Source organism: Paenibacillus sp. Y951 (assembly GCF_056786395.1).
Window position 1 is genome coordinate 346,030 of the sequence record NZ_JBXCIY010000001.1, and the last position, 165,875, is coordinate 511,904.

General features: G+C 39.2%; 176 protein-coding genes, 6 pseudogenes and 1 riboswitch (1 of these 183 running past the window's edge). Of the genes and pseudogenes, 159 read left to right on the plus strand and 23 right to left on the minus strand.

Annotated elements, in window-relative coordinates; all coding sequences use genetic code 11:
• The 4 genes from AC1TPB_RS01820 to AC1TPB_RS01835 all read left to right on the plus strand — a co-directional run.
• Nucleotides 1-666, plus strand: the 3' portion of a protein-coding gene (locus tag AC1TPB_RS01820) for an energy-coupling factor transporter transmembrane component T (RefSeq protein WP_482074914.1). It extends 228 nt beyond the left edge of the window; only the last 666 of its 894 coding nucleotides appear in the window; its start codon lies beyond the left edge, outside the window; the stop codon is at nucleotides 664-666.
• Complete coding sequence (locus tag AC1TPB_RS01825) at nucleotides 639-2,309, plus strand: ABC transporter ATP-binding protein (protein WP_482074915.1); 1,671 nt, start codon at nucleotides 639-641, stop codon at nucleotides 2,307-2,309. Before AC1TPB_RS01820 ends, AC1TPB_RS01825 begins: the two co-directional genes overlap by 28 nt.
• Complete coding sequence (locus AC1TPB_RS01830; protein ID WP_482074916.1) at nucleotides 2,291-3,016, plus strand: ECF transporter S component; 726 nt, start codon at nucleotides 2,291-2,293, stop codon at nucleotides 3,014-3,016. Before AC1TPB_RS01825 ends, AC1TPB_RS01830 begins: the two co-directional genes overlap by 19 nt.
• A gap of 136 nt (nucleotides 3,017-3,152) precedes the next feature.
• A complete protein-coding gene (locus AC1TPB_RS01835; protein ID WP_482074917.1) occupies nucleotides 3,153-3,983 on the plus strand; it encodes a flagellin N-terminal helical domain-containing protein in 831 nt (276 codons plus the stop codon).
• Nucleotides 3,984-4,046: 63 nt separating this feature from the next.
• Here AC1TPB_RS01835 and AC1TPB_RS01840 read toward each other — a convergent pair whose 3' ends face one another.
• On the minus strand, nucleotides 4,047-4,307 hold the full coding sequence (locus tag AC1TPB_RS01840; RefSeq protein ID WP_482074918.1) for a hypothetical protein: 261 nt from the start codon (nucleotides 4,305-4,307) through the stop codon (nucleotides 4,047-4,049).
• A gap of 232 nt (nucleotides 4,308-4,539) precedes the next feature.
• Here AC1TPB_RS01840 and AC1TPB_RS01845 point away from each other — a divergent pair, with 232 nt between their 5' ends.
• The 6 genes from AC1TPB_RS01845 (at nucleotide 4,540) to AC1TPB_RS01870 (ending at nucleotide 9,538) form a co-directional block, all read left to right on the plus strand.
• A complete protein-coding gene (locus tag AC1TPB_RS01845) occupies nucleotides 4,540-4,785 on the plus strand; it encodes a hypothetical protein (protein WP_482074919.1) in 246 nt (81 codons plus the stop codon).
• A complete protein-coding gene (locus tag AC1TPB_RS01850; protein ID WP_482074920.1) occupies nucleotides 4,778-5,164 on the plus strand; it encodes a hypothetical protein in 387 nt (128 codons plus the stop codon). Before AC1TPB_RS01845 ends, AC1TPB_RS01850 begins: the two co-directional genes overlap by 8 nt.
• Nucleotides 5,165-5,569: 405 nt before the next feature.
• On the plus strand, nucleotides 5,570-6,550 hold the full coding sequence (locus AC1TPB_RS01855; RefSeq protein WP_482074921.1) for a ring-cleaving dioxygenase: 981 nt from the start codon (nucleotides 5,570-5,572) through the stop codon (nucleotides 6,548-6,550).
• Between the two features lie 9 nt (nucleotides 6,551-6,559).
• Nucleotides 6,560-7,159, plus strand: coding sequence for an NADPH-dependent FMN reductase (locus AC1TPB_RS01860; protein WP_482063452.1), 600 nt, complete (start codon nucleotides 6,560-6,562; stop codon nucleotides 7,157-7,159).
• A gap of 193 nt (nucleotides 7,160-7,352) precedes the next feature.
• On the plus strand, nucleotides 7,353-8,252 hold the full coding sequence (locus tag AC1TPB_RS01865; protein ID WP_482063453.1) for a LysR family transcriptional regulator: 900 nt from the start codon (nucleotides 7,353-7,355) through the stop codon (nucleotides 8,250-8,252).
• A 167-nt stretch (nucleotides 8,253-8,419) separates the two neighbouring features.
• Nucleotides 8,420-9,538, plus strand: coding sequence for a 5-methyltetrahydropteroyltriglutamate--homocysteine S-methyltransferase (locus tag AC1TPB_RS01870; protein ID WP_482074922.1), 1,119 nt, complete (start codon nucleotides 8,420-8,422; stop codon nucleotides 9,536-9,538).
• A 111-nt stretch (nucleotides 9,539-9,649) separates the two neighbouring features.
• Here the strand turns inward: AC1TPB_RS01870 and AC1TPB_RS01875 are convergent, their stop codons facing one another.
• The 4 genes from AC1TPB_RS01875 to AC1TPB_RS01890 form a co-directional block, all read right to left on the minus strand.
• Nucleotides 9,650-9,835, minus strand: a complete 186-nt coding sequence (locus AC1TPB_RS01875; protein ID WP_482063455.1) for a YjzC family protein — start codon at nucleotides 9,833-9,835, stop codon at nucleotides 9,650-9,652.
• 205 nt (nucleotides 9,836-10,040) lie between these two features.
• Nucleotides 10,041-10,433: a hypothetical protein gene (locus AC1TPB_RS01880; protein WP_482074923.1), complete on the minus strand. Its 393-nt coding sequence runs from the start codon at nucleotides 10,431-10,433 to the stop codon at nucleotides 10,041-10,043.
• A gap of 66 nt (nucleotides 10,434-10,499) precedes the next feature.
• Nucleotides 10,500-12,332, minus strand: coding sequence for an ABC transporter ATP-binding protein (locus AC1TPB_RS01885; protein WP_482074924.1), 1,833 nt, complete (start codon nucleotides 12,330-12,332; stop codon nucleotides 10,500-10,502).
• Nucleotides 12,325-14,055: an ABC transporter ATP-binding protein gene (locus tag AC1TPB_RS01890; protein ID WP_482074925.1), complete on the minus strand. Its 1,731-nt coding sequence runs from the start codon at nucleotides 14,053-14,055 to the stop codon at nucleotides 12,325-12,327. The genes AC1TPB_RS01885 and AC1TPB_RS01890 overlap by 8 nt, the downstream gene beginning before the upstream one ends.
• Nucleotides 14,056-14,315: 260 nt before the next feature.
• Between AC1TPB_RS01890 and AC1TPB_RS01895 the strand changes: the two genes are divergently transcribed.
• Nucleotides 14,316-14,600 (plus strand): DUF6509 family protein, encoded by a 285-nt coding sequence (locus AC1TPB_RS01895; protein ID WP_482063459.1) that lies wholly within the window; start codon nucleotides 14,316-14,318, stop codon nucleotides 14,598-14,600.
• Between the two features lie 318 nt (nucleotides 14,601-14,918).
• Here the strand turns inward: AC1TPB_RS01895 and AC1TPB_RS01900 are convergent, their stop codons facing one another.
• On the minus strand, nucleotides 14,919-15,080 hold the full coding sequence (locus AC1TPB_RS01900; protein WP_482063460.1) for a hypothetical protein: 162 nt from the start codon (nucleotides 15,078-15,080) through the stop codon (nucleotides 14,919-14,921).
• 87 nt (nucleotides 15,081-15,167) lie between these two features.
• Nucleotides 15,168-15,470, minus strand: a complete 303-nt coding sequence (locus AC1TPB_RS01905) for a DUF2627 domain-containing protein (protein WP_482074926.1) — start codon at nucleotides 15,468-15,470, stop codon at nucleotides 15,168-15,170.
• Between the two features lie 287 nt (nucleotides 15,471-15,757).
• On the opposite strand from AC1TPB_RS01905, the gene lpdA reads away from it, so the two are divergent.
• Nucleotides 15,758-17,182 carry a dihydrolipoyl dehydrogenase gene (gene lpdA / locus AC1TPB_RS01910; protein WP_482074927.1) on the plus strand — a complete coding sequence of 475 codons (1,425 nt, stop codon included), beginning with the start codon at nucleotides 15,758-15,760 and terminating at the stop codon, nucleotides 17,180-17,182.
• Here lpdA and AC1TPB_RS01915 read toward each other — a convergent pair.
• Nucleotides 17,148-17,375 carry a hypothetical protein gene (locus AC1TPB_RS01915; protein ID WP_482074928.1) on the minus strand — a complete coding sequence of 76 codons (228 nt, stop codon included), beginning with the start codon at nucleotides 17,373-17,375 and terminating at the stop codon, nucleotides 17,148-17,150. The genes lpdA and AC1TPB_RS01915 overlap by 35 nt on opposite strands.
• 279 nt (nucleotides 17,376-17,654) lie before the next feature.
• On the opposite strand from AC1TPB_RS01915, the gene AC1TPB_RS01920 reads away from it, so the two are divergent.
• The 9 genes from AC1TPB_RS01920 to AC1TPB_RS01960 all read left to right on the plus strand — a co-directional run bounded on the left by AC1TPB_RS01920 (nucleotide 17,655) and on the right by AC1TPB_RS01960 (nucleotide 24,148).
• The gene (locus AC1TPB_RS01920) at nucleotides 17,655-18,686 is read left to right on the plus strand and encodes a thiamine pyrophosphate-dependent dehydrogenase E1 component subunit alpha (protein WP_482074929.1); all 1,032 of its coding nucleotides are present in this window, start codon (nucleotides 17,655-17,657) and stop codon (nucleotides 18,684-18,686) included.
• A complete protein-coding gene (locus AC1TPB_RS01925; RefSeq protein ID WP_482063465.1) occupies nucleotides 18,686-19,669 on the plus strand; it encodes an alpha-ketoacid dehydrogenase subunit beta in 984 nt (327 codons plus the stop codon). Before AC1TPB_RS01920 ends, AC1TPB_RS01925 begins: the two co-directional genes overlap by 1 nt.
• Nucleotides 19,670-19,749: 80 nt before the next feature.
• Nucleotides 19,750-21,054: a dihydrolipoamide acetyltransferase family protein gene (locus tag AC1TPB_RS01930; protein ID WP_482074930.1), complete on the plus strand. Its 1,305-nt coding sequence runs from the start codon at nucleotides 19,750-19,752 to the stop codon at nucleotides 21,052-21,054.
• Between the two features lie 42 nt (nucleotides 21,055-21,096).
• The gene (locus AC1TPB_RS01935) at nucleotides 21,097-21,255 is read left to right on the plus strand and encodes a hypothetical protein (protein ID WP_482074931.1); all 159 of its coding nucleotides are present in this window, start codon (nucleotides 21,097-21,099) and stop codon (nucleotides 21,253-21,255) included.
• 62 nt (nucleotides 21,256-21,317) lie between these two features.
• Complete coding sequence (locus AC1TPB_RS01940; RefSeq protein WP_482074932.1) at nucleotides 21,318-21,539, plus strand: hypothetical protein; 222 nt, start codon at nucleotides 21,318-21,320, stop codon at nucleotides 21,537-21,539.
• Nucleotides 21,505-21,726 carry a hypothetical protein gene (locus AC1TPB_RS01945; protein WP_482074933.1) on the plus strand — a complete coding sequence of 74 codons (222 nt, stop codon included), beginning with the start codon at nucleotides 21,505-21,507 and terminating at the stop codon, nucleotides 21,724-21,726. The genes AC1TPB_RS01940 and AC1TPB_RS01945 overlap by 35 nt, the downstream gene beginning before the upstream one ends.
• A gap of 124 nt (nucleotides 21,727-21,850) precedes the next feature.
• Nucleotides 21,851-22,534: a lipoyl(octanoyl) transferase LipB gene (gene lipB, locus AC1TPB_RS01950; RefSeq protein ID WP_482074934.1), complete on the plus strand. Its 684-nt coding sequence runs from the start codon at nucleotides 21,851-21,853 to the stop codon at nucleotides 22,532-22,534.
• A 162-nt stretch (nucleotides 22,535-22,696) separates the two neighbouring features.
• A complete protein-coding gene (locus tag AC1TPB_RS01955) occupies nucleotides 22,697-22,864 on the plus strand; it encodes a hypothetical protein (RefSeq protein ID WP_482074935.1) in 168 nt (55 codons plus the stop codon).
• Nucleotides 22,865-23,011: 147 nt separating this feature from the next.
• Nucleotides 23,012-24,148: a M20/M25/M40 family metallo-hydrolase gene (locus AC1TPB_RS01960; protein ID WP_482074936.1), complete on the plus strand. Its 1,137-nt coding sequence runs from the start codon at nucleotides 23,012-23,014 to the stop codon at nucleotides 24,146-24,148.
• Between the two features lie 3 nt (nucleotides 24,149-24,151).
• Here AC1TPB_RS01960 and AC1TPB_RS01965 read toward each other — a convergent pair whose 3' ends face one another.
• Nucleotides 24,152-24,319, minus strand: a complete 168-nt coding sequence (locus AC1TPB_RS01965; protein ID WP_482074937.1) for a hypothetical protein — start codon at nucleotides 24,317-24,319, stop codon at nucleotides 24,152-24,154.
• A 114-nt stretch (nucleotides 24,320-24,433) separates the two neighbouring features.
• Between AC1TPB_RS01965 and AC1TPB_RS01970 the strand changes: the two genes are divergently transcribed.
• From AC1TPB_RS01970 to AC1TPB_RS02155, 38 genes are all read left to right on the plus strand, one after another.
• Complete coding sequence (locus tag AC1TPB_RS01970; protein WP_482063470.1) at nucleotides 24,434-25,000, plus strand: NUDIX hydrolase; 567 nt, start codon at nucleotides 24,434-24,436, stop codon at nucleotides 24,998-25,000.
• 81 nt (nucleotides 25,001-25,081) lie between these two features.
• Nucleotides 25,082-25,690: a stage II sporulation protein M gene (spoIIM, locus tag AC1TPB_RS01975; protein ID WP_482074938.1), complete on the plus strand. Its 609-nt coding sequence runs from the start codon at nucleotides 25,082-25,084 to the stop codon at nucleotides 25,688-25,690.
• Between the two features lie 164 nt (nucleotides 25,691-25,854).
• A complete protein-coding gene (gene fur / locus AC1TPB_RS01980; RefSeq protein ID WP_482074939.1) occupies nucleotides 25,855-26,310 on the plus strand; it encodes a ferric iron uptake transcriptional regulator in 456 nt (151 codons plus the stop codon).
• A gap of 223 nt (nucleotides 26,311-26,533) precedes the next feature.
• Nucleotides 26,534-26,764, plus strand: coding sequence for a DUF4227 family protein (locus AC1TPB_RS01985; RefSeq protein WP_482074940.1), 231 nt, complete (start codon nucleotides 26,534-26,536; stop codon nucleotides 26,762-26,764).
• A gap of 105 nt (nucleotides 26,765-26,869) precedes the next feature.
• Entirely contained in the window at nucleotides 26,870-27,760 is an 891-nt protein-coding gene (gene xerD / locus AC1TPB_RS01990) for a site-specific tyrosine recombinase XerD (RefSeq protein ID WP_482074941.1), read from the plus strand.
• A gap of 375 nt (nucleotides 27,761-28,135) precedes the next feature.
• A complete protein-coding gene (locus AC1TPB_RS01995) occupies nucleotides 28,136-29,317 on the plus strand; it encodes a phosphopentomutase (protein ID WP_482074942.1) in 1,182 nt (393 codons plus the stop codon).
• A 96-nt stretch (nucleotides 29,318-29,413) separates the two neighbouring features.
• Nucleotides 29,414-30,241 (plus strand): purine-nucleoside phosphorylase, encoded by an 828-nt coding sequence (locus AC1TPB_RS02000; protein ID WP_482074943.1) that lies wholly within the window; start codon nucleotides 29,414-29,416, stop codon nucleotides 30,239-30,241.
• A gap of 85 nt (nucleotides 30,242-30,326) precedes the next feature.
• On the plus strand, nucleotides 30,327-30,551 hold the full coding sequence (locus AC1TPB_RS02005) for a Spo0E family sporulation regulatory protein-aspartic acid phosphatase (protein ID WP_482074944.1): 225 nt from the start codon (nucleotides 30,327-30,329) through the stop codon (nucleotides 30,549-30,551).
• A 52-nt stretch (nucleotides 30,552-30,603) separates the two neighbouring features.
• Complete coding sequence (locus AC1TPB_RS02010; RefSeq protein ID WP_482074945.1) at nucleotides 30,604-31,932, plus strand: pyrimidine-nucleoside phosphorylase; 1,329 nt, start codon at nucleotides 30,604-30,606, stop codon at nucleotides 31,930-31,932.
• 251 nt (nucleotides 31,933-32,183) lie between these two features.
• Nucleotides 32,184-33,386 (plus strand): D-alanyl-D-alanine carboxypeptidase family protein, encoded by a 1,203-nt coding sequence (locus AC1TPB_RS02015; protein WP_482074946.1) that lies wholly within the window; start codon nucleotides 32,184-32,186, stop codon nucleotides 33,384-33,386.
• A 22-nt stretch (nucleotides 33,387-33,408) separates the two neighbouring features.
• Complete coding sequence (locus tag AC1TPB_RS02020) at nucleotides 33,409-33,552, plus strand: hypothetical protein (RefSeq protein WP_482074947.1); 144 nt, start codon at nucleotides 33,409-33,411, stop codon at nucleotides 33,550-33,552.
• 162 nt (nucleotides 33,553-33,714) lie between these two features.
• Nucleotides 33,715-34,068, plus strand: a complete 354-nt coding sequence (gene spoIIAA / locus AC1TPB_RS02025; RefSeq protein ID WP_482063480.1) for an anti-sigma F factor antagonist — start codon at nucleotides 33,715-33,717, stop codon at nucleotides 34,066-34,068.
• Nucleotides 34,065-34,511: an anti-sigma F factor gene (gene spoIIAB, locus AC1TPB_RS02030; RefSeq protein WP_482063481.1), complete on the plus strand. Its 447-nt coding sequence runs from the start codon at nucleotides 34,065-34,067 to the stop codon at nucleotides 34,509-34,511. The genes spoIIAA and spoIIAB overlap by 4 nt, the downstream gene beginning before the upstream one ends.
• 19 nt (nucleotides 34,512-34,530) lie before the next feature.
• Complete coding sequence (sigF, locus tag AC1TPB_RS02035; RefSeq protein WP_482063482.1) at nucleotides 34,531-35,286, plus strand: RNA polymerase sporulation sigma factor SigF; 756 nt, start codon at nucleotides 34,531-34,533, stop codon at nucleotides 35,284-35,286.
• A gap of 38 nt (nucleotides 35,287-35,324) precedes the next feature.
• Nucleotides 35,325-35,546, plus strand: coding sequence for a hypothetical protein (locus tag AC1TPB_RS02040; protein WP_482074948.1), 222 nt, complete (start codon nucleotides 35,325-35,327; stop codon nucleotides 35,544-35,546).
• Entirely contained in the window at nucleotides 35,512-36,348 is an 837-nt protein-coding gene (locus AC1TPB_RS02045) for a hypothetical protein (RefSeq protein ID WP_482074949.1), read from the plus strand. Before AC1TPB_RS02040 ends, AC1TPB_RS02045 begins: the two co-directional genes overlap by 35 nt.
• 281 nt (nucleotides 36,349-36,629) lie before the next feature.
• On the plus strand, nucleotides 36,630-37,283 hold the full coding sequence (locus AC1TPB_RS02050; protein WP_482063484.1) for a stage V sporulation protein AA: 654 nt from the start codon (nucleotides 36,630-36,632) through the stop codon (nucleotides 37,281-37,283).
• Nucleotides 37,276-37,704 (plus strand): stage V sporulation protein AB, encoded by a 429-nt coding sequence (locus AC1TPB_RS02055; RefSeq protein WP_482074950.1) that lies wholly within the window; start codon nucleotides 37,276-37,278, stop codon nucleotides 37,702-37,704. Before AC1TPB_RS02050 ends, AC1TPB_RS02055 begins: the two co-directional genes overlap by 8 nt.
• 27 nt (nucleotides 37,705-37,731) lie before the next feature.
• A complete protein-coding gene (locus AC1TPB_RS02060) occupies nucleotides 37,732-39,411 on the plus strand; it encodes a spore germination protein (protein WP_482074951.1) in 1,680 nt (559 codons plus the stop codon).
• 118 nt (nucleotides 39,412-39,529) lie between these two features.
• Entirely contained in the window at nucleotides 39,530-40,861 is a 1,332-nt protein-coding gene (gene lysA, locus AC1TPB_RS02065) for a diaminopimelate decarboxylase (RefSeq protein ID WP_482074952.1), read from the plus strand.
• Nucleotides 40,862-40,913: 52 nt separating this feature from the next.
• A complete protein-coding gene (locus AC1TPB_RS02070) occupies nucleotides 40,914-41,345 on the plus strand; it encodes a peptidylprolyl isomerase (protein ID WP_482074953.1) in 432 nt (143 codons plus the stop codon).
• Nucleotides 41,346-41,376: 31 nt separating this feature from the next.
• Nucleotides 41,377-41,550: riboswitch (FMN riboswitch) on the plus strand.
• A gap of 289 nt (nucleotides 41,551-41,839) precedes the next feature.
• The gene (gene ribE, locus AC1TPB_RS02075) at nucleotides 41,840-42,502 is read left to right on the plus strand and encodes a riboflavin synthase (RefSeq protein ID WP_482074954.1); all 663 of its coding nucleotides are present in this window, start codon (nucleotides 41,840-41,842) and stop codon (nucleotides 42,500-42,502) included.
• A 69-nt stretch (nucleotides 42,503-42,571) separates the two neighbouring features.
• Nucleotides 42,572-43,783, plus strand: a complete 1,212-nt coding sequence (locus AC1TPB_RS02080; protein WP_482074955.1) for a bifunctional 3,4-dihydroxy-2-butanone-4-phosphate synthase/GTP cyclohydrolase II — start codon at nucleotides 42,572-42,574, stop codon at nucleotides 43,781-43,783.
• A gap of 64 nt (nucleotides 43,784-43,847) precedes the next feature.
• Nucleotides 43,848-44,327: a 6,7-dimethyl-8-ribityllumazine synthase gene (gene ribH / locus AC1TPB_RS02085; RefSeq protein ID WP_482074956.1), complete on the plus strand. Its 480-nt coding sequence runs from the start codon at nucleotides 43,848-43,850 to the stop codon at nucleotides 44,325-44,327.
• 352 nt (nucleotides 44,328-44,679) lie between these two features.
• Nucleotides 44,680-44,940, plus strand: coding sequence for a hypothetical protein (locus tag AC1TPB_RS02090; RefSeq protein WP_482074957.1), 261 nt, complete (start codon nucleotides 44,680-44,682; stop codon nucleotides 44,938-44,940).
• Nucleotides 44,880-45,659: a segregation and condensation protein A gene (locus AC1TPB_RS02095; protein WP_482074958.1), complete on the plus strand. Its 780-nt coding sequence runs from the start codon at nucleotides 44,880-44,882 to the stop codon at nucleotides 45,657-45,659. The genes AC1TPB_RS02090 and AC1TPB_RS02095 overlap by 61 nt, the downstream gene beginning before the upstream one ends.
• Nucleotides 45,628-46,233 carry an SMC-Scp complex subunit ScpB gene (scpB, locus tag AC1TPB_RS02100; protein WP_482074959.1) on the plus strand — a complete coding sequence of 202 codons (606 nt, stop codon included), beginning with the start codon at nucleotides 45,628-45,630 and terminating at the stop codon, nucleotides 46,231-46,233. The genes AC1TPB_RS02095 and scpB overlap by 32 nt, the downstream gene beginning before the upstream one ends.
• A 52-nt stretch (nucleotides 46,234-46,285) precedes the next feature.
• The gene (locus AC1TPB_RS02105; protein ID WP_482074960.1) at nucleotides 46,286-46,984 is read left to right on the plus strand and encodes a DUF2953 domain-containing protein; all 699 of its coding nucleotides are present in this window, start codon (nucleotides 46,286-46,288) and stop codon (nucleotides 46,982-46,984) included.
• Nucleotides 46,985-47,218: 234 nt separating this feature from the next.
• Nucleotides 47,219-47,689, plus strand: a complete 471-nt coding sequence (gene ytfJ, locus AC1TPB_RS02110) for a GerW family sporulation protein (protein WP_482074961.1) — start codon at nucleotides 47,219-47,221, stop codon at nucleotides 47,687-47,689.
• A 245-nt stretch (nucleotides 47,690-47,934) separates the two neighbouring features.
• The gene (locus tag AC1TPB_RS02115) at nucleotides 47,935-49,101 is read left to right on the plus strand and encodes a D-alanyl-D-alanine carboxypeptidase family protein (RefSeq protein ID WP_482074962.1); all 1,167 of its coding nucleotides are present in this window, start codon (nucleotides 47,935-47,937) and stop codon (nucleotides 49,099-49,101) included.
• A 46-nt stretch (nucleotides 49,102-49,147) separates the two neighbouring features.
• Entirely contained in the window at nucleotides 49,148-49,819 is a 672-nt protein-coding gene (locus AC1TPB_RS02120) for a nucleoside recognition domain-containing protein (protein ID WP_482074963.1), read from the plus strand.
• Entirely contained in the window at nucleotides 49,812-50,348 is a 537-nt protein-coding gene (locus AC1TPB_RS02125) for a spore maturation protein (RefSeq protein ID WP_482063497.1), read from the plus strand. Before AC1TPB_RS02120 ends, AC1TPB_RS02125 begins: the two co-directional genes overlap by 8 nt.
• Nucleotides 50,349-50,402: 54 nt before the next feature.
• Nucleotides 50,403-51,143: a pseudouridine synthase gene (locus AC1TPB_RS02130; protein ID WP_482074964.1), complete on the plus strand. Its 741-nt coding sequence runs from the start codon at nucleotides 50,403-50,405 to the stop codon at nucleotides 51,141-51,143.
• An 87-nt stretch (nucleotides 51,144-51,230) separates the two neighbouring features.
• Nucleotides 51,231-51,758: a redoxin domain-containing protein gene (locus AC1TPB_RS02135; RefSeq protein WP_482074965.1), complete on the plus strand. Its 528-nt coding sequence runs from the start codon at nucleotides 51,231-51,233 to the stop codon at nucleotides 51,756-51,758.
• A gap of 263 nt (nucleotides 51,759-52,021) precedes the next feature.
• Nucleotides 52,022-53,689: a cytochrome c biogenesis protein ResB gene (resB, locus tag AC1TPB_RS02140; protein ID WP_482074966.1), complete on the plus strand. Its 1,668-nt coding sequence runs from the start codon at nucleotides 52,022-52,024 to the stop codon at nucleotides 53,687-53,689.
• On the plus strand, nucleotides 53,686-54,948 hold the full coding sequence (ccsA, locus tag AC1TPB_RS02145; protein ID WP_482074967.1) for a cytochrome c biogenesis protein CcsA: 1,263 nt from the start codon (nucleotides 53,686-53,688) through the stop codon (nucleotides 54,946-54,948). Before resB ends, ccsA begins: the two co-directional genes overlap by 4 nt.
• A gap of 39 nt (nucleotides 54,949-54,987) precedes the next feature.
• A complete protein-coding gene (locus AC1TPB_RS02150; RefSeq protein ID WP_258203281.1) occupies nucleotides 54,988-55,704 on the plus strand; it encodes a response regulator transcription factor in 717 nt (238 codons plus the stop codon).
• Nucleotides 55,705-57,168, plus strand: coding sequence for a HAMP domain-containing sensor histidine kinase (locus AC1TPB_RS02155; RefSeq protein WP_482074968.1), 1,464 nt, complete (start codon nucleotides 55,705-55,707; stop codon nucleotides 57,166-57,168).
• 340 nt (nucleotides 57,169-57,508) lie between these two features.
• Here AC1TPB_RS02155 and serA read toward each other — a convergent pair whose 3' ends face one another.
• Nucleotides 57,509-59,098 (minus strand): phosphoglycerate dehydrogenase, encoded by a 1,590-nt coding sequence (gene serA, locus AC1TPB_RS02160; protein ID WP_482074969.1) that lies wholly within the window; start codon nucleotides 59,096-59,098, stop codon nucleotides 57,509-57,511.
• A 217-nt stretch (nucleotides 59,099-59,315) separates the two neighbouring features.
• The gene (locus AC1TPB_RS02165) at nucleotides 59,316-60,230 is read right to left on the minus strand and encodes a hypothetical protein (RefSeq protein WP_482074970.1); all 915 of its coding nucleotides are present in this window, start codon (nucleotides 60,228-60,230) and stop codon (nucleotides 59,316-59,318) included.
• A 53-nt stretch (nucleotides 60,231-60,283) separates the two neighbouring features.
• Between AC1TPB_RS02165 and AC1TPB_RS02170 the strand changes: the two genes are divergently transcribed.
• The 8 genes from AC1TPB_RS02170 to AC1TPB_RS02205 all read left to right on the plus strand — a co-directional run bounded on the left by AC1TPB_RS02170 (nucleotide 60,284) and on the right by AC1TPB_RS02205 (nucleotide 65,615).
• Complete coding sequence (locus AC1TPB_RS02170) at nucleotides 60,284-60,886, plus strand: CPBP family intramembrane glutamic endopeptidase (protein WP_482074971.1); 603 nt, start codon at nucleotides 60,284-60,286, stop codon at nucleotides 60,884-60,886.
• Nucleotides 60,883-61,119, plus strand: a complete 237-nt coding sequence (locus AC1TPB_RS02175; RefSeq protein WP_482074972.1) for a hypothetical protein — start codon at nucleotides 60,883-60,885, stop codon at nucleotides 61,117-61,119. Before AC1TPB_RS02170 ends, AC1TPB_RS02175 begins: the two co-directional genes overlap by 4 nt.
• A 78-nt stretch (nucleotides 61,120-61,197) precedes the next feature.
• A complete protein-coding gene (locus AC1TPB_RS02180) occupies nucleotides 61,198-61,551 on the plus strand; it encodes a hypothetical protein (protein WP_482074973.1) in 354 nt (117 codons plus the stop codon).
• A 222-nt stretch (nucleotides 61,552-61,773) separates the two neighbouring features.
• Entirely contained in the window at nucleotides 61,774-62,388 is a 615-nt protein-coding gene (locus AC1TPB_RS02185) for a genetic competence negative regulator (protein WP_482074974.1), read from the plus strand.
• A gap of 144 nt (nucleotides 62,389-62,532) precedes the next feature.
• Nucleotides 62,533-63,228, plus strand: coding sequence for a glutamic-type intramembrane protease PrsW (gene prsW, locus AC1TPB_RS02190; protein WP_482063509.1), 696 nt, complete (start codon nucleotides 62,533-62,535; stop codon nucleotides 63,226-63,228).
• 91 nt (nucleotides 63,229-63,319) lie between these two features.
• On the plus strand, nucleotides 63,320-63,472 hold the full coding sequence (locus AC1TPB_RS02195; RefSeq protein WP_482063510.1) for a hypothetical protein: 153 nt from the start codon (nucleotides 63,320-63,322) through the stop codon (nucleotides 63,470-63,472).
• 73 nt (nucleotides 63,473-63,545) lie between these two features.
• Nucleotides 63,546-64,892 carry a germination protein YpeB gene (gene ypeB / locus AC1TPB_RS02200; RefSeq protein ID WP_482074975.1) on the plus strand — a complete coding sequence of 449 codons (1,347 nt, stop codon included), beginning with the start codon at nucleotides 63,546-63,548 and terminating at the stop codon, nucleotides 64,890-64,892.
• Between the two features lie 63 nt (nucleotides 64,893-64,955).
• On the plus strand, nucleotides 64,956-65,615 hold the full coding sequence (locus tag AC1TPB_RS02205; RefSeq protein ID WP_482074976.1) for a flagellar brake protein: 660 nt from the start codon (nucleotides 64,956-64,958) through the stop codon (nucleotides 65,613-65,615).
• Nucleotides 65,616-65,879: 264 nt separating this feature from the next.
• Here the strand turns inward: AC1TPB_RS02205 and AC1TPB_RS02210 are convergent, their stop codons facing one another.
• Complete coding sequence (locus tag AC1TPB_RS02210; protein WP_482074977.1) at nucleotides 65,880-66,014, minus strand: hypothetical protein; 135 nt, start codon at nucleotides 66,012-66,014, stop codon at nucleotides 65,880-65,882.
• A 308-nt stretch (nucleotides 66,015-66,322) separates the two neighbouring features.
• Here AC1TPB_RS02210 and cmk point away from each other — a divergent pair, with 308 nt between their 5' ends.
• The 12 genes from cmk (at nucleotide 66,323) to AC1TPB_RS02270 (ending at nucleotide 75,169) form a co-directional block, all read left to right on the plus strand.
• Nucleotides 66,323-67,018 carry a (d)CMP kinase gene (gene cmk / locus AC1TPB_RS02215; protein WP_482074978.1) on the plus strand — a complete coding sequence of 232 codons (696 nt, stop codon included), beginning with the start codon at nucleotides 66,323-66,325 and terminating at the stop codon, nucleotides 67,016-67,018.
• Complete coding sequence (locus tag AC1TPB_RS02220; protein ID WP_482074979.1) at nucleotides 67,019-67,600, plus strand: lysophospholipid acyltransferase family protein; 582 nt, start codon at nucleotides 67,019-67,021, stop codon at nucleotides 67,598-67,600. It begins immediately after the preceding gene.
• 146 nt (nucleotides 67,601-67,746) lie between these two features.
• Nucleotides 67,747-68,961, plus strand: coding sequence for a 30S ribosomal protein S1 (rpsA, locus tag AC1TPB_RS02225; protein ID WP_482074980.1), 1,215 nt, complete (start codon nucleotides 67,747-67,749; stop codon nucleotides 68,959-68,961).
• Nucleotides 68,962-69,096: 135 nt separating this feature from the next.
• On the plus strand, nucleotides 69,097-69,735 hold the full coding sequence (locus AC1TPB_RS02230; protein WP_482074981.1) for a hypothetical protein: 639 nt from the start codon (nucleotides 69,097-69,099) through the stop codon (nucleotides 69,733-69,735).
• Nucleotides 69,736-70,068: 333 nt separating this feature from the next.
• Nucleotides 70,069-71,391, plus strand: coding sequence for a ribosome biogenesis GTPase Der (gene der, locus AC1TPB_RS02235; protein ID WP_482063518.1), 1,323 nt, complete (start codon nucleotides 70,069-70,071; stop codon nucleotides 71,389-71,391).
• Nucleotides 71,392-71,402: 11 nt separating this feature from the next.
• A complete protein-coding gene (gene plsY, locus AC1TPB_RS02240; RefSeq protein ID WP_482074982.1) occupies nucleotides 71,403-71,999 on the plus strand; it encodes a glycerol-3-phosphate 1-O-acyltransferase PlsY in 597 nt (198 codons plus the stop codon).
• A gap of 4 nt (nucleotides 72,000-72,003) precedes the next feature.
• The gene (locus tag AC1TPB_RS02245) at nucleotides 72,004-73,032 is read left to right on the plus strand and encodes an NAD(P)H-dependent glycerol-3-phosphate dehydrogenase (RefSeq protein ID WP_482074983.1); all 1,029 of its coding nucleotides are present in this window, start codon (nucleotides 72,004-72,006) and stop codon (nucleotides 73,030-73,032) included.
• A 69-nt stretch (nucleotides 73,033-73,101) separates the two neighbouring features.
• Entirely contained in the window at nucleotides 73,102-73,374 is a 273-nt protein-coding gene (locus AC1TPB_RS02250) for a stage VI sporulation protein F (protein ID WP_482063521.1), read from the plus strand.
• Between the two features lie 162 nt (nucleotides 73,375-73,536).
• Nucleotides 73,537-73,716 (plus strand): DUF2768 family protein, encoded by a 180-nt coding sequence (locus tag AC1TPB_RS02255; RefSeq protein ID WP_482074984.1) that lies wholly within the window; start codon nucleotides 73,537-73,539, stop codon nucleotides 73,714-73,716.
• Nucleotides 73,717-73,755: 39 nt separating this feature from the next.
• Entirely contained in the window at nucleotides 73,756-74,055 is a 300-nt protein-coding gene (locus AC1TPB_RS02260; RefSeq protein ID WP_482063523.1) for a 2Fe-2S iron-sulfur cluster-binding protein, read from the plus strand.
• Nucleotides 74,056-74,071: 16 nt separating this feature from the next.
• On the plus strand, nucleotides 74,072-74,416 hold the full coding sequence (locus tag AC1TPB_RS02265; RefSeq protein ID WP_482074985.1) for a 2Fe-2S iron-sulfur cluster-binding protein: 345 nt from the start codon (nucleotides 74,072-74,074) through the stop codon (nucleotides 74,414-74,416).
• Between the two features lie 6 nt (nucleotides 74,417-74,422).
• The gene (locus AC1TPB_RS02270; protein WP_482074986.1) at nucleotides 74,423-75,169 is read left to right on the plus strand and encodes a hypothetical protein; all 747 of its coding nucleotides are present in this window, start codon (nucleotides 74,423-74,425) and stop codon (nucleotides 75,167-75,169) included.
• Nucleotides 75,170-75,215: 46 nt separating this feature from the next.
• Here the strand turns inward: AC1TPB_RS02270 and AC1TPB_RS02275 are convergent, their stop codons facing one another.
• The gene (locus AC1TPB_RS02275; RefSeq protein WP_482074987.1) at nucleotides 75,216-75,395 is read right to left on the minus strand and encodes a hypothetical protein; all 180 of its coding nucleotides are present in this window, start codon (nucleotides 75,393-75,395) and stop codon (nucleotides 75,216-75,218) included.
• A 344-nt stretch (nucleotides 75,396-75,739) separates the two neighbouring features.
• On the opposite strand from AC1TPB_RS02275, the gene spoIVA reads away from it, so the two are divergent.
• The 5 genes from spoIVA (at nucleotide 75,740) to AC1TPB_RS02300 (ending at nucleotide 81,027) form a co-directional block, all read left to right on the plus strand.
• Nucleotides 75,740-77,218, plus strand: coding sequence for a stage IV sporulation protein A (gene spoIVA / locus AC1TPB_RS02280; RefSeq protein WP_482063526.1), 1,479 nt, complete (start codon nucleotides 75,740-75,742; stop codon nucleotides 77,216-77,218).
• Between the two features lie 955 nt (nucleotides 77,219-78,173).
• Nucleotides 78,174-78,434, plus strand: a complete 261-nt coding sequence (locus AC1TPB_RS02285) for a hypothetical protein (RefSeq protein ID WP_482074988.1) — start codon at nucleotides 78,174-78,176, stop codon at nucleotides 78,432-78,434.
• Between the two features lie 178 nt (nucleotides 78,435-78,612).
• The gene (locus AC1TPB_RS02290) at nucleotides 78,613-78,807 is read left to right on the plus strand and encodes a hypothetical protein (RefSeq protein ID WP_482074989.1); all 195 of its coding nucleotides are present in this window, start codon (nucleotides 78,613-78,615) and stop codon (nucleotides 78,805-78,807) included.
• A gap of 186 nt (nucleotides 78,808-78,993) precedes the next feature.
• Nucleotides 78,994-79,614: a hypothetical protein gene (locus AC1TPB_RS02295; protein WP_482074990.1), complete on the plus strand. Its 621-nt coding sequence runs from the start codon at nucleotides 78,994-78,996 to the stop codon at nucleotides 79,612-79,614.
• A gap of 969 nt (nucleotides 79,615-80,583) precedes the next feature.
• Nucleotides 80,584-81,027, plus strand: a complete 444-nt coding sequence (locus AC1TPB_RS02300; RefSeq protein ID WP_482074991.1) for a hypothetical protein — start codon at nucleotides 80,584-80,586, stop codon at nucleotides 81,025-81,027.
• Between the two features lie 11 nt (nucleotides 81,028-81,038).
• On the opposite strand, the pseudogene AC1TPB_RS02305 reads toward AC1TPB_RS02300, so the two are convergent.
• Both AC1TPB_RS02305 and pdxR read right to left on the minus strand, forming a co-directional pair.
• A pseudogene (locus tag AC1TPB_RS02305) lies at nucleotides 81,039-82,402 on the minus strand (IS4 family transposase).
• A 309-nt stretch (nucleotides 82,403-82,711) separates the two neighbouring features.
• Nucleotides 82,712-84,089: pseudogene (gene pdxR, locus AC1TPB_RS02310) on the minus strand (MocR-like pyridoxine biosynthesis transcription factor PdxR).
• Nucleotides 84,090-84,201: 112 nt separating this feature from the next.
• Here pdxR and AC1TPB_RS02315 point away from each other — a divergent pair.
• Nucleotides 84,202-84,816 (plus strand): annotated as a pseudogene (locus AC1TPB_RS02315) (FMN-binding negative transcriptional regulator).
• 127 nt (nucleotides 84,817-84,943) lie between these two features.
• Here AC1TPB_RS02315 and AC1TPB_RS02320 read toward each other — a convergent pair.
• Nucleotides 84,944-85,206, minus strand: a pseudogene (locus AC1TPB_RS02320) (IS4 family transposase); the annotation flags it as partial.
• A 39-nt stretch (nucleotides 85,207-85,245) separates the two neighbouring features.
• On the opposite strand from AC1TPB_RS02320, the gene AC1TPB_RS02325 reads away from it, so the two are divergent.
• Nucleotides 85,246-86,466, plus strand: a complete 1,221-nt coding sequence (locus AC1TPB_RS02325) for an MFS transporter (protein ID WP_482074992.1) — start codon at nucleotides 85,246-85,248, stop codon at nucleotides 86,464-86,466.
• Nucleotides 86,467-87,002: 536 nt separating this feature from the next.
• On the opposite strand, the pseudogene AC1TPB_RS02330 reads toward AC1TPB_RS02325, so the two are convergent.
• Nucleotides 87,003-88,278 (minus strand): annotated as a pseudogene (locus tag AC1TPB_RS02330) (IS110 family RNA-guided transposase).
• 733 nt (nucleotides 88,279-89,011) lie between these two features.
• Between AC1TPB_RS02330 and AC1TPB_RS02335 the strand changes: the two are divergent.
• The 11 genes from AC1TPB_RS02335 to AC1TPB_RS02385 all read left to right on the plus strand — a co-directional run bounded on the left by AC1TPB_RS02335 (nucleotide 89,012) and on the right by AC1TPB_RS02385 (nucleotide 97,509).
• Complete coding sequence (locus AC1TPB_RS02335; protein ID WP_482074993.1) at nucleotides 89,012-89,296, plus strand: hypothetical protein; 285 nt, start codon at nucleotides 89,012-89,014, stop codon at nucleotides 89,294-89,296.
• Between the two features lie 410 nt (nucleotides 89,297-89,706).
• Nucleotides 89,707-90,318 (plus strand): hypothetical protein, encoded by a 612-nt coding sequence (locus AC1TPB_RS02340; RefSeq protein ID WP_482074994.1) that lies wholly within the window; start codon nucleotides 89,707-89,709, stop codon nucleotides 90,316-90,318.
• A gap of 178 nt (nucleotides 90,319-90,496) precedes the next feature.
• Nucleotides 90,497-91,381, plus strand: coding sequence for a hypothetical protein (locus AC1TPB_RS02345; RefSeq protein WP_482074995.1), 885 nt, complete (start codon nucleotides 90,497-90,499; stop codon nucleotides 91,379-91,381).
• Nucleotides 91,382-92,126: 745 nt separating this feature from the next.
• Complete coding sequence (locus AC1TPB_RS02350) at nucleotides 92,127-92,405, plus strand: HU family DNA-binding protein (protein WP_482063533.1); 279 nt, start codon at nucleotides 92,127-92,129, stop codon at nucleotides 92,403-92,405.
• A 163-nt stretch (nucleotides 92,406-92,568) separates the two neighbouring features.
• Entirely contained in the window at nucleotides 92,569-92,790 is a 222-nt protein-coding gene (gene mtrB, locus AC1TPB_RS02355) for a trp RNA-binding attenuation protein MtrB (protein WP_482063650.1), read from the plus strand.
• A 192-nt stretch (nucleotides 92,791-92,982) separates the two neighbouring features.
• Nucleotides 92,983-93,513 carry a hypothetical protein gene (locus AC1TPB_RS02360; protein WP_482074996.1) on the plus strand — a complete coding sequence of 177 codons (531 nt, stop codon included), beginning with the start codon at nucleotides 92,983-92,985 and terminating at the stop codon, nucleotides 93,511-93,513.
• 118 nt (nucleotides 93,514-93,631) lie between these two features.
• Nucleotides 93,632-94,489: a heptaprenyl diphosphate synthase component 1 gene (locus AC1TPB_RS02365; RefSeq protein ID WP_482074997.1), complete on the plus strand. Its 858-nt coding sequence runs from the start codon at nucleotides 93,632-93,634 to the stop codon at nucleotides 94,487-94,489.
• On the plus strand, nucleotides 94,486-95,202 hold the full coding sequence (locus tag AC1TPB_RS02370) for a demethylmenaquinone methyltransferase (RefSeq protein WP_482074998.1): 717 nt from the start codon (nucleotides 94,486-94,488) through the stop codon (nucleotides 95,200-95,202). Before AC1TPB_RS02365 ends, AC1TPB_RS02370 begins: the two co-directional genes overlap by 4 nt.
• Nucleotides 95,203-95,256: 54 nt before the next feature.
• Entirely contained in the window at nucleotides 95,257-96,231 is a 975-nt protein-coding gene (locus AC1TPB_RS02375; RefSeq protein WP_482074999.1) for a polyprenyl synthetase family protein, read from the plus strand.
• Between the two features lie 32 nt (nucleotides 96,232-96,263).
• Nucleotides 96,264-96,707 carry a nucleoside-diphosphate kinase gene (ndk, locus tag AC1TPB_RS02380; protein ID WP_482075000.1) on the plus strand — a complete coding sequence of 148 codons (444 nt, stop codon included), beginning with the start codon at nucleotides 96,264-96,266 and terminating at the stop codon, nucleotides 96,705-96,707.
• 22 nt (nucleotides 96,708-96,729) lie between these two features.
• Nucleotides 96,730-97,509 (plus strand): CheR family methyltransferase, encoded by a 780-nt coding sequence (locus tag AC1TPB_RS02385; RefSeq protein ID WP_482075001.1) that lies wholly within the window; start codon nucleotides 96,730-96,732, stop codon nucleotides 97,507-97,509.
• A gap of 120 nt (nucleotides 97,510-97,629) precedes the next feature.
• Here the strand turns inward: AC1TPB_RS02385 and AC1TPB_RS02390 are convergent, their stop codons facing one another.
• Nucleotides 97,630-98,145, minus strand: coding sequence for a hypothetical protein (locus AC1TPB_RS02390; protein WP_482075002.1), 516 nt, complete (start codon nucleotides 98,143-98,145; stop codon nucleotides 97,630-97,632).
• Between the two features lie 374 nt (nucleotides 98,146-98,519).
• Here AC1TPB_RS02390 and AC1TPB_RS02395 point away from each other — a divergent pair, with 374 nt between their 5' ends.
• The 28 genes from AC1TPB_RS02395 to AC1TPB_RS02530 all read left to right on the plus strand — a co-directional run bounded on the left by AC1TPB_RS02395 (nucleotide 98,520) and on the right by AC1TPB_RS02530 (nucleotide 125,987).
• On the plus strand, nucleotides 98,520-98,645 hold the full coding sequence (locus tag AC1TPB_RS02395; protein ID WP_482075003.1) for a hypothetical protein: 126 nt from the start codon (nucleotides 98,520-98,522) through the stop codon (nucleotides 98,643-98,645).
• 115 nt (nucleotides 98,646-98,760) lie between these two features.
• Nucleotides 98,761-99,930 (plus strand): chorismate synthase, encoded by a 1,170-nt coding sequence (gene aroC / locus AC1TPB_RS02400; protein WP_482075004.1) that lies wholly within the window; start codon nucleotides 98,761-98,763, stop codon nucleotides 99,928-99,930.
• 1 nt (nucleotide 99,931) lies between these two features.
• On the plus strand, nucleotides 99,932-101,029 hold the full coding sequence (gene aroB, locus AC1TPB_RS02405; RefSeq protein WP_482075005.1) for a 3-dehydroquinate synthase: 1,098 nt from the start codon (nucleotides 99,932-99,934) through the stop codon (nucleotides 101,027-101,029).
• A complete protein-coding gene (gene aroH, locus AC1TPB_RS02410) occupies nucleotides 101,029-101,397 on the plus strand; it encodes a chorismate mutase (protein WP_482075080.1) in 369 nt (122 codons plus the stop codon). Before aroB ends, aroH begins: the two co-directional genes overlap by 1 nt.
• A gap of 315 nt (nucleotides 101,398-101,712) precedes the next feature.
• Entirely contained in the window at nucleotides 101,713-103,260 is a 1,548-nt protein-coding gene (trpE, locus tag AC1TPB_RS02415) for an anthranilate synthase component I (RefSeq protein WP_482075006.1), read from the plus strand.
• Nucleotides 103,261-103,276: 16 nt separating this feature from the next.
• Entirely contained in the window at nucleotides 103,277-104,320 is a 1,044-nt protein-coding gene (trpD, locus tag AC1TPB_RS02420) for an anthranilate phosphoribosyltransferase (RefSeq protein WP_482075007.1), read from the plus strand.
• Nucleotides 104,310-105,110 carry an indole-3-glycerol phosphate synthase TrpC gene (gene trpC / locus AC1TPB_RS02425; protein WP_482075008.1) on the plus strand — a complete coding sequence of 267 codons (801 nt, stop codon included), beginning with the start codon at nucleotides 104,310-104,312 and terminating at the stop codon, nucleotides 105,108-105,110. The genes trpD and trpC overlap by 11 nt, the downstream gene beginning before the upstream one ends.
• The gene (locus AC1TPB_RS02430) at nucleotides 105,107-105,826 is read left to right on the plus strand and encodes a phosphoribosylanthranilate isomerase (protein ID WP_482075009.1); all 720 of its coding nucleotides are present in this window, start codon (nucleotides 105,107-105,109) and stop codon (nucleotides 105,824-105,826) included. The genes trpC and AC1TPB_RS02430 overlap by 4 nt, the downstream gene beginning before the upstream one ends.
• Complete coding sequence (gene trpB, locus AC1TPB_RS02435) at nucleotides 105,823-107,019, plus strand: tryptophan synthase subunit beta (protein WP_482075010.1); 1,197 nt, start codon at nucleotides 105,823-105,825, stop codon at nucleotides 107,017-107,019. The genes AC1TPB_RS02430 and trpB overlap by 4 nt, the downstream gene beginning before the upstream one ends.
• A gap of 12 nt (nucleotides 107,020-107,031) precedes the next feature.
• Nucleotides 107,032-107,838, plus strand: a complete 807-nt coding sequence (gene trpA / locus AC1TPB_RS02440; protein ID WP_482075011.1) for a tryptophan synthase subunit alpha — start codon at nucleotides 107,032-107,034, stop codon at nucleotides 107,836-107,838.
• Nucleotides 107,839-108,059: 221 nt separating this feature from the next.
• A complete protein-coding gene (gene hisC, locus AC1TPB_RS02445; protein WP_482075012.1) occupies nucleotides 108,060-109,157 on the plus strand; it encodes a histidinol-phosphate transaminase in 1,098 nt (365 codons plus the stop codon).
• Between the two features lie 3 nt (nucleotides 109,158-109,160).
• On the plus strand, nucleotides 109,161-110,252 hold the full coding sequence (locus AC1TPB_RS02450) for a prephenate dehydrogenase (protein ID WP_482075013.1): 1,092 nt from the start codon (nucleotides 109,161-109,163) through the stop codon (nucleotides 110,250-110,252).
• A 427-nt stretch (nucleotides 110,253-110,679) separates the two neighbouring features.
• Nucleotides 110,680-111,276: an RNA polymerase sigma factor gene (locus tag AC1TPB_RS02455; RefSeq protein WP_482075014.1), complete on the plus strand. Its 597-nt coding sequence runs from the start codon at nucleotides 110,680-110,682 to the stop codon at nucleotides 111,274-111,276.
• Nucleotides 111,273-111,881 carry an anti-sigma factor family protein gene (locus AC1TPB_RS02460; RefSeq protein ID WP_482075015.1) on the plus strand — a complete coding sequence of 203 codons (609 nt, stop codon included), beginning with the start codon at nucleotides 111,273-111,275 and terminating at the stop codon, nucleotides 111,879-111,881. Before AC1TPB_RS02455 ends, AC1TPB_RS02460 begins: the two co-directional genes overlap by 4 nt.
• A 64-nt stretch (nucleotides 111,882-111,945) precedes the next feature.
• Complete coding sequence (locus AC1TPB_RS02465) at nucleotides 111,946-112,545, plus strand: histidine phosphatase family protein (protein ID WP_482075016.1); 600 nt, start codon at nucleotides 111,946-111,948, stop codon at nucleotides 112,543-112,545.
• A gap of 1,178 nt (nucleotides 112,546-113,723) precedes the next feature.
• Complete coding sequence (locus tag AC1TPB_RS02470) at nucleotides 113,724-115,580, plus strand: ABC transporter ATP-binding protein (protein WP_482075017.1); 1,857 nt, start codon at nucleotides 113,724-113,726, stop codon at nucleotides 115,578-115,580.
• A complete protein-coding gene (locus tag AC1TPB_RS02475) occupies nucleotides 115,570-117,390 on the plus strand; it encodes an ABC transporter ATP-binding protein (protein WP_482075018.1) in 1,821 nt (606 codons plus the stop codon). Before AC1TPB_RS02470 ends, AC1TPB_RS02475 begins: the two co-directional genes overlap by 11 nt.
• 507 nt (nucleotides 117,391-117,897) lie before the next feature.
• Complete coding sequence (locus tag AC1TPB_RS02480; protein ID WP_482075019.1) at nucleotides 117,898-119,040, plus strand: SEC-C metal-binding domain-containing protein; 1,143 nt, start codon at nucleotides 117,898-117,900, stop codon at nucleotides 119,038-119,040.
• Nucleotides 119,041-119,254: 214 nt separating this feature from the next.
• Entirely contained in the window at nucleotides 119,255-120,427 is a 1,173-nt protein-coding gene (locus AC1TPB_RS02485) for a hypothetical protein (protein WP_482075020.1), read from the plus strand.
• Between the two features lie 55 nt (nucleotides 120,428-120,482).
• Nucleotides 120,483-120,989, plus strand: a complete 507-nt coding sequence (locus tag AC1TPB_RS02490) for a gamma carbonic anhydrase family protein (RefSeq protein WP_482075021.1) — start codon at nucleotides 120,483-120,485, stop codon at nucleotides 120,987-120,989.
• Nucleotides 120,990-121,011: 22 nt separating this feature from the next.
• Complete coding sequence (locus AC1TPB_RS02495; protein ID WP_482063653.1) at nucleotides 121,012-121,191, plus strand: IDEAL domain-containing protein; 180 nt, start codon at nucleotides 121,012-121,014, stop codon at nucleotides 121,189-121,191.
• 147 nt (nucleotides 121,192-121,338) lie between these two features.
• Nucleotides 121,339-121,761, plus strand: a complete 423-nt coding sequence (locus tag AC1TPB_RS02500) for a DUF2487 family protein (RefSeq protein WP_482075022.1) — start codon at nucleotides 121,339-121,341, stop codon at nucleotides 121,759-121,761.
• A gap of 240 nt (nucleotides 121,762-122,001) precedes the next feature.
• Complete coding sequence (locus tag AC1TPB_RS02505) at nucleotides 122,002-122,532, plus strand: Rieske (2Fe-2S) protein (protein WP_482075023.1); 531 nt, start codon at nucleotides 122,002-122,004, stop codon at nucleotides 122,530-122,532.
• A gap of 16 nt (nucleotides 122,533-122,548) precedes the next feature.
• On the plus strand, nucleotides 122,549-123,220 hold the full coding sequence (qcrB, locus tag AC1TPB_RS02510) for a menaquinol-cytochrome c reductase cytochrome b subunit (RefSeq protein ID WP_482063559.1): 672 nt from the start codon (nucleotides 122,549-122,551) through the stop codon (nucleotides 123,218-123,220).
• Between the two features lie 18 nt (nucleotides 123,221-123,238).
• Complete coding sequence (locus AC1TPB_RS02515) at nucleotides 123,239-124,105, plus strand: c-type cytochrome (protein ID WP_482075024.1); 867 nt, start codon at nucleotides 123,239-123,241, stop codon at nucleotides 124,103-124,105.
• Nucleotides 124,106-124,165: 60 nt separating this feature from the next.
• Nucleotides 124,166-124,804: a DUF1405 domain-containing protein gene (locus AC1TPB_RS02520; protein ID WP_482075025.1), complete on the plus strand. Its 639-nt coding sequence runs from the start codon at nucleotides 124,166-124,168 to the stop codon at nucleotides 124,802-124,804.
• Between the two features lie 44 nt (nucleotides 124,805-124,848).
• Nucleotides 124,849-125,721 (plus strand): hypothetical protein, encoded by an 873-nt coding sequence (locus AC1TPB_RS02525; protein WP_482075026.1) that lies wholly within the window; start codon nucleotides 124,849-124,851, stop codon nucleotides 125,719-125,721.
• A gap of 92 nt (nucleotides 125,722-125,813) precedes the next feature.
• On the plus strand, nucleotides 125,814-125,987 hold the full coding sequence (locus AC1TPB_RS02530; protein ID WP_482075027.1) for a hypothetical protein: 174 nt from the start codon (nucleotides 125,814-125,816) through the stop codon (nucleotides 125,985-125,987).
• Nucleotides 125,988-125,998: 11 nt separating this feature from the next.
• Here AC1TPB_RS02530 and AC1TPB_RS02535 read toward each other — a convergent pair whose 3' ends face one another.
• Nucleotides 125,999-126,865 (minus strand): YitT family protein, encoded by an 867-nt coding sequence (locus AC1TPB_RS02535; RefSeq protein ID WP_482063563.1) that lies wholly within the window; start codon nucleotides 126,863-126,865, stop codon nucleotides 125,999-126,001.
• A 131-nt stretch (nucleotides 126,866-126,996) separates the two neighbouring features.
• Between AC1TPB_RS02535 and AC1TPB_RS02540 the strand changes: the two genes are divergently transcribed.
• The 8 genes from AC1TPB_RS02540 (at nucleotide 126,997) to AC1TPB_RS02575 (ending at nucleotide 133,248) form a co-directional block, all read left to right on the plus strand.
• A complete protein-coding gene (locus tag AC1TPB_RS02540) occupies nucleotides 126,997-127,347 on the plus strand; it encodes a nucleotide pyrophosphohydrolase (RefSeq protein ID WP_482063564.1) in 351 nt (116 codons plus the stop codon).
• The gene (gene dapB / locus AC1TPB_RS02545) at nucleotides 127,344-128,141 is read left to right on the plus strand and encodes a 4-hydroxy-tetrahydrodipicolinate reductase (protein WP_482075028.1); all 798 of its coding nucleotides are present in this window, start codon (nucleotides 127,344-127,346) and stop codon (nucleotides 128,139-128,141) included. The genes AC1TPB_RS02540 and dapB overlap by 4 nt, the downstream gene beginning before the upstream one ends.
• A gap of 36 nt (nucleotides 128,142-128,177) precedes the next feature.
• Entirely contained in the window at nucleotides 128,178-128,600 is a 423-nt protein-coding gene (locus tag AC1TPB_RS02550) for a methylglyoxal synthase (protein ID WP_482075029.1), read from the plus strand.
• The gene (bshB1, locus tag AC1TPB_RS02555; RefSeq protein WP_482075030.1) at nucleotides 128,600-129,307 is read left to right on the plus strand and encodes a bacillithiol biosynthesis deacetylase BshB1; all 708 of its coding nucleotides are present in this window, start codon (nucleotides 128,600-128,602) and stop codon (nucleotides 129,305-129,307) included. Before AC1TPB_RS02550 ends, bshB1 begins: the two co-directional genes overlap by 1 nt.
• Nucleotides 129,308-129,555: 248 nt before the next feature.
• A complete protein-coding gene (locus AC1TPB_RS02560; protein WP_482075031.1) occupies nucleotides 129,556-129,705 on the plus strand; it encodes a hypothetical protein in 150 nt (49 codons plus the stop codon).
• Between the two features lie 85 nt (nucleotides 129,706-129,790).
• Complete coding sequence (gene bshA, locus AC1TPB_RS02565) at nucleotides 129,791-130,963, plus strand: N-acetyl-alpha-D-glucosaminyl L-malate synthase BshA (RefSeq protein ID WP_482075032.1); 1,173 nt, start codon at nucleotides 129,791-129,793, stop codon at nucleotides 130,961-130,963.
• A gap of 14 nt (nucleotides 130,964-130,977) precedes the next feature.
• Nucleotides 130,978-132,246 carry a CCA tRNA nucleotidyltransferase gene (locus tag AC1TPB_RS02570; protein ID WP_482075033.1) on the plus strand — a complete coding sequence of 423 codons (1,269 nt, stop codon included), beginning with the start codon at nucleotides 130,978-130,980 and terminating at the stop codon, nucleotides 132,244-132,246.
• A 3-nt stretch (nucleotides 132,247-132,249) separates the two neighbouring features.
• The gene (locus AC1TPB_RS02575) at nucleotides 132,250-133,248 is read left to right on the plus strand and encodes a biotin--[acetyl-CoA-carboxylase] ligase (protein ID WP_482075034.1); all 999 of its coding nucleotides are present in this window, start codon (nucleotides 132,250-132,252) and stop codon (nucleotides 133,246-133,248) included.
• On the opposite strand, the gene AC1TPB_RS02580 is transcribed toward AC1TPB_RS02575, so the two are convergent.
• Complete coding sequence (locus AC1TPB_RS02580; RefSeq protein ID WP_482075035.1) at nucleotides 133,231-133,404, minus strand: hypothetical protein; 174 nt, start codon at nucleotides 133,402-133,404, stop codon at nucleotides 133,231-133,233. The genes AC1TPB_RS02575 and AC1TPB_RS02580 overlap by 18 nt on opposite strands.
• A gap of 398 nt (nucleotides 133,405-133,802) precedes the next feature.
• Here AC1TPB_RS02580 and panB point away from each other — a divergent pair, with 398 nt between their 5' ends.
• The 20 genes from panB to AC1TPB_RS02680 all read left to right on the plus strand — a co-directional run bounded on the left by panB (nucleotide 133,803) and on the right by AC1TPB_RS02680 (nucleotide 159,959).
• A complete protein-coding gene (gene panB, locus AC1TPB_RS02585; protein ID WP_482075036.1) occupies nucleotides 133,803-134,654 on the plus strand; it encodes a 3-methyl-2-oxobutanoate hydroxymethyltransferase in 852 nt (283 codons plus the stop codon).
• Between the two features lie 5 nt (nucleotides 134,655-134,659).
• A complete protein-coding gene (gene panC / locus AC1TPB_RS02590; RefSeq protein ID WP_482075037.1) occupies nucleotides 134,660-135,553 on the plus strand; it encodes a pantoate--beta-alanine ligase in 894 nt (297 codons plus the stop codon).
• Nucleotides 135,546-135,929 (plus strand): aspartate 1-decarboxylase, encoded by a 384-nt coding sequence (gene panD, locus AC1TPB_RS02595; protein WP_482075038.1) that lies wholly within the window; start codon nucleotides 135,546-135,548, stop codon nucleotides 135,927-135,929. The genes panC and panD overlap by 8 nt, the downstream gene beginning before the upstream one ends.
• A 107-nt stretch (nucleotides 135,930-136,036) precedes the next feature.
• Complete coding sequence (locus AC1TPB_RS02600) at nucleotides 136,037-136,786, plus strand: hypothetical protein (RefSeq protein ID WP_482075039.1); 750 nt, start codon at nucleotides 136,037-136,039, stop codon at nucleotides 136,784-136,786.
• 16 nt (nucleotides 136,787-136,802) lie between these two features.
• Entirely contained in the window at nucleotides 136,803-139,673 is a 2,871-nt protein-coding gene (gene dinG / locus AC1TPB_RS02605; RefSeq protein ID WP_482075040.1) for an ATP-dependent DNA helicase DinG, read from the plus strand.
• Between the two features lie 4 nt (nucleotides 139,674-139,677).
• Nucleotides 139,678-140,322: a redox-sensing transcriptional repressor Rex gene (locus AC1TPB_RS02610; protein ID WP_482075041.1), complete on the plus strand. Its 645-nt coding sequence runs from the start codon at nucleotides 139,678-139,680 to the stop codon at nucleotides 140,320-140,322.
• Nucleotides 140,315-141,610, plus strand: coding sequence for an amidohydrolase (locus AC1TPB_RS02615; protein ID WP_482075042.1), 1,296 nt, complete (start codon nucleotides 140,315-140,317; stop codon nucleotides 141,608-141,610). The genes AC1TPB_RS02610 and AC1TPB_RS02615 overlap by 8 nt, the downstream gene beginning before the upstream one ends.
• Nucleotide 141,611: 1 nt before the next feature.
• Entirely contained in the window at nucleotides 141,612-142,139 is a 528-nt protein-coding gene (locus AC1TPB_RS02620; RefSeq protein WP_482063578.1) for a hypothetical protein, read from the plus strand.
• Between the two features lie 290 nt (nucleotides 142,140-142,429).
• The gene (locus AC1TPB_RS02625; RefSeq protein ID WP_482075043.1) at nucleotides 142,430-142,972 is read left to right on the plus strand and encodes a hypothetical protein; all 543 of its coding nucleotides are present in this window, start codon (nucleotides 142,430-142,432) and stop codon (nucleotides 142,970-142,972) included.
• The gene (locus AC1TPB_RS02630) at nucleotides 142,965-144,458 is read left to right on the plus strand and encodes an AAA family ATPase (protein WP_482075044.1); all 1,494 of its coding nucleotides are present in this window, start codon (nucleotides 142,965-142,967) and stop codon (nucleotides 144,456-144,458) included. Before AC1TPB_RS02625 ends, AC1TPB_RS02630 begins: the two co-directional genes overlap by 8 nt.
• 107 nt (nucleotides 144,459-144,565) lie before the next feature.
• Nucleotides 144,566-145,438, plus strand: a complete 873-nt coding sequence (locus tag AC1TPB_RS02635) for a 3-hydroxyacyl-CoA dehydrogenase family protein (protein ID WP_482075045.1) — start codon at nucleotides 144,566-144,568, stop codon at nucleotides 145,436-145,438.
• Nucleotides 145,435-146,628 (plus strand): acetate/propionate family kinase, encoded by a 1,194-nt coding sequence (locus AC1TPB_RS02640; RefSeq protein ID WP_482075046.1) that lies wholly within the window; start codon nucleotides 145,435-145,437, stop codon nucleotides 146,626-146,628. Before AC1TPB_RS02635 ends, AC1TPB_RS02640 begins: the two co-directional genes overlap by 4 nt.
• A 327-nt stretch (nucleotides 146,629-146,955) precedes the next feature.
• Nucleotides 146,956-147,636 (plus strand): DnaD domain-containing protein, encoded by a 681-nt coding sequence (locus tag AC1TPB_RS02645; RefSeq protein WP_482075047.1) that lies wholly within the window; start codon nucleotides 146,956-146,958, stop codon nucleotides 147,634-147,636.
• 122 nt (nucleotides 147,637-147,758) lie between these two features.
• Nucleotides 147,759-149,327, plus strand: coding sequence for a response regulator transcription factor (locus tag AC1TPB_RS02650; protein ID WP_482075048.1), 1,569 nt, complete (start codon nucleotides 147,759-147,761; stop codon nucleotides 149,325-149,327).
• Complete coding sequence (locus AC1TPB_RS02655) at nucleotides 149,324-151,102, plus strand: cache domain-containing sensor histidine kinase (RefSeq protein ID WP_482075049.1); 1,779 nt, start codon at nucleotides 149,324-149,326, stop codon at nucleotides 151,100-151,102. The genes AC1TPB_RS02650 and AC1TPB_RS02655 overlap by 4 nt, the downstream gene beginning before the upstream one ends.
• Before the next feature lie 165 nt (nucleotides 151,103-151,267).
• Nucleotides 151,268-152,560, plus strand: coding sequence for an ABC transporter substrate-binding protein (locus AC1TPB_RS02660; RefSeq protein WP_482075050.1), 1,293 nt, complete (start codon nucleotides 151,268-151,270; stop codon nucleotides 152,558-152,560).
• A 117-nt stretch (nucleotides 152,561-152,677) separates the two neighbouring features.
• Nucleotides 152,678-153,571, plus strand: a complete 894-nt coding sequence (locus AC1TPB_RS02665) for a carbohydrate ABC transporter permease (RefSeq protein WP_482075051.1) — start codon at nucleotides 152,678-152,680, stop codon at nucleotides 153,569-153,571.
• On the plus strand, nucleotides 153,568-154,392 hold the full coding sequence (locus AC1TPB_RS02670) for a carbohydrate ABC transporter permease (protein WP_482075052.1): 825 nt from the start codon (nucleotides 153,568-153,570) through the stop codon (nucleotides 154,390-154,392). The genes AC1TPB_RS02665 and AC1TPB_RS02670 overlap by 4 nt, the downstream gene beginning before the upstream one ends.
• 77 nt (nucleotides 154,393-154,469) lie before the next feature.
• Complete coding sequence (gene lacZ, locus AC1TPB_RS02675) at nucleotides 154,470-157,499, plus strand: beta-galactosidase, LacZ type (RefSeq protein WP_482075053.1); 3,030 nt, start codon at nucleotides 154,470-154,472, stop codon at nucleotides 157,497-157,499.
• A 357-nt stretch (nucleotides 157,500-157,856) separates the two neighbouring features.
• Nucleotides 157,857-159,959 carry a pectate lyase family protein gene (locus AC1TPB_RS02680; RefSeq protein ID WP_482075054.1) on the plus strand — a complete coding sequence of 701 codons (2,103 nt, stop codon included), beginning with the start codon at nucleotides 157,857-157,859 and terminating at the stop codon, nucleotides 159,957-159,959.
• Nucleotides 159,960-160,066: 107 nt separating this feature from the next.
• Here the strand turns inward: AC1TPB_RS02680 and AC1TPB_RS02685 are convergent, their stop codons facing one another.
• Nucleotides 160,067-160,768, minus strand: a complete 702-nt coding sequence (locus tag AC1TPB_RS02685; RefSeq protein ID WP_482075055.1) for a glycosyltransferase family 2 protein — start codon at nucleotides 160,766-160,768, stop codon at nucleotides 160,067-160,069.
• 126 nt (nucleotides 160,769-160,894) lie between these two features.
• Between AC1TPB_RS02685 and AC1TPB_RS02690 the strand changes: the two genes are divergently transcribed.
• The 6 genes from AC1TPB_RS02690 to AC1TPB_RS02715 all read left to right on the plus strand — a co-directional run bounded on the left by AC1TPB_RS02690 (nucleotide 160,895) and on the right by AC1TPB_RS02715 (nucleotide 164,388).
• Nucleotides 160,895-161,791: an alpha/beta hydrolase family protein gene (locus AC1TPB_RS02690; RefSeq protein ID WP_482075056.1), complete on the plus strand. Its 897-nt coding sequence runs from the start codon at nucleotides 160,895-160,897 to the stop codon at nucleotides 161,789-161,791.
• Nucleotides 161,792-161,954: 163 nt separating this feature from the next.
• On the plus strand, nucleotides 161,955-162,206 hold the full coding sequence (locus AC1TPB_RS02695; RefSeq protein ID WP_482075057.1) for a hypothetical protein: 252 nt from the start codon (nucleotides 161,955-161,957) through the stop codon (nucleotides 162,204-162,206).
• Nucleotides 162,203-163,021 carry a methyl-accepting chemotaxis protein gene (locus AC1TPB_RS02700; protein ID WP_482075058.1) on the plus strand — a complete coding sequence of 273 codons (819 nt, stop codon included), beginning with the start codon at nucleotides 162,203-162,205 and terminating at the stop codon, nucleotides 163,019-163,021. Before AC1TPB_RS02695 ends, AC1TPB_RS02700 begins: the two co-directional genes overlap by 4 nt.
• Nucleotides 163,022-163,243: 222 nt before the next feature.
• Nucleotides 163,244-163,480, plus strand: a complete 237-nt coding sequence (locus AC1TPB_RS02705; protein ID WP_482075059.1) for a hypothetical protein — start codon at nucleotides 163,244-163,246, stop codon at nucleotides 163,478-163,480.
• A gap of 413 nt (nucleotides 163,481-163,893) precedes the next feature.
• The gene (locus AC1TPB_RS02710; protein WP_482075060.1) at nucleotides 163,894-164,202 is read left to right on the plus strand and encodes a hypothetical protein; all 309 of its coding nucleotides are present in this window, start codon (nucleotides 163,894-163,896) and stop codon (nucleotides 164,200-164,202) included.
• 30 nt (nucleotides 164,203-164,232) lie between these two features.
• On the plus strand, nucleotides 164,233-164,388 hold the full coding sequence (locus tag AC1TPB_RS02715; protein ID WP_482075061.1) for a hypothetical protein: 156 nt from the start codon (nucleotides 164,233-164,235) through the stop codon (nucleotides 164,386-164,388).
• 555 nt (nucleotides 164,389-164,943) lie between these two features.
• On the opposite strand, the gene istB is transcribed toward AC1TPB_RS02715, so the two are convergent.
• Nucleotides 164,944-165,699, minus strand: coding sequence for an IS21-like element helper ATPase IstB (gene istB, locus AC1TPB_RS02720; protein ID WP_482075062.1), 756 nt, complete (start codon nucleotides 165,697-165,699; stop codon nucleotides 164,944-164,946).
• A pseudogene (locus AC1TPB_RS02725) lies at nucleotides 165,696-165,875 on the minus strand (IS21 family transposase); the annotation flags it as partial. The gene istB and the pseudogene AC1TPB_RS02725, both read right to left, overlap by 4 nt.

The window sequence follows — 165,875 nt, forward strand, 5'->3', positions numbered from 1 at the left end:
CATGAGGGAATTACGATTTTATTTTATCTCAACAATGGAAATCCGATTACAATGGAATCGATTCTGTATGGAGTGGCAATGGCATGTATGTTTATTACAGTAATTATATGGTTTTCTTGCTATAACGCAGTTATGAGTTCTGATAAATTCATATATTTGTTTGGAAAACTGATACCCGCATGGTCACTTATATTGTCGATGGCATTGCGATTTGTACCACGCTATAGAGAGCAACTTATTATCATTTCAAATGCGCAAAAATGTATAGGTAGAGATATTACACAAGGGAATTTAATTCAGAGAGCACGTAATGGACTAACTATTCTTTCGATCATGACCACTTGGGCATTGGAAAATGCTATTGAAACGGCAGATTCTATGAAATCCAGAGGCTATGGATTGCCAGGCAGAACTAGCTTTTCAATTTACCGATTTGATGGCAGGGATAGAAAAGTATTTGGACTTCTTGTGCTATTCATTATCATTATTCTAATTGGAGCATCGTTAGGTGAGAATAGTATTCGTTATTTTCCTTCTATTAAATACGTAGATATTACTGCTATGAGCATAGTTACTTATGGCATTTATTTTATTTTGTGTATGGTACCAGTCATATTGAATATTGCGGAGGAATGGAAATGGAATTATATCGAATCGAACAATTAAGTTTTTCATTTCCAGAAAGTGCGCAAGAAACGCTTTCCAATATTAATTTAACGATCCAAAGTGGAGAGTTTATCGTGATGTGCGGACGGTCAGGTAGTGGGAAAAGCACATTTCTAAGACAATTGAAAACAGTACTTTCGCCGCATGGCAGTCGCAAAGGTGAAATTTATTATTGTGGAACAGCGCTAAGAGAAGTGGGATTTCGTACAGAAGCGTCTGAAATTGGGTTTGTACAACAAAACGTAGATAATGGAATCGTTACGGATAAGGTGTGGCATGAACTTGCTTTTGGACTTGAAAGTTTAGGTTTCGATCAAGCAACGATACGACTTCGTGTTGCGGAGATGGCTAGTTTTTTCGGTATTCAACATTGGTTTCATAAAGATGTATCAGAGCTTTCTGGCGGTCAAAAGCAGTTATTAAATTTAGCTTCTATTATGGCGATGCACCCTTCTATACTAATTCTGGATGAACCAACATCTCAACTTGATCCTATTGCAGCTACCGAATTTTTGACGACATTGAAAAAAATCAATCAGGAGCTAGGAACGACGATTCTAATGACTGAGCATCGTTTGGAGGAGGTTCTTCCATTGGCAGAGCGACTAATTGTCATGGATGAGGGGGAAATTCTACTAGATGATACGCCGCGCAAAGTAGGTCAAGAACTGGCTCAAATGACACATCCTTTATTCACTTCGATGCCTTCCCCAATGCAAATTCACGCTGCTGTTATGAATAACGGAGAAGCGCCTATTACAGTAAAGGAAGGACGACAATGGCTAGATATATTTCTTGTGGGCAAAGATTCCGCTGCTACAGTTCCGCAGGCTGTACATATTAAGCGAAAAGAAGATAAGGTTATCGAGTTTAAAGAGGTATGGTTTAAGTACGATAAGACTGGACCGGACGTTATCAAAGATTTATCTTTTTCAGTGAGCAAGGGAGAGTTTTACTGTATCGTAGGTGGCAATGGTGCAGGTAAAACGTCAACGTTATCACTCATCAGCCGTATTCATACGCCATATCGAGGGGATATATGGCTTAGTGGTCAGAGGTTGAAAAGCTGGAGCAGTACGGAGTTATTTACTAATCATTTAGGAATATTACCGCAAAATCCGCAGACCTTGTTTGTCAAAAAAACTGTAGAGCTAGATCTCTATGAAATGTTGAAAGGGACTTCACTTAGCCTTGAGCAAAAGCAACTGAAGATTCGGGAGATTGTTCAGTTTGCGGAGCTGGAGCCACTACTGAATAGACATCCGTATGATTTGAGTGGGGGAGAACAGCAACGTGCTGCCTTAGCTAAAGTACTTCTATTAGAACCAACGATTCTGTTACTGGATGAGCCTACGAAAGGACTTGATGGTTACTTTAAAGAGAAGCTGGCGCAATTTTTAATAGCTTTGAATAAGCGAGGCATTACAATTGTGATGGTTTCTCATGATATTGAGTTTTGTGCACGCTATGGCGAGACATGTACCATGTTTTTCGATGGAAATATGATTACTACGAATCAAACTAAACGATTTTTTGCTGGGAATAGTTTTTATACAACAGTGGCCAATCGAATGTGTCGTCATATTTGGCAAGAAGCAGTCACCATTGAGGATGTGATTACACGATGTCGCAGCATCAGTTAACTAAGCAGCGCTTAAGTAGAAGGACATGGCTATCTGCAATTCTCATCTTAATTGTAATACCTGTAACGATTGCGATCGGTATTTTTATATTAGACGATCGAAAATACTATTTTATTAGTTTACTTATTATTTTGTATTCGATGCTACCATTTCTAATGGTATTCGAGAAACGTAAGCCGGAGGCAAGAGAGCTTATCGTCATTGCGGTGCTCGTAGCTATTGCTGTTGCGGGAAGGGCGGTCTTCTTTATGGTACCTCAATTTAAGCCAGTGGTAGCAATCGTTATTATAGCTGCTGTGTGCCTTGGTGCTGAAGCGGGATTTCTCGTTGGTGTTACTGCGGGATTTGTCTCGAATATCTTCTTTGGGCAAGGTCCTTGGACACCGTGGCAAATGTTTTGCTTTGGTATTATTGGATTTATTGCAGGTCATCTATTTCAAAAGGGGTGGCTGAAAAGATCGAAGCTTTCACTCTGTATATTTGGCGGATTAGCAACATTTATTATTTACGGTGGTATTATTAATATAGGATCACTGCTTATGTTTACTTCACAATTCTCATGGCCAGCATTATTAGCTACCTATATTTCTGGATTTTGGTTTGATATGATCCATGCCATAGCTACAGTTATATTTTTAATGGTATTGTCCAAGCCGATGATCGAGAAGCTAGAACGAATTAAAGTGAAGTATGGTTTAGTGGAGTAGTTTTTCACTTGAATTTGTATTAAATATTTACTTGAATAGCTTATTATTATATGTTAGTTGACTTATTGTGTAATTAGGTTAATTTCATTATAATGGAAGAAGAGGAATACAAATATCTAGAGGGAGGGTTATATTCATGTATATTAGAACGAATATTATGGCAATGAATGTTCTCAACAATCTTTACGCTCATAATAATCAAATTTCTAAAGCTATGGAGAGACTTTCTACTGGATATCGTATTAATCGAGCAGCTGATGATGCAGCTGGCCTTGCTATTTCTGAAAACATGAGGTTTCAAATTAATGGTCTTAATCAAGCATCTAGAAATATACAAGATGGAATTTCTTTAATTCAAACTGCCGAAGGTGCGACGCAGGAAATTCATGCGATGCTGCAAAGAATGAATGTACTAGCGAATCAGTCTGCTAATGGTACTTATTCGGATTCGGATCGAGCAAAACTTCAATTGGAATTTTCGCAATTACAGGAAGAAATTAATGCTATAGCTGAAAAAAGTAATTTTAATGGAATTAAGCTACTTAACGGTGATTTGTCATTATCTGGCCAGGGGCTAAGGATACAGGCAGGTTCGGGTGCTGATGATCATATCATTTTTGATATGCCGAATATTAGAGATGCAATGATCAGAATAGCTGGACTCGATATTTCTACAGCCGCAGGTGCAAGCGGGGCGTTAGCTTCCTTGGAAGAAGCTGTTGATGATGTGTCAACTGGGCGTGCAAAGCTCGGTGCTTATCAAAATCGATTGGAGCATAGATATAATAGTGTAGTAAATATGTCTATAAATTTAAGTGCTGCTGAATCTAGAATTAGAGACGCTGACATGGCCCAGGAAATGATGAATCTTGTACGATCACAAATGTTAGCCCAGGTTAGTATTTCTATGCTAGCACAAGCTAATATGATGCCAAGAAATTTATTGAAATTATTAGAGAGTTTATAATAAGTAGGCTATAGCAGTTAACTCAGCTATAGCCTGTTTTGATATCATAATCCTCGAATGACATTAGCTCAATATTCCTTTAATTTTATTAACTTGAAACCATTCGCCGTCAATTCGAATGCTACCCCCGATAATATCGATATCCTCAATCACTCCAATCAGTCGTAAGTCTTCATATTCGTCAAATAATTGAAGTTCGATCATTGCATGTTGCGATTTTGAAACAATAATTTCTTGTAGTAACTGATCGTAGTTAGCGTTGTAAGTAGTAATGGTCGTGCGACGATGTTGATTAGCCGCTCCGAAAGTAATGTGCTCATTCATTCCGATCACCTCATACGTAATTATATACGAACATTTGTTCTGTATCAATTGTTTGAGGAAAAAATATAATTAATATGGAAACTACTGGAACAACAGGTTACACTATTCATATTAGTTATTGAAGAATCTGCAAATGCTCGCAATTTAAACATGTAGATAGGAGAGACCGATGTAAGTAGGATGTACCAAAAGCGATTGCTTACAATCATCACCGTATAAAGGAGCCAAACGTATGGGTATCAAGCCGAATTTCTCGAAATTTGAAAGTGAGTCTGCGGAAGAGAAAGAGCTAGCCTATGACAAATTTGTAGCTGCACAAAAAATACGCGAAACGATTAGTAAAATAATTAAACCAATCTGGCTTGGATTAGTAATATTGATGGGAGTAGCAATTCTAACAAGTATTATTATTTTAATCTCAGGCATTCCACAAACCATTGATAAAAAGCTCACTGCAGTTCAATTTTCGGATGAATGATGAAATGATCGTCGAAAATACGACAATCACGATTAAAGGAAAGTACTATAAAAGATGGTTCTCCGACTACAGATTTGAAGGTTCATTTATCGTTGATAATTACGAGTTTACAAAAATTTATAATTCAAACAATAAAATAGTTTTCCAAGAGAATGATCATGGTTTATTCAGTTATCTCTATTACTCTTCAAGTATAGGGGGAAAACCGAGAATAGAATTTTTGGGGACAATTAAAATGTCTGGTGATTTTGAAAATATAAGCATCAATATATTAGAACCAAGAGATAGTGATAGCAAATCGACGAAAGACTTATGGATAGCTGCACCAGCAAGCTCAAGGGAAGAAGCGTTAACGATATGGGATGAATTACAATACTAATGCTGTTGAACACTACAGATGGAATTACCAGTAACGATCTGATCGTTACTGGTAATTAGATTTAAGAGCGGTTTAACAGTGTTTTAATTAGGGTAGGCGGAAATTAGTCAGTATTAAATAAACATAAAAAAAGTTTGACAGCGCAAATTACTCATGGTATTATTATCTCAAGTTAAAGATATTTAATTTTGAGATATAGACAATTCACAGTATTATTGGATCGATGTATTTCTGATAGCATAGATGTGATGTACATCAAAGAACAAATGTATGTCGGTAAGTAGTTGGATGAAGCGATGACGTATATCTTTCACTTATATCTTTAATTAAAGATATATCATCATTTACATTCCTATTGAGCATCCTAATATCAATATATAAAAGGACAAAGAGAGGGAGATACTAATGGTAAATGAATTAAAAGGTATACATCATGTTACTGCAATTACGAGTAGCGCAGAGAAAAATTATGAATTTTTCACTTACGTACTTGGTATGAGACTTGTTAAAAAGACAGTTAACCAAGACGATATTAAAACGTATCATTTATTTTTTGCTGATGATAAAGGTTCTGCTGGAACGGATATGACATTCTTTGACTTCCCGAATATTGCTAAAGGCGTACATGGGACGAATGAAATTTCCAAAACGTCCTTCCGAGTACCAACAGATGCTGCATTGCAATATTGGGTGAAACGTTTTGACCGACTTAAGGTTGAACATAGTGGAATTCAAGAACAATTTGGCAAGAAGACATTATCTTTCGTCGATTTTGATGATCAGCAGTATCAGCTTATTTCAGATGAGCATAATAGTGGAGTTGCTTCGGGTACACCATGGCAAAAAGGTCCGATCCCACTAGAGCATGCAATTACTGGACTCGGTCCAATCTTTATCCGAATCGCTAACTTCGAATATTTTAAGGAAATGTTGGAAAAAGTAATGTTGTTCCGTGAAATAGCTCAAGAGGGCAGTTATTATCTATTTGAAGGCGGTCAAGGTGGTAATGGTGCGCAGATCATAGTTGAGCACAATGATAGCTTACCACCAGCTCGTCAAGGTTATGGTACGGTACATCATGCAGCTTTCCGAGTTGAAGATCGTGCGGTATTGGATGAGTGGACAGCACGTTTTGAGAGATTTGGGTTTAATACTTCGGGTTATGTTAATCGACATTTCTTCGAATCTTTATATACAAGAGTTGCACCACAAATTTTGTTTGAGCTTGCAACCGATGGGCCTGGCTTTATGGGAGATGAGGAATATGAGACAGTTGGTGAAAAATTATCACTACCACCATTCCTTGAACCTAAGCGTGAGCAAATTGAGAAGCAAGTTAGACCTATAAATACGGTAAGAAGTACAATTGAATTTACTAAGGAGTAAAGAAAAATCATGGGGTTTTTAAGTAATCTATTTGGCACAAACAAAAAAGAAGAAAATAATGGAGGTATTCAAATGTTGAAAATTGGTATCGTTCTAGGTAGTACTCGTGAAGGTCGTGTAAGTCCACAGGTTGGTGAATGGGTAAAAAGCATAGCAGACAAACGTAATGATGCCCAATACGAAATTATCGATATCGCTGATTTCAAATTACCGCTACTTGGTGAAGCAGGCGGCGACGCATCAGGAGCAGGCGAATGGTCCGCTCGCATTAAAGATTGCGATGGCTTCGTATTTATTGTACAAGAATACAATCACTCGATTACTGGCGCTTTGAAAAATGCATTAGATTATCTTCGTGAAGAGTGGAATAACAAAGCTGCTGGTATTGTATCGTATGGTTCTGTAGGTGGGGCGCGTGCAGCTGAGCATTTACGCGGTATTCTTGGTGAACTATTAGTTGCTGATGTTCGTGTACATCCAGCATTATCACTATTCACTGATTTCGAAAATGGCACAGTATTCAAACCAAAAGAAGTTCAAGCGGATTCGGTGAATCAAATGCTTGATCAAGTTATTTCTTGGTCTACTGCGCTAAAAACTATTCGCTAATTGAATAAAGTATAATTGGCTTAATAGTCATAAACCAGCATGTGCTCATTGCATATGCTGGTTTTTTGACTTTGCAATGAAATGAAATAATTTAACTACCTATAATGATGATACGTTTTCTATGATGCAAGTACTAGTCAATATGATCGTGTTTCGTTATGATGAAGTTATATCATGTTCGTAGGAGGCAATAATGACTCTTCAGCAATTGAAGTACGTGCTAGAAATTAATAAACGAGGCTCGATGAATGAAGCGGCTAGATTTCTCTTCATTTCACAACCAAGTCTCTCCAATGCGATCAAAGAGCTTGAAAATGAACTAAGTATTACGATTTTTGAGCGTACCAATAAAGGAATATCGTTAACACAAGAGGGTATTGAATTTTTGAGCTATGCTCGTCAAGTTGTTGAGCAAGCCGAGCTATTAGAAAATCGTTACTTGAATGCAGCTCCATCTCCGCAACATTTCTCTGTATCTACTCAGCATTACGCTTTTGCGGTCAATGCTTTTGTACAGCTAGTGCAAGAGCATGGACAATTGCAATATGAACTAGCACTACGCGAGACAAGAACGTATGATATTATCGATGATGTGAAGTCGATGCGCAGCGAGATTGGCATATTATTTCTTAATGATTTCAACAGAAAGGTTATTTCGAAATTACTTCGTGAAGGTAGATTACTTTTTCACCGCTTATTTATTGCGAAGCCGCATGTATTTATTAGCGTCAATAATCCTTTGGCTAAGCAAGCGTCGGTAACAATGGAAGATCTTGAGGAATATCCGTATCTAAGCTTTGAACAAGGAGAATATAATTCATTCTATTTTTCCGAGGAAATATTAAGCACCGTTTCTCGTCCCAAAAGTATTAAAGTAACTGACAGAGCGACTTTATTCAATTTGCTTATCGGTCTAAATGGGTACACGATTTCATCGGGTGTATTAAGTAAAGACCTCAACGGAAATGAGATTATACCTGTACCGCTTGATATTGATGATAATATTGAAATTGGTTGGATTGCACATAAAAATGTGAGTTTATCACATTTAGCGGAATTCTATATTGAAGCATTGCACCAGCATATCGAATAAATGCTTAACTTTTTAATTGATATAGCTTAAAACTATATCTAGACATAGGTTATTGGCTTTACATATACGGAGCTTGGCTATGTTAATCTTAATTCAACGACTAAGAGAACAGCGGCTTCTAGCATATAAGACTAGAAAATGATCCGCCTTCAGAGGAGAGATTATTTATGTGCACAACTCAGCAATCACCATTCAAAAATGATGTTGTAGGTAGCTTCCTACGACCAGGAATATTAAAGCAAGCTCGTCAGCAATTTCTTGACGGGGCAATTACAGATGAGCAACTGAAAGCTATAGAAGATCAAGAGATTATTAATTTAGTAGCGAAGCAAAAAGAAGTTGGCCTACAAGCAGTAACCGATGGGGAATTCAGACGTTCATGGTGGCATCTTGACTTTATGTGGGGATTAGACGGCGTTGAGAAAGCGGCTGTTCCTCAAGGTTATGTATTTCATGGCGTAGAATCTCGTCCAGAAACGGCGCGCGTATCTGGTAAAATCGGATTTAGCTCGCATCCATTCATTAATGATTTCAAATTTTTGCAAGAGGTTGCAGGTGATAATGCAGTTGCTCGACAAACGATCCCTGCTCCAGCGCAGTTATTGCTTGAGCTGCAACGCTTTGAAAATCAAGCAGCATTGCAACAGTTCTATCCTAATTTCGATGAGCTATTGCATGATATTGCTAACGCTTATCAAGGATTTATTAAAGCGCTCTATGAAGCGGGATGCCGTAGCTTGCAAATTGATGATTGCACTTGGGGAATGCTTTGTGATGAATCGTTCATTACTGCTAGAGAAGCAGAAGGTATATTTGTTGGAGATATTGGTAAAGTATATGCTGGACTGAACAAGAAAGCAGTAGCTAATTTGCCAGATGATCTAGTTATTACTTCTCATGTGTGCCGTGGTAATTATAAATCCACTTGGGCTGGTGCAGGTAGTTACGATCCAGTAGCCAATACATTATTCAGTATTACCGATTACGATGCATTTTATCTTGAATTTGATACAGACAGATCAGGTACATTTGAGCCGTTGAAGCATGTCCAAGGACAAAAAATCGTGCTTGGTCTTATATCTTCCAAAATTGGTGAGCTAGAAGAGAAAGAAGCGATTATTGCTCGTATTCATGAGGCTGCACAATACGTTCCTCTTGATCAGCTTTGCCTAAGTCCACAATGTGGCTTCGCATCTACTGAAGAAGGTAATATTATATCAGAAGAGCAACAATGGAATAAGCTGAAATTCATTAAAGAGATTTCTGAAGAAGTATGGGGTAAGTAAGTTTCATTCGAAAAAATCTCTAAAATAATGCTGCCTCTTCAGAAAATGAGAAGGCAGCTTTTTCATGCGAAAATAATTATTTCATCGATAGGCTACTATGCTACAAACGTTTTAATTTCTCTCCTTCTTTGACCACTTTCGATTGTGGTTTGAAGTGTTTGGAAATGTGTCTCCAGCAGACAATGATATCTGCTGTGGGTTTTTAACTCCCATAACGTGGTTCTTTTCTCCGATTTCGATATAATGAGCGGTATTTGGCGCCTTCTCACCTGCACTGAATACTGTTTTTTCTCCCATACATTTTCACCTCCACATAAGTATCGTTAGTATGAACAGTTGTAGGATGGAATATGTACTATGCGGAAGATCAAGTTTGGCCAAGGGAGTTGGAAGTGCATATTGCTTTAGAATATTTATTTTTAGCATGAACAAGGTAACTTTGTATGGATAAAATTATTTTATAAGGTGATGGCTGTGGCATGGGTATCATTCTTATCTAATTTCACTCTGTTGTTCCAACAAGAAAATTCCGAATTGAAATCGTTAAGTTTTCATCAGTAATATAGTTCTTTTTCTTAAACCAATTAGGAGAGAAGGCCATCTTGAGCTTCTCTCCTTCAAATAGTTCTACTGCATAACTAAACCCATCACGCTCTGCTTGATCAGAATCAAGTATGAATACCTCTTCCTTGATCGCTTCTAGCAAAGAAACAATATGTTCAACATCCTCATAGGTCTTTGATTCGCCAGTACTACCATCCAAAATCTCAATTCTATCTACATTCAAAATGTTCCCCGGATAGAGCTCACTTATCGTTTTCGGATTGTTATTTCCGCCGAAGCAACCCGTGCAAAGAATACAGATGAGTAACAAACCAATTATCATTTTTTGCATATATTCACACACCTCAAAAATCACGACATTTTCCTATTTGACGAATCGTAGAAGGGAATGTTGCACTTAACCATTACGCTTGAATTGACTATTATATAGATCGTGGTAGAAGCCATGCTCCGCAAGTAATTCATCATGACTACCACGTTCAATGATCGAACCATCTTTAATAACTAATATTTGATCGGCATCACGAATGGTACTAAGACGATGGGCAATGACAAAGCTCGTTCGACCCGCCATCAACTTCTTCATCGCAGCTTGGATATGCATCTCTGTTCTTGTATCGATACTACTTGTAGCCTCATCCAGTATGAGAATAGCAGGATTAGCAAGAACAGCTCTAGCAATGGTTAGTAGCTGTCGTTGACCTTGACTAATATTACTGCCTCCACTTGTTAGCATCGTATCATATCCAGCAGGTAATTCTTTGATGTATCGATGTGCGTTGGCAATCTTCGCTGCTTGTTCTACTTCCTCATCGGTAGCATCTAAGCGACCATAGCGAATATTTTCTCGAATACTTTCAGAGTATACATATGCATCTTGGAGCACGATGCCGAGTTGACTACGCAATTCATCTTTCTCATATTGACTTAATTCATGACCGTCAATCCATATATGCCCTTGTTGGATGTCGTAAAATCTAGTTAGTACGTTAATGATCGTTGTTTTTCCTGCTCCTGTCGGTCCAACCAGAGCGATCGTCTGTCCTGGCTTTGCATGAAGCGATATATTTTTCAAAATCGGAGTATCTGCTTTATATCCAAAGTGAACATTTTCGAATCTTACATCACCAACGATTGGTTTTCTCGATTGATGCATCGGCGCATCGCCGTATTCATCTTCCATATCTATCACTTCGAAGACACGCTCTGCACCAGCAACAGCGGATTGCACCATATTGAATTGATTGGCAAGATCATTAATTGGACGTTGAAATTGCTTAGAATAATTAACGAAGGCAACGATAATTCCTACTGATGTATACTCGCGGAATACCATCCAGCCACCAACAGCTGCGATAAGTGTGAAGCTAGTATGATTTAATACATTCATCGTAGGCCCAATTAAACCTGAGTATATTTGGGCAGAAATACTGCTTTTCGTTAATGTACTGTTTAGCTTGTTGAAATGTTCTTCTGCAACTTGTTCTCTAGCATACACTTGGACAACTTTTTGACCAGAAATCGTTTCTTCAATATAACTATTCAATTCACCAAGCTTTTTCTGTTGTGCAGAGAACTGTTTGCGAGTATAGCCGGCTACATACTTAGTGAATAACATAACGACTGGAATCGTGACCATACTGAGCAACGTTAACCATACATTAAGGTACAGCATAATTGCTAACGACCCAATTAATGAAATAACGCTAGATAGTAATTGTGTAGTCGTAGAATTCAACGTTACCGATACATTCTCAACATCATTCGTCGTGCGGCTCATAAGTTCACCGTGTGTGCGACTGTCGAAGAAAGAAATAGGCAATTTTTGCATCGCATTGAAAATAGATTGACGCATATCTCTTACCGTTAACAGTGATACTTTAACCATCATATGTTGTTGGATCCATGCCGTTAGCGAGACACTAATATAGACAATGAGTAAAAGTATCGCGCACTGAACAAGACCATTCCAATTACGAGGGATAATGTAATCGTCAATCGCAACGCCTAGCAGATAAGGTGCTGCAAGGGAAAGTAACGTCGTTACGATTGTCGCAATAACAACGATGATTAGACCGCTACGATTCATAGATAGATAATTCCATATTCGCTTCAACGTAGACCATGTATTTTTCGGTTTCACTTTCTTCATACCGATATGGCCTTGAGATCCGCCGCGCATACTAAAGTCTGGAGTTGAAGGGGGTGGTGTGCTCGTTGACTTACTCATAGCTAACCTCCTCCTGTCCAAGTTGCGATTGATAGATTTCACGATATTGAGGGGAGTGAATGAATAATTGTTCATGTTTCCCTTGAGCAATTATTTCTCCATGCTCCATTACAAAGATCTGGTCAGCATCAATGACAGAACTGATTTTCTGAGCGACGATAAATGTAGTTCGACCTTGCATAAGTTGACGTAGTGCAGCTTGAATATATCCTTCTGTACGAGTGTCAATTGCACTTGTACTGTCATCTAGTAGCAAGATGGCAGGCTTCATTAATAAAGCTCTCGCAATTGAGATCCGTTGCTTCTGTCCACCTGATAGATTGACGCCACGTTGTCCAATCAACGTATCGTAACCATCTTTCATCGTTACGATAAATTCATCAGCTTGAGCCGCCATTGCTGCATCGATTATCTCTTGCTCGGAAGCTTCTGGTCGTCCATAGCATATATTTTCACGAATAGTACCAGAGAACAGAATCGTTTCTTGCAATACCATTGCAGTTTGTGATCGAAGACTCGCGAATGAATAATTTTTTACGTCAATCCCATCAATTAGAATCTGACCTTCTGACACATCATATAGCCTTGGTATTAGTTGAAGTAAAGTCGATTTACCTGACCCCGTTGCGCCGATAATAGCAATCTTTTGACCTGCTTCTACTTTACAATTAATATGTCGTAACGTATCACTAATTTGATCTGATCTATAGCGGAAGGACACGTTATGATACTCGACTTGCCCGATAATTTTACGATCCTGTGTCGTATTTTCGATAAGATCTGATTCGGTATTCAACACTTCTAACACACGATCTGCACTAATCTTCGCACTACTTACACGAACGAGATGCATTGCTACGGATGATACAGCAAATAGCACCTGTGTCACATAATTAATGAAAGCTACTAAGCTACCAACTTCGAATGAGTCATTAATCACATCTTTACCGCCTAATAATAATACGGCGATTACACTGACGTTCAAGATCATCGATAATATCGGAGCATTAATAGATACAAGCCGTTGTGCTTTAACAGAATGAGTAGTGAAATCATCATTTGCTTTTCCGAAGCGATCTTTCTCGTATTGACGTCTAACGAAAGCTTTGGAAACGCGCATACCAGCTAAATTCTCTTGTAATACCGTATTAATTCGATCAAGTCTCATTTGTACCTTTGTGAACAGCGGTAACGTCCCGCGAATGATGAAGAACATAACGATGAACAGGATAGGGACGGAAATAGCGACAATGATTGCTAGTTTCGGACTAATGAAAATCGTCATAACAATACTGCCGACCATCAACAACGGCGAGCGGACAAGTACTCGTAATAGCATTTGAACAACATTTTGTAATTGAACAATATCATTTGTTAATCGTGTAATAAGTGAGCCTGCTTCTAATTGATCAATATTACGAAATGAAAATTTTTGAACATGATGAAATACATCCTGCCTCAAGTCTTGACCAAAGCGCATCGAAGCATAAGAAGCAAAGATGGTACAACCAACACCTCCGACTAATCCTATAATGGCTGCGGCAATCATATAAAGTCCGGTTTGCAAAATATGTGATTGTGAACCTGCCATAATGCCGTCATCAATGATCGTCGCCATAAATAATGGCTGAAGCAAGTCCATACTAACTTCCAGTATCATAAATAATGGAGCTAATATGGCTGTGGCCCAGTGAGGACGAATGTATTTGAATAATTGTTTCATATAACACCTCAGTATCTTTCATCAAATATGTATGCTGCTTTACAACGACAAACTTAATTGTACTGTAATTCTATAGTGTAGGTATAGTATGTTTTCATATTGTCGTTATTGAGCCCAATGAAGATTTGTTATAGCAAAATGAGACAGTACAATACGACGTATAACACGGATTCTCGAATAAAATGATGTAGTGATGGCATATGTTACACTCTAATGCTATAATCAGTATTACGCTAAGTTGAAACAAGAGGAGATAACCTATGTTTAAAATTAAAGAGTTTACTGTAGAAACGATTGCTGATCCGTTCAAAATTTTGGTGGGAGATCGCTACGAATTTATTATGGATCTTGAAGTAGAAGAAGATGATGAACTGTTCCATGATGAAGGAGTTATTCTTCGTGTCATATATGTTGTTGATGAAGGTACAGAGAAAATCGTAAAACACGAGTTCCAGACCGGAGACGCAGGCAAGTATATTGATTTTGAGATGGAAGATGATGAACTTGAGATGGTAGCTGCTTTTTGTAAAGTGAACTTCTCTTAAGATCAGATGAAAAAGGCTTAAAACTGTTGCACGTCAAACGTGCTGTAGTTTTAAGCCTTTTTGTTTCGAATCGTAAGCTTTAGGGGGAGTTCAAAACATTAAATGCTTAGAACAACACGTGTATAACGTTTAAAATCATCCAAATGGTTTTCGATGATTGCCTTCAAAATTTCCGCGCGTTGTTCATTGAGTGATAGATAAAGCGACAATGCTTTCCATCATTCTTATTAGCCAAAGAAGCCTCTTTTATTCTACATGTTCTCCAATAGAACTACATTACCTTTTTTTAAAAAATACAAAAAAAATAGACAATTCGATTTAATACTCGAATCGTCTATTTAAGTGAACATTTTGTCCATACTTCTCAACTAATTGCTCAAATTGTTGCTCGATGAAATGTGTTAATTCTCTTAGCTTGGAAGTCATCGGTCGTAATGTATCAACTTTAGCTCCATCTACAATTACATCAAATACGATCATTCATATCACCTGCCTCTTTACTAGCATAATATTAGTATAGAGTAGGTTTGTTACAGGAATATTAAAGCTATATCAATTTAATGTTAATTATTGTGCTGATTTTGTAGGCTTAGGTGGTTTTTCACGTTTTACTTTGAATCGCGTAGCGACATAATTGCGTTTGCGATCACGGAAAAATGTCCAACCTGCAATAAATCCTGTACCAGCAAGGAACATAATTAGTCCTAAAATGAATTTCCAAAATTGAAATGAAGGGTCGGCCCCATCTATGCCAAAGGAAACGAAATAATCATATAATGAATCCTTTACTTTCAAAAATCCAAAACAAGCAATTAATCCAGGAATAACAAGCATAAACATAGCTATAATACGTTGCGCAGTTAATTTCATAATTATCTCCTAAAACAGTTCGTATTGTTAAATGCAATCTGTACATTATATTACCACATAACGTCACCAACGGTATAGTGAATACGTTTACGATGATTTCTGAAGCGAAAAGATGTACAATAAGATATACTAAGCAATTACATATGGTTCAGTTTTAGAAAAAAGCAACTTAATATAGTTGCTTGTAAATACGTTATTGTGCTGACAAACGTCACTTGGGACTTTAATTGAAAAAGGATATTTTATAAGTATGTGCATTTATTGATAGAAATGATGGGGGTATATTAATGAGTATTCAAGTAGATGTTGCAATTCTCGGTGGTGGACCAGGTGGATATACTGCCGCTATTCGCGCGGCTCAAATGGGGAAATCCGTAGCTATCGTAGAAATGGATAAGGTAGGTGGGACGTGTCTGCATAGAGGCTGTATCCCAAGTAAAGCTTTACTTCGAAGCGCAGAAGTATATCGGACATTGTTGAATAGTTCGGACTTTGGTATAGATGTCAGTACAGATTTCTCAACGTTTCAATTCAATAATGTGCAACTTAAAAAAGAAGAGAAGGTAGAGCAATTATTTAAAGGACTGCAGGGTCTCATAAAACGTCATGGTATTCAAGTGATTAAAGGTAAAGGCCGTGTCGTGGGCCCTTCTATTTTCTCGCCACGCAGTGGAACTCTTGCTGTTGAATTATCAGATGGAGAAATGGAATCTGTTGTAAGTCAGAATCTTATTATTGCGACTGGATCTATTCCGCGTAATCTGCCTGGTCTTGAAGCAGATGGAGTTACCATACTGAATAGTGACCAAGCTTTAGTGATGGACAAGCTACCTGAAAGTATGCTGATTGTCGGTGGTGGCGTCATCGGTGTAGAGTGGGCATCATTATTGAATGACTTTGGCGTTCAAGTAACGATTGTAGAGCTTGGTTCTCGTCTATTGCCGGGTGAGGATACAGAAATCTCGATGGAGATGACGAGATTGCTGGATAAGCGTGGTATTCGAACAATTACGGGTGTACAGCTTGATGTATCTTCCTATACAGTGAGGGAGAATGATTTCTCAATTACAGCAAAAACAGCAGAAGGTAATGTCTTGCTAGAGGCTAATCAAATGCTTGTCTCTGTTGGTAGAATTGCCAATTGCCATGATATTGGCTTAGAAAATACGGATGTTAAGATCAAAAAAGATTTAATAGTTGTTAATGATTATGGTCAAACGAGTGAGCCGCATATTTATGCGATTGGTGATTGCATTGGCGGTGTTCAGCTTGCCCATGCTGCGTCACATGAAGGATTGACAGCAGTAAATCATATCGCTGGGCGCCAAGTTAATCTTGTGGCAGCTCATCTTATCCCGCGTTGCATCTATTCATCGCCAGAGGTTGCTTCGTATGGCTATACAGAAGCGGCGGCGGTCGCTGCTGGATATGAGATTAAGAAAGCTAAAGTTCCATTTGCTGCACTTGGTAAAGCTATTGTAGCGGGACATCCATCAGGATTTGTTAAAGTTATTGCTGATAAGAGTTCAGATGACATTCTCGGCGTTCATATTATTGGCGAACATGCAACGGAGCTTATTTCTGAAGCGGCGTTAGCAGGTTGGTTGAATGCAGCGCCGTGGGAAGTGGGGGCGGTTGTACATCCGCATCCAACCCTATCAGAAGCAATTGCAGAAGCTATGCTGGCGGTGGCTCAAATTGATCACCTGTGATCACGATGATTATGCTAACGTAGCGTAGTCGGCGGCGAATATGCCCTCCATCGAAAGCCAAGCATATGCTTCCGATGTATGTTTCTTGCAGAAACATTGAATGTGCTCGTGTACCAATAGCAACTACTAGTGCTACTCGTTTTCGCTGTAGTGCATCTTCTTGGTGCTGACAGGCGACAATTTGAGTTTCCATTATAAGTCTCGTGCTTTGTTCGCTTGTGCACACAAATGTACACGTTGCTGGGTAATGCTTGCGGTAAGACTTTATTATAAGCTTCGGGCCTATGGTCGCTTGTGTACTCAAGTGTACACATTGCTTAGTGTTGTTAGGAGTGTTTGGTGTCACTCATAGATGTCACTGAACTTTTGTTATAAATGTCACATGTTATTTTTGAAAAGATAAGAGTATAATAGATATATGACGTGGTATTAGTACCAGGTTACAATTTATAAAGAGAAGGAGGAAGATAATATGACAGTATTGTCTTCGACAGGTCAGCAAGCCAAGCATCAGCAATTAGGCATTAGCGAGGAAACCGTTATTGCTATGTATACAAATATGCTGACAGCAAGGATGTATGATGAGCGGAGTATGCTTATGCAGCGAGCTGGTAAACTTAATTTTCACGTATCTGGTATCGGCCAGGAGGTTGCGCAGATCGCAGCTGCATTTGCGCTTGATCGGAACAATGATTATTTTCTTCCTTATTATCGGGACTACGGTTTTGTTCTTTCCGTAGGTATGACGCTTAAAGATTTATTTCTTTCTGCATTTGCAAAAGCTGAGGATCCTAATAGTGGTGGTCGTCAAATGCCTGGTCATTTTGGAAGTAAGAAATTGCGGATTGTTACTGGATCTAGTCCTGTAACGACACAAGTTCCGCATGCTGTTGGTTTTGCGCTTGCCGCAAAAATGAATAAGAAAGATTTTGTAAGCTTCGTTACGTTCGGTGAAGGTTCTAGTAACCAAGGTGATTTTCATGAAGGCTGTAACTTTGCTGGCGTACACAAGCTGCCTGTAATTTTAATGTGTGAAAATAATCAATATGCGATCTCTGTACCTGTTCATAAGCAATTGGCGGGTAAAGTGTCCGATCGTGCGCTTGGCTATGGTATTCATGGTGAGCGAGTAGATGGCAATGATGCCTTTGAAGTATATCGAGTGGTGAAGGAAGCAAGAGAACGTGCCATCGCAGGTGAAGGAGCTACTTTGATCGAAGCGATGATGTATCGTATTTCTCCACATTCAACTTCTGATAATGATTTAGCATATCGTACCCAGGAAGAAGTCGATTATAATAAAACATTAGATGGACTTCCGAAATTTAAACAATATATGGTTGATCATGGCATCTGGAATGAAGAGCTAGAGGCTGAATTACGTGCTGAAATTAAGAAACAGCTTGATGAAGCGAGCGTTTATGCAGATAAAGCTCCTTTCCCTACTCCTGAATCTGTTATGGATCATGTGTACGCTAATGATAATAAGGGAGGAGTAGAGTAATGGCTAAACTAGATTATATCGAAGCGATTCGTCTAGCGATGAAGGAAGAAATGGAACGAGATGAGAATGTGTTCATTCTCGGTGAAGACGTTGGCCTTAAGGGCGGTGTGTTCACAACGACGAAAGGTTTACAAGAGCAATTTGGAGAACAACGTGTAATTGATACGCCTTTATCCGAATCAGCAATCGTGGGTGCTGCCATTGGTGCTGCAATGTATGGCATGAAGCCGATAGCAGAGATGCAATACTCTGACTTTATGTTCCCAGCTACGAATCAAATTATTAGTGAAGCTGCGAAAATTCGTTATCGCTCCAACAATGATTGGAGTTGCCCGATCGTTATTCGCGCTCCTATCGGCGGTGGCGTATTCGGTGGATTATATCACTCGCAATGTCCTGAATCTGTATTTTTCGGTACACCAGGGCTGAAAATTGTCGCTCCGTATACACCTTATGATGCGAAAGGTTTATTGAAAGCAGCTATTCGTGATGAAGATCCTGTATTATACTTCGAAAATAAGAAAAGTTACCGACTTGTTAGTGGTGAAGTGCCTGATGATGATTATATTGTACCGATCGGCAAAGCTAATTTGCTTCGTGAAGGTGATGATATTACCGTTATCAGCTATAGTCTCCCACTACGCTTTATTGAACAAGCGGCTGCTGAGCTAGCTGAAGAAGGCATTAGTACACATATTCTTGATCTACGAACGATTCAACCACTGGATAAAGAAGCTATACTTGAAGCGGTTCGTCGCACAGGTAAAGTATTGATTGTCCATGAAGATAACAAAACAGGTGGAGTTGGCGCAGAAGTGGCAGCCATTATTGCTGAGGAGCTATTATTTGAACTCGATGCTCCGATTATGCGATTATGTGGTCCAGATGTACCTGCTATGCCGATTAATCCACCGGGTGAGAAATTTTTCTTGCTGAATACAGATAAAGTTCGAGAAGCTATGAAGCAATTAGCTGAATTTTAGCTATTATTACTATAATAAATATAGATAAATGCTGAAAAATTCGTACATAGCTTATTTATGACGATTGGAGTTGGAATAAGATGAGTGCAATAACTGAAATTACTTTGCCTCAATTAGCGGAATCTCAAATAACTGCAACAATCGATCGCTGGTTGAAGCAACCGGGTGATATGATCGAAGTGTATGAACCAATCTGTGAGATTAATACAGATAAAGTGACGGCTGAGATTCCATCTACTGTGGCAGGAAAATTAGTGAAAATTTTAGTGGGTACGGGTGAAGATGTACCTGTAGGTACGGTTATCTGTCTTATTGAAACAGAGGAAGAAGCAAGCAATGCTACTATAGCACCGGTCGCGTCTGCTGAAGCTACTGGAACATTGAATACATCAGTAGCAGCTGTACAAGCTACAGCTGACGATTCAATGCGCAATCGCTTCTCGCCAGCTGTTCAACAGTTGGCTGCACAGCATGGTATCCAGTTAGCCGACGTACCAGGTACTGGCATGGGTGGACGGATTACTCGTAAAGATGTACTTGCTTATGTAGCTGCTGAAGCATCAATGGTGCGTACGCCTGTACCGCAACAAGAAGCAACTTCTTCACAGGTTCGTTCGACAGGTATGCATTTATCTGAATCGCCTCGTATGCCTAAAATTGAAATTGATGATCCTTATGCACATGGTCGCGGAGAAACTTATATTGATATTACTCCAATTCGCAATACAATTGCTCGTAATATGCGCCAAAGCGTTAGTGAAATTCCGCATGCTTGGACGATGATCGAAGTCGATGTTACGAATCTAGTATTACTCCGCAACAAATATAAGGATGAATTCAAAAAACGTGAAGGTGTTAATCTTACGTATCTTGCGTTCTTATTGAAAGCTGCTGTTAATGCGATTCGTGATTTCCCAATTATGAACTCTGTGTGGGCGGTAGACAAAATCATCGTAAAGCGTGATATTAATATTTCTCTTGCAGTAGGAACAGAAGATTCTGTAATGACACCAGTTATCAAAAATGCGGATCTGAAAAACGTGGCCGGTCTTGCGAAGGAAATTGAAGAGCTTGCGCGTAAAACGCGTGAAGGAAAACTTTCACTTGCTGACATGCAAGGTGGCTCATTTACAATTAATAACACAGGTTCATTCGGTTCGATATTGTCATATCCGATTATTAACTATCCACAAGCGGCAATTCTTACGTTTGAATCTATTGTGAAGAAGCCAGTTGTAATTAATGACATGATCGCAGTGCGTTCAATGGCTAATCTTTGTTTGTCACTTGATCATCGTATTCTTGACGGTGTCATCTGTGGTCGTTTCTTGCAGCGTGTCAAAGATAATTTGGAAAGCTTTAACCTTGAAAGCTCGATATACTAAGGTCCACTTTTTGAACCACCCATTCCAATAAAGGTTCAAAAAGTGGGCTTTCAGAACCGAGCAGATGAAGCGTTACTTGAGAAAGGCGGAAGCGCAAGTGTACATGATTACGTACACGCGAACCGTACTTTCCAAGTTCGCTTCATATTCGATGCGACTAGGCTACATGGGAATACATCGTTATCAAAGTCCGCTTTTTGAACTACCCATTCCAATAAAGGTTCAAAAAGTGGGCTTTCAGAACCGAGCAGGTGGAGCGCTACTTGAGAAAGACGGAAGCGCAAGTGTACATCATTACGTACACGCGAACCGTACTTTCCAAGTTCGCTTCATATTCGATGCGACTAGGCTACATGGGAATACATCGTTATCAAAGTCCGCTTTTTGAACTACCCATTCCAATAAAGGTTCAAAAAGTGGGCTTTCAGAACCGAGCAGGTGGAGCGCTACTTGAGAAAGACGGAAGCGCAAGTGTACATCATTAAGTACACGCGAACCGTACTTACCAAGTTCGCTTCATATTCGATGCGACTAGGCTACATGGGAATACATTGTTATCAAAGTCCGCTTTTTGAACTACCCATTCCAATAAAGGTTCAAAAAGTGGGCTTTCAGAACCGAGCAGGTGGAGCGCTACTTGAGAAAGACGGAAGCGCAAGTGTACATCATTAAGTACACGCGAACCGTACTTACCAAGTTCGCTTCAGATGCGATGTCGAGTATGCTGCGTTAGCATATCCATCGTTATCAAAGCCCGCTTTTTGAACTACCTTTTAATACAAAGGAGATAACCTTTATGTCTAAAGTGGATATAGCACGCAAAATGTTGGATGCTCGTTATATCGGTATGCTGGACTACAAAGAAGCTTGGGATCTGCAAAAAGCATATGTGAAGGAAATAGATAAGGGGGAGCGTCCTGAGACGCTGCTCCTTCTTCAGCATCCACCAACCTATACACTGGGTTCTGATCGTCACCCAGAGCATCTTCTGCTTGATAAGGATACATTGAGTCAAAAAGGAATATCGGTCTATGATATCGACCGCGGTGGGGATATTACATATCATGGTCCAGGTCAGCTTGTTGGTTATCCATTACTTTATCTAGATGCCATTGGACTGGATCTTCGTGGATATTTACGAAATATGGAGCAAGTAATCATTGATTGGTTAGCTCAATATGGTATAAAAGCTGGCAGAAAACCCGAATATACTGGGGTATGGATCGGTGATGAGAAGATAACCGCGATAGGTGTAAAGTTTAATAAAGCTAGGCAGCGTCGTGGCTTTATAACAAGTCATGGTTTTGCACTTAATATTAAGTCAGGAATCGCTGCCGAAGGCTTTAGTGGTATTGTGCCATGTGGAATCGGACAATTTGGCGTTACTTCCTTTAATGATATTACAGGAAGCTCGATGACCGTTGAGGAAGCAGCAGAGCAAATTGCTCCGCTGTTCAAGGAGCAATTTGGCTTTTCGTAATAGTTATCGATGCTGCAACGCGATGAAACAAAACCCAGCAACGTGTACGGCATGAGTACACAAGCGATCAAATGCCCGAAGCTTGCAATAAAGGTTTGAACTTCCGCTTCCAATAAAGGTTCAAAAAGCGGGCTTTCGAAAGCCAAGAAGATGGAGCGCTACTTGAGAAAGGAGGAAGCTCAAGTGTACATGATTACGTACACGCGAACCGTACTTTCCAAGTTCGCTTCATATTCGATGTCGGATACGCTCCGCCAGCATACCCATCGTTATCAAAGTCCGCTTTTTGAACTACTTCTAAAGGAAGAAAGAGCCTATGCCTGCGAATAGTGTTGTAACTAACAGGGCAGCTGCAACGATAATTGCAACAAGACGAATAATTTTTTGTTGACGCATAATTGAAAAAGCTCCTTTCGATGAATAGAATTACATTAATACATTCTATTGTATACGAAAGAGACGGATGGAGGAAACAAAATGGTACAAGAAAAACGTTTAGTAGCACAATTTATTGATTTGGTAACCGTTGATAGTGAATCTGGCCATGAAGGTGCAATTAGTAAAGTTCTGAAAGCGCGACTGACTGAATTAGGATTGACAGTTACAGAGGATGATGCGGCAAAGGTAACAGGACATGAGGCTAACAATTTATTTGCAATTCTTGAAGCAACGGAAGATGCGAAGGATCAGCCTGCGATCTTGTTTACTTGTCATATGGATACCGTTACTCCAGGGGTAGGCATTAAGCCACAAATTGATACAGATGGATATATTAGATCTGACGGTACGACAATTCTCGGAAGTGACGACAAAGCCGGAATTGCCGCTTTATTCGAAGCGATTGAGACGATTAAGGCTAGCGGAGCATCACATGCGAAAGTTCAAGTCGTGATCACAGTTGGTGAAGAATCCGGGTTGTTAGGTGCTCGGGCGATTGATCCAACGAATTTAGTAGCGAGTTATGGCTACGCGTTAGATTCTAATGGTGACATCGGTGATATTGCCGTTGCTGCACCTACTCAATCGCATATTGAAATTGAATTTTACGGAAAGTCAGCACATGCTGGTGTAAGCCCTGAAAAAGGAATTAGTGCGATTCAAGTGGCTGCGAAAGCAGTGAGTGAGATGTCACTAGGTAGAATTGATGAGGAAACGACTGCGAATATCGGTCGTTTTGAAGGTGGAGGACCAACGAATATAGTATGTGACTACGTAAAGCTGATTGCTGAAGCTAGAAGTATTAAGCAAGATAAGCTTGATTCTCAAGTGGAAAGTATGAAGCAAGCCGTCGAAAGAACGGCGCTGAAATATGGAGCTACTGCAAAATTTAATAGCAATATCGTCTATCCTGCTTATTGTCATGATGCCAATTCGCCTGTTGTGCAATTAGCGAGCGTGGCAATTAAAGCGATTGGTGCATCGCCACGGACTTTCCATTCAGGAGGAGGTAGCGATGCGAATGTGTTCAATGGTTTAGGTGTTCCAACGGTAAATCTTGCAGTGGGTTATGAACATATTCATACGACCAATGAGCAAATAAAAGTTGAGTGTCTTGTACAGACAGCAAAGTTAGTTGTTGAAATACTGAAGCAATCCGCTACATTCAAAATATAGTAATTACGAATCCACATTGCCAAGAGTTATGCGCATTTGCGGTCGATTAGCAGTGTATTGAGCTAAAGTATAATTGCCGTATTGACTCTTGGCAATACCATTCAAGACGAGTTTGATATGCTTTGCTTTTCCAAAAAGCATCAGGTTATTTTTATTAATATGTTGTTTCAAAATTATCCAGCTCCTTAATCATCATAATGGAGACTATGAAAATTAAAGAAACATTATGACAACTTGTCTAAGTCGATCTAGTTACATAATGAGCATGAATGGAGGTTATCGAACATGAAGGAAGATACGAATAAAACAATTTGGAATGAGCCTACTATTTCTACAGAGCATATATTTACAGGCAAAGTGATTAGTTTGCAAGTGGATACGATTGCTTTGCCAGATGGCAGAACTGCAACTCGTGAAATTATTAAACATCCAGGGGCAGCGGCAGTCGTTGCGATCCATGATGAGAAATTAATTGTTGTGGAACAATATCGGAAGCCACTGGGTAAAACTCAAATTGAAATTCCCGCGGGTAAGCTTGATCCAAAGGAAGAGCCGATTGTAGCGGCAGCTCGTGAGCTTGAAGAGGAAACGGGCTATATTGCTCATAACCTACAATTATTGCATCAATATTACACTTCACCTGGCTTTGCTGATGAAATACTTTATACTTATTTCACCAATGAAGTTACAATTGGACAACAAAATCTCGATGATGATGAAGATGTTATTGTGAAATTAATTACAATTGAAGAAGCAGATGCTTATATTGCTAGCGGAGATATTAGCGATGCGAAAACTTTGTTAGCGGTAACTGCTTGGAAGTTATTGCAGCGGACAGGCTCTCTTACTTAAGTTTGAAAATAGTGTGATTTTGCATAAACTCTATCAATCTAGCATATGTGTAGTAGACATAAGTTAGATTGAAAGGGTGATATGATGTTGAAAAGTAATTTATCGAAGTGGATTTATCTTGGTGTGGTCATGTTTGCCGGTGCCGTATTTGGAAGTGTATTTATTCAAGTATTGCCTAGTGAGCAACAACTAGGACTGGGTCATGAGATTACGATATATATGAATTGGATGAAGCAAAGTAGCGATGTAAATAGTTCATATTTGTTTTGGGAAGCATTTTTCAAGTACTTTATATGGGTCACTTTATTATTTATTTTAGGAATTACGGTTATCGGCGTTCCGCTTATTATTGTATTAAACTTTTTGAAGGGCTTTCTTTTAGGGTGTAGCATTCATATTGTTGTACAAATGTTTGGTACTCAAGGTATATTATTAAGTATTGCAACGGTTGTTCCACATAATCTTGTAGCTGTTCCCGCGATATTGATACTTAGTTCAACAGCGATCGGGTTCTCTACTTATATTGTGAAAAAGCGACTAATGACGCATACAGGTAATTTACGAGATGCTTTTGTTTCCTATAGTACAGTTGCAATGTCGATGCTGATCTTGCTTGCGATTGCAGCATTTGTTCAAGTATATGTATCTCCTCAAGTGATGGAATGGTATTTGGTGCAACTGCCGTTGTAGTTTCATAGAGCAATAAACGATGAAAAAGTTTGACTTCTATTGCTCTATACTAATATAATTAAAACAGATTTAGCAGGGTGAAATAGTAGCTTATGCTTACGAAGTAACTTTTCACAGCTAGGAAGAATACCAAGATCTAGGTGAAAAGTTTTAGGAGGAGAGAGATGGAAGCCCAGATTAATAAGATAAAACAGCAATTGCTAGATAAGGGCTATAAGTTGACTCCACAGCGTGAAGCCACCCTTCGTATTCTGCTGGAAAATGAGGAAGATCATCTTAGCGCAGAGGATGTATTCTTACTCGTAAAGGCAATTGCTCCTGAGATTGGACTTGCTACTGTCTATCGTACATTGGAGCTTTTGACTGAGTTGCATGTCGTAGAAAAGATCAACTTCGGAGATGGTGTTGCCCGTTACGACCTTAGAGGAGATACGAATATTCATCATCATCATCATCTAATTTGTATGCAATGTGGTACAATGAATGAGATTAAGGATGATTGGCTGTTACCGCTTGAAGAACGACTATTCTCTGAATTGGGTTTCGAGACAGTCGATCATAGATTAGATTTTCATGGCGTTTGCCGAAGTTGTCGAGACTTGAACGAAAATAAACAATAACTGGTCCTGCTCATCCATGTAAGTGGTTGCAGGCCTTTTTTCATACTAAAGGTACTATACATCATAAATTGGTGTTACCTAACATACTACTTTAACAGGCATGTACATATCATTAGTATAGGCCTGTTAAAGTAACAAAGTTTTTGGCTTAAGCTTTCGATGCTACTTTTTATTTAAGTGTAGCAAAGCAAGTAGTCAATTAAAAGTTGTGGGAGGTATGTTAATGATTATGGTGAAAGACATGGTACATAAACTAATATTCTTCTTATTATTTATTGTGTTACTTGTCATTGTTGCATCTGCTTATCATTGGGTGCAGCAGATCATTCAACCGAATACTCATTACCAAAAACCAATCGGTGACGCTGTGAAGGTTTTCGATAGTTCACCGCATTACATCGATAAAAGCTCAATGCCAGATCGTTTAGTTTGGTTTTTATGGTATGGTGAATGAATAATAGGAAATGATATATCTCGTAAAAGCTTAAGCTTTCGATGTGCTTTTCATTTGCGAGAATTATAATCGAGATATTAAATGAAAAGTTGAAGGAGTGGGAGGATGTACGAGCAATTACATCAATATTTGAAGGTTTTACAACAAGAACGTAAGCTTACGACAAACTCCTATCAGTCATATGAAAGAGACCTGTTGAAATTTACTGGTTATCTTGAGGGTGAAGGTGTTAAGGTGTGGACAAGCGTCCATAAGCATCATACTTTGAAGTATATGCTGGGATTAAAGGAAGCAGATCTAAAGTCTTCAACGATAGCTAGACATGTGGTGTCCATCCGTGCTCTTTTTCACTATCTCATTACTAATGATTACATATCACACGACCCATCCATATATATTGAAGCTCCGAAACTTGAAAAAAAAGCACCGCAAATTATCTCTCAAGAAGATACGAATCGTTTGCTGCAAGTTCCTGACGTTGCTACTGCAGTCGGTATTCGAGATAAAGCAATGTTGGAGCTACTATATGCTACAGGGATTCGAGTAACAGAATTAGTTTCGTTAAATGTAGAGCATATTCATCTATCGCTTGGTTTTATTCAAGTGATAAGTCCAAGTCAGAAGGAACGTTTTGTACCATTTGGACAATATGCCAAAGAGGCTGTAGAAGTTTACTTAGAACAAGGTAGAGCTCAGCTCGCAACTAAGAGCAGCTCAGAGGAAGTATTATTTCTAAACCATTTAGGTGGTCGCATGACGAGGCAGGGCTTCTGGAAAATTATGAAAAAATATGCCGGTGAAGCGGGAGTATCAGATGAGATTACACCGCATACACTTCGACACTCCGTTGCTGCTCATTTACTAGAGAATGGTGCTGATGTAAGAGTGGTACAAGAGCTGCTGGGACATGTTGATATTACTTCTACAATGAAATATACTGCGATTGCTAAGTCGAAAATGAAGGAAGTCTACAGCAACTCCCATCCGAGGGCATAAGGCGGAGAAGTATCCTCAATTCGAAGCGACAAAAAGTTAAGTTAATGCTTCCGAAGTGACTTTTTGTTAACGTAGTAGTCAATCTCGAAGTCACAAAAAGTTAAGTTAAAGCTTCCGATGCTACTTTTCATTTACAAGTAGTGGATACAGGATGACTATGAAAAGTTTGGTTTATGCTTCCGAAGTGACTTTTTGTTAACGTAGTAGTCAATCTCGAAGTCACAAAAAGTTAAGTTAAAGCTTCCGATGCTACTTTTCATTTACAAGTAGTGGATACAGGATGACTATGAAAAGTTTGGTTTATGCTTCCGAAGTGACTTTTTGTTAACGTAGTAGTCAATCTCGAAGTCACAAAAAGTTTTAGGAGGGTTCATATTGAAGTTTGATCGGATTGCTGTCATTGTCATGGATAGTGTTGGTATTGGTGAATTGCCAGATGCTGATCAATTTGGTGATGTAGGAAGTCACACGCTCGGGTCTATTGCCCGAGAATATGCATCACTCGATCTACCCCATCTTCGAGCGTTGGGGCTAGATCGTATTGCACCTATTCATAATTGGACGCCAGATGCCTCTAAGCAGGCTCAAGCGTATTATGGGAAGATGGCAGAGGCTTCAGTAGGCAAAGATACAATGACTGGTCATTGGGAGCTTATGGGATTGCAGATTGAAACACCATTTCAAACGTTTCCTAACGGTTTTCCAGCTGAATTAATTGAACAATTCGAGTCTCGTACCGGCAGAAAAGTGATGGGCAATAAACCTGCAAGTGGTACAGAAATATTAGACGAGCTCGGTGAAGAGCAAATGAAGAGCGGTGCATGGATTGTCTACACAAGCGCGGATAGCGTATTCCAATTAGCAGCTCATGAGGATACTATTCCTCTTGAAGAATTATACAAAGCATGTGAAATCGCTCGAGAACTAACGATGGAGGATCGATTCTCGGTAGGTCGCGTAATTGCTAGACCATATGTCGGTACTCCAGGTAACTTTAAGCGTACACCGAACAGACATGACTACGCTTTGAAGCCACCACAAAGAACAGTGCTTAACGAATTGCAGGATGCCGGACTTGAGACGATCTCAGTCGGGAAGATTTATGATATATTTGATAGTGAAGGAATTAATCAATCACATCCTTCGAAAAGTAATGAACATGGTATTCAGCAGACGATTGAGCTATTGAAAACATCATTCAAGGGGTTTGTTTTTACAAATCTCGTTGATTTTGATTCTCTATATGGCCATCGTCGTGATCCCATTGGATATGGCAAGGCATTAGAACAATTTGATGCAGCGTTACCTGAAATGATGGAGCAAATCGGTGAGCGCGATCTATTAATTATTACAGCTGATCATGGTAATGATCCTACTCACCCAGGAACTGATCATACACGTGAATATGTTCCAATCTTGCTGTATAGCCCATCGTTCAAAGAGCCGCAACAGCTTGATACAAGGTCAACATTTGCAGATTTGGGCGCTACAATCGCTGAAAATTTCGAGGTGGCTGCGACGCCGACAGGAAGTAGTTTCTTATCCTTATTAAAATAAGGTAGTTCAAAACATCACTTATGCTTCTGAAGTAACTTTTTGTCACTCAAGAAGATATTTCGTGGAAGCTACAAACAGTTTGTAGGGGGAATTGAAATGAGTATAATAACGGCAAGTCAGCAAATTAATGAGGCAGCACAATTTATTGCTCAGAAAATCAATGTTAAGCCAGAAATCGGGCTTATACTAGGATCAGGATTAGGTGTGTTAGGTGATCATATTGAAGGCGCAACGGTCATCGCCTATGAAGATATTCCTCATTTTCCTGTGTCAACGGTAGAAGGACATGCAGGTGAATTAATGATCGGTACAATTGCTGGTAAAACAGTTGTACTAATGCGTGGACGTTTCCATATGTATGAAGGATATGCTCCAGAAGTAACTGCGTTTCCAGTTAGAGTGATGAAAGCACTAGGTGTTAAATCGCTAATTGTAACGAATGCAGCAGGTGGTATTAATCTTGAATTCGCATCAGGCAATCTGATGTTAATTTCCGATCATCTGAACTTAACAGGTAAAAATCCATTGATTGGGTCTAACGATGCCGATCTAGGTGCGCGATTCCCAGATATGTCAGAAGCGTATAGTAAACGACTAAGAGCCATTGCGAAAACGGTTGCGACAGAAAAAGAGATTGGTCTTGTTGAAGGCGTATATGCCGGATTACTTGGTCCGTCTTATGAAACACCTGCTGAGATTAGAATGTTAAGAATTATTGGTGCTGATGCCGTTGGTATGTCAACAGTTGCTGAAGTGATTGCAGCAAGTCATAGTGGCATTGAAGTTGTCGGTATCTCATGCATTAGTAATATGGCAGCAGGAATTTTGGATCAACCATTGTCTCATGTGGAAGTGATGGAAACTACGGATCGAGTTAAATCGCAGTTTTTAGAGTTGGTTACGTCATTAATCGCCAAAATTTAGTTTATATGTCACAGAATTGTCACAATTCATCTGACCTAATGTGACAACATTCGAATATCACTTCGTCGTATAATGTCTCTAGACTTTGCGTAAATCAAGTTATTATGAAGAAGGATGGGTAGACAAAGTGATAGATAGTCAGCTTAATACGAAAATTGAATTTCTCCGCAAGCAAATGGAACTAACGGCAAGCCAACGTGGTAGCTTGCTACATCGTGATGTTATTGCTTTAAGTCAAACGCTGGATGAATACATCATGAAAGCACAATATAGTCATTCGAGTTATCCGTTGCTAACTTGTGCCTTGTAATTTATAGCAATGACCTAACTAGAATTCACTAGCATACGTAATGGAGGGACTCATGAGAGCAGTAGATTTTATTCAAAAGAAGCGTGATGGAAAAGAGTTATCTACTCAAGAAATTAATGAATGGATCCAGCAATATTGCGAAGGTAACATTCCAGACTACCAGATGTCTGCATGGACGATGGCTGTTTATTTTAATGGAATGACTGCGCGCGAAGTCGCAGATTTAACTTTAGCGATGGCTAACTCTGGTGATCAAGTTGATTTGTCAGCTATTAACGGTGTGAAGGTAGACAAGCATTCTACTGGCGGAGTCGGTGATAAGACAAGTTTGATTTTGGCTCCTCTTGTTGCTGCTTCAGGTGTTCCTGTTGCGAAAATGTCGGGTAGAGGTCTTGGTCATACGGGAGGTACGGTTGATAAGTTAGAGTCAATTACTGGTTTCCATACGGAGCGCACTCAGCAGCAATTTGTTGATCAAGTAAATACGATTGGTGTATCTATTATTGGTCAAAGTGGTGATTTGGCACCAGCAGACAAACAGTTGTATGCTTTGCGCGATGTCACTGCAACGGTAGAATCGATTCCACTTATTTCGAGTTCTATTATGAGTAAGAAAATTGCTGCGGGTGCAGATGCGATCGTGCTTGATGTGAAAACAGGCAACGGTGCATTTATGAAAACGTTAGAAGAGTCCATTCAATTGGCAAAGATGATGGTTAGCATTGGAACGGAAGTTGGTCGTGATACGGCAGCAGTAATAAGCGATATGGATCAGCCACTAGGCTTTGCCATTGGTAATGCACTCGAAGTTGAAGAAGCGATTGTTACACTTCAAGGAAATGGACCAGCCGATCTAACGGAGCTATGTATAACACTTGCAGCCCATATGGTGGTGCTTGGTCAACGAGCTAATAGTTATGACGAGGCAAGAGTTATTGTTGAGGATAGCTTGCGAAGTGGCAAGGCATTACAGAAATTGCAAGAGCTTATAGAAGCGCAAGGCGGGGATGGTTCAATTGTTCATGATGTGAGTAAACTTCCCCAAGCATCTATGCAATATGATGTGTTGAGCCAGCGGTCAGGTTATGTGAGTGCGATTGGAGCTGAGCAGCTCGGCATTGCGGCGATGAAGCTTGGTGCTGGACGAGGGACTAAGGATGAGTCGATTGATCATGCTGTCGGCATTGTGCTTCGTAAGAAGGTAGGAGACGCCCTGCAGCAAGGCGAGGTGCTGGCTACACTTTATGTGAATAAAGAAGTTAACGAGCAGAGTGAGCCGGTCATCATGGTTCATAGCGCTTATGGAATCAAAGAGCAGCAGCCACAATTACGTCCTCTATTGATGGCGATTGTAACGAAGGATGGCGTAACGACTTTGTAATGTATAATATGACGACACGAAGCCTCTATTGAAAGTTTAGCGTAACGCTAAACTTTCAATAGAGGCTTTTTTGTATAATGGAATAAATTTCAGTCTATTCGTCAACAATGACTAAGTAAGTGAGACTGCGAGTGAACACATCATTCATCACGTCTAGTAGATCAGCTAGTTTGGTTTATGCTTCCGAAGTAACTTTTCGTTACAAGGAAGCTTCTCAAGAAAATACGAAAAGTTTGTAGGAGGGACTTAAGTTGAAAAAAATAGTATTGATGTTTGTATTAACTTGTCTCATATCGACGAGTTATTCCGGGGCAACGATTGGTGCACTTACGCTATCAACTGAAGAGGTAGACACCATTGAAGCGAACTCTAACGTAGGGCCTTCGCTAGCACTTAACGCCGCCTCTGCGGTATTAATAGATGCTGATAGCGGCACCGTTATTTTCGAAAAAAATAGTAGTGCGAAGTTAGCTCCTGCCAGTATTACGAAAGTTATGACGATGTTGCTCGTTATGGAAGCAGTTGGAGAAGGTAAACTAAAGCTGACTGATATGGTTCGGACAAGTGCGAACGCTGCCTCGATGGGAGGATCACAAATTTTCCTTGAAGAAGGGGAAGAAATGTCAGTAGAGGAAATGCTGAAAGGTGTTGCGATGGCATCTGGCAATGATGCTTCTGTTGCATTAGCAGAAAAGCTGAGCGGAACAGAAGAAGAGTTCGTCAAGCTAATGAATGAACGTGCGAAGCAACTAGGAATGAATAATACGCATTTCATGAATTCTAATGGATTACCAGTCGAAAATCATTATTCTTCTGCTTATGATATCGCGATCGTATCACGCGAGCTAATGAAATATGATCTCATCAGACAGTTTACTGGAAAGTATCAAGACTATCTTCGTAAAGACTCGGAAAAACCGTTCTGGCTTGTCAATACGAACAAATTAGTGCGCTTCTATCCAGGTGCAGATGGCGTTAAAACAGGCTACACAAGTGAAGCGAAGTTTTGTTTGTCAGCTTCTGCATCGCGTGATGGAATGCGGGTTATCGCAGTCATTATGGGTGCACCAAATACGAAAATCAGAAATGCCGATGTCACTCAAATGATGGATTACGCATTTGCACAATATAGTAATCATGTCGTGATAGAGCAGGGAGCAACGATAGGTTCTCTCGAAATTGAAAAAGGCATGGAGAGCAGAGTTGATCTAATGGCAGAGCAACAATTCTCAATTCTTATTAAACGCGGTAGTGATACAACGAAAATTTACTATGAAGTGGATATGGACAAATCAATTAAAGCTCCAATTGTTGCAGGTCAGCCGATTGGGAAGTTGACGATCTATCAAGGCGAGCAGGCGATGAAAGAATTTGAACTAATCGCACCGCAAACGGTTGAAAAAGTAAATTGGTTCAGATTATTAAAACGTTCAACTCAAAGCTTATTTAAGTAAGTTTTTTGAATTACATATTTCAATGAAAGTTCAAAAAGCGGACTTTCAGAACCGAGAAGATGGAGCGCTACTTGAGAAAGACGGAAGCGCAAGTGTACATGATTACGTACACGCGAACCGTACTTTTCAAGTTCGCTTCATATTCGATGTCGAATATGCTACGTAGCAACGCATCGTTATCAAAGTTCGCTTGTCGGTAATTGACTGTTTTCTTCTACTTTTGTCGTGGTGCAGGAATTAACAACGCAAATGTGGAATGATTCTCTATTCGCCAAAAAGCAGCTAGTTTTATTTGACACAAATATAACGATAAGGAGCTGAGCGATGGATGTCATTGCGCACAGAAGTGGTACACAATCGAAATGTTGTTATTGTACGCCTAACGGGAGAACTAGACCATCACACTGCGGAGGATGTTCGACTAAGACTGGATGAAGTACTGTTGAAGGAAAATTCACATCATATGGTGATGAATTTGGAAACTTTAACTTTCATGGACAGTTCAGGTATTGGTGTGCTGCTCGGTCGTTACAAGCAGTTGAAGAATAAGGGCGGGAAGTTAATTCTTTGTCATATTGATTCTCCAGTATACAAGCTTTTAGAGCTATCTGGTTTATTCAAAATTATTGATGTATATGACGATGAGGTTCACGCACTTTCTAGCTTGGAGGTGGTTTCATGAACACGGGAAACAAAATGAGACTAGTATTTAATGCTAGGTCTGAGAATGAATCGCTTTCGCGTATTGCGATTGCGTCATTTGCCAGTCAACTTGATCCGACACTAGAAGAAATAAATGATTTGAAAACCGTTGTATCTGAAGCTGTAACCAATTGCATTATTCATGGTTATGATAATGATCCAACCAAAGAAGTAGAGATTAATGCAAGTATTGAAGATGATCGTATTGTCATTGAAATTAGTGATAATGGTAAAGGAATTGAAGATATGGAGCTTGCACGTCAGCCATTATTCACAACTTTACCTGATGGGGAACGGGCTGGAATGGGTTTTACGATTATGGAAAATTTTGTAGATCATTTTGAAGCTTCAAGCACTGTCGGCGGTGGAACTCGTATTATGATGGCAAAGCGCATTGAATCAAAAAAAGCGCTCTATTACTAGAGCATAGGGGTTGAACCTCATGAAAGTTGATTTTAAGCAAACGGGCCAACCGTATTTGGAAGATTCTGAGGTGAAGCGATTAATCGCCCTAAGCCAATCAGGTGATAGGGATGCGCGAGATCGTCTTGTTAACTCAAATATTAGGCTTGTCTGGTCAGTCGTGCAGCGCTTTATGAATCGAGGATATGAGCCAGAGGATCTTTTTCAAATCGGATGCATTGGATTGCTCAAGTCAGTAGATAAATTCGATTTATCTTATGATGTAAAGTTTTCTACATATGCAGTTCCCATGATTATTGGTGAGATTCAACGTTTCTTACGTGATGATGGAACACTCAAGGTTAGCCGATCCTTGAAAGAAACTGCCAATAAGGTCCGTAAAATGAAAGATGAACTTTCCAAAACGATGGGAAGATTACCGACTATTTCTGAAGTTGCAGAACGATTAGGGATTACACCTGAGGACGTTATCTTTGCTCAGGAGGCTAATAAGCCACCAACATCCATTCACGAAACAGTTTTTGAAAATGACGGTGATCCGATTACGTTAATGGATCAAATTGCGGATGATTCGCAAGATAAGTGGTTCGATAAATTAGCGTTAACAGAAGCGATTGGTGGGCTAAGCGAGCGTGAACGAATGATAGTATATTTACGTTATTATCGCGATAAAACACAATCGGAAGTTGCCAATCGATTAGGTATTTCGCAAGTGCAAGTGTCACGGCTTGAGAAAAAAATATTGCAGCTTATTAAAGATCAGATTGCTTTATAAGAAATGTCAGCTATATTGATCAATATAGAGGGTTCGGAATGATTTTATTCCGAGCCCTTTATCTATGTACGACACGTATGGCGCAAAACGCATTAGTTGATTCGAACCGATTATTGATGTGTAAGAGACTAATCCCGAAAATCGTCATTAGTGCTAAAGAAGGTTGCTTAATCGCGGTACTCTCTATTACTATAGAAAGAACGATTATTTTTGGAGGGTCTCCCGATGACGAAAGAAATGACAGCAAACTTATCCCTTAATGAAGCGACACTCCAATTTGTTAATCTGTATGCTGAAAACGTATTGGAAATTATTGAGATTGAACCACATACATTGCAGGAGCTTTTCCGGATGTCGCTTTTTTATAATAAACGATTCGACGAGAACAATTCGTTAGCGGTTGGTAAAGCAATCAGTTATGCTTTGAGTCGTTCTGATTATTGGCAAAGAATCAAGATTGGTCTCTATCGAAACATTCTGGTTGCAACGGATGAAATTTTTGTTGAATTGGAAGATGACATAGCACCAATCGAAGATATTATTATCCCTATTAGCCTACCTAGTACTGATTTTCGAAATAAGTTAATCGATTACCTTGCTGAGCGCTTATTCGATAAATTGAAGCTTAATCTCCATTCGGGGAATAACGATTACGAAAAGCAAAATATGAGTACGCAAGAAATCAGCTCTGATCTCTATTTTTTAATGGAGAGCTACTATAAGGAGCAAAAGCTTCCACATATGCCTTACAAGATGGGTGATTATGTTAGTGAAGAGGCGAAGCAGCTTATTGAGCTGAAAGGGAGAAAGAAGAATCTTGCCTTTGAACATATGGTGCCGACAAACCTTTATATTAATGAATTTATTAAGCTAACTGTTAATAACGAATTAACACAAGCATTCATTCATAGTAGTCTTCAGCGAAATTATTATACTTGTATCGTTACGCAGCAAGAAAGAGAGAAATTAATCCCATTCGTAATGGGTGAGGGCTGGGATGGTCAAGATCCGTTCTATCGATATGATGAAGCAGGTATTCGCTATTTTGAACAGGAGCGATGAGGAGCGATCGGAGATCGCTGTGAGAACCAATCGCTGTTCCGATCGCCGCTGGTGCACAGGGGAGATTAGTTCTCTCCGCTAAGGCGTAGGTGCAGGATGGAGAACAAGGTTAGTTTTTCAATATACTATTTTAATTAAGATCATCGCACACGCACTCTTCGTTTCAACGAATGAGTGGTGAAACGATTGATCTTTTTTTTGTTTTATAGAGTAGGAACAGCACAATTGCAAATACTATGTATCATCTAACTATTATTGCAGTCAAAAGAGGTGTAAATAGTATGGCTGGGGATAATAATACGCTTTATTTGCGCTTAAAACGGAGAATTAGTATTCGCCAGCAAGAGTGTGTAAAACTCTCTGATGCAGCGCATATTCTTGTTAATGACAAAGAAATAGAGGGTCAGCTTGCTGAGCTAATTCTTTATAAGCACAGTCTTAAGGATGGCAATCGAGTTGTTATTGATCTTCTACAAATTATTGAAAAGGTAAAACAACAATGGCCTACTATGGCAATTGATGTCTATGGTGATCCTCAAGTATTAGTGATGATTTCAAGTGATGAGAAAAAACCACGCTACATATTACTTGTCGTATGTTGGTTATTACTATTTTTCGGATCTGGATTAGCACTTATGAATTTTCACTCTGATGTCAACATGAAGGATACGCATATTCGCATCGTAGAGCTAATTACAGGAAAACGTGAAGATCATCCACTGTGGTTTCAAATTCCTTATTCGGTGGGAGTAGGAGCCGGAATGATTATATTTTTCAACCATATTTTCCGCAAAAAATTTAATGAAGAACCTAATCCACTCGAAGTTGAAATGTATATGTATCAAGAGAATGTTAATACATTTGTAATTGCTGAGGAAATTAGAAATCGACAAGATAAAACGAAAAATTCGGTAGGAGAGGAAGGATATGATTGAGTCTTTACAAATAGGTTTTATAATGTTTCTTGCACTCTCTGGTGGGGTTGTTGTCGGGACGAGCTTTGTAGCCTTACTCGTTATTTTCGATCTTATTCCGAGACTTGCGCAGTTAACGAATAGCTATCACTTGTCTATTTGGTTTGAAACGGCATTAATTAGCGGAGCGTTGTATTTTACATTAACAGATTTCTTGAATATCCAATTGCATTTACCGCTGCCGCCTTTAATTGGATTTATAGGGCTGCTTAATGGCATGTTTGTAGGCATGCTAGCAGCAGCGTTAACAGAAGTGATGAACGTCCTGCCGATTATTGCGAAGCGACTAAGTTTGTCACGGGCTATGGTTGCCTTAGTGATGGCGATGGTAATAGGGAAGACTGTAGGCTCATTTTTCGATTGGCTTGTTTTTCAGTGGTAAAAAACAACAGCAAAGGAGTGCAGAGTAATGACCTATGAAAATCAGGAGGAACATCATAAACAAGAAGGAAACGAACAGCCTTCACCTCATAACCAGTTTCAACAAGATCAATTACAGCAAAATCAAGATCATCATGATCAATCCTTTTCTCAGCATGATGAACAAGAAGAAAGTCAATCCGATGGGGAAGGCGAGCACTATCACTCTAGTGAAGTTAGGCGACAGAAACAGACAGCTCCTGTAGAGCCGATTCCTTCTAATATTGATGAAATTTTGATTCGACTTGAAGAAGAAATTGGGTATAAAAAAAGTTTTGATGTATCTGTTAGAGAGATGACAATCGGCAATACTCGTATTGCAATGCTCTGTGTTAGTGGACTAGTTAATTCCACAATCATGCTTGAAATATTGAAAAGACTGACGTTTCTTGAAGCGAAGGATTTGGGATACGATGCGTTACATAGCTTTTTCACATATTATGTGCCATCAGCGCAAGTACGCAAGGAAGAAGATTGGAACTTGTTAATTGCGAGTGTACTAGGCGGTGAATGTGCATTATTTATTGACAATCAGCCAATCGCCTTATCTATTGAGGTGCGTAATTTTCCTGCACGTGGTTTATCAGAGCCTTCATTAGAGAAAGTTGTCCGTGGTAGTAGAGATGGTTTCAATGAAACATTGATGGTTAATATCTCACTCGTAAGAAGACGGTTGAAAGATCCGATGCTTCGCTACGAATTATTAAGGGTTGGTACAAGAACGAAGACGGATGTTTGTATTGCCTATATTGACGATATCGTTGATAAAAGCTTATTAGCATCGATCAAGGAAAAAATCGAATCTGTTCGTATTGATGGACTGCCGTTAGCGGATAAACAACTAGAAGAAGTGACGATTAATCGAGCTTGGAATCCGTTTCCGCTTGTGCGTTATTCTGAACGACCAGATACGGTTGCCTCTCACCTGCTAGAAGGTGCTGTAGCGGTATTTGTTGATACTTCTCCAAGTGTAATGACGATGCCTACCACATATGCGGATTTGATGCAGCATGCCGAGGAGAACCGTCAAACTCCGTTCGTAGGAACCTATTTACGCTGGGTAAGGTTTATTGGCATAATGATGTCGTTAATATTATTACCACTATGGTTATTATTTGTGTTGCATCCAGAATATCTCCCTGACATACTTTCATTTGTTGGTCCCAAAGAGACTGGTGAAATTCCGATAGTTATTCAATTTATAATAGCTGAAATTGGGGTCGATCTACTGCGAATGGCTTCTGTGCATACACCGACTTCGCTCGCAACTGCGATGTCACTCGTTGCTGCTATTCTAATTGGAGACATCGCTGTACAAACAGGATTATTCGTCAATGAAGTCATCCTTTATATGGCGATTGCTGCAGTAGGCATGTTCGCGACGCCAAGCTATGAGTTAGGTCTCGCCAATCGCTTAATTCGCTTGCTATTAATTGTGACTGTTTCGTTATTTGGATTAGCGGGGCTAGTTATCCCTGTTACACTAATCATTGTGGCACTTTCTATGGAGCGTTCCGTGAACCGACCATATCTTTGGCCGTTTATTCCATTTGATCTAAAAGCGGTCATCAATATTTTAATTCGAAAGCCAATGTTGTATAATCGTACGAGGCCGAATATTATGAGACCACAGCAATATGATCGTATGCCGAATGAGGATACCAACTGAAAAATACAAACTTCATGTGTGAATATCCATTTCTTTAAGCTTACGATATGAGTTATACTGTGAGAAATAAAGAATATTGGTCTATCTTGCAGTGATAGAGGAAAGCAGAGGAGAATATATGTATTTACACGGTACAACTAAAGTGAATAATTATGGTCACTTGGAGATTGGTGGAGTTGATGTAGCCAATTTGGCGAGTGAATTTGGTACTCCGCTATATATAGTAGATGAGGCATTAGTGAGACAACGTGCGCGTGAGTATGTAGATGCATTCACTGCTACGGGATTGAAATTCCAAGTTGCTTATGCAAGTAAAGCATTTTCAGTAAAAGCGATGTGTATATTAGCAGAGCAAGAAAATTTGTCTCTCGACGTTGTTTCGGATGGGGAATTATATACAGCGCTTGAAGCGGGTTTCCCGGCTTCACGTATTCACTTCCACGGAAATAACAAAACAGAAGAAGAAATCAATATGGCTTTAGCAGCCGATATTGGTTGCTTTGTTGTAGATAACTTTATTGAATTACATGTTCTCAATGATCTTGCAGCACAACAAAATAAAGTAGTGAATGTGTTATTGCGAATTACACCAGGCGTTGAAGCGCATACTCATGACTATATTTCAACAGGTCAAGAGGATTCGAAGTTCGGCTTTGATCTTGGAAATGGTTCGGCAAGAGAAGCAGTTATTCAAGCGAATGATCTAGCTAACTTGAAACTATTGGGTGTTCATTCCCATATCGGATCGCAAATTTTCGAGGTTGAAGGCTTCCGGATGGCAGTTGAAAAGGTGACGAAATTTACGGTAGCTGTTCGTGATGAGTTAGACATTCTATTCACAGTAATTAATGTCGGTGGTGGCTTTGGTATTCGTTATGTTGAAGGTGATTCTCCACTGCCAATTAGTGAATATGTCAAAGCCATTGCCAATGCGATTATAACTAATTTCACAGAAGCTAACTATGCTTTACCTGAAATTTGGACGGAACCAGGTCGCAGTATGGTTGGCGATGCTGGAACAACATTGTATACAATCGGTACAAGCAAAAACATTCCTGGTGTACGTAAATATGTTGCAGTTGACGGCGGGATGACAGATAATCCACGTCCAGCTTTATATCAATCACAATATGAAGCGGTATTAGCTAATCGTGCGAATGAAGAAGCTACAGAACTTGTTTCTATCGCGGGTAAATGCTGCGAGAGCGGTGATATGTTGATCTGGGATGTTAATCTTCCAGAATCAACAAGTGGTGATCTGCTAGCTGTATTCTGTACAGGAGCATACAATTATGCAATGGCAAGCAACTACAATCGTATTCGTCGACCAGCAGTCGTATTTGTGAAAGATGGTCAAGCGGATCTCGTTGTAAAACGTGAATCTTTGGAAAATATTGTGTGCAATGACGTCGTTCCTGCACGTCTACAAAAATCTCCACTTGCGAAATAGGCTCAAAATTGGTAACGTAATGTTATCTCTATGAAGGAAGGTAGATGTCAAAATGGCAAAACAAGCAAAAATTAAATTAGCTGAAGGTGGAGAAGTTGTTATCGACTTATTCGACCAAGACGCTCCCAATACTGTTGCAAACTTCGAAAAACTTGCAACAGATGGATTTTATAATGGACTTTCATTCCACCGCGTTATCCCTGGTTTCATGGCTCAAGGTGGTTGCCCAGATGGTCGTGGTACTGGTGGTCCAGGCTACCAAATTGACTGTGAAATCAACCCTAACAAACATGAGCGCGGAACATTAGCGATGGCACATGCTGGTCGCAACACTGGCGGTAGCCAATTCTACATTTGTTATCAAGCTCAACCGCATTTGGATGGACAACATACTGTTTTTGGTAAAGTTGCTTCAGGTATGGAATTCATTGATGCAGTATCTAATGGTTCCAAAATGGAGACGGTTGAAGTTTACGAAGTATAATATTGCAGTAAATCCAATTGAATAGTAGTTAGCTAACCTTCGGGGGTAGGGTGCAATTCCCAACCGGCGGTGATCGCACTATGAGGTGAGTTTCGCTTCATAGTGTGTAAGTCCGCGACCCAATCTAATTATGGCAACATAATGGATTGGCTGATCTAGTGTGAATCTAGAACCGACAGTAAAGTCTGGATGGGAGAAGGGGAAGCTTCGGTATATCTTTGTGATGAATGATACTTTTTTGAGTATATCCATTATGTAAGGTATATTTGTATTCGCTTTTTTATGGGATGCATACAATGAAACCGTCTACGTAGCATTATGTCAATTTTGACGTATAGCTCTAGGCTTTTTCAGCGTCGAAAATTCTACATAATCTACCCCCGATGGCCTTTGCCGTTCGGGGGTTTTTATATTTTTAGCAATCATCCAGAACGAGTTTTCCTATTTATGAAGAAATAGTAGATCTGAAGGTTGAAAGGAGGGATGAAAGGATTATGTTTACTGGACTTATTGAAGAAATTGGAATCATTAAAGGGATTCATAAGCACGGGGAAGTTATGCAAATCAATATAGCGGCCAAAAAGATTATGGATGACGTTGCTATTGGCGACAGTATCGCGGTTAATGGTGTATGTCTAACCGTAACGAAGTTCCATGCTAGTGATTTTACTGCTGATGTTATGCCCGAAACTTTTCGGAAAAGCTCATTATCCCAACTTTCAATAGGACGTACCGTTAATCTAGAACGCGCAATGATGGCTGGTGGTAGATTTGGCGGTCATATTGTACAAGGGCATGTTGACGGGACAGGAGCTATCGCAGCACGATATATTGACGGAAACGCAGTGGTGTTAGAGATTGAAGTAGAAGATCGAGACTTACTTAAATATATTCTACCTAAAGGTTCAATAACGATTGACGGTGTTAGTTTGACCATAGTTAGTGTTCACCAACGTATTGTAAAAGTATCCGTCATTCCCCACACTTTAGCCGAGACAGCATTACAGCAGCGAGTTGCTGGCGATATTGTGAACCTCGAAGGTGATATTATTGGCAAATATGTAGAGCATTTATTACGTTTTCAAGATAAAGGGATAGAAAATCCGAAGAAATCTAATTTATCGAGTGCATTTCTGACCGAACATGGATTTTTGTAGTTATGAATAGTTATAGCTCATGCTTTCGATGTTACTTTTTGCTCACAAAAAGTTTTAGGAGGAATAACGATGAGTGGACATACTGATACGTTTAACAGCATTGAATCTGCATTAGAAGATTTGAAACAAGGTAAAGCAATCATTGTTGTAGATGATGAAGACCGTGAGAATGAAGGCGACTTAATCGCCCTAGCCCAGTATGTAACGCCAGAGGTTGTTAATTTCATGATTACTGAAGCAAGAGGGCTTGTCTGCGTACCGATTACAGAGGAAAGAGCAGTAACGCTTGATTTGCCTCCCATGGTAAAACAAAATACTGATTTTCATGGTACAGCATTTACAGTTTCGGTAGATCATGTATCAACAACAACTGGAATATCTGCACATGAACGAGCGATGACCATCCTTGCATTAATTGATGATAAAGCAATATCTACAGATTTTCGTCGCCCGGGACATATTTTCCCGCTTATTGCCAAACCAGGTGGCGTTCTGCAACGGGCTGGTCACACAGAAGCAGGGATTGATTTGGCGAAATTAAGTGGTGCGAAGCCAGCGGCGCTTATTTGCGAAATTATTAAAGAAGATGGCAGTATGGCTCGAATGGATGATCTCAAAGTATTTAAGGAGAAGCATCAGTTGAAATTAATAACGATTAAGTCGCTTATTGAATATCGCAGTCATACAGAAAAATTAATTACTCGTGAAGCTTCATGTAAGCTACCTACTGACTTTGGTGACTTTACAGCAGTTGCTTATACTAATGTAGTTGATGACAAGGAGCATATTGCTCTTGTGAAAGGGGAGATCGACTCTACCCAACCAGTATTGCTGCGTGTTCATTCCGAATGTCTGACCGGCGATGTATTCCATTCTCATCGTTGTGATTGTGGTCCCCAGCTTGAAGCGGCACTTCGTCGTGTGAATGAAGAAGGTACAGGGATCGTATTGTATATGCGTCAAGAAGGTCGCGGCATAGGTCTAATTAATAAGCTGAAGGCTTACGAATTGCAAGAGCAAGGACTGGACACTGTTGAGGCCAATATTAAACTTGGATTCGCTGCTGATTTGCGCGAGTATGGCATTGGTGCTCAAATCTTAAAAGATCTTGGTGTCAAACAGATCCGTTTGCTGACGAACAATCCACGTAAAATTAAAGCGCTAGAGGGCTATGGTCTAGAAGTAGTTGAGCGTGTCCCGATTCAGCTTGAGCATAATAAAGATAATGAAAAATATTTGCATACGAAGAAAGATAAACTGGGTCATATGTTGAAATTTTAACGAAATCTTATAAAAGTAATGCTTTTATAAGAAATAATCATTAGAATAGAGAGGGGAAATTAAGATGGCATTTGTATATGAAGGTAATTTAATTTCTGAAGGATTAAAATATGGAGTTGTTGTTGGACGTTTCAATGAATTTATTTCAAGTAAGCTATTAGCTGGAGCATTAGATGGATTCAAACGACATGGTGCGCAAGATAATGAAGTTGAAGTAGCATGGGTTCCTGGAGCATTTGAAATTCCACTTATTGCCCAAAAGATGGCCGAGAGTGGAAAGTATGATGCAGTCATTACATTAGGTGCAGTTATCCGCGGAGCAACACCTCATTTTGATTATGTATGCAATGAAGCTGCAAAAGGCGTTTCTGCTGTAGCTTTGAAAACAGGTGTACCAACCGTATTCGGTGTCTTAACTGTTGATTCGATCGAGCAAGCAATTGAGCGAGCTGGAACGAAGGCGGGTAATAAGGGGTATGAATCTGCCATAACAGCGATAGAAATGGCCAACCTTTTGAAGGAAATTCAAAATACTCATTTGTGATCACGACGTAACGCGCTGTAGCATAGTCGACGGCGAATATGCCCCCCATCGAAAGCCTGTGTGTGCTCTCGTACACATAACGTACGCTGTGCTACTCGTTTCCGCTGTGGGTCATCTTCTTGGTGCTGACAAGCGAATATTTTGAATCTTTATTTGAAGTTCGATCAAAGGACACCGTGGCTATACTTCGTTGAAGAGACATCTTGCATTGCTCCGAAGGTGGAAGTTTGCTTACGTACTCTCCGACTACGTTATGCTCTATGCTCCGCAGCGCTAATATATTTTAGTTTCGCTTCGATGAAAATCTTCTTAGCTTTGCTCAGAAGATTTGGAATTTATATTGAATTTTACAATGAAAGTTCAAAAAGCGGGCTTTCAGAACCGAGAAGATGAAGCGCTACTTGAGAAAGGCGGAAGCGCAAGTGTACATGGTTGGTACACGCGAACCGTACTTTTCAAGTTCGCTTCATATTCGATGTCGAGTATGCTACGTCAGCATACTCATCGTTATCAAAGTCTGTTTTTTGAACTACCTATTCAGGAGGTTATGATGTGTCCGTACAATACAAGCTCAATTCCTTCGAAGGTCCGCTCGATCTATTGCTGCATTTGATTGATCGCTCGGAAATTGATATTCAAGATATTTCCATTAGTGAGATTACGAATCAGTATATGGAATATTTGAATGCAATGAAAGAATTAGAGCTAGACATCACAAGTGAATTTTTGGTAATGGCTGCTACGCTATTAGCAATTAAGAGCCAGCAGTTATTACCGAAGCCTCCTGTATTCGAGAATGAATATGAAGAGTGGTATGATGATGGACCTGACTTGCGAGATGAATTGATTCAGAAATTGATTGAATACCGTAAATTCAAACAGATTGCACTGGATTTGAAGGATAAGGAATTTCAGAGAAGTCTTGTTTTTTCGCGTGAGCCTGAAGATATGACCGCATTTATGAAAGAGTCTTATGTTAATCCTTTAGAAGGTATCCAATTATCTGATCTTGTCTTAGCATTGCAGAAGGCTATGAAACGTGCGAATCGCCGAGAGGTTATTGCAACGATACAGCGAGACGAAATATCGGTTAAGGATCGTATCCGAGATATTGTTGAGGTGTTGAAGGAATTCGAGACGGTGCGATTTTCTAAGCTTATTCGCGAAAATATGTCCAAGCATGAAATCATTGTTACTTTTCTATCTATTCTCGAATTGATGAAGATGAAGCATATCCGTTGCTATCAGCACGGACTCTTCGATGATATTGTTATACAGTGGAGAGGAGAAGGTTTGACCGATGGAATTTCAGCAATTGAAGTCGATTATTGAAGGTTTGCTATTCATGGCAGGAGATGAAGGGCTTAACAAACGTCAGCTTGCCGATATTATGCGCATTGATCTAGAGTATGTAGAAGAGCTCGTTTTTGATTTGCAGCGTGATTTGGAACGTGATCGACGAGGCGTACAGATTGGGATTTTTGCTGGGTCGTACCGATTAACAACACATCCAGAACACGCGGAATATTTTGAACGAATGGCATATACGCCAACGAGAGCACAGCTTTCGCAAGCAGCACTAGAAACATTATCGATTGTGGCATATAAACAACCGATTACACGAGTAGAGATTGAAGAAATTCGTGGTGTGAAATGTGAGCGTGCGATACATACATTAGTCGCTAAAGATCTGATCGAGGAAGTTGGGCGAGCTGAAGCGATTGGCAGGCCGATTTTATATGGAACAACGAAGGTGTTTCTTGATAGTTTTGGTCTTGCTTCGATCAAAGAGCTTCCAGAGGCGAAGGAAGTATCTCTAGATGCTGAAGATATGGACGAGCAAACACAGCTATTATTCGAAAGATATGAAGGTCGTCAGATGACGTTAGATGAAGTGAAGGAATGATAACAATAAGACTGGTCATACTATGGTCAATATACTTAAGTAGAGGAGGTAGATGATGCTACCTTGGATTCTGAGTAATTGGGCGTGGTGGATCAGTCTTTTTATTGTTGTAATAGTTATCGCTGCTGGTTTCTCAACACTTACTTTTGCTTGCTACGCACGGAGTCGTAAGGACGAAGATTATATTTTAATCAAAATTGTCGGCTTGTACGGTCTCTTTAAGTTCAAAATTGTAATGCCTCAATTTGAACTTGGCAAAAAATCGTTTCAGACTAGCGACGGAAAAAATGATACTAATGTTAATAATGGTAATGAGCAAAGCTCTCAATCGGAATGGGATGTAGATGTAGCGCTTGCGCAATATAAACAATGGCATGCAGCATTAGAATTAGTTCGTAATGTTAAAGGGAGATTCAAGAAAGTTTTAAGAAGAGGCGTATTAACGGAATGGAAATGGTACAGCTATGTAGGGACAGGCGATGCGATGACAACAGCGATGACATGTGGTTTGTTATGGTCTGTAAAAGGAATGATTTTCGGAACATTGTCAGGAATGGTTAGAGTTAAGGAGTCACCCATCGTTAAGATTGAGCCTATTTATCAGACAAGCTTTTTTGCGACGGAATGGTCTTGCTTAGTTCAAATGAGACTTTGGCATGCGTTATATTCAGGTGCATATATAATGTATCGCGTATCAGTATGGAAGAAAAGATTTCTAGTACGCAGTAATATACCAGCGGGCACAAGCTAATACTTCTTGCTAAAGGTGCAACCTCAAAAAGCGAACTTTTTGAATTTTCTTAAAATGAAGGTTCAAAAGCGGGATTTCAGAACCGACGCCGAATATGCTACGTTAGCAGACCCATCGTTATCAAATTCCGTTTTTTGAACTTCCTCTAAAGGTAATAATTGATGCTTATATTCTGTGGTGATGTTGAGCAACCTAATGCGTAGGCTTCATATTATCAATTAGGAGTGAGTGCAGATGTCAGAACACCCTATTCAAGGACTAATGTCCACCAGCTTAGAAAATATTAAGGAAATGCTCGGAATTAATACGATTGTAGGTGATCCGATTCATACACCGAGTGGTGATACGATATTGCCGATCTCACGCGTCGGTGTAGGATTTGTCGCTGGAGGTAGTGAAATTCGGATGGAGCATGATGAACCTCATCAAACTCAACATGATGGGCTAAACATGATATCAAATTCGTTGCCGTTCGGTGGTGGTAGTGGTGGCGGTGTATCGATTACACCAATCGCATTTCTCGTTGTAGGCGCACAAGGTGTTAAAGTAGTACCGTTAGATAATCAAACTCACCTATTAGATAAAGTGATTGATGCAGCACCTGGATGGATGGATAAAATTCAATCGATGATTACTTCGAATACAAATTCAACTACTTCACCAACGGAACAAGGATCTAACGATACGACAGGTAATTATCAGTAATAAGCCGCTGTAAGACTCAATATTTGAATTACTTGTTACGTTTATGCCAACTAACGATGGATAGCTTTCATTGTTAGTTGGTTTTTTGTGCTAATCAGCAATGACTTTGAATATGCTAGTGGAAAGAGCTGGGAGCTCGTCTATAATTCCAACTTTCTGCATATACTACATCAATAGGTTGTTCAAAAAGCCCACTTTTTGAACTTGCACTTTATGGTAAGTCTAACGACAGCAGGAGGAGAATTATGAAGATTACAAATTGGATGAAGGGCTTAATTGGAGCAATTATCGGATGCTTGTTCTTTGGCGTTGTTAGCGCCGAAATAGTACGAGCTACGCCGGATATTTCAACTCATGCACAAGCAACGACGTTAATTGATGTGCAATCTGGACGGATTTTGTATAGTGAAGATGGTGACACACCTATGCGTATTGCCAGTTTAACAAAAATTATGACAGCAATTGTTGCTATAGAATATGGTGATTTAAGCTCAAAAGCTAAAGTAACCAAACGAGCAGCAGGAAGAGAAGGTTCTTCGATCTATCTAAAGCTTGGCGAGGAAATGACGTTGTCGAATATGCTTTATGGTCTTATGCTGCGAAGTGGAAATGATGCTGCTACAGCCATTGCTGAACATGTTGGAGGGTCAGAAGCAGGATTTGTATATCTAATGAATGAGAAGGCTCATGAACTAGGATTGGTAAATACTCAATTTCGTAATCCGCATGGGTTAGATGAAGAGGGACATATATCCTCTGCCAATGATCTAGCCATACTAACGGCTTACGCACTGAAAAATAAAGTTTTTGCTGAAATCGTCAAGACAGAGGAGAAACAAGCTCCAAATCCATATGAGAAATGGAATTATTCATGGCGCAACAAAAATAAGATGCTTTATACGTATGAAGGGGCAGACGGAGTAAAGACAGGCTATACGAAAAAGGCGTTTCGTTGCCTTGTTAGCTCAGCAACGAGAAACGGCCAGCAATTAGTTGCAGTTACGTTGAATGATGGAGACGATTGGCAAGACCATAGTAAATTACTAGATTGGGGCTTCAAACATTATCCGTTATCCATTATAGCGAAAAAAGCTGATACGATTACAGGCAGTACATTTGTATATGGACAACAATACGTTTACCCTTTGGATGAAAATGAGCTTGGGAAAATTACAGCAGATATTGAGCTATTTGATCCTAAATCAGTTTATTTTTCTTTAGGAGAAAGAGGGAAAATGAATTTCTATCTAGAGGGCGAGGTTATCGGGAATGTTCCGATTTATGAATCAAATAGTCCAAGACTTTCATTAGGGCAACAAGCTGCATCCGAAGAGACATTTGCGAAATTCAAGAAAAATAGTAAGGATCATATCAGCTGGCTTGAGAGGATGTCAACTTGGCTAGAAGAGTAATGTAAAGAAATATCGATAATCGTTTCATGTTGGGGGAGGCATGGGGATGGTCAATTGGATATGGTTATTTCTAATTGTAGTCAGTGTTATTTTTGGCGTAATTAACGGAAATTTGGATGTGATTACGCAAGCGGCATTTGACGGAGCAAAATCTGGTGTTACGGTTAGTTTTGGTTTAATTAGTATTATGGTGTTTTGGCTTGGTATGATGAAAATAGCGGAGGAAGCGGGATTACTAAATAAGTTATCTCGCTTACTTCACCCTATTGTTAGGTGGTTATTTCCTGATATTCCAAAGGGTCATCCTGCACTGGGCTATATTATGAGTAATTTAAGTGCTAATATGTTTGGACTTGGCAATGCGGCAACTCCGATGGGAATTAAAGCAATGCAAGAATTACAAACGCTTAATCCGGACAAGCATACAGCGACACCTGCGATGTGTACGCTGCTCGCGCTTAATACGTCAAGTATTACGTTAGTTCCGACAACGTTGATTGCGATCCGAATGAATTATAACTCAGCTAATCCTGCAGAAATTATTGGAACAACATTAGCTGCGACTTTCGTTGCAACACTAACCGCTATATTTGTAGATCGATGGTATCGTAGTCGAGATAAAGGACCCCCTAGTACATACACCACGATGACTGCCTCAGTAAAAAGTAATTCAACAACGATAGAGCGTGCCTCGGGCGGAGGTGAACCAGTTGTATAATATATTCACACAACTATCATCCTACTTGATTCCAGCTATTATTGTATTTATTCCTCTATATGCGTTACTTAGAAAAAAACAGCCAGTATATGAAGTATTTGTAGATGGTGCCAAAGATGGATTTGAAACGGCAATTGCTATTATTCCGCATCTCGTTGGTATGATGGTCGCGATTAGTATGTTCAGGGCATCTGGCGCCATGGATATGATGCTTCTAGCGTTTAGACCGATCTTTGATTCGTTTGGCGTACCAAGTGAAGTATTGCCTCTTGGTATATTGCGACCAATTACGGGGGCGGGCTCATTAGCATTTACAGCTGATCTAATTGCGACCTATGGACCAGACTCATTAATCGGCAGAATTGCCTCAACAATACAGGGAAGTACAGATACTACGCTATATGTTTTAACGGTATATTTCGGTGCGGTAGCAGTGCGTAACTCCAAGTACGCCTTGAAGGTAGGTTTGATCTCAGATTTGGTTGGTTTTGTAGCTGCGATCGTAATTTGCATGCTTGTTTTCGAGTAGGAATACTTGTGCTTTGGCGTCGTAATCGTTATGATGGTAGATGAGGTGAACATAGTGGAACGATTACAAAAAATATTGGCTCAGGCTGGTGTTGCTTCTCGTCGTAAATGTGAGGAGTTAATATTGTCTGGAGCTGTTGAAGTAAATGGCGAGCAAGTGACTACAATGGGTGTAAAAGTAAATCCAAATGATGATGTCATCACGGTGAACGGTCGTCCAATTCGTAGTGAGAAAAAAATATATGTTATGTTAAACAAACCAAAAGGTGTAATTACGAGCGCAAGTGATCCACAAGGTCGTAAAGTTGTAGCGGATTTCTTACCAGGAATTAAGGAACGCGTCTATCCTGTAGGTCGTCTAGATTATGACACAGAAGGATTGCTACTGCTAACGAATGATGGAGATTTTGCGAATATGTTAACACATCCCAAGCATCATGTGCCCAAAACATATTATGCAACGGTAAAAGGTGTACCACATGGTAGTTTGTTAGAAAAACTACAGCGTGGGGTAGAGCTTGAAGATGGTATGACTGCTCCAGCGGCTGTCGAATATCAAGATGTGAAAATGGAAAGCAATGAAGCTACCATATCTATTACGATTCATGAAGGACGTAATCGTCAAGTTCGACGTATGTTTGAAGCAATCGGCCATAAAGTTGTTCGTTTGAAACGTGTTCGTTTTGGTGAAGTTACACTTGAGGGATTACCTCGTGGCAAGTTTCGTCATCTAACGGAATCCGAAATAAAACAGCTTATAAAAGAAGCGAGTAAGACACATAAAGTTCATAATTAAGGAATGACGACGGCATATTATGCCGTCGAATTTTCGTTATAATGAGAATATCATTTAGTTGATATAAATAGTGGTGGTGTATACATAATGGGTAAGTATAGGAAAAAGGTGCAAGTCGTCGTTTTACTTGCAGTACTTATTATTGGCGGTTATGCAATTTTTCAGTCGTTCCAAAACAATGATCGTACTAATTTGGTCAAAGTTGGTCAAATGGCACCTGATTTTAGACTAGCTAACTTGAATAATGAACCTGTTACACTTTCAGATTATATCGGAACTCCAGTTGTCATTAATTTTTGGGGTACTTTTTGCGAGCCTTGTATCCGTGAAATTCCGTCGTTTCAAAAGCAATATGAGAAGTGGAATGAACAAGGGCTCGAAATTATCGGAATTAATCTAAGTGAAGATTCATTAACCGTTGCCAACTATGCTCGTAAGTTCAATATGACCTACACGGTTGTAAGAGATGTTGATCGTAAAACAGAGAAAAAATATGGGCTTCGTTCTTATCCAACAACATTTTTCATGAAAGCTGACGGCACGCTGCAAGCTGCAGTCGTTGGTGAGATGACGGAGGAGCAAATGGATGAGCATATCAAGCAAATAATGCAGTGATGCTTTCGAAGCAACTTTTCGTTTCTAAGAAGTAGCTCAAGAGGTTACAAAAAGTTTTAGTATATGCTTCCGAAGCAACTTTTCGTTTCCAAGAAGTAGCTCAAGAGGTTACAAAAAGTTTTAGTATATGCTTCCGAAGCAACTTTTCGTTTCCAAAGAAGTAGCTCAAGAGGTTACAAAAAGTTTTAGGATATGCTTTCGAAGCGACTTTTCGTTTCTGAGAAGTAGCTCGAGAAGTTACAAAAAGTTTAGGAGGTTGAAGTGTGCTTTTACCAGAGAATACAAAATGTGAGTGCGGGCATCAGAATGCAGTAGGTACTGTATTATGTGAAACATGCGGTAAACCTATTGTTCAAGAGGTTATTGAGTCTAGTGAGCCTCTTGAAATGCGTTATGATGGTGTAGCACGTCGTTCACAAAAAGCAAATCCTGATCTGTTAGATAAGATTTGGAATTTCTTTTCCTCTGTGAAGATCGCTATTTATCTAATCATTGCTACATTTGTTGGAGCGATGTTCGGTACTATTTTCCCGCAAGCAAACACCTTTATTAATAACTTTGATCCAAGTATTTATTATGAAGAAACATACGGAACCCCGGGTAAAATATATTATTTGCTAGGACTTCATAATACTTATAATAGCTGGTGGTTCATTACTTTGCTTGTTATGATCGGAACTTCACTTGTTATATGTAGTATTGATCGAGTGCTTCCGTTATATCGCGCATTGAATAAGCAACAAATACGTAAGCATCATTCCTTTCTCACGCGTCAGAAAGTTACTTATACAACAACGATTGAAGGTAATGCGCAGCAGTGGGTGCAAAATTATGGACAAGCTCTTCGGAAAAAGGGATACAAAGTCCATATTGATGATACAGCATTACTAGCTGAGAAAAATCGTTTCAGTCGTTGGGGTCCGTATATTAATCATATTGGCCTTATACTCGTCCTATTAGCACTGCTAGCTAGAGGAATCCCAGGCTGGAATTTGGATGGTTATGTTAAAGTTGTAGATGGTGATACTGTGCCGATTAGTGGTACGAACTACTATGTGAAAAGCGAAGGCTTTAAGATGGAGCTGTATGATAATGCAGAACTGCCTGAAAGTCTGCAAAATACTGGTCGTGTGAAAAATTTTGAGACGAACGCTGTTTTGTATGCGTGTGAAAGCAATTGTAATGATGATTTTGAGCAGCCTCAGCTAACGGAAGTGCTTCGCCACACTATTCTTATTAATGATCCGTTACGCTATGAGGATTTGAAGCTGCATCAATTTGATTATGATCTTACGCCTCGTATCAATGCGGTGTCACCTATGATTATTAACAAAGAAACGGGTGAATCGTTTGGTCCGTTTGATCTGTCCATGGTAGATCCTGAGCTGAGTTATGAGATTGGCCCATACCGAATGAAATTAATAGATAAGTATATGGACTTCTCAATTAATAGCGATGGAGAGCCAATTACGTTATCTCGTGAACCGAATGCACCTGCGTTTATCTTTAATATTCAAGGTCCTAATCTGAAAGAAACAGGAGAAGTGTTTATGTACTTCCCACTTCAAAAGGATAAAGTTCGGTTCTCACAAAATACAATTAACCGTGAACTAACAGATAAAATCGATATTAAAGTCGATGGGATGGAAAACGTTTCTTTCTCTGAGGCAACGACCTTTTTGAATGTGCGCATGGATAAAGCGGTCAAATATTTATGGATAGGTGCAATTATTAGTATGTTTGGCTTATTGCTAGGAACGTATTGGCAACATCGTCGGATTTGGCTACGAATTGATGATGATACATTGACACTTGGTGCTCATACGACTAAAAACTGGTATGGTATGCGAGCAGAAACATCCTATGCACTAGGAAAAGTTGGGATTGAGTTAGAACCTAAGAGTCTTGATAACGGAGGAAACAAAGGATGAGTTTATTAGATTTTAGTAGTTCGATTTTTATTGTCGCATTCTTTTTATATTGCTTTGCGTTTATTTTTTACTGTATTGCTGTTTCTGGTAAAAAGTGGAGCAACCGTGATCCGAAAGAGCATGAAGCACGTTGGAGTAAAATTGCCTTTATCACTTCTTCATCAGGCTTAATTGCTCATATTGTATTTTTCGTCACACGCTGGATTGGTGGCGGCCAAGCGCCCGTAAGTAATATGTATGAGTTTATTACGTTTTTAGGTATGGCGATTATGGTTGCTTATACGATTATTCATTTCATATATCGGAAACCATTGCTAGGTATGTTTGCTTTACCGTTAACGATTATTATTGTTGCTTATGCATCCGTATTCCCACAAGAAGTACAACCATTAATACCAGCATTGCAATCGATTTGGTTGAAAATACATGTAACGATGGCAGCTACTGGAGAAGCTTTCTTCGCAGTTGGTTTTGCAGCGGGTCTAATGTATTTACTCCGAGTGGTAGACTTTAAGGACACGTCCAAAAAAGGTCGTAAAGCGCAGCGATGGGTAGAGTTTACGCTAATTTGTATTCTTATTATTTGTGGATTTATCGTTGCTTCGTTTGGTTTCAAAGGCGTAGGCTACATTGCCCAATTCGAACAAGAAACGGTGTCAGTTTCGGGACTTGGGGAAATTCAAACTAAAGTGGCAACGGTAGAATATACGATGCCTCCAATTTTCAAGCCATTCAATAGTACAGCGCAATATGTCACACCGTTTTTAGGTGTCGATAATGCGTTGTTAGAAACGCCATCTTGGTTTGATGGGGTCAATGCAGGTCGCAAGCTTAATACAGTTGTTTGGTCTATTATCGTAGGACTATTAATGTATGCTATCATTCGTCTTATTATTAGAAAGCCAATTGCTGCGGCTATCCATCCAATGCTTGATGGCATTGATCCCGATGATTTGGATGAAATAAGTTATCGTGCTATCGCTATCGGTTTCCCGATATTTACACTTGGGGGCTTAATCTTTGCGATGATCTGGGCTGAAATTGCTTGGGGCAGATTCTGGGCTTGGGATCCGAAAGAAGTATGGGCATTAATAACTTGGTTATTCTATAGTGCATATCTCCATTTCAGACTTTCTCGTGGCTGGCATGGTAGACCGTCAGCTTGGCTTGCAGTTATAGGGTTTGTTATTGTACTATTCACATTAGTAGGTGTTAATCTATTGATCGCTGGTATGCATTCATATGCAGGCGTCGACTAAGTAAAGGTTAATGATTGTCATAGGAAGGGGTATACTATAATGACAGAATATTTGAGTCGTATATTAGTCGTTGATGATGAGGAAAGAATTCGCCGTTTACTGAAAATGTATTTGGAAAAAGAAGGATATGAAATCGAGGAAGCAGAAGATGGAGAAACAGCGTTATCGCTTGCGATGAATAGAGATTATGCGCTGATTTTACTTGATGTTATGTTGCCAGGCATTGATGGGATCGAAGTATGTACACGGCTTCGTCAAGTAAAAGCAACACCAGTTGTTATGTTAACTGCAAAAGGTGAAGAGATGAACCGAGTCCAAGGCTTTGAAGTAGGCGCCGATGACTATGTGGTTAAGCCATTTTCACCTAGAGAAGTGATCTATCGTGTGAAAGCAATTCTGCGTCGTTCTTCTGCGACGGCATTTTTGACAAAAGAGATGAACACATCCAATAGCATTGTATTTCCACATCTTATTATTGAGCATGATGCGCACCGTGTAACAGCTGGTGGGCAAGAAGTAAGCTTAACGCCAAAAGAGTATGAATTGCTTCATTACTTAGCGGTATCTCCTGATAAAGTTTTCTCTCGTGAAGAGTTATTGAAAGATGTATGGAATTATGAATTTTTCGGTGACCTTAGAACCGTTGATACTCATGTCAAACGACTGCGTGAGAAATTGAACAAAGTATCTGCAGAGGCTGCAAGTATGATTACAACGGTTTGGGGAGTCGGTTACAAGCTAGAGGTGCCGAAGTAGATGAAATGGCTTCGTAGACTGTTCGGGATGCTGTGGCACAGTGTTGTAGGCAAGCTATGGGTAACGATTATGGTATTAGTAGCAGTAGTGCTACTAATACTAGGTGCTTTTTTGCTGCAATATATTGATGTCTCTTTTGATGAAAATGCTCATGACATTAAGGTGCTCTTCATTATTACAGCAATTATTGGTTTCTTGCTATCAACATTTTTTGCTTTTTTCTTGTCGGCGAAAATTCAGCAGCCACTTCTCCAACTAAAGGATGCTGCCGTTTCGATATCAGAAGGAAATTACTCGACTCGTGTTCATATTGACTCCTCGGATGAGATCGGTCAACTGGCACAAACATTTAATAATATGACTGAACAGCTAGAGAAGCTTATTCATGAACTTCATCATGAAAGTAATCACTTATCAAGTATATTGCGTAGTATCGGTGATGCTGTTATTACATTTGATGCTAACGGTGAAATTATATTGACTAATCCTGATGGACATTTGTTAACACAAAAGTGGCAAAATATGGAGGAAGAATGGTCAACTGGTGAAATCGTTAATTATCCGATGGTTCCTGCACCGATTCGTGATAGTTATGTGAAGGTACTCCATCATGGTAAAGAAATTACAGATAAAATACATGTACAGAGTCTTGTATGGTCTGTTGTATTAACTCCGTTAATGTCTGCTAGTAAGATGCGAGGTGTCGTCGCTGTTATCCGTGATGTGACGGAAGAGCATAAGGTTGACAAAATCCGGCGAGATTTTGTTGCAAATATTTCACATGAAATACGCACCCCTTTGCAAATGCTACAAGGCTATAGTGAAGCGCTATTAGATGACATTGTTGTTTCTCCAACAGAACGTCAGGAGCTCGTTCAAGTTATTCATGATGAATCGCTCCGAATGGGTAGGCTAGTCAATGATTTTCTCGACGTTGCTAGAATGGAAGCCGGTCATATGAATATGAAATTCCAGTACGTAGATGTTAATATGCTTCTCTCGCGTGTTACACGCAAGTTTATCGTGTTCGCTAAGGAAAGAGATGTAGAACTAATATCGGAGCTATCGGAAGCAGCTCTGGAGCTGCAACATGCCGATGAGGATCGACTCGAGCAAGTGTTTACGAATTTGATTGATAATGCATTTCGTCATACAGATTCCGGAAAACAAGTTATCATTCGTTCGAGTAGTGTTATATTGAATCATGAAACATTTATCCAATTACAAGTGAAGGATCAAGGACACGGAATTCCGTCCGAAGATATTCCTTATATATTTGAACGTTTCTACAAAGCGGATAAAGCTAGAAAACGAGAAGATAGCTCAGGAACGGGGCTAGGACTCGCAATTGTGAAAAATATTATCGATCAGCATCATGGTAATATCGCTGTTGATAGTATGATGGGGCACGGTACGGCATTCACGATTCTTTTGCCAGTTAAAGTCCATCAGATGATGCAATAAGCGGACTTTGATAACGATGATTGACTTCGGAGCTTATTCGACATCGAATATGAAGCGAACTTGGGAAGTCCGGTACGCGTGTACTAATTATGTACACTTGCGTTTCCTCCTTCCTCAAGTAGCGCTCCATCTTCTTGGTTCTGAAAGTCCGCTTTAAAAGAGGTTCCTTCAAACGGTAAATGTGATGTAGATTGCTGTAGCAATTTGGCAGTCGCAGCTAATACCGTCGAGGAACCTCTTTTTTCGTAGAATTGTCATTGTTTTTCTTGTTAATCGTGGAACATGAAAAAGGGTATCGAGAATTCTTCTCGATACCCTTTTTATTAACATTAACTTAATATTAGATAATAATTTCTTTTGCTGTAATCAATTCAGGAAGGTCTGTAAGCTGAGTTAGAACCTCTTTTGGAGTTCCTTTATCAACGCGTAGTATCATGACTGCACTACCGCCTTCATCTTGACGACCAACTTGCATCGTAGCAATGTTCACATCGTTGCTACCAAGCAATGTACCAACGCGACCAATTGTACCTGGTTTATCATTGTGAGAGATCAGAATGAAGTGACCACGAGGTGTAACGTCGACATTGTACTTGTCAATTTGAACAATACGAGGACCGTAGCCAGATAATAAAGTACCAGCTGCAGAACGCTCTTCTTTATTCGTGCGTAGTGTAACCGTTACTAAGTTAGTAAACGTGTGTGCCGTACTAGATTTTTGAACAATGATATTAACATCACGTTGTTTTGCAGTATGCATAGAGTTAACAACATTTACAGTGTCTTTACCCAGATAATGAGCTAGAATTCCACGAACAATATAACGTGTTAGTGGTTGTGTATCTACATCAGCTAGATCGCCAGAATAGTTAACAGAAATTTCTTCAACAGCACCTTCTGTACCTTGGGCGATAAAGCTACCAAGTGTTTCACCAAGCTCGAAGTAAGGCTCAAGCACTTTACGTACTTCCGCTGGAATTGGAGGCATGTTAACAGCATTCATGAACGGCTCATCGCGCAAAATATGGATAACTTGCTCGGATACATCGATTGCAACGTTTTCTTGTGCTTCAACAGTTGATGCACCAAGATGAGGCGTTACAATAATTTTTGGATGATTCAGGAACGGGTGATCCGCTGCTGGAGGTTCAACTTCGAATACGTCGAATGCCGCACCAGCAACAATACCTTCATTAATTGCATCAACTAGTGCGATTTCGTCAATAACGCCACCACGAGCGCAGTTAACGATACGCATACCAGGCTTCATCACTTCGAATTGGGCTTTACTAATCATATGTTTTGTCTCAGGAGTTAATGGTGTATGAACCGTCATGAAATCTGCATTACGAATAATTTCATCAACTGTAGCTAATGTAATACCTTGCTTTTGCGCACGTTCTTCAGTTAAGAATGGATCATAGCCAAGAATGTTCATGCCAAATGCTTTAGCACGTTTTGCTACTTCGCTACCGATACGTCCCATACCAAGCACACCTAATGTTTTTGTGCGAAGTTCAACACCAAGGAAAGACTTGCGATCCCAAATTCCTTCAGTAGTCTTTTTGTAAGCTTGTGGAATGTGACGAGCAAGTGCCATCATCATTGCAAAAGTATGTTCACATGTTGTAATAGTGTTACCGTCTGGAGCATTAATTACGATGACGCCAAGTTTCGTTGCTGCTTCAAGATCGATGTTATCTACGCCTACACCAGCGCGACCGACAACTTTTAATTTTTTCCCAGCTGTCAAAATTTTCTCAGTTACTGTTGTTTGGCTTCTTACAAGTAAGGCATCGTATTCACCAATAATGGATACTAATTCATCTTCAGATAGACCAGGCTTTTTGTCTACTACGATATCTTCGGCATCAACAAGTTGTTGAATACCAAGGTCACTAATTGGATCGGATACAAGTACTTTGAACATAATTACAACTACCTCCTGGATGTGCGATGTAATCATCGCAATTAGTATAGACTTAAAAAACTCTCTTCCGCACCGATGAAAAGTGGGTCGAGAGTTTCATCAACGAACATAACGGTCATTCTTATTCTATAGCAAATCGATACATAAAATCAATGCTCTAGAATGAACAAAAAGCGAATTTTCGATCTGATTTGTGAAATTCCGCAAAAATCCAACTTTATTCTACATTAGGATAGAAGAAAGGAATTTGTGGAAGAAACTCTTGTGAATACAACTTATTCTTATTAAGATTATAATCGCCAGGTCTTACAGCTGCAGTATTCATTAATAAAGTCATAATCTCATCAATAGTCGTTAGATTCATGGCTTTTGCTTGTCCAGATGCAATAAATTGATCAATCGAACTTGTCAAATCATGTGGCAAAAATTCAACAAATGTTTTTTGCTCCGCTAAATAGTTCGCAATAATTTCATTTTTAATTACGAGCGGATATTCGCTCCATGTTGAAATTTTTTGGCTAACGTTTTTGTCGAAATCAGCTGGAATGTTCGGATCTATCGATTTTGCCCATAAATACATCGTCTCAAAATAAAGGTCTTGACCCGTTAATGCTTGAGATACGGCAGCTTGATAAGTATCGTTTGCGTTTAGCAACTCAATGACCTCTTCATACGTAATAGATGAAGATTTCTTTTGCAGTGTAGCGGCCACCTTTTCGAATTGATTAAGGCTGCGAATATAATTTTGTTGTGCTTCGCCTAGCTGTCCAGCTGCTTGTAGGTTAAAACTTGCAGCTTCAATTGCTTTTTTACTTGCTTGACCTTCTAATTCTTTATATAGTGAAGAAACATTACTGACTTTTCGATTAGAAATATTATAGAGTGCCTCAGACCAATCTAATTGAAATTCTCGGTAAGGAGAGTATACAGTAAGATAGAATGAAGCAAGCTCTTGTTGTTGATATTGATAATCAGTTTTGTCAACGTTCACCTCATTAAGATGAGCATATTTTGTTTCGACACGCTGTGTACCAAGATTCAAACCATAGAAAAAAGCGACAACTGCAAAGACAAGCATTCCTAGAAACATAATTGTGTAAAGAGTGGCAGTTCTTGAAAATCGGTTATCCATTTTATTTCTCCTTTATGTAAAATAATGATCTAACTTAGAACGGATGTGTACAGATGAAAAAAAATAAATTCAAATTTAGAAAAGTTCAGTTCCGCAAAGTAACGATTGATGATCTTGATGATCGGATGTTGCTCATTAACTTATATGCAACTCAAGCACTTACTCTTATTATCGGCTTAGTATGGGTAATTTTACAACAACAAAATTTGTTTTCATTATTATCTATTCCTTCATCAATTACAAATGTTTTTTTATGGGGTGCAGGATTAGCGGCTGTAGCCATTTGTGTCGATTTGGTGTTATCCAAATTTGTGCCTGACGAGGTTGGGGATGATGGAGGAGTTAATGAGCGAATATTTGGCACACGTGCTGTATGGCATATCGCACTTATTTCGTTTGTTGTTGCCATTTGTGAGGAACTATTGTTTCGCGGAGCAATGCAGCACGCATTTGGCCCCTATTGGACAAGTATTATTTTTGCTGCCATTCATGTAAGATATTTGAAGCATTGGATACCAACAGGTCTTGTTTTCTCGATTAGCTATGGGTTAGGATGGATATATATCCAAACAGATTCTATTTGGGCTCCGATTATTGCACATTTTCTCTTCGATTTTATAATGGGCTTGATGATTCGTTTTAGGAGGGAATCATGAGTAGAAAAGAAAAGTTCAGTCGCACTACACGAAATTTTAGACAGCGAGAGACGGACGATCGTATTTACTTAGATAATGACAGTGAAGAGACGAAGCTTCCAGCACGAAGCAAAAAACATCCTTCAAGTAAAAATAAGCTTAGTCGTATTTATTATAATGTTTTATTTATTTTGTTTGTTGCTCTTGTTGTATTTTTATTTTGGTACGGCAACAAATATTATTCATCAGCTTAAGGGAAGTTTGCCCCTATTTACCTTTCTAATTTTACGTATGAGCTCTTGTGTGGATGGTCATTCTATAGAAGAAGTCATATGAGAAGAGAGGTGTCAGTTATGCGAATGAATAGCTTAATTGTAGGTGGCGTAATTGGGATGATGGGTGCGGTGTATATCATGCAGCGCAAGCCAGAAACGGTTAAAACGGTGACGAACATGATGTCTGATATGAAAAACAATATGTGGAATAAGGCGGCTTCTAGTCTCTTCGCGGGTGGAACATCAACTAGCGCAAGTAAGATGGGGGCATCCGCTTCAAGTGAAACAGACATCAAAAAGCAGGAACATGGTAGTAATGAAACGCTCATTAAAGACATTATTGAAAGTGATCCGCAATTACAAAGTCAATTTAATGAAATTACAAAAGAGTCTCAAACTGTTAAGCACTAATCAATATTAATTATTAGACTGATCCTCTTCATTGGGGATCAGTTTTTATTTTTAAAATTACTAATCTAATGATGAATTATAAGAGGTATAATTTTTGTTTTTGTAGTGCAATCATGTTCAAGACATGATAAAGTATGCTTATAGCGTTGTAAAAGAATTTGGAAACATTCGCTTTTTCTTCACATAAGCTATAGTCAGATGCTGCAAAGGGGGGATCCTGTCATGAAGATCGAAAGATTAGGTCAGGACAAGATAAGGATTTTCCTCACTTACGACGATTTGTTGGAGCGGGGTATCCAGAAGGAAGATATGCTGCGCGAACCTCCAAAGCTACATGATCTATTTATGGAATTAATGGAACAAGCTTATACTGAGCTTGGCTTTGAGGCAAGTGGTAGACCATTAGCAGTGGAAGTGTATGCGATGCCTGCACAAGGCATGTTTGTTGTCGTTACACGAGGTAAGCGTGGCGGTGAATCTGTTAATGGCTTTGGTGAGGACGATGATCTTGATGATGAGTTGTATGATCTAGATGTAACGATGGAGCATAGTGACATCATCATGTATTCTTTTAATGACTTTGAGCATATCATTTCGGTTTGTAAAGCCTTAAAGGCTTCTCAATTAACAGACGGCGGAACATTATTTTCGTATAATAATAAATGGATCTTATCCATTGAACCATCAGATATAGAATCAACAAGCTTTAATTCTGTATTAGCGATTCTAGCCGAATACGGTGATGCGACGTCAGTAACTTATGCAATGTTAGAAGAATACGGTAAAATCATTATGGCTGAAGAGGCTGTAGATCAGATTTGTACTCACTTTCAATAATGTTCAATTAACAGGAAAAACGAAAAAAGAACTTTGACAGTAAAAAGTCAATGTTCTTTTTTTCGTTTTTCGTTATAATGTAATAGAGAAATATAATTTGATTAAACTTGTACATTTCCAATCTGAAAGAAAGCAGGCAATATAATGTTACTATTTTCCGTTATTTCTGCCGCGGTTGCTCCAGGGCTCTCATTACTTACTTATTTATATCTTAGAGACAAATACGAAGCCGAACCGATTCATATGGTTATTCGTATCTTTTTATTAGGCATATTACTCGTTATCCCTATCTTAGTATTACAACGTGGTGTTGAACTATGGCTTGGAGATGGACTCTTTGTGCAAGCCTTTATCCAATCTTCAGGTGTCGAGGAAAGTATTAAATGGTTTGTTCTGTTTCATCTGATCTATAATCATACTGAATTTGATGAGCCTTATGACGGTATTTTATATGCTGGGGCAATCTCACTTGGTTTTGCTACACTCGAAAATATTTTGTATTCGATTTTCATGCCAGCAGATTTCAGTGCAATGCTATTGCGTGCATTATTACCGGTATCAGGTCATGCATTGTTTGGTGTGTTAATGGGCTACTACTTAGGCCGAGCGAAATTTTCTCAAGGCAAGGAACGGAAATATTATTTGGTAGTGTCACTGCTTGCGCCAATTCTAATGCATGGTGCTTATGATTGGATCATCCTCGTAAGAGAAAATGATTGGATCTTTGTTATTGTTCCGTTTATGATCTTGATGTGGATATTTGGTTTATCCAAAATGAAATCTGCCCATCTGCGATCACCTTTTCGATATGTTCGTGCAAAAGACGAGGTTAATTTATAAAAATTCCGTTCATACTATGACTACTGGTGAAAGTTCAAAAGGTCTGTTTTTTGAACTACCTCTATTAGTTTTGAATGTGGAGGAATAAATAATGACTCGTATCAAAGTATCAATACGTTGTAGAGTATGTGGTGAAAAGTATATTTTGCGAGGCCGCAAAGATAATGGAGTATATGATACCGGCTTCAAAATGTGTATTTGTGATAATTGTGACGACCTAGATATTGAAGAACACCCAATCTAATACTAATGATGCATAAAGCTTCCTATAAGAAACCAAACTATAGTCAAATTGGTTTTCAAGGAGGCTTTTTTGTATGTACAAACGTTTAAGTGCTGTTTTGTTTCCACTTATGACAATACTGTTTATAGGTGCTATGTATTGGGGTTATCAGGAGCATCAAGAAAAGAACACGGTATTAATGAAAGCCGAGAATCAGTATCAGCGAGCATTTGGCGATTTGACCTATTATGTAAATCAATTGAACAGTGAGCTTGGCAACACGCTTGCTGTCAATGCGACTTCTATGGACTATCATCGCAAGGGATTAGTTAATGTTTGGAGAATATCGAGTGAAGCGAAGAATCAAATCGCCCAGCTACCGCTTAGTTATTTGCCGTTTGCTGATGCGAATAACTTTTTATCGCGCGTATCTAATTTTGCCTATAAAACCGCAGTCCGTGATTTGACAAAACAACCACTTAACGATGACGAGTTTCAAACGCTTCAGTCACTATATAAAAATTCAGATGAAATTTCCAATCAGTTAACCCAACTACAAACTAACATTATGAACAGTAGCTTAAGGTGGATGGATGTAGAACTTGCATTGTCCGTTAATGAATCCGGAACCGAAAATCCAGTTATAAGTGGTCTTCGTGGCGTCAATGATGATGTTAGCCAATATGCCGAACTTAATTGGGGGCCAGCGGTTAATGGGATGTATAATGATGACAATATTGAGCTGTTAAGTGGAGTACCTGTGACTGCTGAGCAAGTGGTTGAACTAGCGAGTCAATTTACAGGAGTAGATGCACAGCAGATTGAAGTAACTGAAAATGGTAAGGAAAGTGATTACGCTACGTTCACTGCATTAGTTAAGCAAGATGATAATGATATGAAGCTTACATTTTCAGTAAAAGGTGGTCAATTACTTTCTTTTGTTCATATGAGAGATGTGAACGGAAGTGAGTTAACGATCGAACAAGCAAAGGTAAAGGCAGAAACCTATCTACATGAGCATGGATATAACGATATGGCAGTTGTAAGTTATGATGAATTCGCCAATACGGGAACGTTCACATATGTGTACAATCAGGATGATGTATATATTTATCCAGATAAACTTACAATTAAAGTAGCATTGGATGATGGTGAAATCGTCGGCTTCCAAGCAAATGAGTTCGCAGCACATCATCGTGAGCGTCAAGTTCACGAACCTGCAGTTACTCTTGCAGATGCGATGCAAGCTCTTAATCCGAATTTGCGAATGAAGGAACAGCGGATGGCAATTATTAAGGGCGACCTAGGTGCGGAAGTACTTTGCTATGAATTCACAGGTGCGATTAACGGTAATTTGTATCGCATCTATATTAACAGCGACACGGCACTTGAAGAAACAATTGAAAAATTGAGTAAAGAAGATCAAAAAGCTAGTGATTAAGTAAAGTTTATGATAGCTCCTCCTGTACGTAAGTGGTATAATATCACTTGCGGAGGGGGAGCTATGTTGATTGTACCTAAAGTTAGTCAAATGATGTTCTTTCATCTTAAGTCTGATGAGGTTGAGGATTCATTAATGGAGTTCAAATCTCGTGTAGCTGATGAAAATGAAGATAGTTTATTTATTGAAATTCCACTTGAAAAAGTAACGGGAAGAGTACAAAGATTGCATGTTGGAGATATACTATCCGCTCATTTTATTACAACAACAGGAGTAAAACATTTTTTTGAAACTCATGTTACGAATGTAATGCTGGGGGAATTTCCACTTGTTGAATTAGCTAGACCATCTCAAGAGGACATGACATCTATCCAACGTAGAAACTATTTCAGAGTAATGATAGAAGTTGATATAGCGGTTCGTGATGAGAAAGGGCAACAGTTAATATTTAAGACGGATGATATTAGTGGCGGCGGGATTTCTTTTATAATTGACCGACATATACATTTTGAAGCAGCTGAAAAGCTGAATTGCTGGGTGTTATTACCGCATCGTAACGGAACGATTGAACATAGTAATTTCATAGGCGAAGTATTACGATTAAAGGAATTAGAAACTGGTCGTAAAATCGTTATGATGAAGTTTGACGAAATTGACGAATCAGAACGTCAACGAATTATTCGTTTCTTGTTCGAAAAACAGATCGAAATGCGCGAACGATGAATATTAGATACACAATGGGATACGATAACGATATCTAACATTTCGAGGTGTCATTATGAAATCCCGCAGCCCATACATAAAATGGATTGATCGATACAGTAAATTAGCGATGAAATGGATCTTTATCTGCTTACTAATCATTATAATTGTGCAAACAATATTGCAGGTTGAGAGTATCCGACAACTCATTGTACCAACGGAACGATGGGAAGGTAAGGGGAGTTCAAAAAGCGGACTTTGATAACGATGATTGGCTATCGTAGATTATTCGACATCGCATTTGAAACGAACTTGGAAAGTACGGTTCGCGTGTACGTAATCATGTACACTTGCGCTTCCGTCTTTCTCAAGTAGCGTCTCAACTGCTCGGTTCTGAAAGTCCACTTTTTGAACCTTCATTTAAAGTTATTTCAAAAGATTGAAGTTCAAAAGATCAAAGTTCGAGAGATAGAAGTTCAAAATAACATATTCGATTTCAAATATGGAGGTCCTTATGTTTCCGAGGTATGCTTCCGATGAATGTTTCTTACAGAAACATTGTAGGTTCGCGTGTACGTAATGATGTACACTTGTGCTTCCAACTTTCTCAAGTAACGCTCTATCTCCTTAGTTTTGCAAGCCCATACTTTCTATGTTATAATTTGGTCTACTCGCAGGCTATGCCTGCTTTTTGTTTTGCGTTAATTTGAAGGGGGTTGTCTTATAGCATGACAATGGATGGAGTGAGTCGCATTAATATTGCGATTGATGGACCTGCTGGAGCTGGGAAAAGCACAGTAGCACGTCAAGTAGCTTCTAAGTTAGGCTATATATACGTCGATACTGGTTCGATGTATCGTGCAGTTACATTACATGCACTGCGTAACGGTGTAAGTGCTAATCAATCATCGGCATTACAGCAAATGGTTGAGCAGCTAGAGATTGAATTGATTCCAACTTCAGTCGGACAAATGATTCTATTGCAGCAAGAAGATGTTACTGCATTGATTCGTACACGAGAAGTTACAACGGAGGTTTCACATTATGCTTCCAATGAACATGTGCGTAGCCATCTAAGTAAGCTGCAAAGAGCACTTGCTGTTAACAAAGGGATCGTTATGGATGGCAGAGATATTGGCACACATGTATTGCCTAATGCAGAATTGAAAGTTTTTCTAACGGCATCCGTAGAAGAACGTGCACTTCGTCGTTATAAGGAATTAACATCTGACAATTACATTCCACTAGAGCAACTCGAAGCGGAAATCGCGACGAGAGACAAGTTAGATGAAACAAGAGAAATCGCACCTCTTATTCAAGCTGAAGATGCTATTCTAATAGATAGTAGTCATATCGGTATTGATGAGGTTACCGATCTAATTGTGAGTCTAAGTCAAAAAAAACTAGCGGAGGTAATGGGATAGATGTCATATAAAATTTTTCGAGCTATATTACGTTTCTTCTACCGTATACTATTCCGAATCAATGTGGTTGGCACAGAAAACATTCCAGCTGATGGAGCAGTAATTATAGCTTCCAATCATACTAGTCTATTAGATCCGCCCGCGGTTGGGATATTAATTAATCGTCAAGTTCGCTTTATGGCAAAGGAAGAATTGTTCAAAGTGCCTGTACTGGGCTTGTTAATTCGTTCTTTCGGTGCATATCCTGTGAAGCGTGGTGGGGTAAGTATCGATGCTATAAAGTCTTCTATTAACCTATTGAAATCGGGAGAAGTAATGGGAGTATTCCCAGAAGGTACTCGCAAAAAAGGCGATGATGGTGCAGGGGCTAAAAAAGGCACAGCTATGATTGCCTTACGTAGTAAAGCGACGGTTATTCCTACCGCAATTGTAGGTAATTACCGTTTATTTAGAAAGACGACCATTGTCTATGGCAAGCCTGTTGATATTCAAAATGTTACGGCGACAGAAGATATTGATCAATATGAAGCGGTAACGAATGAAATCATGAAGCAAATTTATTTGCTTAAGGCAACTGTGTAATTGTTTTATTGCTGAATACCATTCCAACGTATTGAGCTTTAAATAATAGAGTAGGGTAATGAATTTTAGCTCCCGCTTGCGAAGAGACTTTTTGTTAACTTAAGAAGTCATTCGAGAAGCTACAAAAAATATAGGAGGTTATGAACATGTCAGAAGAAGTAAAAGAACAAGAATCTGTAGTTGAAGAATCCAATCAAGCGGCATTAGATCAAACGGTGCTATTAAAGAAAGGTGACTTCGTAAAAGGAACGATCGTTAAAATTGAAGACAACGTAGCTTATGTTAGCGTTGGATATAAATATGACGGTATTATTACTCTTCGTGAATTATCATCCGTTCAAGCTCAGCAAGCTACTGATGTTGTTCAAGTTGGTCAAGAAGTGGAACTTAAAGTGCTTTCTATCGACGACAACAAAGAAACGATGACACTTTCCAAACGCCTTGTTGATAATGAAAAGGGTTGGGATGATATCGACAAGCTTTTTGAACAAAAAGAAGTTTTCGAAGCCGTTGTTGCAGAAGTTGTTAAGGGTGGATTAGTAGTAGACGTTGGCGTACGTGCTTTCATTCCAGCATCTATGGTAGAACGCCATTTCGTAGAAGATTTCAGTGATTATCAAGGACGTACATTGCGCGTTATTGTGAAAGAAATCGATCGTGAAAATAATAAAGTTATTTTGTCGCAAAAAGATGTCCTTGAGGCAGAATATCAAGAACAAAAGGCTGCAAAGCTTGCTACTATTCAAGTAGGACAAGAGCTTACAGCTACTGTACAACGTACTACAGCTTTCGGTGCATTCGTTGACCTTGGCGGTATCGATGGTCTAGTTCACGTATCTGAGCTTGCTTGGGAACATGTGACGAATGCAGCAGATGTTGTAACTGTTGGACAACAAGTACAAGTGAAAGTGCTTAAAGTTGAAGCTGAAAAAGGAAAAATTAGCTTGAGCATTAAAGCAGCACAACCAGGACCATGGGAAAACATTGGTTCACAATTCAATGTTGGTGATATCGTTACTGGTAAAGTGAAACGTATTGCTACTTTCGGTGCATTTGTTGAAGTTGCTGCTGGAGTTGAAGGTCTAGTTCATATTTCTCAACTCGCATATCGTCGTGTTAACTCACCGTATGAGGTTGTTAAAGAAGGACAGGAAGTACAAGTTAAAATTGTAGAGTTCAACCCTGCCGACAAACGCATAAGCTTGAGTATTAAACAAACACAAGAAGCTCCTGCAGGCGAAGCAGCAGATATTGAAGTTAATATGGACGAAGTGGATAAATCCAATGTTAGTCTTAATGGCGACAATATGAGTTTCTCTTTAGCTGAGCTTTTTGGCGATAAATTAAGTAAATTCAAATAAGATAATGTTATCTATCGATCGTTAGATGAAGTATGAATAGTCTTGTTACAACAGCGGGTCTGTTGTAGCAAGGCTTTTTCTTTTTTTATGCGTGAAATCCAGCCCAATAGCACATATTAATGCTAGGTGATCAATATGACAGAAGGCTACTGGACAATATTACTATTCATTATGTTACTTATATTGCTTTTAACTGGCTGGAAAGCTTGGCTTGCTCAGCATTTCAGTATTGCGTTTATCGGTTTATCATACGTAAGTATATGGATATCAAATTGGCTTGATTGGGTTATCCCGTTAAATGTTCATAGCTTTGAACTGACGATAGATGGCTCTATTATACTGATCGTACTATTGCAACTAGCGTTTTTATTGAAAGGGCTACCGCAAAAATCTCAAATGTTGTACAGCACGATGTATATATTACTAATAGCATTTCTCGCTACAATTAGTCATGCAATCATTATATATTCACCGTGGGTTAAAGCTAATATTACTTTGTGGTACATTCCAGTATGCTCTGGAATATTGTTAGGGGCACTTGGAGTATCATTTAAGCAACTTGGTGTAATTGTATTCTGGGGCGCTATTGTTGCAGATGCCTTGTTGCTATGGCAACAAAAAGGTGAATATATTGCTCGGATAGGCACTTTATTATGGTGGGATCTGATTTCTATGACTATAATATTTAGTTTCATATTCATTCTTGTATTGGAAACTATAGTTAGAATTGGGCGGAATTTCATAGATGAACGATTAAATAGAACGAAAAGTTAGCCAATTGTTAACTTTTTTGCTATGATGGGTAACGAAAGTGTGATGAGCCATGCTTCAGAAGTAACTTTTTATTTAGATGAAGTTTATTAAAGAGGTACCACAATAAAAAGTAAGTTTATGCTATCGAAGCAACTTTTTATTTATAAGAAGTTATTCGAGAAGTCAAACAATAAAAAGTAAGTTTATGCTTTCGAAGCAACTTTTTATTTGCAGGAAGTTGATTCAAGAAGTAAACAATAAAAAGTAAGTTTATGCTTTCGAAGCAACTTTTTATTTGCAGGAAGTTGATTCAAGAAGTAAACAATAAAAAGTAGTAGGAGTGGAAATAACTATATGGCTAGACCCGTTATTGCAATTGTAGGTCGACCGAATGTTGGTAAGTCAACAATATTCAATCGTATTATTGGTGATCGACTTGCTATCGTTGAAGATAAACCAGGTGTTACCCGTGACCGCTTGTATGGTACAGCGGAGTGGGCCGGAAAAGCATTCAGTATCATTGATACTGGTGGTATTGAGATTGATGGTGAAGATGAAATAATGAAGTCTGTTCGTATGCAAGCTGAGCTTGCTATTGCTGAAGCAGATGTAATTATATTTATGGTTGATGCCAAAATTGGTATCACTCATGCGGATGAAGAAGTAGCCCAAATGCTATATCGTTCAAAAAAACCGATTGTACTTGCGGTTAATAAAGTAGATAACGAAGGTCGCCAAGATGAAGTCTATGAATTTTACTCATTAGGTTTTGGTGAGCCAATTGCTATCTCTGGTTCTCATGGTATCGGTATCGGAGATTTATTAGAAGCTGCGACTGAGTTATTGCCTGAACCGAAGGAAGATGAGTACGATGATGACGTTATTAAAGTAGCTTTAATTGGTCGCCCGAATGTTGGGAAATCATCTCTTGTCAATGCTTTATTAGGCGAAGAACGCGTCATCGTAAGTAATATAGCTGGTACAACGCGTGATGCAATCGATACACCATTTGAAGTGGATGGTCAAAAGTATGTATTGATCGATACAGCGGGTATGCGTAAGCGTGGGAAAGTATATGAAAATACTGAAAAATATAGTGTTATGCGCGCGATGAAAGCTATTGAACGTGCTGACGTTACCTTAGTTGTCATTAATGGTGAAGAAGGTATTATTGATCAAGATAAGCATATTGCTGGTTATGCTCACGAAGCCGGTAAAGCATCTATATTTGTAGTCAATAAATGGGATGCTGTAGAAAAAGATGAGAAAACGATGCAGAATTTCACAGCTAGCATCCGCGATGAGTTTTTATTTATGACTTATGCACCAATAGAATATTTGTCCGCAACAACAAAGCTGCGTTTACATAAGTTAATCCCAGTTATTAACTATGTATCTGAACAGCATGCTTTGCGAATTGCAACTCATCTTCTGAATGATGTCGTATCGGATGCAGTTTCAATGAATCCTACGCCAACTGATAAAGGTAAGAGACTAAGAATTAACTATGTGACGCAAGTTGCTACTAAACCACCAACGATCGTCTGCTTTGTAAATCATCCTGAATTGATGCATTTCTCCTATGCACGTTATTTGGAAAACAAAATCCGTGCTGCATTCAACTTTGAAGGTACACCTGTGCGCATCTTTTCTAGAAAAAAATCTGACCAAGATTAGGGGAGAACAGTGTGGTACCATTTTTATTAATTATTATCAGTTATTTAGTAGGGTCGATTTCTTTCAGTATTGTTATTGCAAAGTTATTCAAAGGGATTGATATTCGAAGTCATGGAAGCGGCAATGCCGGTGCGACCAATACATTACGAGTACTAGGAGTAGGCCCAGCTATTCTAGTACTTGTGCTTGATTTGCTGAAGGGTATGGCTTGTGTATTTGTTGCAAGCTTTTTCTTTGATCTACCTTGGCTGCCAATTATGTGTGGATTAGCTGCTATTATTGGTCATAACTGGCCAATCTGGTTCAAATTCAAAGGCGGAAAAGGGATTGCGACTGCTATAGGTGTGCTTACTACAATAGCGTTTATTCCTGCATTAATTGCAGGGATAATTGCCATTCTTTCAATTGTCATTACTCGTTATGTATCATTAGGATCGTTGATTTTCACATTCTTAACACCGATTTTTATACTTAGTTTACAATTTAATTGGCCGAACTTTATCGGAACGCTAATCATTTGTATTTTTGCATTCATACGTCATCGCTCTAATATTGTGAAACTGATGAATGGAACTGAGAACAAATTAGGTAGTAAGAAAGGAGCATAGTGCTATGTCTTTGAGCGAAGCCAAACGAAAAGCGACCGTTCTCGTTGCAGGTAGCTGGGGAACTGCGCTTGCTTTTGTACTGGCATCCAATCAATATGATGTCGTAGTATGGACGAGAACGGAGCAACAAGCGGAAGAAATTAATGTGAGTCATCATAATAAAAAGTATTTGCCTAATATTACATTGCCAAACAATATTAGAGCTACTACGAATATGGAAGAAGCATTAGCTCATTCAACGCTTGCATTGTTCGTTGCACCTTCAAGTGCGATGCGATCCGTTGCAGAGTTGGCCAAACCATTTCTTGCAGATGATACGATTGTTGTTCATGCAACGAAGGGCTTTGAACCTGAGAAGCTGAAGCGTATGTCTGTTGTGCTTTCAGAAGCTCTTGAGCGTCCGTTAGCGGATATAGCTGTATTATCAGGACCTAGTCATGCAGAAGAAGTTATTTTGAAGTTGCCAACGACCGTTGTTGTAGCTGCGGAAAATATACATATCGCTGAGAAGGCACAAGAAGCATTGATGAATACGGCTTTTCGTGTATACACGAATAATGATGTCATCGGCATTGAGGTTGCAGGTGCATTGAAAAATATTATTGCATTGGCTGCAGGTATTATTAATGGCTTAGAGCTAGGTGATAATGCAAAAGCAGCACTATTAACTCGTGGTTTGGCGGAAATCTCAAGACTCGGAACAGCAATGGGAGCCAATCCACTGACGTTTATTGGACTTGCTGGTGTCGGTGACTTAGTAGTTACTGCAACAAGTCAGCATAGTCGAAATTTCCGTGCAGGCTATATGCTTGCAGATGGAACACCGCTATCCACTGTTCTTGAGAAAATGGGAATGGTTGTTGAAGGTGTTAAGACGACTAGGGCAGCTCATGAACTTTCTCAAATTCATGGCATTGAAATGCCTATAACGAATCAATTGTTTGATGTGTTGTTCAATAGCAAGCCGATTAATAAGGCGGTTGAAGTGTTGATGGGTAGAGTTCGTACGAATGAGATGGAACCTAATTCATAATTGAAATCACAACCTAATAAACCTCCTCATATGATATATAGAAAATGTATCGTAAGAGGAGGTTTTGTTATGTCCAAAGATTTATCGAATGATGTACTTGGTGCCATCAAAAGAAAAACAGGTAAAAATATTAGTACTAATTCTGTTACTAAAATTGCAAATACTGTTCAGCCTGATTCATTAGAAAACGAAGATGAGCTACGCAGGCTAGTTAAATCTGTCGCCAATATGGCCAAAGTGAAAATGAGTGACGCACAATTTGAGCATATTGTAAAGACGATCAAGTCAAGCGGTATGAAAACTTCAAACATTGAAGCATTGATGAAAATATTAATGAAATAGCTAGCGTTCGCAATGGCATAGACTAATGATTTTCATTCCGATGAACATTACTCTATGTCATTTTTTTTCTATCACGTGACTAACTTTGTCACAATATTGGAGAGATGCTATAATGATGTAGAATAAATAATACAAACGTAGATAGATAGGAGTTAATTTTACATGGATCCAATGACTAAGATGTGGATGTCTCTAATCGGAATTGGCTTAATGGCAATTGCGGCAGTAATGATTACAGTTGCAAGAACGAAAACAAAAGGTGTCGTTAAAGGCGTTTTATCTGGAATTGCTTTTATATTTCTATGTATCGGATTTTTATTGGGTCTTCTTTCCATTATATAATACGCAATATTGTTAGCGAAAGGAATTGAGGTTGTACATATGGAACTAGAACTTAGAGGCAGAACGATTACAAGTACTGTAGAGGCTGAGGATGGATTAACGATCTTGGATCATGCCATTAAGCATAAAGTAGATTGGAGCTTTTCCTGTACAAGAGGGACATGTGCTCGTTGCCGCTGCCTTATTGTTGAAGGCGCTGATCTTCTGGATGAGGTTACTGATGCAGAATGGGATCGTCTTGAGCCTGAAGAATTTGAAGAAGGCTATCGTTTAGGCTGCCAAGCCGTTATTACAGGAACTGCAGGCAAAATTGTAGCAATAAATAAGACATATTTCTAATTGTGGGGTGTTCCCTATGGATGCGGATGTTGTTTTCTTGCCGTTGAATCGATCAATTAAAGTAAGACCAGGTACAACCGTGTTACAGGCTGCTAGAAAGGCCGGTATTGCCATTGTCACTAGATGTGGCGGCAATGCTGCTTGCTTTATGTGTAAAGTAAATATCGCTGATTGTAGTGGCTTAGCGCCAATGAAAGATAATGAACGTCGCAAGCTCGCAGGTCTTGAGCTGACAGGTACTCGCTTAGCTTGTCAAGCCATTGTACAGACTGGGGTTACGGTAGAATTACCGCCTGATCCACTTCGTGCGGCAATTGCTAGGCAAATTAAAATGCAAGAAGAAGAAGACTCTCTATGGTAGGAGATTATGATGAATAAACTATTTGAGAAAAGTAAAATAAGCTCTGTAATAAAGATGTTACTGATCGTTACTCCTTTACTTTTTGTTATGACCGGTTGTATGTATCCTAAGCCCGATTCAAGCTCAGGAGTTGTTGTATCCAAAGAGGCCATTCGTAATATACAAGGTGCGATTGAGCAGTATCTTACGACTACGGGTGTGCTACCTATTCAGAATAGTGATAGCTCTGTTGGGAAATATGAAAAATTCCGTATTGATTTTGAAAAATTAACAAAGGGAAGTTATATCGAATATATACCTAATTCCGCATTTGAATCTGGTGGAAACTTCTATTTCTTAGTATTGAATGAAGAAGAAGAGCCTATAGTGAAGGCTCAAAGTATTTTATTAACTCAACAAGTTATTGATCTGCAGTCCAAAGTATCAGATTATATTGCTGCTAAAGGTGAGATTCCAGCAGGAATGGAAGCCTATGACGGAATCTACTATATTGATTTCGATAAGCTGAACATCAAGAAGCCTGCACTGAAAAGTGTATATACTGGAAATATAAGTGGATTACTAGTTAGTGGTAACGGCACTGTCTATATTGACTATGCATTGGATATTATGCAATTACTGCAAAGGGATAGCTCGTTAATCGTATCTGACCAGCTTGATCTAAGAGAATTGCTTGTAGCTAATTCCGATTATGTACCTGTCAAATCGATGGCTTATAAGTTAGTTAATGGTGAGCCTGTAGCTTATGAATAAGGTTAGAGGAAGTTCAAAAGAGCTGGCTTTGATAACGAAGGGGATGCTAACGGAGGTTATTCGACATCGCAGGTGAAGCGAACTTGGAAAGTACGGTTCGCGTGTACCAATAACGTACACTTGCGCTTCCGCCTTTCTCAAGTAGCGCTTCACCTGCTCGATTCTGAAAGCCCGCTTTTTGAACCTTTATTGGAAGAGGTTGTTCAAAATGAACGACTGTGATCACGACGTGATATTTCGAAGATTAAATGTAATAACAGGGGTGCTCCTTTAAGTCTTGTAATAATGACTTAAAGGAGCACCCTCTTTTTTTGCGCTAATTTATATGTTGAAAGATCATAATCTAGTCATTTGTGGAATATAACATTATCTATATACATATATTTGAGTCTTGAAGGGAAGGCAGGTAGCCATGAAAAACTAAAAACTTTTCGAAGCTATCGGAATAATTGGACAAAGTGAACATAAGCTATTACTAGTCCAATAAGTATGTACGAGTTGCGTCGCTGGCCTGCCCTCTTGTCCGGTGGATGGCGGCGAACCGGAAAATCAATTGGGAGGGGATATTCAGTGGATAAAGTAGATATTTTCAAGGACATTGCCGAAAGAACTGGCGGGGATATTTACCTCGGCGTGGTCGGTGCGGTCCGTACGGGGAAATCAACGTTTATCAAAAGATTCATGGAAACGGTGGTTCTTCCCAACATTGCAGTAGAGTCAGAACGAATTCGTGCTGTTGATGAGTTACCACAAAGTGCCGCAGGTAAAACAATTATGACGACTGAGCCGAAGTTTGTACCCAATCAAGCGGTGCAATTAAGAGTAGCTGAAGGCTTAGAAGTAAATGTAAGACTAGTAGATTGTGTTGGGTATGCTGTTGAAGGTGCGAAGGGTTATGAGGACGAGAATGGACCTCGCATGATCACTACACCTTGGTTTGATGAAGCAATCCCGTTCCAAGAAGCAGCAGAAATCGGTACTCGTAAAGTTATTCAAGAACATTCTACACTTGGTGTTCTTGTTACAACGGATGGTACGATAGCTGAAATTCCGCGTAGCTCATATGTGGATGCTGAAGAACGAGTGGTTGAAGAGTTGAAAGAAGTAGGCAAACCATTCGTAGTTATTATTAACTCTACTCGCCCACGTAGTGAGGAAACTCAAGCTCTACGCCAAGAGCTGCAAGACAAGTACGATATTCCGGTAATCGCACTTAGCGTTGCGACAATGAACGAAGAAGAAGGACTTGCGATACTACGCGAAGTACTATATGAGTTCCCTGTTCATGAAGTGAATGTCAATCTTCCTAGCTGGGTTATGGTACTTGCTGAGCAGCATTGGTTACGTAGCAACTTTGAAAATTCTGTACGAGACACAGTTAAGGATATTAAAAGATTGCGTGATGTAGATCGCGTCGTCCAACAATTCCTTGAGTATGACTTTATTAGTCGTGCAGGGTTGAGTGGTATGGATATGGGGCAAGGCGTCGCTGAAATTGATTTGTACGCTCCAGATGAACTATACGACCAAATTCTAATGGAAGTGGTTGGCGTAGAGATTCGTGGTAAAGATCATTTGCTATCTTTAATGCAAGAATTCGCTCATGCTAAAAAAGAGTATGATCGCTTCTCAGAAGCACTCGAAATGGTGAAAACAACCGGCTACGGCATTGCAGCACCATCGCTCGCAGAAATGGCACTTGATGAACCAGAATTGATCCGTCAAGGTTCTCGTTTCGGCGTTCGCTTGAAAGCGACAGCACCTTCTATCCATATGATTCGTGTAGATGTGGAGTCTGAATTTGCTCCAATCATCGGCACTGAAAAACAAAGTGAAGAGCTTGTACGATACTTAATGCAAGATTTTGAAAATGATCCAATTAAAATTTGGGAATCCGATATATTTGGTCGTTCTTTACACAATATTGTGCGTGAAGGTATTCAAGGTAAAATTGCGATGATGCCTGACAACGCACGTTATAAGCTTCAAGAAACGCTTGGTAGAATTATTAACGAAGGATCAGGTGGCTTAATTGCGATCATCCTCTAGTAAGATGTGAAAACGGCAGTCTTAGTCGACAATATCGTCGCTATGACTGCTTTTTTTTCTGTTTTTATCTGGATGGTGGGTGCTGAAATATGGAACTTAGTGAATGGTTATTAAGGGTCGTAATGCCTAATAGAGTTATCGAAAATACATTGATTGTGAATTAATTCAGCTTCAACGCAGTAATCAATGCTTGACGAGATCAAAGCTTCACTTGACATAAAAGCCGTTATTCGTCCTAAATGGAGCCCAAATGCATCAATTGGTGTGGAATAAGTGCGTCTGTGTCCGGTAAGGATGGATAATAGAGGATACACAGGAAATAAGGTTTCTGATGTCCGTCAATCGAGTGAAGAAATCAAAATCAATCTTGATTGATATTTAAGTAATTATTTTAGTTTTGAGCCTTAATTCATTGTGAAAAATTCTCATAAAATGGAATGAACTGCTTAAGTTACGAAGTAATTATGTTAAAATGAAATTATGCAAAGAACGATATATTAAGATGTAGCAATGATAAGTTTAATTGAAGGTCAAACATTACATGAATAGGGAGCATAATGTTGGTGCGAGTGCTATGCTCACATGAAATGCCTAGGAGTTTCGCACCGAAATTTTCGATATTTGAAGATTGATTTTTAAGGTATTGATCTCAAATAGTGATAGGTATTGGAGTTTTATAATGGTTTTTAAGGGAATTATCGAATTTGGAGACCAATTTACTCGAAATTCGCTGTCGCACCTTACGCAGGTGCGTAAATTGAAATGTTTTCGTCGTATTCTTTTTCGTACTGCGACATATTATTTTCTGTCTATTGCTTCACTAATATGTTAAAATTACCCACAACTTATGGTAGTTTCATGTGGTTATTGGTGTTTTTGCTCATTGAGCTAACTGGCAGTTTAGTGCAACAAAAAGCACAATCAAAACGTATACATTATATGGAGTAAATGGTATATGGAAGAAAGGAAGATGACATTGAAACTGGCAATTAAGCTTGTATTAGTAATGTTAGGGCTCTATCTTATTTATGATGGTTACTCAATTTATACATTTACCGCCAGAAGTCCCAACGGTAGTATGGGAATTCATAGATTTTTTGGTAACCTCTTCATTCCAGCGACAGATTTTCACTTACATACGTATGGAATTTCCTTTTTCATAGCAGGAGTTTTAATCGCATTGACCTCATTTATTCGTATCAAACGAAAAAGCTAATAGGGAGACGTCACAAAGGCGGTTTTCTTATGGTCATAAATCAACATTAGAATTTAACATAGCCAAAATATAAGAAAATAAAAGATATTGACGATAAGAGTATAGGAAATAACCAACAGATTCATTAAGCTAACGAGGAACTTTAGTTATTTCTTTTTTCTATCAATAGGAGGCAGTTATGGAAGGGCTTATTGGATACTCCGCATTATTTTTCATGCCTATTTTTGCATTAATATTTATTGTGACCTTGATTACTTCTTTGAAAAGGATAAAACATGATAAGGAATTAGAGGGAATTGAATACGTAAGTGGAATTGCCTTTGCGCTAATGATGTGGACTCTCAGTAGTTCGATTTTGCTTAGTGCAGGTTAATCACTAAAAATCACAACCCGTAATTCAGCTAACGGAGAACGTTAGTTCAATCAAACAAGGAGTAGTGTGCCACAGCAGCTACTCCTTGTTTTTATTAAGCTAACGGGCAGGTTAACGCAACCAACAGCTTGTCAAATTCGTCATATATAATATTCGAATTTACATTTAAAAGGAGAAGGTATGAAAATGAAAAATTTATTTAATCTAACGACGATTTTATTAGCATTAATTATTATTTCGGGGTGCAATAATTCTGTTAATTCAGAAGTTAATAAGTCTAAGAAGGAAAACATTGAGGATATAGTTTCGGAGATAAATAATGAGAATACCTTCACTGTCTTAGATCAGTTAGTTGCATCCGATAACAACCTGATTTCTAATGTTGAGATATATGATGGTATATCTGTGAAAGAAATAGAGATAGTTGGGAAAATATATACTTCAAAGTTTATAGAGAGTATGTTTCTTCCGTTTGGTCTATACATTCCAGATTTCTTAATTGAGAAGAAATTCCACGATGGAAATGAATTTGAAGGACCAAACCACTCGTTAATCGGTTTGTTTAATCATTATGAGCTGAATCTAGATAAATTAAGTATCAGGGAAGATTTTAAAGAACATGAAAATTATATTGGGTCGAATATATATGACGGTCCAGACCAGATGAAAATTAAATACGAGGATTATTTCAGTTATTCATATGAAGATTACGAGGTAATAATACGATTATCATATTCTGAAGATCAAAAAGAGACCATACTCCCGCAATTTATCGATATAATAAAATACCTTAGATATATTAAATAGAGACTTGGTATGCTTCGAAGGCTTGGACATCTTATAACAGTGTGTTCATCTATCAGAGAACAAGCCGCCCTCCGATCCGCCACATGTGAAGCAAGGCAATTTGAGCTGCCTTTCGTTCGACACTCTGAACAAGGGTATTATACAGCACATTACTGCTACGGACGATGCGAGAAAGTGCCATGAATACTTGGACGTTATGCGGAAGATTTTGTTGAAGTAACGGGAGACGATAGCTCAATAAAAACACAAAGGCAGCAGTTCACACTGACATGCTGCCTTTGTTCAACTCCCATGGAAGAACGGAATTACTTCCATCATCTGTGGTGCGGCGCTTGCGCTGCATGCATGACTAACGGGCAGTAGAGCGTGGAGCTTCCTAGTTGAACTATTGAGCAGTTAAATGCGGTATTATATGGTACGATTATCCATAAGAGATGAGGTGCTTTTATCAAGAAGAGATATTTTTTTCTAATAATTTGCATATTATCATTGTTATTTGTGATGGCTTATACAAAACCAAGTACTCAAGATTACAATAATTACCTCCATAAGGTCCATGGTCTTAAATGTGAAAGTTCCGAAAGCTCAAATTGCTTTCATACTATTTATGATTTGAAATCATCAAGTCTCACACATCAGATTATTTTTATGACGGCAAGAACAAAAATTTTTGGAGAGGCAGATAATAAAATACGAGTAGTAGGTATTTTCAATCATTTTTTTGTAATAGAAAATAGTCTTCATCCTAAATCTGATAATAACAACAATACCGAAGTTCCGTTAAGCTAAAGGAGAACGATAGTTCGATAATACACATTGATGAGCACTTCATCGGTAGCCTGCTCTTTTTATTAAGCTAAAGGGCAGGATTGTTGTATATAATAGTGGTTTATTTATATTAATTCCTTGAATATGCAACTTTTAAGAATATACAGTCTAAGTTAATGATAACAAATACAGGAGGTATTTATGAGGAACAAAGCAATTAGCGCATGTTTTTTAATAGTTATGCTGATCTGTTCAGCTTGTTCTAATGTCAAAAATACGAAACAGGAAGGAACATTAGTCTCAACCAACCAAGCGAAACAGATTAATACACGTACGGAGCTTTTAAAGGTATATACGGATTTAACGGAGGAATCGAATTGGTGGATTGTTCCAGAAAACGTTAGTACGATGACTATTTATGCAGAGGCTGAAAATGCAGAGACAGTATTATTTTGGATAGCACCAACAGGGACGGAAACTGGAAGTGAAAGAATACTCATTGGTTACGACTCAGATGGAAGTGATGGATGGTCATACGCATGGGAGTTCGGTAGACGGACATTTCACGACCATATTCAAGTTCAGGCATTAGGAATTGATGGTTCTACTCAAGCACAGATGACTATCAATGTGCATACCCCTTAAATCTTACTATCTCAACTTTCGCAGCTTAAATTAGGCAGGTATCCCTTGATGTAGCTAGGCAAACCCGCGACCCATTGCTGGAGTTGTGTTTTAATGAGTGCTGTGATCTTCTTATTGGCTTTTTTAGCGACATCTTCGATCAATTCAATAAGTTGTTTTAAGGCTACTGCCCAATCTAATTGGCTGACTTCATCGCATAGTAAATAAAACAAGCCTCCAAGCGTACGGTGATCGGTGCTTTGTCGATGTTGCCAAGCCAGTAAAATATAACGTGAAAAGACAATCGTAGTATGACTGATGAGTAGATCATAAGAGCGACCTTGAAATTCTTTTTGCAGTCGCAGTAAGGATTTGGCACACTTAAAGAACACTTCTATATCCCAACGAATGCCGTAGATCCGAACGATTTCTTCTTCGGAGATTGTGCAATCTGTACACAAAATAGCGAGCCATTCCTTTTTCTTCGAACGATGGCGCACAAAGACGATGGTAACGGGAATCCCTGGAGACAATATGGTACGGATGGAACGCAAGATTCCCTTGCTCTTACCTTGAATAGGAACAGCTTTAAAATAAAGTTCCTGCAGAGATAAGCGAAGACCGTTGACATGATAGCGTTTCTTATCTGCTTTAACCATACCAATGACATCCAAACCACGATCTAGCATCGCTTGGATTAACGGGGCATGGGTAAACCAACTATCCATAAGTACATAAGAAGCATGATTGCCAGCAGATAGCGCACGATCAATCATGGCCGGAACAACCTCCGGTGCAGTGCAGGTAGTAGAGCTTCCATTCGCCGCTTGTAACCAGATGTTCGCTTGTCGATGCCTTCCATAATGCCGTTGACCTGCGATTTAAGAGATGCCAGTAAAGAGAAATCAACGGGAATAAACGTATGACCGTCCGACCATCCAAGTGTAAGCATACGAAATCCTTTGTAATAACAACCCGTCGCGTGATCCTTAAACCTAGATAGTAACTCAACTTTTTTGCTGCGATTGCGCTCAAACATCGAGTCATCGATCACGAATACAGAGGTACGATCTTCTGTAGTCAGTGCCTGAACCTTTTCAATTGCGGAGGAACTTAGCGATGACAAAAACCGCCGCCATGCGTAACCACTGTGATTGAGAAAACGATACACGCTATCCTTGCCTGGAAATCCTTCACTCTTCTCGCTTTCCAGCAAGCGGAACCAGTTTTTGTGGTGAAATAAGAGTACAAATACGAGTTGAAATAAATACGAACACGTATATCCAAACTTCTTCTGAAAGCCTGCAGCTCTCAAGTGTTGTAGCACTTTCAGTTCTTTAAGGGCAGGTTTAATTTCATTTGGTAGTTGATTCTGTTGGACATTTTGTTCTATCATATAGAGGACACCTCTTCTGTGTGGTAGTGATTGGTCGTACTCTCACTTTACCAAACGAAGCGGTGTTTTTCTGTGTTTACAAGATTTGTATTACATTCAACATATAGCCAGTCTGTTTAAGCAATTAAGCCAGTTTTCGCTCTGCGAAAGTTGAGTTACTATCTATAAAATCCTGGAATTTTACAGCTAACCTAACTGGTAACGTTAGTTCAATTAAACAAGGAGTAGTGTGCCACAGCAGCTACTCCTTGTTTTCGTTAAGCTAAATGGCAGGTTAGTTGAACAAGAAAAATAAAAAGCGATGTAATATTAGCCTCCCCAAGCCTCTTTTAAAAGCTTCACACCTTCTTGAATTTCATCAAAGGTAAGATTACTAAATCCAAGCTTAATAATTGCTTCCGCAGAATGATTTTCTATGAAATAGATGGAGGTAGGATACACTTTAACCCCATAAATGGAAGCACGCTCGATTAACCATTCTTCTGAACGATTTAGATGTACCTTAACTAAAATGTACAAACCAGACTGCTCCCCAATAATGGAAATATGTTGTTTGAATTGTTTTTTTAATTCTGAAACTATACAATGCATTTTTCGCTTATAAACGAGACGCATCCGTTTAATATGACGGTTCCATTCTCCCTCTTCCATAAATTTAGCCATTGTAAGCTGGCTAAGAAGGGAAGTAGTACTCTAAAAATACTGAAAATGTCTTAGATAAAGGTCTAAAAGAAATTGTGGCAGTACCATATAACTTAGACGAATTCCTGGAAGAAAGGACTTTGAGAAATTCCCTAGGTAGTTCACTCTCTTTGAATCGATGGAAGCAAGTGCCGGAAATGGTTGTTGTGTATAGCGAAATTCACTATCATAATCGTCTTCAATAATATATCCTTTTCTCTTGGTAGCCCATTGAATGAGCTTTTGCCTTTGTTGAATGGACATACTTATACCTATTGGGATTTGATGGGAAGGTGTCACATATATTAAGCGTGACATCATATTTTCTAATTGTGAAAACTCAGCACCTGTTTCATCAACTGGTAAAGTTTCAAGTGTAAAACGATGGAATAGAAATGCCTCTTTTACTCCATCATACCCTGGATCCTCCAAGATTACGCTTGAGAAATCAGACTTTAGGATTTGTCCAAGATTAATTAACATTTGCTGTGTGCTGCTCCCAATGATAATTGCATTTGAATCTGTCTTTACCCCGCGAGATTGGAGTAAATAGACAGCAATTTGTTTGCGCAAGCATACTTCACCAAAGGGTTTCCCGTATCGAAAGCTCTCCCGTAATGTTAAAATTTGATATTCTTCTCCAAATTTTCAGGGGAAAATTGGTTTGATCCACGGCCCCTGCACTGAAATCAATTTCGACTGACGTTACCGTCTCTTTATGATTTTTATGAGGTGGGATGAAAGTATCTTGAAATAAAACCGGATCTAATTCATTTACAAAACACCCTTTTCTCGCTTCTCCGCGGATATAACCTTCCGCTACAAGCTGCTCATATGCCATCAATGTGGTATTTCGACTGACTTGAAGGGACTCTGCAAGTTGGCGAATGGATGGCAATGGATCATTAGGATGTAAGTCGCCACGCTTAATAAAAGACTTAAACTTCTCGTATATTTGCTTGTATTTGGGGGAATCATCCTTCAAAACAAAAATAGTATTCTTCATTTACAACCATCCTGACATGTTTATTTGTTTATAATTGTATCTTTTTATATGTCAATTTTTCTAGTATACTTATTTAGAGGAATTATAAAACCAATAAATGGGTTTTTCAAACATGTTTATTCCTAAATATTATAAAGTCATGGACATGGATGAAGTCAAAGAGTTTATTCAAAAAAACTCTTTTGGAACTATCGTCACAACAAAACAAGGGAAACCAATTGCCACTCATATACCTTTGGAGTTTAGAAAAAAAGGCGATGAATATTATATCACAGGACATATGGCCTATGGGAATCCTCAATGGAGAACATTTGAAACGTGTGAGAACGCACTTGTTATGTACCAGGGACCGGATGCGTATATTTCTTCTTCATGGTATGGTGATGAAAATGTTCCAACATGGAATTATCAAGCCGTTCATGTATATGGCAAACCGATTATTTTAGAGTAAGAAGAGTTAAAACAAGACCTGATTACGTTACTAGAAAAATATGGAAAACATCGGAAAAATCCAATTTATTGGGACAAGCTTTCGCCTGAGCTATTGGAAAGGGAACTTAAAGGTATTGTGGGATTTAAGATTAAAGTACAAGAAGTTCAAGCCGCTTATAAATTAAGCCAGAATCGAAATGAAGAGGATTACCACAACATCATTGATCAACTACAGAAGGAGGAAAATCTGAATTCTCATCAATTGGCAGAAGCGATGGAAAAAATAAAAAAATAGGGGAATTGAAAGACTGGGTGTGAAGGTTTTCACTTAAACTAACGGGCGCTTGAGTTAAACAATCGGCTGCCTTTACATAGCCGCTTTTTCGTATAGACTGATGGAGTTAAATACTTTTCAATCAAACACAATCTGTGCTTAAAATTGCTAACACTTCTTTTGTTACGATTTCGAACAAATACAACCTTTACTTGTACGCCGTTCGCCATCGTTGTATGAATAGAGCGTAAAAATGCCTTTGTTTCCTGATGCTGGTGTTGCTAGACGGTAAAGTTCTTTTAATCCAACTCGCTTTTGACCAATCAAATACCGTTTAGCCTTCACCATACCAATCACATCAATACCTTGTTCTACAATAGATTTAATCAATGGTTGCTGGGTAAACCAGTCAATTAGAAAAATGAAAAATAGGAAGGCTGATTAGATTAGATGAGAAAAAAGAATAACGAACAAGTTCTAGCTAAAAATCAAAAAAGGGAGGGCAGTGCATGGCTTGCAATCGCGGCTATTATTCTTGTCTCGATTAGTTTACGTCCAGGAATTATTTCTATTGGCCCTATTTCGACTCTTATTCAAGAAGATTTTAATTTTTCATATTCAACGCTTTCGTTATTGATTACGATACCTGATTTATTAATGGGGCTTTTAGCTTTGCCTACCCCATGGATTGCCCGTCGCTATGGTCGTAATACAGTTATACTTTATGCTTTATTACTGCTTACTTTATCTACTCTAATTCGCGCATTCTCTTCCAATACATTTACACTACTTTCAACAACAATAGGTGTTGGTGCTGGTATCGCAATCGTCGGTACATTAATGGGTGGTTTCATAAAATTAAAGTTCCCTAACAAAGCAGCATTACTAATGGGAATTTATACTTTCTCACTTTCACTAGGTACTGCACTCGCAGCAGGTACAACAGGAATCATCGCTTCAAATGCAGAAAGCGGATGGCGCTTAGCAGCCAGTATTTGGGCGTTGCCCGGTGTATTAGCTATCATTGCCTGGATTGTGATAACCCTTCAAGGGCGTAAAGATAATCTTAGTTCACAAGAAGTTTCCGAAAGGCGCGTGCCAATTCCATATAAAAACCGAACAGCATGGATGATTGCTCTATATTTCGGATGTACGAATCTCCTTTTCTATGCCGTCATAGCTTGGGTCTCACCGATGTATCAAGAACAAGGATATTCGGGTTCAGTTGCAGGATTTATACTCTTAACTTTCACCGTCGTATTTATGCTAGCCAATCCTATATTTGGCTCGCTTAGTAAATCACTTGACCGCCGTGGCTGGTTAGCTGTATCTTCCGTACTCGCTTTAGTAGGTTTGATACTCATTGCTATCTGGCCAAATGCAACTCCATTTATATTTATATCTATTTTTGCTTTTGGCCTTGGTGGTGCTTTTACTCTAGGTATGACCTTGCCACTAGATAATACAAATACGGTAGAAGAATCGAACGTCTGGAACGGATTTGTTTTAACTGTAGGGTATCTGATTGCAGCAACAGGACCCTTTTTGGTTGGATTTATGCGAGATCTCAATGGAGACTTTGGTACTTCGATATGGTTTCTTGTAGGTATATCAGTTCTTATGCTTATCTTGACACCTTTTCTTAAACCGAGTGAACGTTCTTTACAATAGTTTTTTCTCGTTGAGTGATGGATTTGAAAACTTCCGAATCTAACACAATAGAAATATGTTAGATTTACGAAAAGTCTCTCTTTCAATTAGAAAGGGAGACTTTTTTATCAATTATAGGTGTCATAACTTTAATAGTTCTGGCACAGATTCTTCTTCAACTCCCTCGGTACGATGTAGTTTTCTCACGAATGCTCGCTTATTCGCAGGATTTCACCTGAAGATAAATCATAGCTCGGATTAAATGGAACGGGTTCCGTCAAAATTGGTAACCGATGGGCATGCGGGAACAGAAGGGGCGAGCTTTCGCTCCTTTTTTTGTTGATCTACTGCACGCTGCTCCACGCACCTCCGGAGGCTTTCACTCCCATTTCTCGACGGGTCTATGCCCTTTCATTCCTTCGTTACGCCTATCTAGAGGGTGGAGGCCGGTAATCCTAACGGTACGGGTCTATGCCCTTTTGTTGAATGCAATCCGGTACTCCGTGCAATCTTAAAATCCTGCGAATAAGCCAGTTTTTGTGCTGTGCGTGTAATGATTAAGAAGCCTGTTTCATAGGAAGAGCTCGATCCGGTTCGTAAGCTTCACCACTACGAGCTAGGGCAACCAGAATGCGGGCCAGTTTACCACAGAGCTTCATCACTGAACGCATGGGCTTCATACTTTTTGTCTTTACATTCAGTTCGTGCTGTCGTTTGAATGTTTCATCGTTCATAATGAGAGCCATAGTTGCCATGAACAGGGCATGCCGAAGCCTTGGTCGGCCACGTTTACTAATGGACATCTGGCCTTTCCACTTGCCTGAGCTTGCTTCAGCTAGGTTGAGACCGGCATGACGCAACAACGCATTGCCATGTGCATAACCACTGAGATCGCCAGCTTCACCTAGAATGCCGGCAACAGACAAGGTGCTCATCCCCTTCATTGCGAGAAGAGGCTTAGCTAGTGGAATATGGGCTAGGACAGTCGCTACTTCTTCCTCAATGACCTGTAGCTGCTCCATAGCCAGATCATATTCTACCAGAAGCTGTTGTATATGAAGTTTATAGGCTTTTTGGGCATGCTTTGCACCGACCGAGCGAGCGAGCTGCCAATGCTAGTAACTCACTAGCTCTGCGTTCACCGCTATGCCGTTTCATGACTGTTTTCCAGCCTTCGATTACCTGTTGAACAGTGAGTTTATTAAGATCAGCAGGCGTTGGAAAGAGACGCAATGTAGCGAGTGAGCCAGATCCAATGAGGTGCTTGTATACCTGCCTTAGCTCCGGAAATACAATATCGACCCAGCGATGAATCTGATTCTTAACGCTGACAAGTCGATGGACGATTGTCTCCCGGTTGGCCATAAGCACTCGTAGTTCTATGAACACTTTACTAGTTTCTTTAATGACAGTGTAGTAGCCGTTTTTCACCATGTCGGCGATAACCAAGGCATCCTTAATGTCGCTTTTAGAGGGAGTATTGTCTCGGTTTTCCTTATTCTTTTTGACGAGATGGGGGTTTACTAGCACTGTCTCGTGGTTTCGGTCCTTGAGCCAGGCAGCGAGGCTGAGCCAGTAATGGCCAGTTGGTTCCATACCGATGATGGTGTCGTTTAGATGATTGGCTTTTTGGATATCTTTCATCCACCGCAGCAATTGACTATAACCGACTTCGTCGTTAGAGAAGTGAAGCGGAGGACCGAGTGAGATACCACGGAAATTGACAGCACGAGCAACATGAGATTGCTGAGCGATGTCGATTCCGACGACAAGGTGCTGGATAGAAATGCGTTCTAGTAGTTGATTTTGTTTGGCTTGGGCTTTAAAATTCAAGATAGAGCGACCTCCTTAAGATGGCTAAAGGGCTATGACCCGTGACTACCCTATCGTAACGGAGTCGCTCGTTTTATTGCAAAGTGTAAATTTAACGCTCTACAGGAATCCTAACGGAGAACGATAGTAGAATAATACACATTGATGAGCAGGTGCTTCGGTATCCTGCTATATTTATTAAGTTAACGGGCAGGATAGCATAGTTACTTCTCGAATACTATACAAATAAAGTATAAGGTGGTGCAGGATTGAACTTTATTTTCATAGCCTTTTCTTTAATCATTTCAACGATATTATCTATCCTTATAATAAGAAACAGAAAAAGAAAATGGCAAGGTATGTTATCAGCCATTGTCATAAACGTGTTAATTTTGGGATTAGCATATTGGTTTCTGTACAACTTAGACGAGGAATCAAGATTGTTTGGAATTGATTTTCATAGTCGATATACATTAGTAGCTACCATCCCAGTAATAACTTGGATTAACTTCATTATTCTCTCTTTTGATAGAAAAAGGGGAGTAAGAGCAAAAGTATAAAATGCTATTCCATTTTTGTTGTATTCTGTGATTTGTTAATCGAATTCAACTAACGGGACACGATAGGGGAATCAAACAAGGAGTAGTTTGCCACAGCAGCAACTCCTTGTTTTCGTTAAGCTAACTGGCAGGATTGTAGAGCAAATTATAGAATGTTTTTACTAGATAGATTGCCAAATAAGGTGTGATAAAAGGTGGAAATAAGTACCAATAATTTAACTGAAGTAATTAACAATTGGGATCCTATCGATCTGTTAGCCGGAGGTGCTCCACAGAACGAGTATGATATTGAGATCAATCAGATTGCACAAAAGTCAATAACATGTACAAATGAAATAGAACTAGCAAAACTAATATACAGAGTGTTCAATGATATGATGGGTGTGAAGCTAGACCATCTAAGTTGCTTAAATCAGGCTTTTAAAATAACTGATCGTAATAACAATAAATCATTGAACTCCCATGGAAGAACTCATTAACTTCTATTATCTGTGGTGCGGCGCTTGCGCTGCATGCATGACTAACGGAGAACTATATTGTCTCATAACATTTAAGATAAGGGTGAGTTCAATAAGCATTCATCATTTTGAAGTACTAGTAAGTCGGTTTATGAACAAGGAGTTTGGAATTGAAGGACTACAGAGCAGGTTATATACCGCTTTGATGCCGGACAAGTTTTGTGAATAATTTCCAAATCAAATTAGTGAGTTAATTAATGAATTAGAACTTATTTTATATACTCAACTAGAGTCTGACCATTTTCATTTAGCAAGTAAATTACTGGAAACCTATATTGGTGTTTTAAAGAATTAGGATTGAACTAATGGGTAGATTAGTCCAAAAAAGGTTCTGACCATTATTAATTGGGGGAATTTGCAAAAAAAGACGGATGGTGGTGATTCTTCTGTACTTAGAGAAGGTTGAAGAGCATGAAGTACAGCTATTGGTCAAACAATTTGGAACATTAGCTGTTCATGAAGAGGAAAACCCTAATCATTTTTTCAATCACATAGGAGTATTAGATGTGTTTGACCACTGCTTGACGGAGCAGGAAGCGTCAGAACTACTGACTTCTTTTGAAGAGCATAATCTCGAATATGAAAAGAATTTTATTGATTTTTTTCAATTGGTATACAAAACAAATAACACGACCCAAACAATTTATGTAGATGTTCGTTTTCCTTTTGAAGATGGATCGCCTTATAAAAAAGCAGTCATTAAAACAATTTTAAAGAGATTAAATGATTCGGAAACCCTAACATTCTGGGAATTTTTGAGTTACAAATCCACTTTATATAAAATAAATGATTTCAACACTCTTGCCTTCGTTGTAATGTTATCTACAAGGGAATTATGTTTTTCTAATTTCTATTTTTCTAATCTCGAAGCAGTGTTTTTGGGGAACTATGATTTAAGCTTTCCATTATACTGCAAAGATAATGAAAACTTTGAGAAGTTCAAAAAGTTTGCACATAAAGCTGGACTTCACATTAGAGAATAATAATTGGCGTTAAGCTAACGGGACACGATAGTTCAATGCCATCAAGTAGCCTTTTCTCAACTAACAGGCAGTTTACTATGGTATATGTCACCAAGGCAAAATATCATTAAGTGATCAATATTTACAATAAATATACTAAAATCAACAAATAATATTGTTTAAGGGAGAAGAGAACATCATGGTGCATTCCTATGAAATACCGCCTTTGCTAGAAGAGATCATGACATGGGAGAAGGAGATCAATCAAAAAGTTCCTTACTTGGAGACACCAACGGGATATTTTCTGCAATTCGATCCAACCGATAACGGCGGGTACAGAAGTTCTCCAGCTGACACGATAATATTCGCACATACAGGCATGGATGGTATTCATTTTTCCTTCTTAACGGAGTTCGGTTCCGTGACAGATTTAAGTTTGGCTCCTATTATTCGCGTAGATCCTATGGATTTTGGAAATTGTGTGAAAATAGTTGCCCAAAATATTAGAGACTTTTTCGCCCTTCATTTTTCAGATCATGAAGGTCTTCTGCTGAACGATTTTGAATCTAAAGAACGCTACCTGACCTATGTGAAAGACCAGGAAGACGACGACGAGGTGAGCGAGTATTTCGACAAGAAGAAGTGGCAACAACAGAAGAACGAAGTGCGTGACCTCGCTAAGCTGCGATTCGGATTTCAGCCCATCCTTGACGGATACACCTATATGCATGAGATACGACTAGCACGATTGAACGAACTGATCGTGACCACATCTGATAGTTTAGGGATCACAGTTCGGAACACATCAGTTGATAGCCTAAATAAACCGGTCCTTCACCCGTGGCACATGAAAGAAATCCCTAATTGGGAATTAGAACAGTTAAAATCCTATATTGCTAGTGCGGAGCAAACAGCCCTTCTTGGTTTTATTCGTGACTGTCAGTTCCAAGGAGTGGATGATTACGAAGTTATCCAAGCGATCTGCGACCAGCTTATTTCGTTTGGTTTGCCTTTGGAAGCCAAACGGCTAGCGTCCTGTATGGACATGTCTTCATTGAGCGAACGGGGAACATTAGCTGAATAAAGAAACTTCATTATAGGAAAAATCATATTAACTATTTTATTAAGGGTGGTTACTATCAATCAAGAAAACTTAACTTGTAAAGCTTGTGGAAGTACTACATTTACTAAAGGTGAAGTGAACAATGAGTATGCTAGAGTCAAGCCCATTGGAAAAATATTCACTTTTGGATCCCCAGTTATATATACATTTTGTAAAAAATGTGGGGAAGTAGCATCAATTAAAATTACAAAACCAGAAAAATTTTGAGCCCACAAAATGGGCTTTTTTAGACTTCACTAATGAGCAGCATGTGTCTACTCTGTACTATTCGTCGTACCATAGCGGACACCAGAAACCTTATTTGCTGTGTATGCCTCTATTATCGAACCTAACGGACACAGACGCACTTATTCCACACTATTTGATGCATTTTGGCCCCTTTAAGGACGAATAACGGCTTCTATGTCCGTAAGAATGCCGTTCGACCCTAAAAATCACAAATTACTGCTTACAACATTACTAATCAGAAAAAAACAATGAAATTTCGTGGAATTTACAATTAATTAGTTCTAAAGTTCCTAGTACATTAGATGCATTAGCGTTATGCTCAATAAATGTGATTTAGTTTACTTCCCACTTGTAATTGTCTTTTTGCTGTATTACTATAGTTTTATTGCGAAAAAGGTATATATTTCAAAAAAACAGGTCAATATGAGGAATAATAAAGTACTCAATAAAGGAATGCCTATTTTAAGGAGGTGAAACAATGAACAAAACAGATTTGATTAACCAAGTTTCTGAGCTTTCTAGTCTTTCCAAAAAAGATGCTGGTAAAGCTGTAGATGCAGTGTTTGAAGCAATCGGTGAAGCATTACAAGGTGGAGATAAAGTACAACTTGTTGGCTTTGGTAACTTTGAAGTGCGTGAGCGTCAAGCTCGTAAAGGTCGCAACCCTCAAACGGGACAAGAAATCGATATCGCTGCAAGCAAAATTCCTGCATTTAAACCTGGTAAGCAACTTAAAGAGTTAGTTGCTCAACAATAATTTGCAATTTAGAGGCTACTTTTCGTATATTCTGTATACTGAGAAGAAGCCTCTTTTTAATAGTAAACACTATCTTTTCGAGCTAAGTATTGCACAATAGAGTTGATTCTAATATAATGCTTTGAGGTAAACTAGATTGTCTTCAAGAATGCGAGGGAATGAGATGGAGCAACAGGCAAGTGATTATGTAGTAATTAAAGCCAAAGATCAAGGCGTAACCGTAATGGGGCTGACAAGAGGTCAAGATACTAAATTTCATCATACTGAAAAACTTGATAAGAATGAAGTACTTATCTGTCAGTTCACTGATCATACATCCGCAATTAAAATTCGCGGTAAAGCTACCGTCTTGACGAAATATGGTACCGTCCATACAGATGAATAGAATGACTAGAAATATCGCATCCCAATAGATGACATCCATGTCTCTGTTGGGATTTTTCTATGAAAATGAATATTGCTCGTACTACTACCGTACACTATAGATAAGCTGCACTAGAGCTTAAGCTTTCGATGCTACTTTTTATTTACTGTAAATATCTTAAGTAGTCAATAAAAAGTTTTGGGAGGTAGTAGGTTGAGGCATATGAAGGGCTTATTGCTAGGATCGATGATAACGTTAATCATTAGTCTTATTTTATATTACAGTATGATGCATACGAATGAAGATTCATATAATCAGCTATCGGTAAGCGCGGGAGTGCATGTGAAGCAGGTGACGTTGAATAATGACAACATCGTTGATATGATCAGTAACAATATAAATACAGATCATTTATCTAAAGTTAGTTTGAATAGACATGTTCTGGAGGTAGTACTCTCAGTCGATGATAACCAGACAGCAGAGCAACTTGTCTACGCTGAGTTTCCGCAGTTTGTTTCTTTTGCATTTGAACGTACATTGAATATTGAACAGTTGAAGATAAAAGTGATGAAAAATCAACTCAATCGTAACGATAGTGTCATAATTTTGACTTGTAATCTGTATCGTAATGATGCATGGTTAAAGAATGGAAGCGGGCAGCTGAGAGAGCTGCAATGGCTTATTGACCCTGACTGGGAGCAAAGACTACGGATCAAAAAGACGATTTATTGGCAGCAGCATTAGAGACTCTAGTGAGCCGATCCAATTGCAAATAACCTTTCTAGGAAACAAATCATATTTGTGTTATAATGATTAGCATTGTTATGCGGATATAACCTAATTTTGTACGGAGGCTTCATAGATGAAAAAATACTCTGTAGCGGATGCGGCAGAACCATACGTAAGCTACGATATGATCCACGCTCATACTGAACTACCGTCGTATTCGGAGCCTAGATTACAGTTGTTATATGCTGTATTAGCGCAATCTAAAGAGACGAGAGAACGTAGTGAATTATTTAGTCTTGTGACGGCTTTAGTTCAACTTGGTATGGATACGCATGATCTTGTTGACACGGAGACTGGACAACGAACAGAAACGCAAATGCGTTCTAGACAATTGAAGATTTTGGCGGGAGATTTCTTTAGCGCGAGATTTTATCAATTGCTTGCTGTTAAAGGTGAAATTGAATTGATTTCCATATTAAGTAAAGCGGTTGCAGATGTTAATCGTTTGAAAATTTCTTTCTATACAGCAGCTGAATCGGCTTCATTAACGGCAGAACATTACTTAATGAACAGAATATCGCTGAAAAGTGAATTGTTTGTTCCATTTCAAAAATATTTGAGTCAGCCTATTGCGAAGGTATGGAAAGAATTATTACAACAAGTTACGGCCTTTGAAGTAATGCACGATGAGTTGGGAAATATTTTCGGAGCTGGTGGATACGCTCGTAGTTTTGCATATTGGAATTTACATAATAAGGTTAATTCGATTGAAGAAAAGAAAATGCTACAACAGAATAGCTATAAATTACTAGTAGACAAATACCATGTACGTAGCTATATGCTTGATTATTTACATACAGCTTATGAAGCGGTAATTAGTATACTTGAAGCAGAGCAGCTTATAGAACTTAAGAACGAATTTGCTCAGACAGTTGAATATATGAAACATCAACTTGGTAATTTTTCGATGAAAGAAGTTGAAGCACAATGATTAGTAATAACTTAAATGATCCAAAAAGCCATGTTCATGATCTATTTGAGACCATTGCACCGAAATACGATATGATGAACGATCTAATGAGCTTCGGACAACATAAAGTATGGCGTAAAAAGACGATGAAGATCATGAACATGCAAAGGGGTCAAACGGCACTTGATCTATGCTGTGGAACTTGTGAATGGACGATTGATCTTGCCAAAGCAAGTGAATCTGGTCACATAACAGGGCTTGATTTCAGTGAGCAAATGCTTGCAGTAGGACGCCAAAAAGTAGCTGAAGCTGGATTGGGTCAACAGATTACACTTGTGCAAGGCAATGCGATGGAGCTTCCGTTCGAAGATCATTCGTTTGACTATGTAACGATTGGATTTGGTCTAAGAAATGTACCTGATTATGAACAGGTCGTTGCAGAAATGCTTCGAGTTGTGAAGCCAGGTGGGCAAATAGTTTGTCTTGAAATGTCCAAGCCTCAGGCGCAACCATTCAAATTCATGTACTACTTATATTTTGAAAAAATGGTTCCCTTGTTAGGAAAAATGTTCGCGAAGCAGTTCGCCGCTTATAAATGGCTTCCAGATTCACTGAAATTATTTATGGATGCTAAAGAGTTACGTCAGCTATTTGAGAAAGTTGGAGCTGTTAATGTTTTTGTCAAAAACTTTTTCTGGGGTGTAGCAGCATTGCATATCGGTAGAAAAAACTAATCATGTTAGAAGCTATGTTATATAGTAACCTAGAGTAATTCAAAAGGTGAGATCATGAAACTATTAGAAATATACGCCAAGATGAAGGGCGACATTAACAAAATAGAGAATGAGCTAGAACGAGTTGTCACGGATGAGCAGCCGCTATTATCTGAGGCAGCACTCCATTTACTCAAAGCTGGTGGGAAAAGAATTCGCCCAGTTTTTGTTTTGCTAGGTGGAAAATTCGGTGCGTATAACTTGAATGAACTGAAGACGGTGGCCGTAACGTTGGAATTAATCCATATGGCTTCGCTTGTTCATGATGATGTTATTGATGATGCCGAGACACGCCGAGGTCAGCTGACTGTAAAGTCCAAGTGGGATAATCGCATTGCGATGTATACTGGTGACTATATTCATGGAAAAGCACTTTTACAGATTTCACAAATTCATAATAAAGATGTACATACGATGCTTTCAAAAGCACTTGTTCAAATGTGTATTGGAGAAATGGAACAAATTCGTGATTTTTTCAATACTGATCAAACAGTACGCAACTATCTCTTACGTATTCGTCGAAAAACAGCATTATTGCTTGCTATCAGTACGCAATTAGGTGGTATTGTTGCGGGCTGTACACCACAGCAATATAATGCGTTATATCGTTATGGCTATAATGTGGGGATGGCGTTCCAAATTATTGATGATCTTCTTGATCTATATGGTACAGAGAAGCAAATCGGTAAGCCGCCTGGGTCAGATATGCGCCAAGGAAATATAACGTTACCTGTTATTCTTGCACTTCAGGATGATGATATTCGTGATGATCTATTAATCGAAATTCGTAATATCCATGCGAATGGAGATGCAGCTAACACAAAAAAAGCAATTCAGCTTATTCGTAATAGTAAAGGAAGTCAATTAGCTGAGGAGATGGCAAATCGATATATTGCGAAAGCACTTGCGGTACTTGAAGAACTGCCTTCGATCCCAGCCAAGAAGAACCTTATTGATATTGCTCATTTTGTAGGGAAACGCAATTATTAATATACCGCCTACTAGCGGAAGGGGCCTATACTGTGGAGAAAACGTTTTTAATGATTAAGCCAGATGGAGTACAAAGAGGTTTGATTGGTGAAATTGTATCACGTTTTGAGAAGAAGGGGCTACAACTTAATGCCGCTAAATTCATGATGATATCCACTGAACTAGCGGAAACACATTATGGTGAGCATAAAGGGAAAGTATTTTATGAGCCATTGCTCAAATTTATTACTTCAGGTCCTGTGTTTGCAATGGTCTGGTCTGGTGACAATGTTATTGCTTTGTCGAGAGCTATGATCGGTAAAACGGATGCTGTGGAAGCTTTTCCTGGTACGATACGTTCTGATTTTGCGGTCCATACTAATTATAATCTTATTCATGGCTCTGATTCTCCGGAAAATGCAGAACGAGAGATTCAATTGTTTTTCAATGAGAACGAATTGATACAATTTGAGCATACGATTCAACGCTGGATTTAACATGAGCTTTGGAGGTTAGGTTATGTCAGAAGATTTGGATTTTTCTAGATTTATAGAACAAATTAAGAAGAAAACCGATATTGATCTTTCTTTATACAAAGAAGCTCAGATGAAAAGACGTCTAACAACATTACGGACGAAACATGGTTATAATACATTTGATGCTTATTTTCAGGAGCTATCAAAAAATCGAGTGTTGCTAGATGAATTTCTTGATCGGATGACCATTAATGTTTCAGAGTTTTGGAGAAATCCACAGCGTTGGGAAACGTTGCGAGCTAAGTTTTTGCCTGAGATGATTCAAGCTCAAAGTCGCTTGAAAATATGGAGTGCAGCTTGTTCTACGGGTGAAGAGCCTTATACGCTGGCAATGATATTAGATGAACTACATGCACTGCAAAAGACGCAGTTGTTAGCAACAGATCTTGATGCAGGCGTAATAGCTAAAGCAACGCAAGGCTATTATCTTGATCGTTCTATTCGTGATGTTCCGCAAATATTTCGTGGAAAATATTTTCAAGAAGACGAGGGCGTTTACTCCATCGTTGATTCATTGAAAAAAGCGGTCCATTTCAAACAACAAAACTTATTGTTCGATACATTTGATCGAGATTTTGATCTGATCGTTTGTCGTAATGTGATGATCTATTTCACGGAAGAAGCGAAGCATGAGTTATATCATAAATTCGCAAAAGCATTGAAAAAAGGTGGCATCTTGTTTGTCGGAAGCACGGAACAAATATTTACGCCATCGCAGTACGGATTCGAGACGGTGGATACTTTCTTTTATCGTAAAATATAGTAGTGAATGAGCACTTATACTATTTTATTAAAAAGTGAGCTAGAGGTGATCTTAACAGATCCTCTAGCTCATTTTTTATATTATTGAAAAGATGGTTATGCTCATAATTGTAAGTTTCCTTTATAAGTAAGCACCATTAGCCTCGGGTAATGCTTTGAATTCATCACTTTCGGTAACGATATCCCATATGAAAGTACGTAATTCAAGAAAGTGCTTCGCATCTTCTGTTAGCTCACAAAATTGCCCTGACCAATAATATGATTTTTCTTCGCTATCGATCGAAATTTTCCATGTATCCTCGGAATACGGAATAACATTACATTGATTATTACTGATGAAATCCTTTGTTCCTAAAACGTTGAGACTCTTCATTTCCTCATAGATAAGATACAGTTCTTCATCCGTAAAGGAAAAATTTGTTTCTGCAATTCCATCAATTATGAGATCTTTAATAACAGTATCCGTGTAAGTATCGATAACATTTTTGCTGTTGATTCCAAATTGGACAGAAAATGCGAAATCATCAGGTACTTGTTCAGGCATCTGTTTTGCTATGACAGTGTTGGCTGTACTATGGTTTGAAGTACAACCCGTTAACATTAATGCGAGTAATATACATATGGAGTAATATCTCATATTTTATCTCCTTCCGAATGTAAAAAATATACAGTATGTTAACAGTATAACGTGACAAAGTTAATAAATGTTGCAAGCCGAAGCCAATGAAACATCACCCAGAACGTGTACGGCACAAGTACACAAGCGAACCTCAGCACGAAGCTTATAATCGAGGTTCAACAACCGTACTTCCAGAGTCGAGTCGAATAAGCAATGAATTCAATGAAACATCACCCAGCAACGTGTACGGCACGAGTACACGAGCGGTCAATGTCAAGCTCGAAGCTTAAGCAAGATTTTTAATCATGCAGCTTAATCACGATGTTTAATCACGAAGCTTAAAATAGAGGTTCAAAAAGCGGGCTTTCAGAATCGAGCAGGTGGAGTGCTACTTGAGAAAGACGGAAGCGCAAGTGTACATGATTACGTACACGCGAACCGTACTTTCCAAGTTCATTCCAGATGCGACGTCGAGTACGCTACAACGCATCACTTCGTTATCAAAGCCCGCTTTTTGAGCTACATTGCTATACGCTTTCTTGTCAAACTAGCAGTGCTGTACTATAATAAGCAAAGATGTTTACGGCATGTAATGGAGAGCAGGAAGTTCTGCTTGTGAAGGAGGAACTAGTGTTGAGTTTACGATATTTGACAGCTGGGGAAACCCATGGGCCTCAATTAACTACGATTATTGAAGGACTACCTAGTAATTTGAGCCTTGATTTCGAGGAATTGAATTTCCAATTACAACGTCGTCAAAAAGGTCATGGACGTGGTCGCCGGATGCAAATCGAACAAGATACTGCTAACATTGTTGGTGGTGTACGTCATGGCAAAACTACAGGTGCTCCAATAGCGATTGTTGTAGCGAATAATGACTGGACACATTGGACTAAAGTGATGAATGTTGAGCCGATTGAAGGTAACGATGAAACAAAACGTCGTGTTCATCGTCCTCGTCCTGGACATGCTGATCTGAACGGTGGCTTGAAATATAATCAACATGATCTTCGCAATATTCTTGAACGCTCCAGTGCTCGTGAGACAGCAGCTCGTGTTGCTGTTGGTGCCGTTGCACGTCAATTTCTTGCTGAATTCGGTATTAAAGTAGCTGGTCAAGTCATTCGTATCGGTGAAATTGAAGCTCCACCTAATCAACTTCCTGTTGACGAACTTATTGCTCTAACAGAAGAATCTTCCGTACGTGTTGTAGATAAAGCTACTGAAGAAAAAATGACAGCTTACATAGATCAAATTAAACAAGAAGGCGATTCGATCGGTGGAATTGTAGAATGTATTATTGAAGGCGTTCCTATTGGTCTAGGAAGTCATGTTCAATATGATCGCAAGCTAGATGCTAGAATTGCACAGGCTGTCGTTTCTATTAACGCATTTAAAGGTGTGGAGATCGGAATTGGTTTTGAAGCTGCGAAACTGCGTGGCTCACAAGTGCATGATGAAATATTGTATACTGCTGAAAAGGGCTATCATCGCGCAACGAACCGTCTAGGTGGTTTTGAAGGCGGGATGACCAATGGTGAGCAGATTGTTGTAAGAGGTGTAATGAAGCCGATTCCAACATTGTATAAGCCACTACGCAGCGTTGATATTGATACAAAAGAACAATTTACTGCACAAGTTGAGCGTTCTGATAGCTGTGCCGTTCCTGCTGCAAGTGTAGTTATGGAGCATGTTGTGGCATGGGAAGTCGCTCGTGCTTTTCTTGAAAAATTCGGTGGGGACTCTATGGAAGAGATTCATGCCAACTATAATAGTTACAAAGAACAATTGGAGAGATATTAATATGCATAAACTAATGGTTGAACTTGGTGATCGCTCGTATCCAATCTATATTGGAGCAGGTCTGTTAGACACGGTAGCTACTTATTTCTCAAATCATGGTATTAGTAAAAAATCACCGCTTATGATCGTTACAGACGAGAATGTTGCTGCTAACTATCTTGATCCATTAGTGCAATCGTTAAGCGCGGATGGTTTCACTGTTGTTACTGCAGTCGTAGCTGTAGGGGAACAGTCTAAGTCGCTTGCTAATCTAGAGCTACTAGTCGGGATCGCTTTGGAGGGTGGACTTGATCGTAAGTCGACAATCGTTGCGCTTGGCGGTGGTGTAGTAGGAGATCTAGCTGGTTATGTTGCAGCAGCTTATATGCGCGGTGTGAAATTCGTTCAAATCCCGACTACGATTCTAGCTCATGATAGTAGTGTTGGAGGTAAAGTAGCCGTTAATCATCCGCTAGCGAAAAATATTATTGGTGCTTTTCATCAGCCTGAATTCGTATTGTATGATTTGAATACGCTGCAAAGCTTACCTGATCGTGATGTGAAATCAGGATTAGCGGAAGTTGTGAAGCATGGCTTGATCTGGGATGCCGAATTCGTAGACTGGTGTATCGCACATGCTGATAAATTGGTAGCGAAGGATGCTGAAAGTCTCGGTTATGCACTATATAAAGGCTGTAGTGTAAAGGCTCAGGTCGTATCGCAAGATGAACGAGAAAATAGCTTGCGTGCTATTCTTAATCTCGGACATACGATCGGTCATGCACTTGAAGCTGTAGCAGGCTACGGTGAGTTAATGCATGGTGAAGCAATAAGTATTGGGATGATTGGCTCAGCAAAGCTTGGCGTTCGTTATGGCGCGTCAGAAGAACTTCTACGCATTACGACTTTAGCGCTTGAAAGCTGTGGTTTGCCAACATCTATTAGCAGTCAATATGATACAGATGAAATATTAGCTGCAATGATGCATGATAAGAAGTTTTCAGAAGGAACAACAGTGTTTGTTGTGCCAACAGAAATCGGGACAGTAGAAATTAAGCCTAACGTGCCTGTAGAATGGGTACGCGAAATTATCGAAGAGCTGAAGCAGGAGGACAAATGATGAACGTACGTGGAATACGAGGAGCAGCAACAGTAGAGTTTAACGACGCTGCACTTATTAAAGAAGTTACCCTAGAGATGGTTAAGGATATCGTCAATCAAAATAATGTAAATCCAGCAGACATTTCCTGCGTATTTATTACAGTTACGCAAGATCTTGATCAAGCATTTCCAGCGCAAGCTATTCGCCAATTACCAGGGTGGGAGTTAGTTCCACAGATGTGTGCACTAGAAGTTCCTGTTAAAGGGAGTCTTGAAAAATGCGTGCGTTTAATGGTTCTAGTCAATACGGACAAAACGCAAGCAGAAATTCAACATGTTTACAAAGGCGGAGCGATTGCACTTCGTCCGGATTTAGCGCAAAAATAAGATCATTGACATTATAATATTTATTAAGATATAGTAGTAGCTAGATGAGAAGATTTTAGATGAGATAGGTTTTATCGAGAAGAGATGAGATGAGCGTAGGAAATAAGATGAGGTCAGACGAGTTGTAACAATTGTAATGACAGAGAGCTGTCGTTAAATTGTATGCACGAACGTTTGTCGATAATTGCTTATTTCTATTTCATACTTAATTTCGATGGCTCCTGCTCTAATAGCAGGGGCCTTTTTTGATAAATATAACTAATTTCTTATCCCAAAAAGATCGGGCTTATGCCTTGGAAAGTGAGAGTGAAGAATATGACTACTGAATTACAACAAGTTATTTCGTTAGCTAGCCAATATAATCTAATTCCAGTTGTACGCCGTGTAATGGCTGATACGGAAACTCCTATACGATTATTTAAGCATTTTGCTAAGAAGGAGCATGCCTTTTTACTAGAAAGTGTTGAAGGCGGCGCCAAATGGGCTAGATATTCTTTTATCGGAACAGATCCTTTCTTAATGCTATATGGAAAAAATGGTGAAATGGTTTTTGAACAAAATGGGGAAAAGACTTTTTCTTCAGATAAGCCGATTGAACTATTGAAAGCAAAGCTTCGTTCGTTCCGTACTCCTGCGAATACTGATCTTCCTCCATTTACAGGTGGAGCCATTGGATTTTTTGGGTATGATCTATTGCAATATTATGAAAAATTACCTGCGCACCGCGTTGATGATCTCAATATGAACGATATTCAATTTATGTTCTGTGATCAAGTCATCGTCTTTGATCATTTGAAGCAGCAATTGTTATTAGTAAGCAATGTTCATATTGCAGAGGGAGCTACAGATACTCAAATTCAGCTGTCTTATGAGCATACACTTGGCCGTATTGAAGCGATGATTGAAGAAATTAGTGGGGTGAATGTAGCAACGGATATTCCTAGAGGGACGATGGATATGGACCCAGATCTAGGAGAAGTAGAATCTAATGTTACGAAAGAAAAATTTATCGATAATATTCATCAAGCAAAAGAATACATTCGAGCGGGTGATATATTCCAAGTCGTTCTTTCCCAACGTTTCAGTATTGAAACAACGGTTGATCCGCTTCATGTATATCGTGTACTGCGTGTGATGAATCCATCTCCATATATGTACTATTTGAAAATGGGAGAACAAGTAATCGTTGGTACTTCTCCAGAAGCATTAGTGAAAGTGAATGATGGAAAAGTAGAAACTCGTCCCATTGCTGGAACTCGTCCACGTGGTGCTACGGTTGAAGAGGATAAACGACTTGAGCAAGAACTGCTTGCTGATGAGAAAGAGAAAGCAGAGCATTTGATGCTAGTTGATCTAGGCCGTAATGATATTGGCCGTGTATCCGAGTATGGCTCCGTTCGTTGTGATGCATTTATGGAGGTTGAGCGTTATTCTCATGTGATGCATATCGTATCCAATGTATCTGGACAATTACGTGAAGATAAAGATTTCTTTGATGCATTTGTATCTTGTCTTCCTGCAGGAACAGTATCAGGAGCGCCCAAATTACGTGCGATGCAAATTATTGCGGAGCTAGAAAATGAAGCGCGTGGTGCTTATGCAGGAGCAATCGGCTATCTTGGCTTCGGTGGTTCAATGGATACATGCATCACGATTCGTACGATCATATTCCAAAATAACCGAGCTTATGTACAGAGTGGTGCTGGAATTGTATGGGATTCTAATCCTGAAAGTGAATATATGGAAACCGTTAATAAAGCTAAAGCGAGCTTAAAAGCAATTCGAGCGGCGGAGCAAATGTTTGGTACGACGAAAGAGCCTGTACGTACATCTATTAATACGGATTATGAAGTGTTAAATTAAGGAGGGATAGAAAGATATGAGCGAATCAATTAGTATGCAGCAAGCGATCGCCAAATTAGTGTCTAGCAACAATCTTACGAGAGCAGAAGCACAATCCGTCATGACGAAAATTATGAGCGGAGAAGCAACGGCCACGCAAATCGGAGCTATTGCGATCGCGTTAAGAATGAAGGGTGAAACGAAGGATGAGATTACAGGACTAGCAGAAGTGATGCGTAGCTTCTCTAATCATGTTGATAGCAATCAAAGTGGCTTGCTAGATACTTGTGGTACCGGTGGATCTGGAATAAGCAAATTCAATATTTCTACAGCATCTTCACTTATCGCAGCAGCGGCAGGAATTACGGTTGCCAAGCATGGGAATCGTGCGATGTCAGGTAAATCAGGGAGTGCGGATGTGCTAGAAGCACTCGGTGTAAATATCAATGTTACGCCTGAGCAAGCGAAAGCTTGTCTTGATGAAGTTGGCATCTGCTTTATGTTCGCTCAGCTCTATCATCCTTCCTTGAAGCACGCAGCTGCTCCACGTAAAGAAATTGGAACGAGAACGGTTTTCAATATGTTAGGTCCACTTACGAACCCTGCTGGAGCAGATCGACAATTATTAGGTTTATACGATGCTAATAAGACGGAAGTTATTGCTGAGGTTTTGCAAGAGTTAGGAATTACGCGCGCGCTTGTTGTAAGCAGCTTCGATGGCTTGGATGAGATTAGCATTTCAGCGCCGACGAAGGTGTCTGAATTAAAGGACGGCATTGTGCGCACATACCAAATATCGCCCGAAGAGCTTGGCTTAGTCACGCATACTCTTTCTGATGTATTAGGAGGCGAGCCAGCTTATAATGCGCAAATTATTCGTGAAATATTTGCCGGCACACGCCGTGATGGCTATCGTGATATCGTATTAGCTAATGCGGGAGCATGTATATATTTGGGTGGACTTTGCAGCACTCATGTAGAAGGTGTGAAAATCGCAGCAGAGATTATTGATTCTGGAAAAGCTGCGATGAAGCTAGATCAGCTTATTCAAAAGACAGGAGAATTAGATTATGTTTCTTAATAAAATCGTCGAGACGAAAAAGGTTGAAGTGCAGCAATTAGCGGGAAACTTCAAATTGGAACAGGTTGAACAACTTATCGCGACACTTCCTCCATGTCGTGGCTTCGAGCAGGCTTTGCGCGCAGGTGGTCGTAATCGCGAACTAGCATTAATTGCAGAAGTGAAAAAAGCTTCTCCGTCTAAGGGATTAATTCGCGAAGATTTTCACCCGGTAGAGCTGGCACTTGCTTACGAGGCTGCAGGTGCAGATTGTTTATCGGTGTTAACTGATGTAGATTATTTCCAAGGATCCAATGAATATTTGAAAAGTATCTCTGAAGCTGTAAAGGTTCCATTACTGCGTAAAGACTTTATTATAGATTACCGTCAAATTTATGAAGCGAGAGCAATTGGTGCGGATTGCATATTACTTATTGTAGCTATTTTAAGCGATGAGCAGCTTAGTGAATTCCATGACCTTGCGAAAAAACTAGGTATGGACGTGCTTGTTGAAGTTCATGATGCGATCGAACTAGAACGTGTTTTGAAGCTGGATAAAGCGACTTTGATCGGCGTTAATAATCGTAATCTACACACATTTGAAACAAAGCTTGAAACGACGGAGCAATTGATCGGTATGATGCCAGCGCATGTACTGAACATTAGTGAAAGTGGGATATTGAGCGAGCAGGATTATGAATATGTACGCTCGGTAGGCGCGCAAGGATTACTGATCGGCGAACATTTTATGCGCCAAGGTGATGTTGGTCAAGCGATTGAGCAATTAATGGGTCAGGTTACTAAAGTATGAAGCAAGAACGAGTAGAATTGTTGCCAAACAAACCACGTATTAAAATATGTGGCTTGCGCGATGTCGCTACGATAGTGGCGATGGAAGGACTGCCGATTCAAGAGGTAGGATTAGTGTTTGCACCAAGTAAGCGCCAAGTAACGGCTATAGAGGCAGAAGAGCTTGTCGAGGCCATTCATCAGCTTAATGATGAGACTGTGCGTGCTGTCGGCGTGTTCGTGAATCATCCATTAGCAGACATGACATCATTATTGCAGCATGTTCCGCTCGATGTTGTGCAGCTACATGGCAATGAAGATATACAATATTATGCCCAGCTGCATAATGGTTTTCCCGATGTAGCATTGTGGAAAGTAATCTCGATTGAACGAGAGCGTGAGCATAATCGTCAAGAAGAACAGTGGTTCAATGAAGAGCAACAAATTATCGAAGAGCTTACTCCTTATGTACCGTATATTGAAGCGATATTAATTGATGCACCAGGTGGCGGAACAGGAAAACCATTCAATTGGGAAGCGATTGCCACTTATCGTGCCGTAGCAGATCGCTTGGAACGTCCTCTTTACGTTGCAGGTGGGTTACATGCAGGCAATGTGGTGGAATTAATGACAAGCTATCATTGCAATGGTATTGATGTATCGAGTGGTGTAGAATCAGATGGTAAGAAAGATCTGAACAAAATAAATGAGTTTGTCAGAAAGGTGATAGAGGCATGACACAAGTTCCAGATATGAATGGTCGCTTTGGGCCGTTCGGGGGCAGATATGTTCCTGAAACACTAATGAACGCTTTATTAGAATTAGAGAAAGCTTATCTTCACTATTCCAAGGATACCGCATTCCAAGCGGAAATCATTGATTTACTATATCGTTATTCAGGACGTCCAACGTCATTATATTACGCTCCCAACTTAACGGATAAGCTTGGCGGAGCAAAAATCTACTTAAAGCGTGAAGATTTGAATCATACAGGGGCACATAAAATTAATAATGCGATTGCGCAAGGTTTACTTGCTAAGCGCATGGGCAAAACGAAAATTATTGCCGAAACTGGAGCGGGACAACATGGGGTTGCGTCTGCTACAGTCGCAGCTTTACTAGGTCTTGAATGTAAAGTATTCATGGGTGAAGAAGATATGAAGCGTCAACAGTTGAACGTTTTCCGGATGAATTTACTTGGTGCAGAAGTAGTGCCTGTTACTAGTGGAACTCGCACATTGAAGGATGCTTGTAACGAGACACTTCGCTATTGGGTTAGTAACGTAACCGATACGTATTATATTCTTGGTTCGGCAACAGGTCCGCATCCATATCCAATGATGGTTCGCGATTTCCAACGAATTATTGGTGATGAGGCTCGTGAGCAAATACTGAAATATGAAAATAAATTACCGGATTATGTTGTTGCGGCTGTCGGTGGTGGTAGTAATGCGATCGGAATCTTCTACCCATTCATCCAAGATGAAACTGTAAAACTATTAGGTGTTGAAGCTGCTGGTCGTGGCGTTGAGACCGATGAGCATGCTGCTACGATGACCAAAGGTCGTCATGGTGTATTCCAAGGCTCCATGAGCTACGTTCTGCAAGATGAGCACGGTCAAGTTCTGCCTGCGCATTCCATTTCTGCGGGTCTAGATTATCCTGGAGTTGGTCCTGAGCATTCTTACTTGAAGGATAGCGGTCGTGCTCAGTATGTACCGATTACGGATGCGGAAGCATTAGCTGCTTTGCAGGAGCTGTCTCGTACAGAAGGAATTATTCCAGCGCTAGAATCAGCACATGCGATCGCACAAGTGATTAAGCTAGCTCCAACATTAAGTAAAGATCAAACCATCGTAGTAAGCTTGTCAGGTCGTGGAGACAAAGACGTAGAAGCTATTATGGGCTACTTAGGTAATGAACAACTATAGGAGGTGACCACAATGAATTTAATCGATAAAAAGTTTGCTGAACTGAAGGAACAGAATAAAACGGCATTAATACCGTTTATTTCAGTTGGTGATCCAACGATTGCAATAACAGTAGATATTATCAAAACGATCGAAGCAGCAGGAGCAGATATTGTTGAGCTAGGTGTGCCTTATTCTGATCCGTTAGCAGATGGTCCAGTTATTCAACGTGCATCTCAGCGAGCGCTACAACATAGCATCACATTAACGGATTGTATTAATCTAGGCAGTACATTGCGCGGTGAAGGTGTTAGAATTCCATTAATACTGTTTACCTACTATAATCCGATTTTCCAATTTGGCTTAAAGTCATTTTTTGACCTTGTGAAAAGCAATGATATTAGTGGACTTATTATACCTGACCTGCCGATTGAAGAAGATCGTGAAGTTAGGGAATTAGCGTTGAAATACGATATTCATCTTATTCCATTAGTTGCACCAACATCCAATGAGCGTATTATTCGTATTACACAGCATGCGAAGGGCTTCGTGTATTGCGTTTCTTCACTAGGTGTAACTGGCGAGCGAACGAATTTCCATGATGGTATTGATGAATTTCTAAGCGTAGTTAAAGATGCAACGTCAGTTCCGATTGCGATTGGCTTTGGTATTTCAAGTCGTGAGCAGGTAGCGCGTTTCGAAGGAAATTGCGATGGTGTTATTGTAGGTAGTGCCATCGTTCGTACGATTGAGAATAGCATACCATTGCTACAGGACGCAGCTACAAAGCAAGAGGGACTCAAACAAATCGGTGATTTTGTTGCGAGCCTGAAAGGATAATAGATGTAGTAACGTTATTATTACTTACTAAGCTTTGAATGGATACAATAGTCACTAGGAATATCGAGTCGTATACATGATGGACATTTGTCTTTCGTGTATACGACTTTTTCTGTAAATGTTTTAACGTCTACTTTAAAAGCAACATAAGTTGTGAGACAATACGAAGTAGTCGCTATTTAATGCGTTAATGCAAATATAGACAAAGAGGTGAATGGCCCATGCAGCCAAAATTGAATATTATGCATCTACCAGTGTATCAGCCTGGTAAACCAGTTGAAGATGTCAAAAGAGAATTAGGTTTAGACGAAGTTATTAAATTAGCATCCAATGAAAATCCGCGAGGTTATTCGCCGTTAGCTAAAGCAGCGATGCTTGAAGAAATAGATCAACTACACTTGTATCCTGACGGTGCAAGTGTTGAATTAACAGAAGTCCTTGCACGCAAAATTAATGTCAATAACGATCAAATTATTTTTGGTACAGGCTCAAGCGATATTATATTGATGATTGCTCGTGCATTCCTAGTTGCTGGCGATGAGACAGTAATGGCAGACGAGACGTTCTCCCAATATAAACATAATGCTGAGATCGAAAATGTGAAGCTAGTCGAGGTACCGCTGATAGATGGTAAGCATGATCTTCCGGCAATGCTTGCAGCAACAACTGAGAGAACGAAAGTGCTGTGGATTTGTAATCCAAATAATCCAACAGGTACAATTATTGCTCATGAGGATATGCTCTCCTTCTTAGATCAAGTACCTAAGCATGTGTTAGTTGTTCTTGACGAAGCATACGGAGAGTATGTATTCGATACTAATTTCACAGATGGCGTTCAATTACTAGATAAATATAATAACTTAGTTGTACTACGGACTTTCTCCAAAGTATATGGACTCGCTGCGAATCGAATTGGTTATGGAGTAGGTAATGCTGCAGTAATTCGTACCATTAATCAAGTGCGTGAGCCATTCAATACAGGTCGCTTAGCGCAAGTTGCAGCAAAAGCTTCGCTTCAAGATGATGCGTTCCTAGAACAATGTCGCACAGCAAACCGTGCCGGATTAGATTATTTACATGGGCAATTTACACGTATGAAGCTGGAGTTTTTTGAAGGTCATGGTAACTTCGTTATGGTCGATGTGCGTACGCCTTCTATGGAAATATTCAATCTTATGCTGCGTAAAGGTATTATTATTCGAGCGGGCTGGAAGCAATATCCAACCTGTATTCGAGTGTCTGTTGGTACAGCGGAGCAAAATGAAAAGTTCATTAACGCTCTTGAGCAAGTTCTAACAGAATTGGCGGTGCTAACTTAATTGATGACAAAGGTAGCAATATTTGGTGTAGGTCTTATCGGAGGCTCTATCGCGTTATGCTTAAAGGGACAACCGAATATTACCGTTGTTGGATATTCTAATCGTAGTTCTTCTGTTGAGAAGTATGTTCAACGTGGCGTTGTAGATAGTGGCACGACATCGGTAGAAGAAGCGGCACTAGACGCAGATTTTATTTTCTTATGTGTACCGGTTGGTCTAATGGATGACTATATGAAGCAGCTAAGCGAGCTTGATCTTAAGCCAGGCTGCATTATAACAGATGTCGGCAGTACAAAAGCGTCTGTAATGGCTTCTGCGCAAGTGTTCAAGCAAACTTCAGCAATATTCATTGGTGGTCATCCAATGGCCGGATCAGAGCGTTCAGGTGTCGAAGCGGCATCTAGTCGATTGCTGGAAAATGCTTTCTATGTACTTACCGCATCGGAAGATACACCAGCAGCTAGTCTTAATCAGTTGATCGAGCTATTGAGTTACACACGAGCTCAAATTGTCCCCGTTGATGCAAAGGCTCATGATACGATTGTAGGAGCAATTAGCCATTTGCCACATATTATTGCAGTTGGGCTTGTGAATCAGATTCGTGGCTACAATGATAATGATGGTCTCTATGAAACGTTGGCTGCGGGAGGCTTCCGCGATATTACGCGGATTGCGTCGGGTGATCCATCATTATGGCGCGATATATTGCTAGATAATAAAGTTGTGCTGTTGAAGTTGCTTAAAGATTGGCAAAACAATATGGATCAGTTCAAGCAGCTACTGGAGCAGGATGATGGCGATGGCATTGTACATGCGTTTCATCAAGCGGGCAATTTCCGCAGTAAAATGCCAGAAAGAAGAAAAGGAATGCTGCATTCAATTTACGATTGTTATGTAGATATTCCCGATCATCCTGGTATTATTGGTTCTATTGCTAGTGAATTGGGTAATGCTCAAATCAACTTAAGCAATATTCAAATTATTGAAAATCGCGAACAAATTCCTGGCGTGTTGAAGCTTAGCTTTAGAACGCAAGAACATCTTGATCAAGCTATTGTATTATTAGGGCAACAAGGGTATAAAGTAGAGCAATAACTTAGAATAGATCATAAATATAACGCTTATGAGAGGATTTTCCTTTCATGAGCGTTTTTTAATGTTACATTCTTACAATCTATTCTATCAATAAAAAACGAGGTAAATACAAGTGATTTGTACAATTTTAGGGAGAAATATATTGAAAATAAAAATGTAAGCGCTTATTGACAAACTGGAAGCGTATACATATAATGAATATATAGTATGGTTTCTCTCCACTCCTATCCAATAACTCTTGTGTTCATAGATGGACACGGACCACTCCTTCAGAGTGGTCTTTTTTTTTCTTTTAACATAAACGATAATAGACTATGATAGTAAGTGATGATTGATTATATATAAAACGCAACTTTTTGATCCGAAATCAGTATAAATGTATAGTGGATTTCGGGAATAAATTGCAGGTGGAGGAGGTTCGCCTGTCATGACAGATTCCCAGATAATACGTGAAATAAAGGATGGCAATGTCGAACTCTACTCTGAGCTTATGAATCGCTATCAACGTAGAATCATGGCCTTTATCTATCATATGTTGAAGAGCGCCAAACTAGAGTCTCTCTCTGAGGATCTATGCTCTGAAACTTTTTATAAAGCGTACCGCAGTTTGCATACTTTTCGCGAAATAGATGCGACCTTTTCTACATGGCTTTATACGATTGCGCGAAACACAGTATTAAGTGAGCTACGTAAGCAAAAAGCAGCTTATGTTTCGATAGAGGAAGTCAACATGGAACCGATTGTTTCAGATGATGCAACACCAGAACAGCAGCTTCTTATTAATGAACGAATGGATAAGGTTCGTGCAGCGATCAATAATTTGCCTGAAAAACAACGTTCAGCTATTATTCTTCGTGAATACGAACAAATGGATTACCAAGAAATTGCCAATATACTAGGACAAACGGTTAGCTCGGTGAAGTCGTTATTATTCAGAGCTAGAGCCAGTATTAAACAACAGCTTGAGGCGTATATTGAGCAGGATAGATCAAGCGATGATTATGAAAGGATGTATCGGAAATGAAATGTAATGAGATCGAACAATTCATAGATAGCTATTTAGAACTGGATGAAGACGATCCGTTGCGTATTGAAATCGAAGCCCATTTATTCGATTGTGAGCATTGCTCATCATTATTAGAACTGGACTTTAGTTCTATTTCATTCTCTGAGTTGTCTTTCGCGGATACTGACATAAAACAAACAAATATTGATTATATTAACAAACATGTAATGGATAGAATCTATGCTGAAGAAGCATGGTACATGCCGATCGCAACCAAAAATTATCATTTTTCACGCAATTTTAGACGTAATATTGCCATGATCATCGCTTGTTGCCTGGCGATGTTTTCAATCGCATTATTTGTATTTATTTTTGATTATAAGGAAGATACGAAATCCACAATTGCTGCAAACATTTCTGGGGTAGTAGATATTGCATCTGCTGAAAGTGTTAGCTTAGTTAGTTCTAATATTTACAGGGGTCAAATACCTGTTGCAAGTATTAGCGACCCGATTGTCATGCAAGTCGTTCCAACCTTTCCGCAATATTACGTAGCTTTATCACTACTTGGAATAATCATGACGATTCTTGTGTTAAATTGGTTTACGAGAACGCGTAGTTAACCTGCATCACTTCGTTATCAAAGTCTGTTTTTTGAACAACCTCTAAAAAAAGGAGAGAGATATTGTGTTAATAGGTCTTGTGCGCCACGGCGAAACACACTGGAATGCGATTAAACGAATTCAAGGTCAAACGGATATTCCGCTCAATGAGAATGGGATTACGCAAGCAAAATTGCTAGCAAGCCGACTTCAATCCGACGAAGTGATTTGGGATTACGTCGTGACAAGCGATTTGGAACGCGCTAAAGCAACAGGCGCCCATATTCACGAGACGCTACAAATACCGCTTCTTACTGTGGATGAGCGTCTTAGGGAACGTTTTTTTGGACAGGTTGAAGGAACTACTTTAGAGGAACGTGTTGCTAAGTGGGGAGAAGATTGGAAAAGTCTAGATTTGGGAGCAGAATCCGTAGAGAACATGCGTTCAAGAGGCGTTGCAATATTAGACGAGCTATATGTGAAGTATCCGACTTCTAATATTTTGTGCGTTACGCATGGTAGTTTTATTGCTCACTTGTTGCTTGAATTGTTCCCTGATCTTGAAGATGAGCGGATTGGGAATTTATCATACTCCATATTAGAACGTAATGAAGCGGGATGGAAACTTTTATTATACAATTGCAATAAACATCTTGAACAAGATACTATATCTAGCACAACATAATTTCAAGTCGACATGAAATATTATTGCGTAGCAGAAGTAACTTAATTATGGAAGACCTTAATTAATTGAGGTGGGAAAAGGTTGCATGAAATGGTTTGGAGAGAAAAACTTATGCTAGAGCCAACATCATCGGAGTTTGTTGAAGTAAACACAAAAATAGAAGTGTCGCAGATAAATACGAAAAATTAGTACATGATTATTTTAGGGGAAATAAAAAATAATGCTTATTTTATATGGCTCAATCTCATAATAAGTGCTGGACTGTTTAAATTTGTATACGTAAGCGGATATTAGGTACGTTATGGGCATGATTGATCATTTTTCAGATAGCTTTCGCTGGCCCCTTAGTACTCGTGTATATAACAAAGCCCAAATTAGCCTTAATGTGCGCTGGATGGGGCTACTGAGGCGTTCGCTGCTGAGCGCAGTATATCCCAAACCCATAGTGGACTCACAGGACCTTATTTCTACGTTCTCCGCTCATTTCGAGTTTACGCGGACTCACAGGACCTAAATCACTCGTTTGCTAGTAAATGTTCAGTATTAAACGATCAATAGCGTCCTATGAGTCCTCTTACATCCTAAAGTGTTGGTTTTTAACTAATTAGTGTCCTGTGAGTCCGCTTGTTTGTGCTTCATTCCCCACTTGCGGCGTAGCAACGAGAAACGTTAGTTCAATGAAAGGCTATATACAACGATGAAGGAGCTGCCACGGCAGCTCCTTTTACATATTCATAAAATAGGGCGATTTTGTACATTTATCCGACATGTACGAGACTTTTACAATGTCATGATGGAACTTTAAAATACAGACCAATCCTACTCCTGGGATGAAAAAGCAATCCCGCCTCCATTATAAAACTTCCATAGTCTACCACGACAATCCTTCCTTTGTACATGGCTGAATTGACACGTCTCATCCATAAGCTGAATTCCTGCTTTCCCAAACTTCTTTCTGAGGCAGTATCAAAAAAACATACTTAAATCTTCTAGGATTCATAACTCACAAAACGGCTATGCCTTTTTGTCTGTTTTTGTATATAAATTACAATACATATAATCTATGGGGTTGTTTTCCATTATTTCTTGTAGTACATTTTGAATTACTAATAATTAGGTGAGCTTTTTTCAAAAGGCTGATTGAAAGTTCTTAACGATACAGGGGGGAAGGAACGATCTTGCAGAAGCTAAGCCATAAATTCCAACATATTAAAGACAATATCGCCAACAACTTATTTATTTTCAAATTAGCATGGAGTATACATCCGCAGAGAGTGGTGGCTGAATTTGCAGTTCAAGCCGGCAGACAGCTTGCTAATGTATTTTTTACCGTATATTTCATGAAGTACATCATTGAGTCCATATCAATCGAAAGGGATTTTCAGCAAATTTTCAATTTCATAATCCTGACATTGGTTTTGATGCTCGCATTAGTCTTGCTGGACAATTGGTATGATTATCGCTTCAGGCCTTTAAGCGATCTCAAGTTATATGAGAAGCTGTATCTTATTCTTTTTCGCAAGGCTGCATCCGTGGAATTGAAGTGTTTTGAGGATCATGAGTTTTATAATAAATATACCAAAGCCATCCAAGAAGCGGATCAACGAGTAAGCGCTGTTCTTGAAAATCTCTCTAGAATTATATTCGTCTCGCTTGCAACGATTAGTATATTTGCCGTGATGTACGCCATAGATCCGTGGGTGGTATGGTTTGCTTTATTGCCGATTATCGGCAATTTTTATTTTGGAAAAAAGCTGAACCGAATTCAGTTCCAGCAAAATAATGAGCGAGTACCCTACCAAAGAAAAATGGACTATGTAAACCGTGTCATTTATTTATCGCACTTTGCCAAGGAAATTCGGTTGTCCCGTATTTTTTCAGTTCTGAGAAACACTTATATAGAAGGGTATGACGGTGTCATTTCTGTCGTTCATAAGTATCGAGTAAAGGCGGGAGTCATTTCCTTTTTCAAAATATTTACTACCTTCACGCTCATATTCCAAGGGATTTTGCTGTACGGTGCTTATCTAGCAATTGTTAAGCAATCGATTTCTATCAGCTCCTTTATCGTTCTTGGAAGCGCAATGGTTGGTGGCGCATGGTCGCTCATCCGGCTGTCTGACAGTTTTGTAGAGATCAACAAAAACGGCATATACATCGAAAATTTAAAAACTTTTTTAAACTATGTTTCCGAAATCCAGGAGGATGCCGATCCAGTCAAACCAATCGCGCCGCCGATACAGAAATTAACATTTCGGCAGCTTCAATTTACGTATGATGGAGCAGATAGGCCCTCTATTCGCCATATTACGATGGAAGTGAATAAGAATGAGAAAATTGCTCTTGTCGGCCACAATGGAGCAGGGAAATCAACGTTAATCAAGCTCATGATGCGATTGTACGATCCTACTGAGGGAGAAATATTGTTAAACGACCGCAATATAAAAGAGTTTGATCTCATGTCCTATCGCTCACTGTATGGAACCGTATTTCAGGATTTTAAGATTTTTTCGATGACAATTGCAGAGAATGTACTTATGCGCGATGTGGACACCGAAGCTGACCGCCAGCTCGTCATAAATGCGCTCAAGAAAAGCAGAGTATACGATAAGGTAGCCACTTTGCCGGAGGGAATAGATACGATGCTTACAAAGGAGTTTGATGAACAAGGAGTTGTTTTATCAGGCGGCGAGTTTCAAAAGATTGCGATCGCGCGCATTTTTGCACAACAGGCCGAACTACTCATTCTTGATGAGCCTACAAGCGCCCTCGACCCGATTGCGGAATTTGAAATTTTTGAAAGTATGATGGAAGCCTGCAAGGATAAAGCCGTTGTCATTATTTCTCACCGCATGTCATCCGCTATGCTGGCAGATCGCATTTATTACATGGAGGATGGCGAAATTCAAGAGTCTGGCTCACACATGGAATTGATGCAGCTGCAGGGGAAATATGCGGAGCTATTCTTAAAGCAAGCAGAAAAGTATGTTGATCAAGAAGAGTTGGCTGGGGTGGTGAATCTGCATGAAGCCTAATAAGCATAGCTTTACTCGGGTCCTTAAAAATAATTGGTTTATTTTGAAATACGGGCTGCGCTATTCGCGCAAATATATCATCTTTACATGCTTGTATGCATGCTTGCAGGAAATCGAAATTTTTATCGAACATGTCCTTTTGATTAAGTTTGTGTTCGACAGCGTTCAATATGGAACTTCCTTTTCTACGGTTGCCTTATATATCGGACTAACAATTTTGTTTATCGCAATCTGTTTTGTGCTGGACAGTATTTACTACCAGAGCGTTGAACCTAAAGGAAAAGAATTGCTGTATCAAAAGATAAGGATGGATCTCTACGAAAAAGCGATTAGTACCGATTTGGCGAATTATGACGATCCCGTTTTTTATAATGATTATGTGTGGAGCGCCAATGATGCTCATAATCGAATTGATGCTACGATAAACACCATCAGAACAATTTGCAAATCCGTTACGGTTATCATGACCTCTATAAGCTTTTTCCTGTTCGTTGACAAGCTTGGTCTGCTGTTTGTGCTCGCGTCCTTCATTTTAACTCTGATTGTCAGCATGATCACCAATAAAATCAGGTACAAAATGAGGATGGAGCTTAACGAAAAGGATCGTAAACGAATCTATTTGAAGCGGTTGTTTTACTTGGCTGATTATGCGAAGGAATTAAGACTTTATTCCATCAAGGAGAAATTTTTTAGAGATTTCACTGATACACATAAAGAGATGCACGGAATCGTGCAAAAGCATTCGAAAAAGCAGTTCTGGTTAAACTTCTCCTCTGAGTATTTTTTTAGTGAGTTGATTTTGAGCGGCTTGTACGTCGTTTATGTTGTGTTTATGACGTTAGTGAAAGGAACGTTAAGCTATGGAAGCGCGGTTACGTTGCTCAATTCATCCTGGCGTTTAAAGGGCAATTTGCAATATATGACGACACTTATTAGCCAGATGCAAGAAAACAGCCTCTATATTGAGAAGTTAAGAAGCTTCCTAGATCAAAAGAACGGTCTGATAGAAGCTGAAGATCCAATACCTGTGCCGAATAAGTTTACTGAATTAACTCTAAGAGAGTTATCATTCCAATATGGTCAATCCGGGCCACCAATCCTCCAAAACATTAATTTAAGTATCAAGCCTGGAGAAAAAATTGCAATCGTTGGCTACAATGGTGCGGGAAAAACGACATTGACGAAGCTGATCATGCGTCTATACGATGCAAGCTCGGGAGAAATTCGTTTAAATGGGATACCAATCGATCAATTGAAGCTGGACGATTACCGAATGAAGATTAGTTCCGTGTTTCAGGATCATCAGTTGTTCGCTGCTACGCTTTCTCAAAACGTCGTCATGAACCATGCTACATCAGGTGATTCCTATCTGATAAGCGAAGCGCTGGAGAAAAGTGGTTTTGGCAGTAAGCTGCAATCTTTGCGACTAGGGATCGAGACTTCCGTTACTAAGGAATTTGACGATGCCGGGATCGAGTTATCTGGCGGAGAGGCTCAGAAGGTGGCGATCGCAAGAGTATTCGCCAAGCCAACTCTTCTTATTATATTAGACGAGCCTTCCAGCGCATTGGACCCTATGAGTGAATACCATTTGAATCAAGTCATGCTAGAGAAGGCAGAAGATAGACCGATCATTTTCATTTCTCATCGCTTATCGACTACCAAAATGGCGGATCGCATTCTCATGATGGAAAATGGTCAAATTATTGAGCAAGGTTCACACGAAGAGCTTATGAGAATGGACGGGAAATACGCTCAAATGTTTAACCTTCAGGCGTCCAGATATCGCCTGGTCGTTGGAACTTCTTAACAATGCATTATCTTCATTACTCATGTGCTCCATTCAATTTGAATGAGAAAACGCCTTTATCTATTTAGGTTCATTTTATAGACGCTAAATACACACGTTTTTCAGTGGCCACGTTGCAGAGGCGCTCTTTTTTATGCAAAGTCCAAATTATTCGTTTTACAGGAATTCTAACGGGGAACGTTAGCTGAATAAATCGCCGGCATGGAGGGCGGTTTTCTTCAGGTTGAAAATCAAATGCAAATAAAGATAAGCAGTCAAGTTGGTTGATATATGAACTATGGATTAGTCCGAATAATGACAAGGTGGAAATTGTTACAGGTGGCAAATTGTCTGACCTAGAATGAAGCGATAATTACTAACTAATCTAGCGAAATAAAGCTTCTTAATGATCTATTCACTCATTTTCAAATGATTGGAAATTTTGAGCAATTGTTGTGCAGACTTATGATTTACGGTATCATATACTTTTGGACATGTTATTAAGAATGAGAAATGAGGCTTTTGAAAATGTCAGTAGCTACAGAGAATGCAGCACGCACTGGGGCAAGTCAAGTATTTGATTTACAGCTTGCGCTTGAGGGCTTGTCTAAAGATATATTAACAAATATACGCAAGCATGCCGTTATCAAAAATGCTAGTAAGTTGAATCGAGAACAACTTAAGCAAACGATCATTGAACAATTAGCAGCTGCCTATGAACTTGAATTACCTTCCCTACTTGAATTGTTTGATGAGGAGAGAGTAGAGCTTCTGCAAGAGGTTGTTCGTCGTAAAGGTAATCTCGCTTTCAATGAACAGTTAACAGCGCAGCAACTTCGGTATTGGTTGGAATTGGGACTGTTATTCCAAACGACGATTAATGGGCAAGCTGTCATTGCTATGCCGAATGAATTAATTAATGTAGTCGATCAACATCTACAGAAGCTAGACTTCAAACGAATAGCTTTGAATAGTAATTTAATTGATACGGTTAAAGGAATGATGTATTACTATGGTGCGCTAACGCATGAGCAACTTAATACGATCCTTTCTAGATATGCTGTATTTGGCCAAATAGAAGTTCCCTATATGCATCTCGTTATTAACTACCGCCATTATCATAATGATCTAGGGTTGAATGAACAGTTTGTACATCATGCTGCGATACCTGATCCTACTCTAATTGCGAAAGAACATAACCAACGTCAAGAAGTAGATTATGCTTATTTCACTGCACTAGAATTGCATAAAGCGGGTGCAGAACGTTATATCCATAGGACACAAGCTCATCAGCTCCTCGTTGATTTCTTAGTAAAACAGTTCAAAGTGCTTCAACAAGATGCCTATTTGATTGCTGATCAGGCTGAATTCGGAATTCGTGCTGGTTTGCAGCTTCAAGACTTGGTTGAATATATACAGCGAGAACTAGTTATTCAAGACGAACAGCAACTTAATTTGTTGTTGCCTCGATTAATAATTATGTACAACAATACGCCGCAATGGTTTTTGAAGGGACATCATGCTACTAGTTTAGCTAACAATAGTGAACAAGCAGAAGCCTCGCAGCAACAACCGATATCTAATGAGCACGCTGCGCAACAGATTGGTCGCAATGATCCTTGTTATTGCGGTAGTGGCAAGAAATATAAAAAGTGCTGTATTAACAAATAAATAGTTAGATAGTCAAGGCAATCTCCATTCGTTCATTTCGGGCGAGTATAGATTGCCTTTTTGTTTGCGCAATAGGTGAACCAATTATAATTTGCTGAGATTAGTATTCAATTTTTGTCGCAAAGTATGAAATAGGTAAAAATAGTAATACTAGAAACTATAAGCTAGAACTTTTGATCAACGTAATTACGATGTTTGCGAGAAAGGAGATCCAATGAATTTATCAGATATGCTGAGCTATGCCGATATTACTCAACTCACAAAAATAGCTTCTGTGTATGGTTGTGAGTGTAATGGAAATTCAAAGCATGAATTAATTCAGTCCATTCTAGCAACAGTACATAGACGTGATGTCATTAAAGAGAAATTAGCAAAAATGGAGCTAGAGGAATTAAGGTTCGTCAATTATTTATTGTTTGAAACTCGGAAGTCCTATAGCTTAGAAGATTTACTTGCTAGAGTGCAACAGTGTAGATTTCCAGCTAGGAATGAAGTTCGGAATACAAGTGTCACGGTCGTAGAAACAAAGCCGAAAGTAAAATCCAAAAAATCTACTAAGCAGCAAGTCATTGAATTAACACCGCGTGAAATTATTGCAAAATTCAAACAGCAAGGTTGGTTGTTCAATGGATATGGTGGCGGTGATCGTTATTTGTTCCATGTGCCCCAGGATTTGAAGGAAAGATTCAAAGTCACATTGGCTGAAGTGCTATCGGTTTCGATTGAGCGGGGAGCAGAACCACCAGCTTATCGCGAAGAAGGAGGTCAATTATTACTAGATATGAAAGTGATGCTCAATTTCATCGATACTTATAAGCCAAACGTTGCTATTGATGGGATTATGCACAGAAGATTTGTTGTTCAACTGAATGAACTATTTGCAATACAAGAAGAATTACCTGGCAAAGGTGCATGGAAATTTGGCTATGGTAAAGGTTTTGGTGACTATCCAGATCGGATGGCATTTATGAACGATTATTGCTATGCAAAGGGTTGGCTAGCTATCGAAAGTGACACGATTGTCTTAACTAGAAGCGGGAAATTGGCTAAAGACAATATGAATTATGAAGAGATGCAAGCTATAATCTCACATTGGCTCAAGCTTTATAAAGGAGCAATTCCGAATATTACTTCGTTATATTATTGGATTTGTAGTTTGTCTAAGGAATGGACGACATTGAAATCTTTTGAAACGGTACTTGAGCCTTACATAAGACCTTACTATTTCGATTCAGCCGGAGCTATTTTGCATCAACGGATTGTGAAAATGCTGCTGCATTTCGGTATCATTGCAATCGGAGAAACGGAGCAAGGAGTCGTAATGAAAAGGTCGGTCTTCGGACATAGAATGATCGATAGCTTTCCAGTCAGTAATGAGAAACATTGACAATCTGTAAGCTCATTGTTAGAATTTCCCTACGTTTTAAGAGGGGGATGATCGTATGTTATTGCCGTATAAAGGCTTAATGCCAACACTTAGTAACGATGTCTTTGTTGCTGAAGGTGCGAAAATAATTGGAGAAGTTTCAATCGGTCAACAAAGCACAATTTGGTATAATGCTGTACTACGTGGTGATTTGGCTCCAATTCGGATTGGTGATCGCTGTAATATACAAGATGGTGTTGTTGGACATGTGAATACACTGCAGCCGCTAATTTTGGCGGATGAAGTATCTGTCGGACACGCTGCGATCATTCACGGCTGCAATATTGGGAGAGGAAGCTTTATCGGCATGGGGGCTATTGTACTTAACGGTGCAGAGATTGGTGAATATGCTTTAATAGGGGCAGGTGCTGTCATTACGGAAAATAAAAAAATCCCGCCCTATACATTATCTCTTGGGACGCCAGCTAAAGTTGTTCGTGAGTTAACGGAAGATGATCTAGCTAGAATGAAAAGAACAATGGAAAGCTATGTAGCTAAAGGATATGAGTATAGGAATGTATAGCACCGTTATGGAGGTGTTACCTATCGATAAGATGAATGTAAAATACGAAGCGATGTTAGCATTAACTGCTGAAATGATATTGGACGATGCGTTAAAAAATTATCAGCGCAATAAGCTTGAAACGAAAATAGATGAAGCACTGGCAACAGGTGATGAACATTTGTTTTATGAACTTAGTACTCAATTAAAGCAGTTAAAATAGTGGTTCCAATAATAAAGGCCTTCGGATGCGAGTTAGCTATAGCATTTGAAGGCTTTCTTCTGTAATATTGTAAGGAGTAGTTCAAAAAGCGGACTTTCATTGAAATAGGTAGTTCAAAAAGAAGCAAAAGTTTCAGGAGGGACAACAGTGAAATTTAGTGAAATACAGCAGGAGCAGTGGGAGGAACTTAAGCCTTATCTTGACACTTGCTTGCTACCGATAACTGGATTAGACGGTAGTGAATCACCTGTTGAAGCAACGTTAGCATTAGAAAACTTAAGAGATATTATGGAGTTGGTTGAAATCCCTTACAAAGGCAGAGTTGTTACTTATCCTGCCTGCCATTACATTAGCATCGACCCGGCTGCCCAGGCGCAAATAGCTTCATATTGTCGTGCTTTAAGAGGACAAGGCTTTAAGTACATCATCCTTATTACTGCCAAATTACATACTGAGTTTAAAATTAATGAAGCGGATCTGTGGATTACCCCTACAGAAAATGGCGAAAATCCATCATCTGATCAAGTGAATTTACAAATTCGTGAACTGTGGAGTCACAATAGGACATAAATAACATGATAAATATGTATGAAATGGTTCGTAATAGGGGAAAACAATGCCAATAGAATGCTAATTGTGACAAATTGACAACAAATTATTGAACGATATTTCCTAATTGTCGCAAATGTCCTGTCAAATTGTTGACGGTATTTGGTAGCTAGGCTATTATAATTATGTCCTAGTTCATCATTTGGCTTTGCTTTTGAGTAATACGGAAGAATTGGTTGGCAAAGGGGGTTAGAACAGAAAATGAGTAACCATGAACAACATGATTCGGAGCATCAACCGGTTAAACGCAAAGAAATGTCCCGGCGTCAGTTTTTATCATACACGCTTGGCGGCACAACTGCCTTCATGATAGGTGGCGCAGTTTTACCGATGGTTCGCTTTGCTGTAGATCCTTTATTAGCTAAAGGTAGCGAAAGCGCATTAGTAAAAGTATTAGATGAAAATAAAGTTACGTCTGAACCGCAAGAAGTAAGATTCAAAGTGCATCAAGTTGACGCTTGGTATGAAAGTGAAACTCAGAAGGTGGCTTGGATTTCCAAGGATGCTTCTAATAAAGTATTTGCACTTTCTCCAATTTGTAAGCATTTGGGTTGTACAGTAGCTTGGAACACACATGGAAAAAGTGAATATGACTGTCCTTGTCATGATGCACGTTATTCCAAAGACGGTAAAAACATTACCGTTGCAAACTCACCACTTGATGAGTATGAAGTTGTAGTAAACGATGGAGTCGTATACCTTGGCGGCATTATTGATAACACTAGAGCATAAGGAGGGCGTATGTTAGATGTTTAAAAGTATATATAATTGGATTGACGAACGTCTTGATATTACGCCGCTTTGGAGAGATGTAGCTGACCACGAAGTTCCTGAACACGTTAACCCAGCGCATCACTTCTCAGCATTCGTATATTGCTTTGGTGGTCTGACGTTCTTTATTACAGTAATTCAAATTTTGTCAGGTATGTTTTTAACAATGTATTATGTACCAGATATCGTTCACGCTTATGCAAGTGTTGACTACCTACAACACCAAATTCCATTTGGTAACATTGTTCGTGGCATGCATCACTTCGGGGCGAGTTTGGTTATTGTTATGATGTTCTTACATACACTCCGAGTCTTCTTTACAGGTTCTTATAAAGCACCTCGTGAGATGAACTGGGTAGTTGGAATGCTTATCTTCTTTATTATGCTAGGTCTTGGTTTCACAGGGTATCTACTTCCTTGGGACAATAAAGCTTACTACGCTACTAAAGTAGGGGTAGAAATTGCCGCATCTGTACCTATAATTGGTGATTATATCGCGAAGATCTTATATGGTGGGGATATCGTAGGTGCTCGGACATTAACAACATTCTTTGCAGTGCATGTATTCTTCTTACCAGGTGCATTGATTGCAATGCTTGCAGCGCACTTTATTATGATCCGCAAACAAGGGATTTCAGGTCCACTATAAGCGAAGGAGGCTACAATTATGGCAAATGGTCATAAATCGAATGAGAAAGTTGTATATGTCGGCGATTCTCGTGTGAAAGTTAACAATATGGATCACACACCGCCAGACTATACGGCTTACCCAGGTAAATCGGAAGCCTTCATTCCTAACTTTCTTCTGAAAGAGTGGATGGTTGGTTGCGTAGTATTAGTTGGTTTCCTAGTATGGGTAATGGCTGAAGCAGCTCCACTTGGCTACCCTGCTGACCCAACGAATGCTTCATTTATACCGATGCCTGACTGGTATTTCTTGTTCTTATACCAATTTTTGAAATATCCATATGTATCACAGCAATATGTATTAATCGGAACGCTAATTATTCCAGCGATTATGTTCGGTGGATTGCTATTAGCACCATTCCTTGATACAGGTAAAGAGCGTCGTTTCTACCGTCGCCCAATTGCTTCTTCACTTATGATTTTATCGATTGTTGCAGTTACTTACCTTACTGTTGTTTCTTGGTCACATTACCAGGATCAATTAGAAGCAAAAGGTATGACGCCAGAGCATCATGTTCGTGCTGAAAAAGCAAAAGAAGCACATGAAGCGGGAGAACCGCGTCCTAATCCATTAAAAGCAGTTGCAGTTCCTGCTATTATTGAAGCTGATGACCCGGCAATGAAAATTTACGAGTCGAAGTGTTTAGCATGTCATGCTGTAGATCTTAATGGTGGTCCAGGTGCTCCCGCGTTACTAGGAATCGGTAACTCTAAGTCAGCTGAAGAAATTCAAGACATTATTACTATTGGAAGAACTGAGGCTGGAATGCCATCATTCCAAGGTGAATTGAGTGATGATGAAATTGATCAATTAGCAACTTGGTTAGCGAAACAAACGCAAGAGTAACATATCTGTTAAGACCTGATCGCAAGTTGCGATCAGGTCTTTTTTGAAAGGATAACTATTATGAATGTTAAATGGTTTTTCAGTCAACCGTTTTTAATGAATCGTAATTTCCTATGGCCGTTATTTCTAATCAATTTATTAGGTACAATTTACGGTTATATTTGGTATGATAATCAGTTGCAATGGACGATTACGAATTATGAAAATTGGCGTTGGTTAATAGTATTTGTTCCAGATTCACCAACGGCAAGTCTCTTTTTCACCATAGCTGTGCTGTATATGCTATTTCCTCCAAAGGGGACTTCGCGCTTTGTAAGCTGGAGTCGCACAATAATTGAAGCACTTGCTGTCGTTTGCTCTGTGAAATACGGGATATGGGCGACTGCGATCATTATAGCTGGTGCTACGCAAGGTGAACCGCTTGAATGGCAAAGCTATATGCTGATGAGTTCACACTTGGCAATGGCCTTTGAAGCGCTGCTTTACGTCCGCTTTATGCGTGTAACTGGTATTTCATTAACGATTGCAACAGGCTGGCTACTGCTTAACGATACCTTAGATTATCACTACGGCATTTATCCATTTTTGCCAACAGCATTACATGATTATGTTACCGAAGTGAAATGGTTTACGATTAGTTTGTCTTTGGTTAGTTTATTGGCGGGCTATGTTGTATGGAAAAAGAAATGGCGGTCATAACTTGTCCTCGCCTCTCATAGATTAATAATGGGAGGGTTGCTGATATGAAATTTAAAATAGTTTTATTAGCGCTGTTTTGCATCATTTGTTTGTTAGCTTCTGGAGCTTCTGTGTTAGGATATTCTGATAATAGGACAAGCGATGTTGAAGATCCATCCTATGCACGATTGTTGAAATTAGATCGTTCGATATCTGAATTGTATGCTGAGGGTAATGAATCTCATAAACAAGCAGCCTATAAAACGGTGAAAAATATAAAAAATCAACTGAATCAACCCCAGTTATTACAATATGGAACAGCCGCAGCTTGGAAGCAAATGAAGCAGGATGTGTTGGCAATTGAGCAAGGTATCGTTAATAATAAGCCTAATGTCGTTTGGCGAGAGCCTATTAGTTCATTATTGTTAGCGATTGATGCGCTGCTACAGGCTGAACATGGTCCATGGCTTCAATATGAGTCCGTATTGTTAGATGATTTGCAATCGATTCGTACAGCAACAATATTGACAGTGCCACCAGATGACAAGACGAAGTATGTGATTGCTCATCTAACGATTTTCAAACAAAGAGTTGACCGCATGCAAACAGCAGCTTATATGGTCGGGGATGAACTGCGGATGGCGGAATTACTGCAGCGTACATTGCAGCTTAATGGATTTTTTGCAGAAGCTTCACAAGTAACTTGGACACCGCAACAAGCTAAAGAAATAGAGACCGCAATAAATAATATCGAAGAGACGATTCATACGCTATTTGCGCAAGCGGAAGAGACGATCACAGTTCCGATCGTGGACGCCTCAAGTGGATGGAATCCAACAACATTGGCATTGTTAATCGGTGCCTTTATATCCGGCTTGCTAACCTTTACAGCGTATCGCAAATATAAGCAAGCACCGTTCGGAGTGAAAAAAGTATAATGAGGTGCAAGCTACTGGACGATCTCCCGCTAAGAAGATGCCAGCAATGTGTACACTTGTGTACACAAGCGAACAAGAGGTCGAAGCTTTAAATGAAGATTCAAAAAGTGGGCTTTCAGAATCGAGCAGGTGAAACGCTACTTGAGAAAGGCGGAAGCGCAAGTGTACGTGGTTGGTACACGCGAACCGTACTTTCCAAGTTCGTTTCAGATGCGATGTCGAATAAGCTACACGCACAATCATCGTTATCAAAGGACGCTTTTTGAATTACATCTAGCTACTCCTCTTTGAAGCCTTCACCTAGTACGTCTTGCACCTCATCAATTACAACAAAAGCGTTAGGGTCGATATTGCGAACAAGCTGCTTCAGACGATGAGTCTCGGAGCGGTGGACAACGCAATATACGACCTTTTTTTCTTTTCCTGAATATGCTCCTACGGCAGGAACAATCGTTACTCCTCGCTCAAGCTCCATTGTTATTCTACGAGCAATTTCATCGCCTTTATCTGTAATAATGGAGAAGGCTTTGGCAGTGTATGCTCCATTTTGAATAAAATCAATCATTTTGGACGCGATGAAAACCATGACTAGTGTGTATAGCACTTTATCAATTGAAATGTAGAACACAGAGATACCAATTATAATAACATCAAACACTAATATGATCTGTCCCATACTATATCCGCGCCAACGAGACAAAATACGGGCAATAATATCGATACCACCCGTAGTTCCACCATAGCGAAACACAATGCCGAGCCCAGCACCGAGCGTTACGCCAGCATAAAGTACGATTAGCATGGAATCATAACTTTGATTGAATGAGATTAAATAATGGTTACGTACTGAGTATTCTAACAAAGCGAGAAAAATAGACAGCATAACAGAACCGTATATCGTATAAATCATTTTTTTGCCACCGAGTATTTTCCAGCCAACTAGAAATAGGGGAATATTAATGAGCAAAGTCGTAATTGACATCGGTAGGCTAAAAATATAATTTAATAGAACAGCTATCCCTGTAACGCCGCCTTCCATAAGCTGGTTAGGGATCACGAAAACCTGTAAACCAAAAGCGTATAAAGCAGCTCCGATTGTAATTGGAATTAACTGTCTTAGTGATGTTTTTATTGTTGAGGGCATATGGATCAATCCTTTTCGCACAGTATATTATGCATTAGTATGCCTTACTTTCTCTCGCAAAAAACATTGTTTTATTAATAGTGATACGGTAACATATAAGTGAATGGTTCTTGAAGAAGGGGCGTATGAAAATGGCTGAGAAATCATTAGCACAATTACAGCGTGAAGTCGATGATTACATTTCACAATTCAAGGAAGGCTATTTCAGTCCACTCGCTTTAGTTGCCAGACTTGCTGAAGAAGTTGGAGAGCTAGCTAGAGAAGTTAATCATACTTACGGTGAAAAACCGAAAAAACATGATGAAGCAGATAATTCTATTGAATTAGAACTTGCTGATATTTTGTTCATATTGAATTGTTTTGCAAATTCATTGAACATCGATCTTACAGCTGCTCATGATAAAGTTATGGAGAAATTTAATACAAGAGATGCAAATAGATGGACAAAAATTGATTCAGATAACGAAGGAGAACAACGATGACAATAAAAGTTGCAGTTATAGGTGCAAGTGGTCGTATGGGTATAGAAGTTGTGAAAATGGTGTTAGCGGATGAAGCATTGCAATTAGTAGCTGCAGTTGCTCCTTCTTTCGAAGGACAAGATGCAGGTCGTATTGTAGGAGCTGATTTGACTGGCGTAACTGTTGTTTCAACATTGGAAGAAGCATTAAGCTCAACAAAAGCGGACGTTATGGTTGATTTTACTGTCCCTCATCTTGCATACGAGCATGCAAAGCTTTCAATAGAATATGGCGTGCGTCCAATTATGGGGACAACAGGATTTACACCTGAACAAATTGTTGAATTAGAAGTACTTTGTAATGATAAAGGAATTGGCGGATTAATTGCGCCAAACTTCTCCATCGGTGCCATTCTTATGATGAAATTTGCGCAAGAAGCAGCGAAATATATGCCGCATGTTGAAATTATCGAGTATCATGGGGATCAGAAGCTAGATGCGCCCTCTGGAACATCTATTAAAACTGCAGAATTAATTGCTCAAACTCGCCAGGAATTGCGTCAAGGAAATCCTAATGAGCAAGAGACAATTGAAGGTGCACGTGGCGGGTATTATGAAGGTTTCCGTATACATAGTGTACGCTTACCTGGAGTTTTTGCTCAGCAAGAAGTCATTTTTGGCGGAAATGGGCAAACATTGAAAATTCGTCATGATTCCTATGATCGCGCAGGTTATATGCCTGGGGTTAATGTGGCAATCACAAAAGTTATGCAATATGTAGGATTAGTATATGGATTTGAACATATTATGGATTAACATACAATTATACGACAGCAAAAGAGGAGAATTATAATGTTGAATGTTGCATTTATCGCGCATGATAGAAAAAAAGATGAAATGGTCAATTTTGTTATTGCTTATGAACATGTATTTATACCACATAAATTATATTCAACGGGTACGACGGGTCTGCGAATTATGGAGCAAACGGATTTGGAAATTACTCGATTCTGTTCAGGTCCACTTGGTGGCGACCAACAAATAGGTGCATTAGTCGCTCAAAATGAAATGGATCTTATTATATTTATGCGTGATCCATTAATGGCACAGCCGCATGAGCCAGATATTACTGCTTTACTTCGTCTTTGTGATGTACAGGGTATTCCGGTTGCGACAAATATCGCGACTGCGGAATTACTAGTTAAAGCTGTTGAACGTGGAGATTTCTCTTGGAGAGAACTTGTACATAAATACAAGCCAGGAGTGGAAGAATAATGCAACAACTAGACATATTAGTTTTCGGTGCTCATCCTGATGATGCAGAAATCGGTATGGGTGGCACAATCATAAAACATGTTCAAGCCGGTTTCAAGGTAGGTATATGTGATTTGACGAAAGCAGAAATGTCATCTAATGGCACCGTGGAGCTAAGGCAGCATGAAGCTGCTATGGCCTCTGCGGTGCTTGGTCTTTCTGCACGAACCTGTATAGGATTACCGGATCGAGGGCTACAGCTAGTTAAGGAGCAAATTGATCAGGTGGTGTCTCAGATTCGCGAGCATCGTCCACGAATTGTATTTGCACCATATTGGGAAGATCGACATCCTGATCATGTTATATGTAGTAGGATGGTTGAGGAAGCGGTATTCAATGCGAAGCTTCGCAATTATATGCCCGAACTGCCTGCCTGGAAAGTTGATCAAGTCTTGTTCTATTATATTAATGATGTGCGCAATGTATCTATTGCAATTGATATTAGTGAACAACAAGCGGCAAAGGAAGAAGCATTACGCTGCTATGCTTCGCAATTTGATACATCGGCAACTGAGAATGGTGTAAGTACACCATTGACGAATCGCTATATAGAATCAGTACAATATCGAGATGCGTTGTTAGCACAACCACAAAGTTGGGGGTATGCGGAGGGGTTTGCGACGAAGAATCCGTTCCCAGTAGAGGTTATTCAAAACGACCGACTGTGATCACGTGGTTACGCGTTGTAGCGTAGTCGGCGTCGAATATGCCCCCCATCGAAAGCCTGCGTGTGCTCGCGTACACAATAAGTACGCTGTGCTACTCGTTTTCGCTGGAGTGCATCTTCTTGGTGCTGACAGCCGATCGTTTTGAACTTCAATTTGAAGCCTCGATCTTTGTCCGCTTGTATACACTCAAGTGTACACATTGCTGGGGTTATATGTGAGCGAAATGAACTATAGAGAGGTGGACTGTAATGGTAACATTATTCATTATCATCTTGTTAGTTGCGCTCGTAGTCATCATAATTAATCAGTATTCAGCGTTGAAAAGAATGGATAGCATGCAATATTCATTAGATAAACTAAATAAAACTTTACAAGATGTGAATTCTAAAGAAACGTAAGCATCATTTTGTAGTCATGAATTACGAAATTCAATTTAATCAGATGTATGTATTACAGTTATAAGTACAGGGGGGTGCGTCGTAGTTGACGCGTAAACTAAAAATAGGGATTACTTGTTATCCATCACTTGGCGGTTCAGGCGTAGTTGCAACTGAACTTGGAAAATTACTTGCTGAAAAGGGACATGAAATTCATTTTATAACGCATAGTATACCTTTTCGCTTAGGCAAGTTTCATAAAAATATATTTTTTCATGAAGTTGAAGTCAATGATTATTATGTATTCCGCTATCCACCGTACGATCTAAGCTTAGCAAGTAAGATGGCTCAAGTAGCTAAGATGCAAAATCTTGATATATTGCATGTTCATTACGCTGTTCCGCATGCGGTATGTGCCTTTATTGCCAAGCAAATGCTTAATAATGGCATGAAAACTGTAACAACACTGCATGGAACTGACATTACGGTGCTAGCTCAAGACGAATCCCTTAAAGATTTAATTCGTTTGGCGATTCATCAAAGTGATGCGGTTACAGCTGTTTCACAGGATCTTATTCAAGAGACTCGACAATTATTAGACATTACAACACCGATCGAGCTTACATATAATTTTGTAGATAAACGTATCTATTACCCGCGAGATGTATCTTCATTACGCAATGATTATGCAGCTCCAGACGAGAAAATATTGATGCATATTTCAAATTTCCGTCCCGTAAAACGAGTGTCTGATGTTGTTGATATATTCGAAAAAGTTCAGCAACAAATACCTTCCAAACTACTATTAGTAGGAGAAGGTCCTGAATTAACGAAAATTCAATGTAAAATAAATAGCCTTGGGCTTGAAGATAAAGTGTTATTCCTTGGAAAACAAGAGGATGTAGCGCAAATTATTTCGTTAGCTGATATTTTACTATTACCATCTGAGAAGGAAAGCTTTGGACTGGTTGCGCTTGAAGCAATGGCTTGTGGTGTTCCGACGATTGGTTCGAATGCTGGTGGTATTCCAGAACTTGTTACACATGGTGAAACTGGTTTTCTTTCTTCAATTGGCGACGTAAATTCGATGGCTGACGATGCATTACAATTATTGAGTGATGAGAAATTACATGCACAATTCAAAGCTGCTTGTATTAAGCGTGCGCATGAAGAGTTCTGTAATGACCGTATTACGTATGAATATGAAAGTATTTATTATAAAGTGTTAGGTTTGGAATCGGAAATTGAGCCCCTTCCTGCTGATATATGTCTCTCCTAACAAAATAGGTGGTAATGATGAACAATCAATTACAGAAAAGTAACATCCAGCCTGCATTAGTTGATGCTTGTCTTATATTAGATCAGCTTCAACATGCAGGTTTTACTGCCTATATCGTTGGCGGTGCCGTTCGAGATACACTTGTAAATCGTAATATTTCAGACGTTGATATCGCTACGAGCGCAACTCCAGAACAAGTGATGGCTATTTTTCCGCGGTGTATCCCTACGGGGTTGCAGCATGGAACGGTTACTGTATTACAATATGGTCATAGTTATGAAGTGACGACTTATCGTGCAGAGGACCATTACAAGGATCATCGCAGACCAGAGAAGGTAAGCTTTGTAGAAGATATCTATGCAGATTTAGAGCGTCGTGACTTTACGATGAATGCAATGGCCTTAGATCGTGATTTTGTGCTACATGATCCGTTTCATGGCTATTCCGACCTTATTAATGGACAATTGCGTTGTGTTGGCAAAAGTGATGAGCGGTTTCAAGAGGATGCATTACGTATGTTGCGAGCGGTACGCTTTTGCACAACATATGAATTAACACCGCTGCTTTCATTGTGGAGAGCAATAGCAAAGCATCGCCCGTTACTAGCTTACATTGCGATGGAAAGAGTCAATTATGAATTGGCACGCATGCTTTCGCATCGCTCATTTGTTAGTGGGATACAATTACTGCAACGGAATTCATTGCTGCTACATACGAAAGAACAGTTACTGCTTGCCAGCAGTTGGAAGGCTTTAAGTTTTAAGCATTTTGATAAGATAGATACGAATGTACTTACTCATATTGACGCTAGATGGGCAGCGATATTTATCGCCTCTAATCTGACAAGTGAACATACTGCTAGTGATCTTCGAGCGCTTAAATTCTCGAATGATCAGCGAGCAACGATTGTTGGCTGTGTATCTATTGATGAAGCAGTTAGGCAAATGCGTTTAGAAGAAGAGCCATTAATGAAACGTAATTGGGTAGAACTATTATTAATCCATCATTTGGATCAGCTTGAACTATGGCTATACCAGCTTGCGCCGATTTTTGCGCCAACATTACATGAAAAGTTAGTCACAATCCATCATTCACTGCGTATCCATTCCGTAAAGGAGCTTTGCATTAGAGGCAATGATCTTATGAAATGGAGTGGGCAACCAGCGGGTGCTTGGATAAAGGAACAACTTGCACATATTATGAAGCAGGTTGCCATTGGTCAACTAGATAATGAACGTGAAAAAATTCAAAGTTATGTCAATGATAGAGTGGAGGGTGAATAGTTATTGCATAAGACGACACAGTCACCATTAATACGAATGCTACTAGAAAATCCAAAGCAGTATGTTTCAGGCGAAATGATTAGTCAACAGCTAGGGATTAGTCGAACTGCAGTATGGAAGCAGATTAAGAAATTAGAAGCAATAGGCTATGAGATTGAAGCTGTGACGAAACTTGGGTATCGGTTACTTTATTATCCAATAGCAATTGATCATCTTCAAATTGAGCAGCAGTTGCAAGGGCGTCGTCTAGGAAATGTCATTCATCATTATGATGTAATTGACTCTACACAAGTGATTGCGAAGCAGTTAGCAGAAGAAGGTGCGGCTGAAGGAACTGTTGTACTCGCTGAGCAGCAGGTTAAAGGTAAAGGTAGACTAGGCCGTCATTGGCATTCTCCTTACGGCAAAGGGATATGGATGAGTGTCATCTTGCGTCCGCAAATACCGATTCAATTAGCGCCGCAATTGACGCTGCTAACGGCGGTTGCACTTTGTCGTGCAATTCGTACCTATTCCGGATTAGCAATAGGCATCAAATGGCCTAATGATTTGTTATATCAAGGAAAAAAAATAAGTGGAATATTATTGGAGTCAAGTAGCGAAGATCAAATGTTGAAATATGTCATTGCCGGAATCGGTATAGATGCTAATCTATCAGCACATGACTATGATGAACAATTACAGCTTAAGGCGACCTCTTTGCGATTATTGATGGGAAAAGAGATTGATCGTACAGAACTGATTCAACTGTTTTTGACAGAGTGGGAATTGTTAATGGAAATACACGAACGCAGCGGCTTCCGTCCTATTGCAGAGCTATGGGAAGCGGATGCTATTTCGTTAGGTCAAAAATTAAGTCTTACGACGCCGACGGAAACGTTTATAGGGACTCCATTGCGACTAACTGATGCAGGTTCCATCATTGTGAGGCTTGAGGATGGATCTGAAAAAGAAATATACTCAGCAGAAATGGGAGAGGTAACTTCAAAAAGCGGACTTTGATAACGATGATTGGCTTCGTAGTTTATTCGACGTCGAAGCTGAAGCGAACTTGGAAAGTACGGTTCGCGTGTACCAGGTACGTACACTTGCGCTTCCGCCTTTCTCAAGTAGCGCTCCATCTTCTTGGTTCTGAAAGCCCGCTTTTTGAACTCTCATTGGAAGGGAAGTTCAAACCTTCATTATAAGCTTCGTGCTGAACATTGACCGCTTGTGTACTCGTACCGTACACGTTGCTGGGTTTTGCTTCGTAGCTTGTGATAACGCTGATTATGCTAACGTAGCGTAGTCGGAATCGAATATGAAAATCCGCCGTATATTTACGGCAAAACATTTTTCTGATACACTAATCGTACTAGGCGGTATTCTTGGAAGCTGCACTAGAAATTGTGTTAAATTCTAATATAGATTTTAGAATGCACACTCTGCTCAGAGCCTAAAGGACCGAGACAGAAGGAAGCATTACTATTGATGATTTCCTTTTTATGTTTGGGGACCTTTTTAGCGTGGCTAAAAGGTTTTTTTGTGTTAACCAACAATTAAAGGAGCTGAACTTCATGAGAAAAAGATTAACGATTTCTGCTATGGCTAAGATGAAGCAGGAGGGAAATGCTATTTCTGTACTAACAGCCTATGATTATCCTTCGGCTAAGCTTGCAGAGGAAGCGGGAATAGATGTTATTTTAGTAGGAGATTCATTGGGAAATGTTGTGCTCGGATATGATACAACGATTCCCGTAACAATAGATGATATTGTATATCATTCCAGAGCTGTTGCGAGAGCGGCTACAAGTACATTTATTGTAGCGGATATGCCGTTCATGACTTATGGAATAAGTAAAGAGCATACATTAATAAACGCTGCCAAAATTATGCAAGAAGGTCATGTACAGGCTGTTAAGCTTGAAGGCGGCATCGAAATTACGGAGCATGTCAAGGCATTAGTTGGTGCAGGTATTCCTGTAATGGGACATATCGGATTAACGCCGCAGGCTGTTCACCAGTTAAGTGGCTATAAAGTACAAGGTAAGCTTGAAGGCGAGGCGAAGAAGCTGCTTGACGATGCCATTGGGTTACAAGAAGCAGGTGCTTTTGCTATTGTGGTGGAGCTAGTTACAGAGCAAATTGCTACAATTATTGCTCAGACCCTCCACATCCCGATCATTGGTATCGGCGCGGGTAGAGGCTGTGATGGTCAAGTTCTTGTGTATCATGATATTTTACAATACTCTTCACCTAATTATCCGAAGAAATTCGTGAAAACTTATGCTAATCTCGGGGAAACGATTCGTAATGCTATTGGGGATTATGTGGCAGATGTGAAATCTCGCCAATTTCCAGAGGAAGAGCATTCTTTTCAATCGCCACAGCAAAATATAGACAATTTATATGGTAACAGAGAGGAATAAAAAGGATGAATATTTGTCGCACGAAGCAACAGCTGAAATTAGCGGTTAGAGAGGCGAGAAAGCAGCAACAATCGATTGGTTTCGTACCAACGATGGGATTTTTACATGAAGGTCATGCGAGCCTGCTACGTGAAGCGAAAGTCGATAATGATGTTGTCGTACTTAGTATATTCGTTAATCCAATGCAATTTGGTCCAAATGAGGATTTGGATCGTTATCCTCGCGATGAGGAAAGAGATATAGCACTTGCGGCATCATGTGGCGTTGATATTGTATTTTTGCCAACTACGGAAGAAATGTACAAGGCAAAACCATTAACGACAATTAAAGTTGAGGAAGTCACGAATCGCTTATGCGGGGCATCCAGACCAGGACATTTTGATGGTGTTGGATTAGTCGTTAGTAAGCTATTCAATATCGTTTTGCCTGATAGAGCTTACTTTGGGATGAAGGATGCTCAACAAGTAGCAGTAATTGAGCAAATGGTTCAAGATCTTGATATGAACGTAGAAATTGTACCTTGTCCGATTATTAGAGAGCCAGATGGTCTTGCGCTGAGCTCGCGCAATGTGTATTTATCTGCAAAACATCGTGCAGAAGCTGCGACGTTAAGCCAGTCACTTAACAAGCTCCATCATAAGTTGAGTGCAGACGGTAATATGTCAGCAGATGAATGTATTACATTTATTAAAGATGAGATATTAACAAATACTACTGGCGAGATTGATTATGTAGAATTATTACATTATCCAACTTTGACAGTAATTAATGGACAAGCTTTTCTTTCGAAATCTGTTGAAAATCAAAGGTTTATTGTAGCGGTTGCCGTAAAGTTTGGTACTACTCGCTTAATTGATAATGCGTTATTCCAAGTTAGTGAGGTGATCGAGCGTGTATAGAACAATGATGAAATCTAAGTTGCATCGTGCTACAGTAACGGAAGCAAATCTTAATTATGTTGGTAGTATTACGATTGATGAAGATCTTATGGACGCTGCGGACTTATTAGAAAATGAAAAAGTACAAATTGTTAACAATAATAATGGTGCTCGTCTAGAAACTTATGTTATTAAAGGTGGACGAGGCACAGGCGTCATTTGTCTTAATGGTGCTGCGGCAAGACTTGTTCAACCAGGTGATAATGTTATTATTATATCGTATAGCTTAATGACGGAAGAGCAAGCACATTCTTACAGTCCAACTATTGTTGTGCTTGATCAGAATAACAAGCCAACACAATTTATGAATGGTGAAATTCACTCGACCATACTATAATCAAGTTAATCCCTTCTTTATGTAACGAATACCATGCTGAATGAAAAGATCACTTTCAACAGAAAATGACCGTAGACTCCTACATTCAAAAGAAGGCGGGATACGGTATGATAAGTGATATGTTTTCGTCAATGCATGAGCTGCTTGATTACATTATTCAGCATTATGAAGAAGCTGACGCTGAGGAAAGAGAAGAATACTGCTTTCGTATTCAAGAATTGAAGGAAACAAATGATTCATTTATGGATCATTGGGTGTCATTCGAAGAAAAGCTTGCTATATTTTTTGAATCTTATCGTGAGCGAGAGCATGAAGCAATCAATGCAAAGTCGGAGCATCAGGCGGGATTAGATGAATCCACGATCGCACCAGTACATCTCGCTAAGGAATTAATTGAAACGTACAGTCAAGAACAACCATGCAATGAATGTGATCTTTATACACCACTTGAAGATGAGCTAATTCTTGATCGGGCACAAGGTTATTATAAACTTTTTATGTTTACGGAAGCTGCAGATTTATTTAATCAAATTATTACGACTACTCCAGAATGCAATATGGCAAGATTATATTATGGTATGACATTAATGCATATGCGCAACTGGAACGAAGCGCAAAGACAATTTCAATTGTTAACGGTATTGAGCGATTTTCCCAAATGGTTAGCATTAAGTTTCAATGCGCTCGGTTGTATTCATGCGATCAAGCTGAATATGAACCAAGCTGAGCAATTATTCCTTAAAGCTTATTCCATCTATCCACAGTTTGAAGATTCACTTAAAAATTTACAATGCTGTATGGAAACTCCAGAGCAGTTATCATTATATTTTGGAAGCACAGAGTTGATCTGTACGTGAGAGGAACGGTCACTGAATGAAGTATGCCATTTTTGATTTGGAGACAACTGGACAAAGTGCCTTGGATGAAATTATACAAATCGGACTAGTTGTCGTATCTGATGAATTAGAGATTATCGATACGTATAGTACATTTGTTAAGCCAACTGTTGAGATTCCTGCGTTTATTACAGGTCTTACGGGGATTCAATACAGTGATGTTCAAGATGCTCCTGATTTGAATGATGCTTTAGTTGGACTAATACCACATCTTGATGATGCTGTTCTCGTTGCTCATAACGTGGGCTTTGATGCGAATTTTTTGAATCATGCCCTTGATCAATGTGGATATCTCCCTTTCAATGGGAGAAGATTAGATACAATGGATTTTTTGCGTATTTTATACCCATCGATCACTTCGTATCAATTAGGGACGGTAGCTGAGCAATTAGGCGTAGAACATGAAATGCAGCATCGTGCCGATAGTGATGCACTTGCTACAGCTCATATTTTCATTGATTGTGTATCAAAGCTTCGTTCTTTGCCGCTGCTCACATTGCAGCGGCTATCTTCATTTTTTGATGAGTCACGAGACATCGGCTGGTATATGAACTATACGGAAAAATTAATGGAGCAGCAAGCGGTATTTGATTCAGCTGAATACGATTATTACCGTCAGTTCGCCTTAAAGGCAACGCCTTGGTCAGATGAAACGTCCGCTAGAGAAAAAGAAAATGCTAACGAATATTTTGAACGCGTAACAAGCTTCGAGCAATATATTGAAGATGTCCAAAATCGCTTCAAGGAAATGTTTGAGAACTATGAAGAGCGTAAACCGCAAATTCAAATGTATGATGAAGTATTTGAGGCACTTACTGATAATAAGCATTTGCTTATTGAAGCAGGAACGGGTACTGGTAAATCATTAGGTTACTTAATTCCGGCGCTATATTACGGCATAAAAGCGGAAGAGAAAGTCGTCGTAAGCACTCATACCATTAATTTACAAGAACAGCTTCGCAATCGAGATATTCCTTTACTTAATGAAATATTACCATTCCCTTTCCGAGCATCGTTATTAAAGGGAAGAGGCAACTATCTTTGTATGCGGAAATTTGAACATAAATTGAATATGAAGGACTTCGTTGCCCCAGTGGATGATCCTGTTACAGCGGCACAGATGGTTGTCTGGTTATCAGAAACGGAAACGGGTGATCAAGAGGAGCTTAATCTTGGGTTACGTGGTGCAGACTTCTGGGGGACGGTTTCAAGTGACGCTGATTCATGCTTGAATCGCGCTTGTCCTTGGTTCAAACGTTGTTATTATCATCGTGCAAAGCATGAATCGACGATATCTGATGTTTGTATTACGAATCATTCGATGATTTTTACAGATATTCAAGCCGATCATCGACTTTTACCTGGTTACACCAATCTCATATTAGATGAAGCACATCATCTTGAGGAAGTTGCTGGCAAACATCTTGGTAACCAAATGACCTATACTTCGTATATATATGCAATGAACATGCTGTATAAAGACATGCGAACAGGAGTGCTTCCATCGCTTCGTATTCGGATTCAAGAGGATGGGGACGACCATACTGCTGCATGGAATGAAGTTATAGATAGTGCCTATCCACAACTTCAAGATATGAAAGAGCATTGGGATAAGTTGTTCGAATGGCTCTACAGTATTGTTAGTTCCGATGCGACGCAAAGTAATGAGGCAGAATCTGTTGGTACAGCAAGTATGGTGCTGCGATTGGATCGTCATAAGCTGCCGCATGAATGGAACGAAGCGATGGAAGTGGAAAATAATTTCCATGTATTGCTGTCGCGATTTGTAAAGTCAATTGAAAAGCTTTCGAATGAAGTGAAAGAAAGACTTGATGAAGATACAGGCCTGCAAAGCATTCTCATTGATTTAAATGGTGTATTACGTGATTTGAGCAGAATTAAAGACGAATTGCGGATGTTTATGAAGCTTGAACAAGAAGATTATGTGTACTGGATGGAAGGAACGCAAGCGTATAAGTTCAGATCATTACAGCTATATTCAGCTCCAGTTGATGTAAGCGGATTGTTGAAAAAATATTTGTTTGAAGTGAAAGATACTGTCGTTATGACATCTGCTACATTATCTATTCAGAAAAATTTTGAATATATTGCCGAGCAGCTTGGATTATCGTCATATGAAAACTCCAATCGGTTAAAAGCAGTCATGCTTGATTCACCATTTAATTATCGTGAGCAGGCTTTAGTTATTATCCCGCGTGATTTCCCTGTCTTGAAGGGTGCTCATGTTGACGCGGCATATTTGGATAAATTAGTAGGCTCATTAGCGGAAAGTGCACAGACACTCGGTGGGAAAATGCTGATCTTATTCACTTCATATCGATTGTTAAAGCAAGTATATGATCCGCTGAAAGCAACGCTGCAAGGTAGCAATATTCAAGTGCTGGGACAAGGTGTTGATAGTAATAATCGCACGAAATTAACGCGTAGATTTTTGCAAAATCAAGCATCGGTGTTGCTCGGTACAAGCAGCTTTTGGGAAGGCGTAGATATCCCTGGAGAAGCGTTGCAATGTCTTGCGATTGTGCGACTGCCATTCCAACCACCTAATCATCCACTTGTTGAGGCGAAGTCGGAATTGCTAGTGAAGCAGAAGAAAAATCCATTTATGAAATTATCGATCCCGCAAGCCGTTATTCGCTTTAAGCAAGGCTTTGGTAGGTTAGTTCGTACAGCTACTGACAAAGGGATTGTAATCATATATGATACTAGAGTAATTGAAGCTTATTATGGTAAACATTTTTTATATTCATTACCTGCTCCGAAAATCGAGACGATGCATACAAGTCAGATGGCCAAGCGGATGGAAGAGTGGTTAAAGGAGGATTGAACGGATGAAGCAAACAAAAATTTCTGAAGCTGTTGTTAGAAGATTACCTATCTATTTGCAAGTACTTCATGAATTGAAAAGTCGTGAAATTGGGACGGTTTCCTCACAAGATCTCGGTAATCGATTAGACCTCAATCCAGCACAAATTCGAAAAGACCTTGCTTACTTCGGTGATTTCGGACGTAAAGGAATAGGATATGAAGTAGATTACTTGATTGATAAAATACGTCATATACTTAAAATTAATCAGACTATTAATGTAGCTTTGATCGGTGCTGGTAACCTAGGGCATGCATTATGTAATTATAACAAGTACAGTAATGATAATATGCAAATTGTTGCTGTGTTTGATAATGTTGAAAATAAAGCGGGTTCAAAAATTAATAACTTAACCGTTCAGCCGATGTCTGAATTAGCGAAAACAATCGATGAACTTAATATTCGTATTGGTATTATTACTGTTCCTGCTTCTGAAGCACAAAATGTTGCTAATCAATTAACTGAAACAAGAATTGAAGGTATCCTTAATTTTGCTCCAACAATATTACGTGTGCCAGATCATGTTCGGATCCAATATGCTGATTTTACGAAGGAATTATTGAGCTTAGCTTACTATTTGAATAATAAAGAGGTGGCCGACGATGAGTAAAATATGGGTTGAAAACGGTTTGTTCGTTACGATGGCAGGTGCAACACCTGAAGTGTTAAGTGGGCATATGATCGTAACAGATGATGTCATCACATATATCGGTGCAGATCGTCCAGAAAATGTAACAGATGCCGAGCGTGTAGATGGTAAAGGATTAGTGTTCATGCCTGGTTTAGTGAATACACATGGTCATGCAGCGATGACATTACTTCGCGGTTTCTCAGATGATTTGAACTTACAAGTGTGGCTACAAGAAAAAATGTGGCCGATGGAAGAAAAATATGTTGATCAAGATACACGGGCAGGAAGTAATCTTGCGATTGCTGAAATGCTGCTAAGTGGTACAACAACATTTGTAGATATGTATGATCGCATGGATCAAGTCGCTGAAGCTTCGGTGCAAGCAGGTATTCGTGCTTTTCTTACTAGAGGAGTCATCGGACTTTGTCCACCTGAAGTACAAACAGCCAAATTAGAAGATGCAATTTCATTTGCAAAACAATGGAATGGTCAAGGGGATGGAAGAATATCTACAATGCTTTCGCCGCATTCACCTTATACTTGCCCTCCAGATTATATCGCTCGTATTGTACAAGCTGCACATGATCTGAATTTGCCGTTACATACTCATATGTCAGAGACGAAAGCTGAAGTGCAGCAGAATGTAGATGAGTACGGAAAACGTCCAGTTGCGCATCTGGATGAGCTAGGCTTCTTCTCACGTCCAGCATTATTAGCGCATGCTGTTCATCTAACGGATGAGGAAATTGAACTGTTAGCAGCAAGAGGTGCATCAATTTCTCATAATCCGATTAGTAACTTAAAGCTAGCAAGTGGTGTAGCAAGAGTACCGGAACTATTGAAAGCTGGTGTGAAGCTTTCGCTTGGTACTGATGGTGTTGCAAGTAATAATAACTTAGATCTATTCCAAGAAATAAGAGCTGCTGCATTGCTTCATAAAGGAGTGTCAGGTGATCCGACTGTAGTTCCTGCTTATACAGCTCTGCAGCTTGGAACGTCAATGGGTGCCGAAGCCATCTGGAACTCGCAAATCGGTACGCTTGAAGTTGGAAAAAAAGCTGACTTTATTGCAATTAATATCGATCAACCACATTTCTTCCCACGTACTGATCTTATTTCTCATCTTGTCTATGCAGCTAATGGTCGTGATGTAGCTCATGTATGGATTGATGGTAAGCAAGTTGTTAGTAATAGAAAGTTACTTACGATGGATGAGGAGAAAGTTCGCTACGAGGCGCAAGCTAGCTTTGAGCGTCTGTTGAAATAAGATGAGAGCCATTGAAAAGAAACGATCCCCTTGGATGACGCCACGCAAATGGATAGCTTTCAGTATATTGCTTTTCATTGTTATTATTGTGTTACTCGTTATGTTTTATCGTAATATTCAGATGGATCGTTGGAATGAAAAAGATGAAGTCCGTGCAAGTCTTGCTCAGCAATATGATCTTTCCACTGAAAATTATCTTGAAAAATATATATGGGAAGAACAGTATTGGATAGTGCTGGCGGAAACATTGGATGGACAAGAGCAGTATGCGGTATGGCAAGATAATAACATATTAGCCTCAGCGAATACGAACGCTATTGTTTCATCTGAAGTTGTCTTACAAAAGCTACAATCATCTAAGCCAACTGCAAAAAACGTTACGATAAAGGAAGCATATTTGGCAAATCAGCTAGCGTGGGAAGTTCATTATGGCGAGGATGATAGCAATTATATTATCTATGCCTTCTATGCAATGAGCGATGGAACTTTAATAGATGAATATACAATTCCTAAGGAAACGAGATCATAACGATCTCGTTTCCTTTATTTATGTTGTAAAATCGTATAGCAAACATGATATACTATTTGCTATAAAGGTAGTTCAAAACGTGGGCTTTGATAACGATGAGTGTGCTTCGAAGATTACTCGACGTCGAATAAGAAGCGAACTTGGAAAGTACGGTTCGCGTGTACGTAATCATGTACACTTGCGCTTCCGCTTTTCTCAAGTAGCGCTCCATCTTCTCGATTCTGAAAGCCCACGTTTTGAACTTTTATTTAATTAGGAAGTACAACAAATTGATAATTGAGGTGGACTAATTGCAAAATTTTAAGCTAAAGCCAATGATTATCGCATTTTTAGTTACGATTATAGTTGTAGTTACTGGTGGATTTACTTATCAGTATGTAGCTCAGCAAAAACCATTAGAAAATCAACTTAAGCAGGCTCAATTTTCAGAAGTGACGTTACCAATTGTAGAAGACGGAGATCGTGTCTTTATTGAGATTGCGCCGCTTCCTAATGTTACTTTGAAAGAAGCCGTTCATGAAATAGAACTAATTATGACCCAACATTCTTATAAGTCTAATCTTGTTACGATTTCTCTTACTAAGCAAGAGCAACGAGAGTTAGATTCACATTGGGATACTCAGCTGTTCAATGTTGCTGAAGTAATGTCCTTACAGCAATACAGTAAGCTACCGAGCTTAATGGACTCATTAGAGCAGCAGAATACAGGCTTAGAAGCCAATGCCACGATTGATGACAACTATGTGTATGTAACGATTAGAAAAGATCTGCAAGTGAAACATATATTACTTCCGATTCATAATCAGGAGATGGAGGTATGGCGCAATGCGTAACTATGCAAAGGAAAGTACGATTGGTATACTTGCCGCCTTATTAAGTGTCACATTTGGTTATTTCATAAATATAGGAGCGGGCATATTTACAGTAGCTCTATTTGTTGTCGTCTATATGATGGCCACACAGTCTAATAAACAGGTAGGATTAGCTAGTCTGAAAAATCAAAAGGAATCAGTCATTGATGCGATTACTTTTGAACAGGTCGGTGGGCAATTACATGTCAAACAAGAATTAAGAGAAGCATTAGATTTTCTCGTTCAGCGGGATCAAATTGCCGAGCGTGGCATTCGGATGATGAAAGGTATTTTACTTACAGGTCCTCCTGGTACGGGGAAAACGATGCTAGCAAAAGCAGCAGCCAATTATACAGATAGCGTCTTTATCGCCGCATCCGGTAGTGAATTTGTGGAAATGTATGTCGGTACAGGGGCTAACCGTGTTCGTGAATTATTCAATAAAGCGAGAAAACAAGCGAAAGAGCATAATAAGAAAAATGCGATTATATTTATTGATGAAATAGATGTTATCGGTGGTAAACGTGATGGCGGCCAGCATCGCGAGTATGATCAAACGTTGAATCAATTGCTAACGGAGCTAGATGGTATTTATCATAATACTGAAGTAAATGTTTTGTTAATTGCTGCTACGAATCGGAGAGATATACTAGATGAAGCGCTATTAAGACCTGGTCGATTTGATCGACATATCGAAGTGTCACTTCCCGATAAAAAAGGCCGTCGACATATTATAGAATTGCATGCAGCGAATAAAACAATTCATGAAGATGTAGATTTTGATCAGATCGCCAAAGATACGTATCAATTTTCAGGTGCGCAGCTTGAAGCAGTGATGAATGAAGCGGCAATTTATACGATGCGTGAAGGGCAAGTGGAAATTACAAGAAATCATATTCAAGCGGCTATTGATAAAGTTTTATTAGGCGAAAGAAACAATCGAGAAGCTACTGTCGAAGACAAATTAAGAGTAGCACGACATGAAATAGGTCATGCTATTATGGCAGAAATAACGGCACCTGGGTCCGTCGCACAGGTTGTTCTAACGCCCCGTGGTGGTGCGCTAGGCTTTGTGCGTCATACACCAACAACAGAGAAATTTTTATATACGAAAACTGATTTAGAAGGAAAAATTATGGTGACATTGGGTGGCTCAGTGGCCGAAGAGTTATTTTATGGAGAACGCAGTACAGGTTCTAAAGGGGATTTTGATCAAGCATTACAGCTCGTAAAAACGATGGTAGAGTCAGGATTAACATCTATTGGAATTATAGATAGTAGCATGATGACAGCCGATCGCTGGAATGAGATCACAAATCAAGTTTTAGATGAATTATTATTGAAGACGAAGCAAAAATTAGAAGAGCAATATGTGATTTTCGATCAGTCCTTGCCACAATTAATGGAAGAGGAGTTTGTAAGTGGTGACAACTTTAGAAATTTATTGTGGAATAACGACTTAAATTAGATTTATTTTCGACAAATTGCATAAGAGCGCTTACCGAGCCTGCAAAATATTTCGAAAAGAGTTATAATGAATAGGATAAAATGTTGTAAGGGAGAAACGAAAAACCTATGATTAAGAAAGTTGGAGTTGTTGGAGTAGGGACAATGGGTCAAGGAATTGCTGAGATGCTAGCTAAAAATAGTTTAGATGTCTATATGCTTGAAATTTCTAATGACCGATTAAAGCATGCTTTGAACATGATTGAGATGAGCCTAGATAAACAAATAGAGAAATGGGCTATTACATCATCAGAGAAAAAATTAATTCTTTCTCGTATTCATACTATTTCGAAAATGGAAGAGTTAACGGGTTGTGAGTTGATTATCGAATCCATTACGGAAGATTTGGATCAAAAGAAAGAGATATTTAAGCAACTTGATCAAGTAACAAGTGCTGATACAATTCTTGCAAGTAATACTTCATCACTTAGCTTAACTGAAATTGCAAGTGCAACATGTTCTCCAGAGCGTGTTATTGGTATGCATTTCATCCATCCTGTATCGTCAATTGATATGGTTGAAATTGTACGTGGCTTGAAAACTTCCGAAGAAACTGTGGAAGTAACCAAGCAATTTGCCGAGGAAGACATTCAGAAAAAAGCAGTTATGGTATTTGAATCTCCAGGTTTTGTAACGACTCGTTTAATGTGTCTATTCATTAATGAGGCGCTTCATGTACTTGAAGAGGGCGTTGCTACAGCTGAAGATATTGATAATGCTATGCGTGTTGGATATTCATTCAAGCTCGGTCCATTCCAAATGGCAGATCAATTTGGGTTAGATTCGGTTCAAGCTGCACTTGAAAACATGTTCCGTGAATATGGTGAGTTGAAATACCGACCATCTATCGTACTGAAGAAAATGGTGCGAGCTGGACATCTTGGAGTTAAAGCTGGGGTAGGATTTTTCAAATATGATGCGGATGGAGATCGAGTCGAATGAAAGTACTTGTAATTAATGCTGGAAGTTCATCTTTGAAATATCAATTATTCGATATGACGAATGAATCTGTATTAGCAAGTGGTCGTGTAGAGCGTATCGGGATGGATTCTTCGATCGTTACACATGAGCCAGTAGGGAAAGAAGAAGTTGTTGAAGTAAAAGAAATATTGGATCATGTAACTGCTGTTAAGCGAGTGATCGATATGTTAATTCATGCCGAGCATGGCGTAGTAAAATCGATGACTGAAATCGATGCAGTAGGTCACCGTATTGTTCATGGTGGCGAGATTTTCAAAAATTCTGTTATCGTTACGGATGCAGTGAAGAGCGAAATCAAACGATTGTTTGAGCTAGCGCCACTTCACAATCCAGCGCATATGATGGGAATTGTAGCTGTAGAAATGAACTTGCCAAATGTACCGCAAGTGGTTGTATTTGATACAGCTTTCCATCAAACGATGCCAAAAACATCTTACTTATATGCGATTCCAAAATCATTGTACAAGCGTCATAAAGTTCGTCGTTATGGATTCCATGGAACATCCCATGCTTATGTGAGTGATGTTGCAGCAAAAGTGCTTGACAAAGAGTTAGCTTCATTAAAAATGATTACTTGTCATATCGGTAACGGAGGTAGTCTTACAGCGATCCTTAATGGTCAATCGTTCGATACAAGTATGGGAATGACTCCACTTGAAGGACTGATGATGGGTACTCGTAGTGGTGATTTAGATCCTGCAATTGTTCCTTTCGTTATGAATAAAGAAGATCTAACATTGAACGAAGTGAATTCTATGTTGAACAAGCATAGTGGACTATTAGCAGTATCGGGCCTGAGCTCTGATATGCGTGAGATTACTGATGCGATGGATGAAAATGAAGAAGCGAAACTTGCATTCGATATGTACGTATATCGTGTGAAAAAATATATGGGTAGCTATGCTGCAGCAATGAATGGTCTAGATGTTATGGTATTCACAGCGGGCGTAGGTGAAAACTCTGTTGTTCTTCGTAAAGCAGTATGTGAAGGACTTACATTCCTAGGACTTGAGCTTGATGAGGAATTGAATGCGAAGCGCAGCAAAGAGCCGCGTGTCATTTCTACGCCAAATTCTCGTGTTAAAGTAATGGTTGTTCCGACGAATGAGGAGTTACTAATTGCAAGAGACACATATAATTTGGTGAAGTAAGCAGTTGTTCAAAAAGCAGACTTTGATAACGAAGCGTATGCTGACGTAGTGTATTCGACGTCGAATATGAAGCGAACTTGGAAAGTACGGCATAAGCTTCCTACAATGTTTCTTGCAGAAACATTGTAGGATCGCGTGTACGTAATCATGTACACTTGCGCTTCCGCCTTTCTCAAGTAACGCTTCATCTTCTCGACTTTCGAAAGTCCGCTTTTTGAACCTTTATTGGAAGTGGTAGTTCAAAACAGTCGCATGTAATCGCGATGTGCATGCTAACGCAGCGTAATCGATGGTGAATGTAAGTTATCCAATGAGAGGAAGGTATTTATGAGCGATCATATCTGGAAGGCCTACGCCCATGGTATGAATGTGGTTTTGCAGGAAGGCGGAATTCATGTCTCTTCCTTGTTACTACGCAGCTATCGTGCACTTGGGTTAGACGATTCGGAAGCTATGCTGCTACTTCATATTATTCAGTTTGCCGAGGTTGAACATAATCCTTTCCCAACTCCAGAGGAGCTTTCTGAGCGAATGGGTGTTCATAGTCACATTATTACCGGGTGGCTACAGAAGCTTTTTAATAGCGGCTTCCTCACAATTGAGCAGGAAACGATTCATGATATTATCGGAGAAACCTACAATTGGTCAGGCTGGTATATGCTAGCAACGAATTGGTATGCCAAAGAATTACGTGCTACGAAGAAAGCAGAGCGTCAGAAAGTACATAAAGTAGTTCATCAAGATCAAGCGGCTCAGCTATTTGCATCGTTTGAGCAAGAGTTTGGTCGACCATTATCGCCAATGGAATATGAAACAATTAGTGCTTGGATCGATCAAGATCGTTACTCCGATGAAATTATTCGATTTGCATTGAAAGAAGCTGTCTTTTCTGGAAAGCTAAGCTTAAAATACATCGATCGTATTCTTATTGAATGGGCTCGTAATCGAGTGACAACTGCGGAAGAAGCTAAGTTACATTCGCAAAAGTTTTATTCTAAAAACCTATAAGTCAGTAGTGAGAACGTGATGCAAAAAAATGTATCGTACTCACATGACTTATAGGTTTTTATTTGTGATATTATATTAAGTATTATTCTGCATGATAACAAAAAGTTTAGGAGGATATCAAGATGAATCCAACCTGTCATATTCTCATTGTTGACGATGAAGTACTAGTAAGGCAAGGTATAAAGCATTTATTGAACTGGGAAAATGAAGGGTTCAGTATAGTAGGCGAAGCATCGAATGGTAAAGAAGCATTAGAAATGGTAGAACAACTATCACCGCATATTGTCATTACAGATATCGTCATGCCGCTAATGGATGGTGTTGAATTTACAAGTATTCTAAAAACAAGCTATCCTCATATTGAAGTTATCGTATTAAGTAGCTTTGGAGAATTCAATTATGTACGCTCAACCTTCCAAAGTGGGGTAGCAGATTATATACTAAAGCCAAAATTAGAGGCGAATCAATTACTTACTATATTGAAGCGAGTAGCTAATAAAATACCATCGCTGCAGCTTATTGAAAATATGAAAGAGGAAAATCTTAGTATTAAGATGACATTAGATAAATTGATGTCTGGCTATGAAATCGATACTTCAATGGAAAGTGTTTATGATGTTTTTCCACATAATAGTTTTCGGTTTTTTGGAGCCGAAATGAAAAATATAGCTAACGCAAATAAAGATTATTGGCTTGAGCAATTAAGTGCAATATTTCTCTCGCATGAAGGGAATATGGTAGCTATGCCGCTGCCAACGGATAATAACTTGGCAGTCTACATTTTGAATATGAATGATCGGGATTGGGAGCAGATTATGCCAGAAATTCGTAGTTTTGCAATCCATACTACGACATCAATAGCGGGATTATGCTGGACTTTTGGCGATCCATTTACAAAAATTAGTGAGTTATATGAGCAGTATCATCAAAGGTTTTTGAAAATGTGCTCTTACCGTTTTTATTTGCCTCACCATACCATTCTTATTACTAGAAATGAATTACCGAAACTACATCATGAATCGGTCGAATTTAATATGAGTCAGTTTACTGAGCTTATGCAAGCACGTAATTTTAGTAAAGCGTTAGAAGTGTTATTTGAATATTTCAAATATGCAGCAGTCGACTACGAACAAGATGTATTCGCCTTCAAAACGGTACTAGGCAACATCATATTCAATATTACAATCATTTTGGGGAAGCTAGAAATGGATACGGGACATATAGAAAGTAAAAAATACAATTATTTCAGATCGATTAATGAGGCAACTCATGCTTCCGTCGCCCTAAAAGAATTATATGATTTTATCGATGAAATGAATGTAACATTAGCAACGAGTAAGCAAACTTCGGCTAATCCCAACATGACGATGATTATTAGTTATATAAGGCAGCATTATATGGAGCCGATTAATTTAACGGATATTGCGAATCATTTTCACTTCAATCCATCTTATCTTTCGAGCTTCTTTTCGGCTCATAATGATGAAGGTTTCAGTGAGTATTTGAATCGTGTTCGAGTGGACAAGGCTGCTGAATTACTGCAACAAGCGGAATTATCAATTTTTGAGATTAGTGAGAGGGTAGGCTACTCCGATCAAAGTTATTTTACTAAAGTGTTTAAAAAACATAAAAGTGTTTCACCTAGTCAATATCGTAAAGGAAACCAAACACAGAAAAGAGAACTGTTATGAAGTGGTTGAAGGACAAATTTAGATACAAAGGGTTATTTATTAAGATGTTTTCCGTTACATTGATTAGTGTAATTATGGTAGCATGGCTTACTTGGTCTGTCATGCTCCAGATGTCCGAGAAAGTATTTATGGATACATTTAGCATTACGAATAGTAAAATTATTAATCAAATTCAAACAAGTGTAGAAAACATGAACTATGCTGTTTCTATGACAGCAAGTAATGCTAATGATAGTGGGGAAATTAAGCGTTTCTTAACGGTAGAGAATCAATCAACTGTAGAAGCGTTACGCAGTCACTATCTCGTTTCGCAGGAGATGAATCGACTGCAATCCACAGTTTCCGTCTATCCCATTTCTATGATGATATCAGGAATGAATGGGAATCGTCATGAGACGAAAAATTCAATTTGGCCTACTGCTTATTATGATATGAAAGACGATGAAATTACGATAAAAGCATTAGAGGAACCAAAAAAGCTACAATATCATTTGGATCAGACTGAGCAACAAGGAAACGCAGTAATAGTTGCTGCCAAAGCTTTATTTGATAGATCAAGCGGTTTTCAGTATGGTGTAATATATTTTGCAATCAAAGAAACAGAATTTAAGAAGAGCTATACAGGATTCACAAGCGCTGGAAATGATTTGTTGTTAATAGACCAAGAAGGACTTGTCGTTTCGTCGAATCGAGAGTCCTTAATTGGGACGAATGAAGGACAATTATTATCGAATATTATTGAGATGGATAATAATGGAGTGAAAGTAACGGAAATAAAAAGGGAAGGTAAACAGCATCTTCTGTTGGCGACATATTTGCCAACGTATGATCTGTACATTGTGAATACGATTGACAAAAGTGCTGCTTTAAGTCAAATGATGAACTTTAAAACAGTAGCTGTTATTTGTGCATTAATTGTTTGCATCGCTTTATTCATTGTATTTATTATTACTAGCAGAATTACGAGATCATTAACATTATTAGCTAGGCAAATGTCTCGAATTACAAAACGTAATTTTGGCAATTATTTCACCGTATCAGGTAGTTATGAGATAAAGGAACTTGGAAATGCCTACAACTACATGCTTGACGAATTAAATGACTATATTAATCAATTAATACAGACACAGAAAGATCAACGCAATGCTGAACTGTCAGCATTACAGATGCAAATTAACCCACATTTCCTCTATAATACATTAGCATCTATTAAAATTTTGGTGCAGCAGGGCAATAAGGAAAAAGCTGCACTTACAATAAATGCTTTAATTGAGTTATTGCAAAATACGATAGGCAATGTAAGTGAAACAATAAGTGTGGAAGATGAACTAGTCAACTTGAAAAATTACGTATTAATCAACCATATTCGATATGGTGAGCAAATAAATGTAAGTTATTTCATCGATGAGAAATGTAAAGAATATCAGATCCCAAAATTAATTATACAACCATTTATCGAAAATTCCTTCTTTCACGCATTCCAAGGGCGAAGTGATGGATATATATACGTTATGATTTCACGAGAAGGAAGCAATCTTGTATGTGAAATTGTCGATAATGGAATAGGTATCGAACAAAAAATGCCTACAAAGCAACAAAGTACACGACATTCTAGTCATTTCTTCTCAGGAATAGGAATTCGCAACGTTAATGATCGCCTTGAATTGTTATATGGAGATACTTATGGCGTGAATATTATTAGCTCGGCAGATCAAGGTACACGTATTGTTATAACGATGCCGTTAATATCACCACAAAAAAATACAAAAATATAAAAAAAGTCACAATTCATAATTTCAGCCCCTTAAGGAACAATAGATATGACCAATCCATACAAAGATATTTCTAACGAGAGCGTAAATGAAGTTGATATAATGTAAATGTTAGCTGGCAAACGCTTTCAACTTAAAGTATAGAAAAGACAAAGGGGCTGAATTAAAATGAAGAAATTATTAACAGTAGTGTTAGCAAGTTTTATGCTTCTAACGGCTTGTTCTAACAATGCGAATACTGGAAACACTGGTACTCAACCATCAGGCAAACAAGAAATTACAGTATGGGCATGGGATAAAGCTTTCAACGTTGGTGCAATGGAAAAAGCTAAAGAAATGTACACTGAGACAAATTCAGATTTAACAGTGAATATTATTGAAAATGCACAAGATGATATTATTCAAAAATTGAATGCTGGTTTTAACTCTGGTACTACGAAAACTCTTCCGACAATCGTTTTGATCGAAGATTATCGCGCACAAAGCTTCTTACAAGCTTATCCAGATTCTTTCTTTGCACTTGATGAGTACATCAATGCTGCAGATTTCGCAGATTACAAAATTGGACCAACTAGCTACGAAGGTAAACAATATGGTGTGCCTTTCGATACAGGTGTAACTGGTCTTTATGTTAGAACTGATTACTTAGAGCAAGCTGGTTACACTGTAGCAGATCTACAAGATATTACTTGGGATCAATACATTGAAATCGGTAAAGTAGTAAAAGAAAAAACAGGCAAACAAATGCTTACACAAGATCCTAAAGATCTTGGATTAATTCGTATGATGATTCAATCCGCTGGTTCTTGGTACTTGCAAGAAGATGGTGTTACACCAAGCATCGCTGACAATGCAGCTTTAACTCAAGCTTTTGAATCGTACAAAAATATGATGGATTCTGGAATTGTAAAAGTTATTTCTGACTGGAGTCAATTTGTTGGTGCTTTCAATAATGGTGATGTAGCTTCTATTCCTACAGGTAACTGGATTACAGCATCAATCAAAGCTGAAGCTTCACAATCTGGAAATTGGGCAGTAGTACCATTCCCAACGCTTCCAAATGTTGCTGAATCTGTTCACGCATCTAACCTTGGCGGTAGCTCTTGGTATGTATTGAATGTTGATGGCAAAGAAGCTGCTGCTGAATTCTTGAAAGCAACTTTCGGTTCTAGCGTAGAACTTTACCAAACTTTAGTAACTGATATTGGAGCGATTGGTACTTTGAAAGCCGCTGCAACTGGTGAAGCTTATACAACTGCAGATGAGTTCTTCGGTGGTCAAAAAGCTATTTCTGATCTTGCTGCTTGGACAGAGCAAATTCCAAATGTAAACTACGGTATGCACACTTATGCAATTGAGGATATTTTAGCAGCTGAAATGCAAAACTACTTGGGTGGTACTGAACTTTCTAAAGTATTAAGTAACGCTCAAACACAAGCTGACACACAAATCCGTAAATAAATTACTGTTTATAATTTAGAGAAGTAACATATAGATTCTTCTGATCAACTGATTTCTATGAGACAGGGGTCGGGAGAATCTACTGTTATTACAACAGTGCAGAAAGGGGCTATCTAAGTGGAAGCAACTAAGAAAGGCATAAGTTCTCAAAGTAAAGCAAATCTTACAGGATGGGCTTTTATAAGTGTCGCATGTATTATGATTGTCATTTTCTACTTCTATCCGATGATTCAAGCATTAATATTATCTTTCAAATCAGGTAATGGTATGAATCTTGAGTTTGTTGGTTTTGATAATTATGTAAGATTATTTAGTGACAAAACGTTCAGAGCAGCCTTAACAAACACAATGATTTACTTAATTATCCAAGTACCGGTTATGATTCTATTTGCACTATTTATCTCGGTGTTACTGAATAGCAGCACTTTGAAATTCAAGGGGTTTTTCCGGACAGCAATGTTTTTGCCTGCCGTTACATCATTGGTAGCTTATTCTATTGTTTTCAAATACTTATTTGCAACAGACGGTTTAATTAATAAAATGTTAATGAAGGTACATTTACTTAATGCACCAATCGAATGGATTAACGATCCTTTTTGGGCGAAAGTAACGATTATTATCGCAATAACTTGGCGTTGGACGGGTTACAATATGATTTTCTACTTATCCTCATTACAGAATATTGATCATTCCATTTATGAGGCGGCACGTATTGATGGTGCTTCTGCAACTAGACAATTTTTTGGTATTACCATTCCATTGCTTAAACCGATTATATTATTTACGTCAATTACATCGACAATAGGTACATTACAGCTATTTGATGAGGTCGTGAACATAACAAAAGGCGGTCCTGGTAATAGCACATTGTCGATTTCTCAATACATTTATAATCTATCGTTCAAGTATTCTTCAGATTTTGGTTATGCAGCGACGGTTTCTTATTCCATCGTAATTATTATAATTATACTAGCATTCTTGCAGTTCAAATTGGCAGGTGACGACAAATGAATAAGTTAAAACAAATTTCAATGTATTCGTTTTTAATCCTAGCTTCAATTGTCGCGATATTCCCATTTATTTGGATGATTATTAGTGCGACGAATGAATCTAAAGATGTAACAAAGGGAACGATCATTCCGGGAACGCATCTGTTTGAAAATATTAAAAACTTATTTGCCACAGTTGATATTGCACCTGCATTATGGAACTCCGCCAAAATATCGATAACTACGACGATATTAGCGTTAATCATTGCATCATTAGCGGGCTATGGTTTTGAAGTGTTCCGTTCTAAAGCAAAAGATAGAGTATTCTCAATTATGTTAATGTCTATGATGATTCCCTTTGCCGCGATTATGGTGCCATTATTCCAAATGTTCGCGAAAGTATCTTCAGTAGCACCAGCTATTGGTGTAGACACATTGGCAGGAGTAGTTTTGCCAACAATGACAACAGCATTTCTAATTTTCTTCTTCCGTCAGAATGCGAAAATGTTCCCGAGAGATCTTTTGGAAGCAGGTCGTATTGATGGATTAACAGAATTAGGTTTGTTCATACGAGTTTTTATGCCTACAATGAAAACAACATATGCAGCAGCTGGTATTATCACGTTTATGTCAAGCTGGAACAACTATCTGTGGCCACTAATCGTACTACAGTCACCAGAGAAGAGAACCGTACCGATGTTAATTTCTAATCTAGGTTCGAGTTATACACCTGATTATGGTATTATTATGACTGCGGTTGTTATTTCTACAATTCCTACAGCACTTGTGTTCTTCTTTATGCAGAAGCATTTCGTGGCAGGTATGACAGGTTCTGTGAAGTAACTTGATCTATCTAAGCCAGGCAATGCTCCTCATGGGCATTATCTGGCTTTTACATTATGAATTGGAGGGTTTATTTCATGACAACAATTACACCACAACTAGCTTGGTTAACGGATACAGCAGTATTTGCCGTCAATCGTGTACAAGCACATTCTGATCACAACTATTATGAAACGTTCGATGAAGCGATGCAAAGGGCTCCGATGGCATTACGTCATTCATTAAATGGCAACTGGAAATTTCAATACTCGCCAAACCCTGTAGATCGTCCTGCAACATTCTTTGAAAGTAATCATGATAGCTCTAGCTGGGGCTATATCGAAGTTCCTGGTCATATTCAACTACAAGGGCACGGTAAACCGCAATATGTAAATACGATGTATCCATGGGATGGTCAACATGAACTTAGACCACCTGCGGTTGCAATGAACGATAATCCTGTTGGCAGTTATATTACTTATTTCAATGTTCCTTCAGCAATGAAAGATAAAAAAACATATATCTCTTTCCAAGGTGTTGAGTCAGCGTTTTACGTATGGCTGAACGGTCAATTTGTTGGATATAGCGAAGATAGCTTTACACCATCAGAATTTGAATTAACACCGTACTTAATTGAAGGTGAAAATAAACTAGCGGTAGAAGTATATCAACGCAGTACAGGTAGCTGGCTAGAGGATCAAGATTTCTGGCGCTTCTCAGGTATTTTCCGTGATGTATACTTGTATGCTACTCCTGAAATTCATGTTCAGGATATGTTTATCCATGCCGATCTTGATGATACGTATGCATTGGGTGATCTATCTGTAGATCTTACGTTACAAGGCGATAAAGCTTACACAATTGCCATGCAATTATATGATGCGAGTGGTGCGCCAGTTGCCGAGACTAACTCCATATTAAGTTCAGCTAACAAAGTAACCGTTAAGCTAGATGCTGGTGAGGTTAATCCTTGGAGTGCAGAGTCACCTTATCTATATGAGCTTTTCGTCATGATATCCGATGAGCAAGGTGAACTAATTGAAGTTGTTACTTATCGTGTTGGATTCCGTCGTTTTGAGATGATTAACAAAGTTATGCATATTAATGGTAAGCGTATTGTGTTCAAAGGTGTAAACCGTCATGAATTCAATAGTCGTCGTGGACGTGCCATTACAGATGAAGATATGCTAATGGATATTAGAACCATTAAGCAAAACAACTTGAATGCGGTTCGTACATCGCATTATCCTAACCAATCACTTTGGTATCATCTATGTGATGAGTATGGTGTCTATCTAATTGATGAGATGAACCTTGAAACACATGGATCGTGGCAAAAAATGGGGGCAGTTGAGCCTTCTTGGAACGTTCCTGAGAACAAGCAAGAATGGCAAGATATCGTCATGGATCGTGCGATTTCAATGGTCGAACGTGATAAGAATCACCCATCTATTCTAATCTGGTCTGTAGGTAACGAAGCGTACGCTGGTGAAGTGTTATTGAACGTTTCTAACTACTTCCGTAGCGTAGATCCATCTCGTCTTGTACATTATGAGGGAGTATTCCATAACCGTAAGTACAATGATACAAGTGATATGGAAAGTCGTATGTATGCCAAACCTGTTGATATCGAAGAGTATTTGAACGGTAATCCAGACAAGCCTTATATTAGCTGTGAATATATGCATGCGATGGGTAACTCTGTTGGCGGATTGCACAAATATACGGAGCTTGAAAATAAATTTGAGATGTATCAAGGTGGCTTCATCTGGGATTATATCGATCAAGTGATTGTGAAAGAAGATCGCTATGGTAAGGAGTTCCTTGCATATGGTGGTGACTTTGATGATCGTTCGACTGATTACAACTTCTGTACAAATGGAATTGTTTATGTTGATCGTCAAGAATCGCCGAAAATGCAAGAAGTGAAATTCCTTTATCAAAATATGAAATTAACGCCTGATGCTAATGGTGTAAAAGTCGTCAATGAGAATCTGTTCATTGGAACGGATGACTATGAACTAGTGATTGCGCTTCATCATAACGGCGAGCTAGTAGAAGATATTGCACTTGATATCGATGTAGCCGCTGGTAATGAATTGTATATCCCGGTTGACTTCTATACGGAGATAGAAGCAGGAGAGTATACAGTAACGGCTTCATTGAATTTGAAGGAAGCTACTCTATGGGCAGAAGTTGGACATGAAGTTGCTTTCGGTCAACATATCTTCATTGTTGAAGCAGAAGTAGTGGCACCAACGAAACGTACATTCCGCGTAGCGGAAGGCGATGTCAATATTGGTGTTCATGGTAGAGACTTTAGCATTATGTTCTCGAAGCAGGCCGGTACACTGATTTCAGTTAACTATGCTGGTCGTGAGATGATTGCTAGTCAACCAGCGCCATTGTTCTGGAGAGCAATGACGGATAATGATAAAGGCTTTGCTCAAGGCTTTGAGTCAGGTGCTTGGTTTGCTGCGAGCTTAACTCGTAAATGCGTTAATCTTGAGCTTATCGAAACGGATACTGCTGTGACAGTAAAATACACGTACAAGCTAAATATTAGCGATGCAGTGACGGTAACGGTTGCTTATACGGTAACAGAAGGTGGAGCAATCCATGTGAAATCAGAATACTTTGGTGCAGAAAACTTACCAAAACTTCCGATCTTCGCGCTTTCCTTCAAAGTTCCAGCAGATTACGATCAATTAGATTGGTATGCAATGGGACCAGAAGAGAACTATATTGACCGTGCTTTCGGAGCCCGTCTAATGACGTTCAGTAATGAAGCGAAAGACAATGTGTCTGCGTATGTCGTACCACAAGAATCGGGTAACCGTACTGGTGTACGTCGTGTAGCGGTAACGAATAAGCTTGGACAAGGTATTAAGTTATCTTCACCTGCAACAGCACCTGTGGAATGCAATATTTCACCATACACTGCTTTCGAACTTGAAAGTGCTGCACATCATTATGAATTGCCGAATGTTCACTACACAGTTGTAACGGTAGCTGGCAAACAAATGGGTGTTGGCGGAGACGATAGCTGGGGTGCTCCAGTTCATGATGAGTATTTGATTCAAGCGAATGAGAATTTAAGCTTTGAGTTCACGATCGAACGAGCATAATGAAAAGTTAATAAAGATATGATCATATGAAATAGGCCGGGAGTGGATTGAGTATCCCACTCTAGCTGTGTAGGGCGTGTCCAAAAAGTTAGTGTAAACTGACTTTCTGGACACGCCCTGCTTTTATTTTAGGGACTTATTGAGTATCATCCCACTTGTCCGATAATCATTAGTTCAGAAATGTCGTGGTATGCAGGCGAAATGAGTAAATGATTGTATCGAAAACGCTTTTACAGCTGATAAGATAATGATGTTCCAAGAGTATGATTTTCTGAGGGGTGATAAGAGGGCTTCGTAGTTTGTGTTGCAAGCGATTACATTCGCGTCGGTAACAATTAAAACTCAGGAGGGCTGTTAATGAAAAGAGGGGTTTCTAACGTAACCAGTATTGTTTTGTTGTTGTCTCTTGCACTATGTTTAGTAGTAGGTGGATTCGCAAATCTCACAGTCGATGCTGCCGGTCTTTCGATAACTGGTAGTGGAGGCTGGAATGAGACGGCCTATGTAAAATGGTCATCTGTAAGTAATGCGGATGGGTACAATGTCTATGTAAAACCTGCAAGTGCTTCGGATTCACAATATAAACAAATAGATAGCCAATTAATCCGAAAATATGCTACCTACTGGAGAGCTGATGCTGTAGGGCTTGCAACTGGAAATTATGTGATGAAAGTTGAAGCCATGCAATCCGGCGCTTCAGCGGCCAATGCTGTGACGAATCCGTTAACCGTAACGTCATATGATAGATCTGGATTTGCTTTTTCACCGAACTCACAATTTGGCACAGGATCAGGTGCTTACAATAATGACGGAACCCTCAAAACTGGCGCTCAAGTGCTATATGTAACATCCGAGACAGCTCAAACCGTTACTCTTAATGTGAAAATCAACAGTTCGGGCGCTGTACAAACAGGTGTTGGAATTGGCGAGATTATGGCACTGAGACAAAAAGGTTATGATAAAACACCTCTAGCTATCCGAATAATTGGAAAAGTTACAGACGATGATATGAGTGGACAACTGAACAGCAGTGGATATCTTGAATTGAAAGGAAAAAGTAATTATTCCGAAATGAATGTGACGATTGAAGGTATCGGAGAAGATGCTTATGCTTATGGCTGGGGGATGCTTCTTAGATACGCTGGTAATGTAGAAGTAAGAAACTTAGGCTTGATGTTATTCCCTGACGACGGCATCTCAATGGATACTGGAAATGCTAATGTTTGGGTGCATAATAATGATATTTTCTATGGATCTGCAGGCGGAGATGCAGACCAAGCCAAGGGCGATGGTTCCACAGACCTTAAAAAAGGTTCGACTTATATTACAATCTCGTACAATCACTATTGGGATTCTGGGAAAGCTTCTCTTGTCGGTCTAAGCGAATCATCGGAATTCTTTGTCTCGTTCCACCATAATTGGTTTGATCATTCGGATTCTCGTCATCCTCGTATAAGAGTGGCCTCTGTTCATATCTATAATAACTTCTATGATGGTGTCTCAAAATACGGCGTCGGTGTTACAACGGGTGGTTCGGCATTTGTAGAATCTAATTATTTTAGACATGCCAAATTTCCGATGATGAGCTCTCTACAAGGTACTGATGCTTTAGGGGAAGGTACGTTTTCTGGAGAGAACGGCGGCATGATTAAAGCTTATAACAACAGGATTATTGATGCTCAAAGTCTAATTTATGCTAACTCCAATAGCGGAACGACTTCGGCTCATACAACATCATTCGATGCATACTTGGCTTCATCGAGGAATGAAATTGTTCCAAGCGATTACAAAGCATTAAAAGGTGGAACAGTCTATAACAACTTTGATACGAGTAACGATATGGGAGTCAATGTGTCTGCTATTGATAATGTTAATGATGTTGAACAAATGGTTACCACTAAAGCTGGACGTCTAAATAAAGGCGACTTCGCATGGGAATTTAACGATTCAGTTGATGATGCATCGTATGCGCTTAATTCAGCTCTGATGACTCAAATAAGAAACTACACTACTCAATTAGTATCTGTAGGAGGGAATTCAATACCTACTCCAACAGCAACACCTACTCCAGCGCCAACAGCGACTCCAACTCCGACGGCAACACCTACCCCAACAGCTCCGACAACTGGAGAATATGTTCATAATTTTACGACGAATGGAACTGCAAGTGATTTCTTCGATATTCAAGGAAGTCTTTCAACAAGTAAGGGAACAGTGCAGTATAATGGTTTGACACTTAATCAGTGTTTGAAAATTGAAAGTTCAACCCGTATTGAGTTCACCACTACCGAAGCTTCAACTTTAACGTTGGTATTGAATTCGGCAAACGGGTCCAAGATCAAAATTGATGGAACAAGTTATACAATAACAAATGGTGTTGTTAGCATATCTCTTGCCCCTGGCGCTCATACGATTACAAAAGATAGTGTAACCAATCTTTATTACATGGAACTAGAATAAATAGTTAATGAATAACATGTGAATTTAGCGATGGAAAAAACGGACTCGCCTTATTCGAAGGTGAGTCCGTTTTGAATGTAATGGAACAACGACTAATCTAAGTTCACTCAATATTTGCGCACGGCGTAATAGCGAAAATTATCGGTCACGGCAACAGGCTGGCCACCGTGCAGAAATTCTTTATCGCCCACTTGCCATGTGTGAGTACTTTTGTTTTTTCGACGAATATAGACGTAGTTGTAGGGAGAAGTAGCATATATGGCATAACCTTTCTTGGAGCAATCTCGTAAAAATTTGACGTCCTCGCCAAGTGAGAGATCTGAGAAACGCACCTTCTTGAGGATGCTCTTCCGAAATAAGATTGTGCCTCCTTGAACGAAATCTACAGATTTATTCTTTTCAAATAGAGACCGAATGACAAGCTTTTTGCTTGCAGTTAGATAGACCAAACATGCATGCTTGCCGACTACCGGGCTTCCTGTACGTAGTAGCGCCTTGACCTGCTCCTTTAAATAGTATGGAGAATAAAAATCGTCGTTGTCAAATTTTGCAATAAGGGGATATTTGGCTTTACTGATGCCGCAATTTAAGCATTGGCCCAATGAGATTCGCTCAGGCACTTTATAGACGCTGACATTGGGATACTTGGATGCTTTTTCCTGACATTCCTTTAAATTGATGTTATCTTTATTAATAATAATAATCAATTCTTTGCGTTTGTAGTTCTGATTCTGGTAATTATTCAAGATGTTCATGAGAAAATCAGGATGATTCGTGCATGTGATAATGGATACACCGGGCTCTGACAAGAACTTCCCCTCCACTTGTTATTTCTTCATTTTTTATTTTATAGTATTCAAATCTATGGAGGTTGCTTGGACTAAATAAGCTATTTGACAAGTGATCATTAAATCGAGAGTAGAGGAGTAATAACGATGACTACTACAAATGATATGCTTTTTCAATTGCTAGGTGATTTACCGACAGAAGGTGTTACCGATGTACAACTATTAGATGAAAAGATGGAAGACGGATATCGATTACAAACCGTGTTATTAGAACTTGGGTTTACGGAGCGGGTATCTGTGTCGATTGCTCTACCGACAAAGCAAGAGGGTCCCTATCCGCTCGTTATGTTTAATCATTCACACGGTGGTAATTACGCAAATGGAAGAAATGAATTAGTACGTAGTAGTACATATTTACAGCAGCCCTCCTTCGCTCATACACTGACAAGCATGGGATATGCTGTTTGTTGTATGGATATGCGAGGTTTTAATGAACGCACTGGTAAAACAGAAAGTGAATTAGTAAAGGAAATGCTTTGGCAAGGTAAAGTGTTGTGGGGGATGATGCTCTACGATACACGTTGCTTGCTAGATTATATGTTAACTCGATCTGATATTGATGCAGGGCGTGTAGCTACGATGGGCATGTCTATGGGTGGACTGATGTCGTGGTGGTTAGCAGCATTAGATGAGCGTATTAACGTAGTAGTGGATATATGTGGTCAAGTGGACGCACATACATTGATCAGCAAACGAGGATTAGACCATCATGGTTTCTATTACTATGTTCCTAGTTTGCTTAAGCACTTTACAACTTTAGAAATTCAAAATCGAATTGTACCGCGCCCCAGACTAAGCTTAACAGGTCAGCATGATCGTCTATGTCCAGTGGAAGGTGTACAGCTGTTGAAAGAAGGTTTAGATCAAGCGTATTCAGCTGCTGGATATCCAGATAACTTTCAAACGATTGAGACAACAGGTGGACATATGGAAACGGTAGAAATGCGTACTGCATGGATACAATTTTTACAGAAATATTTATAAATGAGAAGGTGATGAGAACTAGCGATAAGTAAGCCCGCGCAATCGAAACAACAAATCCGATTAAAGGAGTTGAAAACTATCGTATGAGTAAAAAATTAATAGGTAGAATATTCACTTCATTACTTGCAATATTGCTTATATTACCTGCCGATTTAGCGGAATTATGCTGAGAAATAAAATATATGATAAAATTCATGGACCTGAATATGGAAAAGATGATGATCCAATAGTAACAGAGAAGACACCGCGAGGGGTCTTTTTTGCGGTTTTACATTATTCTAAACTTTTCCTTGATAGTCGTAAAATATCTCTTTATAATAAGACAATTAGAAGAGTACGGAATGAACCCGTCATTAATCCAATGGGATATGATATTAATTATTATAAAGATAGTATTAAGGAGAATCTGAGATGAATTGCATTGAATCGCTAGAAACTATGGTTGCAATGGTTCCAATCTTAAAGACGGCAGTTCCTGCTGATTTATCGATTGCTATTTGTGATACAGAAAAATTTATTGCTTATTCGCCTGGAGAAAATATTGATTTGAATATACGTGTGGGTCAATTTTTGCATCACGATGAACCGTTAATGCAGGCGATTAGAAATAATGAGGCGCTAAGATCGGAAGTACCTGCTACATTTTACGGTTTTGAATTTATTGGGACGGCAACTCCGTTACATGACTCCAATGGTAATGTGATAGGTGGCATAGCTATTCAACTTCGCAAACAAACGGAGTTAATAGCCATTGCAGACCAAATCTCTACTTCACTAATACAAGCCAGCAATCAGCTTTCTCAAGTTGCGGATGGATCGGTTGTATTGGCAGAGTCTGCACAGAAGCTTCTTACGCTCGCTCATCAGACGGTAGATCAGGTCAATGAAACGGATGAAGTTGTATCGATGGTTAGAAGAGTAGCTGACCAAACGCATTTATTAGGTATGAATGCGGCCATTGAAGCTGCTCATGCAGGGGATCAAGGAAGAGGATTCGACATTGTAGCGAGTGAAATACGAAAACTATCCAAAGATACGGTTAACTCCACGAACACGATTCAGCAGACACTGAAAATATTTGAAGAAGCGATAACTGGAATGCGTGTATCCATTGAACATATGACGGCAATTGTTGATCAGCAGGCGACGTCTTCCAGACAGATTTCAGACTTTATCGAAGAGGTTCATCAGATGTCAGAGCAGTTGAATCAATTTGCTAAAAAATTATAATTAATGAGATTATCTAATATAACTTAATTCCTATTCTAGCGAAATTAAATAACCAGTCGTCGAGTAAATTTCGATGGTTGCAGAACGATGGCTTGAGGTAGTTGGAAACAGTGGTTGCTTAGGCCCAATTGGCAGCTATTTCTTATGTGAAATCAGTTAATGAGAAGGTATATCATATAAACTATAATTATAATTTCAAGAAATTACTGGGAGTTAATATATATGTACTTGAGTAATTTTGAGGATATCTTTGTGATTGCAACGGGAGTCATCGCATCGATACTAGCCATTCTAGGTTTTTTCATAATTAAATGGAATAAGAAGAAAGTACAACTTGATGTTATTCTTGAATATTACAAAGAAGCTGCTGATGAAAAGTTAATTGAAAGTCAAAAAAACATTCTGAATAAAATGAATGAAAACAAAAATTATAAAAGGGTTCATCAGGAACAGAAGTAATGAAACTACATGAGGCATTGGTCGAATACATTGAATATCGACAAAAAGATAATCCAGAGTATTGTAATGAATTCGTGAATCTATATTATATAATCAAAAATAATAAGTTTATTTAAAGGTATGCCTAGTTATCATTACACGAATTCGTTCCGAATACTCACTGGGCGTTTGAACAAATCCAAGAAGCCTCCATCGATCATGAGCATAAGGATGCGACTGAATAAAACTAGAGTATTAGAACTGAAATAGCTTCAAAATGGAAATATAATTGTAAAAACTCAAAAAGCAACTCGTTCCTTCAATGAAGTGCGGGCTGCTTTTTTATGTCATATGGGAAAAGCAGCAGTACATATATGCTATACTAAATTTATTGAATTGAAGGATCATATAAGTTGTTAAAGTGAGGGTTAAAGATGAATACTAGATATAGAATTACTAGAAATCTTCATGGTGATCAGTACGAAAATACTATACCACTTGAAGAATGTAAATCGTTTTTTGAAAAACAAACTGATTTTACACATATGGAACAATATTCTACTCGCTCAGGTGAAACGGTGATGACGATTAAGGGTGAGTTTTTTATGTGGCAGGTTGGAGAGGTGCAAATTCCATTTCGCTATTTTGACGGAGATGTGTATGTATCCGTATCCCATGAAATGATCTATCATAAAATGTTAGAAGTAGCTGAAGGATTGAATGCGCAATATATTGAAGGCTAGTTATAACCTAGCAAGATAGGAAGATGTTAAATGAGATGTGGTGAACAATGCTTTGTTGTAAAGTTCGAAGTCCATGGTGAACAAAAGACCGCTCCGATCAATGCGAGAACGCCAGTGGAAGCGAGGAAAAAACTTCGGGCTATGGTTGGAGTAGCGGCGGAAATTATATCAGTTAAACGAGTTTAAATACGGACGGGTTACAGTTACTAAATGAAAAAAGGGACAAAATCGTTAACTATTCGTGGTGCGAGTGTGAAGTGAACATGAAATCCCTGGGAGGTTCGCACTACATATTTAGATGAAATGGGATTGAATTACTTGAATTGATAGCAATATTAGATTAATTGGCGCTTTTATCTTGATATTAAGGAAAAAATATGCGATTTTGGTATAGTCATAGAGAAATTGACGTCGCACCTCACGTAGGTGCATGGATTGAACTTCTTTACCGTGTTTCTCGATCGCATCCCTATACGTCGCACCACACGTAGGTGCGTGGATTGAACTAGTAGTATTAACTCTCAATTAGTGGGGGAGTTAGTAGTCGCACCACACGTAGGTGCGTGGATTGAACTCGTTTTGAATCGGTATAAAGGTTAGATCGTCAAAGTCGCACCACACGTAGGTGCGTGGATTGAACTTTGCATATAACTACCTTACGCCGCTTACTCATCCGTCGCACCTCACGTGTAAATGTCAACCTAAGAATGTATACTTTTGCTTGTTTAATAATGTGCAAAATCACTTGTCTTCTTTCACAAAGTGATCCTTCAAACGGTAAGATTCGCCTACAATCGTGACGACCGTTGCATGATGTAAAATGCGATCTAAGATGGCATTCGCTAACTTTGGTTCGCGAAATACTTCATCCCATGCTTTGAAATTTACATTCGTTGTAAAGATCGTGCTTCGCTTCTCATAGCGCATATCGATGAGCTGAAAGAAGATTTTGGCATCCTCAGGTTCAATCGGAAGATATCCGATCTCATCGATGATGAGAAGCTTGTATTTCGTGTAGTGTTTGAGTCTAGTTTCCAAGCGATTCTCTAATTTGGCACGCTTTAGATTCTGAATGAGATCGTGGCATTTAATAAAATACGTGCTTGTTCTTTTCTTGGCTGCAGCAATGCCAATCGATGTGGCTAGATGGGTCTTCCCAACCCCACTCGGCCCTAAAAATACAATGTTTTCATTGGCTGCAAGAAAGCGTAGTGTACTAAAATCCAAGATTTGCTGTCGATTCACAGAAGGTTGGAAGGTAAAGTCAAAGTCTTTGAGTTCCTTCTTGTGAGGGAAGGCGCCAACCTTAACCATTGCTTCGATCATGTTCTGTTCACGCACATCGATCTCGTAACTTATTAACTTCACGAGCGTATCCATAAACGACAATTGGTTATGAATACTGTAATCAACGACTTCATTCAGATGAGCAACCATTTGCTTCAACTTCAAATATTCTAACTGTTGTAGGGCTTGTTGGTAGGAGGTTCCCTTCATTCAAAGACACCTCCTATCGTGCGAAGATTCTTCTTGGCTAGATCATTAATATCTGGATAGCTTGGCATAGACAGCCTGAGATTCTCTCTGTAATGTTCTTCTTTGTAAATTAATTTTGTCTCTCCTACAGGATGGCGAACCAGAAGTTTCGTGTTATAATAAGCATACAAATGGTT

What these genes read in the sequence shown, in the direction of transcription:
- AC1TPB_RS01825 (WP_482074915.1), top strand. Translation starts at nt 639, where the DNA reads ATGGAATTATATCGAATCGAACAATTAAGTTTTTCATTTCCAGAAAGT.
- AC1TPB_RS01830 (WP_482074916.1), top strand. Translation starts at nt 2,291, where the DNA reads ATGTCGCAGCATCAGTTAACTAAGCAGCGCTTAAGTAGAAGGACATGG.
- AC1TPB_RS01835 (WP_482074917.1), top strand. Translation starts at nt 3,153, where the DNA reads ATGTATATTAGAACGAATATTATGGCAATGAATGTTCTCAACAATCTT.
- AC1TPB_RS01840 (WP_482074918.1), bottom strand. Translation starts at nt 4,307, where the DNA reads ATGAATGAGCACATTACTTTCGGAGCGGCTAATCAACATCGTCGCACG.
- AC1TPB_RS01845 (WP_482074919.1), top strand. Translation starts at nt 4,540, where the DNA reads ATGGGTATCAAGCCGAATTTCTCGAAATTTGAAAGTGAGTCTGCGGAA.
- AC1TPB_RS01850 (WP_482074920.1), top strand. Translation starts at nt 4,778, where the DNA reads ATGAATGATGAAATGATCGTCGAAAATACGACAATCACGATTAAAGGA.
- AC1TPB_RS01855 (WP_482074921.1), top strand. Translation starts at nt 5,570, where the DNA reads ATGGTAAATGAATTAAAAGGTATACATCATGTTACTGCAATTACGAGT.
- AC1TPB_RS01860 (WP_482063452.1), top strand. Translation starts at nt 6,560, where the DNA reads ATGGGGTTTTTAAGTAATCTATTTGGCACAAACAAAAAAGAAGAAAAT.
- AC1TPB_RS01865 (WP_482063453.1), top strand. Translation starts at nt 7,353, where the DNA reads ATGACTCTTCAGCAATTGAAGTACGTGCTAGAAATTAATAAACGAGGC.
- AC1TPB_RS01870 (WP_482074922.1), top strand. Translation starts at nt 8,420, where the DNA reads ATGTGCACAACTCAGCAATCACCATTCAAAAATGATGTTGTAGGTAGC.
- AC1TPB_RS01875 (WP_482063455.1), bottom strand. Translation starts at nt 9,835, where the DNA reads ATGGGAGAAAAAACAGTATTCAGTGCAGGTGAGAAGGCGCCAAATACC.
- AC1TPB_RS01880 (WP_482074923.1), bottom strand. Translation starts at nt 10,433, where the DNA reads ATGCAAAAAATGATAATTGGTTTGTTACTCATCTGTATTCTTTGCACG.
- AC1TPB_RS01885 (WP_482074924.1), bottom strand. Translation starts at nt 12,332, where the DNA reads ATGAGTAAGTCAACGAGCACACCACCCCCTTCAACTCCAGACTTTAGT.
- AC1TPB_RS01890 (WP_482074925.1), bottom strand. Translation starts at nt 14,055, where the DNA reads ATGAAACAATTATTCAAATACATTCGTCCTCACTGGGCCACAGCCATA.
- AC1TPB_RS01895 (WP_482063459.1), top strand. Translation starts at nt 14,316, where the DNA reads ATGTTTAAAATTAAAGAGTTTACTGTAGAAACGATTGCTGATCCGTTC.
- AC1TPB_RS01900 (WP_482063460.1), bottom strand. Translation starts at nt 15,080, where the DNA reads ATGATCGTATTTGATGTAATTGTAGATGGAGCTAAAGTTGATACATTA.
- AC1TPB_RS01905 (WP_482074926.1), bottom strand. Translation starts at nt 15,470, where the DNA reads ATGAAATTAACTGCGCAACGTATTATAGCTATGTTTATGCTTGTTATT.
- lpdA (WP_482074927.1), top strand. Translation starts at nt 15,758, where the DNA reads ATGAGTATTCAAGTAGATGTTGCAATTCTCGGTGGTGGACCAGGTGGA.
- AC1TPB_RS01915 (WP_482074928.1), bottom strand. Translation starts at nt 17,375, where the DNA reads ATGGAAACTCAAATTGTCGCCTGTCAGCACCAAGAAGATGCACTACAG.
- AC1TPB_RS01920 (WP_482074929.1), top strand. Translation starts at nt 17,655, where the DNA reads ATGACAGTATTGTCTTCGACAGGTCAGCAAGCCAAGCATCAGCAATTA.
- AC1TPB_RS01925 (WP_482063465.1), top strand. Translation starts at nt 18,686, where the DNA reads ATGGCTAAACTAGATTATATCGAAGCGATTCGTCTAGCGATGAAGGAA.
- AC1TPB_RS01930 (WP_482074930.1), top strand. Translation starts at nt 19,750, where the DNA reads ATGAGTGCAATAACTGAAATTACTTTGCCTCAATTAGCGGAATCTCAA.
- lipB (WP_482074934.1), top strand. Translation starts at nt 21,851, where the DNA reads ATGTCTAAAGTGGATATAGCACGCAAAATGTTGGATGCTCGTTATATC.
- AC1TPB_RS01960 (WP_482074936.1), top strand. Translation starts at nt 23,012, where the DNA reads ATGGTACAAGAAAAACGTTTAGTAGCACAATTTATTGATTTGGTAACC.
- AC1TPB_RS01970 (WP_482063470.1), top strand. Translation starts at nt 24,434, where the DNA reads ATGAAGGAAGATACGAATAAAACAATTTGGAATGAGCCTACTATTTCT.
- spoIIM (WP_482074938.1), top strand. Translation starts at nt 25,082, where the DNA reads ATGATGTTGAAAAGTAATTTATCGAAGTGGATTTATCTTGGTGTGGTC.
- fur (WP_482074939.1), top strand. Translation starts at nt 25,855, where the DNA reads ATGGAAGCCCAGATTAATAAGATAAAACAGCAATTGCTAGATAAGGGC.
- AC1TPB_RS01985 (WP_482074940.1), top strand. Translation starts at nt 26,534, where the DNA reads ATGATTATGGTGAAAGACATGGTACATAAACTAATATTCTTCTTATTA.
- xerD (WP_482074941.1), top strand. Translation starts at nt 26,870, where the DNA reads ATGTACGAGCAATTACATCAATATTTGAAGGTTTTACAACAAGAACGT.
- AC1TPB_RS02000 (WP_482074943.1), top strand. Translation starts at nt 29,414, where the DNA reads ATGAGTATAATAACGGCAAGTCAGCAAATTAATGAGGCAGCACAATTT.
- AC1TPB_RS02010 (WP_482074945.1), top strand. Translation starts at nt 30,604, where the DNA reads ATGAGAGCAGTAGATTTTATTCAAAAGAAGCGTGATGGAAAAGAGTTA.
- AC1TPB_RS02020 (WP_482074947.1), top strand. Translation starts at nt 33,409, where the DNA reads ATGAAAGTTCAAAAAGCGGACTTTCAGAACCGAGAAGATGGAGCGCTA.
- spoIIAA (WP_482063480.1), top strand. Translation starts at nt 33,715, where the DNA reads ATGTCATTGCGCACAGAAGTGGTACACAATCGAAATGTTGTTATTGTA.
- spoIIAB (WP_482063481.1), top strand. Translation starts at nt 34,065, where the DNA reads ATGAACACGGGAAACAAAATGAGACTAGTATTTAATGCTAGGTCTGAG.
- sigF (WP_482063482.1), top strand. Translation starts at nt 34,531, where the DNA reads ATGAAAGTTGATTTTAAGCAAACGGGCCAACCGTATTTGGAAGATTCT.
- AC1TPB_RS02040 (WP_482074948.1), top strand. Translation starts at nt 35,325, where the DNA reads ATGATTTTATTCCGAGCCCTTTATCTATGTACGACACGTATGGCGCAA.
- AC1TPB_RS02045 (WP_482074949.1), top strand. Translation starts at nt 35,512, where the DNA reads ATGACGAAAGAAATGACAGCAAACTTATCCCTTAATGAAGCGACACTC.
- AC1TPB_RS02050 (WP_482063484.1), top strand. Translation starts at nt 36,630, where the DNA reads ATGGCTGGGGATAATAATACGCTTTATTTGCGCTTAAAACGGAGAATT.
- AC1TPB_RS02055 (WP_482074950.1), top strand. Translation starts at nt 37,276, where the DNA reads ATGATTGAGTCTTTACAAATAGGTTTTATAATGTTTCTTGCACTCTCT.
- AC1TPB_RS02060 (WP_482074951.1), top strand. Translation starts at nt 37,732, where the DNA reads ATGACCTATGAAAATCAGGAGGAACATCATAAACAAGAAGGAAACGAA.
- lysA (WP_482074952.1), top strand. Translation starts at nt 39,530, where the DNA reads ATGTATTTACACGGTACAACTAAAGTGAATAATTATGGTCACTTGGAG.
- AC1TPB_RS02070 (WP_482074953.1), top strand. Translation starts at nt 40,914, where the DNA reads ATGGCAAAACAAGCAAAAATTAAATTAGCTGAAGGTGGAGAAGTTGTT.
- ribE (WP_482074954.1), top strand. Translation starts at nt 41,840, where the DNA reads ATGTTTACTGGACTTATTGAAGAAATTGGAATCATTAAAGGGATTCAT.
- AC1TPB_RS02080 (WP_482074955.1), top strand. Translation starts at nt 42,572, where the DNA reads ATGAGTGGACATACTGATACGTTTAACAGCATTGAATCTGCATTAGAA.
- ribH (WP_482074956.1), top strand. Translation starts at nt 43,848, where the DNA reads ATGGCATTTGTATATGAAGGTAATTTAATTTCTGAAGGATTAAAATAT.
- AC1TPB_RS02090 (WP_482074957.1), top strand. Translation starts at nt 44,680, where the DNA reads ATGAAAGTTCAAAAAGCGGGCTTTCAGAACCGAGAAGATGAAGCGCTA.
- scpB (WP_482074959.1), top strand. Translation starts at nt 45,628, where the DNA reads ATGGAATTTCAGCAATTGAAGTCGATTATTGAAGGTTTGCTATTCATG.
- AC1TPB_RS02105 (WP_482074960.1), top strand. Translation starts at nt 46,286, where the DNA reads ATGATGCTACCTTGGATTCTGAGTAATTGGGCGTGGTGGATCAGTCTT.
- ytfJ (WP_482074961.1), top strand. Translation starts at nt 47,219, where the DNA reads ATGTCAGAACACCCTATTCAAGGACTAATGTCCACCAGCTTAGAAAAT.
- AC1TPB_RS02115 (WP_482074962.1), top strand. Translation starts at nt 47,935, where the DNA reads ATGAAGATTACAAATTGGATGAAGGGCTTAATTGGAGCAATTATCGGA.
- AC1TPB_RS02120 (WP_482074963.1), top strand. Translation starts at nt 49,148, where the DNA reads ATGGTCAATTGGATATGGTTATTTCTAATTGTAGTCAGTGTTATTTTT.
- AC1TPB_RS02135 (WP_482074965.1), top strand. Translation starts at nt 51,231, where the DNA reads ATGGGTAAGTATAGGAAAAAGGTGCAAGTCGTCGTTTTACTTGCAGTA.
- ccsA (WP_482074967.1), top strand. Translation starts at nt 53,686, where the DNA reads ATGAGTTTATTAGATTTTAGTAGTTCGATTTTTATTGTCGCATTCTTT.
- AC1TPB_RS02150 (WP_258203281.1), top strand. Translation starts at nt 54,988, where the DNA reads ATGACAGAATATTTGAGTCGTATATTAGTCGTTGATGATGAGGAAAGA.
- AC1TPB_RS02155 (WP_482074968.1), top strand. Translation starts at nt 55,705, where the DNA reads ATGAAATGGCTTCGTAGACTGTTCGGGATGCTGTGGCACAGTGTTGTA.
- serA (WP_482074969.1), bottom strand. Translation starts at nt 59,098, where the DNA reads ATGTTCAAAGTACTTGTATCCGATCCAATTAGTGACCTTGGTATTCAA.
- AC1TPB_RS02165 (WP_482074970.1), bottom strand. Translation starts at nt 60,230, where the DNA reads ATGGATAACCGATTTTCAAGAACTGCCACTCTTTACACAATTATGTTT.
- AC1TPB_RS02170 (WP_482074971.1), top strand. Translation starts at nt 60,284, where the DNA reads ATGAAAAAAAATAAATTCAAATTTAGAAAAGTTCAGTTCCGCAAAGTA.
- AC1TPB_RS02175 (WP_482074972.1), top strand. Translation starts at nt 60,883, where the DNA reads ATGAGTAGAAAAGAAAAGTTCAGTCGCACTACACGAAATTTTAGACAG.
- AC1TPB_RS02180 (WP_482074973.1), top strand. Translation starts at nt 61,198, where the DNA reads ATGAGAAGAGAGGTGTCAGTTATGCGAATGAATAGCTTAATTGTAGGT.
- AC1TPB_RS02185 (WP_482074974.1), top strand. Translation starts at nt 61,774, where the DNA reads ATGAAGATCGAAAGATTAGGTCAGGACAAGATAAGGATTTTCCTCACT.
- prsW (WP_482063509.1), top strand. Translation starts at nt 62,533, where the DNA reads ATGTTACTATTTTCCGTTATTTCTGCCGCGGTTGCTCCAGGGCTCTCA.
- AC1TPB_RS02195 (WP_482063510.1), top strand. Translation starts at nt 63,320, where the DNA reads ATGACTCGTATCAAAGTATCAATACGTTGTAGAGTATGTGGTGAAAAG.
- ypeB (WP_482074975.1), top strand. Translation starts at nt 63,546, where the DNA reads ATGTACAAACGTTTAAGTGCTGTTTTGTTTCCACTTATGACAATACTG.
- AC1TPB_RS02205 (WP_482074976.1), top strand. Translation starts at nt 64,956, where the DNA reads ATGTTGATTGTACCTAAAGTTAGTCAAATGATGTTCTTTCATCTTAAG.
- AC1TPB_RS02210 (WP_482074977.1), bottom strand. Translation starts at nt 66,014, where the DNA reads ATGAAGGTTCAAAAAGTGGACTTTCAGAACCGAGCAGTTGAGACGCTA.
- cmk (WP_482074978.1), top strand. Translation starts at nt 66,323, where the DNA reads ATGACAATGGATGGAGTGAGTCGCATTAATATTGCGATTGATGGACCT.
- AC1TPB_RS02220 (WP_482074979.1), top strand. Translation starts at nt 67,019, where the DNA reads ATGTCATATAAAATTTTTCGAGCTATATTACGTTTCTTCTACCGTATA.
- rpsA (WP_482074980.1), top strand. Translation starts at nt 67,747, where the DNA reads ATGTCAGAAGAAGTAAAAGAACAAGAATCTGTAGTTGAAGAATCCAAT.
- AC1TPB_RS02230 (WP_482074981.1), top strand. Translation starts at nt 69,097, where the DNA reads ATGACAGAAGGCTACTGGACAATATTACTATTCATTATGTTACTTATA.
- der (WP_482063518.1), top strand. Translation starts at nt 70,069, where the DNA reads ATGGCTAGACCCGTTATTGCAATTGTAGGTCGACCGAATGTTGGTAAG.
- AC1TPB_RS02245 (WP_482074983.1), top strand. Translation starts at nt 72,004, where the DNA reads ATGTCTTTGAGCGAAGCCAAACGAAAAGCGACCGTTCTCGTTGCAGGT.
- AC1TPB_RS02250 (WP_482063521.1), top strand. Translation starts at nt 73,102, where the DNA reads ATGTCCAAAGATTTATCGAATGATGTACTTGGTGCCATCAAAAGAAAA.
- AC1TPB_RS02255 (WP_482074984.1), top strand. Translation starts at nt 73,537, where the DNA reads ATGGATCCAATGACTAAGATGTGGATGTCTCTAATCGGAATTGGCTTA.
- AC1TPB_RS02260 (WP_482063523.1), top strand. Translation starts at nt 73,756, where the DNA reads ATGGAACTAGAACTTAGAGGCAGAACGATTACAAGTACTGTAGAGGCT.
- AC1TPB_RS02265 (WP_482074985.1), top strand. Translation starts at nt 74,072, where the DNA reads ATGGATGCGGATGTTGTTTTCTTGCCGTTGAATCGATCAATTAAAGTA.
- AC1TPB_RS02270 (WP_482074986.1), top strand. Translation starts at nt 74,423, where the DNA reads ATGATGAATAAACTATTTGAGAAAAGTAAAATAAGCTCTGTAATAAAG.
- AC1TPB_RS02285 (WP_482074988.1), top strand. Translation starts at nt 78,174, where the DNA reads ATGGAAGAAAGGAAGATGACATTGAAACTGGCAATTAAGCTTGTATTA.
- AC1TPB_RS02290 (WP_482074989.1), top strand. Translation starts at nt 78,613, where the DNA reads ATGGAAGGGCTTATTGGATACTCCGCATTATTTTTCATGCCTATTTTT.
- AC1TPB_RS02295 (WP_482074990.1), top strand. Translation starts at nt 78,994, where the DNA reads ATGAAAAATTTATTTAATCTAACGACGATTTTATTAGCATTAATTATT.
- AC1TPB_RS02300 (WP_482074991.1), top strand. Translation starts at nt 80,584, where the DNA reads ATGAGGAACAAAGCAATTAGCGCATGTTTTTTAATAGTTATGCTGATC.
- AC1TPB_RS02325 (WP_482074992.1), top strand. Translation starts at nt 85,246, where the DNA reads ATGAGAAAAAAGAATAACGAACAAGTTCTAGCTAAAAATCAAAAAAGG.
- AC1TPB_RS02340 (WP_482074994.1), top strand. Translation starts at nt 89,707, where the DNA reads ATGGTGGTGATTCTTCTGTACTTAGAGAAGGTTGAAGAGCATGAAGTA.
- AC1TPB_RS02345 (WP_482074995.1), top strand. Translation starts at nt 90,497, where the DNA reads ATGGTGCATTCCTATGAAATACCGCCTTTGCTAGAAGAGATCATGACA.
- AC1TPB_RS02350 (WP_482063533.1), top strand. Translation starts at nt 92,127, where the DNA reads ATGAACAAAACAGATTTGATTAACCAAGTTTCTGAGCTTTCTAGTCTT.
- mtrB (WP_482063650.1), top strand. Translation starts at nt 92,569, where the DNA reads ATGGAGCAACAGGCAAGTGATTATGTAGTAATTAAAGCCAAAGATCAA.
- AC1TPB_RS02365 (WP_482074997.1), top strand. Translation starts at nt 93,632, where the DNA reads ATGAAAAAATACTCTGTAGCGGATGCGGCAGAACCATACGTAAGCTAC.
- AC1TPB_RS02370 (WP_482074998.1), top strand. Translation starts at nt 94,486, where the DNA reads ATGATTAGTAATAACTTAAATGATCCAAAAAGCCATGTTCATGATCTA.
- AC1TPB_RS02375 (WP_482074999.1), top strand. Translation starts at nt 95,257, where the DNA reads ATGAAACTATTAGAAATATACGCCAAGATGAAGGGCGACATTAACAAA.
- AC1TPB_RS02385 (WP_482075001.1), top strand. Translation starts at nt 96,730, where the DNA reads ATGTCAGAAGATTTGGATTTTTCTAGATTTATAGAACAAATTAAGAAG.
- AC1TPB_RS02390 (WP_482075002.1), bottom strand. Translation starts at nt 98,145, where the DNA reads ATGAGATATTACTCCATATGTATATTACTCGCATTAATGTTAACGGGT.
- aroB (WP_482075005.1), top strand. Translation starts at nt 99,932, where the DNA reads ATGCATAAACTAATGGTTGAACTTGGTGATCGCTCGTATCCAATCTAT.
- aroH (WP_482075080.1), top strand. Translation starts at nt 101,029, where the DNA reads ATGAACGTACGTGGAATACGAGGAGCAGCAACAGTAGAGTTTAACGAC.
- trpE (WP_482075006.1), top strand. Translation starts at nt 101,713, where the DNA reads ATGACTACTGAATTACAACAAGTTATTTCGTTAGCTAGCCAATATAAT.
- trpD (WP_482075007.1), top strand. Translation starts at nt 103,277, where the DNA reads ATGAGCGAATCAATTAGTATGCAGCAAGCGATCGCCAAATTAGTGTCT.
- trpC (WP_482075008.1), top strand. Translation starts at nt 104,310, where the DNA reads ATGTTTCTTAATAAAATCGTCGAGACGAAAAAGGTTGAAGTGCAGCAA.
- AC1TPB_RS02430 (WP_482075009.1), top strand. Translation starts at nt 105,107, where the DNA reads ATGAAGCAAGAACGAGTAGAATTGTTGCCAAACAAACCACGTATTAAA.
- trpB (WP_482075010.1), top strand. Translation starts at nt 105,823, where the DNA reads ATGACACAAGTTCCAGATATGAATGGTCGCTTTGGGCCGTTCGGGGGC.
- trpA (WP_482075011.1), top strand. Translation starts at nt 107,032, where the DNA reads ATGAATTTAATCGATAAAAAGTTTGCTGAACTGAAGGAACAGAATAAA.
- hisC (WP_482075012.1), top strand. Translation starts at nt 108,060, where the DNA reads ATGCAGCCAAAATTGAATATTATGCATCTACCAGTGTATCAGCCTGGT.
- AC1TPB_RS02450 (WP_482075013.1), top strand. Translation starts at nt 109,161, where the DNA reads ATGACAAAGGTAGCAATATTTGGTGTAGGTCTTATCGGAGGCTCTATC.
- AC1TPB_RS02455 (WP_482075014.1), top strand. Translation starts at nt 110,680, where the DNA reads ATGACAGATTCCCAGATAATACGTGAAATAAAGGATGGCAATGTCGAA.
- AC1TPB_RS02460 (WP_482075015.1), top strand. Translation starts at nt 111,273, where the DNA reads ATGAAATGTAATGAGATCGAACAATTCATAGATAGCTATTTAGAACTG.
- AC1TPB_RS02475 (WP_482075018.1), top strand. Translation starts at nt 115,570, where the DNA reads ATGAAGCCTAATAAGCATAGCTTTACTCGGGTCCTTAAAAATAATTGG.
- AC1TPB_RS02480 (WP_482075019.1), top strand. Translation starts at nt 117,898, where the DNA reads ATGTCAGTAGCTACAGAGAATGCAGCACGCACTGGGGCAAGTCAAGTA.
- AC1TPB_RS02485 (WP_482075020.1), top strand. Translation starts at nt 119,255, where the DNA reads ATGAATTTATCAGATATGCTGAGCTATGCCGATATTACTCAACTCACA.
- AC1TPB_RS02490 (WP_482075021.1), top strand. Translation starts at nt 120,483, where the DNA reads ATGTTATTGCCGTATAAAGGCTTAATGCCAACACTTAGTAACGATGTC.
- AC1TPB_RS02505 (WP_482075023.1), top strand. Translation starts at nt 122,002, where the DNA reads ATGAGTAACCATGAACAACATGATTCGGAGCATCAACCGGTTAAACGC.
- qcrB (WP_482063559.1), top strand. Translation starts at nt 122,549, where the DNA reads ATGTTTAAAAGTATATATAATTGGATTGACGAACGTCTTGATATTACG.
- AC1TPB_RS02515 (WP_482075024.1), top strand. Translation starts at nt 123,239, where the DNA reads ATGGCAAATGGTCATAAATCGAATGAGAAAGTTGTATATGTCGGCGAT.
- AC1TPB_RS02520 (WP_482075025.1), top strand. Translation starts at nt 124,166, where the DNA reads ATGAATGTTAAATGGTTTTTCAGTCAACCGTTTTTAATGAATCGTAAT.
- AC1TPB_RS02525 (WP_482075026.1), top strand. Translation starts at nt 124,849, where the DNA reads ATGAAATTTAAAATAGTTTTATTAGCGCTGTTTTGCATCATTTGTTTG.
- AC1TPB_RS02530 (WP_482075027.1), top strand. Translation starts at nt 125,814, where the DNA reads ATGAAGATTCAAAAAGTGGGCTTTCAGAATCGAGCAGGTGAAACGCTA.
- AC1TPB_RS02535 (WP_482063563.1), bottom strand. Translation starts at nt 126,865, where the DNA reads ATGCCCTCAACAATAAAAACATCACTAAGACAGTTAATTCCAATTACA.
- AC1TPB_RS02540 (WP_482063564.1), top strand. Translation starts at nt 126,997, where the DNA reads ATGGCTGAGAAATCATTAGCACAATTACAGCGTGAAGTCGATGATTAC.
- dapB (WP_482075028.1), top strand. Translation starts at nt 127,344, where the DNA reads ATGACAATAAAAGTTGCAGTTATAGGTGCAAGTGGTCGTATGGGTATA.
- AC1TPB_RS02550 (WP_482075029.1), top strand. Translation starts at nt 128,178, where the DNA reads ATGTTGAATGTTGCATTTATCGCGCATGATAGAAAAAAAGATGAAATG.
- bshB1 (WP_482075030.1), top strand. Translation starts at nt 128,600, where the DNA reads ATGCAACAACTAGACATATTAGTTTTCGGTGCTCATCCTGATGATGCA.
- AC1TPB_RS02560 (WP_482075031.1), top strand. Translation starts at nt 129,556, where the DNA reads ATGGTAACATTATTCATTATCATCTTGTTAGTTGCGCTCGTAGTCATC.
- AC1TPB_RS02570 (WP_482075033.1), top strand. Translation starts at nt 130,978, where the DNA reads ATGATGAACAATCAATTACAGAAAAGTAACATCCAGCCTGCATTAGTT.
- AC1TPB_RS02580 (WP_482075035.1), bottom strand. Translation starts at nt 133,404, where the DNA reads ATGAGAGTTCAAAAAGCGGGCTTTCAGAACCAAGAAGATGGAGCGCTA.
- panB (WP_482075036.1), top strand. Translation starts at nt 133,803, where the DNA reads ATGAGAAAAAGATTAACGATTTCTGCTATGGCTAAGATGAAGCAGGAG.
- panC (WP_482075037.1), top strand. Translation starts at nt 134,660, where the DNA reads ATGAATATTTGTCGCACGAAGCAACAGCTGAAATTAGCGGTTAGAGAG.
- AC1TPB_RS02600 (WP_482075039.1), top strand. Translation starts at nt 136,037, where the DNA reads ATGATAAGTGATATGTTTTCGTCAATGCATGAGCTGCTTGATTACATT.
- dinG (WP_482075040.1), top strand. Translation starts at nt 136,803, where the DNA reads ATGAAGTATGCCATTTTTGATTTGGAGACAACTGGACAAAGTGCCTTG.
- AC1TPB_RS02610 (WP_482075041.1), top strand. Translation starts at nt 139,678, where the DNA reads ATGAAGCAAACAAAAATTTCTGAAGCTGTTGTTAGAAGATTACCTATC.
- AC1TPB_RS02615 (WP_482075042.1), top strand. Translation starts at nt 140,315, where the DNA reads ATGAGTAAAATATGGGTTGAAAACGGTTTGTTCGTTACGATGGCAGGT.
- AC1TPB_RS02620 (WP_482063578.1), top strand. Translation starts at nt 141,612, where the DNA reads ATGAGAGCCATTGAAAAGAAACGATCCCCTTGGATGACGCCACGCAAA.
- AC1TPB_RS02630 (WP_482075044.1), top strand. Translation starts at nt 142,965, where the DNA reads ATGCGTAACTATGCAAAGGAAAGTACGATTGGTATACTTGCCGCCTTA.
- AC1TPB_RS02635 (WP_482075045.1), top strand. Translation starts at nt 144,566, where the DNA reads ATGATTAAGAAAGTTGGAGTTGTTGGAGTAGGGACAATGGGTCAAGGA.
- AC1TPB_RS02640 (WP_482075046.1), top strand. Translation starts at nt 145,435, where the DNA reads ATGAAAGTACTTGTAATTAATGCTGGAAGTTCATCTTTGAAATATCAA.
- AC1TPB_RS02645 (WP_482075047.1), top strand. Translation starts at nt 146,956, where the DNA reads ATGAGCGATCATATCTGGAAGGCCTACGCCCATGGTATGAATGTGGTT.
- AC1TPB_RS02650 (WP_482075048.1), top strand. Translation starts at nt 147,759, where the DNA reads ATGAATCCAACCTGTCATATTCTCATTGTTGACGATGAAGTACTAGTA.
- AC1TPB_RS02655 (WP_482075049.1), top strand. Translation starts at nt 149,324, where the DNA reads ATGAAGTGGTTGAAGGACAAATTTAGATACAAAGGGTTATTTATTAAG.
- AC1TPB_RS02660 (WP_482075050.1), top strand. Translation starts at nt 151,268, where the DNA reads ATGAAGAAATTATTAACAGTAGTGTTAGCAAGTTTTATGCTTCTAACG.
- AC1TPB_RS02670 (WP_482075052.1), top strand. Translation starts at nt 153,568, where the DNA reads ATGAATAAGTTAAAACAAATTTCAATGTATTCGTTTTTAATCCTAGCT.
- lacZ (WP_482075053.1), top strand. Translation starts at nt 154,470, where the DNA reads ATGACAACAATTACACCACAACTAGCTTGGTTAACGGATACAGCAGTA.
- AC1TPB_RS02680 (WP_482075054.1), top strand. Translation starts at nt 157,857, where the DNA reads ATGAAAAGAGGGGTTTCTAACGTAACCAGTATTGTTTTGTTGTTGTCT.
- AC1TPB_RS02690 (WP_482075056.1), top strand. Translation starts at nt 160,895, where the DNA reads ATGACTACTACAAATGATATGCTTTTTCAATTGCTAGGTGATTTACCG.
- AC1TPB_RS02695 (WP_482075057.1), top strand. Translation starts at nt 161,955, where the DNA reads ATGCTGAGAAATAAAATATATGATAAAATTCATGGACCTGAATATGGA.
- AC1TPB_RS02700 (WP_482075058.1), top strand. Translation starts at nt 162,203, where the DNA reads ATGAATTGCATTGAATCGCTAGAAACTATGGTTGCAATGGTTCCAATC.
- AC1TPB_RS02705 (WP_482075059.1), top strand. Translation starts at nt 163,244, where the DNA reads ATGTACTTGAGTAATTTTGAGGATATCTTTGTGATTGCAACGGGAGTC.
- AC1TPB_RS02710 (WP_482075060.1), top strand. Translation starts at nt 163,894, where the DNA reads ATGAATACTAGATATAGAATTACTAGAAATCTTCATGGTGATCAGTAC.
- AC1TPB_RS02715 (WP_482075061.1), top strand. Translation starts at nt 164,233, where the DNA reads ATGAGATGTGGTGAACAATGCTTTGTTGTAAAGTTCGAAGTCCATGGT.
- istB (WP_482075062.1), bottom strand. Translation starts at nt 165,699, where the DNA reads ATGAAGGGAACCTCCTACCAACAAGCCCTACAACAGTTAGAATATTTG.